Origin of the sequence: Gordonia sp. SGD-V-85, from assembly GCF_001456905.1 — a bacterium.
GTDB lineage: Bacteria > Actinomycetota > Actinomycetes > Mycobacteriales > Mycobacteriaceae > Gordonia > Gordonia hongkongensis.
In genome coordinates, this window is record NZ_LNQO01000009.1 from 57,672 (window position 1) to 223,840 (window position 166,169).

140 protein-coding genes and 3 pseudogenes (1 of these 143 only partly in view) are annotated in these 166,169 nt (G+C 68.6%); 74 read left to right on the forward strand and 69 right to left on the reverse strand.

The features are described 5' to 3' along the window. Positions 1-55, reverse strand: the start of a protein-coding gene (locus AS181_RS12495; protein ID WP_058251912.1) for a ParA family protein. Its footprint begins 896 nt before the window's first position; only the first 55 of its 951 coding nucleotides appear in the window; its start codon is at positions 53-55; its stop codon lies beyond the left edge, outside the window. A 374-nt stretch (positions 56-429) separates the two neighbouring features. On the opposite strand from AS181_RS12495, the gene AS181_RS12500 reads away from it, so the two are divergent. The 4 genes from AS181_RS12500 to AS181_RS12515 all read left to right on the forward strand — a co-directional run bounded on the left by AS181_RS12500 (position 430) and on the right by AS181_RS12515 (position 4,590). Beyond that, positions 430-1,071 carry a hypothetical protein gene (locus AS181_RS12500; protein WP_058252017.1) on the forward strand — a complete coding sequence of 214 codons (642 nt, stop codon included), beginning with the start codon at positions 430-432 and terminating at the stop codon, positions 1,069-1,071. An 84-nt stretch (positions 1,072-1,155) separates the two neighbouring features. Then, positions 1,156-2,991 carry a hypothetical protein gene (locus tag AS181_RS12505; protein ID WP_058251913.1) on the forward strand — a complete coding sequence of 612 codons (1,836 nt, stop codon included), beginning with the start codon at positions 1,156-1,158 and terminating at the stop codon, positions 2,989-2,991. Beyond that, complete coding sequence (locus AS181_RS12510) at positions 2,988-3,269, forward strand: hypothetical protein (RefSeq protein WP_058251914.1); 282 nt, start codon at positions 2,988-2,990, stop codon at positions 3,267-3,269. The genes AS181_RS12505 and AS181_RS12510 overlap by 4 nt, the downstream gene beginning before the upstream one ends. Then, a complete protein-coding gene (locus AS181_RS12515) occupies positions 3,244-4,590 on the forward strand; it encodes a hypothetical protein (RefSeq protein ID WP_058251915.1) in 1,347 nt (448 codons plus the stop codon). The genes AS181_RS12510 and AS181_RS12515 overlap by 26 nt, the downstream gene beginning before the upstream one ends. A gap of 7 nt (positions 4,591-4,597) precedes the next feature. On the opposite strand, the gene AS181_RS12520 is transcribed toward AS181_RS12515, so the two are convergent. Next, positions 4,598-4,798, reverse strand: a complete 201-nt coding sequence (locus tag AS181_RS12520) for a hypothetical protein (RefSeq protein WP_058251916.1) — start codon at positions 4,796-4,798, stop codon at positions 4,598-4,600. Between the two features lie 101 nt (positions 4,799-4,899). Further along, complete coding sequence (locus AS181_RS12525) at positions 4,900-5,373, reverse strand: NUDIX hydrolase (protein WP_058251917.1); 474 nt, start codon at positions 5,371-5,373, stop codon at positions 4,900-4,902. An 83-nt stretch (positions 5,374-5,456) separates the two neighbouring features. On the opposite strand from AS181_RS12525, the gene AS181_RS12530 reads away from it, so the two are divergent. Both AS181_RS12530 and AS181_RS12535 read left to right on the forward strand, forming a co-directional pair. Beyond that, positions 5,457-6,653 (forward strand): aminotransferase class I/II-fold pyridoxal phosphate-dependent enzyme, encoded by a 1,197-nt coding sequence (locus AS181_RS12530; protein ID WP_058251918.1) that lies wholly within the window; start codon positions 5,457-5,459, stop codon positions 6,651-6,653. A gap of 14 nt (positions 6,654-6,667) precedes the next feature. After that, positions 6,668-7,873: a serine hydrolase domain-containing protein gene (locus tag AS181_RS12535; RefSeq protein WP_058251919.1), complete on the forward strand. Its 1,206-nt coding sequence runs from the start codon at positions 6,668-6,670 to the stop codon at positions 7,871-7,873. Between the two features lie 518 nt (positions 7,874-8,391). Here the strand turns inward: AS181_RS12535 and AS181_RS12540 are convergent. Both AS181_RS12540 and AS181_RS12545 read right to left on the reverse strand, forming a co-directional pair. Continuing rightward, on the reverse strand, positions 8,392-9,663 hold the full coding sequence (locus AS181_RS12540; protein WP_082652930.1) for an HNH endonuclease signature motif containing protein: 1,272 nt from the start codon (positions 9,661-9,663) through the stop codon (positions 8,392-8,394). Further along, a pseudogene (locus AS181_RS12545) lies at positions 9,636-10,875 on the reverse strand (ISL3 family transposase). Before AS181_RS12545 ends, AS181_RS12540 begins: the two are co-directional and overlap by 28 nt. An 860-nt stretch (positions 10,876-11,735) precedes the next feature. Here AS181_RS12545 and AS181_RS12550 point away from each other — a divergent pair. From AS181_RS12550 to AS181_RS12575, 6 genes are all read left to right on the forward strand, one after another. Continuing rightward, positions 11,736-13,118, forward strand: coding sequence for an FAD-binding oxidoreductase (locus AS181_RS12550; RefSeq protein WP_058252019.1), 1,383 nt, complete (start codon positions 11,736-11,738; stop codon positions 13,116-13,118). A gap of 32 nt (positions 13,119-13,150) precedes the next feature. Next, positions 13,151-14,341 carry a helix-turn-helix transcriptional regulator gene (locus AS181_RS12555; protein ID WP_058251920.1) on the forward strand — a complete coding sequence of 397 codons (1,191 nt, stop codon included), beginning with the start codon at positions 13,151-13,153 and terminating at the stop codon, positions 14,339-14,341. Between the two features lie 203 nt (positions 14,342-14,544). Then, on the forward strand, positions 14,545-16,440 hold the full coding sequence (locus tag AS181_RS12560; RefSeq protein WP_058251921.1) for an acyl-CoA dehydrogenase: 1,896 nt from the start codon (positions 14,545-14,547) through the stop codon (positions 16,438-16,440). 65 nt (positions 16,441-16,505) lie between these two features. Beyond that, positions 16,506-17,267, forward strand: a complete 762-nt coding sequence (locus AS181_RS12565) for an SDR family NAD(P)-dependent oxidoreductase (RefSeq protein ID WP_058251922.1) — start codon at positions 16,506-16,508, stop codon at positions 17,265-17,267. 31 nt (positions 17,268-17,298) lie between these two features. Continuing rightward, positions 17,299-17,817, forward strand: coding sequence for a PH domain-containing protein (locus AS181_RS12570; RefSeq protein ID WP_058251923.1), 519 nt, complete (start codon positions 17,299-17,301; stop codon positions 17,815-17,817). Next, the gene (locus AS181_RS12575) at positions 17,804-19,312 is read left to right on the forward strand and encodes a PH domain-containing protein (protein ID WP_058251924.1); all 1,509 of its coding nucleotides are present in this window, start codon (positions 17,804-17,806) and stop codon (positions 19,310-19,312) included. Before AS181_RS12570 ends, AS181_RS12575 begins: the two co-directional genes overlap by 14 nt. A gap of 25 nt (positions 19,313-19,337) precedes the next feature. Here AS181_RS12575 and chrA read toward each other — a convergent pair whose 3' ends face one another. Further along, positions 19,338-20,792 (reverse strand): chromate efflux transporter, encoded by a 1,455-nt coding sequence (gene chrA, locus AS181_RS12580; RefSeq protein WP_058251925.1) that lies wholly within the window; start codon positions 20,790-20,792, stop codon positions 19,338-19,340. 175 nt (positions 20,793-20,967) lie between these two features. Between chrA and AS181_RS12585 the strand changes: the two genes are divergently transcribed. The 4 genes from AS181_RS12585 (at position 20,968) to AS181_RS12600 (ending at position 24,561) form a co-directional block, all read left to right on the forward strand. Continuing rightward, complete coding sequence (locus tag AS181_RS12585; protein WP_058251926.1) at positions 20,968-21,444, forward strand: Chromate resistance protein ChrB; 477 nt, start codon at positions 20,968-20,970, stop codon at positions 21,442-21,444. Further along, on the forward strand, positions 21,441-21,872 hold the full coding sequence (locus AS181_RS12590) for a chromate resistance protein ChrB domain-containing protein (RefSeq protein ID WP_058251927.1): 432 nt from the start codon (positions 21,441-21,443) through the stop codon (positions 21,870-21,872). The genes AS181_RS12585 and AS181_RS12590 overlap by 4 nt, the downstream gene beginning before the upstream one ends. A 209-nt stretch (positions 21,873-22,081) precedes the next feature. Continuing rightward, positions 22,082-23,854, forward strand: a complete 1,773-nt coding sequence (locus AS181_RS12595; protein WP_435083029.1) for a hydroxysqualene dehydroxylase — start codon at positions 22,082-22,084, stop codon at positions 23,852-23,854. 41 nt (positions 23,855-23,895) lie between these two features. Beyond that, positions 23,896-24,561 carry a TetR/AcrR family transcriptional regulator gene (locus AS181_RS12600; protein ID WP_058252020.1) on the forward strand — a complete coding sequence of 222 codons (666 nt, stop codon included), beginning with the start codon at positions 23,896-23,898 and terminating at the stop codon, positions 24,559-24,561. Here the strand turns inward: AS181_RS12600 and AS181_RS12605 are convergent. Next, positions 24,492-25,007, reverse strand: a complete 516-nt coding sequence (locus tag AS181_RS12605; RefSeq protein WP_058251929.1) for an NUDIX domain-containing protein — start codon at positions 25,005-25,007, stop codon at positions 24,492-24,494. The two genes, AS181_RS12600 and AS181_RS12605, sit on opposite strands and share 70 nt — an antisense overlap. Positions 25,008-25,087: 80 nt before the next feature. Between AS181_RS12605 and AS181_RS12610 the strand changes: the two genes are divergently transcribed. Then, a complete protein-coding gene (locus AS181_RS12610) occupies positions 25,088-26,797 on the forward strand; it encodes a nucleobase:cation symporter-2 family protein (RefSeq protein WP_058252021.1) in 1,710 nt (569 codons plus the stop codon). A 28-nt stretch (positions 26,798-26,825) separates the two neighbouring features. Here AS181_RS12610 and AS181_RS12615 read toward each other — a convergent pair whose 3' ends face one another. Next, positions 26,826-27,203 carry a cupin domain-containing protein gene (locus AS181_RS12615; protein ID WP_058251930.1) on the reverse strand — a complete coding sequence of 126 codons (378 nt, stop codon included), beginning with the start codon at positions 27,201-27,203 and terminating at the stop codon, positions 26,826-26,828. A gap of 156 nt (positions 27,204-27,359) precedes the next feature. Here AS181_RS12615 and AS181_RS12620 point away from each other — a divergent pair, with 156 nt between their 5' ends. From AS181_RS12620 to rsgA, 4 genes are all read left to right on the forward strand, one after another. After that, a complete protein-coding gene (locus AS181_RS12620; protein WP_058251931.1) occupies positions 27,360-27,593 on the forward strand; it encodes a hypothetical protein in 234 nt (77 codons plus the stop codon). Continuing rightward, positions 27,594-27,977 (forward strand): VOC family protein, encoded by a 384-nt coding sequence (locus AS181_RS12625; protein WP_058251932.1) that lies wholly within the window; start codon positions 27,594-27,596, stop codon positions 27,975-27,977. It begins immediately after the preceding gene. Between the two features lie 72 nt (positions 27,978-28,049). Next, positions 28,050-29,351, forward strand: a complete 1,302-nt coding sequence (aroA, locus tag AS181_RS12630; protein WP_058251933.1) for a 3-phosphoshikimate 1-carboxyvinyltransferase — start codon at positions 28,050-28,052, stop codon at positions 29,349-29,351. A gap of 22 nt (positions 29,352-29,373) precedes the next feature. After that, positions 29,374-30,408 carry a ribosome small subunit-dependent GTPase A gene (gene rsgA / locus AS181_RS12635; RefSeq protein ID WP_058251934.1) on the forward strand — a complete coding sequence of 345 codons (1,035 nt, stop codon included), beginning with the start codon at positions 29,374-29,376 and terminating at the stop codon, positions 30,406-30,408. Between the two features lie 12 nt (positions 30,409-30,420). On the opposite strand, the gene AS181_RS12640 is transcribed toward rsgA, so the two are convergent. The 9 genes from AS181_RS12640 to hpf form a co-directional block, all read right to left on the reverse strand. Further along, positions 30,421-31,620, reverse strand: a complete 1,200-nt coding sequence (locus AS181_RS12640; protein ID WP_058251935.1) for a fatty acid desaturase family protein — start codon at positions 31,618-31,620, stop codon at positions 30,421-30,423. A 72-nt stretch (positions 31,621-31,692) separates the two neighbouring features. After that, on the reverse strand, positions 31,693-33,036 hold the full coding sequence (locus AS181_RS12645; RefSeq protein WP_058251936.1) for a fatty acid desaturase family protein: 1,344 nt from the start codon (positions 33,034-33,036) through the stop codon (positions 31,693-31,695). 232 nt (positions 33,037-33,268) lie between these two features. Further along, positions 33,269-34,411 carry a GNAT family N-acetyltransferase gene (locus AS181_RS12650; RefSeq protein ID WP_091344369.1) on the reverse strand — a complete coding sequence of 381 codons (1,143 nt, stop codon included), beginning with the start codon at positions 34,409-34,411 and terminating at the stop codon, positions 33,269-33,271. An 82-nt stretch (positions 34,412-34,493) separates the two neighbouring features. Next, positions 34,494-35,609 carry a ferredoxin reductase gene (locus tag AS181_RS12655; RefSeq protein ID WP_058251937.1) on the reverse strand — a complete coding sequence of 372 codons (1,116 nt, stop codon included), beginning with the start codon at positions 35,607-35,609 and terminating at the stop codon, positions 34,494-34,496. 76 nt (positions 35,610-35,685) lie between these two features. Further along, positions 35,686-36,252, reverse strand: a complete 567-nt coding sequence (locus AS181_RS12660; RefSeq protein WP_058251938.1) for a DUF6912 family protein — start codon at positions 36,250-36,252, stop codon at positions 35,686-35,688. Positions 36,253-36,318: 66 nt separating this feature from the next. After that, on the reverse strand, positions 36,319-37,809 hold the full coding sequence (locus AS181_RS12665) for a wax ester/triacylglycerol synthase domain-containing protein (RefSeq protein WP_058251939.1): 1,491 nt from the start codon (positions 37,807-37,809) through the stop codon (positions 36,319-36,321). Positions 37,810-37,864: 55 nt separating this feature from the next. Next, positions 37,865-38,386: an Rv3235 family protein gene (locus AS181_RS12670; protein ID WP_319005263.1), complete on the reverse strand. Its 522-nt coding sequence runs from the start codon at positions 38,384-38,386 to the stop codon at positions 37,865-37,867. A 263-nt stretch (positions 38,387-38,649) separates the two neighbouring features. Then, positions 38,650-41,478, reverse strand: a complete 2,829-nt coding sequence (secA, locus tag AS181_RS12675) for a preprotein translocase subunit SecA (RefSeq protein WP_058251941.1) — start codon at positions 41,476-41,478, stop codon at positions 38,650-38,652. A 152-nt stretch (positions 41,479-41,630) separates the two neighbouring features. Next, positions 41,631-42,452, reverse strand: coding sequence for a ribosome hibernation-promoting factor, HPF/YfiA family (hpf, locus tag AS181_RS12680; protein WP_058251942.1), 822 nt, complete (start codon positions 42,450-42,452; stop codon positions 41,631-41,633). 395 nt (positions 42,453-42,847) lie between these two features. Between hpf and AS181_RS12685 the strand changes: the two genes are divergently transcribed. Continuing rightward, positions 42,848-43,477 carry a ComF family protein gene (locus tag AS181_RS12685; RefSeq protein WP_058252023.1) on the forward strand — a complete coding sequence of 210 codons (630 nt, stop codon included), beginning with the start codon at positions 42,848-42,850 and terminating at the stop codon, positions 43,475-43,477. Between the two features lie 17 nt (positions 43,478-43,494). Here AS181_RS12685 and lpqB read toward each other — a convergent pair whose 3' ends face one another. Genes lpqB through mtrA form a run of 3 tightly spaced genes read right to left on the reverse strand, consistent with a single transcriptional unit; the run spans position 43,495 to position 47,596 of the window. After that, positions 43,495-45,243: an MtrAB system accessory lipoprotein LpqB gene (gene lpqB / locus AS181_RS12690; RefSeq protein ID WP_058251943.1), complete on the reverse strand. Its 1,749-nt coding sequence runs from the start codon at positions 45,241-45,243 to the stop codon at positions 43,495-43,497. After that, positions 45,240-46,913, reverse strand: a complete 1,674-nt coding sequence (gene mtrB / locus AS181_RS12695) for an MtrAB system histidine kinase MtrB (protein ID WP_058251944.1) — start codon at positions 46,911-46,913, stop codon at positions 45,240-45,242. Before mtrB ends, lpqB begins: the two co-directional genes overlap by 4 nt. After that, positions 46,910-47,596, reverse strand: a complete 687-nt coding sequence (gene mtrA, locus AS181_RS12700; RefSeq protein WP_091344371.1) for an MtrAB system response regulator MtrA — start codon at positions 47,594-47,596, stop codon at positions 46,910-46,912. The genes mtrB and mtrA overlap by 4 nt, the downstream gene beginning before the upstream one ends. A gap of 88 nt (positions 47,597-47,684) precedes the next feature. Between mtrA and AS181_RS12705 the strand changes: the two genes are divergently transcribed. Both AS181_RS12705 and AS181_RS25145 read left to right on the forward strand, forming a co-directional pair. After that, the gene (locus AS181_RS12705) at positions 47,685-48,338 is read left to right on the forward strand and encodes a dTMP kinase (protein ID WP_058251945.1); all 654 of its coding nucleotides are present in this window, start codon (positions 47,685-47,687) and stop codon (positions 48,336-48,338) included. 283 nt (positions 48,339-48,621) lie between these two features. Next, the gene (locus AS181_RS25145; protein WP_231742398.1) at positions 48,622-49,257 is read left to right on the forward strand and encodes a hypothetical protein; all 636 of its coding nucleotides are present in this window, start codon (positions 48,622-48,624) and stop codon (positions 49,255-49,257) included. An 80-nt stretch (positions 49,258-49,337) separates the two neighbouring features. Here the strand turns inward: AS181_RS25145 and ahcY are convergent, their stop codons facing one another. The 12 genes from ahcY to AS181_RS12770 form a co-directional block, all read right to left on the reverse strand. Beyond that, entirely contained in the window at positions 49,338-50,807 is a 1,470-nt protein-coding gene (gene ahcY / locus AS181_RS12715; RefSeq protein WP_058251947.1) for an adenosylhomocysteinase, read from the reverse strand. A gap of 108 nt (positions 50,808-50,915) precedes the next feature. Next, the gene (locus AS181_RS12720) at positions 50,916-51,095 is read right to left on the reverse strand and encodes a methionine/alanine import family NSS transporter small subunit (RefSeq protein ID WP_058251948.1); all 180 of its coding nucleotides are present in this window, start codon (positions 51,093-51,095) and stop codon (positions 50,916-50,918) included. Further along, positions 51,092-52,669, reverse strand: coding sequence for a sodium-dependent transporter (locus AS181_RS12725; RefSeq protein ID WP_058251949.1), 1,578 nt, complete (start codon positions 52,667-52,669; stop codon positions 51,092-51,094). Before AS181_RS12725 ends, AS181_RS12720 begins: the two co-directional genes overlap by 4 nt. Positions 52,670-52,857: 188 nt before the next feature. After that, complete coding sequence (locus AS181_RS12730; RefSeq protein ID WP_058251950.1) at positions 52,858-53,160, reverse strand: WXG100 family type VII secretion target; 303 nt, start codon at positions 53,158-53,160, stop codon at positions 52,858-52,860. 46 nt (positions 53,161-53,206) lie between these two features. After that, complete coding sequence (locus AS181_RS12735; protein WP_014927790.1) at positions 53,207-53,530, reverse strand: WXG100 family type VII secretion target; 324 nt, start codon at positions 53,528-53,530, stop codon at positions 53,207-53,209. Positions 53,531-53,648: 118 nt separating this feature from the next. Then, complete coding sequence (locus AS181_RS12740) at positions 53,649-54,479, reverse strand: ESX secretion-associated protein EspG (RefSeq protein ID WP_058251951.1); 831 nt, start codon at positions 54,477-54,479, stop codon at positions 53,649-53,651. Beyond that, the gene (locus AS181_RS12745; RefSeq protein WP_058251952.1) at positions 54,476-55,531 is read right to left on the reverse strand and encodes a PPE domain-containing protein; all 1,056 of its coding nucleotides are present in this window, start codon (positions 55,529-55,531) and stop codon (positions 54,476-54,478) included. Before AS181_RS12745 ends, AS181_RS12740 begins: the two co-directional genes overlap by 4 nt. 77 nt (positions 55,532-55,608) lie before the next feature. After that, positions 55,609-55,920, reverse strand: a complete 312-nt coding sequence (locus AS181_RS12750; protein ID WP_058251953.1) for a PE family protein — start codon at positions 55,918-55,920, stop codon at positions 55,609-55,611. After that, complete coding sequence (locus AS181_RS12755) at positions 55,917-57,209, reverse strand: hypothetical protein (protein ID WP_231742401.1); 1,293 nt, start codon at positions 57,207-57,209, stop codon at positions 55,917-55,919. The genes AS181_RS12750 and AS181_RS12755 overlap by 4 nt, the downstream gene beginning before the upstream one ends. A 47-nt stretch (positions 57,210-57,256) precedes the next feature. Beyond that, positions 57,257-57,565: a type VII secretion target gene (locus AS181_RS12760; RefSeq protein ID WP_058251955.1), complete on the reverse strand. Its 309-nt coding sequence runs from the start codon at positions 57,563-57,565 to the stop codon at positions 57,257-57,259. A gap of 58 nt (positions 57,566-57,623) precedes the next feature. After that, positions 57,624-57,935: a YbaB/EbfC family nucleoid-associated protein gene (locus AS181_RS12765; protein WP_058252024.1), complete on the reverse strand. Its 312-nt coding sequence runs from the start codon at positions 57,933-57,935 to the stop codon at positions 57,624-57,626. Between the two features lie 8 nt (positions 57,936-57,943). After that, positions 57,944-58,324: a hypothetical protein gene (locus tag AS181_RS12770; protein ID WP_058251956.1), complete on the reverse strand. Its 381-nt coding sequence runs from the start codon at positions 58,322-58,324 to the stop codon at positions 57,944-57,946. 373 nt (positions 58,325-58,697) lie between these two features. On the opposite strand from AS181_RS12770, the gene AS181_RS12775 reads away from it, so the two are divergent. After that, the gene (locus AS181_RS12775; RefSeq protein ID WP_058251957.1) at positions 58,698-60,344 is read left to right on the forward strand and encodes a MinD/ParA family ATP-binding protein; all 1,647 of its coding nucleotides are present in this window, start codon (positions 58,698-58,700) and stop codon (positions 60,342-60,344) included. Positions 60,345-60,547: 203 nt separating this feature from the next. Here AS181_RS12775 and AS181_RS12780 read toward each other — a convergent pair whose 3' ends face one another. Then, positions 60,548-61,174 (reverse strand): DedA family protein, encoded by a 627-nt coding sequence (locus tag AS181_RS12780; RefSeq protein WP_058251958.1) that lies wholly within the window; start codon positions 61,172-61,174, stop codon positions 60,548-60,550. Positions 61,175-61,415: 241 nt separating this feature from the next. On the opposite strand from AS181_RS12780, the gene AS181_RS12785 reads away from it, so the two are divergent. The 3 genes from AS181_RS12785 to AS181_RS12795 are packed head-to-tail and all read left to right on the forward strand — an operon-like array spanning position 61,416 to position 63,776. Then, positions 61,416-62,492: an alpha/beta fold hydrolase gene (locus AS181_RS12785; RefSeq protein ID WP_058251959.1), complete on the forward strand. Its 1,077-nt coding sequence runs from the start codon at positions 61,416-61,418 to the stop codon at positions 62,490-62,492. Between the two features lie 34 nt (positions 62,493-62,526). Then, positions 62,527-63,051, forward strand: coding sequence for a hypothetical protein (locus tag AS181_RS12790; RefSeq protein ID WP_058251960.1), 525 nt, complete (start codon positions 62,527-62,529; stop codon positions 63,049-63,051). Between the two features lie 59 nt (positions 63,052-63,110). Next, positions 63,111-63,776, forward strand: a complete 666-nt coding sequence (locus tag AS181_RS12795) for a TM2 domain-containing protein (protein ID WP_058251961.1) — start codon at positions 63,111-63,113, stop codon at positions 63,774-63,776. A gap of 89 nt (positions 63,777-63,865) precedes the next feature. On the opposite strand, the gene truA is transcribed toward AS181_RS12795, so the two are convergent. From truA to infA, 8 genes are all read right to left on the reverse strand, one after another. Further along, entirely contained in the window at positions 63,866-64,804 is a 939-nt protein-coding gene (truA, locus tag AS181_RS12800) for a tRNA pseudouridine(38-40) synthase TruA (protein WP_082652932.1), read from the reverse strand. After that, a complete protein-coding gene (gene rplQ / locus AS181_RS12805; RefSeq protein ID WP_058251962.1) occupies positions 64,761-65,381 on the reverse strand; it encodes a 50S ribosomal protein L17 in 621 nt (206 codons plus the stop codon). Before rplQ ends, truA begins: the two co-directional genes overlap by 44 nt. An 81-nt stretch (positions 65,382-65,462) precedes the next feature. Then, on the reverse strand, positions 65,463-66,515 hold the full coding sequence (locus AS181_RS12810) for a DNA-directed RNA polymerase subunit alpha (RefSeq protein WP_058251963.1): 1,053 nt from the start codon (positions 66,513-66,515) through the stop codon (positions 65,463-65,465). 79 nt (positions 66,516-66,594) lie between these two features. Continuing rightward, positions 66,595-67,200, reverse strand: coding sequence for a 30S ribosomal protein S4 (rpsD, locus tag AS181_RS12815; RefSeq protein WP_058251964.1), 606 nt, complete (start codon positions 67,198-67,200; stop codon positions 66,595-66,597). Positions 67,201-67,224: 24 nt separating this feature from the next. Beyond that, positions 67,225-67,632 carry a 30S ribosomal protein S11 gene (rpsK, locus tag AS181_RS12820; RefSeq protein ID WP_004023536.1) on the reverse strand — a complete coding sequence of 136 codons (408 nt, stop codon included), beginning with the start codon at positions 67,630-67,632 and terminating at the stop codon, positions 67,225-67,227. Further along, positions 67,632-68,000 carry a 30S ribosomal protein S13 gene (rpsM, locus tag AS181_RS12825; RefSeq protein ID WP_004023537.1) on the reverse strand — a complete coding sequence of 123 codons (369 nt, stop codon included), beginning with the start codon at positions 67,998-68,000 and terminating at the stop codon, positions 67,632-67,634. Before rpsM ends, rpsK begins: the two co-directional genes overlap by 1 nt. 210 nt (positions 68,001-68,210) lie before the next feature. Further along, positions 68,211-68,324 carry a 50S ribosomal protein L36 gene (rpmJ, locus tag AS181_RS12830; protein ID WP_005207978.1) on the reverse strand — a complete coding sequence of 38 codons (114 nt, stop codon included), beginning with the start codon at positions 68,322-68,324 and terminating at the stop codon, positions 68,211-68,213. Between the two features lie 117 nt (positions 68,325-68,441). Then, positions 68,442-68,663, reverse strand: a complete 222-nt coding sequence (gene infA / locus AS181_RS12835; protein ID WP_004023539.1) for a translation initiation factor IF-1 — start codon at positions 68,661-68,663, stop codon at positions 68,442-68,444. A gap of 249 nt (positions 68,664-68,912) precedes the next feature. Here infA and AS181_RS25400 point away from each other — a divergent pair, with 249 nt between their 5' ends. The 6 genes from AS181_RS25400 to fdhD are packed head-to-tail and all read left to right on the forward strand — an operon-like array spanning position 68,913 to position 71,821. Then, a complete protein-coding gene (locus tag AS181_RS25400; protein ID WP_231742405.1) occupies positions 68,913-69,059 on the forward strand; it encodes a hypothetical protein in 147 nt (48 codons plus the stop codon). Positions 69,060-69,075: 16 nt separating this feature from the next. Beyond that, on the forward strand, positions 69,076-69,258 hold the full coding sequence (locus tag AS181_RS25405; protein WP_231742409.1) for a hypothetical protein: 183 nt from the start codon (positions 69,076-69,078) through the stop codon (positions 69,256-69,258). Between the two features lie 27 nt (positions 69,259-69,285). Then, positions 69,286-69,678: a phage holin family protein gene (locus AS181_RS12845; RefSeq protein ID WP_058251965.1), complete on the forward strand. Its 393-nt coding sequence runs from the start codon at positions 69,286-69,288 to the stop codon at positions 69,676-69,678. Continuing rightward, entirely contained in the window at positions 69,675-70,424 is a 750-nt protein-coding gene (locus AS181_RS12850; protein ID WP_058251966.1) for an SIMPL domain-containing protein, read from the forward strand. The genes AS181_RS12845 and AS181_RS12850 overlap by 4 nt, the downstream gene beginning before the upstream one ends. A 40-nt stretch (positions 70,425-70,464) precedes the next feature. Continuing rightward, positions 70,465-70,914 carry a D-aminoacyl-tRNA deacylase gene (gene dtd / locus AS181_RS12855; RefSeq protein ID WP_058251967.1) on the forward strand — a complete coding sequence of 150 codons (450 nt, stop codon included), beginning with the start codon at positions 70,465-70,467 and terminating at the stop codon, positions 70,912-70,914. Between the two features lie 40 nt (positions 70,915-70,954). Next, complete coding sequence (fdhD, locus tag AS181_RS12860) at positions 70,955-71,821, forward strand: formate dehydrogenase accessory sulfurtransferase FdhD (protein ID WP_058252026.1); 867 nt, start codon at positions 70,955-70,957, stop codon at positions 71,819-71,821. Here the strand turns inward: fdhD and AS181_RS12865 are convergent. From AS181_RS12865 to AS181_RS25410, 6 genes are all read right to left on the reverse strand, one after another. After that, a complete protein-coding gene (locus AS181_RS12865) occupies positions 71,793-72,923 on the reverse strand; it encodes an ABC transporter ATP-binding protein (protein WP_058251968.1) in 1,131 nt (376 codons plus the stop codon). The two genes, fdhD and AS181_RS12865, sit on opposite strands and share 29 nt — an antisense overlap. 49 nt (positions 72,924-72,972) lie before the next feature. Then, on the reverse strand, positions 72,973-74,286 hold the full coding sequence (locus AS181_RS12870; protein WP_058251969.1) for an ABC transporter substrate-binding protein: 1,314 nt from the start codon (positions 74,284-74,286) through the stop codon (positions 72,973-72,975). Positions 74,287-74,376: 90 nt separating this feature from the next. Further along, positions 74,377-75,213, reverse strand: coding sequence for a carbohydrate ABC transporter permease (locus AS181_RS12875; RefSeq protein ID WP_058251970.1), 837 nt, complete (start codon positions 75,211-75,213; stop codon positions 74,377-74,379). A gap of 116 nt (positions 75,214-75,329) precedes the next feature. Next, on the reverse strand, positions 75,330-76,244 hold the full coding sequence (locus tag AS181_RS12880; protein WP_175404323.1) for a carbohydrate ABC transporter permease: 915 nt from the start codon (positions 76,242-76,244) through the stop codon (positions 75,330-75,332). An 88-nt stretch (positions 76,245-76,332) separates the two neighbouring features. Next, the gene (locus AS181_RS12885) at positions 76,333-78,420 is read right to left on the reverse strand and encodes a bifunctional lysylphosphatidylglycerol flippase/synthetase MprF (protein ID WP_058251971.1); all 2,088 of its coding nucleotides are present in this window, start codon (positions 78,418-78,420) and stop codon (positions 76,333-76,335) included. A 36-nt stretch (positions 78,421-78,456) separates the two neighbouring features. Next, positions 78,457-78,945: a hypothetical protein gene (locus AS181_RS25410; protein WP_231742417.1), complete on the reverse strand. Its 489-nt coding sequence runs from the start codon at positions 78,943-78,945 to the stop codon at positions 78,457-78,459. A 774-nt stretch (positions 78,946-79,719) separates the two neighbouring features. On the opposite strand from AS181_RS25410, the gene AS181_RS12895 reads away from it, so the two are divergent. Beyond that, complete coding sequence (locus AS181_RS12895) at positions 79,720-81,330, forward strand: HNH endonuclease signature motif containing protein (RefSeq protein ID WP_058251972.1); 1,611 nt, start codon at positions 79,720-79,722, stop codon at positions 81,328-81,330. 92 nt (positions 81,331-81,422) lie between these two features. Here the strand turns inward: AS181_RS12895 and map are convergent, their stop codons facing one another. The 9 genes from map to rpsH all read right to left on the reverse strand — a co-directional run bounded on the left by map (position 81,423) and on the right by rpsH (position 87,036). Continuing rightward, a complete protein-coding gene (gene map, locus AS181_RS12900; protein ID WP_058251973.1) occupies positions 81,423-82,220 on the reverse strand; it encodes a type I methionyl aminopeptidase in 798 nt (265 codons plus the stop codon). A 53-nt stretch (positions 82,221-82,273) separates the two neighbouring features. Next, positions 82,274-82,828 (reverse strand): adenylate kinase, encoded by a 555-nt coding sequence (locus AS181_RS12905; RefSeq protein WP_004023564.1) that lies wholly within the window; start codon positions 82,826-82,828, stop codon positions 82,274-82,276. Beyond that, positions 82,825-84,153 carry a preprotein translocase subunit SecY gene (gene secY, locus AS181_RS12910; protein ID WP_058251974.1) on the reverse strand — a complete coding sequence of 443 codons (1,329 nt, stop codon included), beginning with the start codon at positions 84,151-84,153 and terminating at the stop codon, positions 82,825-82,827. The genes AS181_RS12905 and secY overlap by 4 nt, the downstream gene beginning before the upstream one ends. Positions 84,154-84,358: 205 nt before the next feature. After that, a complete protein-coding gene (gene rplO, locus AS181_RS12915) occupies positions 84,359-84,799 on the reverse strand; it encodes a 50S ribosomal protein L15 (protein ID WP_058251975.1) in 441 nt (146 codons plus the stop codon). Then, positions 84,796-84,981 carry a 50S ribosomal protein L30 gene (gene rpmD / locus AS181_RS12920; RefSeq protein ID WP_058251976.1) on the reverse strand — a complete coding sequence of 62 codons (186 nt, stop codon included), beginning with the start codon at positions 84,979-84,981 and terminating at the stop codon, positions 84,796-84,798. The genes rplO and rpmD overlap by 4 nt, the downstream gene beginning before the upstream one ends. 2 nt (positions 84,982-84,983) lie before the next feature. Further along, positions 84,984-85,631 carry a 30S ribosomal protein S5 gene (gene rpsE / locus AS181_RS12925; RefSeq protein ID WP_058251977.1) on the reverse strand — a complete coding sequence of 216 codons (648 nt, stop codon included), beginning with the start codon at positions 85,629-85,631 and terminating at the stop codon, positions 84,984-84,986. A 46-nt stretch (positions 85,632-85,677) separates the two neighbouring features. Further along, positions 85,678-86,082 carry a 50S ribosomal protein L18 gene (gene rplR, locus AS181_RS12930; RefSeq protein ID WP_058251978.1) on the reverse strand — a complete coding sequence of 135 codons (405 nt, stop codon included), beginning with the start codon at positions 86,080-86,082 and terminating at the stop codon, positions 85,678-85,680. Between the two features lie 3 nt (positions 86,083-86,085). Continuing rightward, positions 86,086-86,622 (reverse strand): 50S ribosomal protein L6, encoded by a 537-nt coding sequence (gene rplF, locus AS181_RS12935; protein ID WP_058251979.1) that lies wholly within the window; start codon positions 86,620-86,622, stop codon positions 86,086-86,088. A 15-nt stretch (positions 86,623-86,637) separates the two neighbouring features. After that, positions 86,638-87,036: a 30S ribosomal protein S8 gene (gene rpsH, locus AS181_RS12940; RefSeq protein ID WP_004023571.1), complete on the reverse strand. Its 399-nt coding sequence runs from the start codon at positions 87,034-87,036 to the stop codon at positions 86,638-86,640. Between the two features lie 273 nt (positions 87,037-87,309). Here rpsH and AS181_RS12945 point away from each other — a divergent pair. From AS181_RS12945 to AS181_RS13035, 19 genes and pseudogenes are all read left to right on the forward strand, one after another. After that, positions 87,310-88,411 (forward strand): annotated as a pseudogene (locus AS181_RS12945) (PQQ-dependent sugar dehydrogenase). A gap of 281 nt (positions 88,412-88,692) precedes the next feature. Then, the gene (locus tag AS181_RS12950) at positions 88,693-89,034 is read left to right on the forward strand and encodes a LuxR family transcriptional regulator (RefSeq protein ID WP_082652937.1); all 342 of its coding nucleotides are present in this window, start codon (positions 88,693-88,695) and stop codon (positions 89,032-89,034) included. Positions 89,035-89,158: 124 nt separating this feature from the next. Further along, on the forward strand, positions 89,159-92,902 hold the full coding sequence (locus tag AS181_RS12955; RefSeq protein ID WP_058252028.1) for a nitrate reductase subunit alpha: 3,744 nt from the start codon (positions 89,159-89,161) through the stop codon (positions 92,900-92,902). Next, the gene (gene narH, locus AS181_RS12960) at positions 92,902-94,587 is read left to right on the forward strand and encodes a nitrate reductase subunit beta (RefSeq protein WP_058251981.1); all 1,686 of its coding nucleotides are present in this window, start codon (positions 92,902-92,904) and stop codon (positions 94,585-94,587) included. Before AS181_RS12955 ends, narH begins: the two co-directional genes overlap by 1 nt. Beyond that, entirely contained in the window at positions 94,584-95,249 is a 666-nt protein-coding gene (gene narJ / locus AS181_RS12965) for a nitrate reductase molybdenum cofactor assembly chaperone (RefSeq protein WP_058251982.1), read from the forward strand. The genes narH and narJ overlap by 4 nt, the downstream gene beginning before the upstream one ends. Positions 95,250-95,257: 8 nt before the next feature. Further along, positions 95,258-96,007 (forward strand): respiratory nitrate reductase subunit gamma, encoded by a 750-nt coding sequence (gene narI, locus AS181_RS12970; protein WP_058251983.1) that lies wholly within the window; start codon positions 95,258-95,260, stop codon positions 96,005-96,007. Next, positions 96,004-97,209: a nitrate/nitrite transporter gene (locus tag AS181_RS12975; protein ID WP_058251984.1), complete on the forward strand. Its 1,206-nt coding sequence runs from the start codon at positions 96,004-96,006 to the stop codon at positions 97,207-97,209. Before narI ends, AS181_RS12975 begins: the two co-directional genes overlap by 4 nt. An 85-nt stretch (positions 97,210-97,294) precedes the next feature. After that, positions 97,295-97,906 carry a DUF4262 domain-containing protein gene (locus tag AS181_RS12980; protein ID WP_058251985.1) on the forward strand — a complete coding sequence of 204 codons (612 nt, stop codon included), beginning with the start codon at positions 97,295-97,297 and terminating at the stop codon, positions 97,904-97,906. 138 nt (positions 97,907-98,044) lie between these two features. Next, a complete protein-coding gene (locus AS181_RS12985; protein WP_058251986.1) occupies positions 98,045-99,445 on the forward strand; it encodes an O-antigen ligase family protein in 1,401 nt (466 codons plus the stop codon). A gap of 32 nt (positions 99,446-99,477) precedes the next feature. Then, positions 99,478-100,434, forward strand: a complete 957-nt coding sequence (locus tag AS181_RS12990) for a glycosyltransferase family 4 protein (RefSeq protein WP_082652938.1) — start codon at positions 99,478-99,480, stop codon at positions 100,432-100,434. Beyond that, positions 100,424-102,046 carry a flippase gene (locus AS181_RS12995; RefSeq protein ID WP_058252029.1) on the forward strand — a complete coding sequence of 541 codons (1,623 nt, stop codon included), beginning with the start codon at positions 100,424-100,426 and terminating at the stop codon, positions 102,044-102,046. Before AS181_RS12990 ends, AS181_RS12995 begins: the two co-directional genes overlap by 11 nt. Next, on the forward strand, positions 102,043-103,140 hold the full coding sequence (locus tag AS181_RS13000) for a glycosyltransferase family 4 protein (RefSeq protein ID WP_058251988.1): 1,098 nt from the start codon (positions 102,043-102,045) through the stop codon (positions 103,138-103,140). Before AS181_RS12995 ends, AS181_RS13000 begins: the two co-directional genes overlap by 4 nt. A 62-nt stretch (positions 103,141-103,202) precedes the next feature. Next, positions 103,203-104,294: a cellulase family glycosylhydrolase gene (locus AS181_RS13005; RefSeq protein ID WP_058251989.1), complete on the forward strand. Its 1,092-nt coding sequence runs from the start codon at positions 103,203-103,205 to the stop codon at positions 104,292-104,294. 144 nt (positions 104,295-104,438) lie between these two features. Continuing rightward, on the forward strand, positions 104,439-105,830 hold the full coding sequence (locus AS181_RS13010; RefSeq protein WP_058251990.1) for a hypothetical protein: 1,392 nt from the start codon (positions 104,439-104,441) through the stop codon (positions 105,828-105,830). Next, positions 105,820-106,926 (forward strand): glycosyltransferase, encoded by a 1,107-nt coding sequence (locus AS181_RS13015; RefSeq protein ID WP_058251991.1) that lies wholly within the window; start codon positions 105,820-105,822, stop codon positions 106,924-106,926. The genes AS181_RS13010 and AS181_RS13015 overlap by 11 nt, the downstream gene beginning before the upstream one ends. Further along, positions 106,913-108,184 (forward strand): hypothetical protein, encoded by a 1,272-nt coding sequence (locus tag AS181_RS13020; RefSeq protein WP_058251992.1) that lies wholly within the window; start codon positions 106,913-106,915, stop codon positions 108,182-108,184. Before AS181_RS13015 ends, AS181_RS13020 begins: the two co-directional genes overlap by 14 nt. A 38-nt stretch (positions 108,185-108,222) precedes the next feature. Continuing rightward, on the forward strand, positions 108,223-109,398 hold the full coding sequence (locus tag AS181_RS13025) for a lipase family protein (RefSeq protein ID WP_231742422.1): 1,176 nt from the start codon (positions 108,223-108,225) through the stop codon (positions 109,396-109,398). A 44-nt stretch (positions 109,399-109,442) separates the two neighbouring features. Continuing rightward, complete coding sequence (locus tag AS181_RS13030) at positions 109,443-110,111, forward strand: GAF domain-containing protein (RefSeq protein WP_058252030.1); 669 nt, start codon at positions 109,443-109,445, stop codon at positions 110,109-110,111. A 131-nt stretch (positions 110,112-110,242) separates the two neighbouring features. Beyond that, entirely contained in the window at positions 110,243-111,736 is a 1,494-nt protein-coding gene (locus tag AS181_RS13035; protein ID WP_058252031.1) for a sugar transferase, read from the forward strand. A 22-nt stretch (positions 111,737-111,758) separates the two neighbouring features. On the opposite strand, the gene AS181_RS25150 is transcribed toward AS181_RS13035, so the two are convergent. Together AS181_RS25150 and yczR are read right to left on the reverse strand one after the other, a co-directional pair. Then, positions 111,759-111,899, reverse strand: coding sequence for a hypothetical protein (locus AS181_RS25150; RefSeq protein WP_175404324.1), 141 nt, complete (start codon positions 111,897-111,899; stop codon positions 111,759-111,761). Positions 111,900-112,156: 257 nt separating this feature from the next. After that, a complete protein-coding gene (yczR, locus tag AS181_RS13040) occupies positions 112,157-113,599 on the reverse strand; it encodes a MocR-like transcription factor YczR (RefSeq protein WP_231742424.1) in 1,443 nt (480 codons plus the stop codon). 191 nt (positions 113,600-113,790) lie between these two features. Here yczR and AS181_RS13045 point away from each other — a divergent pair, with 191 nt between their 5' ends. The 9 genes from AS181_RS13045 to AS181_RS13080 all read left to right on the forward strand — a co-directional run bounded on the left by AS181_RS13045 (position 113,791) and on the right by AS181_RS13080 (position 124,169). Then, positions 113,791-114,906: a DUF559 domain-containing protein gene (locus AS181_RS13045; protein ID WP_058251994.1), complete on the forward strand. Its 1,116-nt coding sequence runs from the start codon at positions 113,791-113,793 to the stop codon at positions 114,904-114,906. Next, a complete protein-coding gene (locus tag AS181_RS13050) occupies positions 114,888-115,568 on the forward strand; it encodes a hypothetical protein (RefSeq protein WP_058251995.1) in 681 nt (226 codons plus the stop codon). Before AS181_RS13045 ends, AS181_RS13050 begins: the two co-directional genes overlap by 19 nt. A gap of 4 nt (positions 115,569-115,572) precedes the next feature. Next, entirely contained in the window at positions 115,573-118,956 is a 3,384-nt protein-coding gene (locus AS181_RS13055; protein ID WP_058251996.1) for a helicase HerA domain-containing protein, read from the forward strand. 46 nt (positions 118,957-119,002) lie between these two features. Then, entirely contained in the window at positions 119,003-120,430 is a 1,428-nt protein-coding gene (locus tag AS181_RS13060; RefSeq protein WP_058251997.1) for an AIM24 family protein, read from the forward strand. Positions 120,431-120,512: 82 nt separating this feature from the next. Beyond that, positions 120,513-120,833, forward strand: coding sequence for a DUF4262 domain-containing protein (locus AS181_RS25635; RefSeq protein ID WP_254661961.1), 321 nt, complete (start codon positions 120,513-120,515; stop codon positions 120,831-120,833). Positions 120,834-120,856: 23 nt separating this feature from the next. Then, positions 120,857-121,114: a DUF4262 domain-containing protein gene (locus AS181_RS25640; protein WP_254661962.1), complete on the forward strand. Its 258-nt coding sequence runs from the start codon at positions 120,857-120,859 to the stop codon at positions 121,112-121,114. A 202-nt stretch (positions 121,115-121,316) separates the two neighbouring features. Continuing rightward, positions 121,317-122,606, forward strand: coding sequence for an HNH endonuclease (locus AS181_RS13070; protein WP_231742428.1), 1,290 nt, complete (start codon positions 121,317-121,319; stop codon positions 122,604-122,606). A gap of 385 nt (positions 122,607-122,991) precedes the next feature. Then, positions 122,992-123,444 (forward strand): SRPBCC family protein, encoded by a 453-nt coding sequence (locus AS181_RS13075; RefSeq protein WP_058251998.1) that lies wholly within the window; start codon positions 122,992-122,994, stop codon positions 123,442-123,444. 269 nt (positions 123,445-123,713) lie between these two features. Beyond that, the gene (locus AS181_RS13080) at positions 123,714-124,169 is read left to right on the forward strand and encodes an SRPBCC family protein (protein ID WP_058252033.1); all 456 of its coding nucleotides are present in this window, start codon (positions 123,714-123,716) and stop codon (positions 124,167-124,169) included. Between the two features lie 107 nt (positions 124,170-124,276). On the opposite strand, the gene AS181_RS13085 is transcribed toward AS181_RS13080, so the two are convergent. The 4 genes from AS181_RS13085 to rplN are packed head-to-tail and all read right to left on the reverse strand — an operon-like array spanning position 124,277 to position 125,734. Beyond that, positions 124,277-124,462 carry a type Z 30S ribosomal protein S14 gene (locus AS181_RS13085; protein ID WP_004019490.1) on the reverse strand — a complete coding sequence of 62 codons (186 nt, stop codon included), beginning with the start codon at positions 124,460-124,462 and terminating at the stop codon, positions 124,277-124,279. A 1-nt stretch (position 124,463) separates the two neighbouring features. Next, positions 124,464-125,045, reverse strand: coding sequence for a 50S ribosomal protein L5 (rplE, locus tag AS181_RS13090; RefSeq protein WP_055475154.1), 582 nt, complete (start codon positions 125,043-125,045; stop codon positions 124,464-124,466). A gap of 1 nt (position 125,046) precedes the next feature. After that, positions 125,047-125,364 (reverse strand): 50S ribosomal protein L24, encoded by a 318-nt coding sequence (rplX, locus tag AS181_RS13095; RefSeq protein ID WP_005197643.1) that lies wholly within the window; start codon positions 125,362-125,364, stop codon positions 125,047-125,049. A 1-nt stretch (position 125,365) separates the two neighbouring features. Next, entirely contained in the window at positions 125,366-125,734 is a 369-nt protein-coding gene (rplN, locus tag AS181_RS13100) for a 50S ribosomal protein L14 (protein ID WP_004019493.1), read from the reverse strand. Positions 125,735-126,338: 604 nt separating this feature from the next. Between rplN and AS181_RS13105 the strand changes: the two genes are divergently transcribed. The 7 genes and pseudogenes from AS181_RS13105 to AS181_RS13135 all read left to right on the forward strand — a co-directional run bounded on the left by AS181_RS13105 (position 126,339) and on the right by AS181_RS13135 (position 145,303). After that, on the forward strand, positions 126,339-140,195 hold the full coding sequence (locus AS181_RS13105) for a non-ribosomal peptide synthetase (RefSeq protein ID WP_058252034.1): 13,857 nt from the start codon (positions 126,339-126,341) through the stop codon (positions 140,193-140,195). After that, complete coding sequence (locus tag AS181_RS13110; protein WP_058251999.1) at positions 140,192-140,449, forward strand: MbtH family protein; 258 nt, start codon at positions 140,192-140,194, stop codon at positions 140,447-140,449. The genes AS181_RS13105 and AS181_RS13110 overlap by 4 nt, the downstream gene beginning before the upstream one ends. After that, positions 140,427-141,686 carry an ABC transporter ATP-binding protein gene (locus AS181_RS13115; RefSeq protein WP_058252000.1) on the forward strand — a complete coding sequence of 420 codons (1,260 nt, stop codon included), beginning with the start codon at positions 140,427-140,429 and terminating at the stop codon, positions 141,684-141,686. Before AS181_RS13110 ends, AS181_RS13115 begins: the two co-directional genes overlap by 23 nt. Then, a complete protein-coding gene (locus AS181_RS13120) occupies positions 141,676-142,458 on the forward strand; it encodes an ABC transporter permease (RefSeq protein WP_058252001.1) in 783 nt (260 codons plus the stop codon). The genes AS181_RS13115 and AS181_RS13120 overlap by 11 nt, the downstream gene beginning before the upstream one ends. A 91-nt stretch (positions 142,459-142,549) precedes the next feature. Next, a complete protein-coding gene (gene sigK / locus AS181_RS13125; RefSeq protein WP_058252002.1) occupies positions 142,550-143,158 on the forward strand; it encodes an ECF RNA polymerase sigma factor SigK in 609 nt (202 codons plus the stop codon). Between the two features lie 7 nt (positions 143,159-143,165). Continuing rightward, positions 143,166-144,110: an anti-sigma factor gene (locus AS181_RS13130; protein ID WP_058252003.1), complete on the forward strand. Its 945-nt coding sequence runs from the start codon at positions 143,166-143,168 to the stop codon at positions 144,108-144,110. 144 nt (positions 144,111-144,254) lie between these two features. Next, positions 144,255-145,303, forward strand: a pseudogene (locus AS181_RS13135) (alpha/beta hydrolase). Positions 145,304-145,328: 25 nt separating this feature from the next. On the opposite strand, the gene AS181_RS13140 reads toward AS181_RS13135, so the two are convergent. After that, on the reverse strand, positions 145,329-145,679 hold the full coding sequence (locus tag AS181_RS13140; protein ID WP_374100826.1) for a response regulator transcription factor: 351 nt from the start codon (positions 145,677-145,679) through the stop codon (positions 145,329-145,331). A gap of 135 nt (positions 145,680-145,814) precedes the next feature. Then, positions 145,815-146,489, reverse strand: coding sequence for a helix-turn-helix transcriptional regulator (locus AS181_RS13145; RefSeq protein ID WP_058252036.1), 675 nt, complete (start codon positions 146,487-146,489; stop codon positions 145,815-145,817). Positions 146,490-146,869: 380 nt separating this feature from the next. Between AS181_RS13145 and AS181_RS13150 the strand changes: the two genes are divergently transcribed. Continuing rightward, positions 146,870-147,625, forward strand: a complete 756-nt coding sequence (locus tag AS181_RS13150; RefSeq protein WP_058252004.1) for an acetoacetate decarboxylase family protein — start codon at positions 146,870-146,872, stop codon at positions 147,623-147,625. 56 nt (positions 147,626-147,681) lie between these two features. Further along, positions 147,682-148,698: a pirin family protein gene (locus AS181_RS13155; protein ID WP_058252005.1), complete on the forward strand. Its 1,017-nt coding sequence runs from the start codon at positions 147,682-147,684 to the stop codon at positions 148,696-148,698. A gap of 7 nt (positions 148,699-148,705) precedes the next feature. Here the strand turns inward: AS181_RS13155 and AS181_RS13160 are convergent, their stop codons facing one another. Next, positions 148,706-149,377, reverse strand: a complete 672-nt coding sequence (locus tag AS181_RS13160; protein ID WP_058252006.1) for a CE1759 family FMN reductase — start codon at positions 149,375-149,377, stop codon at positions 148,706-148,708. Continuing rightward, positions 149,374-150,474 carry an LLM class flavin-dependent oxidoreductase gene (locus AS181_RS13165; protein ID WP_006360230.1) on the reverse strand — a complete coding sequence of 367 codons (1,101 nt, stop codon included), beginning with the start codon at positions 150,472-150,474 and terminating at the stop codon, positions 149,374-149,376. Before AS181_RS13165 ends, AS181_RS13160 begins: the two co-directional genes overlap by 4 nt. 132 nt (positions 150,475-150,606) lie before the next feature. Between AS181_RS13165 and AS181_RS13170 the strand changes: the two genes are divergently transcribed. Next, complete coding sequence (locus tag AS181_RS13170) at positions 150,607-151,140, forward strand: DUF4878 domain-containing protein (protein ID WP_006360231.1); 534 nt, start codon at positions 150,607-150,609, stop codon at positions 151,138-151,140. Positions 151,141-151,220: 80 nt separating this feature from the next. Further along, positions 151,221-151,856 carry a hypothetical protein gene (locus AS181_RS13175; RefSeq protein WP_058252037.1) on the forward strand — a complete coding sequence of 212 codons (636 nt, stop codon included), beginning with the start codon at positions 151,221-151,223 and terminating at the stop codon, positions 151,854-151,856. A gap of 120 nt (positions 151,857-151,976) precedes the next feature. Here AS181_RS13175 and AS181_RS13180 read toward each other — a convergent pair whose 3' ends face one another. The 3 genes from AS181_RS13180 to AS181_RS13190 all read right to left on the reverse strand — a co-directional run. Beyond that, complete coding sequence (locus AS181_RS13180; RefSeq protein WP_006360233.1) at positions 151,977-152,294, reverse strand: hypothetical protein; 318 nt, start codon at positions 152,292-152,294, stop codon at positions 151,977-151,979. 305 nt (positions 152,295-152,599) lie between these two features. After that, positions 152,600-152,827, reverse strand: coding sequence for an MbtH family protein (locus tag AS181_RS13185; protein WP_006360234.1), 228 nt, complete (start codon positions 152,825-152,827; stop codon positions 152,600-152,602). Positions 152,828-152,948: 121 nt separating this feature from the next. Next, positions 152,949-166,169: non-ribosomal peptide synthetase (locus tag AS181_RS13190; RefSeq protein ID WP_058252038.1), on the reverse strand; the 13,221-nt coding region annotated here is incomplete at its 5' end.

A 166,169-nucleotide genomic window follows, 5' to 3' on the forward strand; every position in this document is an offset into this window, starting at 1 on the left:
GCGTGGTTTTCCCGACCCCGCCCTTGAGACTGATGGTCGCGATCACCGTCGGCATGGCGTCCCCGGTCTGTTCGGTCGCCCTGCTGTTCGGGCGTCCTGCGTCGCGAGTAGATTACCGAGCCGACGCGTAGGCCACCGGGTGTTCGGTGGCGCCGCGACGGCCGCCCGGCCTCTCGAACCTGCGAATCCGACGCCGAATGTCTTTTCCACCCTCATTCTGCGGGCATTACCCATATCTGTAAGAATGACCGGGTCGAGCATTGACCGGATATTTCTGTCGATTCGGTCGTGTGATTCAGAGTCAGGTGAGAACGACTTGACAATCGTTGACGAGAATCGAACGGGATGCGAAATCCCGCATATTTTCGACGACCGTGCGACTTGCTTTTTCCTGGTCGGTACTGAAAACCCATGTGGAAGGACACCCGTATGAGCAACCGAGTCCGGACAGCCACCGTCGGCCTGGCGGTGTGCGCCGCAGCGGCATTCGGAGCCGCCCTCGCGCCCGTCGCCACCGCAGCGCCGAGCGATGTGACCGCGACACCCTCGGTGTCCGGCAACAACGTCACCCTGACGGTGACGAACAACGCCGCGAAACGCATCGGCTGCGAGATCGTCGGCGTCCCGGCCGGCGGAGCCCCGACCAATGTCGTCTTCGGATACCAGACACCGGAGGAGCTCGGTGCGCTCATCTCCCCCGGCTCGTCGAAGTCGTTGCCGCTGCGAATCTCTCAGGGCACGCCGCCGACACCCAGTGGGACGACGACGATCCCGGACGGCACGTACGACATCTACTGGGGATGCACCACGATCACGCTGCCACCGGGCACCGGAGCAGCCGAAGAGTTCTGGGGCACCAACCCGCCGGTGACAGGGACGACCCCGACGGTCGCCGCGCCGCTGCGGGTGACCGTGCCGGGCGGGGCGGCAACGCCACCGGCCCCGGAATCGGAGGCCCCGGCGGCGCCCGGATTGCCGAGCATTCCGGGCCTGCCCGACATCCCCGGCCTCTCGGGGATCGAGCTGCCGGAGGAGATCTGCACGACGTCGTCGTGCGTCCCCGTCGGATGAGCTGAGCGGGCCGTTCACTGCGCGTGATCGCCGTTTTGCCCAATGCACTTCCAGGACCCGGGTGCGGTTGTGCATACTTCGACCATGTCAACAAGCGATGTCACGCGCGTCCATCTCGCCGCCGAAGGTGGTGGAGCGGCACTCGACCAGGTCTTCCTGATGTCGGCGGTGGCCGCCGTCGTGTCGGTCGGCCTGCTCTGGATCGGTTACCTGCACCGCACGCGCAAGATCACGTGGCTGACCACGCTGTCCGAATGGGCCGCCCGCCGGGTGAACCGCCCACCGTGGGCGGCGCTGCCGATCTTCCTGTTCACCAGCACGATCATCTGCGCGCTGTTCGGCTTCCTCTGGGACGTGAGCCTGCACATCGGCGACGGTCGCGACGAGGGGCCGCTGGCCAACCCGGCGCACTACTTCATCCTGGTCGGCCTGTTCCTGCTGTTCATCTCCGGGATGCTGTCGGTGTTCCTCCCCTTCGACAAGCCCGGCCGCTCGGCGATCCGGATCACGCGTCACTGGTACGCACCGGTGGGCGGAATCCTGCTGGCGGGCTGCGGTTTCTACGCACTGCTGGGGTTCCCGCTCGACGACGTCTGGCATCGGATCTTCGGCCAGGACGTCACCCTCTGGGGCCCGACCCACCTGCGGCTCATCGGCGGCGCGGGCCTGTCGCTCATCGCCGTCGTGATCCTCGATCGTGAGGGCCGGGCCGCCATGGGTCCCGACGCCCCGGACGACGGCCGGAGCCAGTGGCTCGTGCGCTGCCTGGCCTTCGGCGGGCTCGTGATCGGCATGTCGGTGTTCCAGATCGAGTACGACTTCGGCGTCGAGCAGTTCCGGCTCGTGCTGCAGCCGATGATGATCGCCGGGGCCGGGGCGTTCGCCCTCGTCGCCGCGCGGATCTGTCTCGGGCCGGGCGCCGCGCTCGTCGCGGCCGTCTTCGCGATCCTGCTGCGTGGTGTCGTCGCGGTCGTCGTGGGTCCGGCGCTGGGTGCGCCGATCAACGTCTTCCCGCTCTACCTGGGCGCGGCCGTGGTCATCGAACTGCTCGCGCTGACCCCGCTGCTCAAGCGCCGCGTGCTCTTCGGCGCGGTGGCCGGGCTCGGAGTCGCGACCCTCGGTCTCTGGATCGAGTCCTGGTGGATCGCCGCGGCCTACCCGTTCCCGTGGGTCACCGGCATGTGGGGCGAGGCGTTGGCGATGGCGATCCCCGTGGGCATCGCGGCCGGTGTGTGCGGCGGGCTGCTGGGTCTCGTCAGCGTCGGCGAGCGGCTCCCGACCCGTTGGGTCAGCATCACCGCGGTCGTGCTCTCCGTCCTGGTGATCGGCGGGGCCGTTGCCAACGGTCTACGGGTCTCGGTCCCCGCGGATGTCACCGCGCGCGTCGTCCTCACCCCGGCCGGGCCGAACGAGGCTGCCGACGAGAACGTGACGGCCGAGGTCTTCCTCGACCCGGCCGACGCGCTCAGCGACGACCCCGAGTGGGTCACGCTGATGTCGTGGCAGGGCGGGATCGACAATGACCGCGGCATCGTCATCGACCGGCTCGAGCGCGTCGGCCTCAACCACTTCCGGTCCACCGAACCGATGCCGGTGTCGGGATCATGGAAGACCATCCTGCGCGTACAGGACGGCACCACGATGGCGGGCGTGCCGGTGTATCTGCCGGCCGACCCGGCGATCGGCGCGGAGGGCGAGCCGGCTCAGCTGACGTCGACGAAACCGTTCGTCTCGGAGATATCGATCCTGCAGCGCGAGCGGACCTTCGACTACCCGTCGTGGCTGTTCGGCGCCGCCTCCCTGGTGGTGCTCGTGTGTTCGCTGCTGCTCATCGCGGCGCTGTCGTGGGGAGCCGGCCGGGTGAACGCCCGGGAGGCGACATCGGGCGCGCGGGAGCCCGAACTCCAGCCGCAGCCGTGATCGCTCTCGCTGCCGACCCCGGCGTCCACCACCTGGCGACGCATCCGCTCGTGCTGGCGCTGCCGGCCGTGATCCCCGCGTTCCTGGTGGTGGGCGTCATCGTCGCGATCGCGATCATCGACCGTCGACGCGGGGACGACGAGGACGACGCGGACGACGTCGCAGGCCGCCCGGGCGAGGCCGGCCGCACTGCCGCCGAGCCGGCAGGCGGCGACCCCGATTCCACCGCTCCCCCGACCAGAGACGAGGCCGATGACCCCGCCCGCGAGGCCGACTGACGTTCTGCTCGCCCACGGACTGGGTGGTTCGGAGTACCTGCCCGTCCCGCTGACCGCGGTGTTGATCGGCGGCGCCTGGGCGCTTACCATCTCGTTCGCGGTCATCGCGTTCGCTTGGCGCACACCACGATTCGGTCGGCCGGACGCCGGCCGAGAACTCCCGGCATGGGTGACGGCGACCGTCGACAACCGTTGGGTGCGCGACGTGATCAGCGGCGCCGCAGTGGTTCTCACCGCATGGCTGATCGTGGCCGCCGTCGGCCCCGACGACGAGAACCCCCTACCGGGCGCGTTCTATGTGCTGCTCTGGGTCGGCATGACCGTGCTGTCGGTACTCCTCGGACCGGTGTGGCGACTGCTGTCCCCGGTCCGCACCCTGCTGCGGGCCGCCCGAGGTGTCGGCGGCCCGCGGGTCGTCGGCCTGCGGGAGTATCCGCGTCGGCTGGGCTGGTGGCCCGCGGCGTTGGGCCTGTTCGCTTTCGTCTGGCTCGAATTGGCGTCGCCCGACCCGAGTTCGGTGGCGTCGGTGCGGATCTGGCTTCTCTGCTACCTGGTCATCACCCTCGTCGGTGGCGTGGTCTTCGGGTTGCGGTGGACCGTGGACGCCGACCCGTTCGCGGTGTACAGCACCGTGGCCTCGCGCCTGTCCCCGTTCGCGCGCAACAGCGCCGGCCGGGTGATCCTCCGCAGTCCGATGAACTCGCTGCCCACGCTCCCGGTGCTCCCGGGTACCGTCACCGTTCTCGCGATCCTGCTCGGCTCCACCGCTTTCGACAGCTTTTCGGCGATCGCGTTCTGGCAGGACCTCGTCGCCGACGGTGCCGGTGACAGCCGGGCGGCCGCCACCGTGTACTCGACCGCCGGCCTGTTGGTGTTCATCGGCGTCGTCGTGGTGACCTTCTGGACGGCCGCCCGCGCGGTCGGCGGTGTGCAACCCGACCTTCGGCGCCGCCTCCCCGGCCTGATGGCGCACTCGCTGGTCCCGATCGTGATCGGTTACATCCTCGCCCACTACCTGCAGTCACTCGTCGAACAGGGACAAGAAGCCGTCCTCGCGCTCGGCGATCCGCTGGGGAGGGGATGGAATGTGCTGTGGCTCAGCGATGCTCATCCGGTGTACGTGATGAGTGACCACCCGACGGTCACGGTGACCCTGAAGGTGGCGTTCGTACTCGGCGGCCATCTGTTGGGGGTGGCCGCGGCGCACGACGCATCGTTGCGTCTCCTGCCCCGCCGGCACCAGCTGACCGGGCAGCTCACCATGATGGTGCTGATGGTCTTCTACACGTTCCTCGGGCTCTGGATGCTGTTCGGCGGGTGATGCCCGGTCAGTAGGTGGTCGGGGGCGTGTTCTTCTTGTTCGAACGGAACAGCATGTAGCCGCCGTAGAGGGCGAGTGCGACGAGGGCGATCCAGAAGAGTCCCTCGAGTAGCGGGCCGAGGACGGCCAGTGCGATCAGCGCGACCGCGATGATGCCCAGAACCTTCCAGAAGGTCATGCCGGTGGTGTTGTTCGTCGATGTGGTCATGAGCCCAGTCTGCGCCCGCCGAAGCCGGAAAGCGATGCTCGGCGGCACTTCTGGGGCGAACTTCAGGGACTTCCCTGAGGGACCCCCTACCGCTGGAACCCCTACCGTCGGAACCACGCCTCGGCGTTGCCGGCCAGCGCCTTCTCGATCCGCAGTGCCGACGTGTCGGTCAGGTCGGACGGCAATGCGTCGGGCGCGAACCACGCGACGTCGGAGTTCTCGTCGTCGGCGGCCCGGGGATCGCCGTCGACGTGGCGCGCGAGGAAGCAGACGTCGAGATAGCGGGTCCGGTCGCCGTTCGGGTAGGTGATCAGCGGCGTGACGTCGATGCTGGTCAGTCGGATGATTTCGGCGCTGACATCGGTTTCTTCGCGGACCTCGCGCAGGGCCGCCCGCGCCGGCTCCTCTCCCGGTTCGAGGACGCCGGACACGACGGCCCACTGTCCGTTGTCGACGCGGCGCGTGAGGAGCACCCGCCCGGCGTCGTCGCAGACGACGACGCTGACGCCGGACAACCAGAGTTCGCGGGTACCGACCTGGGCACGCAGATCGCGGATGAATTCGGGAATGGGCACCCCCACATCCTGCCTGCCGGTGCGCGTCGCCGCCGGAGAGGTGGGGTCGGGTGCCAGATATCCCGACGCGCACAATGTCACCCATGAGGATCTCCCGACGTGCCGAAGGGATCGCCCCGTTCCAGGCGATGGAGTTCGCGAAGCGCGCCGCCGAACTCGAGGCGGCTGGTCATTCCGTCGTCAAGCTGAACATCGGCGAACCCGATTTCGGGGCACCGCCGGCGGTCCTCGCCGCCGCCCGCGAGGCGACCAGCCGTCCCCTCGCCTACACCGGTGCCCTCGGCCTCCCGGAGTTGCGCGAGGCGATCGCAGACTTCTACGGCCACCATTTCGGGGCGTCGGTGGATCCCGCGCGGGTGGCGGTCACCGCCGGCGCGTCGGCGGCACTCCTGATGGCCTGCGCGGCACTGATCGACCCGGGCGACGAAGTCCTCATCGGAGACCCGTCCTATCCGTGCAACCGCCAGTTCGCGCACGCCTTCGGCGCACAGGTCCGGCTCCTGCCGACCAGCCCCGCCAACCGGTTCCAGGTCACCGCCGCCGAAATCGACGACGCGTGGACGGACGCGACCCGCGGCGTCATCGTGGCGACCCCGTCGAACCCGACCGGCACCTCGATGCCGGGTGAGGAACTCGTCGCCATGTGCGAGCTCGCGGCGACCCGGGACGGCTGGTCGATCGTCGACGAGATCTACCTCGGCCTGTCCGACCCCGGACCGGACGGTCGGCCGCCGCGCAGCATCCTGGCCGCCGATTCGCCGGGCGTCGCGGAGACGGTGGTGATCAACAGCTTCTCCAAGTACTTCGGGATGACGGGTTGGCGGCTGGGATGGTGCATCGTGCCCGCGGAACTCGTGGGGGTGCTGGAGCGGCTGGCGCAGAACTTCTACGTGTGCCCGCCCACGCCGTCGCAGTACGCGGCGCTGGCCTGCTTCACGCCGGATTCCCTGGCGGTGGCCGAACAGAACCGTCGTGAGTTCGCGCGACGCCGGCAACTCGTCGTGGACGGGCTCGCGGACATCGGACTCGACGTGCCGGTCATCCCCGACGGCGCGTTCTACGTCTACCTCGACGTCGGCTTCACGGGCCTGACGTCGGCCCAGTTCTGCGACCGGGCGCTCGCCGAAGCCCATGTCGCCCTGACCCCGGGCCACGACTTCGGGGTCGCGGGCGCGGACCGGTACGTCCGTCTGTCCTATGCCGCATCCACCGACGACCTCACCCTCGCCATCGACCGACTCCGGACGTTCGTCGGGGCCGGTCACGTTCCACTTCGATGAGGAGAGACCATTCCATGACCTCTGCGGGACCAGTCCGATCCGAACGCCTCGCCAAGGAGGTGACCCCGATCCTGACCGCCCGGACCGAGGGCGCGCCGCGGGTGCCGGGGGTGGTCGCGGGCGTCACGACCGACGAGGAGACGGTCTTCCTCGGTGCCGCGGGGGTGCGTGCGCTCGACGACGAGCAGCCGATGACCGTCGACTCCGTCTTCGCTCTGTTCTCGGCGACGAAGGCGGTGACCGCGACGGTCGCGTTGCAGCTCGTCGAGGAGGGCGCCTTGGACCTGCACGCACCGGCCCGCACTTACGTCCCGGCGCTCGGCGAGCTGCAGGTGATCGAGGGCTTCGACGACGACGGGCGGCCGCGCCTGCGGCCACCCGCCTCCGATGTCACGACCCACCAATTGCTCACGCACACCGCCGGTTTCGGTTACGACTTCTTCAACGAGACCTACCGTCGACTGACCGCGGACCACGGTGTGCCCGCCGTCGCCACGGCCACGAGGGCCTCGTTGCGAACCCCGCTGCTGTTCGATCCCGGCACGGAGTGGGAGTACGGCTCCGGGGTGGACTGGGCCGGCCAGGTCATCGAGGCCGTCACCGGACGCCGTCTCCGCGCGGTGATGGACGAGCGGGTCCTCGACCCACTCGGCATGTCCGACACCGGATTTGCGCTGTCCGACGGCGCCCGGCGTCGGCGAGCGGTCCTGCACATGCGCAAGCGGGGCGAGCTCGTCCCCAACCACCGCTGGGAACAGCCTGCCGATCCCGAGATCGACATGGGCGGGCAGGGCCTCTGGTCCACCGTCCCCGACTATCTGACCTTCCTGCGAATGTGGTTGCGCGAAGGCCGCTCCGACCGCGGTGAGCAGATCCTGCACCCGGACACGGTCGCGACGGCGTTGCGCAACCAGATCGGCGATCTCGCAGTGCGGCGGCTGCCCGGTGTGATCCCGCCGCTGAGCCACGATGTCGAATTCGATCCGGGGACACCGAAATCCTGGTCGTATCCGTTCATGGTGAACGACTCCGACACCCCCACCGGCCGCAAGGCGGGTTCGCAGTCGTGGGCCGGGCTGGCCAACCTCTACTACTGGATCGATCCCCACACCCGGATCGGCGGCTTCTGGGCCACCCAGATCTTCCCCTTCGTCGACCCCGCATCGATCGACGGGTACCGCGACTTCGAGGCGGCGACGTACCGAGCGTTGGTGGACTGACCTACGGCGCGTTCAGCACGAGGTGTCGCTGAGCGACACCCGGTTGCCCGACCCAGGCGAGATTGCGAAGACGGTGGATCGGTACCAACATCGCGCGGCTGTTTCTACCCGCACCACGCCGCCGACGACCACTCCTGCCCGGCGCACTCCGAGATCGTCACCGACGAACGCAGCCGGCTGTGGATGCGGCCGACCCAGGCTGCTCTCAGGCGAGCCACGAATCGCAGCGCGCCGACTCGACGTTTGCCATGAACCCGAACCCGGTTGGGTGATCGGCGGGGCGGCCAGGTGGTCGCGGTCGAGCAGTGAACCGCTACGGAGCGTGTCTCGCGGGTCGATTGCCGGTGAGCGGGGCCGTTCTTGCGTTGTCCGTAACCCCCGTTCCCGAAGGTGATCGCAGCGGGAACAGGGCATGGAGGGACATCACTGTGGAGTTGTCAAGGTACGGTTGCGATCCCGGACGGATTCCGGGTGCGGAAGGTGCTACGCGAAAGTCTGGTGGTCTGTGGCGGCAGTGCTCAGGCGGCGTCGTCGAGTCGCATGGTGCGTCGGTTGTAGGCGGGTAGTGGTCGGCGGTGCGGATCAATACTGGCGGGTGGGACGAGCCAGGGATGACGGTCGAATCCCATCACGATGTCCCAGCCGTGGTGGTGGACCTGGGTGTGGCAGCGTTGGCAGAGCAGGCAGCCGTTGTCGAGGTCGGTGGGTCCGCCGTCGGCCCATGACCGGATGTGGTGGACCTGTGTATGTGACGGCGGCGCACCACATTTGATGCAGCAGGTGTCGCGGACGATGATCGCCTTGCGGAGGTGTGCCGGATACAAGCGGTGGGTGTGGCCCATCTGCAGCGGCACGCCCTCACGGTCGAGGATGATCTCGGTCAGGCATCCGTCGCAGGAGACCTGTTTCGCCGTCACTTGGCTGACCGATCCGGTCCACGGCAGCGTCGCCAGGTCTCCGGTCGCGGGGATCGTCAGCATCAACTGGGTGCGTGGGCTTCCGACGGTGTCGATGCTCGCGCCAATCGCGGCTTGGTCGAGGATCAGTTCGAAGGCGTCGGCGCGGCGTTGCTCGGCGGTGCGGCGATCCTCGGCGCCGTCGGGTTCGGGCCGTGGGCAGGACCGTTCGTCGATCATGGCCTGGAACTTCTCACCGACCAACTGGGTGAGGTCGGCACGGACCTCGACGCGGCCGTCGTCGGTGGTGTGTGCATTGACCGTGTTCAGAGACGTGTCGTCGGCTGCCGGTACACCGGCGTCGGAGGCGTCGGCGAGAGCGTTGGCGATCGCGCGGGCGTGTTTCAGGATCTGTGTCGGGGTCGCGCCGGACAACGCTTGTGCGATGAGTTCGCTCTCGTATTGGGAGCGTTCACCGCCGGAAAGCGCCTCACCACAACGCTTGTCGATCTGGTTCATGCCTCGGACGATAGCGTCGACTACTTCGCCGGCCAGTCTCCCGTCAGCGGCGTGACGGGCAAGTGCGGGCAGCGCGGGTAGGGCGTCGACGCTTCGCATGGTGCGAAGAGCAGCGGCCGGGGCATGCCCTGACTCGATCAGCAGTTTCTTGGTGGTGCTGCCGGCTTTCTGCGCGACGCCGAGTTCGTCGAGTTGTGCTGCGTGGGTGATGATCTGGTGGTCGGCAGGGTTGCGGATCAGTCGCCACGTGTCGAGGGCGTCGAATGTTGCTCTGCCCGTTGGGTCGTCGGCGGGCGGGCTGGGCGCGACCCTGTGGATCTCCTGACCTGAAAGTGGGCGGTTTTCGGTCAGTTTCGATGTGGGAGTTCCGGGCATGCGCCGCCCCTGGTGAGGTTGGCCATCGCGATCAAAGCATCGGGAGTGTGAAATCCGTATGACCGCTTTGTCAATGACCGCAGATGGCAGTTCGTCGCCTCGACTCGAGCGTTGCTCATCTGACACGTGACCGCGTTGTAGATTTGCACCTCTCGTTTACGGATACTCGGCGCCAAGGTGCGGAATCTCGGGTATATCGCAGGCCTCTGCCTTCCTCAACCAGCGCCGCAACGGCGCCCAACATGAGGAGTACGCACCTGAAAGTATGTGCCTTATTTCTTCTTTCATCTGATACGCACGGGCCAGCACACTGTTGGCATCGGCGACCACGATGGACTGCAGCCGCTCTTGACTCTCGGTGAGGTTGTCAGGATTCTTCAACAACGCCCACCTCAATCGGCCGCGTTCCACCTTTGACAAGCCAGCTATCCGGCTCATCACCCGAGACCGGCATCGATCCAACGCCTGATTGACCCACTGCAGCACATGAAATGAGTCCATACACCAGTACGCTCCCGGCGCCCGCTCGGCGAGGACCGCACCGATGTACTCGGCGCCATCAGCACTGATGTGGGTGATCTCGCCGGCTCGCACATCACCCAGTTCATCGAAGAACCGCTCGATGGTCGCCTTCTTGGCGCCCTCACCAGCCCACACCAGTTGCCCTGTGTCATGGTTGACCACGACGACCAAGTACCGGCGGCCCTTGCGATAGGCGATCTCATCGATACCGATGCGCCGCAACCCGTTCAAGCGTTTGGTGAGTCCGACATGATCGTCGACCACACGCTCGACGATACGAGACACCGTCCGCCAGGAGACCCGCAGGTAGGCGCTCACCGCGGTCATCGGGGCGTGCGCACACATCCACGCGACGGTGTCGTCAAACGCCCTGGTCATCTTCACTTCCGGACGTGCCCACGGAACCAACTCAGTCTTCACACCATGGCGAGGGCACCGCACACGCGTCGCGGGCAGCTCGAGGAAACACCGCCAGCCGCCCATATCCAGATGCCGCCACAACCGCGGTGCCGGCGGCTGATCGTAACCCGGGCAGCGCTTCTTGCACTGCGGACACCGTGATCGTGCGTTCTTGTGCAGTTCTAGTGTCGCCACCATGACGTGCCCGCGATCATCCTCATCGAACCTGACACCCACGACACGGGCACGCTCGATTCCAAGCAACTTCTGCAGTACTCTGACAGTGCGCAACGCCCACTCCTCTAGGTCTTTTTCTTCGCAAGTCAAAACCTAAGCGAGACTGGGCGTTGCGTGCATTAGGCTCGCTAAAAGTAGCCCACTTCAGGGTCAGAAGAGCCTGAGTTGTTCGAGGAGAGTGGCGAGCTCTGGCATGACTCCAAGGCACCGGAACATTGGTTCGACTACGAGGAGTTTCCACAGGCTCAGAGATCGCGAAACTGTCGACTGTGCAGCGTTTTTCGTCGACTGTGCGTCGACTCCCGTCGACTGTGTGTGGATCGTTGACAGTGGTGAACTTCAGTCACATCCGTTACGGATTCTGGGTGGAAAGTTGCGAGTCTGAAGTGGACTGAAGATCCCGCGCGAACTCGCTTCCCCGGTCCGAATCCGCAACCTGCCGTGCGTGGGGCGCTGGGTCTGCAGGGGGTTGTACAGCGGCGTCGGGTCACCAAGTGGCTTCGACTCGGCGCCTCGCTCCGCTCGGTGCCGGCTCAACCAGCGGAGGTTCAACGCCGGCTCAACCAGGGGGTCGCTTCGCTCGGTGCCGGCTCAACGAGCGGGGTCAGGTCACCAAGTGGCTTCGACTCGGCGCCTCGACCTCGACGCGCTCCTTCGTCGCTTGCTCGGCCCGGCGGCTCCGCTCGGTGCCGGCTCAACCAGCGAGCGAGGGTCGGTCGACTGACCGCCCCCAGACTTCTGGGACGCACACGAACCCAGAACTCTGGCGCGAGCATTTCCCGCGTTCGAGGGATGGCGGGAACAAAAGGGCGTCGGCCACTCTGAGTCCCATGGAGCTGCCGAGTCCGGCGGCCCACCACAGCAGCACCGACGCTCGAACCCGTTCATCCGCAGATCATTACGAAGGAAGCATCGTGTCCATCACCTCCGAACCCATCGACTTCACCGACTTCGACGCCCTGCTCTCGGCGGTCAGCGGTCCCGTCCTGACCCCGGCCGACGAGGGCTACACCGCCGAACTGACCGGCTTCAACCTCGCGGCGATACCCGCCGCTGACGTGGTCGTCGGGGCGACGAACGCTGCCGACGTCGCCGCCGCCGTGCGATATGCGCGCTCGAACGGGATGCGGGTCGGTGCGCGGGCGACCGGGCACGGATCGCCGATCGAGGGGCGCGGCACGGTCGTCGTCACCACGTCTCGGATGGCGGGGGTGAGTGTCGATCCGGTGACCAGGACCGCGCGCGTCGAAGCCGGTGCGCGGTGGCGCGATGTGGTCGCCGCGACCGCTCCGCACGGCCTCACCGGGCTCGTCGGCTCGTCGTCGTCGGTGGGTGTCGTCGGGTACACACTCGGCGGCGGACTGAGTCCGTTGGGTCGTCAGTTCGGTTATGCCGCCGATCATGTCCGGTCGATCGAGCTCGTCACCGCCGACGGTTTCGTCCGCACGGTCGACGCATCCGCGGGTTCGGACCTGTTCTGGGCGCTGCTCGGCGGACGGGACGGCTTCGGCATCGTCACCGCACTCGAGTTCGAGCTCTTCGATCTGCCCACGGTCTACGGCGGCGGGATCTTCTTCGCCGGCTCGGCGGCCGCCGACGTCCTGCACGCCTGGCGCGAATGGGCGCCCTCCCTGCCCGAGGAGGCCGGGACCTCGGTGGCGATCCTCCGCCTCCCGCCGGACCCCAACCTGCCCCCGCCCCTGCAGGGTCAGCTCGCCGTGCACGTCCGCTACACCCACACCGGGGACCCGGCCACCGCCGCCGCGTTGCTCGCACCGATGCGGTCGGCGGGTCCGATCCTCCTGGAGAACATCGACGTCCTCCCGACCGCTGCGCTCGACGCGGTACACATGGACCCGCCCGGGCCGATGCCGAGTGCCGAACGCGGCTGCGTACTCGCCGACTTCCCGGCGTCTGCTGTGGACGCGCTGCTCGCGGTAGCCGGGCCGCAGGTCGCGAGCCCGCTGGCCATCGTCGAGGTCCGTCTCCTGGGTGGCCGGTTGCGGTCGCCGCAGCGCGTACCCAACGCCGTCGTGGGACGCGACGGCGCGTTCTCCGTCCTCGCCATCGGCGTACCCGCCGGCCCGCTGGGCGAACAGGTCGGTGAGCATCTCGCGGCCGTCACCGACGCGGTGGCCGCCCACTCCTGTGGAGCGCTGCTCAACTTCTCCGGGCGGACGGCAACCCAACGCGACGCGCTGTGGTCGACCGACCAGCGGACACGCCTGGAGACCATCCGACGACGCCACGATCCGGCCGGTGTCCTCCGTCCGGGGGACCCCACTATTGTGGGATAGACATCCGCGCAGCTCACGCCCACAATTGTCGAATGACATCGAGTCTGACCGCCGAGCGTGTGCGCCGCGACATCGAGGTCGTGGCCCACGCCGGCCTCGGTCTCGACGATTTCTTCGCCGAGACCGTCGCCTCGCTGGGTCGCGCGATACCGGTGGACGCGGTGTGCATCGGCACCTTCGATCCCAACACCGTCCTGCTGACCAGCGCCCGCAAGTACGGGTCACTGCTCGGCGAGGATCACCGGGACCCGGACTGGGGTCTCCTCGAATACGGGCAGGTCGAGCCGACGGCCTACCGCGAGATGGTGGCCGCCAAACGCGATGCGGTCGGACTCAACCTCCTCAACCGGGGCGCCACCGAACGGTCCAATCGGATGTCGCAGTTGATGATTCCCGAATACTGCTTCCACGACGAGGCCCGCTTGGTGCTGCGTGACGGGGACCGGGCGTGGGCCGGGATCGCGATGTTCCGCAGCGGGGCCGGATGCCGGCCCTTCGACGCCGACGAGATCGACTTCCTGGGTTCGCTGTCGCGCACTCTCGCCTACGGCGTGCGCGTGGGGTTGCTGAGCAGTGTGGTCGCCGGCGGGGCGAGTGCCGCCGCCCCGGCCGCCGTCGACGCGCCGAGTCCGCCACCGCCGACCGGCCACGGCCCGGCGGTGCTGATCATCGACCGCAGCAACGAGATCGTGCAGATGAGCGCAGGCAGCCAGGAGCGCATCGCCGACCTCGCGTCCGGTCCGAACGGCGCGGCGGTGATGAACCCGATCTACGGCCTGATCGGAGCCGCACGCCGTTACGGCTCGGGTGAGTCCTCCGTCCCGCCGCGCCTCCGGGTGCGCGGGGCGTCGGGCATGTGGCTCGTCATCCACGCGTCGCCGCTGTCGTCGGCCGACGGCCGGGTCGGCGAGGTCGTGGTGACCATCGAGGAGGCCCGCCCGCCCGAGATCATCCCGCTGGTCGTCGAGGCGTTCGGGCTCACCGCCCGTGAACGCGACGTCACCCAGATGGTGCTGCAGAGCGTGGCCACCAAGGACATCGCCACCGCCCTGCACGTTTCCGCCTACACCGTGCAGGACCACCTCAAATCGATCTTCGACAAGGCCGGCGTCCGCAGCCGGCGCGAGCTGATCGCGCGAATCTACTTCGACCAGTACGCCCAGCGTCTCAACGATCCGCTGCTTCCGTCCGGGTCGTTCGCCACCCCCGACACCGAGCTCTAGCAGCTCCTCCCCCGTACCCGCCCAGTGCGCGCATCGCACCGGGCGGGTTCGTCGTCGTCTCATAGTGAGACGTACGCCCTGCCGCACCGTGTGACGAACGGGCCGGGGTCTCGCACGCGGGCGCGGCGTGCCGGGGCATGATGGACGGGCGACGGACACATCCGCGTACCAGCGTCCGCCCACCTGAACGACGAGGAAGTGCGATGACCACACCCATGTCCCGGCGGGACCTCGAGTTCCTGCTCTACGAATGGCTCGATGTCGAGACGCTGACCTCGCGGGAACGCTTCTCGGCACACTCGCGGGAGACCTTCGACGCCGTGCTCGAACTCAGCGCCGACATCGCGATGAAGTGCTTCGCACCCGCCAACAAGATCGGCGACGCCAACGAGCCCTACATCGGTGACGACGGCAAGGTCGTCCTGCCCGACGAGATCGTCGCCGGCCTCACCGAGTACCGCAAGGCCGGTCTCATCTCGGCCTCCTTCGACGACGAACTCGGCGGCATGCAGCTGCCCACCGTCATCCGCCAGGCCTCCGCCGTATGGTTCCAGGCCGCCAACGCCGCGATGTCGTCGTACAACTTCCTCACCGTCGGCAACGCGAACCTGCTGGCCGAGTACGCCACCCCCGAGCAGCGCGACACCTGGGTCCGTCCCCTCGTCGAAGGCCGCTTCTCCGGCACGATGTGCCTGTCCGAGCCACAGGCCGGCTCGTCGCTGGCCGACATCACCACCAAGGCCGAACCCGCCGGCGACGGCACCTACCGCATCACCGGCACCAAGATGTGGATCTCGGGCGGAGACCACGAACTCACCGAGAACATCGTCCATCTCGTCCTGGCGAAGATCCCCGGCGGCGGCCCCGGCGTCAAGGGCATCTCGCTGTTCATCGTGCCCAAATACCTCGCCGACGGAACACGCAACGACGTCGCGCTCGTCGGCCTCAACCACAAGATGGGCAACCGCGCCACCACCAACACCCTGCTCAACTTCGGCGATGGCACCTTCGGCGCCGACTCCACCCAGACGGCTCCCGGCGCTGTGGACGATCAGCCCGCTCGCTCCGCTCCCGGCGCTGTGGACGATCAGCCCGCTCGCTCCGCTCCCGGCGCTGTGGACGATCAGCCCGCTCGCTCCGCTCCCGGCGCTGTCGGCTACCTCGTCGGCGACGAACACCGCGGCCTGTCCTACATGTTCCACATGATGAACGAAGCGCGCATCGGCGTCGGATTCCTCGCCACCGCACTGGGTTACGCCGGGTACCGGGCCTCGCTCGACTACGCGAAGGTGCGTACGCAGGGCCGACCCGTCGACCACAAGGACCCGTCGACCAAACCGGTCCCGATCATCGAACATGCCGACGTGCGTCGCATGCTGCTCGCCCAGAAGTCCTACGTCGAAGGCTCTCTCGCGTTCGGGTTGTACTGCAGCACCCTCGTCGACGAGGCGGCCACCACGACCGACCCCGCCGAACGCGACCGGTTGAACCTGTTGCTCGAGGTGCTCACCCCGATCGCGAAGAGCTGGCCCTCCCAGTGGTGTCTCGAGGCGAACAGCCTCGCGATCCAGGTCCACGGCGGATACGGTTACACCCGCGAATTCGACGTCGAGCAGTACTACCGGGACAACCGGCTCAACCCGATCCACGAAGGCGCCCACGGCATCCACGGCCTGGACCTGCTCGGGCGCAAGGTGATCATGCAGGGCGGGGCCGGTCTCGCCGCGCTGGCCGAGACGATCGAGGCCACCGTCGCCCGCGCACGGACTGTCGACGGACTCGACACCCTTGCCGACACGCTGCACGCGGTGGTGGACCGGCTGGTGAAGGTGACCGCGCACATCTGGTCGGCGGGCGACCCGAAGCTGTCGCTGGCCAACGCCACGATCTACCTGGAGACGGCCGGCCACATCGTGATCGCCTGGATCTGGCTCGAACAACTCCTCGCCGCCGACGGCCGAACCGGTGACTTCTACGACGGCAAACGCGCTGCGGCACAGTATTTCTTCCGGTATGAACTACCCAAGACCGGCCCACAGCTCGATCTGCTGACCGCACTCGACCGCACCACCCTCGACGTCGAACCGTCCTGGTTCTGACGCCGATTCCGACTCGACCGGCGCCCCGCGTCGGTCACCGTGCTGAGTACTCAAGGGAGACAACGATGTCCGTGATGAATCTGTTCGACACCACCGGCAAGGTGGTCATCGTGACCGGCGCCTCGTCCGGGCTGGGGGTCTCGTTCGCCCGCGGTTTCGCCGAAGCCGGCGCGGATGTCGTACTCGCCGCGCGACGGGCGGAGAAGCTCGCCGACACCGCTGCCGCCGTCGAGGAACTGGGCCGCAAGGCGCTGGTGGTCCCCGCCGATGTCGCCGACCCCGAGCAGTGTCAACGGGTCGTCGACGCCGCGATGGAGACCTTCGGCAAGGTCGACGTGCTCATCAACAACGCCGGCGTCGGGACCGCGTACCCGGCGACCCGCGAGACCCCCGAGCAGTTCCGCGGCGTCATCGACGTCAACCTGAACGGCTCCTACTGGATGGCCCAGGCCTGCGGGCGGGTGATGCAACCGGGTAGCTCGATCATCAACATCTCGTCGATCCTCGGCATCACCACCGCCGGGCTGCCGCAGGCAGCGTACGCCGCGAGCAAGGCCGGCGTCATCGGCCTCACTCGCGACCTGGCCCAGCAATGGGGCGCGCGCAAGGGCATTCGCGTCAACGCCATCGCCCCTGGGTTCTTCGAGAGCGAGATGACCGACACCTACCAACCGGGATATCTCGACTCCCAGATGCCCCGGGTACTCCTCGGCCGGACCGGACACGGCGAGGAGCTCGCCGCCACCGCGATCTGGTTGTCCTCGGCCGCAGCCGGATACGTCACCGGCCAGACGCTCCCCGTCGACGGCGGCATCACGGTCACCTAGCGCCGGGCAACCCACCCCTAGACTGGCGGCAATGGACCCCTCATCTGATCCGACCGTGCCGGTGCACCCGGCCCTGCGCGACCCGGTCAACAGTGTCGATCCACGCGCCAAGACCCTGTGGCGCATCGGCCCGCTCGTTCTCGGGGTCCTGGGTGTGGTCGCCGCCGTCCTGGTGGCCGTCGTCGTCGACCAGGCGCGATGGATCGCGGTGCTCGCCGCTGTCGCGGTGGTCGTCGTGACCGTCGCCTGGGTCGCGGTTGTCCCGCAGTGGCGCTACCGCTTTCACCGCTGGGAGGTCAGCGACGACGCGGTGTACTCGCAATCGGGCTGGTTCGTCCGGCACCGCGTGATCATCCCGATCGCCCGAATCCAGGTGGTCGACACCGAGGCCGGGCCGATCGAACAGTTCCTCGGGCTGGCGACCCTCACCGTGACCACGGCGTCGTCGGCCGGGACGATCCACATCGCCGGTCTCGACGCGGAGGTCGCACGGACGACCGCCGCCGATCTGACCATCCGCACACAGGCTTTCACCGATGACGCAACCTGAGCCGTTCGCCGTCGACGGGCCGGAGGACTGGCACCGGTTGTCGCCGTGGATGATGGCCGTCAAACCCGTCGAGCTCCTGCCCTCACTGATCCCGGTCGTGATCGCGCTGGTCTTCGCCGGCTCGGGTGCGCCGCTGTTCACCCTGATCGCCACCGCGGTCATCGTGCCGTTCGTGACGGTGGTGCCCTGGCTGACCACGCGCTACCAGGTCACCGATGAGCACGTCCGGGTGCGCAGCGGGCTCGTCACACGCAAGGTCGCGACCGCGCGCCGGGACCGCATCCGCAGCGTCGACCTCACCGCGTCCCCGGTTCACCGCGTGCTGAAACTGCAGAAGGTCAAGATCGGCACCGGAGGGGACGACGAGTCGTCGGCGGTCGTCCTCACCGCACTCACCGTCGACGAGGCGCGGGCGCTGCACGACAATCTGATGGCCACGCGCACCCTCCGGGGACCGTCGGCGCCCGCCGGCACCGACCCCGACGACCCGACCGCCCCGGTGGCGGCCGAGGACCCCACGGTCCTGGCGCGGTTCCAGACCTCGTGGCTGCGCTACTCCCCCTTCTCCGTCGCCGGGCTCGCACTGGCGGCGGGCGCCGCCGGCCTCGCCGCGCAGATCGCCAACGACGCCGGGGTATTCGCGGAGGGGATCGGATTCGCGCGCGATGCCGTCGACTCCATCCGCGAGACCGCAATCGGACTCGTCGTGCTGGGTGCCTGTCTGCTCGTGATCGTCGTCGGCGGAATCCTGTCCGTCCTGGGGTACGTCCTGAACTACTGGAACTTCCGGCTCCTCCGCCATCCCGACGGGACCCTCCGCACCGAACGCGGACTGCTGACCACCAACGCGATCAGCTTCGACGAACGGCGCATCCGCGGCAGTCACCTCACCGAGCCGGTCCTCATGCGCCCACTCAAGGGCGCTCGCCTGCAGGCGATCGCCACCGGCAGCACCAAGCACCCGCTACTGCTCCCACCGGCACCGATCGACGAGGCGATGCGCGTCGCCGGTCTGGTCACCGACGAACGCACCGAGCTCACCACGCCGCTCGTCGGACACGGCGTCACCGCCGGGCGGCGTCGGATCAACCGCGGATTCCTGTCCGGCGCAGTCGTGCTCGTCGTCATCGGCGTCGCGGTACTCACGCGCGCCCTCCCGGCGCCATGGCTGGCGGTGGGGGTCATCGCCGTTCTCGGCTCGACCGCGCTCGGTGTCGTCCGCGCCCGGCACCTCGGGCATCGGCTGACCTCTCGCTCGGTGGTCATCGCACCGCCGAGCGTCGCGCGGCAACGCATCGTCGTCGACCGGGACGGCGTGATCGGCTGGGCCAGCCGTACGTCGCTGTTCCAGCGCCGGGCGGGCGTCACCACGTTGATTCTCGCGACCGCGGCGGGCGCCGAGCACTACGCACTCGTCGACGTCGACGACGAGACCGCGGCCGGCGTCGCCCGTGATGTCTCGCCCGACTGGATCCGCCCGTTCCTCGTGCCCTGAGGACACCCGTTCAGGTCAGGGTCGTTCAGGTCAGGGGCAGGCCGACGGCGGCGGCGAGCAGGCCGAGCACCGCGCAGATGCCGAGGGTCCGGAGCACCGACTGCTTGAGCGGATAGATCAGGACGAAGGCGATCACGGTGATCACCACGGCCAACGGACGCAGGGTGTCGAGATGCGGGACCGCGAGGTGCAACGGCCCGGCGGTGACGACCGTGGTGTCCCGGAACAGCGTGTGCAGTGCGAAATACAGTGCGAGATTGGCGATCACGCCGACCACCGCGGCGGTGACGCCGTTCAGCGCGGACGTCAGGTGCCGGTTGTTGCGGAGCTTCTCGATGAACGGCGCGCCGAGGAAGATGAACACGAAACTCGGCACGAACGTGACCCAGGTGGTCAGGAGTGCGCCGATGGTCGCCGCGACCCAGGGGTCGAGACCGCCCGGATCGCGATAGGCGCCGAGGAACGCGACGAACTGGACGACCATGATGAGAGGGCCGGGGGTCGTCTCGGCGAGTCCGAGTCCGCGCACCATCTCACCCGGCGTGACCCAGCCGTAGACCTCGACCGCCTGCTGGGCGATGTAGGCCAGGACGGCGTAGGCGCCGCCGAAGGTGATGAGGGCGGTCCACGTGAAGAACGTGCCCTGCTGGGTGAACACACTGCCCGTCCCCGTGGTCGCCACGACGATGCCCATCGGGATGATCCAGGCCAGCGCACCGACACCGAGCACCAACCCGGCGCGACGCCAGCTCGGGGATGCCGTGTGGATCGCGTCGTCGGCGATGATCGGCGCGGGCCCGTCGTCGGCGACCTCCTTCTGGGCAGCGACGACACGGCGGCCGGTCAGCCAGCCCAGGACGCCGGCCACAGCGATGACTATCGGGAATGGGACAGCGAAGACCGCCAGGGCGATGAACGCAGCGACCGCGATCGCGATCTGCACCGGCCCGGTGAGCGCCCGTGTGCTCACCCGCGTGACCGCCTGGGCGACGATGGCGAGCACCGCGGGGCCGATGCCGGCGAACAGGGCCGCCACGATGGTCGTCGCGCCGAAGGCGACGTAGATCGCCGACAGCCCGAGTATCGCGATCACCCCGGGCAGGACGAACAGGATGCCCGCGATCAGCCCACCGGCGGTTCCGTTGAGCAGCCAACCCACGTAGATGGCCAATTGCTGGGCTTCGGGCCCGGGCAGCAGCATGCAGTAGTTGAGGGCGTGGAGAAACCGGCGCTGGCCGATCCAGCGCCGGTCGTCGACCAGTGCTCGCTGCATCACCGCTATCTGACCCGCGGGACCCCCGAAGGTCTGCAGCGAGATCAGGAACCACGCGCGGGTCGCGGTCCGCAGCGAGACCCCCGCGGTCGGGTCGACGTGGTCACCCGACTCGACGGCCGCCGACCCTTCGGCCTCCGGCGGACTGTCCGCACGTCTCGACGCATCCGAACTCCCGGGTCGACCGGATCTCTCCGACATCGCCACTCGCACCCCTTCCACCACGCCGCACCAACGTGCCCGCGTCGCCGCGATCGTGCGGCTCCCAGCAGATGCAACCACGGTTACAATCAGATTGTCCAGGGTTGAACGCGCGGTGAGCGGCGGGTCACGACATCGACCGCTGGTGCATGATCGGATGGCATGCCGAGGAGGTGCTGGAGTGTCCGAAGACTGGGTGATGCTCGTGTATCGGGTTCCCCGAGAGCCGTCGACGCCGCGGATCGCGATCTGGCGCAAACTCCGGAAGTGCGGCGCCTATCAGCTGACCGATGGGGTGGTACTGCTTCCCGCGAGCGCCCGGACCCGCGAACAGCTCGAGTGGGTGGCCGAGGACGCGGTCAGCGCAGGCGGATCCGGCGAGGTCTGGTCGGCCGCGCCCACCAACCCGGCCGAGTCCGAACGCATCCGCGCCGAACTCCAGTCGGCCCGCGGAGCCGAGTACGCGGAGATAGTCGTCGAGGCGCAGCAGGCGGAAGACCATGCCGACCCCGCGAAACAGCTCGACGTCCTGCGTCGCAGGTTCCGTGAGATCACCCGACGGGACCACTTTCCGACCGAGTCGCGCGAGACCGCCCGACACGCACTTCGCACACTGGCTGACCGACTCCTCGAGACCGAACCGGCGAGGCCGTCGTGAGGTGGGCGACCCGGGCCGGCGTACACATCGACCGGGCGGCGTGCGCGTGGCTGATCCGCCGGTACGTCGATCCCACCGCGGAGTTCGTCTTCGTCACCAGCGCAGACGAAGTCCCCTCGGACGCAACGCCGTTCGACATGCGCGGGGTCGAACTGGGCCATCATGACGGCGACTGCACGTTCGAGACGATCCTGAAACGGTACGAACTCACCGACCCGGTCCTGTGGGCGATCGGAGAGATCATCCACGAAGCCGACATTGAGGACGACCGCTACGACGCGCCGGAAGCGCCGGGCCTCGATGTCGTGTTGCGCGGCCTCTCCCTCATCGGCGACGACGAACACACCCTGTCGGTCTCCGATGCCGTTTTCGACGGTTTGCACGAGTACTTTCGCCAACGCACCCTCACCGGCCGCGAACCGTCGTAGTCAGCCGCAGGGCGCGTGGGAGCACCCCGTGAGACGATTCGTCAAAACCGTCCGACCCACTTTAACGCTGTGGTAGACATCACAGCAGATAAGTCAACGCTGACTGTTCTCTACCGTCGCGGACAGTCGTCGACAAAGGGGTCATGGGGATGTCGGACGCCACTTTCACTTCGAAAAGCAACTCGCCGAACAGCTTTCCGCGTCGGTCCATGCTGCGCGGATCGGCTGCCGCCGCAGTCCTGGCGGGTACCGCAGTGGCCCTACCGGGCGTCACGGTCCCCTCGGCGCGGGCGGTGCCCCGCTCCGGTGCCGGTCGCGGCCGCGACGTCGCGATCTTCGGCGGCGGGATGGCCGGCTTGTCCGCGGCGCATGAACTCGTCGAGCGCGGCTTCGGGGTCACGGTCTACGAGCCGTCGCGCCTCGGCGGCAAGGCCTACAGCCACGATGTCCCCGGCACCGCACGGGGTGGTCGCCTCGCTCTCCCCGGCGAGCACGGTTTCCGGTTCTTCCCGGGTTGCTACCAGCACCTGCCGGACACCATGGAGCGAATCCCCGTCGGCAACAGCAACGTTCGTGACCGTCACCTCATCGACGTCGAGTCGGCGGTCGTCGCCTTCGACGACGCCGGGTATGCCCCGACCACCGCCCCGGCATCGATCATGGGTTTCGTCCAACACGCGAACGAGATCGTGACGCTGGACAACCTGCGCAACGCGTTCATGACCGGACTCAAGTTCGTCGTCGATGTGCCGCCTCCCGAACTCGCGTTCTTCGTCACCCGCGAGCTGATCATCGCGACCAGTTGCACCGAACGTCGAATCGGCCAGTGGGAGAACCAGTCCTGGATGCAGTTCGTGAAGTCCAAGGGCAAGTCACGGGCGTATCAGCGATATCTCGTGGGCGCCCTCACGCGAGCGCTTGTGGCCGCCAAACCCGACACCGCGTCGGCACGGACGATCGGCCAGATCGGACTGGCACTGGCCACCTCGGCGACCGGATTGATCAGCGGATACGACGCCGGGCTCGTCCACGGCGGCGTCGACCGGATCCTCAACCGCCCCACCAATCATGCGTGGATCGACCCGTGGGTGGCCCACCTCCGCGGTCGCGGCGTCCGCTTCGAGATGGGGACCGGCCTGGCGCGACTGAATCTGACGCGCGGCCGGATCAGTGGAGCGCAACTCACCTCCGGCGCCCCGGTCGATGCCGATTGGTATGTCGCCGCGATGCCCATCGATCGCCTCCGTCCGTTGTTGTCGCCCGAGTTGGTCACGGCCGACCCGTCGCTGGCCGGTATCCACGCCCTCAAGGACGACTGGATGGTCGGCATCCAGTACTTCCTGTCCCGGCGCGCCGACATGCCGCCGAGCCACATCGCCGCGCTGGGTACCCCCTGGGCTCTGACCGGCCTGTTCCAGGCCCGCCCCTGGAACGTCGACTTCGCGCGCACCTACGGTGACGGGCGAGTGAAAGATTGTCTGTCCATTGACATCTCGGAGTGGGAGAAGCCAGGCATCCTCTACGGCAAACCCGCCAAACAGTGCACCCGGCAAGAGATCGCGCGGGAAGTGTGGGCCCAGATGAGCCGAGCGATGAACTCGGGGGCCCGGAAGCTCCTGCGTTCGGAGGAGATCGTCACCTGGTCCCTCGACCCCGGGATCACCTGGTCGCCGTCCATCGCCAACGCCACACCGCTCATGGTCAACACCGCCGGCTCGTACAAGAACCGGCCGAACGCCTACACGTCGATTCCGAATCTGTTCATCGGCGGCGACCACGTCCGGAGCAACATCGATCTCGCGACGATGGAGGGCGCCAACGAATCCGGCCGCCGGGTGACCAACGCGATCATCGCCGCGGCCGACAGCCCCGCCCGCGCGGCGACCGTCTTCCCGCTCTGGGAACTGCCGATGCTCGAGCCGCTGAAACAGATCGACCGCGATCGTTACCGCGCGGGTCTCCCGCACATCCTCGACGTGTGAGGCCGCGGGTCATCCGCGCCGCGCCGAACTACGATCCACGTGTGACCACCTCTTACGGCGCCCCGCGCGCGCGGCAGCAACGCAGCGGGGTCACGCAGACCCGCATCCTCGATGCCGCGATCCGAGTCCTCGTCGATCGCGGATACGCCGCCGCGAGCACGGTCGCCATCCAGAACGAGGCGGGCGTGAGCCGGGGCCGGTTGTTGCACCACTACCCGTCGCGGGACGTCCTGCTGATGGCGGCCGTCGGACACCTCGCCCGCACCCGCATCGCCGAACTGCCCAGCCACGTCGAATGGCCGGCCGATCCGGTCCAGCGCATCGCGCTGGCCACCGACGTCGGGTGGTCGACGTTCCACCAGCCGTACTTCGTCGCGTCGATGGAGTTGTGGGTCGCGGCGCGGACGAATGCCAATCTGCGGACGGCATTGCTCCCCACCGAACGCGAGATCGGCCAGACCGTCCGGCGCGCGGTCGCCGGGTTCCTCGGTCCCGAGTTGACCGCGTCGCCGCGCTACGCCGCCCTCTACCCGCTGCTCCTGACGAGCATGCGCGGCGCGGCGACCACCTACCTCATCGACCGGCGCGACCCGCTGACCGACCCGCATCTCCCGCTGTGGCGAGACCTGACGCGCACCTACCTCCTCGGTGACGCCGGGTCCGCGGACCCCAGCGCCTCGAGCAGACGGTCGACGAACGGAACCTGAGCGGGGTTGAGCCGGGTCCGCGCGAGATCGACGGAACACCATTCGGCGCGGTCGATCTCGGGGAACGCCTGCATCCGTCCCGACCGCGGTGGCCACATCAGCTCGAACGTGTTGCTGACGACCGACACGACGTCGAGGTCGCCTTCCACGGCGAATCCGATCACCCTCTTGCCGCTCTTCAACCTGACCTCGCCGAGTTCGATCGGCGGGGCGTCGGGCACCGGGCTCCCGATCTCCTCGGCGTACTCACGTCGCGCGGCGGCCCACTCGTCCTCGCCCGGTTCGACGAGCCCCTTGGGCACCGACCACGACCCCGCGTGCGGCTTACGCGCCCAGATCGGACCCCCGGGGAACACCAGGAGAACCTCGACGGCAGCGGCACCGTCGGCCGACGTCGTCCGGCGATAGAGCAGGATTCCCGCGCTGCGGCGGGAGGCGGTGGCCATCACGGATATATCTTGGCGGAAACGTCGCGGATACACGCTCGCGCCTTCGCGGAAACGTGCGAACCGTAGAACTGACGACCATGTCGGTTCTCGATGTAGTCAAGAACGGAAGGTCCGCCGCACATCCGGTGGACGAGATCCCGCCGTTCATCAAGCTGTTCCCGCTCGGCCTCCAGCACGTCCTGGCCATGTACGCCGGGGCCGTCGCGGTACCCCTCATCGTCGGCGGCGCGATGGTCGGTGCCGGCCAACTCGAGCAGGGTGACATCGTCCACCTGATCATGGCGGACCTGTTCGTGGCGGGCATTGCGACGATCTTGCAGGCCGTGGGGTTCTGGCGGTTCGGGGTCCGACTCCCGCTGATGCAGGGCGTCACCTTCGCCGCGGTCGGCCCGATGATCACCATCGGGACCTCGTACGGCATCACCACCATCTACGGGTCGGTCATCGCGTGCGGGTTGTTCATGATCGCCGTCGCACCGATCGTCGGGAGACTGATCCGCTTCTTCCCGCCGCTGGTCACCGGGACGATCATCCTCATCATCGGGGTGTCCCTGATGCGGGTGGCGGCCGGCTGGTTCGGCGGCGGCACCGCCGCGGGCCCCGACTTCGGCGACCCGAAGAACATCGCCTTCGGATTCCTCACCCTGGCCGTCATCATCGGCATCGAACGATTCGCCCCCGCGGCGATCCGCCGGGTGTCGATCCTGCTCGGCCTGGCGGTCGGCACCCTGATCGCGATCCCGTTCGGCATGACGCACTGGGATCAGGTCGGCGAGTACCCGTGGGTCGGCATCCCGCAGCCGTTCCAGTTCGGCGCACCCACCTTCGAGGTCAGCGCCATCATCTCGATGATCATCGTCGGCGTCGTGATCATGACCGAGACCACCGGCGACATCGTCGCCGTCGGCGAGATCGTCGACCAGAAGATCACCCCGCGCAAGCTGGCCGACGGAATGCGCGCCGACGGCCTGGGCACCGCCCTTGGCGGTGTGTTCAACACGTTCCCCTACACGGCCTTCGCGCAGAACGTCGGCCTCGTCGCGATCACCGGGGTCAAGACCCGCCACGTCGCGACCTGCGCCGGCGTGATCCTGGTGGTCCTCGGCCTGCTGCCCAAGATGGCCGCCGTCGTCGAGGGCATACCGCTGCCAGTGCTCGGCGGGGCCGGAGTCGCTCTGTTCGGGATGGTCGCGGCCAGCGGCATCCGGACGCTCGCGAAGGCGAAGCTGAACAACACCAACATCCTGGTCGTCGCGATCTCCGTCGGTGTCGCCATGCTGACCGAAGCCAAGATCTACTACACCGACCGCGAACTCGGCGAAGCGCCGGTCAACGTGGTCCTGGATCTCTACGCCCAGTTCCCCGACTGGTTCCAGACCATCTTCCATTCGGGGATCTCCGCGGGTGCGCTCACCGCGATCGTGTTGAACCTCCTGCTGAACACGCGCAGCGTCTCCGCCGATCCGGTCGACTACCACAACACCGGCGACATCGCAGTGGTCGGTGCACCCGACGGTTCAACCGACCTCTCCGGCGCCGACGGCGTCCGCGCCGCCGCCTTCGACCCGCGCGACGCGTTGGCGGCCGCCGACCCCGACACCCCGGCCGACACGCTCCGCTATCTGGCCGACCACGACTCGTCGCTGCACCCGTTCATCGTCACCAATCCGGCCACGCCCAAGGACCTGGCCGACCACATCAAGAGCCTCGGCGACCCGAAGGTGTTGCGGCTCTTCGACACCTGGGACGGCTACACCTCGGGCGGGTTCTCGCGGCGCGGTTCGTGACGGGTTCGGTTCGGGCCGTGGTCGGTCGTCACCCGGCCTGCTGTTTGGCGTAGTTGCTGGCACCGTAGAAGTCCACGAGGACCACGGGTTCGTCGCCGACCACCCAGGCGTCGTGCCCGGAGGGCAGGGACGTGATCGATCCCGGCCCAGCGTCGAACTCGGTGCCGTCGGCCATCACGACGTGGATGACCCCGGACACGTGGTACTGGAAGTGCGGTGCCTCGCACAGTTCGGTACCGGCGATCGGTTTGACGTCGACCGACCATCGCCAGCCCGGTTCCAGGGTCAGCCGGCCGATGTCCGACGTCCCAACGGTGAGTAGCTCCACCTGCCCGTGCCCGAAGGTGCGTACCTCGTCGGGTTCGGCGAAGTCTCGGTGCTCGGTCCGGTGCTCGATGCTGGTCATGATCCCTCCCGGTGATCGCGTACGAAACGCCCGACCCCGACGACAACGGTAGGCCGCCGACCTTGCGTTTGTACTGCGACGACCGCACGATCGCGCAACGGTCGGGCCGCTCCCGAATCCCGCGCACCGCGCCCGGTTCGGCCTATCGTGGAACCCATGTCCCCCAGTTCTGATCCCGAGCCGATCGACGACGACGGGCGCATCGTCGACCCCGACCTCCCGCACGAGTGGCCGCACGGCTCCGCGTTCGCGTTCGGCGATTCGACGCCCATCGGCGAGACGGAACGGCTGGCCCGCGAACGGGCCGCGTACGAGGCCGCGAGCCACGGGAGCGACCTCAACCGCGGACACGCCCTGGGCGGCTCCGCCGGCACCACCGAGGGGCAGTAGATGGAGGTCCTGGCCAGCCGGGTGCTCCTGCTCTCGGCCGATCCCGAACGCCTGCAGTCGTTCTACCGCGAGCGGCTCGGTCTGCCGGTCCACCGCGAGTATCCGGGTGGTGTCGTGTTCTTCGCCGGCAACGGGCTCATCGAGATCTCGTCGCACATGAAGACCGACGAGCCGGCCCCGTCCAGCGATTCGGTTCTCTGGCTTCAGGTCCGGGATGCCGAGGCCGTCGCCGACGAGTTCCGCGACCGCGGCGTTCCCGTGACCCGCGAGCCGCGCACCGAGCCGTGGGGTCTCATCGAGATGCACGCGACCGATCCCGACGGCCGGACCCTGATCGTCGTCCAGATCCCCGCCGATCACCCGCTGCGCAAGGACACGCGATAGATCGGGATCCCATCGCCGTGGACGGCCCATCGGCGCCGGGGAACGTGGGCACCCCATGACAGACTGGACGCCATGAGTTCCTGGAACGCGCCGACGATCACCAAGGGCGGCTTGGATGCAACCGCCGGAGGCGGCCTGGATGCAACCGTGGAGTTGCCGGGTTCCAAGTCGATCACCAACCGCGCTCTCGTCCTCGCCGCCCTCGCCGAGGGGCCGTCGACCGTCCGTGGAACCCTCCGGAGCCGCGACACGAACCTGATGCTCGCCGCGCTCGAGGCCCTGGGCGCCGAGATCCGCATCGACCCCGCGAGCGAGACCACGGTCTCGATCGTGCCCGGACCCCTGCGGGGTGCCGCGATCGACTGCGGCCTCGCCGGGACCGTGATGCGGTTCCTGCCGCCGGCCGCGGCCCTGGCCACCGGGCGCGTGGTCTTCGACGGCGATCCCCACGCGCGCGAACGGCCGCAGACCACCATCCTCGACGCGTTGCGCGGGCTGGGTGTCGCCGTCGACGGCGATCGATTGCCGTTCACCATCGACGCCACCGGCACCGTGCCCGGCGGCGAGGTCACCATCGACGCATCCGGGTCATCGCAGTTCGTGTCGGGGCTCCTGTTGTCGGCGGCCCGGTTCGAGGCCGGCGTCGTCGTCCGGCACGTCGGCGCGGCCGTCCCGTCGACCCCGCACATCGACATGACCGTGGAGATGCTGGCGACGGCCGGCGTCGTCGTCGACACCTCCGAACCGAATGTCTGGCGCGCTGCACCCGGACCGATCGCGGCCGTCGACTGGACGGTCGAGCCCGACCTGTCGAACGCCGCCGCGTTCCTCGCCGCGGCCGCCGTCACCGGCGGTACCGTGCGGGTGCCGTACTGGCCCGCCGTGACCACCCAGCCCGGTGCACGGATCGCGGACGTCCTCGCCGCGATGGGTTGCGCCGTCGCGCACCTCGACGGCACGCTGTCGGTGCGCGGCCCCGAGGTGCTCAAGGCCGTCGACCTCGACCTCCGGGACATCGGCGAGCTCACCCCCACCATCGCCGCGCTGTGCGCGCTCGCCGACGGGGAGTCGGTACTGTCCGGGATCGCCCACCTCCGCGGCCACGAGACCGACCGGCTCGCCGCGCTCACCACCGAGATCACCCGCCTTGGTGGGACATGCGCCGAAACCGGCGACGGACTGCGCATCACCGGCACCGCCGGCTCCCCGTTACGCGGGGGAACCTGGGAGTCCTACGCCGACCACCGGATGGCCACCGCCGGAGCCATTGTCGGCCTGGTGACACCCGGTGTGGTGGTCGCCGACATCGAGACGACGAGCAAGACGCTGCCTGACTTCCCGGGGATGTGGCAGCAGATGCTGGGGCGCGCATGAGCTCTCGAGGACAGGCGCGCCGTTGAGTCGCCGCGCGGCGAGCTACGACGAATCCGACGTCCGGGTCCGTCCCGGGAAGGGCACCCGACCGCGCACCAAAACGCGACCGTCCCACGACGACGCCGAGCAGGGCATGGTGGTCTCGGTCGATCGCGGTCGCTGGGGCGTGGTGCTCGACGGCGACCCGGATCGGCGCGTCGTCGCGATGCGCGCCCGCGAACTGGGTCGCACCCCGATCGTCGTCGGCGACGACGTGTCGGTGGTCGGCGACCTGTCCGGCCGGCCCGACACGCTGGCGCGCATCGTCCGGGTGGCCGATCGTCGAACGGTGTTGCGCCGCACCGCCGATGACTCCGATCCCTACGAGCGGATCGTCGTGGCGAATGCCGATGCGCTCCTCATCGTGACCGCCATGGCGGATCCGCCGCCGCGCACCGGATTCGTCGAACGCGCACTGGCCGCGGCCTATGTGGGCGGACTGTCGCCTGTCCTGTGCCTGACGAAATCGGACCTCGCCGATCCCGCCGAATTCACCGCGGCCTTCGCCGATCTCGACCTGCCGGTGGTGTGCGCGGGCCGCGACGACCCGCTCGACGAGATCCTGTCGACGTTGCGCGGTCGGATCACCGCGTTCATCGGCCACTCCGGGGTCGGCAAGTCCACTCTGGTCAATCGTCTCGTGCCGGACGCATATAGGGCGACCGGAGTGGTGTCGGGAGTGGGCAAGGGCCGGCACACGTCCACCCAGTCGGTGGCATTGGCCCTGCCCGACGACGCCGGCCCGCGTGGCTGGGTCATCGACACCCCCGGCATCCGATCGTTCGGACTCGCGCACGTCGGACCCGACGACATCGTCGCCGCCTTCGACGATCTGCACGCCGCCATCGAGGAATGTCCCCGCGGCTGTACGCATCTGGGCCCACCGGCGGATCCCGAGTGCAAGCTCGACGAGCTGACCGGCCACTCGTATCGTCGCGCGATGGCCGTGCGCCACCTCTTGGTGGCGGTCAGCGGCGGTGAGGGCGACACGGCCGAGGAGCCACGAGCGGCGGAGTGACCGAGTGGCGTGCTAGCGCCGGCGACGCCGGGCGCGCAGTTCGCGGATCGCGGTCTTGAGGCCGGCGGCGCGGGGGGTCATCCCGGCGAAACGCCGCTCCGACGCGGTTTCCGGGGCATCATCGGCGGTGTCGCGCAGAAACGAGTCGGGTAGGGCCAGCTTGTTGATCGTGCGCAGCGTCTGAAGATACTGCACCACAATCGATCCCGTGGTGTAGGGCAGATCGTACTTGTCGCACAGCGCGCGCACCCGCACCGCGATCTCCGCGTACCGGTTGCTCGGCAGGTCCGGGTACAGATGGTGTTCGATCTGGTAGCAGAGATTCCCGCTGAAGAAGGCCATCGCGGGTCCGGCGTCGAAGTTCGCCGTCCCCAACATCTGGCGCAGATACCACTGGCCCTGCGTCTCGTTCTCGAGTGACTCTGCGGTGAACTTCTCCGCGCCGTCCGGGAAATGACCACAGAAGATGACGACGTAGGCCCACACGTTGCGGATCAGATTGGCACTGAGGTTCGCGGTCAGCGTGTGCTTGAAATTCGGTCCCGACAGCGCGGGGAACAGGACATAGTCCTTGGCCAACTGCTTGCCGACCTTGCGCGCGAACACCTTCAGCTGCGGGATCGCGACCTCTTTGGGCTTCTTCCCCGAGATCGCGTCCTTGATGTCGAGGTCGTGCAAACCGATGCCCCACTCGAACAGCGCCGCGAGCAGGATGTTGGTGACCGGCTGGAGGAGCTGCTTGGGCTTCCACGGTTCGTCCCGCGTGACCCGCAACGTCTTGTAACCGACGTCGTGGTCCATGTCGAGGACGTTGGTGTACTTGTGATGGATGTAGTTGTGGGAGTGCTTCCAGTGCGGCGCCGCGCACACCATGTCCCACTCCCAGGTGGTCGAGTGGACCTCCGGGTCGTTCATCCAGTCCCACTGCCCGTGCATCACATTGTGCCCGAGCTCCATGTTCTCGATGATCTTCGACAGCGCGAGCGCTCCGGTGCCCAGCAGCCAGAGCGGCCGGGAACGGCTGCCCATGAGAGCCGCGCGGCCCGCGACCTCGAGAGCACGGTGCGCCAAGATGGTGCGCCGCAGATACCGGACGTCGCGCATGCCGCGGTCCGCCTCGATCTCACGGCGGAGCGCGTCGAGCTCGGCACCGAGTGCTTCCACGTCGGCGTCGGTCAGGTGCGCGTACTCGTTGATTTCAGTGATTGCCATTGCGCCTCATTATGCCCCTGTCGGGGCCACTGCCTTGGTCTCGATGTGTGCCGGCCGTCTGACCTGCGCCGATCAGGCGGCCTGCTCGTCGGAGCGGGCGGCCGACGCATCGACACCGATTCGGGAACGAAGCGAGCGGAGCGAACCCTGGTCTCGCCGCCGGGAGCGGAGCGACGCGATGGCCGAACGCAACCCACGACGCGTGCCGGTCGTCTCGTCGATCGTCGCCCGCAGACGCGCACCCTCGGGCAGGCCCTGTTTGAAGCGGCGTTCGGAGGCGGTCTCGGGTGCGTCGTCCGCGGTCGCCGACAGGTACTTGTCCGGCAGCGAGAGCTTGGCGATGGTCCGCCACGCCTTCGCGTACTGCACCGGGAACGGACCCGAGGTGTACGGGAGGTCGTACTTGTCGCACAGCGCGCGCACACGTACCGCGATCTCGGCGTACCGGTTGCTCGGGAGATCGGGGAAGATGTGGTGCTCGATCTGGTACGACAGGTTCCCGCTCATGAAGGCCAGCGGGAATCCGGCGTCGAAGTTGGCGCTGCCGAGCATCTGGCGCAGATACCACTCCGCCTGCGTCTCGTTGTCGATGTCCTGCTTGGTGAACTTCTCCGCGCCGTCCGGGAAGTGACCGCAGAAGATGACTGCGTTGCTCCACACGTTGCGGATGACGTTGCCGAGCGCGGTCGCGGTCGCGGCCTTGGCATACGCTCGGCCGTAGCCGACCTTGTGCCCCGTCGTGGCGCTGACCAGCGCGGGATAGGCGAGATAGTCCTTGGCGACCTGCTTGCCGATCTTCGACAGGACCTCGTTGCGATTGCGCCGGAACTCTTCCTGGGCCTCCGGGGTCTTGCGTTTCTTGCCCAGCTCGAGGTGCTGCACGGCGACCCCGTACTGGAAGGCGAGCGCGAGAATCGTGTTGTAGACGAGATTTCCGTAGTTGAACGGACGCCACCGCTGATCGCGCGTGACGCGCAGCAGTCCGTAGCCCACATCGTCGTCCATGCCCAGCACGTTCGTGTACTTGTGATGGATGTAGTTGTGCGTGTGCTTCCAGTGCGCCGACGGGTCGGTGTTGTCCCACTCCCAGGTGGTGCTGTGTACCTCCGGGTCGTTCATCCAGTCCCACTGCCCGTGCATCACGTTGTGCCCGAGCTCCATGTTCTCGACGATCTTCGCGACGCCGAGGGCGCACGCACCCGCCCACCAGGCCGACTTCCGAGTCGAACCGAACAGCAGGGCGCGGCCGGTGACCTCCAGCCCGCGCTGGAATCGGATCGTGTTGCGCAGGTACCGCGCATCCCGCTCACCACGGTCGGCTTCGATGTCGGCGCGGATCGCGTCGAGTTCGGCTCCCAGTGCGGCCACGTCGGACTCGGTCAGGTGCGCGTATTCGGGGATGTCAGAGATCGCCATACGTGTGGTTCCCTTCGCCGGTGGTCGGTCGATGGCGCGACTTCGAGGTGCGCGTGTCGACCACTGCCTAAGCCTACGTTTCCGTAACTTACGCAAGCGTAGGTTGGCGACGGCGTCGTGTCCAGTGAGTGTGACGAACCGGGACTCAACCGATCAACGGAACGGGTTCCGTGCCGGCGAGGAAGCTGCACAATCGACGCGAGACAGTGGATGGTCGACGGGGCGGGACTAGTCAGTCCTTGCGGTCGGCCTCGTAGTCGTCGCGGAACAGCTCGAATCCCACGAGGTCCTCGAAGACGCCGTCGGACCGGGCGGCGAGTTTCTGTGTGCCGAACTCGCGGAAGCCGGCGATGCGGGCGAGCTTCTTGCTGCCCTCGTTGCTGTCGGCGGCGAAGAGGGTGAGGCGGCGGAACCCCAGCTTGTCGAAGGCGTACCGGACCGCAGCCGGAAATGCTTCGCCCAGAACGCCTTTGCCGCGGGCCTCGGGGTGCGTGTAGAAACCCGCCTCGGCGCCGGTGACCTCGTCGATGTGCAGCAGGGTGATGTCGCCCAGGTAGTCGTCGGTCTCGCGATCCGCCACCGCCCAGGTGCATGTCGTGCCCTGCGCGGCCGTCCACCACTTGCGGAGGCGTTCGGCCGCAGCGTGTTCGAGTTCCAGCGGATCGGGGCGCGCGAACAGGTACTTGCGCGACACCGGGTCGTCGAGCGTCTCCCGGATGCGCGGGTCGTCGGTCTCCGCGAGCGGCCGCAGGCGGAACCGCTCGGTCTCGAAAACGTCTGTCCGCCAATCGGTCTTGGGATGCTGAGGATCGCCTGCGTGCAGCGATCCGACCCAGGCGTCGCGGATGTGACCGCGGACCTCGATGCCGTTGGGAACCGCGGCGTCAAGACGGAAACCGCAGGAGTGGGCCACCCGCAGCGCGTCGATGTTGCCGGCGACGGTCGTCCATCGGACGACCTCTTTGTCCGCTTCGGAGAATGCGTAGTTGACGGCCAGCAGGACGGCGCGCTTCATCACGCCCCACCCGCGGGCGTCGGGGTGCAGGTCGTAGCTGAGTCGGGTGAGCGGTCCCTCGCCCTCGATGTCGACGGTGCCGACGAACCGGCCGTCGAATTCGACGGCCCACAACATCCGGGTGCCCTTCGCCCAGCTGCGCGGCGCGTAGTCGAGGGCGAAGCGCTCGGCTGCCGCACGACTGTACGGTGCCGGGATCGGGGTCCATCGCATCATGACCGGATCCGCCGCGAGTTCGACCATCCGGTCGAGGTCGTGGGGCTCATGCGGCCGCAGGGTGACGCCTCCGTCACTCAGGACGGGGATCTCGCTGGGGGCCGGGGCCTCAGCGGTCACTGGTGCCTTCGCCGGCGTTTCCACAGAACAGATTCCTCTCGCCACGCACGTCGTTCACCCTACCGGCTCACCGATGCGCGCGAGCCACACGAGACGAAGACGCTGCTCAGACGGCGAGGGTGCAGTCCCCCGCCGCGGCGGAAACACAGGTCTGGATGCGCTCGCCCTCGACGTGTTCGACGCCCGAACGCAGGTCGCGCACGCATCCCTTGTCGAGCATGACCACGCAGCTCTGGCAGATCCCCATCCGGCATCCGAACGGCATCATCGCGCCCGCGGTCTCCCCCGCCTCGAGCAACGTGGTCGCACCGTCGACGACCGCCGACTTCCCGGACCGCGAGAACGTGACGGTGCCGCCCTGGGCCCCGACGACGCCGCGTTCGAGGGCGAACCGCTCGATGTGCAACTGCTCGGTCAGGTGCGCCTCCGCGTAGAGGCGCTGCAGGCCGTCGAGGAACCCGGCGGGTCCGCACGCCCAGGTCTGACGTTCGCGCCAGTCGGCGCAGAGGGACGGCAGCGCGTCGGGAGTGATCTGCCCGTCGGTTCGCGTGTACTGCACGTGCAGGTCGACGACGCCGCTGTCCGCCAGGTCCCGGAGTTCGTCGGCGAAGAGCAGATCGGCCGGCGTGGGCGTCGAGTGCACGAGTGTGATGTCGGTGCGCTGGTCGCGGTGTCGTGCGGTGCGCAGCATCGAGATGATGGGCGTGAGTCCGCTTCCGGCGGTCACGAAGAGAACCTTCGCCGGCAACGGGTCCGGCAGCACGAACTCCCCGCGCGGTGCGGCGAGACGGACGACCGTGCCGGGCTGGAGACCGTTCACCAGGTGACTGGACAAGAAGCCCTCGGGCATCGCCTTGACCGTGATCGAGATCGTCTTGTCGTTCGCCGACGAGTCGGGGGTCGAGGTCAGCGAATAGGAACGCCACGCCCAGCGGCCCTCCATCAGGACGCCGATGCCGATGTATTGACCCGGGGCGTAGTCGAACGAGAAGCCCCAACCGGGCCGGATGCGGATCGTCGCGGTGTCCTCGGTCTCCTTGGTCACCGAGACGACCTTGCCCCGCAGCTCGCGGGCCGACCACAACGGATTCGCCAGGTGGAGATAGTCGTCGGGCAGGAGCGGCGTCGTGATCCGGGTGAGCGCGGCGCGGGCCCACTGCGAGCCGCGGCTGCGGGCCGCGACGCCGGAAACCGGTTCCTCGAACCTCTCGAGCAAACCCATCTCACTTACCGCCTTCGACGTCGGGGAACGTGTCGGAGCCACCATAACCTACGCAACCGTAGGTTAGTGGTTCGGTTCAGAGCAGCTCGAGGAGGAACGGCAGTTCCTGAGTCGCGTACCACGCGAGATCGAAGTCCTCGACGTCGCCGACCGCGAGTTCGGCATCGAGGTCACCCATGTCGGCGGCGTCGATGACCACCACGGCCGCACGGACCTTCGGCTCCGCCTCGGCGACGTCGACATGCACCGACGCGATCGCCGACACCGGGACGGGCCCGGCGATCTTGACCACCGCGTCGTCCAGGTCGGGACGCAGTGTCACGTCCTCCACGTCGGCCGCGACGACCACGCGCCGGGGCGGCAGACGCGGGGTGTCCGCGGAGTCGGTGACCGCCTCGTCGGCGACCAGTTCGGACTCGGACTCGCGGTCGCCGGCCTCCGGGGCCTCCCCGGCGAGCAGGCGCAACGACGCACGCGCGGCCTCGCGCAGCGCGACCTCGGACAGCTCCTCGTCGTCCCCGGAGACGAAGGCCTCACGCAGCGCGGGCGTCAGGGCGAATCCCGTGCCGCCCAGCGGACGGAACTCGCCGTCGGTATCGAGCCGCAACAGCATCGCCAACGTCGCCGGCAGGTACACCCTCATTCGTCAACTACTCCCGTTCGGCCAGCGGTAGGGCTGGGTCAGCTCTTCTGGGTCAGCTCTTCTGGGTCAACTCTTCTGGGTCAACTCTTCGTGGGACTCGAAGACGTAGTCGGCCATCGCGGGCAGATCGGCGATGACTCCGCGGTCGGCGACGAAGGCGAAGTGCAGATGGTCACGGTACTCGACGACGCTGATCGCCAGCGCACGCTGCGACACGAGGGTGGGAATCGAGAAGACCTGGCGCACCGGTGCGCCGAGGACGAAACGGTCCGGCACCGGCGACGTGCTCATCGCCACCGGCACGTTGTACGCACGGCTGTTCAGCGACCGGAACGCCCGAGAGCTGATCTCCGGGAACGGCACCACACCCAGTTCGGGGAAGAGCGGGCTGGGACCGAGAGTCATCCGGCGCGGCGACTGCGCATATCGGTCGGCCAGGCCGGCCACCTGCGCCAGCCGAACGGCCGGATTACTCTCCCCCACCGGCAGATCGGTGACGAAACTCGGTTTGCCGACCCCGATCCACCCGGGTTCCGGCTCGGCCGTGCGCTCGACACCCGGGTCGCGTGCTGACAGCGGCACGACGACCCGCACGGTGTCGGCAGGGACCTCGGCCGGATCGAACGACAGCATCCACTTGCGCATGACGCCGGAGATGATGGCCAGCTCGACGTCGTTGATGGTGCAACCGTGATGCTCGGCGACCTTTGCGCACCCCCGTCGCGGCAGTGCGACGGTGGTGAAGGACCGGGTGGTGGTGCCCGCGTTGTTCAACGGACTGCGTGGCGCCGAATCGGTCAGTTGCGACACCACGTCCCCCACGCGCCGCACGGTCGTGCCGACGGCGGACCGCATCTCGGACACGATTCCGTTGCCGTGGAGCACCGTGTCCACGAGGTCGCCCGGACGCGCGAGCGCCTCGGCGAGGGCACCGGCGACGAGATGGGTGCCGCCCGGCGGCCTGCCCGGCATCCACAACTCCTCCGGCAGCGGTTCCGCTGTCTCGGTGTCGTCGCAGATGACCTCACTGATCTCCCGGCTGCCCGCATCATCGATGAGGCATCGGTGCGACTTGGTCAGGATCGCGAGTCGGCCGTCGGCGAGACCCTCGATGAGATACATCTCCCAGAGCGGTCGCGTGCGGTCGAGCGGCCGCGACATCACCCGGGCGACGAGTTCGTCGACGTCGACGGCTCCACCGGGCCGCGGCAGACCCGCGCGACGGATGTGGAAGTTGATGTCGAAGTCGGGGTCGTCGACCCAGACCGGGCGCGCGAGCCCGAGCGTCACCTCGCGGACGACCTGGCGATACCGCGGGATGAGTTGAAGGCGGTTCTCGACCAGCGAGACCAGACCCGCGTAGTCGAGCGTCGACTGCCGGGACGCTCGCCTGGCCGCGTCGGACGCTTCGGATCCGGTGTCGCCCGATTCGGCGTTCTCCGAGGTCGCCTGCGCGGCCGCGGGATCGACGATCAGCAACGCCCCGAGGTGGGTCGTGGACCGCGAATCGTCGAGGAAGTAGTACATCGCGTCGCGGGGCGACAGACGGGTGACCACGACGCCGATCGTAGCCGTCGACGCGGATTTCCGTGGTCTGCGCAGGAGCTACCCGTCAGCCGAACTCGAGGGCCACCAGCTGCCACCGGTATTCCACTCGACCCAACGATCGCCGGCCTGGGTCCGCGGCGCCACGGACCCGGATCGGCTTGCGCTCGATGCGGCCCGCGAACGCCCGGGTCCGCCCACCCCCCTCGTACGAGCCGAACACTTCTGCGGCGCTGGGATCGCACACCTGGACGTGCACGCGCCGCAGCACATTCCCGGTCGACATCTGCGCCACCGGCGTCGATACGGTCCCCGGCGTCCCGGTTCCGGTCGACTCCGGAATCCGAAAGGCGTCGTGCCGGACGAGGGCTGCGACCTGGTCGGCGATCGCCGGCGACACGACGTCGCCGAGGTGCGCGACCGAGCGACGCCGATCGACCACCTCGAACAGCAGCCGGGACACCGCAACGGTGAAGCGGCGGGCCTCGGCCGCGGCGACCGCGGTCTTGCGCGCCGAACCGGCACCCGGAGCCGACCCCGGGAACGGCCGGATGGCCGTCGGAGTCGCGAGGCCGTGCGGTGCTGCCACCACCGGACCGGCGGGCTCGTACGGCGGCGCCGGACGAACCCGGACCCGCGGTGTCTGCTGCGACGGCCGCGATCCGTGCGGCCGCGACGTGCTCGTGGGTGCGAGTTCAGGACCCGCCAGGAGTGGACGCATGGGATTTGGACGCACGGGGCGGCGTCCCGGTTCCATCGAATCCGAGAAAAACGTCGACGGTCGGTCCCGGACATCTCCGGGACCGACCGTCGGCGGTCACTGCTGGTGGCGGCACCCGCTTGGGGCGCCGGTCAGCGGCGCTGCTTCTTGGACTTCGGCGGCTTCGGCCGGGACCCCTTGGTGGTGGCGCGGGCCGCGGCGCGGCGCTCGCGACGGCTGGCGGATTCCGCGGCGCCCGAGAGCTCCTCCTCCTCGGAGTGCACGACCGTACCGCCGCCCTCGCCCGGGCCCGAGTATGTGACCGCCGCGTCCGCCGACTGAGTCGGGGCCCGCAGGGCGGCCGGGGCCTGAGCACCGGAGTCGGCGGCCGGAGCGGGAGCGGGCACCGGTGCCGGGGCACCCGCGCCCACGGCCGCGCGCAGGTCGGCAGCACTCGGGAGCGGTTGCTCGGCCGCCGGCTGCTGTGTCTGCACCTGCGCGTTGAACAGGATGCTCAGCGTCTCTTCCTTCAAGCCCTCGAGCATGCCGTGGAACATGTCGAAGCCCTCGCGCTGGTACTCGACGACCGGGTCACGCTGGGCCATCGAACGCAGGTGGATGCCCTCGCGCAGGTAGTCCATCTCGTACAGGTGGTCGCGCCACTTGCGGTCGAGCACGCTCAGCAACACGCTCCGTTCGAGCTGTCGCATCGCGCCCTCGCCGGCGATCGCGTCGATCTGCTTCTCACGGGTGTCGTACGCGGCGCGCGCGTCGGCGACGAGCTTCTCGCGCAGCTCGTCGGCCGAGATGTCATCGCGCTCACCGTATTCGGACTCACCGACGACATCCTTCGGATCGAGCTCGATCGGGTACAGCGCACGCAGTGCGGTCCACAGCTCGTCGAGATCCCAGTCCTCGGCGTAACCCTCGGCGGTCGCACCGTCGACGTAGGCCCCGACGACGTCGTCGACCATCTGCTTGACCTGCTCGTGGTGATCCTCGCCCTCGAGGATGGTGCGGCGCTCGGCGTAGATGACCTTGCGCTGCTCGTTCATCACCTCGTCGTACTTGAGCACGTTCTTGCGCATCTCGAAGTTCTGCTGCTCGACCTGCGTCTGCGCGCTGCGGATCGCCTTGGTCACCATCTTCGCCTCGATGGGGACGTCGTCGGGCAGCCGGTTCATGATCGCCTCGAGCGCACCGCCGTTGAATCGACGCATGAGCTCGTCGGCGACCGACAGGTAGAACCGCGACTCACCCGGGTCGCCCTGGCGGCCGGAACGGCCGCGCAGCTGGTTGTCGATACGGCGTGACTCGTGGCGTTCGGTGCCCAGCACGTACAGACCGCCGGCCGCGCGGACCTCCTCGGCCTCCTTCGCGGCGTCGGTGCGGGCGACCTCGATGGCCTCGTCCCACGCGGCCTCGTACTCGTCGGGGGTCTGCACCGGGTCGAGACCGGCCTTGCGAAGCCGGGTGTCGGCGATGATGTCGGGGTTGCCGCCGAGCACGACGTCGGTACCGCGACCGGCCATGTTGGTGGCCACGGTGACCGCGCCGAGCCGACCCGCCTCGGCGATGATCTGCGCTTCCTGCTCGTGGAACTTCGCATTCAGGACGCTGTGCGGGATCTCGCGCTTCTTGAGCTGGCGGGAGAGGTATTCCGAACGCTCGACGCTGGTCGTACCGATCAGGACAGGCTGACCCGTCGCATGGCGCTCGGTGACGTCGTCGACGACCGCGGCGAACTTCGCCTCCTCGGTCTTGTAGATCAGGTCACCCTGGTCCTTGCGGATCATCGGCTTGTTGGTCGGGATCGGCAGCACCCCGAGCTTGTAGATCTGGTCGAACTCGGCGGCCTCGGTCTCGGCGGTACCGGTCATCCCGGACAGCTTCTCGTAGAGGCGGAAGTAGTTCTGCAGTGTGATCGTGGCGAGCGTCTGGTTCTCGGCCTTGATCTCGACGCCCTCTTTCGCCTCGATGGCCTGGTGCAGGCCCTCGTTGAAGCGACGCCCGTCGAGCACGCGGCCGGTGAACTCGTCGACGATCATGACGTTGCCGTTGCGGACGATGTAGTCCTTGTCGCGCTGGAACAGCTCCTTGACCTTGATCGCGTTGTTCAGGTAGCTGACCAGGGGCGAGTTGGCGGCCTCGTAGAGGTTGTCGATGCCGAGGCGGTCCTCGACGAACTCGACGCCGGCCTCGTGGACACCGACGGTCTTCTTCTTGATGTCGACCTCGTAGTGCACGTCGCGCTCGAGCAGCGGGGCGATCCGCGCGAACTCGGTGTACCACTTGCTCGACCCCTCGGCGGGGCCGGAGATGATCAACGGGGTACGGGCCTCGTCGACGAGGATCGAGTCGACCTCGTCGACGATCGCGTACGAGTGGCCGCGCTGGACGAGGTCCTCGAGCGAGTGCGCCATGTTGTCGCGCAGGTAGTCGAAGCCGAATTCGTTGTTCGTGCCGTAGGTGATGTCGGCGGCGTAGGCCTCGCGCCGCGCGGCCGAGCTCATGCCGGTGAGGATGACGGCGGTGTCGAGACCGAGGAACCGGTGCACGCGGCCCATCCACTCGGAGTCGCGCTTGGCCAGGTAGTCGTTGACGGTGACCACGTGCACGCCGTCGCCGGAGAGCGCGTTGAGGTAGGCCGGGAGCACACAGGTGAGCGTCTTGCCCTCACCGGTCTTCATCTCGGCGATGTTCCCGTAGTGCAGCGCCGCCCCGCCCATGATCTGCACGTGGAAGTGCTTCTGGTCGAGCACTCGCCACGCCGCCTCGCGGGCGACCGCGAAGGCCTCGGGCAGCAGCTCGTCGAGCGACGCCCCGTCGGCGATGCGCTCTTTGAACTCGTCTGTCTTGGCACGCAACTCGGCGTCGGTCAACGCCTCGACGTCATCGGACAGCGTCTCGACGTGCGATGCGATCGCATCGAGTCGCTTGACCATGCGGCCTTCGCCGACACGCAACAGCTTGTTCAGCACCGTGGATCGAGTCCCTCACCTGTAGAAAACACACGGAATCCGGCCCGCGCGAACGCACAGACCGGATCCCATGGTACCGAGGTGAGCTGAGCAGACCCTGATCGGATCGTCGGACATCGACCGGATGACCGCCTGCGGGGCCCGCTCGGGCGTCAGGTCAACCTGATGAGCCCGTAGTCGAAGGCGTGCCGGCGATAGACGACGGACGCCTTGTCGGTCTCCTTGTCGTGGAACAGGAAGAAGTCGTGGCCGACCAGTTCCATCTCGTAGAGCGCGTCGTCGACGGTCATCGGCACGGCCGTGTGCTCCTTCACGCGGACGATCTGACCGGGTGTGTATTCCTCCACGCCGTCGTCCCACTGTTCGGCGGAGTCGGCCGCCGTCGAGTTCGGATCACCGACGAAACCGTCCACGGAGAGCTGGTTGTCGCGGAGGGGCGGCGCTCCGATCTCGGTGGCTTCGGCGACCGAGAGCGGCCGACGGTTGCCGTGGTGGACACGCCGGCGGTCCTTGACGCGGCGCAGCCGGGACTCGACCTTGTCGAGCGCGTGTTCGAGGGCGGCGTAGAAGTTCTCGCCGCAGGCCTGCGCCCGGACGATCGGCCCCTTGCCCGTCGCGGTGATCTCCACCTGTTGACAGACCTTGGACTGTCTCCGGTTGCGCTCGTGGTTCAGCTCGACGTCGAATCGGTAGATGGTCGGATCGAATCGCTCGAGACGAGCGAGTTTGTCGCCGACGTAGATGCGGTAGTGGTCGGGGATCTCGACGTTGCGGCCGCTGAACACGACCTTCGCGGTGGGTTCGGCCGGCTCGTCGGCGTCCACCGTTCCCGGTGGGCGGACGAAGGCGAACTCCGGATCGTAGGAATCGTTCTCGGTTGATCGGCGGTCGGGCGCGGGACCCTCCTCCACGGTCGGCCGTGGGTCGGCGGTCTTCGGTTCGCGCTGGCCTTTGCGGTGGATGACTGTGGACATTCAACTACCTCCTGAATTGTCCCGAAGCCGGTTGAATCGCCGTGATCTGTTGTCGCACTGGCGATTCGAACGGCACCGAGGATGTGTCCATGTCAGCTGACAGCTGACACTCAAAGACAGGGGCATCACCTCCCGGCAAAAGCGGTCGTGGCCGGCACACCTCGACGGCCTCCGGCAACCTGCTGTACCCCCGACCGTAGCCGCAAGTTCCGGTATCGGCCACGTTTTGCGGCGCGGCGTCGGCATGTCGGGACGAACGGGCACGAGATCCTCCCGCGAGCACCCGTGCCCCGGTTGTGCACACCCTCGCCCACCGCCCCGCACACCTGTGCGAGGTGCACTACCGTCGGCGCGTGACGTGGCGCCGGGAGGTCTTCGAGGCGGGAGCCGATCTGATGTTCCCGATGGTCTGCGGCGGGTGCGGTCGCCCGGGTACCCGGTGGTGTCGACGATGCGAGCGCGCGTTGTCCGACGCCCCCATCGCGGCCCACCCTCGGGTCGCGCCCGGCGTCCCGGTCTGGGCGCTGGGCCGGTACCGCGGTCCGCATCGGCAGGCGATCATCGCGCTCAAGGAACACGACCGTCGCGATCTTGCCCGGCCCCTTGGCACCGCTCTCGCGCTCGGTGTCCGCGTGCTGGCCCGGTGGGGTGAGCTCCCCGACGCCGAACGGATGCTGCTGATCCCGGCACCGACCCGCCGGATGACGGCGCGGCGGCGCGGCGGGGACCCCGTCACGGCGGTGGCGGCGAACGCGGCGCCCGCACTGGGCCGACGGGTACGGGTCGCACCGCTGCTGGTGACGTCGGCGACGGCACGGGACTCCGCCGGACTCGACGCCCGGGCCCGCGCCCGGAATCTACGCGGCGCCGTCCGGCTGCGCTCCGGCGCCGTCCCGGCCCCCGGGGCGAGCGCGATCCTGGTCGACGACGTGCTGACGACCGGCGCGACCGTGACCGAATCGGTGCGCGTGCTCGCCGAGAACGGCGTCGACGTCGCGGCGGTCGTCGTGCTCGCAGCTGCCTGACGGTAGCGGCTCGGATTTCAGGGCAGGACCGGGATCGCGCCCTCGATCATCGCCGGCTCGACCTCGGTCCAGTACTGGTCGGGTTGGCCGTTGCTGCTGCCGAGTCGCAGCACACCGCGCTGATCGCCCACGTAGATCGTCGAGGCGTTGGCGACCACCGCCCGCACCGGCGGTGACACGTTGCCGCTCAGCAGGCCAACCGCCGGGGTGCCGTCGATCGACAGTTGCACGACCGGCGACTCGGGTGCCTCGCGCGCGATCATCAGCGTCGTCGGCGACGCCCAGTCCACCGAGACCGCGCGGTTGCCGATGTTGTAGGCCGCGATCCGCGGGCTGGTCAGCGAGACCTGGCCCTCGGTGTTGGTCGACAGCACCGCGAAGACGATCTGTCCGCCGACCACCAGTGCGGTGCGCACACCGTCCGGGGCCACCTGCATCTCGGTGATCGCGCCTCGCGCGACCGTCGGGATCGCCGAAGCCTCGACGGGCACGGTGGCGGTGCCGTCGTCGTCGCGTTGCCATTGGATCGGTTTGCCGTCGACGACGACCCACACGGTGTTCTCGTCGGAGCCGAACGACGGCCGGGTGATCGACGACCCGCCGACGATCGGTCCGACGTCGCCGCCGTAGTCGCCGATCACCAGTTCGAGCCTGCGCTCGGGTCCGGACAGACTCCGGACCGCGGCCACCCGCGCCCCGTTGTCGGAGATGGTCGCCGACCGCAGATCGCGCGCCGACCCGAGCGGCCCCTGCACCGGCACGGTCGCGGTGTCGGTCACCGCTCGCAACGCGCCGCCCGTGACGATGTTGAGCCCGACATCGGTGGTCGGCACAGAGTTCGGATCGAAGGCCCGCACGTCGGTGGTCTGCCATCCGGAGGCGCGTTCGGCGGCCAGCGGCGCGCCGTCGGCGTCGATGACGTAGGGCCCGGATATGTCGGCGCCGTCGAGCGTCCAGATGATCTGCGCCGCCAGCAGGTTGCGATCCCGCGCGGGGGCGCTCCCGATGCCGTCGAGATCCACACGTACGCCGCCCCCGGCGAGGCCGACGACCGGACCCCGCAGTGCGGCTCCGTTGGGGAAGCCGCTGTCCACTGCCGCCGCGAGGTCCGACGCGGGTCCCGCGATCAACCGGTTCACCAGCACGGTCGGGTCGGTCGCCTGTCCCGCGTAGAGCCAGCGCGGGTCGGGGACGAGCCGGCGCCCGGTGCGGTCGCTGTAGTACAGCGAGACCGGCCGGTAGGTGCTGTCGAACTGGTCCCGGTCGATCATCGTGCCGTTCGGCAGGGGCCCGTCGATGCGCCACTGGTCTCCCGAGCGGGTGAGGCTGATGCTGGTCTCGACCCGTCCCGAGGCCGGCAGCAGCTGACCGTCGGACTTGAGGGTCCCGACGTTGTCGCCGATGAGCCGCATCCGCACCGAGTCCTCGTTGCGTTGGTCGACGAAGGTGTTGATCTCGTCGACGATCAGCGCGTCGCCGCGGTCGTCCCACTGCTGCGAGGCGACCGAGGTCAGGAAGGCGCGCGCCGAGCGATGCGCCGAGTCGGGATCGACGGTGGACTTGAGGAAGGCCCGCACCAGGGCCTCGGGATCCATGTCGGCCTGGGGCACCGGGACGGCGTTGGTCGCGCCCTCCCGTTCGAACGATTTGATCGGCTGGGGAGACGAGTCGTTGGGGATCGCCCCGCACGCGGTGACCAGCAGCAGCGCCGCGATGCCGAGCGCCAGCGCCAGGACGGCGCGGCCGGACCGGGATGACCGCGTCATTCGGCACCCGCTCCCGGGCCCGCGGCGCGCCCACCCGTCCTGGGCGCGGATGTGCGCTGCAGGGTGCCCACCGATTTCAGGGGCAGCGGCGAACCGAGGACCTTGTGCCCGCGCACGAGCGGCAACGTCAACCGGAAGCACGCGCCCTTGCCCGGTTCACCCCACGCCTCGAGGCGCCCCTGGTGCAGGCGGGCGTCCTCGATGCTGATGGCCAGGCCGAGGCCGGTACCACCCGAACGCCGGAATCGCGACGGGTCGGATCGCCAGAACCGGTTGAACACCAGCTTCTCCTCCCCCGGCCGCAGTCCGATGCCCTGATCGCGCACGGTGATGGCCACCGCGTCACCATCCGAACGCATGGTGAGCGTCACCGGTTTCCGTTCGCCGTGATCGATGGCGTTGGCGAGCAGGTTCCGCAGGATGCGTTCGACGCGACGCGGATCGATCTCGGCCAGGACGGGTTCGGCCGGGAGATCGAGGACGAGCTCGGTGCCGGTCTCCTCGGCGAGGTGACCGACGGTGGCCAGGGCACCGTCGATCGGGATGGCCATGTCCATCCGCTCGGCGGCCAGTTCGGCCATGCCGGCGTCGTGACGCGAGATCTCCAGGAGCTCGTTGAGCAACGTCTCGAAGCGGTCGAGTTCCTTGTCCAGCAATTCCACCGACCGCTTGCGGACCGGGTCGAGATCCTCGCGGCCCTCGTAGAGCACGTCGGAGGCCATCCGCACGGTGGTCAGCGGCGTGCGCAGTTCGTGGCTGACGTCGGAGGTGAACTGCCGCTGCAGTCCGCCGAACTCCTCGAGATGGGTGATCTGCTTGGACAGGCTCTCGGCCATGTCGTTGAAGGACATCGCGAGCCGGGCCATGTCGTCCTCACCGCGGACCGGCATCCGCTCCTTCAGTCGGCCGTCGGCGAACCGCACCGCGATCCGCGACGCCGACCGCACCGGGATGACGACCTGACGCGACACGAGCCACGCGATCGCGGCCAGCAGACCGAGTAGCACGATGCTGCCCGTCAGCAGCGTGCCGCGGACGAGGTCGAGCGTGTTCTGTTCCGCGGTCAACGGGAACACCAGGTACAACTCGAGGCCGGGCACCGAGGCGTTCGTGGGACTGCCGACGATCAGCGCCGGCGCCCGACCCCCCGTCCCGTCGGGGACCTGGGTGTACTGGTAGGCCACCTGCCCGCCGCGGACCATGTCCCGCAGGTTCGACGGCACCTCGGCCGTCGGCCCGACGCCGCTCGCGACCCCGTTGTCGGAGCCGCCCGGTACCAGCAGGACGGTGTCGAAGGCACCGACGGCACCCGACGCCTGCCCGGTGTCGGCGTCCCGGTCGGTGAGCAGGGACCGCGTCTGACGCAAACGGTTCTGGACGGACATGTTGCCCGCGCCGCTCGACAGATCGCGCTCCACCGAGATGCGGGCGCGATCGATCTCCTCGGTCGCCGCCGCCAGCTTGACGTCGAGCAACCGGTCGGTGATCTGGGTGACGAGGACGAAGCCGAGAATGAGGAGAACGACGACCGACAGCACCAGCGTGGACACCACGACCCGCAACTGCAGCGAGCGCCGCCAGATGTGCCCGAAGGCACGTCCGACAGCGCCGGCGGTGCGGGTGAAGCGTCCGAGAGTGCTGTTGACCCGTCGTCGAGATCGACCGATCACGGCGGGCCGGCCTTGTAGCCGACCCCCCTCACCGTCAGGACGACCTCGGGATTCTCCGGGTCGGTTTCGACCTTCGCGCGTAACCGCTGGACATGCACGTTGACGAGTCTAGTGTCCGCCGGATGCCGGTATCCCCACACCTGTTCGAGGAGGACGTCGCGGGTGAACACCTGACGGGGCTTGCGCGCGAGCGCGACCAGCAGGTCGAACTCGAGCGGGGTCAGCGAGATCGGCACGCCGTCGCGGGTGACCTTGTGCGCGGGCACATCGATCTCCACCGGGCCGATCGACAGCAGCTCGGCCGGTTCCTCGTCGGTCCGGCGCAGGCGCGCACGCACCCGGGCGACCAGCTCCTTCGGCTTGAACGGTTTGACCATGTAGTCATCGGCGCCGGATTCCAGGCCCAGCACCACATCGACGGTGTCGGACTTCGCCGTCAGCATCACGATGGGCACACCCGAATCGGCACGCAGCACACGGCAGACGTCGATGCCGTTCATGCCGGGCAGCATGAGGTCGAGAAGCACCAGATCGGGACGGATCTCCCGGACCGCGGTCAGAGCCTGTGTGCCGTCGCCCACCACGAAGGGCTCGAAACCCTCGCCGCGCAACACGATCGTCAGCATCTCGGCGAGTGCGGCGTCGTCGTCGACGACGAGGATGCGGGGTTTCATGTTGTCAATGGTGACATCACCGTGATGAAACCGTGGTGATCGACGCGCCGGGACGGACGTTCTGACCCGTTTGGTTCCACCACCTAGACTCCCCCGCGTGGGTCAATTGATAGCCGTGGAAGGACTCGACGGCGCCGGCAAGAACACCTTGGTCACCGGTCTGATCGACCGATGGTCAGCGGTCGGACTCCGGGTCGCGACGTTCACCTTCCCCCGCTACGGCCGGTCGGCGACCGCCGACATCGCGGCCGAAGCGCTCCACGGTTCGCACGGTGACCTACGCGACAGCGTCTACGCGATGGCACTGCTGTTCGCGCTCGACCGGGCCGGAGCGGTCGGGGACATCCACGCCGCCACCGAAGCCCACGACATCGTGATCCTGGACCGCTATGTCGCGTCCAACGCCGCCTACAACGCCGCACGTCTGGAGCAGGGCGCCGGCGGTGAGATGGTGCGGTGGGTCGTCGACCTCGAGTTCGGCCGATTCGACATGCCGGTCCCCGATCGTCATGTCCTGCTGGGGGTGTCACCGGAGGTCGCGATGCAGCGTGCGGCATCGCGCGCCGACCAGGACGCGGCGCGAGCCCGGGACGCCTACGAACGCGACGACGCCCTGCAGCGCCGGGTCGACGCCGTCTACCGCGAACTCGCCGAGGACGCCTGGATGTCGCCCTGGCACCTGTTCGACGGCGAGGATGTCGCAGGCCTGGCCGACGAGCTCCGTACCGACCGGACAGCACCGACCGAATGACGCGTCCGATGACCTCGCGGCGCCCTTTCGATAGCCTGGGACCACCGATTGTGAAGGGCATTTCATGACCTATCAGCCACCGCCACCTGGTGGTGGGCCGCCGCCGTACGGTCCGCCGGGCCCCGGCCGGCCGGGCCCGGGTCCACAGGGTTCGGGCCCGCCGGGTCCCGGCAGGCAGGGCCCCGGTCAACAGGGTCCCGGTCAGCAGTACGGCCCGGGTCGGCAACCAGTGCCCGGTCCGCATCGCCCGGGGGGATACGGCCCTCCGCCCGACCGGGGGCCGGTGCCGCCGCCCGCCCCGTACGGCCGTCCCCCGTTCGCCCCGGGACAGTATGGTCCCCCCGGGGCCGGGGCTCCCGGATTCGGGGGCCCGCCCGGCCCGCCGCCGCGCGGCAACACCGGGGTGATCGTCGCCTGGGCGCTCGGCGGCGTCGCGGTCGTCGCGGTGATCGCCCTGGTGCTCACGGTGGTGGTGACCAGATCGTCGTCGGACGACACCGTGGTCGCCGGTTCGTCCAGCGCGACGTCGGGCCCGACCTCCGCCTCCGACGACCCGTCGCCGAGTGAGAGCGGGTCGGAGCCGGGATCGACCGACTACACCGCCCTTTCCGAGATCCGGGCGGCGTTGCTCGCCTACATCACCGCCCGCAACGAGCGCGACGTCGCGCGCATGCGCGCCGCGGTGTGCACCCAGTCCCGAGACCGGATCACCGGCGTACCCCCTGCCGACGGCGGAGACATCGTTCTCGACGGCTTCCTCGACACGGTCTTCGACGGCGACGTCGCCCAGTCCGAGGTCGTGTCCCACCTCGAGAAGGGCACGGAGAGAACGGCATCGGAGAAGTCGAACGAGCGCTTCCTCAAGGAGGAGGGTTCGTGGATCTACTGCCCCGACGCCGAACCCGACATCGGAACCTGACTTCGGGAACCCGGCTTTCGAACCCCCGGTCATAGAAAAGGAGCCCCACCGAGGTGGGGCTCCTTTTCTCTGCCGATCGATCAGTAGCGGTAGTGCTCGGGCTTGTACGGCCCCTCGACATCGACGTTGATGTACTCGGCCTGCTCCTTGGTGAGCTTGGTGAGCTTGCCGCCGAGCGCCTCCACGTGGATGCGGGCCACCTTCTCGTCGAGGTGCTTGGGCAGGCGGTAGACCTCGTTGTCGTACTCGTCGTTCTTCGTCCACAGTTCGATCTGCGCGATGACCTGGTTCGAGAAGCTGTTGCTCATGACGAACGAGGGGTGACCGGTCGCGTTGCCGAGGTTGAGCAGACGGCCTTCGGAGAGCACGATGATCGACTTGCCGTTCTCGAAGATCCACTGGTCGACCTGCGGCTTGACGGTGATGCGCTTGGCACCCGACCGCTCGAGGCCGGCCATGTCGATCTCGTTGTCGAAGTGGCCGATGTTGCCCAGGATCGCCTGGTGCTTCATCGCCCGCATGTGCTCGAGGGTGATGATGCCCAGGTTGCCGGTCGAGGTGATGACGATGTCGGCGTTGCCGATCGCGTCCTCGACGGTGACGACGTCGAAGCCGTCCATCAGCGCCTGCAGCGCGTTGATCGGGTCGATCTCGGTGACCTGGACGCGGGCGCCCTGGCCGGCGAGCGATTCCGCGCACCCCTTGCCGACGTCGCCGTAGCCGCAGATCAGCACCTTCTTGCCGCCGATGAGGACATCGGTGCCGCGGTTGATGCCGTCGATCAGCGAGTGGCGGGTCCCATACTTGTTGTCGAACTTCGACTTGGTGACCGAGTCGTTGACGTTGATCGCCGGGAACGCGAGGTCGCCGGCGGCGGCGAACTGGTACAGCCGCAGCACACCGGTGGTGGTCTCCTCGGTGACGCCCTGGACCGACTCGGCGATCGCGGTCCACTTGCCCTTGTCCGTCTCGAACCGCTTGCGCAGCAGTTCGAGGAACACCTTGTACTCGGCGGGGTGGTCGTCCTCCGCGGGCGGGACCACGCCGGCCTTCTCGAACTCGGCACCGCGGAGCACCAGCATGGTGGCGTCCCCGCCGTCGTCGAGGATCATGTTCGCCGGTTCACCGGGCCAGGTCAGCATCTCCTCGGCCGCCCACCAGTACTCCTCCAGGGTCTCGCCCTTCCAGGCGAAGACCGGCACACCCTTCGGCTCGTCCGGCGTGCCGTTGGGCCCGACGACGATCGCCGCGGCCGCGTGATCCTGGGTGGAGAAGATGTTGCACGACGCCCATCGCACCTCGGCGCCGAGCGCGGTGAGGGTCTCGATGAGGACCGCGGTCTGCACGGTCATGTGCAGCGAGCCGGAGATACGAGCTCCCTTGAGCGGCAGCACGTCCGCGTATTCGCGTCGAAGCGCCATGAGTCCGGGCATCTCGTGCTCGGCGAGCTCGATCTCCTTGCGGCCGAAGTCCGCGAGGGACAGGTCGGCCACCTTGTAGTCGATTCCGTTGCGGCTGTCGGCCTTCAGCTCGTCCTGAGCAGTCGTCACTTGATCCCCTTGTCGTTCGCGTCGGGCGCCCGTCGATGCAGGCGCGAATGCGTTCGACCCAGGCTAACCGAACGAGCGGGCGGTTCCGAGGGGCAGGTGCTCCGAGCCTCAGGTGTCGCGCGAAGGGTGGGGCCGGGCCGCGCGGTCGGCGTCCTCCCGGACCAGGTCCGGATCCTCTGCCAAGTCCTCCACCTCGGGCCGACGGCGGAGGAACACGATGCTCGCGACGAGCCCACCCCACACGATGGTGATCGACACGATGAGCATGACGATGGCGATACCGCTCATCGGACGGTCTCCTTCGTGGACGGGCCGGAGGTGCGGCCGGTGTCGGCCAGCGGTGGCCACGGTAGGAAGTCCGGTTGATCCCGGCCTTTCCAGGACGGCAGGGTGAGCAGCACCGCAGCCACGACGACCAGCGCGATCGTGCCCCAGCCGAAGACGCCGAGGTACCACGTCGGGTATCCCTCGTATCCCTCGTCGATGACCGACCACACCTTCTGCACCAGCATGATCGTGAGGAAGATCGGCGCCACGACCCCGACGAGCGCCAGCCAGATCTTGCCGACCTTGAACGTCGAGACGGCGTTCAGGTGCTGGCGCAGCATGTCTCCGCGGCGGAGCACCCAGATGAGGATGACCGTCATCATGATCGCCGACGCGACGACGCCGACGTTGTTGGCGAACATGTCCACCGTGTCGAGGGCGATCAGGCCCGAGGTCGTGGAGAACAGGGCGATCGAGATCAGACCACAGATGCCGGAGACGCCGACCGCCGCCTTGGTGCGGCTGATGCCCCACTTGTCCTGGAGCGCACCGGACACACCGATCATCAGCGAGATGAGCGAGGTGAAGCCCGCGATCACGAGCGAGCCGAAGAACAGCGCCCCGAAGAACGCGGCGCCCGGCATCTCCGAGATGACGGCCGGGAACGTGACGAAGGACAGGATCGGACCGGTCAGACCCTCGAGATCCGAGACGGCCACCTGCTGCTGGTAGGCCAGGAAGCCGAGCGCCGAGAACACGCCGATGCCGGCGAGGATCTCGAACGAGGAGTTGGCGAACGCGACGACCAGACCCGAGCTGGTCATGTTGGCCCGGCGTCGCTGGAACGAGGCATACGCGATCATGATGCCGAACGCGATCGACAGCGAGAAAAAGATCTGGCTGTAGGCCGCGATCCAGACATCGAGGTCCTTCAGCGCGGCCCATTGCGGGGTGAAGAGGGCGTTGAGTCCGTCAGCGGCACCGGGCAGGGTGATCGCCCGGATGACCAGACCCGCGAACCCGACGAACAGAAGCGGGATGAAGATGATGTTGACCTTCTCGATGCCGTTGGCGACACCGAGGGCCAGGACGGCCAGCACCGCGAGCCACACGATGACCAGGGGCAGTGCGACGCCGCCGACGATGGTCGTCGACACACCCGGATCACCGACCTGGAGGTAGTCCTGGGTGAAGAAGGTAGCCGGGTCGTCGCCCCAGCTCTGGTTGAACGAGAAGACGAAGTAGCTGGCGGCCCAGGCGATGACCGCCGCGTAGTAGACGCCGATGACGAACAGCAGACCGGTCTGGAACCAGCCCAGCGCCTCGACCGGCTTCTTGATGCGTCGGAACGACAGTGGTGCGGTGCCGCGGAAGCGGTGCCCGACCGCGTAGTCGAGGAACAGCACGGGAATGCCCGCGGTCAGCAGGGCGACCAGATACGGGATGAGGAACGCACCACCGCCGCTCTCGTACGCGACGCCCGGGAAGCGCCAGATGTTGCCGAGGCCCACTGCGGAACCGATTGCGGCGAAGATGAAGCCGGAGTTCCGGGTGAACTGCTCCCGACCACCTCCGACGGTCTTGGCAGATGCCACCGCTTACCTCCTCGTCGAGATCTGCGCCCTCGGGGCACGGGTGCCGCGAGGTCTGTAGACGTCGACGCTATCGCACGAAGCGGGACTCCCGCGGGCGTTGGCAGACGGCGCGCCCGAACGCGAACGGGGACCCCCGGCGCACGGCCGTGGGTCCCCGTCCTGACGTCGGGCTACGAGTCGGTCGGCGGTCAGACGAGACCGCGGAAACCCGTTCCGATCGCTGCGTCGGTGTCCTGCATGACACGGCTGGCGTTGCTCACACCCTGCTCCAGCGCGGTCAGCGAGTCACGGGACTGGGTGAAGATCCGATCGAAGGCGCCCTGCGCGTCGACGTAGGCAGCCTTGGCCTGCTGGGAGTTCCAGTTCCCGTCGAGGGCGGCGACCTGCGCCTTGAGCTGCGAGTTCAGGTCCTCGAGCCGGGTGAAGGCAGCCCGGAGGCCGCCGCTGAGATCGCCGAGAGCGGCGAAGTCGTAATTGATCGAGCCGTTCATGGTGGGTTCCTTTCGCAGAACGTGAGGTTCGGGATGCGGACCGGTGTCAGACGCTGGTGTTGAGTCCGCGCGCGGCAGCCGCGTCCTGGTCCTCGTAACCGGCGAAGCCGTTGGTGAGCTGGGTCTTGATCTGCTCCAGCAGCTGGTTCATGGTCAGCGCGGCCTTGTTCCAGTCGGTGTGCGTGCCGTCGAACGCGACACCGGCCGAGCCCTGCCACGTGGGTGTGGCGTTTCCGGCGTGCTGGGCGATCTGGTTGATGACGGCCTTCATGTCCTCGACGAGACTGCCGACCTTGGCTGCGGTGGCCTGTCCGTCCGCGACGTTCACGGTGACGCCGGCGCCGCCGCCTGCTCCGGGCAAGTTCAGCATGAGTGCTCCTCCTGTGTAACGGCACCGTTTGGCGATGCCCCCGTTGGTATCCGTGACACAGATACCCCTGACAGTTGATTCCCGCGGCGGTCTGTTCCGCGGAATCCCCCGATGCGGATCATGGCATCCATTTCCCGTCGGGCAGGGTCTCTATCAACAGGCTGACCGCCTGTGCGATTCGATGACCCGTTCCCGGCGAGAAGGTGGTCCACACCCGACCGTCCGGGGACTTGCTGGGACTGGACACGATTCGACCCCGTTCGGTGTCGAAAATCGCGACAGCTCCAGAAGATTGAGCGAATCGTCCGTCCTCGTTCATCGAGGCGACGACCTCGGTGCGGGTCCGGCACGACGCGAACCCTGCCGAGACGACGACGGCATCGGCCGGTGCGGCGCCGAGCGCGTGCAGGGCGTCGGTCGTCTCGGTGCCGGCCCGACAACGGCCGAGCCGGTCGACGACCTCGTCGGACGGAGCCGAGAAGGCCGTGAATTCAGCCGGCTCCGCGGCGGATTCGAGAGCGTCGAACTGAGCCCGCACCACCGCGGCGAGGGCCTCGACGTCGGCGACATCGACGACCGTGACGTCGACGCGACGGCCCGTCCGCGTCACGAGTACGTGGTCGTGGCCGTTGCGCGCCACACAGATTCGGCGAACCGCGTCGTCAGTGTAGGAGCGGATCTCGATCTCGCGCTGCGGTTGCGCCAGCACCCGTAGCACCGTCGACGCCCACGGTGTGGGCTCACCGTGCTCGACGAGTTCGAGCGCCGCGATCACCGCGTCGGGGTCGGCTTGGGTGACGTTGGCGGAGTCATTCCCGGTGTCGGACTCCGCGGCAACGTTCCCGAGGTCGAGGACGACCGGCCAGGTCTGGACTCCGAAACGTTCGCCGAGCCGGCACAGGACTGCGGCATCGAACGTCATCCCGGCGTCGTGCACGATCGGCATCATCGGCGTTCACCCGGGTTGCCGAGCATCAGCGTCTCCGATAGGTAGCGCGGATCGACGTCGGGCATTCCGTGCCCGTCTGGCGCCGAGACATAATGCGCAGCAGGACGATCCGACGTGGCCAGCTCGGCCCAGGTCGTCTGTTCCGTGGATTCGGTCGCCACCGAGGGCGGAGGGTCGGACGAGTCCAGTTCGGCGGCGTCGGCGCCGACGGTGCGGACGACCGAACCGCGGTCCGCCGTGGCGACACCCGGGGCCACCGGCGGCGGTACGCCGGGGCCGGTCACGGGGGCCGACGCCCCCGGAGCGCCGCCGGACGTCGTGGCGGCGACCTGCGATGGTCCGCTCGCGACGATCGTCGGTGCGTACTTCAGCTTCTCGGGCGGCGGCAGGAACACTCCCCCGATGCCCGCGGGCATCGCCGCACCCAGAGGCGCGGCCGGCGCCGGGGTCGGAGGTGGCGCGGCCGCGCGGGCCGCCGCCGCCCGCTCGGCGGCGAGCGCGTCACCGGACACGAGCCCCGGTGCGGGTTTCGCCGATTCCCACGGCGCGGCAACAGGTTCGGTGGCATTCTCGTACGTCTGCATCACACGGGCAGCCCGCATTCGCTGGTGCGCGACCGCACGCTCGGCCTGGGCGGCCGCACCGGCGATGATCGGTGCGACCGCGGTGGCGGTGGTTGCGATCTCGTGCAGTTTCTCGACGACGTCGACCTCGGCGAGGTCGGGCATGTTCAACCGCGCGACCGTGATCGCCGCGGCCTGGGCTTCGGCGCGTGTGGCATTCTCGGCCGCCTCGGTCGCGACTTCGGCGAACCACGGGGCCAGCCGGGTCAGCTTCTCGAAAGCCGCACTGGTGTGGGCGGACTGCCAATGCGCCCCCAGGCGTGCCAGCACGGCGGCGTATTCGACACCGGCTTCCCCGACCTCCGCGGCAAGAGCGGCCCAGGCCAGGCCCGCTTCCGCCAGCGGCGCGGGCCCGGGACCGGCGCCGAGGTCGGCGGCGAGCTGTTCGGTCGGACGGGTGTCCCAGTTGACTCCGGTGAAGCCGATCACGAGCGCCTCCCTTCGATGCCGGCGGGTTGTGGATGTGCGAGCGGAATGATGTTGCTATGCAGGGGGTTCGCGCTCTCCTACAACGCCACGCGGAAGGCGTCCGACGCCTCGGCATCACCCTCGATGAAGCCGGCGGCCTGCGCGCGGAGTACGGAGGCGATCTTCCGCATCTCCAGAACTCCCGTCGCCGTGTCCGTTTCGAACTTCTCGGCTACCGTCGTGAAACTCTCGGCAGCTGCGGTCGAGACCTCATCGCGACCCTGCGCGGCCACGGGCAACGCCCGACCGGCGGCGGTGAGCGCGTGTTCCAGGCGGTCGGCGATCCGGTCGAGGTCGCTTGCCGCCGAGATCAGTTCGGCGGGTTCGACGCGGAGTTGCGAGTTGCTCATACTTCCTCGTTTCGTTTCGGACCGGGCACGCCCAGTCGCAGTTCGATGTCCGGGCTGGGATCGGCTTCGGCGGCTTCCTCATGACCGATGACGGCTGGAGCGACCTCAGGCGACTCACCGACCACGCGACGGCCGTTGTCCTCGGTGACGAGATAGTCGGGTACCGAATGCTGGTCGTCCGCGGCGCCCGCGCCGCGCGCACCGGCGGCACCCATCGGGGCACCGCCCATCGGTGCGCCACCCATCGGCATAGCGGCGGGCGCCGTCACGGACCTGGCGGTCGTCGATGCACCGAGGGCGGGTTCGCCGAGGTTGAAGTTCGTCGGGACGGTCGGTCGAGAAGCGCCCAGCGGCGTCGCTATTCCGCCCACGCCTCCGATGCCACCGCCACCGCCGCCTCCCCCGCCACCACCACCGCCGCCCGCGCCCTTCGACTTCGGCGACAGCGCAGCCGGGACGACGGCAGGTGAACCGTGTTCGACGTTCAGCATCTTGCTGATCGGTTGCATCAGCGAGGTGGGCAGTTCGGTGGCCGTCGACATCGCCGGCGACACGACGTCGAGGATCGAGCTGGCCAGCGTGAACGGCGATTGTCCCGCGCCCGCGGTGGGTGCACCGGTGACGGCGACCGGGGCACCGTTTACGGCCATAGCCGTCGTCGGGCCGAGTAGTTCGGCCCGGGTCACCGCGACCGCGGCGGTCGCCTGCGACAGTCCGACGGAGGCGAACCCGGCCGCAGCTGCGAAGCCTGCGCCGACCGCCGGTGTCATCATCATCGGTACCGCGAAGCCGGTGATCTTCGCGACCGTCGCCGCGATGATCCCCTGCACCACTGCCAAGCCCTTTGCCACGATCGCGGCCGCCGTCTTGGTATCCAACGAGATCCCCGACCCCTGCGTGGCCAGAGCCGAACTGTTCGCCCCCGCCTCGGCGGTCTTGGCGCCGGCGCTCACCGCGCCCTGCCCTGCCCACAGCTGGTCGGCGAGTTTGAGTGCGCTCTGCCCCATCGTCATCGACGTCTCGAGCACCTTGGTGAGGCTCTCGAAGATGACGGTCGGGTCGAATCCGCCACCCGAGAGATCACCGGTGCCGAAACCACCCAGCAGATCGGTCATCGGTTTGATGAACATGTCCAGGTTCGGTGGCTGCAGCGGTGGCAGTCCCGGCATCGGCGGCAACGGGGGCAGCACCGGCAGCGGAGGCAGACCCAGTCCGCCCAGGACGTCGGCGACCGTGCGGTCGAGGATCGGGCCGAGCGGGGTCGCCTCGATCATCTCCTGCACCGTCATGTGATTCAGGGCAGGCACATCCGGGATGCCCGGTAGCGGTGGAACCGTCACAGCACCGAACGGATGGCTGCGGCGCTGGCGGCGTCGGTGCCCTCGAACTCGGCGAGACCCGCCGCAGTCGATGCCGCGGTGGCGGCATGCACGGCCGCGAGTTGCCCCACGGACATGAGGTGACTGGCCTGCGCAGCGATGAAGGCGGCGAGGAACTCCTGCCCGATGAGCCCGAAGACGGGGACCATCGCCGCTGTGTTGGCCGCGGCGTCGATCGACCCGGCGGTGCCGACGGCGGTCGCCATCGCGGCGTTCGTGGCGGCGAAGCCCTCGAGCACCTCCGGCGTCACCTTGACGTTCGTCATTCTCGAACCCCCTCGTGGGTGTCAGTCTGATGGATCGGTGTCATGTCGGCCGGGTCCGTCATTCGGCCGGACGAGCGGCCAGCATGTCGCCGAACGACTCGTTGAACTCCTCGGTCACCGCGGCGATCCGGGCGTAGACCTTCTGTGCGGCCAGCGCGGCGGTCGTCACGACCTGGTCGGCCAGCCGGCTCGCACCGAGTTCGTTGGCGCCGTAGGCGAATTCGAGGTCGATGAGTGCGCCCTTGCCGTCCACCTCGGCGGTGACCAGCCCGTCGGACGACGTCTCCCGGACCGAGATCGCGCGTAGCTTCTCCTCAAACCCGTGCAGGCCGTCGAGCTGCCGTTGCGCGCGCGCCTCGAGTTCGTCCATTCCCCAGGTCATCGCTGCAACCACGACGCGGGCGCGTCGGCTTCCTCGTCGTCGCGCCACTCGGCTCGTGCGAGATCGTCCGGGCGGGGCAACTGCATCTCCTGCACGAGGTCCCGGTCGATGCCGGCGGCGAGCAGGTTCTCGCGGAGCCGGATACCGGCGGACATCGCCGCCTGCTGACAGAGTCGGAGGATGTCCCCGGCGAGCAGAGCCGGATCCTTGTCGAGTTCGGACGCCTCGATACGAACTGCCACCGGAAGACCTTGCGCGGTGGTCCGGACGCCGAGCCCGCCCGACCGTGACCGCGCGGTCACGAACTCGTGCAACACCGCCCACGGGTCGTCGGGATCACCGTCGACGAGATCCCGAGGATCGTCGGAGTAGGTCATGGAAAGCTGCACCCCCTTCACGCCGAATATGACGCAGCCGGGGCCCCTTCCGGTTCCATCGAATTTTCGTTCGACGGAACCAGACCTCCCACATACGGATCCGTGAAGAACCGCGCACCCCGCTGCGCACATGTGTTGAGTGCCTGCATAGTGCCATACTCGGTTCGGCCTCACCACACCAGAGATGCACTATGCCGAACGCGTGTCCTCGAGACGGCTCTGTGGACGTCGTCCGGACCAGGTCGAGGACCTTGGGTAGACTGCCGCAGGACGCAGCCGGGGTCGATCGACAAAACGGGGTGGATCGCTGCACGCCTCGCCGAACTCGCCGCAACGCGATCGGCGCCCGGCCGCTTGACCAGAGGATTCCCCGATGACGTACGAGAACCCGACGAGACCGGACGGAACCGGGCCCGGCACCCCTGATGCCGACGCCCCGGCGCCGCCGCCCTGGCTGCAGTTCGCCCCGCCGACCGCCGCTCCACAACAGCCGCCGGCAGCAGCGCCCGCGCCGCCCGCACCCCGGGGACCGTCCGCACGTCCGGACAGCGCATCACCGGCCCGCGAGACGATGCCCCCGCGGCCGGACTTCGAAAGCCGGTCGGCGCCACCGCCCGACCATCCCGCCGCCGTTCGTCCGTCCGCCGACCATCCCGGCGCCGCCGGCCGCCCGGGGCCCGCGCCCGCCGATCCGCATCCTCACGGCGGGCCCGTTCCGCCGGAGCCGCGTCCCGAGATCTCATCAACCGAGAGCCCGGTCGCTCCCCCGTGGCCGCCGCAGGCTCCTCCCGTCCCGGGGCCGGACCACTTCGGACCCGACAACCTCGGACCCGGGCACGTCACCGGCCCGTCACCGTCATCCGGAATGCCGCCGCACCCCGCCGCGTCGCAGATCGTGCCGCCCGCCCCGCCGGCTCCCCAGTCCGCTCCCGCGTGGTCCGCCCAGCCGGGGATGCCACCGACTCCAGTCGCCGGCCATCAACCTCCGCCGTACGCTGGTCCCGCTCCGATGGGCCCCGGTCCCGCGCCCGCCTTTCCCGGGCAGCCGATGCAGCACGGATACGGGCCGCCGTCGGGAGGCCCCTCGCTCGACGAGGTGGCACTCATCCGGAAGGCCCGTCGCGCGCCGAGTCGCGGCTGGCGTCGTGCGGTGCACACGCTGTCTGCCGGCGCGATCAATCCCGGTGAGTCGCAGGGCGACATCGAATATCAGCAGCTGCTCGAACGGGTGAACCGGCCGGTCCGGGGCGACTATCGGATCGCCGTGCTGTCGCTGAAGGGCGGAGTCGGCAAGACGACGACCACCGTCGGCCTCGGCTCGACGTTCGCCTCCCTGCGGGGCGACCGCGTCATCGCCGTCGACGCCAATCCCGACCTCGGTACGCTCGCACAGCGCATTCCGCAGCAGACCCGGTCGACCGTCCGCGACCTGCTCGCCGATGAGAACGTCTACCGCTACTCAGACGTCCGGGCCCACACGTCGCAGGCCCCGAGTCGCCTCGAAGTCCTTGCCTCCGAACGAGATCCGGCGATGGCCGAGGCGTTCAACGAGGAGGAGTACCGCGGCGTCATCACCGTGCTGCAGCGCTTCTACAACATCATCATCACCGACTGCGGCACCGGTCTGAGCCACTCGGCGATGAACGGGGTCCTCGACCTCGCGAACACGATCATCCTCGTCAGTTCCCCGGCTCTCGACGGCGCCCGCAGCGCCGGCGCGACCCTGGACTGGCTGGAGGCGCACGGTTTCGGGCACCTCGTCTCGCGCGCCGTGGTCGTCCTGAGTTCGTCGCGACCCGGGTCGTCGACCATCGACACCGACCAGCTGGGTCAACACTTCCTCACGCGGTGCCGCGCCGTGCACAAGATCCCGTTCGACGACCACCTCGCCGAAGGCGCGGACGTCGACCTCGAACTGATGTCGAAGCCGACGAAGCGATCGTTCGTCGAACTCGCGGCGACCATCGCCGACGATTTCTCGGGTGGCCCCGGACAACGGGAGGAGCCGTTCCTCCGCTGACCGACCCCTGATCCCGGGCGGCGGAAGGGACCTGGTGAGACGCGGGGCAGACCCTTCGTGACGCGCCCTCCGCAAGCTCCGGGCGCTCCTCAGGGAGCGGCGGTTGGTCACGCCCTCCGCAAGCTCCGGGCGCTCCTCAGGGACCGGGGGTTGGTCACGCCCTCCGCAAGCTCCGTGCGCTCCTCAGGGACCGGCGGTTCGCCTCAGGGCGTCTCGGCGCGCCGATCGCGCCGCGCGATCCGCCAGCGCCGACCGAAGTGGATGAATGTCGGTATGACGATCGTGCACACGGAGGCGATGATGAAGATCTCGATGTTGTCGCGGATGACCGGGATGTTGCCGAGGAAGTAGCCGAGCAGGATGATCCCGGCCGCCCAGGTGAAACTGCCGAGCACGCTGAAGAGGGTGAACGTCCGATGTGGCATGCCGCTGAAGCCGGCGACCAGCGGGGTCAGGGTGCGGACGATCCCGATGAACCGGCCGAAGAACACGGTGAGCGGCCCGAAGCGGTCGAAGTAGTGGTTCGTCCTGGCCAGATACTCGGGTCCGATGGTGCGCATCAGTTTGCCCTCGACCACCCCGCGCCCCACACGGCGGCCGATGAAGTAGCCGCACTGGTCGCCGATGATCGCCGCCAGCGGCACAGCCAGGCACAACAGCCACAGCGGTGCGAAGGGATCGGGTTGCGCGGCGAACACGCCGGCGGTGAAGAGCACCGAGTCGCCGGGAAAGATGAACCCGACCAGGATGCCGGTCTCCACGAAGATCAGCACGCAGAGTCCGATGAGGCCACCGGTGGCCACGAAGGACTCGATGTCGAAGGGGTTCATCGAATCCAACACTAGTGGCGCAGCGACCCGCCGGGGCCCGGTGACCGTCGCGACGTGGCAAAGCGTCGGCAACCATTCAGATCCCGGCAACCCAGGTCGCAGCCGGCACCCGGCACCCGCCGCGCACGACGACCGGTGATGCGGTTTACTCGACGCCTAGCGGGACAACGCCCATTGCCATCCACCGCTCCGTCGCGAGGACGCGACCGACACCGCCCGAGCGACACCGAGGGGAGAGACAGTGCCCACCAAGCACCGGGATCCGTCCCCGACCACGACGTCCGGTCCGACGCTGCGTCCGGTCTCCGACACCGACGTCCGCATCGAGTACCACACCATCCACGGCTACCGGCGCGCCTACCGGATCGCCGGCAGCGGTCCGGCGCTGCTGCTCATCCACGGCATCGGTGACAACTCGTCGACGTGGGACGAGGTCATCCCGATCCTCGCGCAGCACTACACCGTCATCGCACCCGACCTGCTCGGCCACGGGGAATCGGACAAGCCACGCGCCGACTACTCGGTGCCGGCCTTCGCCAACGGCATGCGCGACCTCCTCGTCGTCCTGGGGATCAGCAAGGTGACGGTCGTCGGCCACTCCCTGGGCGGCGGCGTCGCAATGCAGTTCTGCTATCAGTTCCCGCGCTTCGTCGAGCGCCTGGTGCTGGTCGCGGCCGGCGGGGTCACCCGCGACGTCAACCCCGCCCTGCGGTTGTTCTCGCTGCCCGTCGTCCCGCAGGTGCTGTCGGTACTCCGCGTCCCCGGCGTGATCCCTGGTCTCACGACGCTCGCGAAAGCGATCGTCGCCGCGCCGATGCCGCCCCTGTTCCCGTCCTCGGCCACGCCCGAACATCTACTGGCCGACCACGAGGACCTCATGCGGGTCCTCGGTGGGCTTGCCGACCCCACCGCGTCGGCCGCCTTCCTCCGTACTCTGCGCGCCGTCGTCGACTGGCGCGGCCAGTCCGTCACGATGCTCGACCGCTGCTACCTCACCGAGCGCCTGCCGGTCCTGCTCGTGTGGGGCGACCGGGACATCGTGATCCCCCATCACCACGGCGAACTGGCGCACTCGGCGATCCCACACTCGGAGTTCGAGACCTTCTCCGGCTCAGGACATTTCCCGTTCCACGACGACCCCGAACGGTTCTGCCGGATCGTCATCGACTTCATCGCGCGCCACGCGCCGGTGGAATTCGATCCGCTCAACTGGCGGCATCTGATGTCCGAGGGCGCCCATCCGGAGCAGTTCGTCGGCGACGACGAGACCGTCGACGAGGTGCTCGAGGCCTTCGGAGACGAGCGCAACGCCACCTGACCCGAAACACACTCGCGTATGCCACCATTGCGGGATGACGTACCCGGGGAATGGCAATGACGGCACCCGTCCGTTGCCGCATCAGCCGAACGCCTACGACTCCAGTCCCGGCTTCGTGCCCGCTCCCGCCCAATTCCCGGGCCCCGGCATGGGTTACGCGCCGCCCGGGCCGTTCTTCGACGCGGGTGCCGCGGCATTACCCGAGCCGCCGCTCGTGGTCATCGGTGACATCACGTGCACCCAGCACCACGTGATCACGCCGTCGGGCACGTTCCCGCTCGCGGGTTCGCAGTGGGAGGTCACCGACATGTCCGTGTCCTCCGAACAGATGTCGCAGACGGGCCTGGTGCTGGCGCTCGTCGGGTTCTTTCTGATCTGCTTTCTGAGTCTGCTGTTCTTGCTGATGAAAGAACGGCGCACAACGGGCTTCATCCAGGTACGGGTCCGGGGCGCGGGCGGCGCGATGCACGTCACCAACGTCCCCGCCACGTCGCCCTGGACGATGAGCGATGTGTCCGGTCGCGTGTACTACGCACGCGAACTGGCTACCGTCGCCTGAGCCGACCGCACGTTCGAGATGAGCACGCCGCTCCATCCAGTCACGAGGAGGACCACCCGATGACCACACCAGACAACCCGGGCGACAAGCCCCACGACCCGTTCGTCAAGCAGCCACCGGCCGACGCCTCGCCGTCGTACGGCACCGACCCCGGCCAGCAGCCGGGGGGTTCGGAGTTCGGCACCGCCGGGACCTCGCAGCCCGGCGTCGGCAATCCCCAGTACGGCGACCAGCAGTACGGGAGCCAGCAGTACGGCGACCAGCAATACGGGAACCAGCAGTACGGGGCACCCCAGCAGTACGGCGACCAGCAGTTCGGGGGCCAGCAGTTCGGGGCACCGCAGCAGTACGGCGCACCCCAGCAGTACGGGGCTCCGCAGGGCGGGTATCCCGCGGCGCCCGGTTACGGCTACGGCGGCGCACCCGACCCCACTGCTCCCTACGGCCGTGACCCGTCCACCGGCGAGCCGCTGTCCGACAAGTCGAAGCTGGTTGCCGGCCTGCTGCAGATCTTCCTGGGCAGCCTGGGCGTCGGCCGCTTCTACATCGGCGACAACACCACCGGCGCGATCCAACTCGGCCTGACGATCCTCGGCTACATCACCGCGATCTTCTTGATCGGGTTCGTCATCATCTTCGGTGTCGCCATCTGGGCGCTGGTCGACGGCATCATGATGCTGACCGGCAGTGTTCGGGACAAGAACGGCCTCAAGCTGGGCAACTGACCGCTGCGCTCGAGGAGGCCCCGGGGATCTGTCCCCGGGGCCTCCTTGTGTCACAACAACTCCGGGCTCGCCGTCGAGACGGCGGGTGGTCACCCACCACAGCAACCGGTCGACCCGCGCACGTCACGGGTCACCGTGTTGCGGGCGGCGAGTTCGTCGTCGGCGGGATAGTCGACGCCGACCAGGCACAGACCCCGGGCCTCGGCGACGGGGACCTGACTGCTGCGGGTTCGCTCATCGAGAAGCCCACGGCACCAGTCGATGTCGCGCCTGCCGTCGCCCACACTCGCGACCGCGCCGACCAGCGACCGCACCATCGACCAGCAGAACGCGTCCGCGCTCACCTCGCCGACGAGGACTCCTTCGGCGTCCCGTCTCCAAGAGAACCGCTGCAGTTCCCGGATCGTGGTCGCACCCTCCCGCCGACGGCAGAACGCCGCGAAGTCGTTCAGGCCGAGCAACTCCGACGATGCCGCGTTCAACGCTTCGACGTCGAGCGGCCGACGCCATGTCGCGGTCGTCCGCGCGACCACCGGTTCGGCACCCCACCGTGCATCGGTCAACCGATAGCGGTAATGCCGGCGCAGCGCCGAGAACCGAGCGTCGAACTCCTCCGGGACAACGCGCACGGCCGTCACCCGGACGTCATCGGGACACATCTTCGCGAGACGCCCGACGAGCGTCGCGGGATCACCGGCGATCGATCGGGTCTCCAGTACCGACTTCGGAACCTCGGCGTGCGCGACCTGCCCAGTGGCATGCACACCGGCGTCGGTGCGCCCCGCCACCGTCAGCCGCACCGGCACCCGCAGGACCGTCGACAACCTGGTCTCGAGTTCCTCGCACACGCTGCGCTGGCCGACCTGCCGTGCCCATCCGGCGAAGTCGGTGCCGTCGTACGAGATGTCGAAGCGGAGACGACAGAACCCGCCGGCACCGGAATCGGCGCCGACGGGTTCGGTCTGCGGTTCTCGACTCAGTCGACTACTTCTTCTCACCGTCGACGTCGGCTCCGGCTGCCTCGGCATCGGGAGCGGTCGCGGCGGTGGACTCGTCGTCGATAGCCTCGGCGACAGCCTCGGCGTTGGCGACCTCGGCATCGGTGGCGTCGGCCTCGACGGCCTCCACCACGTTCGCGTCAGCCGAATCGGTATCAGCGACAACCTCTTCGGTGGCGTCGAGCTTGTCCTCGGCGGCCTTCTTGGAGGCGGCGACGCGGGTCGCGCGGCTGGCCTCGCTCGACGCGGTGGACTCGCGCACCAGCTCGATCACGGCCATGGGGGCGTTGTCGCCCTTGCGCGGCAGCGTCTTGATGATGCGGGTGTAGCCACCGGGACGATCGGCGAAGAACGGGCCGATCTCGTCGAACAGCGTGTGCACGACGTCCTTGTCACGGATGTCCTTCAGCACCTCACGGCGGTTGGCCAGCTTGCCGGCCTTGGCGTGCGTGATGATCTTCTCCGCGTACGGACGCAGGCGCTTGGCCTTGGCTTCCGTGGTGGTGATGCGGCCGTGCTCGAAGAGCGAGGTGGCGAGATTCGCCAGCATCGCCTTCTGGTGGCTGGCCGACCCGCCGAGGCGGGCACCCTTGGTGGGCTTGGGCATTGTCTTCTCCTAGGAGGACCCCGCATCACTCGATGCGGAAGTCAGGGTTGGGCAGTGACAGCTACCGCCGCGTCGTAGCGACTACAGCTGCTCGGTCTCCGCGAAATCCTCACCGGAATCGGCGTCGAAGGACGCGTCTTCCGACCACGTGCCGGTGGCCGGGTCGTAACCCGCGACCTGCGACGGATCGAAGCTGGCCGGGCTGTCCTTGAGGGACAGGCCGAGCGCGTGCAGCTTGACCTTGACCTCGTCGATCGACTTCTGACCGAAGTTGCGGATGTCGAGCAGATCCGACTCGGTCCGCGCAACCAGCTCGCCGACGGTGTGCACACCCTCGCGCTTGAGGCAGTTGTAGGAACGAACGGTCAGCTCGAGATCCTCGATCGGCAGGCTGAACGACGCGATGTGGTCGGCCTCGGCCGGCGACGGCCCGATCTCGATGCCCTCGGCCTCGACGTTGAGCTCCCGGGCGAGCCCGAACAGCTCCACCAGGGTCTTGCCCGCCGACGCCAGTGCGTCACGCGCACTGATCGAGTTCTTGGTCTCCACATCGAGCACCAGTCGATCGAAGTCGGTGCGCTGTTCGACACGGGTGGCCTCGACCTTGTAGGTCACCTTGAGCACCGGCGAGTAGATCGAGTCGACCGGGATGCGGCCGATCTCGGCACCCGACGCCTTGTTCTGCACGGCCGGGACGTAGCCGCGGCCCCGCTCGACGACGAGCTCGATCTCGAGCTTGCCCTTGTCGTTCAGGGTGGCGATGTGCAGATCGGGGTTGTGCACGGTGACACCGGCCGGGGGCACGATGTCGGCACCGGTGACGGTGCCCGGACCCTGCTTGCGCACGTACATGGTGACCGGCTCGTCCTCGTCCGAGCTGACCACGAGGCCCTTGAGGTTCAGGATGATGTCGGTGACATCCTCCTTGACCCCGGCCACGGTGGTGAACTCGTGGAGGACACCGTCGATGCGGATGCTGGTGATGGCTGCACCCGGGATCGAGCTGAGCAGGGTACGACGCAGTGAGTTGCCGAGGGTGTAGCCGAAGCCCGGCTCGAGCGGCTCGATGACGAACTTCGAGCGATTCTCGGCGAGGACTTCCTCGGTGAGGGTGGGTCGCTGTGAGATGAGCATTCTGTGGATCTCTCCTTTGGCCGCCCGCTATATGACGGCCTCGAGGGGTGTACCGAACAGCTGTTGCTGTCGGGCGGTGTTACTTCGAGTAGAACTCGACGATGAGCTGCTCGGTCAGCGGGACATCGATCTGGGCACGCTCGGGCACGCTGTGCACGAGAACACGCAGGGTCGACGGCACGACCTGGAGCCAACCCGGAACCGGACGATCGCCGACGAGCTCCTTGGCGATCTGGAACGGGACGGTCTGCAGCGACTTCGGGCGGACATCGATGATGTCGTACTGGCTGACGCGGTAGCTGGGCACGTCGACCTTCACACCGTTGACGGTGAAGTGGCCGTGGCTGACCAGCTGGCGGGCCTGGCGACGGGTACGCGCGATGCCGGAGCGGTAGATCACGTTGTCGAGACGGGTCTCGAGGATCTTCAGCAGTTCGTCACCGGTCTTGCCGGTGCGACGGTTCGCCTCTTCGTAGTAGCGGCGGAACTGCTTCTCCAGGACGCCGTAGGTGAAGCGCGCCTTCTGCTTCTCCTGCAGCTGGAGCAGGTACTCGCTCTCCTTGATCCGCGAGCGGCCGTGCTGGCCGGGCGGGTAGGGGCGACGCTCGAAGGCAGCGTCTCCACCGATCAGGTCGACGCGAAGACGACGAGACTTCTTGGTTGCGGGGCCGGTATAACGAGCCATGTTTCTCTGTTCCTCCCTTTCCCGCTAGACCCGACGCCGCTTGGGCGGACGGCAACCGTTGTGCGGCTGCGGGGTGACATCGGAAATGGTGCCGACCTCGAGGCCGGCTGCCTGCAGGGAGCGGATGGCGGTCTCGCGACCCGAACCCGGTCCCTTGACGAACACGTCGACCTTCTTGACGCCGTGCTCCTGGGCCTTGCGCGCAGCGTTCTCGGCCGCGAGCTGAGCCGCGAACGGGGTGCTCTTGCGCGAGCCCTTGAAACCGACGTGGCCCGACGATGCCCAGCTGATGATGTTGCCGCTGGGATCGCTGATCGACACGATGGTGTTGTTGAACGTCGACTTGATGTGTGCGTGGCCGTGCGGGACGTTCTTCTTATCGCGACGGCGGGTGCCCTTCTTGGGGCCTGCGCTACGTGACTTCGGAGGCATTACTTCTTCTTCCCGGCGATGGTCTTCTTCGGGCCCTTGCGAGTGCGGGCATTGGTCTTGGTGCGCTGTCCACGAACGGGCAGGCCACGACGGTGGCGCAGACCCTGGTAGCAGCCGATCTCGATCTTGCGACGGATGTCGGCCTGCACCTCGCGACGGAGGTCACCCTCGACCTTCACCGAGGCTTCGATGTACTCACGCAGCTTCGAGACGTCTGCGTCGGTGAGATCCTTCGCTCGGAGGTCAGGGCTCAGGCCCGTTCCCTCGAGGATCTCCTTGGAGGTGGTACGCCCAACTCCGTAGATGTAGGTCAGTGCGATCTCCAGCCGCTTCTCGCGGGGGAGATCCACACCAGCAACACGTGCCATGTGGCGGATTTCCTTTTCGATTCTCAGAGGTCTGCTCCCAGTCCGTCCCGCGAGCTGGTGCCGAACCGTGTGTCCGGCCTCGTGGGCTCCGGCCTCTGATCCGGAGGTAGGCGGTGACGCGTCTGTCGCCGCTGGTGTTGGGAGGTCCTGTTGTATTCAGTTGTCGATCTTCAGTTGTTCTGACTCAAGCGACCCGGAGGGTGCGCGTGATCAGCCCTGACGCTGCTTGTGACGCAGGTTCTCGCAGATCACCATGACCCGACCGTTACGGCGGATCACCTTGCACTTCTCGCAGATCGGCTTGACGCTCGGCTGAACCTTCACGTCAATCTCTCCTGCTCGGCTCGCCCGCGCGCACGCCGAAACGGCCGTACACGTGGGTGTCGGTCTCCTCCCGAACGGATGTCCGGGAAGTCTGTCCCCGGCGACGCCGGGAAAGTCCTACTTGTAGCGGTACACGATTCGCCCACGAGCCAGGTCGTAGGGCGAGAGTTCCACGACGACCCGGTCCTCGGGCAGGATGCGGATGTAGTGCTGCCGCATCTTGCCGCTGATGTGGGCGAGAACCTTGTGTCCGTTCTCCAGCTCAATACGAAACATCGCATTGGGCAGGGGTTCGATCACTCGACCCTCGACCTCGATGGCCCCGTCTTTCTTCGCCATGTCCTCCGCGATCCTGGCCTCCGACCACGACATCTGGGCGACGTCGCGGCCCATTGGCCGGGTTGAATCAGTGTTTGTCCGTTAGGGTGTGGGCACCGGTCCGCGAGGACCTGCACCCGGTGTGCGCCGACCGGACCCACGTGCTGACACGCCGAGGCCCGGCGCGCGATGCGCACCGACGGTCCATGCTACGCGAACAGGCAGGCCAGGCCAAATGCGTGCGCGGCGTCGCAAGGAGGTCCGAAGCGGATGGGGACGGTCGACGACTATCTCGACGGGCTCGCCCCGGCCGACCGCGCGGTCATCTCCCGGATCTATGACGTCTCCCGCCACACGGTCCCCGGCACCACGCAGGGCAAGGGCTACGGGATGGGAGGCCCTGACGTATCGCGGTAGCCCGCTCCTGTCGGTGATGCGCACGAAGAAGCACGTCGGGCTGTACCCGTTCAGCCCCGAGGCGGTCGACGCCGGGCGGCCCTTTCTCGCGGGTTTCGACGTCCAGAAGGGCACCGTACGTCTCGAGCCCGACGCCCCTCCGTCAGACGACGCGATCCGCGCCATGATGACGTTCCGTCGCGATCAGATCGATGGTTGAGGCGAGGGTGCTGGCACACTGTCGCTCATGCTTGCCTTCCTCGTCCGCACCGTGCTGACCGCGGTGGCCCTGTGGGTCGCGACGCTGATCGTGCCGGGCATCGACTTCGTGGGCGGTTCGACGACCGCCGAGAAGGTCGGTATCGCCTTGGTGGTCGCCGTGATCTTCGGCGTCCTGAACGCGATCATCAAACCGATCGTGCAGATCATCGCGATCCCCTTCTACATCCTCACGCTCGGTCTGATCCACATCGTCATCAACGCGTTGATGCTGGAGCTCACCGCGTGGATCACCCGCAACACCACGCACTGGGGGCTCGAGGTCGACGACTTCTTCTGGTCGGCGATCTTCGGCGCCATCGTCGTGTCGGTGGTCGGGTGGCTCCTGGCCCTGCTGATGCGCGACCCGGTCGACCGATGACGAGTACACGCGGCGCCGACACACTGCGCCCCGCACTCCGGACGACATCGGTCCTCGCGGCGCTCGCCGCCGTGGTCCTGGTGGTGGCCGGGTGCGGCAGCGACACCGGCGGGCAGCCACGGTCGGTGACCGTCGTCGGGTCGGGCCAGGTCAGCGGCACCCCGGACACCCTGCGCGCCGACATCGGCGTGGAGGCGACCGCGTCCGATGTGACGACCGCGCTGAACGAGACGAGCGCCAAGGTCACCGCGGTCACCGACGCGGTCGTCGCGGCCGGAGTGGAGCGCAAGGACGTCGCCACGCAGCAGGTGTCGGTGAACCCGCAGTATTCGAGTGCCGCACCCGGCGGTTCGAGCCAGATCAGTGGATACACCGCGACCAACACCATCCGCGTGACCATCCGCGACATCTCTACGGCGTCGACCGTGCTGAGCGCCGCCGCGACCGCCGGTGGGGACACCACGCGCATCAACAACGTCGCCTTCGCCATCGACGACGACTCGGAACTCCTCGAGAAGGCGCGCGAAGCCGCGTTCACCGACGCCCGGGGCCGCGCACAGCAGTACGCCGGTCTCGCCGGCGACTCGCTCGGCGACGTGCTGACCATCAAGGAGAGCACCAGCGGCCAGGAACAGCCGGTCTCGCCCGGTACCTTCGAACGCGACGTGGCGGCCGCGCCCGTACCGGTCGAGCCCGGCCAGCAGGAACTCACCTTCACCGTCACGGTCACGTTCGCGCTGGACTGAACACCCCGTCCGTGCACCGCACCCGGAGATCGGAGGATCGATGCGCGCCGTTCTCCAGCGCGTCAGCCAAGCGAGTGTGAGCGTCGACGGCGAGGTCGTCGGCGAGCTCGACATCCCGCCCGGCGCCGCGGGCCTCGTCGCCCTGGTGGGGGTCACGCACGACGACACCGTCGACCACGCGAGCAAGCTGGCCGACAAGATCTGGCGCCTGCGGATCTTCGACGGCGGGGACGGCCCCGAACGGGCCGCCGCCGACCTCGGCGCCCCGATTCTGGTGATCAGCCAGTTCACGCTCTATGCCAACACCGCAAAGGGCCGGCGCCCCTCGTGGAATGCCGCCGCGCCCGGGCCCGTCGCCGAACCGCTGGTCGACGCGGTGGTCGACGCGCTCCGGGCCGCCGGCGCGACGGTGGCCACCGGCCGTTTCGGCGCGCACATGGAAGTCGGTCTCGTCAACGACGGCCCGGTCACCCTGGTGCTCGACGTCTGAGACCGCAGACACAAACAGTCGCAGGACTACCGTGGTGCCGGTGGGACGAATCACCGCACGCCGCCGCGTCACCCGTGTCCGACGCGGCGCTGAGCCGACACAGCGCGCGGACACCTTGGCCGTCGAAGAGCCGCTCGAGATCCGGGTCGGCGGGCGCACACTCGCGGTCACCATGCGCACTCCCGGCCACGACTTCGAACTGGTCGCCGGCTACCTGGTCTCCGAAGGTGTGGTGACCACCGGCGCGGATTACTCGACGGCCCGTTACTGCGCAGGCACCGACGCACAGGGCGCCAACACCTACAACGTCATCGACGCGACGCTCGCCCCGCATGTGCCGCCACCCGGTTCCGAGCTGGTCCGCACCAACCCCGTCACGAGTGCATGCGGCATCTGCGGCAAGGACAGCATCGCCGCGGTCCACACCGCGTCGGTCCATGATCCCGCCGCCGACACCATGACCGTGGCCGCCGGGACGGTCCTGGACCTCCCCGACCGGTTGCGCGCCGAACAGAGCGTCTTCGACAAGACCGGTGGCCTGCACGCCGCCGCACTGTTCGACGCCGATGGTCGCATGCTCGCCGTCCGGGAGGACGTCGGCCGGCACAACGCCGTGGACAAGGTGATCGGGTGGGCGGTTCTCGCCGACCGACTACCCCTGTCGGGCACCGTCCTCCAGGTCTCCGGCCGCGCGAGCTTCGAACTCGTCCAGAAAGCCGCGATGGCGGGAATCCCGATGCTTTGCGCGGTCTCCGCGCCGTCGTCACTGGCGGCCGACGCCGCCGACGACCTCGGCATCACGCTCGTCGGCTTCTCTCGCGGCGAGTCGATGGTGATCTACAGCCGTCCCGATCGCATCTCCCTGTCCGAAGCCGCGATCACCGAAGAGGTTTCGGTCCCGCGCTGAGGTCGTGACGACGCGGGTCGTCGAGGGCGACCCCGCTGATCGGATCGAACCAGTACGTCTCGTCGACCTCCGGGGTCAGCCCGATCACGTCACCGACCTCGATCGTCCGGCGATGATCGACACGGATGACGATGCGACTCCCGCGCAACCGGACGTCCGCGCTGCAGTAGACGAACTGTTCGGCCCCCAGTTCCTCGACGAGATCGACCGTTGCGGTGAGGTTCCCGGCCTGCGGTGCAGCCGACACCTGCCACGACTCGGCACGCAGACCGACGACGACGTCGCCCGCGGACGCCGACGACAGCACCGACGGCGGAACCCGGACCTCGGCGCCACCGAGGCGTACGATGCCCGCGTCCACCCGGGCGTCGATCAGACACATCTGCGGTGAGCCCATGAACGACGCCACGAACAGGTTCGCGGGCCGCGAGTAGATCTCGCGCGGACTCCCGACCTGTTGCAGCACACCGTGATCGAGCACGGCGACCCGGTGCCCCATGGTCATCGCCTCGACCTGGTCGTGGGTCACGTAGAGCGTCGTGATGCCGAGTTCCCGCTGCATGGCCGCGATCTGGGCACGCGTGCTCACCCGCAACTTGGCGTCGAGATTCGACAACGGCTCGTCCATGCAGAACACCTTGGGACGTCGCACGATGGCACGACCCATCGCGACCCGCTGTCGCTGCCCACCGGACAGCTTCGCCGGTTTGCGGTCGAGAAGCGGTGTGAGTTCCAGCATCTCGGCGACCTCACCGACCCGGGACGCGGTGTCCGCCTTGCTCATCCCGGCGTTGCGCAGCGCGAATCCCATGTTGTCGGCGACCGTCATGTTCGTGTAGAGCGCGTAGTTCTGGAAGACCATCGCCACGTCCCTGGCCTTCGGCGCCCTTCCGACGACGTCGACGTCGTCGATCAGGATCGCCCCCGACTCGACGGACTCAAGACCCGCGACCATCCGCAGACTCGTCGACTTCCCGCATCCCGACGGCCCCACGAGGACCATGAACTCGCCGTCGTCGACGGCCAGGTCGAGCGAGTCGACGGCGGGTTTCTGGCCGTCGGCGAAGCGCCGGGTCGCGCCGTCGAAGGTCACCGATGCCACGACCGGCCCCCTCGTCGCCCGCCCACGACCGGCCCCGCCACGTCGCCCGTCATGACGGGAGCTTCGGCGCGATCTGCGCCTCGTAGATCTGCGCGATCTGGCGCTGGGTGTCGACGAGGGTCGCGGCGACATCGGCGTTCTGCAGGCCGATGCGCTCGTAACCGGTGCCGATGATCTTGTCGCCGCCGGGGACGAAGACCCGCGCGTTGTTCTGCGGTTGTGTCCGCGGAAGCTGCTCGATGGCGGTGGCGAAGTTCGGGTTCTTCTCCAAGAACGCGACCATCGACGGGTCGTCCTGCGCGGATTTGCGCACCGGCATGTAGCCGACATTCTGCGAGAAGTAGGCGGTGTTCTCGGTGTTGGTGATGAACTCGATGAACTTCAGCGCGTTGACCTTGCGCTCGTCGGACAGTTTGGCCGGGACCGCGAGACCGGCACCGCCCGTCGGGCAACCCGAGACCCCCTGCGGCGCGGGCAGGAAAGCAGTACCGAAGTCGAAGGCGGCGTTCTCCGTGATGCCCGACAGATCGCCGGTCGAGGCGATGGTCGAGGCGATGATGCCGGCGCTGAAGTCGCCGGCGATGTCGTTGGAGATCTTCGCGTACCGTTTCGTGTTGATCGAGTCGCTCAGATATTGCGCGGCCGCAACGGTCTTCGGATCGGTGAACTTCAGCTCCCAGTCGTTCGAGTAGGCGCCGCCGAATGTCCAGGTCGGCCCCTGGAAGGTCCATCCGAGGTAGTCGGTCGCGTTGCCCCAGCCGTGCGCGCGCTTGTCGCCGCCGACCACGGTCTGGATCCGCGGGCCCCAGTCGTCGAACTCGTCCCAGGTCTGCGGGCCGCGGTCGGGCAGGCCGGCCCGGCGCCACACGTCTTTGTTGTAGTAGAACAGCGGAGTCGACCGCGCGTACGGCAACGCCCACGTCTGGTTGTTCCACTTGTAGTCGCCGACCAGCGAATCGACGTAGTCGGCGGTATTCACGTTCGCACGGCCGAAGAGGTCGTCGAGGGGGCTGATCGCGCCGATGAGCGCGAAGTTGAACCACCAGACGTCGGACAGGATCATGATGTCGGGCACGGCGCCGCCGGACAGCGCGGCGTTGAACTTCTGCGCCGCCTCCTCGTAGTTCTTGCCGGCGTCGACGAGCTGCACGGTGATGCCCGGGTTGGCCGCCTCGAATCGAGAGATGAGTTCTCGTTCGACCTCGATGGATTTGCCGGGGTGATTCGACCAGAAGCTCAGCTTCGAGGCGTCGCCCGACGACGAACCGCCGTCACCCGAGGTTCCGGCGCATGCGGCCACCAGAGCACCGGCCGCGGCCGTCGCGGACGCGGCGAGGAACCCGCGCCGGGACATGTTCATCATCTGTCGTCTCCTTCGATCGTCTGTGTGTCAGTCGTTCTCGCGCGGGGGTGTTCTCGCGCCAGGTGTTCTGGCTGGTGGGGTGCCGGCCGGTCAGCCCTTGACCGCCCCGGAGGTGAGGCCTTTGATCATGTGCCGTTGCAGGGCCAGGAAGAGGACGAGCATCGGCAGCATCGCGAGCACGGTCGCCGCCATGACCGGGCCCCAGTTGGTGAGACCGTCGCTGTTCTGCAGGAGGGTCAATCCCACGGGCAGCGTGGCAACCGAGGCGTCGTCGGCCATCAGGAACGGCCACAGGTACTCGTTCCACTCGTTGACGAGGGTGATTGTCGCGAAGGCGACCATCGTCGGGATCGACAGCGGCAGCACCACTCTGGTGAGCAGGCGGAAGTGACCTGCCCCGTCCATCCGCGCCGCCTCGATGATCTCGGGCGGGATGGACAGGAAGTGGTTGCGCATCAGGAAGGTCCCGAATGCGACACCGGCGAGCGGCAGGGTGATGCCGATGAAGGTGTTCCGCAGTCCCAGTTGGGCCACCAGTGCGTAGTTGGTGATGACGGTGATCTGGTTGGGCACCATGAGCGCGGCGATGATGATGACGAACACGATGTTCTTGCCCGGGAAGCGCAGGAACACCAGCCCGTACGCGCTCAGCACGCCCAGCACGAACTTGGCCACGCCGAGGATCGAGGTCACGATGACCGAGTTGCGCAGGTAGCTCCAGAACGGTATCGACGTCGTGGCCTCGACGTAGTTCTCTGGACGCCACGTCGACGGCCACCACACGGCCGGTTGCACGTAGATCTCGGTGCGATCCTTGAACGACGCCAACAGGATCCACACCAGGGGCAGCGCGATGATCACCAGCACCACCGTCATCGCCGCGTACCCGCACGCGTCGGCCAGTCGTCGGCGGGTGGCCGGCGTCATCGCCTCACCGCCGGGGCGCCGTCGCTTCTGCCCGGGGCCCGCCGGCGGACGTCTGGACTCGTCTGTGCGCCCCGGCGTGGCAACCCGTCCGGACACCGGACTCGTGGTGACGGGCCTCATCGCGCTCCCCTGTCCATCATGCGCACCTGGATCACCGTGATGGCCAGCAGGACGACGAACATGACGGTCGCGACGGTGGCGCCGTAGCCGGCACGGAAGTTGACGAAACTCTCCTCGTAGACCTGGTAGACCATCGTGGTGGTGCCATTGCCCAACGGGCCGCCCCGGGTCATCACGTTGATGATGTCGAACACCTGTAACGAGTTGAGCAGCACGGTGATCGACAGGAAGAACGTCGTCGGCCGCAGTTGCGGCAACAGCACCTTGCGGAAATAGGTCCACCAGCCGGCTCCGTCGATCGCGGCCGCTTCGTCCAGATCGGTCCGTTTACCCTGCAGCGCAGCCAGATAGATGACGAACGCGTAACCGAGGTTCTTCCAGATGTAGGTCACCGTGATCATGAACAGTGCCCACGACGGCTGCTGGTAGAAGTCAGGTGCAGAGCCCAGTCCGAGGCGCACCATCACGTCGTTGACGAGGCCGAAACTGGGGTCGAAGACGAACTGGAAAGCGATGCCGACCGCCGCCCCGGACAGCACGAACGGAGCAAAAGCTGCCGATCGCACCAGATTTCGGCCGCGCAGTTTACGGTCGAGCAACAGTGCGAGCGCCATGCCGATGACCATGCTGCCGACGACAGCGGCGACCGTGAAGATGACGGTGTTGGCGACGATCACCCGGGTATCGGCACGGGTGAACCATTCGAGGTAGTTGTCGATCCCGACGAACGTCGCTCCCGCCTCGGCGATGTTCCAGTCGTAGAACGACATCCGGATGTTCTCGACGAGCGGTCGATACGTGAACACGCCGAGGAGGACGAGGTTCGGCACGACGAGCAGGAGGAACAGCCCATAGCTTCGCCAGGGACGCCGCCCCGTTGCGGGCAGCACATGTTCGTCGACCGATGACACTGGCGAAGTCTCGCCGTCGGAGACGACCGGATGGTGAACTCAGGCGGCGATTCCCGTGAACGATGCCTTCACAGCCGGGGCGGGCGGGTCACTCCCCTCGTGACGCCGCCAGCCGGACCAGCTGACCGGTCGTGGCATCCGGCAGGTACGCCCTGGAGATGGCCACACCGATACGCGGCAGGTCGGATTCGTCCCGGAAGGCCAGATACACCGGCTCATAGCGGGGATTGAACTTCTTCTTGAAGGTGTGCAGTGAGCGGAATCCGTAGTAGGGCTCGAGCGCGGCACCAAGCGTGTCGAGCAGTTTGTCGAGCGGCTCGGCGTCGAAGTCGCCCGTTCGCGCCAGCGGTGCGCCAGACAGCGAGATGAACTGCGCTCCCTCGTCTTTGAAGGCGACTACCGACGACGCGATGAGATACTCGACGACCGGCCCGAACCCGTCCGTTCGGCGTCGCATGATGTCGAGCGTCCACCCCGCGACGTCGCCACCCGGCGCGTACACCGGTAGCCACGAGAGCACGCCGTGCACGTTGCCCGTAGGATCCACCGCGAGTGCCACCCGGACCGCGGGGGCCATCGCCTCCTCGACACTGCCCAGGGTGAATCCCATCTCGGGAAGGCCCTTGTCCCCCACCCACTCCTCCGAGATCGCGCGCACCTGGGTCCTGACGGCGAACGACTCGTCGGCCAGCGAGACCATCCGCATCGAGATGTCCTGCTTGGTGGCCTTGTTCATCGCCGATCGCACGTGCTGCCAGGGCTTGCCCTTGAACTCCAGACCCGGCAGGTCGACGATCGTGTCCTCGGCGATCTGCACACTGAGCCATCCGCGTCCGGTGACGATCTCCGAGGTCGCCGAGCCGATCGAGAACCAGCACGGAGTCGCGCCGGCGCTCTCCGCGAGGTCGACGAAGGCGTCGACGGCGTCGGCCAACCGCTCGGGTGCGCACACCGGGTCGGCCAGGGCCACCATGGTCCCGACGTGCTTTCGGTAGGTCACGACGGACTGGTCGTCGAGATCGCCCGCAGCGCCGGTGAACTGGTAGCTGTTGCCCGGCCAGGTCGTCATCCACGACATCGTGCCGCCGCCGTGCGCGCGCAGCAGTTCCTTGACGCGGGCGACCGGGTCGTCGCCGTCGACGGACGCACCGACCTGACGCACGCGCCACGGCACCGCGAACGCGAACCGGCCGGGGATCAGGATTGCCAGGACCAGCACCCAGAGCAACGTGGTTCCGAGCGTCACGGCGCCCTCCGACGACACGTCGGTGAAGACCACCAGGATCACCGCCAGCAGGGTCGCGATGACGTTGAGCGCACCGAGGACGACGGCCACCCACCACGCCCACCGCTTACCCCGCCGGAGTTGATCGGCGATGAGCACGTTGACGACGAGGCCGATGAGCATCGTGAAGACCGAGTCGTCCCCGGCGTCGGTCGGCCCGAGCGGCCCGCTGCCCGGGAACTGGAACACCAGGAGGTTCGCGCCCGCGATGACCAGCAGGGCAGCGCAACCCAGCATGCGGACCTCACGCCGGGTCCGCGGCACCCAACCGTGTTCGTTGGTGGCGAAGAACTTCTCCCCCACGATCAGCATGATGATCGCGGCGAGAACGTACTCGACCGAGGCGAGGGTCCCCTCGAACAGGAACGCGACCGAGACGATCGCCCCCAGCAGGACCCGGACACGTAGCCGCCAGGGCGAACGCACGGTCGCCGAGGCCACCGCCACCGCCGAGACGACCAGCGCTCCCACCCCGGTGGTACGCGAGTCGGCCAGCTGTTCCGCCCACCGCCAGGACGTGACCTCGGAGGAAAGCAACCACAGCAGCAACACCGTCAGCAGGGATGCGATCAGGTGGCCGCCCACACCGACCAGAACGGCCTTCACGGTGCCCAACTGCCATTCGGCCCAACCCATTCCGACGACGACCGCCACCAGCGCCAGCAGGTACAGCCAGGGTCCGGGTTCGACGAACGCGGAGCTGACCGGCGTCCACCACTTGCCCTCTCGGAGCGCCGGGAGCCCGAAGGCCACCTCGTGATACCACGACTTGTCGTTCGCCCTACCCCACAGCGATCCGGTCGTCGCGCCGACGATCAGCAGTGCGGCCGCGAGAGCCACGGTGAACGGAAGCCGCCGCACGACGGTGAGCCAGGAGACGTCGGAATGCATGGTCAACGGTACGACGACACGACCCGCCGCACACGGTCATCTGGTTGATCGGTCACCCGCCAGCGTTGGAACCCACCATTCGTCGTCACGACGCCACAAGACGGGCACATCGTCGATGCGGATGGAACCGGGGTCGAGCCACCACGTCACATCCGGGCCCCATCCGGCCAGCACCGTGGCCCCGTCCCGCTCCGGGAGTGGGATCTCGATCCCCGCACTCGTCAGATAACCGTTGACGCTCACGTGGACGGCATCGAGGTCGGCGGCGCCGGCTTGCCAGTCGGGCACGAACCAGCGGCGATGCCGTCCGGTGGTGTTGTACCAGTCCCATCTCCTCGACGCGGTCACCTCGAGTGGGTAGCGGTCGACCAGCCGAGCCCAGTCCGCGGGTGCCGCGACTTCGTATACCCGCGCGGGTTCGCCGACGGACACCATCCAGACTCGGGCCTCCTCTCCGATCAAGGTGTCTTCCTCGGCGACGAGCTGCAACGCGCCGAGGCCCGGGCGGGCACGCGTCGTCTGCACCGTCCCCGCGGATTAGGGGTCGACCACCACTCGTCACTGAACGCGCGGTGAGGATTGCGCTCGAACTCCCGACGCGAGCGCGCCTCGCCGGCTTCGACGTGGGCCCGCCACTCATCCCACCGCACGCGCTCGCTCCGGTATGGCAGGGCGGACTCCGGGAGCGCCTCGCTTCCGAACGGGTAGGCGATCACGCGCTGGAATGCGAGATCGACCGGGTCGTCCCACCATGCACAGACCGGATGGCGGAGCAGCACCCCCGCTACCGGCTCGAGGAGCGCAACGATTTCAGGTGCGGCATAGCGGATGTCCTCCTCGTCGGGAGGCTGCCAGTACCGAGCGAAGTCCACCGCGTACCCGAGTGCACCCAGGAGCTCCCATTCATCCGCCGCCACGAGGCCTTCAACGTCGACGCTCCGAATCGCGGCCTGAACGTCTGGAGATGTCCGAGGTCGCCGATACTGATCGACCCGTTCACCTGTGGCGTAACGGAATGCCATGTTCGCGCAGAGGAATCGTCCGCGTGGGGTAGCGAGGATCTCTTGGGTGCGGGCCATCTCGCCGACGGTATCGGTGACGGATGCCGCACGCCATGGGATCACTGCTCGCGGCCTACCAAACCGCTGAGATGATGCACTCCGCGCTGTGGCGCGAACCGCCTTACCATCCCCCACCGACAACCGTCCGTCACCCACGAGAAGACGAAATTCGTTGCACACCAACCTAATAGCCGGTAGAGTTGGACCCACATTCGATTCACCACAGGGGGGTGAGGTCGTGTTCGATTCCCAACGAGACGTCGGCACCGACGCGCCGACCCCTCGTGCGGTCGAATTGGTTGCCGATCTCCACCGCACCCTCGACAAGTTGCAGACCGTCGACTTGTCGTCGTGCACCGACGAAGAACTGATCGACGTCGCCTCTGCCACCGAACGCGCCATCGCGCGACTCACCGTCGCCGGGGACCGGCAGATCGACCAGGTCGAGGCTCGCGATCTGCCCCGCAAGGCCGGCTGCCGCACCCTCATGCAGTACATGACACACCAGCTGCGGGTGTCGAACCCGATGCGCCGCCGTAAGCAGATGGACGCCACCGCCCACCGCACCAGCCTCGGCGGCGAACTCCTCCCACCCGAATACCCCTGCCTCGCCGAAGCTTTCGCACAAGGAGCGGTCGGCACCGCGCACGTACAAGCCACCCTCGACGTCCTCGACCGCATCCCCGGCACCATCGACCACGACATCAAAGTCGCCGCCGAACGACAGATGGCCGAGATCGCCGAAGCCCACACCCCCGCCGAGATCACCCAACTCGGTGCCCGCCTGCTCGCCCATCTCGACCCCGACGGCACACTGACCGACGACACCGACCAGAAACGACGCCGCGGCCTGTGGATCGGCCGACAACGCGCCGACGGCACCGCCAAGATCTCCGGCACACTGACACCCGCACTCGCCGCCCGACTCACCATGATGTTCGCGGTCTGGGGCAAACCCGGACTCAACAACCCCGACGACCCCGCCTCACCGTCCGGACCGGCCGGCACCGCCGACCCCGACGCCCTGACCGCCGCCGCCGACCGCGACGGTCGCACTCTCGCCCAAACGAATCACGACGCCCTCGACGCCGCCCTGGCCGCAGGCTTCGCCGACGGCACACTCGGCACCTCGCATCGCGGCCTGCCCGTGCAACTGATCGTCAAAGCCGACCTCTCCGACCTCATCCGCGAAGCCGGACTCGCCACCACCGCCACCGGCACCCTGCTTCCCATCCGGGACCTGATCGCGATGGCCGGTGACGTCCAGCCGTGGTTGGCGATCTTCAAAGACGCCACCGCTGTGCCGCTGCACTTCGGGCGGGGCAAACGTCTGGCCACCCGCGAACAACGCCTCGTCTCCTTCGCCCGCCCCGACGGGGAAGTGTGTTCGGCACCCGGCTGCGATCAGCCCGCCACCCACATCGAGCTTCATCACGCCCACAAAGATTGGGCCAAGGGCGGTCTCACCGACATCGACGACCTCGCACCCGCCTGCCCGCGCCACAACCGCATGGTCGGCGACCAACCCGGCCAATACACCACCCGAATCGCCCGATCCGGACCCGACGAAGGCCGCTGCCTCTGGCGACTCAACGCCGAACCCGGCGCCCCGCCCAACCCCGAACACATCAACCGCCGACCCGACATACCCAAGCGGTTGCAGGCACACCTCGAACAAGTGCGGCGAGAGATCCACGGACGCAACACGTCCGGCGATCAGACACGCCCCCAGCAACAACCCGTATGGCCGATCGTCGACTACTGGCCAGCGGCCCTCCCGCCACTGCGCCCGGGCCAGACCTATACGCCGGTCGAGGCGTGTCTCGCCGAACTCCTGGTACGAAACTGACCGCGCAACAACAGGACAGCACCCAAGAACTTCAAGCCCTACAGTGCGGGATTCGTATCGGTTCCCGTTACGAATCCCGCACTGCCGTGGAGTCAGACCGGGCGCGGGGTGAGGATACGGGGTCCGTCGGCGGTCACCGCGACGGTGTGTTCCCAATGGGCGGAACGCGAACCGTCGTCGGTGACGACTGTCCAGTCGTCGTCGAGGACGGTGGTGTCCGTGGTGCCCAGCGTCAGCATCGGCTCGATGGCCAGGGTGGAGCCGATCACGAGCGTCGGCCCCTTGCCGGGTTCACCCTCGTTCGCCAAGAACGGTTCCATGTGCATCTCGCGGCCGATGCCGTGGCCGCCGTAACCGTCGACGATGCCGAAGGGCCGGCCGAACTTCTTCTCCGCGGCGCGCGTGCCGAGTTCGATGGCGTGGGAGATGTCGGTAAGGCGAGCGCCGTCGACCATGGCCGCGATACCCGCCTCCATCGATAGCCGCGTCGCCTCGGAGAGTTCCTCGTCGGCGGTGGACAGTTCCCCGACCCCGAAGGTCCAGGCCGAGTCCCCGTGCCAGCCGTCGAGGATGGCGCCGCAATCGATCGACACCAGATCGCCGTCGGCGAGAACGACGTCCGCGGACGGGATGCCGTGGACGACGACGTCGTTCACCGAGCTGCAGATGGATCCGGGAAAGCCGTGGTAGCCCTTGAACGAGGGCACCGCCCCGGCCCCCCGGATCACGGATTCGGCGACCTCGTCGAGATCGAGGGTGCTGACCCCCGGCTTCGCCGCATCGCGCACCGCGACGAGCGCGGCCCCGACGACCGCGCCCGCCGCGGCCATGGCATCGAGCTCGCCCGCACTGCGGAAGGGGACGACGCGCTTGCGCTTACGAAAACCCATGCCCTACAGCGATTCCTCGGTTGTCAAAGACTGTGCGGTCAGAACGCAGCGGGTCAGGAGACGCCGGCGCCGAGCGCGCTCAGGACGCGCTGGTGGACGCCCTGGATGTCACCGACCGCGTCGATCGTCTTGACCTGGTCGCCGTAGTACGCGAGCAGCGGCGCGGTCTCCCGGGTGTAGACGTCCATCCGGTTGCGGATGACCTCTTCGGTGTCGTCGGCGCGGCCACGGGCCAGCATGCGCTCCACGACGACGTCGGTGTCGACGACGAACGAGAGCACGGCGTCGAGCGAGGCGTCGAGATTCGCCAGGATGTCGTTCAGCGCGTCGGCCTGCTCGGTCGAGCGCGGGAAACCGTCGAGGATGAAACCCTTCGACGCATCCGGCTCGCCGACACGGGCGCGGACCATGTCCACCGTGATCTCGGACGGGACGAGGTTGCCGGCGTCGAGGTACTTCTTGGCCTCCACACCCACGGCGGTGCCCTGGGAGATGTTGGCGCGGAAGAGGTCGCCGGTCGAGATGTGGGGGATCCCGAGTGCTTCGCTCAAAAGCTCCGCCTGGGTGCCTTTACCTGCTCCGGGCGGGCCGAGAATGACAAGTCTCACTTCAGGAATCCTTCGTACTTGCGTTGCATCAACTGACTGTTGATCTGCTTCATCGTGTCCAGACCCACGCCGACCATGATCAGTACGGCCGTACCACCGAACGGCAGGTTCTGGACGTTGCCGCTGTTACCGATCTCGAGGAACAGGTTCGGGAGTACCGCGATGATACCGAGGTAGATCGAGCCCGGCAGAGTGATTCGACTGAGCACATACCCGAGGTATTCGGCCGTGGGCGCTCCCGGACGGATGCCCGGGATGAACCCACCGTACTTCTTCATCTCGTCGGCGCGCTCCTCCGGATTGAACGTCACCGCCACGTAGAAGTACGTGAAGAAGATGATCATCAGGAAGTAGACCGCGATGTAGACGCCGTTGCTCGGATCGGTCAGGTACCTGGTGACGTATTCCTGCCAGGTCGACTGCGTCCCATCGGGATTGCGCGTGAGTTCGACGATCAGCTGTGGCAGATACAGCAGCGACGAGGCGAAGATCACCGGGATGACGCCGGCCTGGTTGACCTTCAGCGGCAGGTAGGTCGACGACCCGCCGTACATCTTGCGGCCCACCATGCGCTTGGCGTACTGCACCGGGATGCGGCGCTGACCCTGCTCGATGAACACGACGCCGGCGACGATGATCAGCGCGGCGACACAGACCAGGGCGAAGACGAGTCCGCCACGGCTGTTGAGGATGGTGCGACCTTCGGCGGGGATACGCGCGGCGATACCGGCGAAGATCAGCAGCGACATGCCGTTGCCGATGCCGCGCTCGGTGATGAGCTCACCGAACCACATGACGACACAGGCGCCGGCGGTCATGACGAGCACGATGATCGAGAGACCGAAGATGCTCTGGTCATTGAGGACTTCGCCGCTCTGCGCACAGGACTGCGGAAGGAGCTGGCCACGATCGGCGAGGGCCACGATGCCCGTCGACTGCAGGAGTGCGAGGGCCACGGCCAGGTAGCGCGTGTACTGCGTCATCTTGGCCTGGCCGGCCTGGCCCTCCTTGCGGAGTTGCTCGAAGCGCGGGATGACCACGGTCAGCAGCTGCACGATGATGGCCGCCGTGATGTACGGCATGATGCCGATCGCGAACACCGACAGCTGCAACAGCGCGCCGCCGGAGAACAGGTTGATCAGGGAGTAGACCGAGCTCGACTCACCGGACGAGACCTCGTCGAGACACGCCTGCACGGCCTGGTAGTCGACACCCGGCGACGGGACGGTCGCTCCCAGCCGATACAGGATGATGATGCCGAGAACGAAGAGGATCTTCTTCCTCAGATCCGGCGTCCGAATGGCCGCGAAGAGGGGGGAAAGCACTAACTCCTCCTAGTAACGACCACGCGAGTCTACGTTCCGGGTCGGTGCGACCCGACCCCCGTGTGCTCGGCAATCGACGATGATCTTTCGGGATGCGGCAGTCTTGGGCGTGTCCGGCAGGACAACCTCTGAGACTCTAACAGTCACACCGAAACGCCCCGGTCGGGCGGCAGCGATGCTGCCGCCCGACCGCGGTGTGTGTCCGTCAGAGTTCGGTGACGCTGCCACCGGCAGCGGCGATCTTCTCCTTGGCGGAGGCGGTGAACTTGTCGGCGGTGATGTCGACCTTGACCGACAGGTCACCGTCGCCGAGAACCTTCACCAGCTTGTTCTTGCGAACGGCGCCGGCCGCGACGAGCTCGTCGACGCCGATGGTGCCGCCCTGCGGGAACAGGCGGGCGATGTCGCCGACGTTGACGACCTGGTACTCGACCCGGTTGCGGTTGGTGAAGCCCTTGAGCTTCGGCAGCCGCATGTGGATCGGCATCTGGCCACCCTCGAAGCCGGCGGGCACGTTCTTGCGTGCCTTGGTGCCCTTGGTGCCGCGACCGGCGGTCTTACCCTTGGACCCCTCACCGCGACCCACGCGGGTCTTGTCGGTCTTCGACCCCGGAGCGGGGCGAAGGTGATGGAGTTTGATGGTCATGCTTGAACCTCTTCGACTGTCACGAGGTGACGAACCGCGTTGATGAGGCCGCGGTTGATCGGCGTGTCCTCGCGGGTGACGGTCTGGCGGATGCCCTTGAGTCCGAGGGTCCGCAGGCTGTCACGCTGGTTGCTCTTGGTACCGATGGTGCCCTTGACCTGAGTGATCTTCAGCTGAGCCATGATCAGACCCCCTGTCCTGCGCGAGCGCGGAGCATACCGGCCGGAGCGACATCCTCGATCGGCAGACCACGGCGGGCCGCGACCTCTTCGGGACGCTGCAGCATCTTGAGTGCCGCGACGGTGGCGTGCACGACGTTGATGGCGTTGTCCGAGCCGAGGCTCTTGGCGAGGACGTCGTGGACGCCCGCGCACTCGAGCACGGCACGCACCGCGCCACCGGCGATCACACCGGTACCGGGGCTGGCCGGGCGGAGCATGACGACACCGGCGGCGGCCTCACCCTGGACCGGGTGGGTCACGGTGCCGGCGATCAGGGGCACGCGGAAGAAGTTCTTGCGAGCTTCCTCGACACCCTTCTGGATCGCGGCCGGGACTTCCTTGGCCTTGCCGTAGCCGACGCCGACCATGCCCTGGCCGTCGCCGACGACCACGAGAGCGGTGAACGAAAAACGACGTCCGCCCTTGACCACCTTCGAGACGCGGTTGATGGTCACCACGCGCTCGAGCTGGTTGCGGTCCTGGTCGCGGCCGCCACGATCGCGACGGTCGCCGCGGCCACCGCCGCGACGGTCGTTGCCGCCGCCCTGGTTGTTCTGGTTGTTGTCGTTACCGGCGGGTCCGTTTCCGCCGTCACGCTGACGTCCGGGCATCAGAGGTTCCCTCCGGTCATGTGGGTGTAGCTGTTCGAGATGGTCATCAGAAGCTCAGGCCTCCCTCGCGGGCGGCGTCGGCGAGCGCGGCGATCCGGCCGTGGTAGTCCTTGCCACCACGGTCGAACACGACGGCGTCGACGCCGGCAGCCTTGGCGCGGGCGGCGATGAGCTCGCCGACCTTGCGGGCCTGCGCGGACTTGTCGCCGCCGGCCGCACGCACATCGGCCTCGATCGTCGATGCCGCGGCCAGCGTCTTGCCGGCCAGGTCGTCGATCAACTGCACGTGGATGTGGCGCGAGCTGCGCTTGACCGCGAGACGCGGACGGGCCGGGGTTCCGCTGACCTTCTTGCGGAGGCGGAAGTGACGGTTGCCGGTCGCCTTGCGACGACGCGTCGAGACGTCCTTGCCGATCGGTTTGCGCACTGTCTTGGTAGCTGAATCACTCATGGCTTACTTACCCGTCTTTCCGACCTTGCGACGGATCTGCTCACCCTCGTAGCGAATGCCCTTGCCCTTGTAGGGGTCCGGACGACGCAGGCGGCGGATGACCGCCGAGATCTCGCCGACTTGCTGCTTGTCGATACCCGAGACCGAGAACTTCGTCGGGGACTCCACGGCGAACGTGATGCCCGCCGGGGCCTCGATCGGCACGGGATGGCTGTAACCGAGCGCGAACTCGAGGTCGCTGCCCTTGGCCTGCACGCGGTAACCGACACCGAAGATCTCCATCTTCTTGGTGTAGCCCTGCGTGACGCCCACGACGAGGTTGTTCACGAGCGAACGGCTCAGGCCGTGCAGCGCGCGGCTGCGACGCTCGTCGTTGGGGCGGGTCACGACGATGGAGTTGTCCTCCTTGGCGACCGAGATGGGCTCGGAGACGGTGAGCGAGAGCTCACCCTTGGGGCCCTTAACGGTGACGTTCTGGCCGTCGATGGTGACGTCCACGCCCGCGGGGATCTCGATGGGGTTCTTTCCGATACGCGACATGTGTTGTTACCTCCCCTACCAGACGTAGGCGAGGACTTCGCCGCCCACGCCCTGGTTGGCTGCCTGGCGATCGGTGAGCAGGCCCGACGACGTGGAGATGATGGCCACGCCGAGGCCGCCCAGAACCTTGGGCAGGTTGGTGGACTTTGCATAGACCCGGAGGCCGGGCTTGGAGACGCGGCGCAGACCGGCGATGGAGCGCTCGCGACTCGGGCCGTACTTCAGGGAGACGACGAGGTTCTTCCCGACCTCCGCGTCTTCGGTGCGGTAGTCGGTGATGTAGCCCTCGCGCTTGAGGATCTCGGCGATGTTCACCTTGATCTTCGACGAGGGCAGTGTCACCTCGTCGTGGTACGCCGAGTTGGCGTTACGCAGACGCGTCAAGAAGTCTGCGATCGGGTCAGTCATGGTCATGGGTGACCGTCAACCTTTCTCGTAGCGGTTCCCATACAGCGCCGGTGGCCGGAAAAATCCCGGCGACCTGCGGTGGGCCTTCCACGAAGTGGATAGTTGTTTGGAGAAGGTTCTCGCCGCCGATGCCCTTGGCTTTTCGCCGGCACCGGAGACTATTCAGTTGTGTCCCGGACACCTGAGGTGCACAGGCAACCGGTCTAGTGTAGGGAATCCGCAGCGTAGACCCAAATCGGCACCGGTCGGCAGTGGCGATCATCAGGCACCATCGAGGGTATGGATCGACGCAAACTCCTCAAAACGGGCCTGCTCGGGGCCTCGCTGCTCGGCATCACCGGTACGTCGCTGGTGACCGGGTGCGCCACCGACGATCCGCCGACGCGGGATCGATCCGGCTCGGGTCCGACGGGCACGTCCGCGGACGCCGCGTCGGTCGAGACCGTCGCATCCGGGCTGAACATGCCGTGGGCGCTGGCCTTCCTCGGTGACGGCGATGCCCTCGTCACCCAGCGCGACGACGCCACGGTCGTGCGGGTGTCCCCTTGGGGGCGAGGTCCGGACCGTCGGCGAGTTCGCTGACGCCGCTCCGCGCGGCGAAGGCGGGTTGCAGGGCATCGCGGTGGCGCCGGGCGACGAGAGCGCAGTGTTCGTCTACTACACGACCGCCACCGACAACCGGCTGGTGCGCCTGGACTTCGACGGCGACCGGCTCACCCGTCCCCGACCGCTGATCACCGGACTCGACGCGGCCTACAACCATCACGGCGGCGCCCTCGCCTTCGGTTCGGACGGAAGCCTGTTCGTCGCGGTCGGCGATGCCGCCGTACCCGAGGTCGCCCAGGACGTCACCGCGTTGAACGGCAAGATCCTGCGGGTGGACCGGGATGGCCGCCCGTGGCCGGGCAACCCGTTCGGCAACGAGGTCCACTCGTACGGGCACCGCAACGTCGAGGGCCTGGCCTTCGACGGCGCAGGCCGGCTGTGGGCCAGTGAGTTCGGACAGAACCGTCGTGACGAGCTCAATCTGATCCGACCGGGTGGCAACTACGGGTGGCCCGAGGTCGAAGGCGATTCCGATGATCCGCGATTCGTCGCGCCGGCCGCCACCTGGACCACGCAGGAGGCGTCCCCGGCCGGGCTGGCGATCATCGGCGACCGCGCCTACATGGCCGCGCTCCGCGGCCGGCGGCTGTGGGAGATACCGCTCACGGGGTCGGCCGCCGGCGAGCCGGTGAGCAGGTACGCCGACGAGTTCGGCCGGCTGCGCGTCGTGGCCGCCGCGCCCGACGGCTCACTGTGGTTCGGCACGAGCAACACCGACGGACGCGGCCGGCCGGCCGACGGCGACGATCGTCTGCTCCGGATGCGGCTCGGCTGACCCCAGTTCGGCGCGCGGACCCGAAGCCATCCGACGGTCGATCGGTTCTGTCCGGAATCGACAGTTGGATTCTCAAACCATTTCGCGGAACCATTTTCCGAAACCGTCTCATCGCCCGACTCGCATGGGTGCGAGCCCGTCATCACCGGGTATTTTCGCAACGATTGTGTGGCCTATTCCAGGCGGCAGGATCACCGCGTCGGTCGACAGCGGAACAACGAACTGGCCTCGATCCGCCGAACATCACCTCGTCGCCGCGCCGCGATGTCATGGTGGAACACGTGGATTCGACTCATCTGCCCGAGCTCGTCGACGAGCTCCTGTCCTCGGCCCGCGAAGCATCGAGCCGACGGGCCTCTCATACGTTGCACGGCAACTCTTCTCGCCACCTTCGACAAACCGTGATCGCGCTGGTCGCGGGCGCGGCACTGTCGGATCACGACAGTCCCACCGAGGCCACGCTGCAGGTCCTGCGCGGGCATGTCGTCCTGACCTCGGCGGACGGCGACCCGGCCGGCCGGTGGGAGGGCGCCACCGGCGACCTGGTGACCATTCCGTCGACGCGTCACGGCCTGACCGCACAAGAGGACTCGGCGATCCTGTTGACGGTTGCCACGCGTTGACCGAAGCGACCGAATTGTTTCCCGAATGACCGACGGGTGTATTCCCCACAAATGTTTTCGGCATATCTGATCGACTTTGCGATTCGGGAAGAAACAATTGCCGACCCTCCGTATGGTGTCGCTCATGGCCCGGTCAGAAGATGTACAGGGTTCTGCAGCCACCGCACTGTTGGACATCGGCAGGTTTTTCACCCGATGGGACGAGACCGACGATCGCCGTGCCGTTTTCCGGGACGGCGGCCGCGCCGGCGACGTGTTCTATCGAGATCGGTGGAGTCACGACAAGATCGTCCGCTCGACCCACGGGGTGAACTGCACCGGTTCGTGCTCGTGGAAGGTCTACGTCAAAGACGGGATCATCACCTGGGAGACCCAGGAGACCGACTACCCGTCGGTCGGCCCCGATCGACCCGAGTACGAACCCCGCGGATGCCCGCGGGGCGCGGCCTTCTCCTGGTACACCTACTCCCCCACCCGGGTCCGACACCCGTACGCCCGGGGCGTGCTGGTGGAGATGTTCCGCGAGGCGAAGCGCCGGCTGGGCGATCCCGTGCTGGCGTGGGCCGACGTCGTCGGAGACCCGCTGCGCCGACGCTCCTACCAGCGCGCACGGGGCAAGGGCGGGCTCGTTCGCGTCTCCTGGGACGAGGCCGTCGAGATGGCCGCGGCAGCGCACGTTCACACGATCAAGACCCACGGTCCGGACCGGTGCGCGGGTTTCTCCCCGATCCCGGCCATGTCGATGGTCAGCCACTGCGTCGGCACCCGGTTCATCCAGTTGATCGGCGGGGTGATGACCTCGTTCTACGACTGGTACGCCGATCTTCCGGTGGCCAGTCCCCAGGTGTTCGGCGACCAGACCGACGTCCCGGAGTCCGGGGACTGGTGGGACGCGACGTACCTGATGATGTGGGGTTCCAACGTCCCGGTGACGCGGACCCCGGACGCGCACTGGATGGCCGAGGTGCGCTACCGCGGCACCAAGGTGGTCTCGGTCAGCCCCGACTACGCCGACAACACCAAGTTCGCCGACGAATGGCTGCCCGCGCAGGCCGGCACCGACGGGGCGCTCGCGATGGCGATGGGACACGTCATCCTCACCGAGTTCTTCGTCCGGCGCTCGACCGGGTTCTTCGACGACTACGTGCGCCGCTACACCGACCTGCCGTTCCTGATCCACTTGGACGAGGAACCGGGCGGGCCGGACGGTGACTCGACCGGCACCGACATCCCCGGAAAACTCGTCCCTGGGAAGTTCGTGACCGCCGACGAGTTGCCCGGCGCGGAACATGTTGCCTCCGAGGACGTCTGGAAGACGGTGTGCTGGGACGAGGCACGCGATGAGCCGGTGGTGCCCAACGGCTCGATGGGGTTCCGGTACGCCGACTCCGGTGCGGGGCGATGGAATCTCGATCTCGGTGGCGCGCAACCCGCGCTGACACTCATGAGCGATGCGGCCGAATTCGTCGAAGTCGCGTTCCCGGTCTTCGACGCCCCCGACGGCAGCGGCGCCGTGGTCCGCCGAGGTGTCCCCGCGCGGCGGATCGGGGGACGGCTCGTCACGACCGTCTTCGATCTGATGCTCGCGCAGTACGGCGTCACCCGGGACGGGCTCCCCGGCGAGTGGCCCACCGGCTACGACGACACATCGGCGCCGTACACACCGGCGTGGCAGGCCGAGATCACCGGCGTGCCGGCCGCGGCGGCTATTCGCGTCGCGCGCGAATTCGCCGCCAACGCCGAGGAATCCGGCGGCCGCTCGATGATCATCATGGGCGCCGGGATCTGCCAGTGGTTCCACGGCGACGCGACCTATCGGGCGATCCTGTCCCTGCTCACCCTCACCGGATGCATAGGCCGCAACGGCGGCGGTTGGGCGCACTACGTCGGGCAGGAGAAGTGTCGTCCGATCACGGGCTGGATCTCGCTGGCGAACGCGCTGGACTGGACGCGCCCGCCGCGGACCATGACCGGGACCTCGTACTGGTACATGCACACCGGGCAATGGCGCAACGACGGGTACTCGACATCCTCACTCGCCTCTCCGCTGTCGCGCGGCACGATGGACCACGAGCACACCGCCGACGCCATCGCCCAGTCGGCGCGGCTCGGCTGGATGCCCTTCTATCCCCAATTCTCCACCAACCCTCTCGACGTCGCCGACGAGGCGACCGCCGCCGTGGATCGCGGTGACGCCGCCGATCCGGCGTCCTACGTCGCAGAGCGTCTGCAGAACGGCCAACTGACATCCGCCATCACCGATGTCGACGCACCCGAGAACTGGCCCCGGACACTCGTGCTGTGGCGATCCAACCTGCTCGGTTCCTCGGCGAAGGGCAACGAGTACTTCCTCCGGACCCTGCTCGGCACCCACCACAACGTGCTCGGCGCCGAGAAACCCGAGACCCCGAGGCCTGCCGAGATCCGTTGGCACGACGACATTCCGGAGGGGAAGCTCGACCTGCTGCTGTCGGCGGATTTCCGGATGACATCGACCACGCTGCTGTCGGACATCGTCCTGCCTGCTGCGACCTGGTACGAGAAGCACGACCTGTCCTCGACGGACATGCACCCGTTCGTCCACGCGTTCACACCGGCGATCGACCCGCCGTGGGAGGCGAAGTCCGACTTCGACCTGTTCCACCGGCTCGCACGCAAGCTGTCGGACCTGGCACGCACCCACCTCGGTACACGGCGCGATCTCGTCAGCGTCCCTCTGCAGCACGACACCCCCGGCGAGGTTGCACAACCGCACGGCCGGATTCTGGACTGGCGACACGACGGCGTTGTCGGACAGCCAGGCCGGAACATGCCCAACTTCACCGTGGTGGAACGGGATTACACCGCGATCGCGGACAAGCTGACGTCCATCGGACCGCTCGCGGACACCCTCGGCTTCACCGTCAAGAACGTGACCTACCCGCTCGAGGAACAAACACGCACACTCGCCGAATCCAACGGCGTGATGCTCGGCGGCGCCGGCGACGGACGACCGGCCATCGACACCGACGAGAAACTCGCCGAGGCGATCCTGACGTTGTCGGGGACCACGAACGGCGAACTCGCAGTTGCCGGCTTCGAACAACTCCAGCAACGCGTCGGTTTCCGCCTCGACGACCTCGCCCGCGGGTCAGAGGAGAAGCGCATCCGCTTCGCCGACACCCAGAAGGCACCCGTGCCGGTCATCACCTCACCGGAGTGGTCCGGGTCGGAGACCGGCGGCCGCCGGTACGCACCGTTCACGGTGAACATCGAGCGGCTCAAGCCGTTTCACACGCTCACCGGACGGATGCACTTCTATCTGGACCACGACTGGATGATCGACATGGGCGAGTCGCTCCCGATCTACCGGCCGCCGCTGGACATGCACCGCGTGTTCGGCGAACCCAAGCTCGGACCCGACGGCGCCCGGGAGATCACGGTGCGGTACCTGACGCCGCACTCGAAGTGGTCGATCCACTCCGAGTACCAGGACAACCTGTTCATGTTGTCACTCTCCCGCGGCGGGCCGATCGCCTGGCTGAGTCCCCAGGACGCCGCCTCGATCGACGTCGCCGACAACGACTGGATCGAATGCACCAACGCCAACGGCGTTTTCGTGTGCCGTGCAATCGTCAGCCATCGCATGCCGGCCGGGGTCTGCTACGTCCACCACGCCCAGGAACGCACGATCGACGTCCCGAAGTCGGAGGCGACGGGCCGCCGGGGCGGCATCCACAACTCGCCGACGCGGCTGCTGGTGAAACCGACTCATCTGATCGGTGGATATGCCCAGTTGTCCTACGCCTTCAACTATCTCGGACCGACCGGCAACCAACGCGACATGGTGTCGACCATCCGCAAACGCAGCCAGGAGGTGACGTACTGATGCGGGTCATGGCCCAGGTCGGGATGGTGATGAATCTCGACAAGTGCATCGGGTGCCACACCTGCTCGGTGACCTGTAAGCAGGCCTGGACCAACCGGTCCGGCACCGAGTACGTGTGGTTCAACAATGTGGAAACCCGCCCCGGACAGGGATATCCGCGTCGTTACGACGACCAGGACACCTGGCAGGGCGGATGGGTCCTCAACCGCAACGGCAGGCTGCGGTTGCGTGCAGGCGGCCGGATCCGAAAGCTGTTGACCCTGTTCGCAAGTCCGGTCCAACCGACCATCGAGGACTACTACGAACCCTGGACCTACGACTACCAGACCCTGATCGACGCCCCGCTCGGCGACGACTTCCCCGTCGCCCGTCCGAAATCGCTGCTGACCGGCAAGGACACCAAGGTCACCTGGTCGGCGAACTGGGACGACAATCTCGGCGGCGCACCCGAACTCGCGAAGCGCGATCCCATCGTGGAGAAGCTGCGTCGTGAGTCCGAGGATGCGGTGAAGTTCGGGTTCGAGCAGACGTTCATGTTCTATCTGCCGCGCATATGCGAACACTGCCTGAACCCGTCCTGCATGGCGTCCTGCCCCTCCGGCGCGATCTACAAGCGCAGCGAGGACGGCATCGTGCTCGTCGACCAGGATCGCTGTCGCGGCTGGCGGCAGTGCATCACGGGCTGTCCGTACAAGAAGATCTACTTCAACCACAAGTCCGGCAAGGCCGAGAAGTGCACGCTCTGCTACCCGCGCATCGAGGTCGGGCAACCCACCGTCTGTTCCGAGACGTGCGTCGGACGACTTCGCTACCTGGGCATCTTCCTCTACGACGCCGATGCCGTGACGGCGGCCGCGTCGACCCCGGACGAACGCGATCTCTACGAGGCCCAGCTCGACCTGATGCTCGACCCCGACGATCCCGACGTGATCGCCGCCGCCCGTCGGGACGGCATCCCGGACGACTGGCTCGAGGCCGCCCGCCGATCCCCGGTGTACGCGCTGGCCAAGAAGTACCGTGTCGCACTCCCCCTGCATCCGGAGTACCGCACCATGCCGATGGTCTGGTACGTCCCGCCGCTGTCGCCGATCGTCGACCTGCTCGCCGAGCAGGGTCACGACGCCGAGGGCGCGGGCACCCTCTTCGGCGCCATCGAGGCACTCCGCATCCCCGTGGAGTACCTGGCCGAATTGTTCACCGCCGGTGACACCGCCGTCGTCGACACGGTGCTGCGCCGCTTGGCCGCCATGCGCTCGTACATGCGCGACGTGACCCTGGGCCGTGAACCCGACGCCGGAATACCGGCCGCGGTGGGGATGACCGAGGAGGCGGTGTACGAGATGTACCGCCTGATGGCGATCGCGAAATATGAAGAGCGATACGTGATCCCCACGGCTCATCTCGAACAGGCCGAGAAACTGGACGAGATGGGGTGTTCGCTCGACTACGACGACGGACCCGGCATGTTCGACTCGTCGCCGTTCGGCGAGGCCAGCGGTCGTCCCGCGCCGGTGTCGGTGGAGACGTTCCATGCGCTGCGTCAGCGTCAGACCACTGACACGGCGGCCGGCGAGCACACGATGGCGGGCCGGACCAACCTGCTCAACTGGGACGGCAACGGGGCCCCGCCGGGCCTGTTCCCCGAACGCGTACCCGGATCGACTCCCGACGAGGAAGCACGATGAGGGGACCACGGTTGTTCGCACGTCGCTCGCGGGCGACCGACGAGGGCACCGTCATACGGTTGATCGCGTCCTGGTGCCTGAGCTATCCCGACGACGAGGTCCTCGGCCGCGTCGATCTGATGCGGGCCGCCCTCGCCGAGATGGATGACCCACAGACCCCACACCTGCTGCGGCAGATCACCGACCACCTCGCCAACGGCGATCCGGCAGCGCTGCGCCGCGAGTACATCGAGCTCTTCGATCTCTCGAAACGGCACACGCTCTACCTGTCGTACTGGTCCGACGGCGACACCCGGCGTCGGGGCGCGTCGCTGGGCGAGTTCAAGCAGGCCTACCGCGACAGTGGATTTCTCGTGGACCTGCGCGGTGAACTGCCCGACCATCTGCCGATCGTGCTCGAGTTCAGCGCGCGGGCCGATCCGGGCCGCGGCGTCGAGCTGCTCGAGAAGCACCGTGCAGCACTGGAATTGATCCGGTTCGCCCTGCTCGGCGCGGAGTCGCCGTACGCCGGGGCGGTGGCGGCGGTGTGCGCCACCCTGCCCAGTCCCTCCCCACCCGACCGGGCCACGGCGCTCGCGATGTGCGCACCCGCACCGACGGAGACCGTGGGCCTGGAACCCTTCGACCCCCGCCTGCTGCCGATCAACCCGACCCGAGCGTGAGGTGACCCGTGGACATCTTCCTGTGGGGCGTGGTGCCCTACGCGACGCTAGGACTGCTCATCGGTGGAACCATCTGGCGCTATCGCTACGACAAGTTCGGGTGGACGACGCGGTCATCGGAGCTCTACGAGTCCCGCCTCCTGCGGATAGCGTCGCCGCTCTTCCACTACGGCGTGCTCGTGGTGATCATCGGCCACGCGATCGGATTGCTGATCCCGGAGTCGTGGACGGAGGCCATCGGCGTCTCGGAGACGCTGTACCACTGGGGTGCCGGGGGTTTCGGGATCCTGGCGGCCGTCGCCACCCTCGTCGGGGTCGCGATGCTGGTGTACCGCAGGCGGACCGTCGGCCCGGTGTTCATGGCCACCACGCGTAACGACAAGGCGATGTACCTGGTGCTGGTCACGGCGCTGGTGGCAGGCACCTACATCACGCTGATCGGCACGCTCGACCCGCACGCGCCCGGCGTGAACTACCGCGAGACCGTCTCGCCCTGGTTCCGTTCACTGTTCGTGTTGCAACCAGACGTCACGGCGATGGCGGCGGCGCCCTTGCGTTTCCACGTGCACATCCTGATCGGGATGCTCCTCTTCGCGATGGTCCCCTTCACCCGGCTGGTGCACATCTTCACCGCGCCGGTGCACTACCTCTTCCGTCCCTACATCGTGTACCGAAGCCGCGACCGACGTGTCGCGCCGGGTAACCAGCCCCATCGGCCGGGGTGGGCGCCCGTCGGAGTGAAGGATCGTGATCGATGAGCACCGACACCACGACGCCCGCCATCAGCTCGCGTGCGCAGACCACGAACCTCGCTCTCGCGACACTCGCGTTCACGATCAGCTTCTGGGCCTGGAACCTCATCGGTCCGCTCGGGGTCGTCTACACCGACCAACTCGACCTGAGCGCCACCCAGAAGTCGATCCTCGTCGCCATCCCGATCCTGGTCGGCTCGCTCGGGCGAATCCTGACCGGCGCACTGACCGACCGCTTCGGCGGCCGCCTCATGTTCACCGTTCTGCTGGTCGCCACCATTCCGTTCGTCCTCCTGGTCGCCGCCGCCGGACATTTCGACAGCTACGCGTTGCTGCTCGTCGCCGGCTTCTTCCTCGGCGTCGGCGGGACGACGTTCGCCGTGGGCATCCCCTTCGTGAACGCCTGGTACGACAAGTCCCGGCGCGGGTTCGCGACCGGCGTCTTCGGAGCCGGGATGGGCGGGACGGCGTTGTCGGCCTTCTTCACCCCCCGGTTCGTGTCGTGGTTCGGATACATCGCGACGCACATCATCGCCGTCGCGCTCGCGGTGGTCGCCGTGGTCTGTTGGTTGTTCATGCGCGACTCACCCAGGTGGGCCGCGTCCCACGACTCGGTGGTCCCCAAACTGATCGGTGCGGCCAAACTGCCGATCACCTGGCAGCTCGGTTTTCTCTACGCTGCGGCGTTCGGCGGCTTCGTCGCCTTCAGCACCTACCTGCCGACCTACCTCAAGGACGTCTACGACTTCGACCTCCAGGCGGCCGGCACGCGCACCGCCGGTTTCGCGATCGCGGCCGTCATCGCCCGGCCCGTCGGCGGTGTCCTGTCCGATCGCTTCGGACCGCGCATCATCACCGTGATCTCCTGTGGCGGTGCCGCCGTGCTCGCCGTGTGGATGATCACCAAGCCGCCCCTCGAGATACCCGCCGGTCTCGACTTCGTCCTGATGGCGGTCTGCATGGGACTCGGTTCGGGGTCGGTCTTCAGCTGGGTCGCGCAGGCCGCGCCCGCCGAGCGGGTCGGTTCGGTCACCGGGATCGTGGGTGCCCTCGGCGGGCTCGGCGGCTTCTTCCCGCCCATGGTCATGGGGGCCACCTACGACGCGACCACCCACAGCTACACGATCGGGCTCGCGCTGCTGGTCGTCTTCGCCACGTGCGCGGCCCTGTTCACCGTGTTCGGCATCCGACGCACGGCGAACACCTGACGCCCGCCTCCCCGGCTGCGGCGTCGGGAGAATTGTCGGGGCCTCGTGTTCTGATGTTCGCACCCGTCGAACAAAGGAGCGATCCATGTCAGACCACGCTGCCGCGATCCGAGGTCTGCCCCGGTGGCATCCCAATCCGCTCATCCGTTCCACCATCGAGACCATCCGGCGCTGCGGCTGGCAGGTGACCTCGGTCGGCGAGGCGGACGCCGAGTTCGACGCACCGCCTGCAGGTGCTCGAACCGAGTGCGGGTTCTCCTACACCTCCGGACTCTCGCTGCACTCGATCCCGGAGCTCTCGATCTACGGCGTCGATCCCCTGACCGCGACGCACGTGCTGAACGAACTGGGCGCCCTGCTCCACCAGGAGGACTGGCGTGATCTCGTCGCCGCGCAGTCCGACATCCCGTTGCAGACGGTCGCCGTGACCGTCCGACTCATCGAGCAACTCGACCACGACGAGCTGCTCCTGGCGAACCTGTTGTTCCCCGACCACCCGAAACTGCAGGTGGTCTGGCCCGACGACCACGGCCACCTTCCGTGGGAAGACGGCTACACCCTGCTCCCGATGCACCAGCCGGTGAAGGGGATGCCGCAACTCCTGGATCCCCCGCGCCCGCAACCACGCCTTCTCACAACCGAATCCGGGCCCGACCGAACCCGCCCGCGACGGGCACGTCGCATCTCGGGTCACTGACCTGCGGCCGGCGGCCTCCCGGCGTGTCCGGGGCGACATGTGTCCGTGTTGCCCCGGACAAACGGAGCCCGGAGATGCCACCATGGTTGGTCTGGGGGCTCGAACAGACCACGGGGGCAGGTGGAAAGGCAGGTCGGCGTGGCGCACCTCCCGGTCGTGGTCGCTGCACTCGTCGCCCTCGTCCTCGCGGTCGCCTTGGTCGCCGTCATCTACCGGCGTCCGCAACGCGGTCTCCTGGTCTTGGCCGCGCTCACCCCCCTCGACGGTCTCCTCGACATCGCCCCGTTGCCCGGCGTCGCCTCGGCGTGGAAGGAGGGCGTCCTCGCGCTGACGCTGATCTGCGCGGCCAATCGCCGGGTCCGGCCCGCCGACCGGACGGACCCGCCGTTGCAGCTGCCGTGGTGGCCGGCCGCGGCCGTGCTGGTCGCGTTCGGGGTCGTGTCGGCGCTCTATGTCTACGGCCCCATCGGGCTGTACGGCGTCAAGGTCACCTTCTTCTACCTCTTCGTGGTCCTCGTGCTCTGGCTGACGCCGTTCGACGCGCTCGACCGCGACCGACTGGTCTCGATCATCATGGCGCTCGGGGTGCTCACCACCCTCGTGGGCATCGGCCAGCAGCTCCTGGGTCCGGCGCGGCTGGTCGAACTCGGCTACACCTTCGGCGAGCAGGTGCGGACGAGCGGTCCGCTGTTCCGGACGTTCAGCACGTTCAATCAGCCCTTCGGTTTCGGACTCTTCGTCATGCTGGCCCTGCTCGTCGGCGGAGCAGTGGCGCTGTCGGACACCGCCCGCCGGCGCAACCGGTTGTTCCTCGTCTGCTGGCCGGTCATGGCGATCACGATGGCCACGTCGGTGGTGCGGGCGGCGATCCTCGGCCTCATCGTCGGTGTGATCTGGCTTGCGGCCCTTCGCTTCCGCCGCCTCATCGCCCCGCTGCTCGCACTCGCGGTCGTCGCCGTCATCTCGCTGCCGTTCCTGCCGTCGAACATCACCAAGGTGTTCTTCTCGTCGAGCAGCCTGAGTCAGCGCGGCTCCGGGTGGGGTGAGATCTTCGCGAGCATCTGGGTGCACCCGCTCGGGACCGGCCTGGCGTCGAGCGGATCGGCGGCCGACGCGATGTCGGCGGCCCAGGGCGACACGACGCGGACGATCACCGCCGGCGCCGGCGGTACCGTGCAGCAGTTGTCGAAGAACTACCAGCCGGACAACTACTACGTGAAGCTGCTCATCGAACTCGGGCCGATCGGGTTGTGGTTGTTCCTGGCCCTGATCGTGACCGCGATCATCTGGTGCGTGCAGTACTCGCGCCGGATGCCCGACCCGGATGGAGCCCTCGTCCTGGGTGTCAGTGCGTCGATGATCGCGGCGATGGTGGCCTGCCTGGTCGCCACCTACTTCGAGATCTTCCCGCTCGACTTCTACTTCTGGTTACTGTTGGGAGCTGCTGGATGCGCGACGGCACAACACGAATCACGTACGGTGCGCTTGCACTTCGTCCCGGAGGAAGCGGAGTCCAGACCTACATCCGCGAACTCCTGAGGGCACTGCCCGGCCACGTCGACGGCACCGCCCTGTCCGCAGTCGTGCAGACCGACGCGGTCGGCGAACTGCCCCCGGCGATCACCCCGGTGGAGCGTCCCGTCGCCGACGGTGTCCGACGGGCGGTGTTCGGCGTACTCCCCACCCGCTCGGGCGGCGTGTTCCACGGTCTCGACGTCGACCTGCCGGTCGCCGGTCCCGCCACCACGGTCGCGACCGTGCACGACCTGTCGGTGCTCGACATGCCGTCCGCGTCGAGCCGGTTTCGCGCCGCGGGCGAATCCGTACTCGTCCGCACGACCCTCCGTCGGGCCGACGTGCTGATCGCCGTCTCCGAGTTCACCGCCGAACGGATCCGCGAGACCTGCGGACGGGATGCCCACGTCACCGAACTCGCGCCCGCCGACTGGGCCCGCCCACCCGCGCCGGCCGATGTCGAACGGGTTCGGGCGAAATACGATCTGCCAGAACGCTTCGTGATGCAGATCGGCACCGTCGAACCCCGCAAGAACGTCGAACTCGTCGCGGCGGTCGCCCGGCGCCTCGACATTCCGTGCGTGCTCGGCGGCGCGGGTTCGACGGGCCCGGATGCCCCGTCGTCGGCGGTCGGGCTCGGTTACGTCGATGTCGGGGATCTGCCGGCGCTCTACGCCGCGGCGACCGTGACCGCCTACGCCTCGTTCTACGAGGGTTACGGCCTTCCGCCCGTCGAGGCGATGGCCTGTGGCGGTGCCGTCGTCGCGAGCGCGGTGGGCGCGCTTCCCCATGTCGTGGGTGACGGCGCGACACTGGTGCAGGGCCACGACGAGGACGACTGGGTCCGTGCCCTGGAACCCCTCGTGCGCGACGACTCGGCGCGCACCGAACTCGTCGCCGCCGGCACCGCGGTGGCGTCAGCCCTCAGCTGGGACACCACGGCCCGCCGGACGGTCGAGGCCTACCGGGCCGGCGGCATCGACATACCCGGTGCGGGGCGCCATGAGCCCTGACGTCACCGGCCCGCTGCCGTCCGATGCGCTGGTCGACCAGCAGGCCGAAGCCGAGCTGCTGGCCCGCGCGACCGGCGCCGGGAGCGTAGCGAGCGGGCCGAACACCACCGGCGCCGGGAGCGCAGCGAGCGGGCCGACGACTGCGCCGGCCGCCGAGCCCAGCGCGCACCCCGCCTCGGATGCGCGGGCCGCCACCCGTGCCACCATCGCGATGCTGACCAGTCGCGTGGTCATCGCCGCCCTCGGCTGGGCCGGGAGCGTCCTCATCGCGCGCACCCTGTCCCCGGAGGACTGGGGCACCTACTCCTTCGTGTTCGCGCTGCTCGGTCTGACCGCGATCTTCACCGACCTCGGGGTCGGCCGGGCGGTGATGGCCCGGCTCATCTCCGACGACCCCGACGATGTCGCGAAGACGTCCTCGGCGTTCATCGCCCTGAGGGTGGTGCTCGGCCTTCTCGGCTACCTGATCGCCGTCGCCTACGTGATCGTGCTGCAGTATCCCGGCGACGTGATCCGCGCGACCGCGATCGCCGGACTCGTCGTCGTGTTCGCCACGCCCGCACAGGCACTCACGGTCATCTTCCAGAGCCGGCACCGCCTCCTGCTCACCGCGATCGCCGAGAGCCTGGGCCAGGTTCTGCAGCTGGCGCTGACCATCGCCGCCGTGCTCGTAGCGCCGGCACTGCTGGTGTTCGTGCTCGCCCCGGTCGCGAACGAGATCCTGTCGCTGATCATCAAGGTCGTCGGGATCGCGCGCCGGTCGTCGGGACTGCGGCCGTCGCGGGTCGTCGAATGGTCGCGCTGGAAACCGATGCTCTCCGATGCCCTTCCGCTCGCACTGGGCCTCGCCCTGACCATCGCGCTGCAGAAGGTCGACGTCCTGCTGCTGAGTCTGCTCGATTCGCTCGACGCGGTCGGCATCTACAGCATCGGGTACAAGTTCTCCGACATCATGGACACCTTCATCCTGGCCGCGATCGGACCCGTCAGCACCCTGCTGGTCGCCGCCTGGCCCGGCCAGTCGGCGGTCCTGCGCCAGCGGTGCCGGAGTGCGGCGGTGGTGTTCGCCGCGGGCGGTGCCGTGGCCGTGGCCGCCTTCTGGCCGAGCGCCGGCCCGATCATCGGACTACTGTACGGCGACCGGTTCGTCGTCGGGGCCGACGCCGCGCGGTTGCTCGTTCTGGGCGCGGCGCTCACCGCCTTCATCGTGCTCGGCATCTTCCTGCTCGCGGCGACCGGTCGGGCGAATCGCTACCCGTGGATCGCGGTCGGCGGCCTGGCACTCAACGTGGTGCTCAACCTGATCCTGATCCCGCGGTACTCCTATGACGGGGCCGCCTTCTCCACCGTCATCACCTTCGCCCTCGCGGTGGTGGCACTGTGGGTCGTCATCGGTCGGACGCTGCCCATCACGGGTCTGCTCCCACTGGGCGCACTCACCACGTTGACCCTGTTGACGGTGGCGGCGTGCGCCATCGGGGTCTGGCTCGCGGATTCGATTCCCTGGCCGGTCGTCTCGGCCGGTACCGCACTGATCGTCGCCGGACCCGCGGTACTGCTCACCCGGGCGGTCACCACGCCGCCCGGACGACACACGAAGGTGGTCCGATGACCGATTCCGAGCACCCGTGCACGATCGTCTTCGTCGCGCACACCGGCCAGGTCTCCGGGGCGGAGAAGGTGATGCTCGATCTGATCGACGTCGCGCTCGAGCGCGGCCACCAGGTGCGGGTCGTCAGTCCCGACGGCCCCCTGGTGGGACGACTCCCGGTCCCGGTCGACCATGTGTCCATCCCGCCGCTCGGCCTGAGCGGCGAGCGCGGTGTGGCGCGCCTCGCGGGTGCCGGTCGCCTCCTGCTCGACTGGGTACGCGCTGGTCGCACCCTGCGCCGGGTGACACGTCGGTCCGACACCTCGACGATCGTCAACTCCTTGTTCGCACTCCCCGCCGCACGCGTCGCGCAACCGACGGGCCGCGTCTCCTGGCTCGTGCACGACACCCTGACGTCGGGGCGGCAGCGCGCCGTCATCCGCGTCAGCGCACCCGTGATCCGGCGCGCCGTGGCGGTGTCGGAGGCGACGTCGGTCCCCCTCGCGGACCTCGGTCTGCCGGTCGTCGTCGCCCACAACGGGGTCACCTGGCCGGTCCCCGCCCTGCCCACCGAACTCCACGACCCACCGGTCGTCGGGATGCTGGCTCTGCTCACCCCCTGGAAGGGGCACACCGTCGCGCTCGACGCGGTCGCCGGGTTGCCGGACGTCGAACTGGAGTTCGCCGGGGGCTCCTTCCCCGGGGACGCCGATCACGTTGCCGCACTGCATGCCCGGGCCGCCAGACCGGATCTCGCCGGACGCGTCCGGTTCCTCGGGCACACCGATCTCCGCGCCGCCCTGGAGCGGTGGGATGTCGTGCTCTCGGCGAGTGTGACGCCCGAGGCCGGACCGCTCTCGGTCCTCGAGGCGATGGCCTACGGCACACCGGTCATCGGCACGGATCACGGCGGCACCACCGAGTTCCTACGGGACGGCGCCGGAGTCCTCGTCCCGCCGTCGGATCCCGCCGCGCTGGCCGCGGCGATCAGCCGCGTCCTCGACGACGCCGACCTGCGCCGTTCGCTGACCGCGGAGGCGCGTCGTCGGATCGCGGACGGACACGACAAGTCGGCGACCCTACCGCGTATGCTCGACGAGTTGTTGTCCGGCTGAGGAGAAGTCCACCGCCGGCACCTGCCGCGCGCGATGCGCGTCTCGTCAGATAGGCACCATCCATGACACGGTCCCTGCACGGTCGGGCCACCCGGTCGGCACTCGCATACGTGTGCATCCTCGTCGCAACCCTCGCCGCGATCGTATGGGTCCGCAGCGACGCGCATTCGGCGCCGGCTGCGTGCTCACTCGCCAACGGCGAGAACAAGGTCGCGGCGTCGCCGGGTGCCTCGTTGCTCGGTGCGTCCGATGAGGACCTCAATCGGGAGCTGTCGGTCGCCCAGGACCTCGGTATGTGGGCGGTGCGACTCGACGTGGACTGGTCGGTCGTCGAACCCCGGCGCGGACAACGGAACTGGGCGCCCATCGACCGGGTGGTCAACGCCGTGGTCGCCCACGGGATGTGTCCGCTGGGGCTGGTGACCTACACACCGCTGTGGGCGGCACGCGCGTCCGACTTCCCGCGCAACAGCCACTACCGGCCCGCCGACCCCAACGTCTTCGCATCCTTTGCCGCGGCCGCGGCGCAACGGTACGCCGAATCGATCGCGGTCTGGGAGATCTGGAACGAGCCCAACCTGGCGAACTACTGGCTGCCGAGGGCGAACTCGGCCGAGTACGGCCGCCTGCTCGCTGCGTCCTACGCGGCCGTCAAACGCGCGGTCCCCGGCGTCGCGGTGATCTCCGGAGGGCTCGCACCCGGCACCGACAACGGCCGCGACATCGCACCGCTGACCTTCGTGCGCAATCTGTATCAGGGCGGATTCAACCGCTCGCTGGACGCACTCGGCGTGCATCCCTACACCTATCCGGCTCTGCCCAACGACCCCGCCGCGGCATCGTGGAGCACCGCGGCACGGATGTGGGACATGCGCGACGTGATGGTCGCCGCGGGCGACGGCGACAAGAAGATCTGGATGACCGAGTTCGGCGCACCGACCGGAACCGGCACGAACGCCGTCACCGAGGAGGTCCAGGCACAGAGCATCGCGATAGCCATCGGCGCCCAGAGCGACGCGCCCTGGCTCGGACCGCTGTTCGTGTACTCGCTGCGAGACGCCGGCACCGACCCGAACAATCTCGAGCACAACTTCGGCCTGGTGCGCCGCGACTGGTCACCGAAGCAGGCGTACTCGATGCTCGCCTCGCGGTGACCTCCGAAATCGTTTCTCGCACACGCCACGCCCGCCGGTGCCGACCACGATTGCCCGCTTCCTTCGTTATGGTGAACTGACAGCTGATCGACACTGCAATGTCCGGGGATGGTCGGGGGGCATCCGACACCACAGGAGTTAGGCGTGACCTCCAGCTTCGATGCCGCCGGGCGACGTGATGCGCCGCCCTCGGTCGACCTGTTCGGGCACTTCGGTGATCTCGTCCGTGTCGCCGTCCCCGCGATCCTGATCGGCATCCTCGTCGGCGCCTCGGTGCTCGCGCTGCGGACCGCATTGGTCCCGAAGGAGTACTCGGCCACGGTCGTCACCGAGATCACGCCGGCCGGCACGATCATTCCGGGCGACGCCTTCGTCGAACAGTTGCGTGCCCCGTTCGTGGCGCTGTCCACCGACGAGAACGTCCTCCAACAGGTGCTCACCCAGGTCGACACCGGATGGACGACAAGCGAGTTGAGCTCGCACGTCACCACGACTCCGGGAACGGCTCCCACACTGATGGACTTCACCGCCACGGCGCCGACGAGTACCCAGGCCGAAGACGTCGCCCGCGCGATGGTCACCGCCATCTCCGCCGCGTCGCTGTCCACCCATGCCCGCGACATCACCCGGCAGATCGATCAACTGCGTGCGCAGGTGACCGCCGAGCGCGTCCGCAACCGCGCACTGCCCGACCGCAGCGAGGCGAAGGTCGAATCCGATGCGACCCTCGCCGATCTCGACTCCCAGCTCACCCGGTTGCAGAACTCGTCGTCGGACACGCTCACCATCCTCGCGGCACCGTCGGCGAGCGAGGTGCCTGTCAGCCCCAAACCGGCCCAGGAGGGTGCGGTCGCCGGCATCGCCGCGACGATCATCGCGGCGGAGCTGCTCGCACTGCTCCGTGGGCGGGTCGGCCGGAAACCGAACCCGATCTGGGCCCGCCGCGCGGCGCACCGGTACGGCGCGGAGCTCACCTACGGACAGCGGGGCGAGCCGGCGCTGCCAGCGAATCTGCTGCCCGCGTTCGCGCAACGCCATCGCCGCGCCCAGGTCGCGCTGATCCTCACCGGCGACCACATCGACGCCGCTCGCGCGATCGACGACATCCGTCACCCGGAGGACGACGCGACCACCGGGCACCGTCTGCGCATCGTCCGGTTCCCTCTCACCGAGCCCTGGTGGCAGAGCGTCGATCCCGGGGACGTCGCGCTCGCGGCTGTGGTCGTCTCGTCTTCTGGACGTGATCGCAAGGCGGCCGACCGGGCGCTGTCCCAGCTCGCGACCATCGGGTCGACCCGTCATCTGATCGTGCAGCGCACGGGGAAGCAGCCTTCCGCGCCTGCCCTGTCCACCGCCGCGGACCCGGTCCCCGACAATCGTGCCGGGGGCGAAAGTGCCGGGGCCACAGCCGCATCGAGAGCCGAGGTTGCCACACCCATGACACCCCAGCCGCCGTCTGACGATCGACGAGGCGCGACACTCGATTCCGACCGGTTCCGCACCGCGCCGGGAGATGTGGGCAGCAATGCCCGGTGACCGCGTCGCCGTCGTCCACGAACGACTCACGGAGATCGCCGGGTCCGAGCACGTCGTCGAACAACTCGCCGCGACGTGGCCGACGGTCGAGGTACACGCGCCGATCTCACGGACCGAGGGGGTACCGGCCGGATTGGCCGCGCCGCCGATCACCTCGTCGCTCAATCGCGCCTACCGCCTGCTCGGCGAACGCAGCTACGCCCCGTTGCTCCCGCTGATGCCACTGGCGTTCCGGCGGATGCCGCTGCGGGATGCCGACGCGGTCGTCACCAGCCATCACGCCTTCGCCACCCAGGCGGTGCACGCGACCGACGCCCCGGTCATCGCCTACGTACACAGTCCGGCCCGCTGGGCATGGGATCCGTCGCTGCGCGCGGGCGAGGGCGGCGGGGCAGCCGGCGCCGCGATCCTGTCGGCGCTGTCGGTGGTCGCCCGGCGCTGCGAAGTCGGCGCCGCGCCCCGTCTGCACACCGTCGTCGCGAACTCCTCGGCCGTCGCCAAGCGCATCCGCGAGCACTGGGGACGTGAGTCGGTCGTCGTGCACCCGCCGGTGGACCTCGACGGCTTCACACCGGATCCCGCGGTGCCCCGTGAGGACTTCTACCTCCTCGCCGGACGACTCGTCCCCTACAAGCGACCCGACCTCGCGATCGCGGCGGCCGCCCGCGCCGACGTCCGGCTCGTGGTCGCGGGAGACGGACGGGCCATGCCGCAGTGTCGCGAGCTCGCCGGGCCGAAGACGACGTTCCTCGGCCGCGTCCCCCACGACACCCTGCTGAACCTGCATCGCAGCGCCCGCGCGGTCCTGATGCCCGGGATCGAGGACTTCGGCATCGTGCCCGTCGAGGCGATGGCCACCGGCACGCCCGTCATCGCGCTCGGTGAAGGCGGCGCCCTCGACACCGTCGTACCCGGATCGACCGGTCTGCTGATCGAACCGGGGACCGACGACGAGATCGTCGAGCGGCTGGCCGCGTCGTTGCGCGACTTCGCCGTCGACGACTACGACCGATCCGAGATCCGCGCCTGGGCCGAGCGCTTCCGGCGCGAACGGTTCCGCGACGAGATGCGCGAGGTCGTCGATGCCGCGCTCTGAGAACGCCGCGACAGCCGGGGCGCAGCGTGCCTCCGTCCTAGACCGCGCACTGGCCACGTCCCGCACGATCTCGGTGACCGGCCCGATGGCGCCGTTGGATCTCGAGGTCATCCGGACCCGGCTGACCCGGGCATGGACACCGACGTCGAGACTGAGTCTCGTCCCCGATCCGGCGTCGGCGAGCTGGGCCCACGACGTGGCGACCCTGCCGCGGGTCGTCGAGCGGCCCGACCTCGCCGACCTGCCGATCGGCGACATCATGACGCGCCTGCGGAACCGTCCCGAGCCGCTGCCCCGACTCGAGGTGCTCGTGTGTGGTCAGTGGCTGGTCATCGACCACACCCACGGCATGGGCGACGGCCGCCTCGGCATCGAGCAGATCGCCGGTCTGGCCAGCCACCACGAGTTCCCGATGACCGAGCGGTTCGAACGCTCGCTGCCGCCGGACGCCGCCTGGCAGGCGTTGCGTCGTCACGTCCTGCGACACCCCAGACGTCTGCGCGACATCATGCGCCTGCGCGCCGCGAACGTCTCGCCGCCGACCCACGGACCCACGCGCGTCATCGAGGACTGGCATGCCACCCGCTGCGCCGTCACCGCCGCGATGCGCCCGGGACAGACCGACGAACTCAAGCGTGCGATCGCCGACACCGGTGTCCGGATGTCCTCGGCGGCGGTGACCGTCGCGCTGTGGCGCGCCGCCCTGTCCGCGCAGGGCGTTCCCCTCGACGAGCGCACGCAGATCCTCTTCGACTGCCGCCGCTATCTCGACGCCGGGCACGCCGAGGACCATGGCAACTTCGCCGTGGGCATACCACTGCGCTTCCCACGCGACGCGACGCCGATGGAGATCGGGGACCGCATCCGTGCGGTCGCCGAATCCGGCTGGCCCGCGGCCGTTCTGGCCGCGGGAGAACTCCGGGCGCGCCTGCGTCGATCGTCACCCGAGGAGCCGCCCGTCCCGCGCCGGGTCGAGGTGCCCGACCGGTTACGACTGTCGGTCAGCGACCTCGGGCGGATCGGGATCTTCGGTGATCTGCCGTGGGATCTGGCGGCGGCCTCGCATCACCTGTTCGCCTATGTCGAGCCCGATGGCCCGGATGCGGCGAGCATGCTCGTCAGCGAGATCGACGGTTCGCGCAGTTTCACCGCGACATTCTGCAGCGATTTCGTCGGTCGCCCGGTCATCGAGGCGGCCCTCGACCACCTCTGCGAAGATCCGGTGTCCCTGCTGGATCGGCTGCTCACGCGCTCATGAGGACGGTGTCGCGGCGCGTCAGGCGCCCGCCTGCGACCGTGCTCGTGGCCGTCCTGCTCGTCACAGCACTGCTGACCGCCGCATGTTCGGCCTCCGCCGGCCCGGCGTCTGACGATGCATCGCAGAGCTTTTCGGCACCGCCGGGGGCGTCGGCCGGCGATCTGGTGGGATCACCCATACCGACCGACGCCTACATCTCCCTGCGGCGCATCGTCGACCGCACCGTGCGGTTCCGCTACCTGTCCACCGACCCGGTCAGCGGTGCGCTGGTTCCCGTCTCGGCCGCGGTGTTCGTGCCGCGCGGCCGGACACCGGCGGGCGGATGGCAGATCCTGGCGGTCGGACACCCGACGACCGGCATCGCGGGCAACTGCGCCCCGTCGCTGCACGGCAACCTGCTGGGCACCGTCGGGCTCATCGCGTCGCTGCTCGAGCAGGGATTCGTCGTCGTACAGACGGACTATCGAGGACTCGGCACACCAGGACCCCACCGTTATCTCGACCCGGCGCCCGCCGCGAACGACATCATCGACTCGGTGCGTGCGACGCGGATGATCGTCGACGGCACCAGCGATCAGTGGTGGGGCTTCGGGGTGTCGCAGGGCGGGCACGCGGTGTTCCACGCCAACGAGATCGCGCCGACCTACGGTCGCGGTCTGCGACTGCGCGGGACGGTGAGCATGAGTCCCGCGCTCGACGTCGCGCCGTTGGCCGACGCGATGGATGCCGGCACCCTCACCCCGGAGCAGATCGCGTTTCTCCCGCTGGTCCTGACGGGATTGAAGGCGATCCATCCCGAACTCGTCATCGACGACTACGTGCACGGACCGCTGCGTGAGGCGTTCGGCGTGTTCCTGGAGTGCAACGACGCCGCGATGGTGCAGAAGCAGGCCATCGTCGAGGAGGTGCGACCGGAGGACTATCGCCCGGTCGACGACGTGGCCACCGACCGACTCCGGACGTGGCTGCGCGAGGTGAGTCTGCCCCAGGGTCGGGCTTCGGCCCCGATGCTCGTCGCCTACAGCGACGCCGACGACGTCATCCCGGCCCCGTGGACGGCGGGAGCCATCGATCGGGGATGCCGGCTGGGCGATGCGATCACCGCGATCGAGGTCCGCGGTCAGCCGCACGGCATACTCGACATCGGCTCCGCGGCGACCGACTGGGTCCGGGCCGTGCGGTCAGGACAGCGTCCGCCGAACACCTGCGCGTGAGCTGTGTGCCGACCGGGTCGACCCGGGCAGCGAGAGGAGTGACGATGAGTTCGAACACCGAGGACGGTGCGAACACCGTGAACCCCGTCGACGACCCCACTCCGGATGGCGAGCCGACCACGGACCCAGCCCAGCTCGCCGCACTCTTCGACACGTCACCCGAGGCCGGCGTGCACGCCGTCCTCGAAGCGGTGCGCGGGCGCAACCCCGACATGGCCCGGTCGCTCCGCGCGATCCTGTCCGATCCGGAGCGGATGCGTGCGCTGAAGGACAGCGGCCTGCTCGACGACCCGCCGACCCACAGCCTCGACGAGACGATCCGGCTCACGATCGATGCCGTGGGCGTCCCGCACGTCGCCGTCAACCTCATCACACCGGACGAGCAGGCGACCGCCGCGATCGCCTTCCGGTCCGGGAGTCCCGACGGTCCCAGCACCCGGTCGCTGGTCAACTCCCTCTGCGTCCTCCCGGTGGTCAGCGGTTCACCCCTCATCATCGACGACATCGCCGACCACGCGCTCCTCGCCGACCACCCGACCGCCGTCAGCGGGGAGGTGACCGCCTACCTCGGCATCCCGCTCGCCGACGACGACGGACATGTCATCGGCACGTTCTGCGCCTGGGACTCGGAGGCGCATCACTGGTCCACCGCGGAGGTCCAGCTCATGTCCGATCTCTCGATCCTGGTCCAGGAGCTCATCTTCGGGCGTTGACACGGTCGCGTGCCCTCGTGACCTGGCGGTGAGCATTCGGTACCCAACACGTGGCCGGTAGGCGCACGCGGGACCGTCGTGTACACCTACAATCGTCGGGACGGGGGGCTGTTCTTTCGGATGGAGTGGACTTGTCGACCCGTGTATCGCAGGCCGAGTTCCCGCAGACCACGAGGCGCACCCCGGTGTACTCGTCGCCCAACGGTCGGCGCACCTTTCACGAGCTGATCCGCGACGATCCCCTGAGCACGATCGTGACCGTGTCGATCGACGTGTTGTCCGCGACGATCGCGGTGGCCGCCGGGATCTGGTGGGTGAGGAGTGGCAGCGGCGCGAACCCGCCGTTGTGGACACTCGCCACCTTCGTGCCGACCCTCGTGATCGTCTTCTCCTTGCGCGGGGTCTACCGTCGGGGGCTCAATCGCCGGTTCCTCGACGAGGTCGGCCGGGTCATGACCGGATGCACGATCACCGCGATGATCCTGCTGTGTTCTCTGCTCCTCTCCTACTCCGACGACAGACCCGGCGCCGCGGTCACCAAGGTGTGGGTGTCGGCGCTGTTCTGGGTTCCGTTCGGTCGTCTCATCCGCGACATCATCCAGCGGAGTCTGCGCAAGAACGGTCATCTGCTGTCCCCCACGCTGATCATCGGCGACGGGCCGATCACCGCACAGGTGGTCGGCCGCATGGTGGCCGCGCCGGAGCACGGTCTCCGGCCGGTCGGCATCCTGGCCGCCGGCGCGCCACCCCGCGCCGATCGGGACGAGGGACCCACCAACGAGATCGCGCAGCTCGGCGGGGTGGACGAACTCGACGACGCGATCCGGGCGACGAAGGCCGAGGTCCTGGTCGTGGCCTTCGCGGTCACCAATGTCGAAAGGCTCACCGCCGCCGTCCGTATCGCCCACCGGCACGGGGTCAAGGTGTGGATCGTGCCGCGCATGTTCGACGTCGTCGGACGCCGCAGCCGGGTCGACCACATCGGCGGGCTGCCCCTGATGTCGGTCCCGCACACCAACCCGCGCGGTTGGCAGTTCCGTACCAAGCACATCGGGGACCGGGTGGTCGGAGCCCTGATCCTCGCCGCGATCTCACCGCTGTTCCTCACGCTCATGCTGCTGGTCCGGCTGAGCTCGCCGGGCCCGATCTTCTTCGCCCAACCGCGGGTGGGTCGCGACGCGCGGGTGTTCAACTGCCTGAAGTTCCGCTCGATGCGGCCCGAGGACCCCGCCGCGGAGAAATTCCGGCCGACCGCGGGCAGCGCACCCGGCGGCGTCGAGGGCGTCGACCGCCGCACCAGGATCGGCAAGATCATGCGCTCGACGTCGATGGACGAACTACCCCAGTTGCTCAACGTGATCCGCGGGGACATGAGTCTCGTGGGTCCACGCCCGGAGCGTCCCGAGTACGTCTCGCTGTTCGAGGTGCAGATCCGGCGATACGGCGAACGCCACCGGGTGAAGGCCGGGGTCACCGGCTGGGCGCAGGTGCACGGCCTGCGCGGTCAGACCTCCATCGCCGACCGCGCCGAGTGGGACAACTACTACATCGAGAACTGGTCACTCTGGCTCGACGTCAAGATCCTGCTCCTGACCGTGCTCGCGGTGCTCAAACGGGCGGAGTAGCCGCGGCCACCCACCCGCCTCGTCACATCGTCGGACGTCGGGTGTCGTACGCGGGGCGATACGGCACCCGTCCCCGCTCGTCGCGGATGGTGACGATCAACGTGCGGGCGATGACGACGAGCAGGATGATGCCGCTGACGATCGCGAGGAGCAGTGCGGTCATGACGACCTCCTGACGCCGGAACATGGTGTGCCGCCATTCAATCGCCGATCACGACCTGGTGGTAGATGCCAACCGCGCATCGGTGGACTCAACTGCCCGCCCATGGTGACGCGACTCCGCCGGGCGGCGCCACTGATTTTCTCCGGCGGGCCGGTGCGGGGGTCTGGCGACGGCATCGCCGACGGACAGCATCATCCGGCACACCGCCGAGAAGTGCGGTGCGGCAACGACACGCAGTCCGCGACGGTCGGTATCTCTCACGCCGGGCGCGTCAACGCGTCCGGCGCCGCCGGGCGGTCAAGTGATGCCCATACGTCCCGCAACACGTCGACGCCGGCGGCGAGGTCGTCGGCATCCTCGGTGAACGGAACGCGGATGTAGCGTTCGTGCGCCCCGTCGACGCCGAACTTCGGTCCGGCGCTGATCCGCACACCTCGGTTCAGGGCGGCGGCCGCGAGCGCGGAACTCAGCGGCGCCCCGAGCCCGACCCACATCGCCAACCCACCGTTCACATCGGGGATCTCCCACTCCGGCAGATGTTTTCGCAGAAGTCCGGTGAGCGTGTCCCGGCCGATACTAAGCTGCGCGGAACGAACGGCGAGCAGGTCGTCGTAACCGGCCAAGACCTCGGCGGCGATCTGCTGGTCGATGATCGGAGAACCGAGGTCACCGGCGGGTCGCCGTCGGACGATCCGGTCGACGATGTCCTCGTCGGCACGAATCCATCCCACCCGCAATCCACTCCACACCGTCTTGCCCAGCGATCCGATCGTCACCACCGGCACCGATGACCTCACCGGCGCATGCGCGGCGAACGGGAAATGGCCCGTCCGACGATCGATGTCGAGCTCGGCAGTCGTCTCGTCGACGAGCAGCGCGGTCCCGGCCCGGCGCGCCGCGTCGGCGAGCAGCTCTCGGTGGGCGGACGGCATCGAGGCACCCGTCGGGTTCTGGAAATCCGGTATGCAATAGGCCATCTCGGGTCGCAACCGGCTGAGGACCTCGACGAAGTGGTCCATGTCCCAGCCGGCCGCGGTGACCGGCGTCGACACGAGCCGTCCGCCGGCCTCGGCGATCGCCTCGTAGGCGTGCGGATAGGTCGGGGTCTCGACGACCACCCGGTCGGCTCGTCGGAGCAGGGTCCGCGCGACGAGTGCGATGGCGTGTTGCCCACCGAGGGTCACCACGATCTGCGCCGGGGTCGTGGGCAGTCCGCGGTCGGTGTATCGCTCGGCGATTCGTCGGCGTAGCAGCGGATCGCCCACCAGGTCGAGTCCGGGCCGGCGCAGCAGGTCGGGCACATTGCCCGTGACCCGCTCGATGATCGCCTCGAGACCGGGCACCGGTTCGGGAACGGCGTGCGCGAAGTCGATCTCGGCAACCGCGCCCGGCCCCCTCCGCGGGAGCATCGCGACGGAGCCGGACCCCCGGACGCTGACCAGATAGCCGGCCTCGCGCAGCGCTCCGTACGCCGACACCACCGTGGTCCGACTCCGCCCGAGCGCATCGGCGAGGATTCGCTCGGCGGGCAACCGCGTGTATGTCGCGATCCGGCCGTCGTCGATGAGGAGTCGGATGCGGGCGGCGAGGGCCGCGTAGGCCGCGTCGCCGCTCTCCCACTCACCGAGCAGCGTGACGAGTTGCTTCACCCCGAGGTTCGAGCGAGCCACCGGCCGGCCGATGGCTCGCGGTGCACCCACAGAATCCTCCTCACCGGTCGACAGGGTCGAACGACGCCCTGCGGCCGTCGCCGTCCAGTCAAACGCAGTGCCCGCGGGCACCACAAGGTCCAATCCGCGGTCGGTGGACTGCCGTCGAGCGGTGGTGGCGGTCCGCAGATCACCCGCGACCACCGGGCGGCTGTCGGGTTCGGGCGATATCGTCGGCGTCGATGAACATCCGCCCGTCAGCTCTCGACGCGGCCGTGCGTCCCGGGCACGTGCTACGTGTCGATGACGTCGACGGCCTCGCCCTGGCCGACCTCGTCGACTCGGTCTCGGCGGACCTACCGGTGTTCCTGGACCACCGTGGACCCGGCGATCGCACCGCCCGGGAGGTCGTCCGAGAGGTCCTCGACGCGCTCGAGGACATCGTCGTCGCCCTCTTCCCGGTCTGGCTCCCGGGCCATGAGCCGGGCCGGCCGGTCGACGCAGACGACGCCGAGGCCACGGCGCGCCTGCTGTGCCGGGACGCCGGCTTCCCCTCGCCCGCCGTCATCCATCTGGCCCGTGCGGCCGCCGGCGCGCGACGTCCCGGCCCCGGCCCCGCCGACGACGCCCGGGCGGGCGCGCTGACATTCCTCTTGCGAAGTGGATACGGACGGGGTTCCGTGGTCCTGGCCGTGCGCGCCGACACCGCGTTGGCCGAGCGGGCCCAGCACGCGGCCGCCGCCGCGTACGAATGGCTGGCCGACCACGCCGACCTCACCGTGTGGCTCACCGCCGACGCCCTGCCCGCGGTCACCAGGGTGCCGGCGATCCGGATCGGGGTACCCGCGGGGCGGCGATTCCCGCCGTCTGATCCGGTGGAGGCGCTGCCCGATCCGTCATCGACCTCGGCGAGGCCCGTCCTCGTCGCCTCCCGTCCGTCAGGAAGACCGGCACCGCACAGCGAGGCCGAGCAAGCCCTCGAACGCGCCCTCGCGCGTGCACCGTGGGCTCGCGACCGACAGTGGAACCGGAGTCCGCGCGACCTCGATCCGCTCCACCCCGCGGTGATCGTCGACCTGCTGTGGCCGAGTGAACGCGTGGTCGTGGAGGTCGACGGCGCGGATCATCGCGGCCCGGTAAAGTACGCGCGAGATCGACGTCGCGACAACATGCTTCAGCGTGCCGGGTACCTCGTTCTGCGTTACACGAACGACCACGTTCTCGACGACACGTCCCTTGTCGTCGCAGAGCTGGCCGCCGTGATCGCCGAGCGCTCCCGACCACCGGCATCGTCCCGACCGACGCCCGCCCGACCCCCTTCGACCCGCGAGGAGCATCCGTGGACCACGCCCAGCTGACGCCGATCCAGAGTGCGGCGCTGTTCGTCCTGCTGGCCGAGTCCCGAGAGCTCTCCAACCCGGAACTGAAGGAGTTCGGTGCCGCACTGGACAAGCCGGCCCGCAACCATCTCAACGCCCTCGGCCTCGTCGACTCGCGACTCGGCGCACGCCGCGCGTACTTCCACACCCTGACCGACCGCGGGTGGGCCTGGTGCGCGGCCGAACTGACATCCGAGCCACCGAAGAGATCGACTGCACCGACGAAGGCCATGTACGCGGTCCTCGCCGGCCTCGCCCGGTACCTCGACGACGAGGACCTCCGTCTCCATGAGGTGTTCGGCCGTCCCCGACGCCCCACCCACGAGGAGCCCGGGACCCCGATCGCAACGGCTGCGTCCGACCCGGCGTCGTCCACCGTCGATCCCCGGGACCAGATCGCGGCCGCCTACCGCACCCGAGCCGTCACGGCGGGCGACTTCGTCCTCGTCACCGATCTGCGCGCCGACCTGCCCGGGATGAGCGACGAGGTCTTCGACGCCACGATGGTGGAGTTCCAGCGCGCACCCGGGGTCAGCCTCATCCCGCAGGAAGACCAGGCGTTGCTGACCCCGGCCGACCGGGCGGCCGCGGTGACGGTGGGCACGCAACCGTGCCATCTGTTTGCGATCGAGGAGAGCTGATCCGATGGACGCCGACGCCCGTCACGCACTGGAATCGATCCGCCTCAACTGGGCCGACACCCCCGACGACGTGTGGGGCACCGCCGACCCCTTCCACGTCGGGGGCCTGCACGAGGACACCATCTTCGACATCATCCGTTCCTTCGACGACGCCCGTCGTTCGCCGTCGGGGAGTCCGATCGGGGTCACGGTGCGCGGCCCGGCCGGATCCGGCAAGACCCATCTCCTGGGCCGGGTCCGGCATCGTGTCCAAGAGGAGGGCGGGTACTTCTTCCTCGTCAAACTGCTCGACGCCACCGACTTCTGGCGTTCGGTGCTCGTGGCGATCATCGAGGACCTCGGCCGACCGACGCCCCGCCACCGCTCGCAGTTGAATCAGCTCCTCCACCGCCTCGCGATCGACGCCGGGGTCGCGGACGGGACACGTGACGCCGTGACCGGCGGCGCGCCGCTGACACCCGCCGCCCTCGATGACTTCGTCCACGGCGTCTACACCCGCCACTCGCGGCACCGGCGCCGGTCGCAGCACATCCTGCGTGCGCTCGTACTGCTGGAGTCCGACGACTTCGCGGCCAAAGACCTCGGCGAGGCGTTTCTGCACCTGGACATCGACGACGCGGAGGAACTGGCCGCCTGGGGCATCCGCAATGCGCGCCTCGGTTATCAGGAGATCGTCGAGAACATCTCGCGGATCATCGCCTTCGACGATGCGGCGGTGCTCGCGATCGACCAGATCGACACCCTGATCGAGGCCGGCAAGACCGCCGAGCCGGGCGAGGAATCACAGGTGGAGAAACTGGCGCACGGCCTGATGTCGGTGCGCGACACCATGAGTCGGACCACATGTGTGGTCTCCTCGATCACCGCCGCGTGGGAGTACCTCGCCGGACACGTCATGCGATCAGCGGTTGATCGGTTCCGGTTGCCACCCACCCTGCAACGGCCCACGAGTGCGGACTTCGGCCGGCTCCTGCTCGCCCGGCGTTTCGCACCGGGTTTCGCCGGCGTCGGATTCACGCCGCCCCATCCCACCTGGCCGGTCACCGACACCGCACTGACGGCGGCCACGGATTACACCCCGCGCGAGCTGATGGTGACCGTGGACCGCCAGATCGCCGCGATGCTCCGCAGCGACACGTTCGCCGAGATCACCGACCTCTCCGGCGCCACGTCCAAGACCTCCGCCGGCCAGGGCACACTCCCCCTGATCACCCAATCCCGCACCACGACAGACGTTCCTGACACGGAAGCGACCGCTCGGGGGCGCTCGTCGTCTGCTGAATCGTCGTCTGCGGGATCGTCGTCAACCGACTCGTCGTCGACGACCACCTCGGACGATCCCGCGTTCGCGAAGCTCGACCAGCGGTACACGGAGTTGATCCGGCGTGCCGACCCGCTACCCGCATTGGTACCCGACACCGAGGACCGGATCGTCCCCTCGCTGCTCCATGCCGGATTGGCGACGTGGATCCAGGCACTGTCCCGCGACGCCGACCGCTGGCAGCTCGATGCCCGGCCGGGACCGAAGAGTCCGCTGCACGGGCGGATCCGACAACTCGTCGACCCGAACCGGGACATCGAGCAGTCCTGGAGCTTCCGTGCCATCGCGGCATCGAACGCGCGTGCCGTCCAGACGCGCCTGTCGAGCGCGACGACGACCTCCGGTTTCACCCTCGGCGACATCGAACGCACCCTGGTGATCCTGCGGCGGGATCCCTGGCCCACGGGACCCAAGACCCGGCAGATGGTCGAGGAGCTGCACGATCGGGGCGGACGGGTCGTCGCCTGGACCGAACAGGACATCAAGCGGCTGAGCGCGCTGGCACAGCTGCGGGCCGAACGGCCCTCGCATCTCCGGGAGTGGATCTCCGACCGCAACCCGGCTGCCGAGATCGCCTTCCTCACCGACATCCTGGGCCCCGCACTCGAGGCGCCGGCGCCAGGCGTGCAGTCAACGGATACCGCGGGAACCACTTCGGACACGCCTGCCAAACGCCACGAGCCCGGCACCGCGGACGAACGCTCGACCACGACGCCACCCCGCGAGCCGACGACGGACGAGTTCCGGTCGACCGGCCCTCGGTCGGGGACGTCGGGGTCCGACACCGCCGAATCGTCGTCGCGAACCACCCCCGCCAGCGAACAGTCGATCACCCTCGGGCGAAGTGTCGCCACCGGCGAGGCGGTGACCGTCTCGCTGTTCGCCCTGCGCAAGCATGTGGCGCTGTTCGCCGGATCCGGTTCGGGGAAGACGGTGTTGATTCGGCGCATCGTCGAAGAGGCTGCCTTGCAAGGAGTTTCGTCGATCATCCTCGACGTGAACAACGACCTCGCACGCCTTGGGACACCGTGGCCGGACGCCGACCCGCGTCCGTGGACGCCCGACGACCGCGAGCGCGCCAAGCGCTACCTGCACGACACCGAGGTCGCGGTCTTCACCCCGGGTCGGGCATCGGGGCGGCCATTGAGTTTCCAGCCGCTACCCGACTTCAGCACGGTGGTCGGCAACCCCGACGAGTTCCGTGCCGCGGTCGACTCCGCCGTCGGCGCCCTGATCCCGCATGCCCGGGCCATCGGGACCAGCGCGAAAGCCTATCGGCAGCAAGCAGTCCTGCAGCAGTCCATGGAGGCCTTCGGACGACGCGGCGGCGGCGCCCTGCAGGCTTACGTCGGACTGCTGACCGAACTGCCCGACGACGCGAGCACCCTCGCCGACGCCCCGAAGCTCGCCGCCGAACTCGCGGAGAACCTCAAGGCCTCGATGGCGATCGATCCCGTCTTCGGGGGTGACGCCGCCCCGGCCGACCCCGGGTACCTGCTCACTCCCTCACCGGGTTTCCGGGCCCGGGTGTCGGTCGTGAACCTCGCCGGCCTCGGCACCGACGACCGGCGGGCCGGTTTCGTCAATCAGCTCCAGATGGCCCTGTTCGCCTGGATCAAGAAGAATCCGGCCGCCGACCGGCCACTCGGAGGACTGCTCGTCATGGACGAGGCGCAGAACTTCGCCCCGTCCGTCCGGATGACCGCGGCGTCGAAGAGCACGAGCGCATTGGCGTCGCAGGCTCGCAAGTACGGCCTCGGGCTCATCTTCGCGACCCAGTCGCCCACCGGCATCGACAACAAGATCTCGGCCAACTCCTCGACCCAGATCTTCGGACTGCTCAATCATCCGACGCAGATCGAACGCGCCAAGGAACTCGCCGCCAACAAGGGCAGCAGGATTCCCGACATCGGCAAGCTCCCGGCGGGGACGTTCTACATCGCGAGCGAGGGCGGGCGGTTCGCCAAGGCCGAGACGCCGCTCTGCCTCACCTACCACCCGGCGAGTCCGCCGACCGAGGACGAGGTCGTCGAGCTGGCGCGCTCCACGACACCGCGCCCACGATGACGGCCGGGCCCGACTTCGCCGACGGCAGAAGACGATGGTTGGCACAATGGACACCGTGCTCACGCTGACCGCCGGAGAGAACCGTCCGCTGCCGTCGACGGCCGTGACCGTCTCGGTGCGCTCGGCATCGCCGGTCAACACCTCGGCGATCCTGCTCACCGATGCCGGTCGCGTTCGCTCCGACGCGGACCTCGTCTTCTACAACCAGCCCAGCGGCCCCGGCGTCGGATACCGTGCTGCCGGCTCGGCCGACATCATCTCGGTCGACACCGCCGCGCTGCCTCGGGAGATCGCGACGGTCGTCGTCGCGGCGAGCCTCGACGGGACCGGACCCGCGAGTTTCGCGACCGCCGGCGCCCTCACCGCGACGCTGACCGGCGGCGGTACGGAACTCGTCTTCAGCCCCTCCGGTCTCACCAGCGAGGCGGCCGTCGTGTGCCTCGAGATCTACCGGCGCAACGACGTCTGGAAGGTTCGTGCCGTCGGCCAGGGATACGACGCCGGTCTCGCGGGCCTCGCCACCGCCTTCGGCATCGAGGTCGACGACGAGCCCGCGACGCCGCCTCCTGGTCGGCCTCGGCGAGTCACCGATCCGCAGCCCTGGCCGCCGGCCGCGTCGACGCCAACCGCGCCGCCGTCGACACCCGAACCACCAGCCCCGCAATGGAATACACCGTCCGCACCGCCGCCTCCGCCCCGGCCCCCGGTCACCGCCCAACCACAGGGAGTTCCCATGCACAGCGATCTGTTCGCGCCGTCCCACGCCGAGGTCACCGGGCAGGGCATCCAGAAGCAGGGCAGCAAGATGTGCCGGGTCGGCCTCGCCGGTGAGGTCATGGCCCGCACCGGCTCGATGGTGGCCTACCAGGGCAACCTGAAGTTCGAGGCGCTCGGCTCGGGCGGCCTCGGACGGATGATGCGTCAGGCGATGACCGGCGAGGGCGTTCCGCTGATGAAGGTCACCGGACAGGGCGACCTGTTCCTCGCCGATGCGGCGTCGGACGTGCACCTCATCGACCTCGACGGTTCCGACGGCCTCACCATCAACGGCGCCAACGTCCTTGCCTTCGACTCCTCGCTGTCCTACGACATCGCCCGTGTGCAGGGTGCCGGCGCGATGAGCAACGCCGGACTGTTCAACTGCGTCTTCACCGGGCGCGGCCGGATCGCCATCACCACCGACGGCACCCCGGTCGTCCTCAACGTCGACGCCGCGACCTATGCCGACCCCCAGGCCGCGGTCGCGTGGTCGTCGAGCCTGCGCACCTCGGTGAAGTCCAACGACTCGTTCAACCTCGGCACCCTGATGGGACGCAGCACCGGCGAGCGGTTCACCCTCGAGTTCTCCGGCCGCGGGTTCGTCGTCGTGCAGCCGTCCGAACTCCCGCCCGGCGGGTTCGTCGGCGGGACCGGTGGCGGCGGGTCGGCCGGGTCAGGGGCCGGCGGCATGTTGGGTGGCATCCTCGGGCGCTGACGAGGCGGAACTCGGCACGTCTTCCGAAGTTGTCGGTGCCGCCTGCTCTACTACGCTCCACCTTCGAACACCAGGAGCGAGCATGGCCCACCACTTCTCCGATCTGCGGGGTCTGCCCCGCTGGCACCCCGACCCGCTGGTGCGCGAGACGCTCGACCGCATCCGGCGCTACGGTTGGGCAGTGACGGCCGTCAGTGACCAGTGCACGTGTCAATCTCCCGAATGCGAAGCACCTGACTGCTCTTTCGCGTACACCACCGGCCTGCGCTTACACGACCTCCCCGAGTTGGCGGTGTACGGACTGGATGCACGAACGAGTGCATCGGTTCTCTACGAGCTGGCAGCGTGTTCCACACCTATGACTGGCACTCGATCGTGTCGAATTCTGTTCCGATACAACTAGATTCATTTGAGGTTCCGGTCACCGTGATCGAACTGGTGGACAAATCCGATCTCATCGTCACCAACGTCCTCTACCCCGATGCTCCGGTCTTGCAGGCGGTGTGGCCTGACGATCTGGGCAGCTATCCGTGGGATGAGGGTTACACCCTTGCCCCGGAACACCAATTCGTGATGGGCGTGCACGACCCGCGAGCGACCGGTGGCGACAGTCCGCGCGTCATCTACCCGCACCCCGGAATGAACCGGGCCCAGCGGCGCAAGGCGGCCCGACGCCGACGCTGAGCAGGCGAGCGGCCAGGTGATCAGCCTGAGTTGCGGAGGCCGGGCCATCGACCGTTCTCTCCTTGTCGGTGCCCCCGGATACAGTGAGTTCCTAGAGGCCACAGATGAAAGACGCATATCGGCAAGCGGTTACGCCGGTGTCGAACCAACGATGACGAGAAGCCCTACCTCCAGTTCTGTCCTGTGATGTGGAAGGTTCGTCATGACAACAACACTCGCCACCACGCCGTGCCGAGAGACCGAAGGTGCCGAACACCTCGACGGTGAGGGGTATCTCGCTGTGCTGACCGCGATTCGCGAGTCGCTGTGGGATCTCGCACCTGGTGGCGCAGAGCCAACCGCTCGTCAAGCGCACACCGCGATGACCCTGCTGATCGAACTCCGCGCCATCGTGGACCACCATGCCGCCGTCGGCGCCGCCACTCTCGACCGCCTCGGAGTCGCCCGAGAATCGACCGGCAAGACATCCATCCTCTTGATCGCCATGGGCGCGGCCCCCACAATCGCACACCGCTGGTTACGGATTGGCAATTGCCACCCCCGGCTTACGCAGCTACCCGGCTACACCGCCGACGGCGCCATCCCCGGCGAACATGCCGACGCCATCGTCACCGGTATCGCGCACGTCGAGCGTCGAGCACCCGAGGGTGTCTTCATCGAGGAACGAGCAGAAGTCGAGCAGGCATTGATCGCCCAGGCGATGTCCGGAGCCACCCCTGCGCAGATCGCGAGGAGAGCCCGCGAACTGGGCAACGAGTATGCGGCCATCACCGGCGGGCTACCGCCTGGCGAAGACCGCACCATCAACGAGTTCACATTCACACCGACCGGCGACGGCAGGCTCCGCGTACGTGGCGACCTCGACACGGTCATCGCCGAAAAGCTGACCGCTGCAATCGAATCCCTGAACAGTCCGCGACCGGAGCCCGACGGATCCGACGATTCTCGGACGCCCGGCGCCCGTAACTCGGACGCCCTGGAACTCATCCTCGATGCCGCGGCCGTGGCCGACACCAGCCTCGCCACACCACCTAAGACCCACGTCAGCGTGCTGCTGCCGGCGACCGCTCCGGACAAGGCGAGCCTGTTGTGGATGGGCTCTATCAGTCTCACCACCGCGAGGTTGCTGGCGTGCGACTCCACGATCACCGATGTCGTGATCGACGGCGACAACGTCCCCTTGCAGATGGGCACCAGCAAGCGACTGTTTCCGGCGCACCTGCGGCGAGCGATCATCATCCGCGATCAAGGCTGCATCAAATGCGGGGCGCCGGCCGGGCGTACCCAGGTCCACCACATCGAGTTCTGGAGCAGGGGCGGACCTCGACAACGGGTGCCTGCTCTGCGCGTCCTGCCATGCCCACATCCATGCCGGCGAATGGGACATCGTCATGGGCACCGACCGCCACCCCTGGTTGATCCCACCCGCATCGATCGACCGGCTGCGAACGCCACTCCCGGCGTACAACCGCCGCACCATGACTCTCGATGACCGGGCCGCAGCCTGATCGATCCACCTCGGTGATCGATGACCGGCTCGCATACGCGAGCGGCCCGAGAAGACCCGGGCGTCAACACTGCTGAAGCCGAATCCCGACGAGGGCGACGCCCTGCTCGGCACCTTCGCGCACCGATCCGTCGGACCGCGCATGCCCTTTGAGAACTCCATAGTGTTCACGCCCGGCCTGTGGTGCGGGCGAAAAGCGTGAGGCCCCACCTCCTTGGTGGGAGGTGGGGCCTCACAGCGGCCGGGCTCGGCACCGGTGGTGTGCTGGGCGGGATCCTCGGGCGCTGTGGCCCACCGGGTCTCGTAGCGAAAAGCGATGTCATAGAACATACTTGGCTACCGAATCCGGCGGGCGGGTAACGTCGAGGCCATGCCCGAAGCCAGTGCGACCGTCCTCGTCCGACAACCCCTCACCACGGTGTGGGAGTACTGCCTCATCCCGGAGCACGTCGCGGCGCTGACGCCCGGCGTGATCGGCGCCGAGACCGTCACCGACGGGCCGGTCTCGGTCGGGTCCGTCTGGCGCGGCCAGATGAAGGGGCTCGGCCGCGCCGTCGACTGGACCGGCGAGTTCACGCGGGTGGATGCGCACACCGCCACCGAGTTCTCCTCCACGGAGTCACCGCTCGAGTTCGCCATCTCGGCCACGTTCGCGGAGGTTGGTCGCGGCGTCGAACTCACCTATCGCATCCGCAACGCCGGCGTCGGCGGGGCGGTCGGGAAGCTCGCCGACGCGCTGGCGATCCGCGCGTATCAGCGGTCGCTCGCCGCGAACGCGAAGAAGCTGCCGCGCCTGGTCGACGAATGGGCCGCCACCCGCTGACGACGACGCGGTCCGAGGAGTGCGATGTCGGCATCAGCCCACGAGCGATCGATCTCCGACGGAGAAATCCATGAGGACGACGTTCATGAAAGTCTTTGTTAGACATACGAATCGGGGACAATTCGGACGTAGCCTTCGCGGCCGACGGGGAGTGCTCTGACCGGCGGATGCATCTCGTTCGGACCGTGATCACCACCCGCCCCGAGACGGTGTGCGGCGTGGCTCCGGCCCTGCCGACCCACAATCGTTCGCACACAAAGGGTTCCGTCATGCCCGAATCCAGCGCATCCGTCACAGTCCAGCAACCACTCGACATCGTCTGGGAGTACATGTCCGCTCCCGAACACACCACCGCCTACCTACCGGGAACCGTCGAGGTCACTCCGCTGACCGATGGGCCACTCGCCGTCGGCTCACAGTGGAAGGGCAAGACGGCCGTCCTCGGTCGGACGGTGGACTGGCGGGGAGAGTTCACCCGCGTCGACACCTGTAAGGAGACGGAGTTCCAGACCGTCGAAGCGCCGTTCCCGTTCACCACGCGCATCTCTTTGGAGGAGACCTCCGACGGCGTCCGGGTGACGTGTCGGATCACGTCCTCGACCGGTTTCGGCGGGGTGTTCGGCAAGATGGCCGATCCCATCGTCAACCGCATTTATCAGCGTTCGCTCACCGCGTCGATCGAGAGCGTCCCCGACCTCATCGAGGAGTGGCTCGCTCAGCAGTGACACGACAACGGCCCCACCTCGCCGAAGCGAGATGGGGCCGCTGGGGAATCGGTAGCACGAATGCGCTCCATGAGCGCATTCGTGCTACGAAATCCTGGGGGTGAGAGTCACCAGCTGGACTTCTGCACGCCCGGCAGCTCGCCGGCGTGCGCCATGTCGCGCAGGCAGATTCGGCACAGGCCGAACTTGCGGAACACCGAGTGCGGGCGGCCGCACTTGTTGCACCGGGTGTAGGCCCGCACGGCGAACTTGGGCTTCTTGTTGGCCTTGTTGACCAGAGCCTTCTTTGCCATGTCAGTTGTCCTTAACGTTGTTGTCCTTGAACGGGAAGCCCAGGGCACGCAGCAGCGCCCGGCCTTCGTCGTCCGTGGTGGCCGACGTCACGACGGTGATGTCCATACCGCGGGGCCGGTCGATGTTGTCGATGTTGATCTCGTGGAACATCGACTGCTCGTTCAGGCCGAACGTGTAGTTGCCGTTGCCGTCGAACTGACGGTCCGACAGTCCGCGGAAGTCGCGGATACGCGGGAGAGCGATGGACACGAGACGGTCCAGGAACTCCCACATGCGGTCGCCACGGAGGGTGACGCGCGCACCGATCGGCATGCCCTCGCGCAGCTTGAACTGTGCGATGGACTTGCGAGCGCGACGGATCTCCGGCTTCTGGCCGGTGATCTTGGCCAGATCCTCGACGGCGCCGTTGATCAGCTTCGCGTCACGGGCGGCGTCGCCGACGCCCATGTTCACGACGACCTTCACGACGCCCGGGATCAGCATCACGTTGGGGTATTCGAACTCTTTGTTCAGCGTGTCCTTGATCTCCTCGCGGTAGCGAGTCTTCAGGCGCGGCTGGATCTTGGGTTCAGTAGAGGTCATGTCAGATGTCCTTCCCGCTCTTGCGCGAGATCCGGACCTTCTTGCCCGTTTCCTCGTCGACGCGGTAGCCGACGCGAGTCGGGTTGCCGTCGGAGTCCACGACCATCACGTTCGAGACGTGGATCGAGGCTTCCTGGGTCACGATGCCGCCGGAGGAGGCACCGCGCTCGTTGGCCGACGCGGCGGTGTGCTTCTTGATTCGGTTGACGCCCTCGACGAGGACACGCTGGGTCTTCGGGAAGGCCTGGATGACCTTGCCCTTGGCGCCCTTGTCCTTGCCCGAGATGACGATCACGGTGTCGCCCTTGTGGACCTTCATGTCAGATCACCTCCGGTGCCAGCGACACGATCTTCATGAACTTCTTCTCACGCAGCTCGCGGCCGACCGGGCCGAAGATGCGGGTTCCGCGGGGGTCGCTCTCACCCTTGAGGATGACGGCGGCGTTCTCGTCGAAGCGGATGTAGCTTCCGTCCGCACGACGGCGCTCCTTGGTGGTGCGCACGATGACGGCCTTGACGACCTCACCCTTCTTGACGTTGCCGCCCGGGATGGCGTCCTTGACAGTGGCGACGATGACGTCGCCAATGCCGGCGTAGCGCCGCGAGGAACCGCCGAGCACGCGGATGCACAAGATCTCCTTGGCACCGGTGTTGTCGGCGACTCGCAGGCGGGATTCCTGCTGAATCACTCGTTAGTCTCCTTGACCTGGCTTCTTATGTACGGCGGATTTCCGACCCGACGCACACGGTCTGTTGCCATCGAACACACGCCTGCCTGGGGTTTTGACCAGGTTGTGACACCCGGGCCGTCCGCCCCAGTGGGTTCGTGAGCCGATTCGCGACACAGCGGTGCCGCAGGCAACCCCACAAGTGTAGGGGAATGCCCAGGTCCCGGCCAAATCGATGGTCCCGGCGACCGCGCGGGGGTTTCGGATGACGCCGGGCCGGCAAAATTTTCCGCGCACTGACCCATCTGGGGTGCACCGCCACGCGAAGCACCCATGAGACGAGATCGACCAGACACAAGCCCGTCCGGCGAGCAATCAGTGCGAGCCGGAAGGGAGCGAAACACGGGGGGCGTGTCAGCGCCGGGGGTAATTCTCGGCTGCCGATCGTGAGCCGAACGGTCACCATGCTCCCCGGGCTCCGCAGTTCAGTCCGACAACCGCGGCCTGACGGCAAGTCCTCGACTCGGGGCCACCAGCCCCGTGAGCGATGACCGGAGTTCGAATCCCCCAGTCCGAGCCGGGTTCGACGCTGCCGTGCGGGCACGCACTCACAGGGGAGGCACGCGTGACCACAGACGACGCGGTCCGGAACACCGTTGCTACCGACATCGACACCGACCTGACGATCCCGATGACCGCCGCTCAGCGCGGCATCTTCTACGCCCAGCAGCTCGAGCCGGACGTGCCGATGACCATCGACGCGTTCGTCGAATTCCGCGGCGACACATCGGGTCCGCAGGGCGAGAGCGGTGACGACCCACTCGTCGACGTCGATCCGGACATCATGCAGCGTGCTGTCACCCTCACCGAGAGTGAGACCGAGGCCCCGCTGCTGCGGCTGATCCCGACCGACGACGGCGAACCGATGATGGTTCTCGACCGGTCGCAGCACGTGGTGCTGGGTCGACAGGACTTCTCTGACGCCGAGGACCCGCGCGCGGCCGCACTGGCCTGGATCGACCGCCGGCGCAGTGCCAGCTCAGACGTCTTCGCCGACAACATCCTCGAGACACACCTGCTCAAAGTGGGTCCCGGACACTCGATCTGGTATTGCCACGGTCACCACATCGGCTTCGACGGCTATGCCGCGATGTACATGATGCTTCGTGTCGCCTCGCATTACACGGCGATCGTGAACGGAACGCCGCCGCCGATCGCGGACACCGCGTCGATGGTCGACATCGCCGAGTTCGACCGCGAGTACCGTGCCTCCGCCAAGTTCGCCGAGGACCGCGAGCACTGGGCGTCCCATCTGACCGATATGCCCGAGATGACCACTCTCACCAGCCTTTCCGCTCCGGCCGCGCCGTTGTCGGTCGTCCGATCGGCGGTCCTCGACGACACCCTCGTCGCCCGGATCCGCGAGCTCGGACACAGCCACCGGGTCCGGCCGGCGTCGGTCATCACCGCTGCGGTGGCCGCCTACGTCGCGCGCTACACCGACCGCGACGAGGCCATGCTGAGCCTGCCGGTCGCGGCCCGCGACCGCGACGTGCTGCGCACCTCGGCGGGTCTGACCTCCAACGTCGTCCCGTTGCGTATCGCGCTCCACGACGATTCCGCCACCGTGACCGATCTCCTGAAATCGGTCAACGCGGAGATCAAGGCCGCCGTCCGGCACCAGAAGTTCCGGCACGAGGACATCACCTCCCAGATCCTCGGGGCAGCGGGGGCGCGGCGTGGCTTCTTCGGCCCGCTCGTCAACGTCATGCTGTTCTTCCAGCACATCGACTTCGGCCCGCTCAAGGGCGAATTGCACGTCCTGTCCACCGGACCGATCGAGGACCTGTCGGTCAACGTGTACGACAGCCTCGACGGCGGGATGACCCTGGACCTCGAGGCGAATCCGAACATCTACCCGGACGACGACATCACCACCCACCACCGTCGTCTCGTCGACTTCGTGACCGCCTTCGTCGGTGCGCCCGGCGACACGAGGATGTCGGACCTGCACCTCCTGACCGACGCCGAACGCGAAGCGCTACCCGAGCGCATGACCGGGGAACGGGTCGACCACGGCACCACCACCCTCGTCGACCTGCTCGACGACGCGACCCGGGCCCACCCCGACGACACCGCGCTCACCGACGCGCAGGACGGGCGATCACTCACCCATCGCGAATTCACCGACGCGGCAACACAGCTCGCGGCGGCACTCACCCGGCGCGGGATCGGTCCGGAGAGCGTCGTCGGCGTTCAGCTGCCCCGCAGCACGGACCAGATCCTGGCGCTGCACGCGGTGATCCGTGCCGGCGGCGCATTCCTGCCGATCGACCCGGCCGAGCCGGCGGACCGGCTCGGGCACATCCTCGAGGTGGCCGCCCCCGACCTCGTCATCACCGACACGGTGCTGGCCGAACTGCGTGCCGACGAAGGGGTCGCCGCGGCGACAACGCCCCCGGACCCCGACACGGCCGCGTACGTGCTGTTCACCTCCGGTTCCACCGGCAAGCCGAAGGGCGTGGTCATCACCCACCGCGCCATCGTCAACCGCCTCGCGTGGATGCAGGCCCGCTACGAGCTCGCACCGGACGACCGGGTGCTGCAGAAGACCCCGTCCACCTTCGACGTGTCGGTCTGGGAGTTCTTCTGGCCGTTCACCACCGGCGCGGCACTGGTCGTACCGACTGCCGACGGTCATCGCGACCCCTGGTATCTGCGTGACGTGATCGCCGAACACCGCGTCACGACACTGCATTTCGTGCCCTCGATGCTCGCCGCCTTCACCGCGGCACTCGACGCCGACGATGCATCGGAGCTGACGAGCCTGCGCCGCATCTTCACCAGCGGTGAGGCTCTGACTCCCGCGACGGTCGGTGCCGCCGCGATGCTGACGTCCGCTCCGATCCACAACCTCTATGGCCCCACCGAGGCCGCGATCGACGTCACCCACCACGACCACTGCCGCGCCGACGTCCCGGTCATCCCGATCGGCTCCCCGGTGTGGAACACCGGTGTCCACGTGCTCGACCACCGCCTGCGGCCGCAACCGCCCGGCGCGATCGGCGAACTCTATCTCGGCGGCATCCAGCTGGCCCGCGGCTATCGCTCCCGCGCGGACCTGACCGCATCACGGTTCGTCGCCTCGCCGGCCGTGCCGGGCGAACGGCTCTACCGCACCGGCGATCTCGTCCGTCTGAACGCCGCCGGCGAGCTGGAGTACCTCGGTCGCACCGACTCACAGGTCAAGATCCGCGGCCAGCGGGTCGAACTCGGCGAGATCGAGTCGACCCTCAGCCGGCTGCACGGCGTGACCGCCGCGGGCGTGGTCATCCGGGACGATCTGGTCGCCGGTGAGCCCACGATCGTCGGTTACGTCACCGGCACCGGACTCACCGACACTGACGTACGCGCCGAACTCCGAACCGCGCTACCGGATCACATGATCCCCACCGCGATCATGGTCCTCGACGCACTGCCCACCACTGCCAACGGCAAGCTCGACCGCCGTGCGCTGCCGCGGCCCGACCTGCGGACCCACCGCGAGTTCGTCCCCGCGCGTACCGCGCTCGAGCGCTTCGTCGTGGCGACCGTCGCCGATGTGCTCGACCTGCGCGACGGCATGTCCGACGAGGTGGCGAACGAGGCTCCCGCCACGGCTCCGGCGTCGGTGTCGCTGAGCGACAACTTCTTCGAGATCGGCGGGACGTCACTGTCGGCGACACGGATGGCCTCGCGGCTGTCCCGCGCCACCGGCCATCGGATCGGGATCCGTACGGTGTTCGACGCCGACGACCTCGCCGGCCTAGTAGCGGCCCTCTCCGACCTGGGCGTCGACACTGATGAGCCGGCCGTCGGCTCCGCCTCGGTCCCCTCCGACGACACCGCCGGGCGGACCGTCTCCGGAGCCGTGCCGCTGTCCCCGGCCCAGCATCGGCTGTGGCTCGCGACACGGTTGGACTCCGCGTCCTCGGCGACCTACAACATGCCGTTCACCGTCCGCTTCGTCGGCGCACTCGACACCGACGCACTCCGGACGGCCCTGGTCGACGTCGTCCGCCGACACGAGCCGCTGCGCAGCGTCGTCGCCGAGATCGACGGTGTGGCATGCATCTCCGCGATCGACCCGGACGCGGTCGACGTCGACCTGCCGGTCCTCGCGACCGGTGACGTCGCCCAGTGCCCGGACCGCGACTTCGCCTCGCTCCCCTTCGATCTGGCCGCCGAGATCCCCGTCCGTGCGCGCCTCGTCCGTACCGCCGACGACGATCATCGACTCACGATGGTCGTCCATCACATCGCGGCCGACGGCTGGTCGCTGGCCCCCCTCGCCGGCGACCTGGCCACGGCCTACCGCGCCCGCCGCGACGGCGCCGAGCCCGAATGGACGCAGCTGCCGGTCTCCTACTCGCAGACCAGCGCCGCACGTCACGCATGGCTCGACGAGAGTCCGCATGCCGCAGCCGAACTCGAGTTCTGGCGGGACACCCTCGACGGGGCGCCGGGCGAGACCGAGCTGCCCCTGGACCGTCCCCGAAGCCGGGATTCGGAGGTGACCGGCCGGTCCGGATCGTCGGTGACCTCGACCATCGACCCCGACACCTACGGCGCGATCCGGACCATCGCGACCGAGGCCGACGCCACGGTCTTCATGGTGCTCCACGCCTCGGTGGCGCTCCTGCTCCGTTCCCTCGCGCAGTCCTCGGACGTCATCATCGGCACACCGGTGTCCGGACGCGGCGACGCCGACCTCGACGACCTCGTGGGCATGTTCGTCAACACGCTGGCGTTGCGCACCGTCGTCGACAAGGACCTGCCGTTCGCCGACCTGGTGGCACATGTCCGGGACACCGATCTGAACGCGTTCGACAACGCCGACATGCCGTTCGACCGGCTGGTGACCGAACTGAACCCGGCCCGTTCGGGCAATGTCCACCCGTACTTCCAGGTGTCGATGGCCCTGGAGGACCGCTCCGCCATCCGGCTCGACTTCGCCGGGCTCTCGGCGACCGCATCCCGCGTGGACACCGGTCGCACCACCTTCGATCTGCAGTTCACGTTCACCGAGGTGCGCGGGGCGACCGGCGAGCCCGCCGGCCTCACCCTCGAGATCGGTTACGCCACCGCTCTCTTCGACCGGGACACGGTGGCCGGACTCGGTTCGCGCCTGGGCCGCATGCTGGAGGCGGCGACCGCGGACCCGAGCGCCCCGATCGGCGACCTGCCGGTGCTCGACCTGCACGAGCGTCTCGATCTCGTCCCGGCAGTCGGCGAAGGCCGCCGTCCGGTCGAGCACCTGACGCGGCTGCTGTCGGCGGCCGCGGAGTCCTCGCCGCACCGCGTCGCGGTGACCGACGGGATCCGGTCGCTGACCTACCGTGAACTCGACGCGGCGTCGAACCAGCTGGCGCGGGCGCTCATCGACGGTGGCGCCGGACCTGAGAACCATGTGGCCGTGGCACTTCCGCGCAGTGTCGAGTGGATTGTCGCGATGTGGGCGATCGCCCGCACCGGAGCCGCCTGGCTCCCGGTCGATCCCGCGTATCCGTCCGGCCGCATCGAACACATGCTGACCGACTCGGGCGCACGACTGCTCGTCACCGATCGGTCGTCCGATCCCGGCGCCGGGCCCGCTCTGAGCACAGTCGTCCTCGACGACCCCGCGATCCGCGACTGGATCGACGCCGAATCAGCGGCGCCCATCGCGGATTCGGAGCGTCGAGGCGTCCTCGACGTCGACCAGCCCGCCTACCTGATCTACACATCGGGGACCACCGGCACGCCCAAGGGCGTCGTCGTCAGCCACCGCGGACTCGCCGATTTCGGCGCGCAACAGGTCACGCAGTACGGGATCACGCCCACCAGTCGGACGATGCACATGGCGTCGCCGAGTTTCGATGCGTCGGTACTCGAGATCCTGATGGCGATCTCCGCCGGGTCGACCATGCACATCGTGCCGCCGGGGATCGTCGGCGGCATCGAGCTCGCCGAGCTGATGCGCGATGCGCGGATCACGCACGCGTTCCTGACCCCGTCGGTGCTGACGACCATGTCCCCGGACGACGTCCCCGATCTCGAGGCACTCGTCATCGGCGGCGAGCACCCGAACTCCGAGGTTGTCCGCACCTGGTCGACCGGCCCGAAGCTGTTCAACGCCTACGGTCCCACCGAGACCACCGTGGTGGCCGCGGTGTCGGCGCCGATCAGCCCCGACTACACGACGCTGACCATCGGCCGGCCCATCCGCGGCATCTCCGCGCTGGTCCTGGACGAGCGCCTGCGTCCGGTCGCCCCCGGCGCGATCGGCGAGTTGTACATCGCCGGTGAGCATCTCGCCCGCGGGTACCACGGCGTCCGACCGCTGACATCCAAGCGCTTCATCGCCAACCCCTACGGCGATCCCGGCGAGCGCATGTACCGAACCGGCGACCTGGTCCGGTGGACCTCCGATCACGAACTCGAGTTCCGCGGGCGGGCCGACCATCAGACCAAGATCCGTGGGCACCGCATCGAACTCGGTGAGATCGACGCCGCCCTGGTCGCTGACGAGTCGGTGCGGGCGGCGGTCACCACCACGCATGGCGAGGGCGACCGCGCCCATCTCGTGTCCTACGTGACCGTGACCGCGGGCGCCCACGGGCAGGCCGCCGCGGTGCGAGACCGATTGGCGCAGCGCCTGCCCCGGCACATGATCCCGTCGACGATCATCGAGCTCGACGAGATCCCCACGACCCCGATCGGCAAGGTCGACCTCCGGGCACTGCCCGCGCCGGAGCCGGGATCGGTGGACGGCGACGTGGCGTTCGTCGCGCCGCGCAACCCCCTGGAGCAGGCGGTCGCCGATCTGATCGCCGAGCGTCTCGAGCTGGAACGCGGCACCATCGGCCGCGATCACGACTTCTTCGACCTCGGCGGCAACTCGTTGCTGGCGACCCAGATCGTCGGCGCACTCGAGAATCTCACCGGGCGACGAGTCCCCGTCCGCGAGGTCTTCGACCACTCGACCGTCGCCGGCATCGCCCGGCTCGGCGGCGCCGACGAGGGTGACACCGCCCTCGTCGAGGCGCGGACGCTCGCCGACCTCCGGCACGATCCGGACAGCCCCGCGCAACCGGGACCCGCGCAGCAGCAGCTCTGGTTCCTCAACCAGCTCGCGGGCGGTGCTGACGCCGATCCGGGTCGAGCCGACAACGACAACGGTTCGTCGACAGCCGATTACGCCATCGCCTTCGCGCTGGATCTCCGTGGCGATCTCGACGTGGACGCCCTCTCCGGCGCGCTCCGATACGCCGTCGACCGACACGAGATGCTGCGCACCGTCTACCCCGAGCACGACGGGCGCCCCGACCTGGACGTACGTTCCACCGACGAGGTGCAGACCGAACTCACCGTCGTCGAGACGACTTCGGCGGAGTGGCCGGCCCAGGCGCAGGCGCTGGCGCGTCGCCCGTTCGACCTGACCGTCGACGTACCGCTGCGCGTCGCACTGCACCGGATCGACAGTGACACCGCGCATCACAAGCTGACCCTTGTCATCCACCACATCGCTGCCGACGGTTGGTCCATGGTGCCGCTGCACCGCGACATCACCACCGCCTACGCCGAACTGCGGACGGCGGCCGAGAACGATACCGAAGCCGCGGTCACCGCCGCTCCGCCGGCCCTGGACTATCGCGACTACCTGCGCTGGCAGGCCGATCACCTCGAGACCCGAACCGATCTGGCCGACCGGTGGCGACTGGACCTGGACGGGATCGATGTCGGTCCGATCCTCGTGCCCGACGCGCCGAGCGGGTCCGCCCGCACCGCGGGCGTGGTCGAGGTCGACTTCGACGCCGAACTACGCAGCCGCCTGTCCGCACTGGGCGGCGGCCGGGCGACCGAATTCATGTGCGTGCATGCGGTGTTCGCCGCGCTGCTGCATCGGCTGAACGCCGACCCGCAGGTTCATGTCGCCGGTTCGGCGTCGGACATCGTGATCGGCACACCCGTCGCCGGACGCGCCGATCCCCGGCTCGCCGACATCGTCGGCATGTTCGTGAACTCGGTCGTCCTCCGGACCCCGGTCGACGGGAGCCAGGGGTTCGCGGCCCTGCTCGACTCCGTCCGCAGCCGCGATCTGGACGCGCTGGCGGGCGCCGACATGCCGTTCGAGCAGATCGTCTCGATGCTCAATCCGCCTCGCACGGACCGGCATCCGATATTCCAGATCGCGCTGGCGTTCGACGCCGGGGTCTCCGACACCCTCGAACCGGACCACACCAGGGTGGATCTGCCCGGCCTGCAGGTCGTCGCCGAGGAGATCGAGACCGGGGCCGCCCGGTTCGACCTCGAACTGCGACTCCGCGACGGGCGCGCGCGGTTCACCTATGCGACCGATGTCCACACGCATGACCGCGTCAGCGAACTGGCCCGGATGTTCGTCGATCTCACACGCGAGGTCGCCGCGGATCCGTCGACACCTCTCGACGACCTCACCGGGGCGGCCGATCTCGCGGCCGCCGCCGAACCCAAGGTCCGCGACCACGGCTCGATCGAGCCGAGGCATCTTGCCGACATCCTCGCCGACACCGTCATCGACCACTCCGATCGCGTGGCGGTCGAGGACGGAGACCGCACGCTGACCTACGCCGAGATCGATCGGATCTCCGCGCGCTGGGCACTCACGCTGCGCGAGCTCGGGGTCGGCACCGAGGACGTGGTCGCGATCGCCGTCGATCGCAGCCTGGAATCGGTGGTCGCCACATGGGCCGTGACGAAGGCGGGCGCGGCCGCACTGCCGGTCGACATGCGTTACCCGGCCGAGCGGATCGCCCACATGATCGCCGATTCGGGCGCCATCCTCGGCATCAGCAGCGCCGACCACCGTCGCGATGTGCCGCACGACATCTGGTGGCTGACCCCGGAGGATCTGCGCACCGGCGAGCGCGCTGGCTTCCGGCCCCCGGCCCGGCACCCGGATTCGATCGCCTACATCGTCTACACCTCCGGCTCCACCGGAAAACCGAAGGGCGTCAGCGTGTCCCACCGCGGCCTGGCCGCATTCGCCCAGACCCAGCGGGAGCGGTACGAGGTCGGCCCCGGCGATCGCACCCTGCTGTTCGCCTCCCCCTCGTTCGACGCATCGATGCTGGAGTTCCTCCTCGCGGTCGAGTCCGGCGCGACGATGGTGGTGGCACCGACGACGATCTACGGCGGCGACGAACTCGTCGAGTTCCTCGACGAGCGCGAGGTCACCCACGCGTTCATCACGCCGTCGGCCCTCGCCGCCGCGGCACCCCATCCGCTCCCCCACCTGAAGACCCTCGGCGTGGGCGGCGAGGCCAGCACCCCGGAACTCGTGGCGCGCTGGGGAACCGGCCGTCGCTACATCAACTCCTACGGACCGACCGAGACGACCATCGTCGCGACGATGTCGGCGCCGCTGCGCCCGGGTGAGCCGATCACCATCGGCACGCCGGTCCACGAATGCACCGCTCTCGTCCTCGACCATCGGTTGCGCCCGCTGCCCGACCACGTTCCCGGCGAGCTCTACCTCAGCGGGCCGGGAGTGGCACGGGGCTACCTGGGGCGCCGCAGTCTGACCGCCGGCCGGTTCGTGGCCTCCCCCGACGGAAACGGCGCCGTCATGTACCGCACCGGTGACATCGTGCACCGCGACGCCGACGGCGCGCTGACCTACCACGGTCGCAGTGACAACCAGGTGAAGGTCCGCGGTTTCCGCATCGAACTCGACGAGGTGAGTGCGGCACTGGCGGCCGTGGACGGCATCGACTTCGCCACCACCGTCGTCCGCGGCGAGAGCGCATCGGCCACCCTGGTCGGTTACGTGACGCGGTCGGGCGGGGCGGCCGGCACTGCAGACGCCCCGGAAACACTGGACAGCGCACAGGTGTTGGAATCGGTCCGCAGCCGCCTGCCGCGCCACATGGTCCCGTCCGCGATCGTCGTGCTGGACGAGATCCCGCTGACCGGCAACGGCAAGCTCGACCATCGGGCACTGCCGGAGCCGTCGTCGAGCAGCATGTCGTCCGTCGGTCGCGCACCGCGCGGTGATGCCGAGACCGCGCTGGTCGGCATCATCGCCGACGTGCTCGGCCTCGCCCGCGAGGAGATCGGTGCCACCGACGACTTCTTCCTGCTGGGTGGCACCTCGCTGCAGGCGACCACTCTGGTCAGTCGGATCAACCGCGTGTCGGCCGACGGCCGCCTCCGCGTCCGGGACGTCTTCGACCACCCGACCGCCGAAGCCCTCGCGGACCTGATCAGCCTGCCGGCCGACTGGGCGCCGACCGCGGAGTCCGACGAGTCGTCGGGTCGCCCGGTCCGACGGGAGACATTCCCGCTCGCGCCGGTCCAGCGCCGCCTGTGGTCGCTGGCGGCGGCCGACCCCGCGTCGACCGAGTACCTGATGCCTTTCGTCCTGCGACTGACCGGGGACATCGATCTCGAGGCCCTCCGCGGCGCACTCACCGATGTCGTCGCCCGGCACACCAGCCTGCGGACGGTCTTCGAGGCGGTCGACGGGACACCGACGGGCCGGGTGCTCGACGATCCCGCGGCCGTCGTCGGCTCGCTGACCCCCGTCGTCCCCGCGGACCCCGACGCACTGATGAGCGAGATCGCGCGCCTCGCGTCGACGCCCATCGACCCGACCACCGAGGCGCCGCTGCGTGCCACGGTCGTCGCGGACCCCGGTGCGCGTGGCGAGACCGCGACGCACATCCTCCTGCTCGTCGTGCATCACATCGCCGCCGACGGCGCTTCCTTGCCGACCCTCGTCGGCGACCTGGCGCAGGCCTACCGAGAACGACGCGCCGGCCGCGCCGAGACCTGGGATGCGGCCGCTCTCGACTACCGCGACCACGCCGTCGAGAGTGCGACAGCGCCCGCGGCGACCGACGAGCTGGGATTCTGGACCGAACACCTCGCGGGTGCGCCCGCCGAGAGCACGGTCGAACCGGTCGGCGGCGGCAGACGCGGTTCCGGTGCCCGGTCGGTGAGTCTGCCGCTCCCGGCACACACCCGGGCGGGACTGACCGCCTTCGCCCGCGAACAGTCGACGACGCCGTTCTCCGTCCTGCACACCGCACTGGCGATCCTGCTGCACCGTCTGGGCGTCGGCGATGACCTGGTCATCGGCAGTCCGGTCGACAACCGCACCGGTATGACCGGCGTCGACCGCGACTACAGCGGCGTGGTCGGCATGTTCGTCAACATGGTGCCGCTGCGCAGCCACCTGCGCAGCGCGGAGACCGTCGCCGCACTGGTCCGCCGGACCCGCGACACCGACATCGACGCCCTCGATCACCGCGGAGTGCCCTTCGACGACATCGTGACCGCGCTCAATCCCGAACGCGCGCACGGTCGACACCCGCTCTTCCAGGTGGCGTTGTCGGTGCACGACTTCGCCGGTGGCGCGCCGACCCCGGTGGGCGGTGCGGATTCCCTCGCCGGGACCGCCGTTCCGATGGACGACGACCTGATGGCCGAGGTGGCCGAATTCGAGTCCCTCGCCGCCAAGTTCGACCTGCAATTCACCGTCACCGGCCTGGGCGCGACCGACTCCGACACCGACGCCGCCGTCCAGATCACCTACGACGCGGCGCGATACGGACATGACGACGCCCAGATGCTGGGAACGCGACTCATGCGCGTGTTGCGCGGCATGCTCGGCGACCCCGGACGCGCGATCGGCGACATCCGCATCACCGACCCCCTCGAGGTGGCCGAGCGCACCCCCGCTCTCGGACCGCGCGGCAACGCACCGACGACGCTGGACGTGCTGATCGCCGATGCGGTGCGGCGGCACCCCGACGGGCTCGCCGCGATCGGGCAGCCCACCGCGGACGGCGAGGGCCCTGAGACGCTCACCTACGCCGAACTCGACGCACGCTCGAACCGGCTGGCCCGGGTCCTCCTGGGCCGCGGGGTGGGGGCCTACTCGCGCTCGGCCGACGAGCCGGGGACCGAGGGTCCCGACGTCCGGTCGTCCCGTGAACCGGTGGTCGCGATGGCGATCAGCCGTTCCATCGACTCCCTGGTGGCGATCTGGGCGATCGTGAAGGCCGGCGCCGCATACGTTCCCATCGACCCCGAGTATCCCGCCGACCGCATCGCGCATATGCTCGACGACAGCGGCGCGCAGCTGGTCGTGACGACCTCGTCGTCGTGGGAACGCATCGCGGAGAGCTCGGCCGGGAGCGAGGTACCGACCCTCGTCCTGGACGCCGCGTCGACCCGGACCCGCATGAAGCACTCCTCGCCGGCGCCGATCACCGACGCCGAGCGGGCGTCGACGATCCGCCCGGATCAGTTGGCGTACATCATCTACACGTCGGGATCGACCGGTAAGCCCAAGGGCGTCCTGGTCCCGCACAGCGGGTTGCGCGCGGTGCACGACGAACTCGCGGAACGGATGAACCCCGGACCCACGTCCCGCGTGTTGCACTTCGCCTCACCGAGTTTCGACGCCTCGGTGCTGGAGATGCTGCTCGCGCTGGCCGGTTCGTCGGCACTGACCATCGTCGAACCCCACGTCTACGGCGGCACCGCGCTCAGCGATGTGATCAGGGCGCGCCAGGCGACGCATGCGTTCATCACCCCCGCCGCGGTGGCCAGCATGGATCCCGCCGCCGTGCCGTCACTGCGCGCACTCGCGGTCGGTGGCGAGGCCTACGGAACCGACCTCGTGCGGCGCTGGTCGCCCGGTCGCACGATGATCAACGTCTACGGACCCACCGAGACGACGATCATCACGACCGGCAGCCGGTCGCTGACCCCGAACACGCCGCTGACGATCGGCACGCCGAACAACGGCGTCGGCGCGCTCGTCCTCGACGATCGGCTGCACCCGGTGCCGCCCGGCGTCACCGGCGACCTGTACCTGACCGGCGTGCAGCTCACGCGCGGTTATCACCGTCGGCCCGGCCTCACCGCGGTCCGGTTCGTCCCGGCTCCGATGGTCACCGGGCCCCGGTTCGCCGGCCAACGGATGTACCGCACCGGCGACCTGGTCCGCTGGACCGGTGACGGGCAGCTCCTCTACGTCGGCCGCAGCGATTCCCAGGTGCAGGTCCGCGGATTCCGCATCGAACTGGGTGAGATCGACGACGCGCTCGCCGCCGAACCCGACGTCGACTTCGCCGTGACACTCGTGGACGGCACCGGGGCCCAGGCGATCCTGCGCAGCTACGTGACCGCGACGCGCGGGCACGAACCCGATCCCGCCGACCTGCGGCGCCGGGTGGGACGACGGCTGCCGCGGCACATGGTGCCGGTGTCCGTCTCCGTGCTCGAGAACATTCCGCTGACCCCCACCGGCAAACTCGACCGCGCGGCGCTGCCGACCCCGGCCGTCTCCGCCTCGGGCCGAGCGCCGGCCCCCGGGACCGAGACGACCATCGCCCGCGTCTTCGCGGAGGTGCTCGAGGTCGACCTCGATGCCATCGGTGCCGACGACGGATTCTTCGACCTGGGTGGCAACTCCCTGGTGGCCACCGCCGTGACCGGCAAGCTGAGCGAGCTCACCGGACAGCACCTGGCGGCGCAATCGCTGTTCGGGGCCCCGAGTCCCGCCGAACTCGCCGAGGTGCTCGACGGCGGGGCGCACTCCGACGGGGACACCGGACCGTCGGCCTCCGGTCTCGACACCCTCCTGCCGCTGCGCCGCACCAGCAGCGACACCGGAAGCGATTCTCCCGCACCGCTCTTCGTGGTCCACCCGGCGATCGGACTGTCCTGGAGCTTCACCTCCCTGCTGCCCCACCTGCCTGCCGACCGCGCGGTCTACGGCCTACAGCACCCGGCGTTCGCCGGTGATCCGTGCCCGCAGACGATCGCCGACCTCGCCCAGGTGTACGTGGCGAAGCTGCGCACGGTGTCACCGGAGGGGCCGTACCATCTGCTCGGGTGGTCGCTGGGCGGGTTGATCGCCCACGAGATGGCCGTGCAACTCCAGGAGGCCGGCGAGACCGTCGAGCAACTCGTCGTGCTCGACAGTTACGTCGTCGCCGAACGGCCCGACCTCGACACCGAGGCGTCGATCGCAGAACTCATGCGCGAGTTCGGACTCGACGTCCCCGAGGGTGGCGAAGAGGGCACCGAGCCCTCGGTCGCGGACGCGTTCCGTGTCATCTCCGCGGCGGGCGGCGCGCTCGGCGGCTTGTCCGAGGAGACGCTCACGACCGTGCACGAGGTGTTCCGCCACGCCTCACCGCTGGCGCGGAACTGGCAACCCCGGGTCTTCGACGGCGACCTCACCTTCGTCACCGCGACCGTGGACGCGCACGACGGTCCGCCGGCGGTCGCCGACTGGCACAGCAAGGTCACCGGTCGCGTCGTCGAGGTCGAGGCGACCAGCACCCACGCACGCATGTTGCTGCCGGAGAACGTCTCCGAGTGGCTGACCGCAATCGAATCCGGCCCGATCGAATCAGACCCGGGCACACCGGGAATCGCAGCACAGGAGGAGGAATCATGACGAACCCGTTCGACGACACCGAGGGGACCTTCCACGTCCTCGTCAATCACGAGAACCAGCATTCCTTGTGGCCGGACTTCGCCCCCGTCCCCGACGGTTGGACCGTCGTGTTCGGTCCGTCGGGTCACGACGAGTGCCTCGAGTACGTCGAGGAGAACTGGCGAGACATGCGGCCCGCCAGCCTGATCCGCGCGATGGAACGTTCGCAGAACAGTGAAAGGGAGGTCACACATGGGGCGGCACAGTATGGCTGACACCACGTCGGCCGAAACCACTCCGGGGACCACAGCGTCGCCGTCCGGTCCGGTCACGACTCCCGGCGAGACGTCCACCGATGGCGTCTCCCCCGCCCGCAACGCCCTCGAGCTGCGCGGCCTGCGAAAGACGTTCCGCACCGGGCTGTTCGGCCGGGGTCGCCGCGTTCATGCCCTCAACGGCCTGGACCTGACCGTGCCCGCCGGCACCGTGCACGCGCTGCTCGGCCCCAACGGAGCCGGCAAGACCACCACCGTCCGCGCGGTGGCGACGCTGATGAAACCCGACGAGGGCAGCGTCGTGGTCGACGGTGTCGACGCACTCGCCGATCCCGGCGCAGCCCGCAAGATCATCGGCGTGTCCGGGCAGTACGCCGCCGTCGACGGGAACCTGACCGGTTTCGAGAACCTGCGGATGGTCGGTCAGCTGTACGGACTCTCCCGGGGCGAGGCCTCGGCACGGGCGCGCGAACTGATCGCCGACCTCGCCCTGCAGGACGCCGCCGACCGCCCGATGCGTACCTACTCCGGCGGCATGCGCCGGCGGCTCGATCTCGCCGGCGCCCTGATCAACCGACCGTCCCTGGTCATCCTCGACGAACCGACGACCGGGCTGGATCCCCGTGGGCGACGCCAGATGTGGGAGGTCATCACCGAACAGGTCGCGAACGGCGCGACGGTCCTGCTCACGACGCAGTACCTGGAAGAGGCCGACGCCCTGGCCAACGAGATCACCGTCATCGACCACGGGACGATCCGGGCCCAGGGCAGTGCCGCCGACCTCAAGGCCTCCACCGGTGCGTCGATCCTCACCATCGAGGTGCGTTCGGACGGGACCGCTCACGACGAGCTGGTCGCCACGACCCTCGCCGAGGTCGGACTCGGCATGCCCGAACGACTCGACGAGTCGGATCGCCCCGACCCGGCACACACCGACAACTCACGGTGGTCCCTGCCGGTCAGCGACGGGAGCCGCAGCGCGGTCGCCGCCGTCCGGGCGCTCGACGCCGCCGGGATCGTCGTCGTCGACGCCACCGTCGCGACGCCGACCCTCGACGATGTGTTCCTGGCCCTCACGGAGCGGGACACGCCGGACAACGATGGCGGCAGTGACCACGGCGGCGAGACATCGGCCACGGCCGATGCCGAGACCACCGTCATCCCGACGGTGGCCGACGCCGATCCCGATCTCTCCCACGCCCCGACGACCCGAACGGATCGACTCCATGCTCACTGACACCGCAGTGCTGGTCGAGCGAAACCTGCTCACCGTCAAGCGAATTCCCACCCTGCTGATCAGTGCCACCATCCAGCCGCTGATGTTCGTGTTCCTGTTCGCCTACGTCTTCGGCGCGACCTTCGGCGGGGGTTCCTACCGGGAATTCCTGATGGCCGGCATCTTCACGCAGACCGTCGTCTTCAACGCGGCCTTCACCACGGTCGGCCTGGCCAACGACACCTCCGACGGCATCGTCGACCGGCTGCGGTCGCTACCGATGTCCCGGTTGGGCGTCATCAGCGGCCGTGTCACCTCGGACATGCTCCTGGGCGTCGTCGGCCTCGCGGTGATGGTCGCGTGCGGGCTCGCCATCGGCTGGCGGGTCCAGGGCAGTGCCGGCGACGCCGCCCTCGCCTTCGGCATCATCGGACTGTTCGCGCTCGCCATGGCGTGGGTGGGTGCGGTGACCGGTCTCGCCGCGCCGAATGTCGAAGCCGCACAGAGCATCGGGTTCTTGTGGATGTTCCCGGTCACGTTCCTGTCGAGCGCGTTCATCTCCGCCCAGAGCCTGCCGGGTCCGCTGCGCGCGATCGCCGAGTGGAATCCGGTGACGGCAGTGGCGACCGCGTCCCGGCAGCTCTTCGGCAACGAGGCACCGCCGACCTTCCCCGAGGCCACCGGATGGGTCGCCGACCACGCGGTCGGATACTCGGTGGGATCGGCGCTGGTCATACTGGCGGTGTGCATACCCGCCTCGCTCATCCTGTACCGCCGCGCCGCCAACCGGTGATCTGCAGGTCAGTGATCCATGGATTCGCGATCGGTAGCCCCGGGATCGACGATCACCCGAGAAATCCCTACGTCTTCGTTACCGTGGAACCGTGACACCGGACGATGGCAGCGCGGCCACCGACGCGCACCACGGACGCGGGGGCGAAGCACAGATGCTGCGGGAGTTGCTGGCCGCAGCCGCGACAGGCGACCGGACCGCGTTCTCCACGCTGTACGACCGCACGAGTTCACGGATCTACGGACTCGCGTTCCGCGTCGTGCGGGACCGTCAGTACGCGGAGGAGATCGTCCAGGAGGCGTACCTGCAGTACTGGCAGAAGGCCGGCGAGTACCAGCCCGGGCGCGGTTCGGTCATCACATGGATGATGACCATCGCCCACCGGCGGGCCGTCGACCGCGTCCGATCCGAGGAGCTCCAGCAACAGCGCATGTCGCAGTACGGCGCGGTCTCGGTGGAGACACCGCGGAACATACCGCTCGAGGTCGTTGTGCAGACCGACGAGGCGCGTACGCTACGAACATGTCTCGGCACGCTCACGGAACTGCAACGGAGCTGCATCGAGATGTCGTATTTCGGGGGCCTGACCTATCCCGAGGTCGCCCGGCACACCGATACCCCCTTGCCCACCATCAAATCTCGGATTCGAGATGGCCTGCGTCGGTTGAGAACCTGCCTGAGGACGCACGAGGACGCCTGATCCCACAATGACCACATCCGATACGACCGGGGACCGCGGGGCCACCTGGCTCGACGACCACGTCGAATTGTTCGCCGTCGGCGCGCTGACCCCCGACGAGACCAGACGCGTCGAGTCAGAACTCGCCGCACTTCCACCGCACGAGCGGGCGGAACACGACGCCCAGATCGCCGACATCCAGGCGGCCATGGCGGGTTTCGCGACGACCTATGCGCTCGACGCACCGCCCGAACTCCGGGACCGGGTGCTGCAGCACGTCTTCGAGGGTGCGGCGCTGACCCCGGAGGCCTACCTACCCTCAGGCATCGAGCCGGGTCCGCAGAACCCGGCCGCCGCGGTCGATCCCGTCCCGCCGGTCGCACCCGCGGGAACGGGCCGATCCGGCGAGAGCGACCTCGCGCCGCCACCGCCGCCGGTCGAATTGCGGCCCCGCGACTCGCGCCACGGACAGCATCGATCGGGTGGGACCGCGCGGCGCCCGGCACGCGCAACGGCGATCCTGGCGGCCGCGGCGGTGACCGTGGCCGTGGCGCTCGGGGCAGGCGTGCTCATCGGTCGCACCACCGCCCCCGAGTCGTCCACCTCGTCGACGGCGCTCAGCGACTCCCAACGTGAGGTGCTCGGGGTACTCACCGCCGCGGACGCGTCCGTGAGCGTCGAGCCATTGGCCGACGACCGGGGCACCATCGCGGTGGTGACGTCCGAATCGGCCGACCAGGCGGTCGCGCTCCTGCGGGACCTGCGCACGCCCATCCCGGCCGACAGCACCTATCAGTTGTGGCTGGTGGGCGGCGCACCGCAGCCGGTGCCGGCCGGACTGATCCCCGGAGACGACACCGCACCGGTGGTGGTGGACGACGTGCGCGGGTCGAGCGTGCTCGCGGTCACCATCGAACCGGCCGGCGGTTCGCCGCAGCCGACGACACCGATCCTCGCCCAGGTCGCCCTCTAGGCCGGCGAGAATTCGATCCTTCGGGTGACAGCCCTGGCGATCTCCGCTCGTATTGTTCTTCTGTGTGCGGGCGATCCATAGACTGTGGGGCCGGCATGTCGGCGCGTCCGATCCGACGGGATCTCGAGAACGAGTGGGTGCGATGTGAACGGAATCGGTCGTCGGGAACAGCGGCAGCGACATCCCGGCGGGTGGAGAGTCCTCGCCGGGTTGCTGTCGGTGGCTGCGGTCATCGCGGGCCTCGCGACCGCTCCCGGGGCCCCGGCGATCGCCGCGCCGTCGTCCCCCGACGGTTCCCGCATCGTCGACTCCTACACCGATGACCCGCAGCAGGTGACGCTGCTCGTCCACTCCGCCTCGATGAACCGAACGGTCCCGGTCACGGTGCTCACGCCGCGGGATCGGACCCGGCCGGCGCCCACCCTGTACCTGCTCAACGGCGCCGGTGGCGGGGAGGACTCCGCGACCTGGGACGCACGGACCACCTACAAGCGGTACTTCGCCGACCGGCACGCTTATGTCGTCACCCCGATCGGTGGCGCCTACTCGTACTACACCGACTGGCAGCGCGACGATCCCGCTCTCGGGCGCAACAAATGGCAGACCTTCCTCACGAAGGAACTGCCGCCCCTCATCGACGACGAATTCGACACCACCGGCGTCAACGCGATCGCCGGGATCTCGATGGCGGGGACATCGGTGCTCAATCTCGCCATCGCCGCCCCCGGTTGTACCGATCCGTCGCCGCCTTCAGCGGGTGCGCTCGGACCAGCGACCCGGCCGGCCAGCAGTACATCCGGCTGGTCGTCGAGGACCGCGGTCAAGCGGACATGACCAACATGTGGGGCCCGCTCGACGGTCCCGGCTGGCGAGCCAACGATCCCTACCTGAACGCGGCGAAGCTGCGCGGCAGCAAGGTCTACATGACGACCGGGACGGGAGCACCGGGTGTCCACGAGCAGCTGACCGACCCGAGTATCGCGGGCGACGGTTTCACGCTGGCGAACCAGGCGATCGTGGGCGGCGGGATCGAGGTCGCCATCGACATCTGCACCCGGCAGATGGTCGAGCGTATGCGTGCGCTCGACGTCCCGGTTCAGGTGAACTTCCGCCCGACCGGTACCCACTCATGGGGTTATTGGCAGGACGACCTGTACCAGACCTGGCCGCGTATCGAACGCGACCTGCGCTGAGCGCTCACTATTCGAGGGCCGGGCCTCACCACTGGTCGAGACCGGTGTAACCGTCCTGGAGTGCTCGCGCGAAAAGGTGGGTTTTCGTCGGCGCACTTCGCCCGACCGCGGTGTACTTCGCCCGGATGCGCGCAAGGTGCGTGCTCACCGTGGACGCCGAGATGAAGAGTCGTGCGGCGGCATCTTCTTTGGACTCGGCGGCTAGCCAGGCGAGCAGAACCTCGACCTCCCGGTCCGACAGACTCGGACGTGTCACTGCCGCTGAGCGTTCGACGGGAACCAGGTAATCAACCGGCTTGGAACGTTGCCGTGGCACGACTCCGTGCCGCGGTGCGGCCGCCGTCCTGGCTCGGAAGATATCTGAAGTGACCGTCATTGTTCCCATCCCCTGTTCAGACCGGCGCTATCTCGTGTGTCCCCGACGCCCCAAATCAATCTGTTCCAACGTTAAGACGGCGTAGTAACTGTCGGTAGACCCAGAAATGGGGACTCGACTCCCGCTGCCATGCCGTCAGCCATGTTTCGTTCGCCCCCAGGCCCCGTCAGGTGTTGACCGTCCCTCGTGCCGGTACCGCTGCGGCACCGGGAGCCATCCGTCTTCGACGGCACGCTTGAAGAGATCCACCTTGGTGCGCGTCGGCCGCCCGGCGTCCGCATACTTCTGGCGAATCCGCTTGAGGTACTCGTTGACCGTCTCCGCGGAGACCCCGAGAGCAGCCCCGACTCGGGCCGACGTCTCGCCGGACGCGTACAGCGCCAACACTTTCTGCAACTGAGGCGACAGGTCGACAGTCGCCAGCTCGGGGTCGCCGTCTATGGCGGCAGCCCATTCTGTGGTGAGGACCGCCCGGCCGTCGGCGGCCGCCCGGATGGCGTCGATGATGACCGACTCGTCCGCCGACTTGAGCACCACGCCGAGCGCTCCGGCGCGCGCCGCCGATCTCAACAGCGCCGGATGCTCTCCAGAGGTGTACACGACGGTGGCCACTCCGGCCGCCGACAATGCGTTGACGTTCTCGCGAGGCGTGGTGCCGTCGTCGAGACGGAGGTCCAGCAGGACCACGTCGAGCTGCATGACACTGAGCACGCCGGCAACCGTCGTCGCCGAGCAGACCAACGAGATGTCCGAAACTGTGTCCAACACTCGTTCGATTCCCCAGATCGGGGACCGATGGTCGTCGACCATCCCAACCCGGATCGCCGCATGACCCTCCGACGAATCCTCGTCGATCGAGGTCGTCTGCTCGTCGTTCACCAACACCCCCACGAGGCACATGCGAGACTCTCAGCCTTTACTCAGCTTCACGTTACTGAAACCTCGATCAAAGCTACGTGTCGAGTCGGACATATCACCCGTCGGAGCGCGAAACTGCACCAACTGGTCCCGATCTGACAGCTGGCGTGTCCACATTCTTGGGGACACCACCCGGATGGGTCCCGCCGGGAGCGAAGGCATGCAAGACTAGAACATGTTCTAAAAAGGGTGATCGTGCCGGCGTCGGCCGGCGACAAACCGACCAGCCCCCGACCAGACCCGACCCGATCCGACCCGCAGGAGCAGAACAGGTGAGCGCACCTTCGACGCACGATGTACTCGGTACCCCGGTGACCATGCCGGTCGAGATCCGGCACGCACGGTGCTTCGTCGCCGGTTTCACCGCCGACACCCGGGCCGTGGCACGGGCCATCGACGCCGAATCGGCACAGCCCGGGACGCTTCGCCCGTTGCGCATCCGACCGGGTCGCACCATGTGCATGCTCGTGTTCGTCGACTACGTCGACGGCGACCTCGGACCGTACAACGAGTTCGGCGTGTGCTTCCTCGTCGAGGATCCGACCACCCCACCCGCCTCACCGATCCGCGCATTGCGCTCCCTGCTGAAGGGGGACGCGCGTGCGCTGGTGCACCGGCTCCCCGTCGACGGCGACTTCACCCTGGCCGCCGGGCGCGGCATCTGGGGATTCCCGAAGACACTCGCCGAGTTCGAGGTCGATCACTCCTCCGCCACCAGACGCGGCCGCCTCGTGTCCGACGGCGCACTCGTCGCCGACCTGAGTGTGAAGCCGGGGCTCAAGGTCCCGGACTCCACCGCCGACACCGTGTTGCACGCCTATTCGCAGCTGGACGGGATCACGCGGATGACACCGTGGCGGCTCACCTCGACCACCGGCACCCGCACCCGCATCGGCGGCGCGCGCCTGACCCTCGGCGACCACCCCATCGCCGACGAACTCCGATCCCTGCAGCTGGGGCGGCACGCCCTGATGTCGAGCTCGGTCGATCGGATCACGATGCGTTTCGAGAACCCCACGCTGGTCTGACCGCCATCTCCGCCGGGTTCGCGGACGTCCGGGCCGCGGTCGCGGACAATGGTTCCATGAGCAATCTCGAGACGGACCCGGTCGAGGTCGAGTGCCATGCCGATGCCGGCGTCGCCGCGGGCCCGGGCCTCCTCCACATGGACGTCCTGACCGCGCGCGACGTACCGCTCGGCGGCCCACGCGCGATGACGGTGCACCGGACCCTCCCGCAGCGGTCACGTTCGCTGGTCGGAGCCTGGTGTTTCGTCGACCACTACGGCCCCGATGACGTCGCGAGCAGCGGCGGGATGGACGTGCCTCCACACCCGCACACCGGACTCCAGACGGTCAGCTGGCTGTTCACCGGCGAGGTCGAGCACCGCGACACGATGGGCAACCACGCGATGGTCCGCCCCGGCGAGATCAACCTCATGACCGCCGGGCACGGCATCGCCCACACCGAGGTCTCGACACCCGACACCACCACCCTGCACGGGGTGCAGCTGTGGGTCGCGTTGCCGGCCGAGAATGCCGACACCGCACGCGACTTCGCACACCACCGGCCCGATGCTCTCGACCTCGGCGGGGTCACCGCCAAGGTCTTTCTCGGCGAACTGTTCGGCACCCGCTCGCCGGTGCACACGTTCACGCCGTTGACCGGCGCCCAGCTCGACTTCGGACCCGGCGCCGCCGTCGACATCGACGTCGACCCCGAACACGAGCACGGCATTCTCGTCGACACCGGAAGCGTCGAGGTCGCCGGCGCCGACGCCGCACCGCTGGCCCGCACCGAGCTGGGCTACATCGGGTTGGGCGCTAGGCGGATCACGCTCACCAACGTCGCCGAGACCGACGCCCGGGTGATATTCCTCGGCGGCGCACCGCTGGCGGAGGACATCGTCATGTGGTGGAACTTCATCGGGCGCACACACGACGACATCGTCGGCTTCCGGGACCAGTGGGAGGCGCGCAGCGAACGCTTCGGGCAGGTGCAGGGTTACGTCGGTGCGACGCAGCACCTGCCCGCGCCGCCGCTGCCGCACTCACGGCTGCGCGCCCGGGCCAACACCCCGGGGCGCGCCGCCCCCGAGTGAGAGCGCATCACGCCGTTCCGAGCAACCTCGCGAAGTTCGCGATCCCCGCGGCCTCGACCGCCTGCTGCCTGCCGTCGGCCACGGGCGCGCGCGGCGGTTCCCCGTTGCCGCCGGCATTCCCCGGGCCCGTGCCACCCCTCGGTCCGAGGAGCGAGACGAGTGCGGCTGCGGCACGGCCGATCCGGTCGTTCAACGACGCGGTGTCCCCACCGGCGCCCGCCCAGTCCGCCGACGCGGCGTAGACGCCGGTCGGCAGGACGACGGCACGTAGGTAGGCGAACAACGGTCGCAGCGCGTGGTCGAGCACCATCGAGTGGCGCGGACTGCCGCCGGTCGCGCCGATCAGCACCGGTTTGCCCGACATGGCGTCGATGTCGACGAGATCGAAGAACATCTTGAACAGGCCGCTGTACGACGCGTTGAAGACCGGGGTCGCCACGATCAGGGCATCGGCCCCCTCGACCGCGTCGAGTGCCGCGCGCGCCCGGCCCGAGGCGAAGCCGACCGTCATCGCCTGCCCCAGGTCGGCGGCGAGGTCACGCACGTCGACGATCTCGACGTCCGCGCGGCCCACCCCGAGTCCTTCGGTGACGGCGGCGACCATCCGGTCGACGAGCAGTCGCGTCGACGACGGTTCGGAGAGACCGGCATTCACCGCGACGATCCGCAGGGCGGTCACGAGGACACCTCCACATCCTGATCGGCTTCCTGGCGGGCGGCGACGAGCGAGGCGTGCGTCGGCGCGTCGGGAACGTCGTCGGGACGTCCCTCCGCGAACCCGGCGCGCAGGTCCGGCAGCACCTCGCCCAGCAGGTCGAGCTGCTCCAGCACGGTCTTGAGCGGCAGTCCCGCATGATCGACGAGGAACAGCTGACGCTGGTAGTCGCCGAAGGTCTCCCGGAAGGTCAGCGTCTTGTCGACGAACTCGGCCGGGCTGCCGACGGTCAGCGGCGTCTGCGAGGTGAAGTCCTCGAGCGACGGACCGTGTCCGTACACCGGCGCGTTGTCGAAGTACGGGCGGAACTCGCGCACCGCGTCCTGCGACTTCGGCCGGATGAAGAACTGTCCGCCGAGCCCGACGATGGCCTGGTGGGCCTTGCCGTGGCCGTAGTGCTCGTACCGTTCGCGGTAGAAGTTGATCAGCCGCTGGAAGTGCTCGTTGGGCCAGAAGATGTTGTTCGCGAAGAACCCGTCCCCGTAGTAGGCCGCCTGCTCGGCGATCTCGGGACTGCGGATCGAACCGTGCCAGACGAACGGTGCCACGTCGTCGAGCGGGCGGGGCGTCGAGGTGAAGGACGTCAGCGGGGTCCGGAACTGCCCTTCCCAATCCACCACATGCTCGGTCCACAACCGATGCAGGAGGTGGTAGTTCTCGATCGCCAGCGGGATCCCCTGCCGGATGTCCTGGCCGAACCACGGATAGACCGGACCGGTGTTGCCGCGCCCGAGCATCAGGTCGACGCGCCCGTCGGCCAGATGCTGAAGCATCGCGAAGTCCTCGGCGATCTTGACCGGGTCGTTGGTCGTGATCAGCGTGGTCGCGGTACTCAGCTGCAGGCGCTCGGTCTGCGCCGCGATGTAGGCCAGGGTCGTGGTGGGCGACGACGAGAAGAAGGGCTCGTTGTGGTGCTCACCGAGCGCGAACACGTCGAGCCCGATGTCCTCGGCCTTCTTGGCGATCTGCACGATCGCCTTGATCCGCTCGTGTTCTGTGGGCGTCGTGCCCGTGGTCGGGTCGGTGGTGATGTCACTGACGCTGAAGAGTCCGAACTGCATGTCGCGCCTCCTTGTGATAATTACATCGAGCATAACCGGACCGCGGTCCGATTAATTCCGGTGGCCGGTGAGTTAGTGTTGGCTCACTGCGGAGAAGCGCCGCGGATAGACAACTGCATCGAGGAGAGTCGCATGAAGATCCGGAAGTCCGTCGCTGCCGTCACCCTCGCCGGGGCCGCTTTGTTCGTCGCCACCGGTTGTTCGGAGTCCACCGACACCGTCGACGAGGCGACGAGCGCGGTGTCCACCGCCGTCGAGTCCGCGGCGAGCCAGGTCGAGACCGCCGCCAGCGACGCGGTCGACGAGGTCACCGGGCTCAGCAATGACGACGCACAGGAAACCCTGCGCCAGGCCATCGACCCGAACACTTCCTCCGAGGAGCTCGACCAGGTCATCGACGTCACCAACCCGGCCACCAAACCGGCCGCGATGGCTTTCGCCAAGGGCGCCTCCGCCGCGGGATACACCCCGGACGCGTTCTCCGTGAAGGAGGTCACCGAGGACGGCGACAAGGCCACCGCGACCGTCGCGGTGAAGAGCCCGCATTCTTCGACGCCGGTCGACATCCAGCTCGGCTTCGTCAAGGTCGACGGCGACTGGAAGCTCAGTGGTGACGCCATTCAGCAGCTGATCAGCATGGGCAGCGGCCAGCAAGAGGGCAACTAGACCCACGGCGTACGTCGCCTCCTCGCCTACACTCGGACGGGTGCGGTTCCGACCCGGAGCCGGGCGGCGAGGAGGTGTACGTGCGTACCGATCAACCCACCCATCCGTTCGCTCCGCCGGTGACCCAGCGGCACGCGCGGTGGCCGCTCGTCAACGATCTCGACGACACCGAGTTGCCGGCTGCGGCCGAACCGACCGGCACGCGGGTCGACGTGCGCGTTGCCGTACCCGCGTCGCCGAAACTGCCGACCAAAGTCGAGCCCGCGGCGGAATCGTCACCGCGGATGGTGACACGCAACGCCGGCCGGCTGCCGGCACGAGAGCATGCCGCATTGCCGCCGGTGGGCGACTTCTGGGACCTGGAGAACGCCGGTCGGGCACCCCTTGCCGCGATGCCGCTGCCCGCGCGGACCTTTCCGGCGCGTCCGGCTCCGTACCTGACCAGGCCCGTCGGCGGCCGTTCCGTCGCTCCGGCAGCCTCGCTGGCGCTGACCACCGGGCTGATCTCCATACCCCTGACCCTCCTGCTGGGACTGGGCGCGATCCTCGGGCTGATCGCCGTCGTCGCCGGCGCGGTCGGAGTCAGGCAGGTTCGACGCGCCCCCGCGGAGCGCAAGGGCACCGGTCGCGCGATCACGGGCATCGTGACCGGCGCCGGCAGCGTGATCGTGGGCGGCCCGATCCTCTTCCTCGTTCTGCTCCTCGCCGGACTGTAGCCGCGGGCGCATTCTTCGAGGCCTGTCGCCGCCACGCTTGTCGCCGCCACAGTCGCACGACCGCAGAAACAACGAGACCCGCCTGTCGGCGGGTCTCGTCGGGTATGTCGGTGCGGGTCTCTAGCTGACCGCGCGGAGTCGGGGCCGGACCGAGGCGACCTCGCCGCGCTCGCGGCCGAGCCAGGCCTGGATCTCGCCGATGACCTGCAACCGGGAATCGACCGGGTCGATGTCCACGAGAGACGGCATACAGTGCATCAGGGCGGCGTAGAACGCCGAGGTCGGCGACATACCGTACTCGGCCAGCACGCTGCCGTAGTCCTCGACGCGATCGGCGAGTTCACCGTAGGTGAGAGCGTCATCGCCCAGCCGAACAGCGGTCAGGTGGGGCGTGATCGCCCCTCGTGTCTGGATGTCATCCAGTAGTAGCTGGTCCATGATTACTGCCTTCCCGCCCGTGGAGCGTCGATCGCTGTGTCTCCGCCTCCCCTGACGTTGGTACTCATGCGATCCTTCAACCAAGTGTGCCCTACCTCATTCAACTAGTAGAACACTGACTCAACATGTGTGGGATATTCCACAACAATTTCGGTAACTGTGCTGCAATCCGATGTTACGGCTGTGACTGCAGTTGCGACAGGTCACCACTGGGTTGATTCTTTACCTGTTATCCACGTGCAACTGTCCCGACATTCGAGCACGACCGACTTTCGCGATCGCGAGTGTCGGGGCCCGTCACCGACTCAGGCGTCCCCGCTCTTGTCCGCCTCCATCGCCTCGATGAGGCTCTTGGGCCGGAGGTCGGTCCAGTTCTGCTCCACGTACTCCAGGCACGCGGCGCGGCTGTCCTCGCCGAAGACCTTGGTCCACCCGGCGGGGATGTCGGCGAACGTCGGCCACAGCGAGTGCTGGTTCTCGTCGTTCACGAGCACGTAGAAGCGGCCGTCCTCGTCGTCGAATGGGTTCGTCATGGGTGTCCTTTCTCCATCGGCACGGCGACTGTCGTCACCCGCCTGCTTTGTTGTTGTCGAACGTAGTGGCTCGCCGCCCGGATTCACGCGAGGTCAGGTCGATGATGTCACGCAAATCCCCTCATTCCGGTGTCCGCTCGCCGGCGCCGTCGACCTGCGACAGCTGGGCATCGAGCGCCGGTCCGACGACCGCGAGGGCCTCGGCGTTCGCCATCCCCAGGTGGTGGGTGGCCACGTCGACGTTGTCGACGGCGCCGGTGACGAACGGCCGCCAGGCCGCGGCCAGGGTCGACGGGTCGTCCTTGTCCTCGGTCGCGGTGAACACGTGTACGTCGCCGGCGAAGACATCGGGCCGGTAGTCGAGGACCACCTGGGTCGAGGACTCGAAGCTGTCCATGATGCGTTCCACCTGATCCTCCGCGAGCAGGCCCATGCCGGAGATCTGCTGCCGGATGATCGCGGTGACCTCCTCGGAGGTGGACGCCTGCACGTCGTCGCCGAGATCGAAGAGATCCCGCCAGCCGCCGAGGACGTCGACCACGGTGGACGCGTCCGGCTCGATCGCCGGCCCGGGCTCCGCCGCGGCCGCCTCGACCGGCTCCCCGTGCTGGGGGACGTCGTGGACGATCACCGGTTCGTCCTCCGGGCGGGAGTCCATGATCCCCAGGTAGGCGACCTGCTGCCCGAGTTCCACGAGGTGTACGGCCATCGCGTGGGCGATCACGCCGCCGACCGACCAGCCGAGCAGATGGTAGGGGCCATGCGGCTGGACCCGCCGGATCTCCTCGACATAGCGCCGGGCCAGCACCCGCGCGTCGGTCACGCTCGGCTCTCCGGTCGCCACATGCGGGTCCTGCAGTCCGTAGATGGGCCGATCCCGCAGGTGCGGTGCCAGCCCGCCGTAGAACCACGCCAGGCCGCCGGCCGGGTGCACGCAGAACAGCGGCGGCCGCGAACCCTCGCCGCGGAGGCTGATCACCACGTCGTTGCTCACCGCGTTGTCCTCGGCCAGTCGGCGGGCCAGGCCACGCACCGTCGGATCGCTGAACAACCACGCGAGTTCGATGTCGAAGCCGTTGCGGTCGCGCAGCGCCGCCGCGACCCGGGTGGCCGAGAGGGAGTTGCCGCCGAGGTCGAAGAAGCTGTCGGTGGCACCGATCTGTTCGACGCCGAGGACCTCGGCGTAGGCATCGGCGATCGCCTGCTCGACCGGGGTGGCCGGGGCGACGAATTCGACGGAAGCCACCTCGGGAGCCGGCAGCGCCGCTCGGTCCAGCTTGCCGACAGGGGTCAGCGGGAACTCGTCGAGCACCGTGATCGAGGCAGGCACCATGTGTCCGGGCAGCTGCGCGGCCAGCAGACCACGAAGAGCGTCCACCTCTACACCGTCACCGACGACATAGGCGGCGAGGCTCGACGCCACCGAACTCGGGGTCCCCGACGAGCCGGTGCCGACGACGACCGCGGAACGCACCTCGGGCGCCGAGCGCAGCACCGCCTCGATCTCGCCGAGTTCGATGCGCAGGCCGCGGAGCTTCACCTGATCGTCGCTACGACCGGAGTACTCGAGGGTGAGGTCGCCCGACGGTGACTCGCGCCAGCGCACGACGTCGCCGGTCCGGTACATGCGGCGTCCGGCCCCGGCGAGGGGACTGGCGACGAAACGCGCGGCGGTCAGGCCGGGCTGGTCGAGATAGCCGCGCGAGAGTGCGGGGCCGAGGACGTAGAGCTCGCCGGCCACACCGACCGGCACCGGACGCAGGTGGGCGTCGAGCACGAGGAACTCGAGGCCGGGCAGCGGACCACCGAGGCGGACCGGGTCGCCGGGCGCCGCCGCTTCGGAGACCGCGACCATGATCGTGGTCTCCGTCGGGCCGTATCCGTTGTGGATGCGGGTGTGTGGCACCCAGGCGTCCATCACCGACTGCGGCACGGCCTCGCCGCCGACGGAGACCGCCTGCAGGCTGGGCAGCGCGGCCGGGTCGAGCGTCGACAGCACCGACGGCGTGAGGAAGGTCGTGGCGACCTCGTGTCGCTGCATGAACTCCTGCAGCTCCGCACCGCCGACCGCGGTCGACGGCCGGTAGACGAGCGTGCCGCCGTTGACCGTCGCGAGGAGGTACTCGAGCACCGAGGCGTCGAAGCTCGGCGACGCGAATCCCAGGACCACCGCCCCGTCCTCGGTTCCCAGCGCCCTCGACTTCGCCACGGCGAAGTTGCGCAGTCCCGAATGCGACACCGCGACGCCCTTGGGGCGTCCCGTCGACCCCGAGGTGTAGATGACGTAGGCGACGTTGTCGGTTCTGACCGGACCGGTCTGCTCGGCCGGGTCCACCGGGGCATCCGACGTGGCGTCGAGTTCGGCGGCCACCGCGGCGTCGTCGAGGCGGAGCCACTCGAAGCCCTCGTCCGGCAACGCGCCGACGGCGTGGACCGACAGCCCCATCCGGGCGCCGGAGTCCTCCACCATCGTCGCGACCCGTTCGGCAGGGTAATCCGGATCGATGGGAACGTAACCGCCGCCGGTCTTCGCGACCGCCCAGATCGCGACCAACAGGTCGACGGACCGGGGAATCGCAAGCGCCACCAGTGTTTCCGCACCGACGCCGCGACCGATCAGCCAGCGCGCCAGGCGGTTGGACCGGGCGCGCAGCGCGGAGTACGACAGGGTGGCGCCCGAGGCGTCGACCACCGCGGTACGACGCCGGTACCGCGTGCCGGCCTCGGTGAACAGCTCGCCCAGCAACACGGCCTCGGCGGCCTGGCCGCCGTGTACCGGCACCAGCGACTCGGCCTCACCGGCCAGCAGGATGGGCGCCGCGGCGACCGGGGCGCTCGGGGTCGCGGTGAGCGCGCCGAGCAGGTTGACGAATCGGGCCGTGAAGCCGGTGGCGGTGGATTCCGCGAACAGATCGGTGGCGTATTGCAGTGCCGCCGACCAGGTCTCGCCCGCCTCCGCCTTCGCGATCGAGAACAGCAGATCGACCTTCGCCGGCACCTCGCCCGCGTCGAGCGGGCTGACCGAGATGTCGCCGAGATCGGCCGACAGCGACTGTCCGGCGAGCTCGGGGACCACCGCCTGGTCCAGGGTCAGCCACACCTGGGTGAGCGGGGCGAACGCCTCGGAACGAACCGGGTTGAGCCGGTCGACGAGGGTCTCGAACGGCAGATCGGCATGGGCGAAGGCATCGAGGTCGGTGCGTCGGACGCGACCGAGGACGTCGACGAACGTGTCACCGGCCGCGTGGGCGGTACGCAGCACGAGCGTGTTCACGAACATGCCGACCAGCGGATCTAGTACCGCGGCACCACGTCCGGCGATCGGCGTGCCGATCGCCACGTCGTCGGTTCCCGACAGGTCGGCGAGCAGGACCGCCAGCGCCGCGTGCAGCACCATGAACGGGGTGACCCCGAACTCGTCGGCGACGGTGTCGATCCGGGCGGTGACGTCCGCCGGGATCGTGAAGGACACGCGCGAGCCACGCTGCGACGCGACCGCCGGGCGAGGCCGATCGGTCGGGAGTTCCAGGAGATCGGGCATCCCGGCCAGGTGCGCGCTCCAGTACTCCAGCTGGGCACCCATCACCGACGCCGCGTCGTCGACATCGCCGAGGGCGCGGCGCTGCCAGATGGCGTAGTCGGCGTACTGGACGGGCAGCGGCTCGAACGACGGCTGGGTACCGGCGGCCCGTGCCAGGTAGGCGGCGGTGAGGTCGGTGACCAGCGGCCCAAGGGATTCGCCGTCGGACGCCACGTGGTGCAGGACCACCGCGAGAATGTACTCGGATGCCCCGGAACCGGTTCCGATCTCGATCAGCCTGGTCCGCACCGGCCAGTCGACGGCGAGGTCGAATCCCGTTGTGACGGCGGCCAGTACGACCTCTCCCCCGTCGCGTCCGGCTGCGGTCGGCACGAACTCGTGGTCGAGCCGGGTCGCGATGTCGGCCGCCGGGGCGATCCGCTGTACCGGCTGACCGCCGGTCTCGGGATAGGTGGTGCGGAGGATGTCGTGGCGCGCGACGACGTCGGCGATCGCGGCGCCGAGCGCGGCCGGATCGAGATCACCGGTCAGGCGCATCACCGCCGGGATGTTGTAGGCCGCCAGCGTCGGATCGAAACGGTTGATGAACCACATCCGCTGCTGGGCGTACGACAACGGGATCCGGTCGGGACGAGGCGTCACCGCGACGATGGGCGGGAGTCCGCCGGTACGGTCGCCGAGGCGTTCGGCCAGCAGGCGCGGCGTCGGCGCCTCGAAGACGTCACGCACCGTCACATCGACATCGAGGGCGTCTCCGAGCCGGGCCGCCGCCCGCATCGCCGACAGCGAATTGCCACCGATGTCGAAGAAGTTCGTGGTGGCGCCGACGTTCTCCGGCGACATCGACAGCAGCTCGGCGAAGACCGACGCCGCCGCCGCTTCCCGCGGGCCGGCGACCGGCACGATCGCGGCGGTGTCGACGGTCGGCGCGGGCAACTGCTGTCGCACGATCTTGCCCGCGCTACTCAGCGGCATCTCGTCGAGCAGCATCCACATCCCGGGACGCATGAACTCAGGGAGCGCTTGCGCCACGGAGTGTTTGACCGCGTCCAGGTCCACCGACGACGGCGTCAGGTAGGCCACGAGTTGCTGCCCGGCCGGGGTCTCGACGACGGCCGCCGCCGCGTACACGACGCCCGGCGCCGACGTGAGGGCCGACTCGATCTCGCCGAGCTCGATCCGCTGGCCACGCAGCTTCACCTGGAAGTCCGTGCGGCCCTGATATTCCAGCTCACCGTCGGCTCGCCAGCGGACCAGGTCACCGGTCCGGTACAGGCGAGACCCCGGCGCGCCGTAGGGGTTCGGCACGAAGCGTTCGGCCGTGAGCGCGGGTCGCGAGGTGTATCCGCGTGCCAACTGGATGCCGCCGAGGTACAGCTCGCCGGTGAATCCCGGTGCCACCGGGCGCAATCGATGGTCGAGCACCAGCGCGGTGGTGTTCGCGACGGGCCGTCCAATGGAGACCGAGTCTCCCGCGACCCGCGCGACGGTCGCGTAGATGGTCGCCTCGGTCGGTCCGTACTGGTTGCTGACGGGGGCATGCGGGATGAGCTCGCGCACGGTCTCGGCGACGCTCTGCGGGAGCGCCTCGCCGCCCGTGTGCAGGTAGCGCAGCCATGAGAGACCGCGCAGCTGTTCGGGATCGGCGACCTCGGTGAGCACGGCGAGCATCGAGGGCACCAGCGTCGCCGACGTCACGCCGAAGTCCGCGAGGTAGCGCAGGACGGCGACCGGGTCACGATGCGCACCCGGCTCCATGACCACCAGGCGGCCACCCGAGAGCGGCGGGCGGAGGATCTCGCCGACCGACGGATCGAAGGTGAGCTCCAACACCTGCAGGAAGACGTCGTCGGGGCCGAAATCGTAGGCGCCGCGGTCGTAGTCGAGATGGGCGCGCAGGGTTTGGTGACTCACCGTGACGCCCTTGGGACGACCGGTCGAACCCGACGTGAAGATGGTGTAGGCCGGATTCGCGCCGACGACTGCCGACGAACGCTCCGCCGGCGCGAAGAGCGACGCCGGCTCACCGGCGTCCGAGTCGTCGTCGACGGCCACGACGGTCACACCGGGGTCGAGGGCCTCGATGCCCGCCGGGACCAGTCCCGGGCCGATCAGCACCGCCGCGACATCGGCGGTGCGCGCCAGATAGTCGATGCGATCGGCCGGCGCGGCCGGGTCCATCGGCACGAATTGCCCACCGGCGGCGAGAATCGCGTGGACGGCGACGATCATCTCCGTCGACCGCGGGATGCACACGCCGACCGCGACCTCCGGTCCGACCCCCAGACCCACCAGCCGCCGGGCGAGAACGCTCACCCTGCTTCCCAATTCGGCATAGGTCGAATGCGCGCGGGTCGAGGCCCCGGCCGGACTCTCCACCGCGATCGCGTCGGGCGACGCGGCGACGCGCTCGAGCAGGAGATCGGCGACATGGGTGCCGGACGGGATCAGCTCCGGGCCGGCCGACCATGTGTCGAGGCGGGTCTCGTCGACCTCCGACATCGGCGGGATGTCGGCGATCAGAGTCCGTGCGTCGCTCGCGATGGTCCACAGGATGCGTTCGAGGGACCGTGCGAAGACGGCGATCTCGTCGTCGGCGAAGGCGTCGGGGAGATAGGTCAACCGGACCGCGATGCCCGACGCGGTCGGCGAGGTCGCGAGGTTGAGCGGGTAGTGCGTGGCGTCGGAGACCTCGACGTCCCGGATCGCCAGTCCCACTGCCGCACTGGCGGCACCGCCGGCCAGTGAGTCGTTGTCGACGGGATAGGACTCGTGCACGGTCAGGGTGTCGAACAACTGTGGCCGTCCGACGGCGGTGAGGATCTCGGGCAAGCCGATGTGCTGGTGATCGAGCACGGCGGTCTTGTCCGACTGCAACCGGCCGAGGACCTCGGCGATCGTCGCATCCGGGTCGACGTCGACGACGGCGGGCAGCGTGTTGATGAACAGGCCGACCATCGACTCGACGCCGTCGAGTCCGGCGGGACGTCCGGACACGGTCTCGCCGAAGGTGACCACCCGGTTGTCGGTCAGCCGGGACAGCAGCACCGCCCAGGCGAGCTGCAACACCGTGGCCGTCGTCGAACCGGATTGCCGCGCCGTCCGCTCGAGCCCCGAGACCAGGTCGGGTTCGAGGACCCAGCGATGCTCGCGCGGCAGATGGTCTGCCGCGGAGTCGTTCTCGGCATCCTCGACGGCGTGGCCGGTAAGTCCGGGGGCGACCAGGGTCGGCTCCTCGACCGGTTCGAGGACTCGTCGCCACGCCGCGAGACCGGCGTCGAGGTCGGTGTCGGCGATGCGGGCCAGGTAGTCGGCGAAGTCGGTGCGTTCGGTCGTTCCCTGACCGGTGAACGGGGTCCCGGTCGCGTAGAGCGCCAGCAGGTCGGCCAACACGAGCGGCCCGGACCAGCCGTCGAACAGGATGTGATGGTTGGTGATGACCACGCTCGTGCCCTGTGCGTGGCGCACGACCACCGCTCGCAGCAGCGGCGGGTCGGCGAGGTCGAACGGTTCGGTGCGCTCGGCCGCCGACACCTCGTCGACGGCAGCCCGGACATCCACCTCGGCGGTGGTCGGCACGTCGAGCACGCGCCAGCGCAGCGGCACCGTCTCGGGCACGACGGTGACCACGTGCCCGCTGGGCACCCGGACGAACCCCGATTTGAGGGTGCGGTGGTGATCGAGCAGTGCGACCACCGCGGTGCGCAACCGCTCGAGGTCGACCTCGCCCTCGAGGTGCAGAACCGCTTGCGTCACATACACATCGAGTTCGTCGGTGCCCGCGAGTTGGGACTGGAAGTACAGCCCGCGTTGCAGCGGCGACAGGGCCCAGACCTGCGCGCCGGGGAACCGCTGCGCCACGATGTCCAAGTCATGCTGGGTCACCTCTGCGCCCGGGACGTCCGACGGCGAGCGGCCGACGTCGACGCCGTCGGTGACGAGGCGGACGACGTCGGCGAGTTCCGCGGTCCACCGTCGTGCGATGTCGCGGACGTCCTCCGGCGACAGGATCGCCGAGGGGAACTGCAGATCGGCCGAGAGCACACGCCCCTTCGAAGACGCACCGGTGCTCGCGTTGACCGTCAGCACGCTCATGGCCGCCACCCCGTCGGACACCGTGGCCGGCAGGAACGGCGCGTCGGGTGCGGGCAGGAAGCCTGCACCGACCGGAGCTGCGGTATCGGACGACGGGGCGACCGACGAAAGGCGGTCGGCCCCGTCCGGGGTCGTCGGGTCCTCGCTCTGACCGGTCGTACCGCGGGTCCCGAGATAGTTGAACGCGATCGTCGGAAGCGGACGCGAATGCAGTTGCGCGGCCGGGTCGTCGGGGCCGCGGTCGTCGGCGGCGTAGCGCAACAGGCCGAACCCGATCCCGGAGTCGGGCATGCCGAGGCGTTCTTCCTTGGCCGCCTTGACCGCGTGGACGACGTCGTCGGCCGGATCGAGGGCGAGCGGGGCGATCGAGGTGAACCAGCCGACCGTGCGCGACAGGTCGGCGCGACGCGGGTCCGGGCCGGTGAGCAGGACGTCCTCGTATCGGCCGTGCCCCTCGGTGAGCACGGTGACGGGGGCGGCGTCGGCGATGCCGCGATCATGTTGCCAGGAGCGGACCGCGCGCGCGAGGGTGCCGAGCAGTACGTCGACCACCGACGCCGAGAAGGCGTCGGGCACAGTCGTCGTCAACGGGTCGACGATGGCCGGGTCGACGCGGTGGACGATCGAGGTCAGGGTGCCGTATCGGTCGCGGTCGGGGTCGAGCGGCGCGCCGAAGTCGGTCGGAAGGGCTGGGGACCGGTCGAGCCAGTACCCGATCTCGCCACGCCGGGCGTCGAGCTGCGCGGTGAGTGCCCGCTGCCACGCACGTTGCGAGGTCTCCTCGGCGCGGACCGTCACGGGTTGCCCGGAAACCAGCTCGGCGTGGACGGTGAGCAGATCCTCGATCAGGATCGGCCAGGACACCGCGTCGACGGCGAGGTGGTGCAGTACCAGCACTATTCGTACGGACCGATCCGCCTCGTCGGGAGAACCCTGCGGGGCGGCGCCGCTGACCACCGTCGCGGCGACCAGCCGCCCGGCGGCCGGGTCGAGGCGGCGCGCCGCCTGCGCATGCGCGTCGACCAGCGCATCGGCGAACCCGGCCTCGCCGGGTACGGTGTCCGTCGCCACCGACACGATCGAGGCGCCGGGATCGAAAGGTGTTCCGGTGGTGAGGGTCCAGGTGTCACCGGTCTGGGTGTCCCCGACGGACTCCAGGCGCGCACCCAGCATCGGATGCGCGTCGACGACCGCGCCGAGCACCGCGCCGAGATGGGCGACGGTGAGTCCGGCCGGTGCCGTGAGCACCATCGACTGGTTGAAGTCGGCGAGGTAGGCCGGCGTCCGCGCGGCGTCGACGAGCCAGGACACGATCGGCGGGAGATCGACCCGTCCGGCCGGATCGTCGGTGGGCTCCGCGAGCATCGGGGCCCGGTCCCCACCTGCCGACGCCACCCGCGCCATCGCGCGAATGGTCTTCTGCTCGAAGATCTCTCGCGGCGACAGCGACAACCCGGCGGCCTTCGCGGCGGACGCGAGCTGGATGGACATGATCGAGTCGCCGCCGAGCGCGAAGAAGGACTCGGTGACCGAGACGGTGTCGAGACCCAGCAGCCCCGCGACGATCGCCGCGAGGGTCTCTTCGGCGGTCGTCGCCGGTGCGACGTATCCGTCGGCGGGCGTGGTGAACTCGGGCACCGGCAGTGCGCGCCGGTCGAGCTTGCCGCCCGGGGTCACGGGCAGCTCGTCGAGCACCATCGCCGAGTGCGGGATCATGTGTCCGGCAAGCCGATCCGCCGCCCCGGCCAGGACGGCGTCGGCGTCGAGGCGGTCGCCGGCGGTGTCGTCGCCCACGAGATAGGCGACGAGCCGGGTGCGACCGTGGTCGTCGTCGACACCGGTCACGACGACCGAGCCGACGCCCGGCTGGTCACCGAGAACGGATTCGATCTCGCCGAGTTCGACTCGCTGGCCGTTGATCTTGACCTGGTGGTCGGCGCGCCCGGCGAACTCGATCGCGCCGGTCGCGGTGATCCGCACCAGGTCGCCGGTGGCATACATGCGGTGGCCCGCCTCGCGGGCGAACGGGTCGGCCACGAACGAAGACGCGGTGAGGCCGGGGCGGCCGAGGTATCCGCGCGCCAACGAGTCGCCGCTCGACAGGTAGAGCTCACCCACCACGCCCTGGGGTACCGGGTGCAGACGGCCGTCGAGCACGTAGGCGGCGAAGCCGCGGACCGGTCGTCCGATGGTCACGGGCGCGCCGGGCCCGGATCGTCCGGTGGTCGCCCAGACGGTGGCCTCCGACGGGCCGTAGAAATTGAACATCCGGCGGCCGGATTCCGGTGTGGCCCACCGCGCGATCAGCTCGGGCGGGCAGGCCTCGCCACCGGTGACGAGGTTGCGGACGGTGCGGCCCCGGCGGGGGTCGACGGTCGCCAGCACCGTGGGGGTGATGAGGGTGTCGGTGACCCGATCACGCTCGAGGATGCGGCCCAGTGCATCGCCGGCGTACTCCGACGCGGGCGCCACGACGAGGGTGTGTCCGACCGCGATCGACCACATCATCTCCAGCACCGAGGCGTCGAAGCTCGGGGAGGCGACGTGCAAGACACGGGTGTCGGGGGCCTGCGCCGGCGTTCCGGTGACCTCGGTCAGCGCGGCGACGAAGTTCGCGATGCCGCGATGCGGAACCCCGACCGCCTTCGGCCGTCCGGTGGAACCGGAGGTGTAGACGAGGTAGGCCAGGTCGTCGAGAAGGACCGGCCGATGACGCTCGACGTCGGTGACGGGTCCACCGGCGACGGCCGGATCGTCGAGCGAGGCGAGTTCGAGCCATTCGCAGGATGATTCTCCCAACCGGTCCCGCGTCGGCGCATCGGTGATGCCGAGGCGCACACCGGAATCGGCCACCATGAACGCAATGCGGTCACTCGGGTAGGCGGGGTCGATCGGCACGTAGGCGGCACCCGCCTTGATGACACCGAACACGGCGACCACCGACCCGATCGACCGCTCGAGGCCGACGGCGACCACGTCGCCGGGCCCGACCCCACGGGAGATCAGCTGGCGTGCGAGACGATTGGTTCGTTCCTCGAACTCCGTGTACGAGATCTCGTTGCCGTCGTGGACCAGTGCCGGACGATGCGGGTCGAGGGCGCGCCGCGCGAGGAGTTCGATGAGGGTCACCGGCTCGGTGACCCCGCCGTCGGCGGCCGGCGCCGTCTCGCCGATGGAGTTGCGGCTCGGCGCGCTGAGGGTGGCCGCGTCGATGCCGACGATGTCGACGTCTCCGACGGGCAGCGACGGGTCGGTGGCCATCGCGGCGATCACCTGCAGCCAGACCTCGGCGAAGCGGCGGATGGTCGCGGCGTCGAACAACGAGGTGGCGTACAGGAAGTCGGCCCGCATCGGCGACGACCCGGTCCGTTCGGACACCGAGACGGTGAGGTCGAACTTGGCGATCGGGGCGGCGGCCCCGAGCGGTTCGGCACTCAGACCCGAGAGCTCCACCCGGTCGATCTCCTCCGGCTGTCCCCCGGCGGCGACGAGGGTGTAGGCGATCTGGACCAGCGGCGGATAGGCCGTGGACCGCTCGGGCGCGAGTTCCTCGATCAGATCATCGAATTGCACGTCGGCGTGCGCGAAGGCATCGAGGTCGGTGGCGCGGATCGTGGCGATGAGGTCGTCGACGGTCGATGCCGGGTCGACGTCGGTGCGCAGCACGAGCGTGTTGACGAACATGCCGACGAGGTCGTGGAGCGCGGCGTCGGGGCGGCCGGCGATGGGTGTGCCGATGACGACGTCCCGGGTCGAGGCGAGCCGCGCGACGGTGACGGCGAGTGCCGCGTGCAGCACCATGAACACCGTGACGTCGCGGTTGCGCGCCAGGTCTTCCAGGGCGGCGGCGAGCGCGTCGTCGACGGTCACGGACTCGACGGCGGCCGCGGTGTCGAGCACGGCCGGCCGCGGGCGATCCATCGGCAGGTCGGTCACTGCGGGCAGATCCGCGAGGACCTCGCGCCAGTGCGCGAGCTGACGCCCCATCGGTGCGCCGGGATCATCTGCGGCGCCCAGGTATTCGCGCTGCCACAGCGCGAAGTCCGCGTACTGGACCGCGGGCGCGGCGACCGGTGGTGCGGCGTTCGTCCGGGCCAGGTACGAACCGAGCAGGTCGCGCACGAAGATCGGGGTCGACTCACCGTCGAAGGCGATGTGGTGCACGGTGACGACGACGTCCACCGCCTCGGCATCGCGGCGCAGCACCCGGACCCGGAGGGGGAACTCGGCGGCGACGTCGAAACCGGTGGTCGCCGAGACGAACAGGTCCTCCTCGGTCTCCACCGCCTGCCAGTCGAGGCGGGCGCGGGCCGTGTCGGCATCGGTGATGAGCTGGAACGGCCCCTGCTCGTCGCTGGGGTAGGTGGTGCGCAAGATCTCGTGGTTGGCGACCACGTCGCCGACCGCGGCCTCGAGCGCGTCGAGGTCGAGAGTTCCGGTGAGACGCAGCGCCATCGGGATGTTGTAGGCCGCCGAGGCGGTGTCGAACTGGTTGATGAACCACATGCGACTCTGCGCCGTTGACAACGGCAACCGCGCAGGCCGCGGCATCGCGGTGACCCGCGGGACGCTCCGGCCGCGTCCGGACACCAGGCCGGCCAGATCCCGCACCGACGGCGCGTCGAACAGGTCGCCCACCGACACGTCGACGTCGAGCAGGTCGGCCACACGCGCCGCGACCCGCGCCGCGGACAGCGAGTTGCCGCCGAGGTCGAAGAACGACTGCGTCACGCTGACCCGGTCGGTGCCCAGCACATCGGCGACGATGGCCGCGATCGAGGTCTCGGCGTCGGACTCGGGTGCGGCGAATTCCTCGACGGTGAGTTCGGGGACCGGCAGCTTACGCCGGGCGACCTTGCCCGCACTGTTCAGCGGCAGCTGCTCGAGTGCCATCCACACCGTGGGCCGCATGTAGGCCGGCAGTGTCCGCGCGACAACCGATTTCACCGCGTCGATGTCGACCGACGCCGGCGAGACATAGGCGACGAGGTGTGATTGCCCGGACACCTTCGCCACGGTGGCGGCCGCGTGGAGGACACCCGGCGCCGACATGAGGACGGACTCGACCTCCCCCAGCTCCAGTCGCTGTCCGCGAAGCTTGACCTGGAAGTCCGTGCGGCCCAGGTATTCCAACTGGCCACGGGCATTCCAGCGGACGAGATCGCCGGTACGGTACAGACGTTCACCGGGGTCACCGAAACCGTCGGTGTTGTCGGCCGCCTCGCCGCGCGCGGGAGCCGCGAAGGGACTGGCGACGAACCGTTCGGCGGTCAGGCCGGGCTGCGAGGCGTAACCGCGGGCGAGTTGCACGCCCCCCAGATACAGCTCCCCGGGCACGCCCGAGGGCACGAGCTGCAGTCGCGAGTCGAGGACGAAGGTGGTGGTGCTCGGCACCGGGACGCCGATCGGCACCGACGTCTCCCCCGCCCGCACCTGATGAGCGGTCACGTCCACCGCCGCCTCGGTCGGACCGTACAGATTGTGGACCTCGTTGCCCGGCAACGCCGCCACCAACGCCTGCGCCACCGGCGCGGTCAACGCCTCACCCGAGGTGAACGTCAACCGCAACGACGACAGCTCACCCACCCGATCGCCCAAGACATCCAGGAACACCGACAACATCGACGGCACGAAATGGATGACCGACACCCGCTCAGCCGTGATCAACTCCGCCAGATACCGCGGATCACCATGCCGCTCCGGCTC

Excerpts from the sequence above, each read along its gene's own strand:
- AS181_RS12500 (WP_058252017.1), top strand. The coding sequence starts at position 430 with ATGAGCAACCGAGTCCGGACAGCCACCGTCGGCCTGGCGGTGTGCGCC.
- AS181_RS12505 (WP_058251913.1), top strand. The coding sequence starts at position 1,156 with ATGTCAACAAGCGATGTCACGCGCGTCCATCTCGCCGCCGAAGGTGGT.
- AS181_RS12515 (WP_058251915.1), top strand. The coding sequence starts at position 3,244 with ATGACCCCGCCCGCGAGGCCGACTGACGTTCTGCTCGCCCACGGACTG.
- AS181_RS12520 (WP_058251916.1), bottom strand. The coding sequence starts at position 4,798 with ATGACCACATCGACGAACAACACCACCGGCATGACCTTCTGGAAGGTT.
- AS181_RS12530 (WP_058251918.1), top strand. The coding sequence starts at position 5,457 with ATGAGGATCTCCCGACGTGCCGAAGGGATCGCCCCGTTCCAGGCGATG.
- AS181_RS12535 (WP_058251919.1), top strand. The coding sequence starts at position 6,668 with ATGACCTCTGCGGGACCAGTCCGATCCGAACGCCTCGCCAAGGAGGTG.
- AS181_RS12540 (WP_082652930.1), bottom strand. The coding sequence starts at position 9,663 with ATGCCCGGAACTCCCACATCGAAACTGACCGAAAACCGCCCACTTTCA.
- AS181_RS12555 (WP_058251920.1), top strand. The coding sequence starts at position 13,151 with ATGACATCGAGTCTGACCGCCGAGCGTGTGCGCCGCGACATCGAGGTC.
- AS181_RS12560 (WP_058251921.1), top strand. The coding sequence starts at position 14,545 with ATGACCACACCCATGTCCCGGCGGGACCTCGAGTTCCTGCTCTACGAA.
- AS181_RS12565 (WP_058251922.1), top strand. The coding sequence starts at position 16,506 with ATGTCCGTGATGAATCTGTTCGACACCACCGGCAAGGTGGTCATCGTG.
- AS181_RS12570 (WP_058251923.1), top strand. The coding sequence starts at position 17,299 with ATGGACCCCTCATCTGATCCGACCGTGCCGGTGCACCCGGCCCTGCGC.
- AS181_RS12575 (WP_058251924.1), top strand. The coding sequence starts at position 17,804 with ATGACGCAACCTGAGCCGTTCGCCGTCGACGGGCCGGAGGACTGGCAC.
- AS181_RS12595 (WP_435083029.1), top strand. The coding sequence starts at position 22,082 with ATGCTGCGCGGATCGGCTGCCGCCGCAGTCCTGGCGGGTACCGCAGTG.
- AS181_RS12605 (WP_058251929.1), bottom strand. The coding sequence starts at position 25,007 with ATGGCCACCGCCTCCCGCCGCAGCGCGGGAATCCTGCTCTATCGCCGG.
- AS181_RS12610 (WP_058252021.1), top strand. The coding sequence starts at position 25,088 with ATGTCGGTTCTCGATGTAGTCAAGAACGGAAGGTCCGCCGCACATCCG.
- AS181_RS12615 (WP_058251930.1), bottom strand. The coding sequence starts at position 27,203 with ATGACCAGCATCGAGCACCGGACCGAGCACCGAGACTTCGCCGAACCC.
- AS181_RS12620 (WP_058251931.1), top strand. The coding sequence starts at position 27,360 with ATGTCCCCCAGTTCTGATCCCGAGCCGATCGACGACGACGGGCGCATC.
- AS181_RS12625 (WP_058251932.1), top strand. The coding sequence starts at position 27,594 with ATGGAGGTCCTGGCCAGCCGGGTGCTCCTGCTCTCGGCCGATCCCGAA.
- aroA (WP_058251933.1), top strand. The coding sequence starts at position 28,050 with ATGAGTTCCTGGAACGCGCCGACGATCACCAAGGGCGGCTTGGATGCA.
- AS181_RS12640 (WP_058251935.1), bottom strand. The coding sequence starts at position 31,620 with ATGGCAATCACTGAAATCAACGAGTACGCGCACCTGACCGACGCCGAC.
- AS181_RS12645 (WP_058251936.1), bottom strand. The coding sequence starts at position 33,036 with ATGGCGATCTCTGACATCCCCGAATACGCGCACCTGACCGAGTCCGAC.
- AS181_RS12655 (WP_058251937.1), bottom strand. The coding sequence starts at position 35,609 with ATGGGTTTGCTCGAGAGGTTCGAGGAACCGGTTTCCGGCGTCGCGGCC.
- AS181_RS12660 (WP_058251938.1), bottom strand. The coding sequence starts at position 36,252 with ATGAGGGTGTACCTGCCGGCGACGTTGGCGATGCTGTTGCGGCTCGAT.
- hpf (WP_058251942.1), bottom strand. The coding sequence starts at position 42,452 with ATGTCCACAGTCATCCACCGCAAAGGCCAGCGCGAACCGAAGACCGCC.
- AS181_RS12685 (WP_058252023.1), top strand. The coding sequence starts at position 42,848 with ATGTTCCCGATGGTCTGCGGCGGGTGCGGTCGCCCGGGTACCCGGTGG.
- lpqB (WP_058251943.1), bottom strand. The coding sequence starts at position 45,243 with ATGACGCGGTCATCCCGGTCCGGCCGCGCCGTCCTGGCGCTGGCGCTC.
- AS181_RS12720 (WP_058251948.1), bottom strand. The coding sequence starts at position 51,095 with ATGAGCGGTATCGCCATCGTCATGCTCATCGTGTCGATCACCATCGTG.
- AS181_RS12730 (WP_058251950.1), bottom strand. The coding sequence starts at position 53,160 with ATGAACGGCTCGATCAATTACGACTTCGCCGCTCTCGGCGATCTCAGC.
- AS181_RS12735 (WP_014927790.1), bottom strand. The coding sequence starts at position 53,530 with ATGCTGAACTTGCCCGGAGCAGGCGGCGGCGCCGGCGTCACCGTGAAC.
- AS181_RS12740 (WP_058251951.1), bottom strand. The coding sequence starts at position 54,479 with ATGATGCCGATCGTGCACGACGCCGGGATGACGTTCGATGCCGCAGTC.
- AS181_RS12750 (WP_058251953.1), bottom strand. The coding sequence starts at position 55,920 with ATGAGCAACTCGCAACTCCGCGTCGAACCCGCCGAACTGATCTCGGCG.
- AS181_RS12755 (WP_231742401.1), bottom strand. The coding sequence starts at position 57,209 with ATGACGGTGCAGGAGATGATCGAGGCGACCCCGCTCGGCCCGATCCTC.
- AS181_RS12760 (WP_058251955.1), bottom strand. The coding sequence starts at position 57,565 with ATGACGAACGTCAAGGTGACGCCGGAGGTGCTCGAGGGCTTCGCCGCC.
- AS181_RS12765 (WP_058252024.1), bottom strand. The coding sequence starts at position 57,935 with ATGGACGAACTCGAGGCGCGCGCGCAACGGCAGCTCGACGGCCTGCAC.
- AS181_RS12770 (WP_058251956.1), bottom strand. The coding sequence starts at position 58,324 with ATGACCTACTCCGACGATCCTCGGGATCTCGTCGACGGTGATCCCGAC.
- AS181_RS12775 (WP_058251957.1), top strand. The coding sequence starts at position 58,698 with ATGACGTACGAGAACCCGACGAGACCGGACGGAACCGGGCCCGGCACC.
- AS181_RS12780 (WP_058251958.1), bottom strand. The coding sequence starts at position 61,174 with ATGAACCCCTTCGACATCGAGTCCTTCGTGGCCACCGGTGGCCTCATC.
- AS181_RS12790 (WP_058251960.1), top strand. The coding sequence starts at position 62,527 with ATGACGTACCCGGGGAATGGCAATGACGGCACCCGTCCGTTGCCGCAT.
- AS181_RS12795 (WP_058251961.1), top strand. The coding sequence starts at position 63,111 with ATGACCACACCAGACAACCCGGGCGACAAGCCCCACGACCCGTTCGTC.
- truA (WP_082652932.1), bottom strand. The coding sequence starts at position 64,804 with ATGCCGAGGCAGCCGGAGCCGACGTCGACGGTGAGAAGAAGTAGTCGA.
- rplQ (WP_058251962.1), bottom strand. The coding sequence starts at position 65,381 with ATGCCCAAGCCCACCAAGGGTGCCCGCCTCGGCGGGTCGGCCAGCCAC.
- AS181_RS12810 (WP_058251963.1), bottom strand. The coding sequence starts at position 66,515 with ATGCTCATCTCACAGCGACCCACCCTCACCGAGGAAGTCCTCGCCGAG.
- rpsD (WP_058251964.1), bottom strand. The coding sequence starts at position 67,200 with ATGGCTCGTTATACCGGCCCCGCAACCAAGAAGTCTCGTCGTCTTCGC.
- rpsK (WP_004023536.1), bottom strand. The coding sequence starts at position 67,632 with ATGCCTCCGAAGTCACGTAGCGCAGGCCCCAAGAAGGGCACCCGCCGT.
- rpsM (WP_004023537.1), bottom strand. The coding sequence starts at position 68,000 with ATGGCACGTGTTGCTGGTGTGGATCTCCCCCGCGAGAAGCGGCTGGAG.
- infA (WP_004023539.1), bottom strand. The coding sequence starts at position 68,663 with ATGGCGAAGAAAGACGGGGCCATCGAGGTCGAGGGTCGAGTGATCGAA.
- AS181_RS25400 (WP_231742405.1), top strand. The coding sequence starts at position 68,913 with ATGGGGACGGTCGACGACTATCTCGACGGGCTCGCCCCGGCCGACCGC.
- AS181_RS25405 (WP_231742409.1), top strand. The coding sequence starts at position 69,076 with ATGCGCACGAAGAAGCACGTCGGGCTGTACCCGTTCAGCCCCGAGGCG.
- AS181_RS12845 (WP_058251965.1), top strand. The coding sequence starts at position 69,286 with ATGCTTGCCTTCCTCGTCCGCACCGTGCTGACCGCGGTGGCCCTGTGG.
- AS181_RS12850 (WP_058251966.1), top strand. The coding sequence starts at position 69,675 with ATGACGAGTACACGCGGCGCCGACACACTGCGCCCCGCACTCCGGACG.
- dtd (WP_058251967.1), top strand. The coding sequence starts at position 70,465 with ATGCGCGCCGTTCTCCAGCGCGTCAGCCAAGCGAGTGTGAGCGTCGAC.
- AS181_RS12870 (WP_058251969.1), bottom strand. The coding sequence starts at position 74,286 with ATGATGAACATGTCCCGGCGCGGGTTCCTCGCCGCGTCCGCGACGGCC.
- AS181_RS12875 (WP_058251970.1), bottom strand. The coding sequence starts at position 75,213 with ATGACGCCGGCCACCCGCCGACGACTGGCCGACGCGTGCGGGTACGCG.
- AS181_RS12885 (WP_058251971.1), bottom strand. The coding sequence starts at position 78,420 with ATGCATTCCGACGTCTCCTGGCTCACCGTCGTGCGGCGGCTTCCGTTC.
- map (WP_058251973.1), bottom strand. The coding sequence starts at position 82,220 with ATGGGTTTTCGTAAGCGCAAGCGCGTCGTCCCCTTCCGCAGTGCGGGC.
- rplO (WP_058251975.1), bottom strand. The coding sequence starts at position 84,799 with ATGACCATCAAACTCCATCACCTTCGCCCCGCTCCGGGGTCGAAGACC.
- rpmD (WP_058251976.1), bottom strand. The coding sequence starts at position 84,981 with ATGGCTCAGCTGAAGATCACTCAGGTCAAGGGCACCATCGGTACCAAG.
- rpsE (WP_058251977.1), bottom strand. The coding sequence starts at position 85,631 with ATGCCCGGACGTCAGCGTGACGGCGGAAACGGACCCGCCGGTAACGAC.
- rplR (WP_058251978.1), bottom strand. The coding sequence starts at position 86,082 with ATGAGTGATTCAGCTACCAAGACAGTGCGCAAACCGATCGGCAAGGAC.
- rplF (WP_058251979.1), bottom strand. The coding sequence starts at position 86,622 with ATGTCGCGTATCGGAAAGAACCCCATCGAGATCCCCGCGGGCGTGGAC.
- rpsH (WP_004023571.1), bottom strand. The coding sequence starts at position 87,036 with ATGACCATGACTGACCCGATCGCAGACTTCTTGACGCGTCTGCGTAAC.
- AS181_RS12955 (WP_058252028.1), top strand. The coding sequence starts at position 89,159 with ATGGCCCGGTCAGAAGATGTACAGGGTTCTGCAGCCACCGCACTGTTG.
- narH (WP_058251981.1), top strand. The coding sequence starts at position 92,902 with ATGCGGGTCATGGCCCAGGTCGGGATGGTGATGAATCTCGACAAGTGC.
- narJ (WP_058251982.1), top strand. The coding sequence starts at position 94,584 with ATGAGGGGACCACGGTTGTTCGCACGTCGCTCGCGGGCGACCGACGAG.
- AS181_RS12975 (WP_058251984.1), top strand. The coding sequence starts at position 96,004 with ATGAGCACCGACACCACGACGCCCGCCATCAGCTCGCGTGCGCAGACC.
- AS181_RS12980 (WP_058251985.1), top strand. The coding sequence starts at position 97,295 with ATGTCAGACCACGCTGCCGCGATCCGAGGTCTGCCCCGGTGGCATCCC.
- AS181_RS12995 (WP_058252029.1), top strand. The coding sequence starts at position 100,424 with ATGAGCCCTGACGTCACCGGCCCGCTGCCGTCCGATGCGCTGGTCGAC.
- AS181_RS13000 (WP_058251988.1), top strand. The coding sequence starts at position 102,043 with ATGACCGATTCCGAGCACCCGTGCACGATCGTCTTCGTCGCGCACACC.
- AS181_RS13005 (WP_058251989.1), top strand. The coding sequence starts at position 103,203 with ATGACACGGTCCCTGCACGGTCGGGCCACCCGGTCGGCACTCGCATAC.
- AS181_RS13015 (WP_058251991.1), top strand. The coding sequence starts at position 105,820 with ATGCCCGGTGACCGCGTCGCCGTCGTCCACGAACGACTCACGGAGATC.
- AS181_RS13020 (WP_058251992.1), top strand. The coding sequence starts at position 106,913 with ATGCCGCGCTCTGAGAACGCCGCGACAGCCGGGGCGCAGCGTGCCTCC.
- AS181_RS13030 (WP_058252030.1), top strand. The coding sequence starts at position 109,443 with ATGAGTTCGAACACCGAGGACGGTGCGAACACCGTGAACCCCGTCGAC.
- AS181_RS25150 (WP_175404324.1), bottom strand. The coding sequence starts at position 111,899 with ATGACCGCACTGCTCCTCGCGATCGTCAGCGGCATCATCCTGCTCGTC.
- AS181_RS13045 (WP_058251994.1), top strand. The coding sequence starts at position 113,791 with ATGAACATCCGCCCGTCAGCTCTCGACGCGGCCGTGCGTCCCGGGCAC.
- AS181_RS13055 (WP_058251996.1), top strand. The coding sequence starts at position 115,573 with ATGGACGCCGACGCCCGTCACGCACTGGAATCGATCCGCCTCAACTGG.
- AS181_RS13060 (WP_058251997.1), top strand. The coding sequence starts at position 119,003 with ATGGACACCGTGCTCACGCTGACCGCCGGAGAGAACCGTCCGCTGCCG.
- AS181_RS25635 (WP_254661961.1), top strand. The coding sequence starts at position 120,513 with ATGGCCCACCACTTCTCCGATCTGCGGGGTCTGCCCCGCTGGCACCCC.
- AS181_RS13070 (WP_231742428.1), top strand. The coding sequence starts at position 121,317 with ATGACAACAACACTCGCCACCACGCCGTGCCGAGAGACCGAAGGTGCC.
- AS181_RS13075 (WP_058251998.1), top strand. The coding sequence starts at position 122,992 with ATGCCCGAAGCCAGTGCGACCGTCCTCGTCCGACAACCCCTCACCACG.
- AS181_RS13080 (WP_058252033.1), top strand. The coding sequence starts at position 123,714 with ATGCCCGAATCCAGCGCATCCGTCACAGTCCAGCAACCACTCGACATC.
- AS181_RS13085 (WP_004019490.1), bottom strand. The coding sequence starts at position 124,462 with ATGGCAAAGAAGGCTCTGGTCAACAAGGCCAACAAGAAGCCCAAGTTC.
- rplE (WP_055475154.1), bottom strand. The coding sequence starts at position 125,045 with ATGACCTCTACTGAACCCAAGATCCAGCCGCGCCTGAAGACTCGCTAC.
- rplX (WP_005197643.1), bottom strand. The coding sequence starts at position 125,364 with ATGAAGGTCCACAAGGGCGACACCGTGATCGTCATCTCGGGCAAGGAC.
- AS181_RS13110 (WP_058251999.1), top strand. The coding sequence starts at position 140,192 with ATGACGAACCCGTTCGACGACACCGAGGGGACCTTCCACGTCCTCGTC.
- AS181_RS13115 (WP_058252000.1), top strand. The coding sequence starts at position 140,427 with ATGGGGCGGCACAGTATGGCTGACACCACGTCGGCCGAAACCACTCCG.
- AS181_RS13120 (WP_058252001.1), top strand. The coding sequence starts at position 141,676 with ATGCTCACTGACACCGCAGTGCTGGTCGAGCGAAACCTGCTCACCGTC.
- AS181_RS13130 (WP_058252003.1), top strand. The coding sequence starts at position 143,166 with ATGACCACATCCGATACGACCGGGGACCGCGGGGCCACCTGGCTCGAC.
- AS181_RS13140 (WP_374100826.1), bottom strand. The coding sequence starts at position 145,679 with ATGACGGTCACTTCAGATATCTTCCGAGCCAGGACGGCGGCCGCACCG.
- AS181_RS13145 (WP_058252036.1), bottom strand. The coding sequence starts at position 146,489 with ATGGTCGACGACCATCGGTCCCCGATCTGGGGAATCGAACGAGTGTTG.
- AS181_RS13155 (WP_058252005.1), top strand. The coding sequence starts at position 147,682 with ATGAGCAATCTCGAGACGGACCCGGTCGAGGTCGAGTGCCATGCCGAT.
- AS181_RS13165 (WP_006360230.1), bottom strand. The coding sequence starts at position 150,474 with ATGCAGTTCGGACTCTTCAGCGTCAGTGACATCACCACCGACCCGACC.
- AS181_RS13170 (WP_006360231.1), top strand. The coding sequence starts at position 150,607 with ATGAAGATCCGGAAGTCCGTCGCTGCCGTCACCCTCGCCGGGGCCGCT.
- AS181_RS13180 (WP_006360233.1), bottom strand. The coding sequence starts at position 152,294 with ATGGACCAGCTACTACTGGATGACATCCAGACACGAGGGGCGATCACG.
- AS181_RS13185 (WP_006360234.1), bottom strand. The coding sequence starts at position 152,827 with ATGACGAACCCATTCGACGACGAGGACGGCCGCTTCTACGTGCTCGTG.